The following is a 230686-nucleotide window of genomic DNA, read 5'->3' as shown; positions in this document are numbered from 1 at the left end:
CGCCGATACCGCTTCGGCCCTCAGCCCCGGCGCGAGGTCAGTTTGCACCGTAATAAAAGGCAACCGCTGTCGACGCCAGATGACCGGATCGTCCACGTTCCAGACCAGCGTCGCGACGGCGCTGAGCGGAATTTTTTTACCGTCATTCCCCTGAACGGTCAGCGAGGAGAGGGTGGCGGTGCTGTGACGTTCATTGTCCGTGGCCCGTAGCACCACGTCGACAAGGCGATCGTTATCCCTGACCGAGGTGACAACGCTGCCGGACCAGAGGGTATTCAAGGTGCGGGCGAGAGCTTCTGACGATATTCCTGCCGCCCTGGCCGCCGTCTGATTCACCTTCAGAGTAATGATCCTCTCCGGCTCTCCGGCCGTCTGGTTAACCTCGCGCGACAGCGGCGATTGGCCAATCGCGTCGGCCAGACGGTTCGCAAGCGCCCGGACCTGCCGATAATCAGGCCCGCTCACCCGGTATTTGATTGGCCAGCCGACGGGCGGCCCAAGCTCCAGGGGCGACACGCGCGTGATGATGTAGCTAAACTGCGCCGCCAGCAGCCTGTTCAACTGCCCATGCAGACGATCCCGCGCCTGAAGATCCTTCGCCACCACCACAATCTGGGCGATGTTTTCATTTTCCAGCAGCACGTCCATCGGCAGGTAAAAACGGATGGCTCCTGACCCGACGTACGTCGAGTAGCGCTCGATATTGCTGTTGCCGGCCAGCGCGTGTTCCAGCTTTTCCACCTCTCTTAACGTTTCGGGCTGCGACGCGTTGGCCGGAAGCGTCAGGCTGACCAGCAGCTCAGGCCGGTCCGACGCGGGGAAGAACTCACCCTGCATAAACGTCGTGCCGTACACGGACAGCCCCAGCGCGGAAAGCGCAATCAGCACGGTGGCGAGCCGGTGACGTAGCGCCAGCCCTAAAAGCCGCCCGTACCCGCGCGCGATCCTTCCAGGGCCTGCCGCGCGATGTCTGACCTTCTCCGGCAGCAGCCACGTGCCCGTCAGCGGCGAAAACAGGATCGCGACAACCCAGGAGCAGAGCAGGGCAATCAGCACTACCGCAAATAGGGAAAAACAATATTCACCGGCGCTGGAGGCCGCAAAACCAACGGGAATAAACCCGGCAATCATCACCAGGGTTCCGGTGAGCATCGGGAAGGCCGTCGTTTTGAATGCATGGGTGGCTGCATGCCGACGGGAATCCCCGGCTTCCAGTCGGGAGACCATCGTTTCGACGGCGATCATGGCGTCATCCACCAGCAGACCCAGCGCAATGATCAGCGCCCCAAGCGAGATACGCTGAAGCCCGATGCCGGCGAGCATCATGCCGGCAAACGTCATGGCGAGCACCAGCGGAATGGCCGCAGCCACCACCAGCCCCGCCCGCAAACCCAGCGAGACAAATGAAACCGCCAGCACGATAACAACAGCTTCAATAAGCACCCGGACAAAACCACTTACCGCGTCACTGACCACCGCCGACTGATCGGCAACTTTCACCATCTCAATACCGTGCGGCAGCCCGGCGCTGAGGACTGTCATTCTGTCGTTCAGCGCGGCGCCAAAACGCAGCATGTTGCCCGTTGGCGCCATTGACACCGCCAGTCCGATGGCCGGTTTGCCGTTTACCCGGTACGCGGGGGGCGGCGGCTCGGCGGCTTCCCGGGCGACGGTGGCGATATCGGTCAGCGGAATATAGCGATTGTTAATGTGCAGCGTGATGGCGCGTAAACTCTCTTCGGACGTGAGCGCCCCGCTGACCTTGAGCGCGATGTTCTCCTGCCCGGTACGCATAACGCCAGCCGGGACAACCGCGTTTTGCGCCCGCAGCGCATCGGCGACCGCCTGAATATCCAGTCCCATACCCGCCAGACGGGCCGGAGAAAAGGCGAGAACCATCTGATCCTGCTGTTCGCCCAGAAGGGTGGTTTTGCCGATATCTGGCAAGGAGGCGAGCTCACGACGTATTGTCTCAACGCGATCCCGCACTTCCCGTAAGGTGTAGCCGTCGGGAATAAAGCCGTAAATCGTGCCGAACGTATCGTCAAATTCGTCGTTCACGGCCGGGCCCTGAACGCCTTCCGGTAAAGACGGCGCGATGTCCTGCATTTTTTTGCGGACCTGATACCAGATGTCCTGCACCTTTTGCGGCGGGGTATTGTCACGGAGATTCACATGGATAACCACGCTCCCGGCACGGGTTTCACTTTCGAGATAATCAAGCCAGGGCGTTTCCTGCAGCTTTTTTTCAAGCGTATCGGTCAGCAGACGGGTGGTGTCCGTTACGGACGCGCCCGGCCACTGCGCGGAGACGACCGCTGTTTTGATGGTAAAAACCGGATCTTCATTACGCGGCAGTTTTTCATAGCAGAACACGCCCATCGCCACGATCAGCAGCATGAAGAAACTGACCATCTGCTGATGGTTAAGCGCCCATGCGGACAGGTTAAATTTCGCTTCCGGTTTCGTGTTCATGGCTGAACCTCCCCGGGTACCACCGGCTCTCCGGAACGGAGTTTGCTCACGCCAGCCGTAATCACCCGGTCGCCTGGCTCAAGGCCGGAGGCGATAATCACCGAGGAGGCCGTATAGCAGGCAGGCACCACCGCACGCAGCTGCGCCTGCGAATGCGGGTTAATCACAAACACCGCCGGTCTATCTCCTGTTCGGCTCAGCGCCGATGCGGGAATGACGTAACCTCGCGGGCCAGTCGAGGGCAGGGTGACGGTGACGCTGGCACCCAGCGCTATCGCCGCTGGCGGGTTTATCAGGGTGGCTCTGACGCGCCAGGTGCGGGTCTGAGGATCGGCCTGCGGGGTGATATCCCGCAGCACGGCAGATGCCTGTACCGACGGGTCGCTGAGCAGGGAAACCCGCAATTCCGCCTTATCCAGCGGCGGTATCGCATCGGGCGTGGCGATATCAAACGCTACATCGCGGGCTTCGCCGGTTGCCAGCGTAAGCACCGTCTGTCCCGCGCTGACAACCTGGCCCGCAGAGGCGCTCACCTCGGTGATCGTGCCGGTTTGTGGAGCGATAAGGCGCGTCCAGCCAAGGCTTTCGCGGGCGTTACGCAACGCGGCCTCGCTGCTTTTTAATCGCGCGCGGGCGACAAGCCAGTCCGCGCGGGCGCTGTCGAGTTGCGTGCGGGCTATTGCGCCCGTCGGCATGAGCTTTTGCATTCGGCTGACGTTAAGCGCGGCAACCTGCGCTGAGGCTTTGGCCCCTTCATAGTCGGCCGTTGCGCTGTCGAGCTGATTTTGTCCGGTGGTATTTTCAAGTGTGGCCAGCAGCTGTCCGGCATTAACCCGATCGCCAATATCAACGCTGCGCGTCAGTATTCGCCCCCCGGTTTGAAAGCTCAGCGTCGTTTCATCGCGGGCATGGATCTCACCGGTCCTTTCCAGCGCGGGGAGGGTTTGGGCTGTACGTACGACGACGTAGCGCACCTTACGCACTGGGGCAGGCTTATTTTCCTGTTTGTCACCGCAGCCGGTGAGCGGAAAAATCACCAGCGCGAGCAGGACCAGAGGGAGAAAATTTACCCAGGAAAGAGTGCGCGCCACGCCGTACAGATGGTGCAGGCAGTGGCGGAGGGAGAGAACAAATTCGTCTGACATAACGCCGCTCCATAAAGATGAGGGCGTTATTAAATGCGCGCTACGTCGAGAAAGATTCGATGTTCTGTCAAGGGTTTATCAAGAGTGGATATTTTCATTACCGGACGGCTGCCAGGGTAACAAAATACGCACAGCAAGGCCGCCCGTTTCCGGTAATGAGGCCTCGATCGTGCCCCCATGGGCCTGACAAATCGCCCGGGCGATAGACAAACCGAGGCCGCTGCCGCCGGAATGCCGCGCGCGGGACTGCTCCTCACGGCTAAAGCGCTTAAACATGTCCGGTAAGAACTGGGGGGATACGCCCGGTCCGTCATCGTGAAATTCAATGGCGTAATGCCCACTGGAGTAGTGCAGCGCCACCTCAAGATGGCCGCCTTCGCGACCGTAGCGTAGTGCATTTTCCATAAGGATAGTAAATACCTGCCCCATGCGGAACGCATCGCCTCTGAACGGGAACGTACGCGGGTTACGCAGCGTAATCGTAAAATGATGCGCTTCGGCCTGCGGCATGATCCAGGCCGCCCGCTCCTGAATAAGCTCATCCAGAGAAAAGGTCTGCTCTTCCAGCACCAGATTTCCCGCGTCCGCTAACGAGAGAAGGTGAAGCTCATCGGTCAGGCGATTGAGATGCTGAAGCTGTTTCATCACCATTCCCAGCTGCACCGGGCTGGCATCAAACACACCGTCCAACATGCCCTGCAGACGACCAATGGCGGCCGTCAGGGGCGAGCGCAGCTCGTGCGCCATCGCGACGTGCGAGGCGCGGAGCTCTTTTTCATAGCGGGCGAGTTGCCCCGTCATGGAGTTAAAGTCGTTTGCAAAGCTGACCATTTCCACTGGCGCATCCTTGACCAGTTCAGCCTGACGGCCAAACTGCCCGTCGGCGACATCTTTGGCGGCATCGCGAAGACGGCTGAACTGCAGCGCCAGCGGTCGGGCGTGTTTTAACCCCATCACCACAATAAACGGGATCATCACCAGCACCAGCAGGGCCACCGTAACCCAGTCCGCAGAGGCGATGGATGGCGTGGAATAACTCAGCCCCCACCAGGTATCCACAATGCTGTGGAAGCGGGCCGGATCGGCCTGTGGGTTCTGGCTGAGCGTCAGAAATTCCTGCCGGACCGCCGCTGGCATTCTGCCCATTATCCAGTAGTTCTGTACCGCATAACGTAGCCACATGCAGGTGGCAATGACGATCACGCTGCCGATGGCCAGTGCCAGGATACGCGCGCAAATCCAGCGCCAGAGAGAGGAGTGCCGGTTTTTTATCATGGTTGTCTGAACCTGTATCCCACGCCGCGAACGTTAATCAACACGCCGGAAATACCCGCCGCTTCGAGTTTTTTACGCAGGTTATAAATATGGGTGTCCACCACGCGCTCCAGCGCCTCGCTTTCCGGCAGACAGTGTTCCAGCAGGTACTGACGGGAAAAGGGGCGAGCGGGAGAGCGCAGCAGCGTTGCCAGAAGCGAGAATTCCGTTGGCGTAAGATCGAGCATCACGGGCGCGTCGCCGCCGTTATCCACGCTCGCCACAATGGCGGCCACATCCACCTCCAGCGTTTGCCAGCGAAGGATCTCGTCGTCTGTCTCTTTTTTACTGCTGCGTCGCAGCACCGCCTGTACGCGAGCCACGACTTCTCCCGGATGATAGGGTTTCACAACATAATCATCGGCACCGTACCGCAGGGCACCAATGCGATCGGGGGTGTCGCCCATGGCGGTGACCATGATCACCGGTACATCGCTTTTACGACGCAGTCCGGCCAGCACTTCGGTGCCGTTAAGCCCGGGCAGCATCACGTCCAGCAGGATGAGGTCGGGTTTCCACCGCTGCGCCATATCCAGCCCGGAAAGACCGTCTCCGGTAATGGTGACATCGTAATTTTCACGACGTAAATAGGCTTCAAGCACGCCAGCCGCATCGGCGTCATCTTCAATAATCAGCACTCTTCTGGACAACATCCGTTCACCTTGACCGTTTCTTAACACTATCCCGACGATTCATTGATTTAGCCAAACCATACTGCGCCAACATTGTGTGGCAGACCCTGAATCAGCAGACGCCAGCGTCTGCGTGGAGAACAGTATGATAGCGATAAAAAAAGGCCTGTATATGACCGTTCCGCTTCTGATGGCCGTTGCCTCAGGTGTGCAGGCGGATGATGACGCCGCTTCCGGCTCTTTAACCGTCGGGCTGGGCGGTCACTATGCCCCCCGTTATTCAGGCTCAGACAAGCAGGTGTGGCAGGTGGTTCCTGTGCTGCAGGGGCGCAAGGGTGCTTTCTTTATTGATGCACAAAAAGGAGTGGGATATGACCTGCAAAACGACAGCGGTTGGTACCTGGAACATACGCTGGGTTACGACCTCGGGAGGGCAGAGAAAAATTCTGGCTGGCGTGAGGGCGCAAACAATCTGAAGGGGATGGGGGACATTGATGCCACCCTGAATACCGGCCTGGCTGTCGGCTGGCAGGCTGCGTCCTGGCTAAGCGTTGAGGGTAAGGCGACGCTACCGTTAACGGACAGCCAGGGCGTAAGTTATCAGGCGTCCGTTACGTTGATTCCCCTACAAAACAGCGAGGACACGATCGCCGTTCAGTCTGCGGCTCTGTTTGGCGACAGCCGTTATCTGAATACCTGGTATGGGGTCAGCGAGCAGCAGAGCCGCCGCACCGGCTATCGCCGCTATTCAGCGCCGGGGGGATTTTATGGCGTCGACACCAGCCTGACCTGGAGCCATCAGTTCGATGCTCACTGGGGAACGGTCCTGAGCGCGGACTATACCTGGCTTGGCGACCATGCGAATGAAAGCCCAATAGTGATGCGGCGCAATGAGGGGTCTGCAACCGCCGCTATCACCTGGACATTTTAAAATTGCGGAGCACGAGCGGACGAGAAGATTATTTCTTCTTATCCATCATCGCTTTTAAATCGGCAAACGGGTTAAACGTGGCGACACCCACGTCTTTTTGCGCGTCTTCACCGGCGACCACGGTGGTGCCGTACTGATCCGCTTCGGTGTATTTCGAATGCTCGTGATCGTGGCAAAACAGGCACAACAGCTCCCAGTTGCTGCCATCTTCCGGGTTGTTAGTATGGTCATGATCGATATGGTGAACCGTCAATTCACGCAGGTTGGAATAGACGAACTCCCGCGAGCAGCGTCCGCAGACCCAGGGATAGATTTTTAATGCTTTCTCGCGATAGCCGCTTTCCAGTCGCGCGTAGTTTTTAGGGATCAGAGCCATTGCCGGTTTTACCTGCCATGAAAAAAGTGGGGGATATTATATCCATTATGGAGCGGAATGACGAACCCCGTTATTCCGTCAATTTATTTGATGCTTTCCGTTAAATAAACGGCATTTATTCTTACCGGGTAATGCGTAAAGTGGACAGAACGCAACGCATTATCAGGACACAGGGTTATGAAAAAGATCGGTTTTTTATCGTTTGGTCACTGGACGCCTTCTCCGCAGTCCGGAACGCGCTCGGCGGCAGACACGCTGCTGCAGTCCATCGACCTGGCCGTGGCCGCTGAAGAGCTGGGCGCGGACGGCGCCTATTTCCGCGTGCACCACTTCGCCCGTCAGCTTAGCTCGCCGTTCCCTCTGCTGGCGGCAATAGGCGCGAAAACGAAAACCATTGAAATCGGTACGGGCGTGATTGATATGCGCTATGAAAACCCGATGTATATGGCCGAGGATGCGGGCGCGGCAGATCTGATCTCCGGCGGCCGTTTGCAGCTTGGCATCAGCCGCGGCTCCCCGGAGCAGGTCATTGATGGATGGCGTCATTTCGGCTATGTCCCGCAGGAAGGAGAAAACGAAGCGGACATGGCGCGCCGTCATACCGAGGTGCTGCTTGAGGTGCTGCGCGGCGAAGGGTTTGCAAAGCCGAATCCACAGCCGATGTTCCCCAATCCGCCTGGGCTGCTGCGCCTGGAACCGTATTCTGAAGGGCTGCGGGAGCGTATCTGGTGGGGCGCCGGTTCGAATGCGACGGCGGTATGGGCCGCTAAGCTCGGCATGAACCTGCAAAGCTCAACCCTGAAAGACGACGAAACCGGCGAACCGTTCCATATTCAGCAGGCAAAACAGATCCGCGCCTATCGTCAGGCGTGGAAAGAGGCAGGGCATGCGCGCGAGCCGCGCGTCTCGGTCAGCCGCAGTATTTTTGCCCTGATGGACGACCGCGACCGGATGTACTTCGGCGCCAGCCGCAACGACAGCGATAGCGTGGGATATCTTGATGAAAAAACGCGCGCGATCTTCGGGCGCAGCTATGCCGCGGAGCCTGACAGGCTGATTGAACAGTTGAAGAAGGACGAGGCGATTGCCGAGGCTGATACGTTATTACTGACCGTACCGAACCAGCTCGGTGTGGATTACAATGCGCACGTGATTGAGTCCATTCTCAAACATGTCGCACCGGCAATGGGCTGGCGCGATTAGGTATTCCGCCGTCAGCCGTGAGATCGTAATGGAAAATCTGGCCCTCTGGTATCGCCGTTTTGGCGAGCCAGAATCTGTTCTGCAACCTGAAACCGCGCCGCCGGGCGTGCTTGCGCCGGGACACCTCCGCGTGCAAATGCTGTATGCGCCGGTGAACGCGTCCGATCTCATTCCCATTACCGGCGCTTACCGCCACAGAACCCCGCTGCCCGCCGTCGCGGGCTATGAAGGCGTCGGCGTTGTCATTCAGGCGCCCGCGTCTTTTGCGCATCTGCAGGGTAAACGCGTTCTGCCGCTGCGCGGGCAGGGCACCTGGCAGCGCTATGCGGATTGCCCGGCAGAGTATGCGATACCCGTGCCGGACGATGTCGATTCACGCCTGGCCGCGCGGGCCTATATCAACCCGCTGGCGGCGCAGATGATGTTGAGCCACTATCCACCGCGGGGAAAGCGGGTGCTGCTCACGGCCGCCGGTTCGGATTGCGCCATTCTGCTCGGGCAGTGGGCGCGTCTGGCGGGGGCAGAGGCGGTGTACGGTATTCATCGTTCGCCCGCTCACGCTGAACGGCTGGCGGCGATGGGGATCGTTCCTGTCGCACAGCATGACATGCAGCGGATTCTCTCCGTTGCCGCGCGTGCCGACGTCGTTTACGATGCAACCGGCGGGGCGCTGGCGGAAGCGATCCTGAGCGTGCTGCCGGAGCAGGGCATATTTGTCTGCTACGGGCTGCTCTCCGGGCAGACCTTCCGCCAGCAGCGGCCCCTGCCGCGCGTGGCGTGGTTCCATATTCGTAACTATCTGGATGGGCTCAGCGCAGAGGTGTGGCGCGCGGAGTTCGATCAAATCTGGCCCCGGATGCGCGCCAGCGCGTACAGCCCCGGAACGGTGTACCCTCTGACGGACTGGCAGAGGGCGCTCAGGGCTTACCGTGAAGGAGGAAGGGCAAGCAAGCCCCTCATGTCGATGGCGGAATGACGGCTATTGATGGCTCATATCGCTCAGCAGCACGGCGATGCTTTGCCCGCCCGCCGTCTGTTCCAGACCAATCTTCACGATGATGGTCAGCGGAACGGAGAGCAGCATGCCTACGGGACCGAGCAGCCAGCCCCAGAAAATCAGGGACAAAAAGACGACCAGCGTCGAAAGCCCCAGCCCACGCCCCATCATTCGTGGTTCAAGAATATTCCCGAATACCAGGTTAATCGCCAGATAGCCGGCCAGCAGAATCAGCGCATCATAAAATCCACTGAACACCAGCACCTGAAGAATAGGGGGGATTGCCGCCAGCACGGAGCCGATGTTAGGAATGTAATTGAGCGCAAATGCCAGTAACCCCCAGACGAACGCAAAGCGGACGTCCAGCGCCACCAGCATTCCCCAGACCACCACCCCGGTGACCAGGCTGATGACGGTTTTCAGTACCAGATAGCGTGAAACGCTGTCCAGCGCGCGCTGAATAGCTCCCATTCCTTCAACCGGACGAACCATGATTTGCTGTAACTTTGCGGGCAGCTGTGGCACCTCCAGCAGCATGAACACCACCGTTAAAAACAGCAGGAAAATGGAGGTCATGGCATTGGAAAGCTGCGTCAGCAGGCCTGTGACGATGGTCATGGCCGCATTAGGGTCGATATATTTAAGAAGCTCCTCAACCGAAACTTCTATTCCCGCGCGCTGAAGCCAGGGCTCAAGCTGCAGCAGCGGTATCGCCAGCGAGGAACGGTATTTCGGCAGCGTTCGCGCCAGTTCGTTCAGCGAGGTACCCAGATACGCAACCAGTAACACCATGGCGAAAATAATGACGCTAATTAGCAGAGTAATTGCCAGCACGCGCGGGATGCGCAGCCGCGTCATGCGCTGGACCAGTGGGTTAAGGATCACCGCAACAAACAGGGCCAGAATAAAGGGCACAATGATGTCGGCGGCAAAACGAACGCCCGTGAGTATGATCACCAGCATGCCCAGCATGATGACAATTTTTAACCCGTTCAGGGTAATAATGGGTTTAGCCATGGTGACTCCAAAAAACGCTTTTTATTTATAATAGAGGGTAAACGTCCTGCAATAAACTAACCAAAATCAAACGGGATGGGTAAAGAATTGAAAAGACTTTGAGTAAAATCTTCAGTTATGGTACAAATTTGGCGTGTTCAACTACCGAGGACAATTTTCATCCGCAAAGACGAGAAGCAACAACGCGGATAATTGTAATTTTATGGACAATTTGTTCAGGACCTATTCTTCAAACAACGCTGCTCTATTTTCTACCTCCTTCTGCCTGATTGCTGGTGAGCAACACTGGCGCACTGCACTATAGTCACCTCTTCTGCCTGAGCTGGCGCTACGCGCTTAGCTGTCTGATTTAATTTCATATTTTTTGGGTTTGCTGCATGCAGCGGGCCACGATGGATTATATTCTCAAGCAGGAGAAAAACATGTTTTACTGGATCTTATTAGCCCTGGCTATCCTCGCTGAAATTACCGGCACGCTGTCAATGAAATGGGCAAGCGTCAGCGAGGGCAATACCGGTTTTATTTTAATGCTGGTGATGATATCCCTTTCCTATATTTTCCTCTCATTTGCGGTGAAGAAAATTGCGCTGGGTGTGGCCTATGCGCTGTGGGAAGGGATCGGTATTTTATTGATTACGCTGTTCAGCGTTCTGATATTCGACGAAACATTAACAACAATGAAGGTCGCCGGGTTAACGACGCTGGTCGCGGGTATCGTGCTGATTAAATCAGGTACCCGTAAACCGACAAAACAGCAGAAGGAGCAGAACCATGCAACAGTTTGAATGGGTTCATGCGGCCTGGCTGGGCTTCGCCATCGTGCTGGAAATTCTGGCGAACGTGCTGCTGAAATTCTCTGACGGTTTTCGCCGTAAGGTTTATGGCCTGATGTCGATTGCCGCAGTGCTGGGGGCGTTCAGCGCCCTGTCACAGGCGGTCAAAGGTATCGATCTGTCCGTGGCCTATGCGCTGTGGGGCGGTTTTGGTATCGCCGCCACCCTGGCCGCAGGGTGGGTGCTTTTCGGGCAGCGTTTAAATAATAAAGGCTGGATAGGACTGATTTTGCTGCTGGCGGGCATGATCATGATAAAACTCGCCTGATCAATCGGTAACCCTGATCCACAGACGGCCGCGCTGGCTTACTCTTTAGCCAGCGCTTCCAGCTTATCGCGAAAACCGGTGACGGATAAGGCCCGGTTATCGGCTCGCCAGCGGTCTTTCGCTGCCGGGGCGGAGCTTTGAACCCCAATCAACTGCCAGCCGTTATCGGTTTTCAGCATCAGCGGTGACCCGCTGTCGCCCGGCAACGTATCGCACTGATGGGAAAGCACGCTGGTCTGCGCCCAGCCCGTCACGATACAGTCCGTGTGGGTGTAAAGCGCATCCAGATGATCGACCGGGTAGCCTGACTGCGTTACCTTGCGGTCGGCGGCTTTCAGCGCGGCGGTGAGCGCCGCTTTATCGCCGTCAAACAACGGCAGCGGCGTAATGCCCGAAGGCGGGTAGCGCAAAATAATCAGGCCAAAATCCCACGAGGCTGCCGCGGGCGGCACAATCCAGCCGTCGCCATCCGGTTTAAGACGCTTCCCAAGAGAAGCATCAACCCGGCCTTCAATGCCGTGGATTTCATAGCGCCAGATCCCTTTTTGCGACACAAATCGTAAGACAACCGCTTTGTCTGGCTTACCGTTGGGTGGCGTCAACAGGCAGTGGCCCGCCGTCAGCGCTAATTGCGGGGTGATTAACGTCGCGGTACACAGGTTGCCGCTGGCGGTTTCCAGTTGGCCTATAGCGTCCCAGGGAGCCTGGGTAGGATCGGTGACGCGAGTACGATCGTCATGACCGAAAAAAAGCGTCTTTAGCTCTTTCGCGCTAATGGCGTTATCACCGCCATCATCCGCCTGTGAAAATCCAGAAAAAAGGCCAAACGTTCCCAGCAACAACACAACAGATTTACGCATATCACACTCTGGTGGGGGTAATTATGATTATTAAAAGTGAACCCTATGAAAATACTATAGACGGGACGGCGCTAAAGTGGGAGTAAAATCAGCGTGCTACAGTCAGGAAAGATAAAAGCGGCTGGCGATGAGCGCGCATAAAATAAGCAGGATAAGAATCAGCTCAAACCGATAGCGTCGCAGCATACGCCCTCCGGATAAAAAAAACGGCGCAGAACCTTTTCCGGTTCAGCGCCGGTTTACCAACGTGCCCCGCAGGGCACGGTTAAGCTTGTACGCTTACGCAGCTGGCTGTGCAGCTGGTTTAGCAGCTTCGTGTTTTACTGCTTTTTTGTGATGCTTTTTCGCAGCCTGGGCTTTCTGCTCTACGGCTGGTTTAGCGGCTTTCTTGTGGTGCTTTTTCGCAGCCTGAGCTTTCTGCTCTACGGCTGGTTTAGCGGCTTTTTTGTGGTGCTTTTTAGCTGCCTGCGCTTTTTGCTCTGCAGCCGGTTTAGCGGCTTTGTGGTGTTTCTTGTGATGTACGGTTTTTGCTGGCGCCGCGGTGGTCGTTGCAGCAGGCGCAGCAGCAGCTGGTGCAGCAGTGGTTTCAGCAGCAAACGCAGCAGAAGACAGACCCATAGCAGCGGCAACAACCAGAGCTAATACTTTTTTCATGTTCATACCCTCGAATTTGGTTTTTCATTTAACCCCACTGCGGGGCCGTTGAAATAACTATATCCCTGTAAATTCGGGGTTTCCGTGAGTGATTGGTATCGGCGTGTAACCATATGTACAAGGCCGGGGAAGAACCCCGGCCTTATCATTACAGGTAGCGTGAGGTCAGGTGTTCGCGGAAGTAGCGGATATTCAGATCTTCACCCGTCGCCTGGGTAATTAACTGCGACGTGCTAAAGCGGCTACCGTGCTGCCAGATGTTCTGACGCAGCCACTCAAAGAGGGCGGAAAAATCCCCTTCAGCGATGGAGGACGCTAGTCCCGGAAGCGCGGTCTTTGCAGCATGGAACAGCTGCGCGGCATACATCGCGCCCAGCGTGTACGACGGGAAGTAACCAAACCCGCCGTCGGTCCAGTGGATATCCTGCATGCAGCCGTTGCGGTAGTTATCTTTGGTGGATAATCCGAGCCAGGCCTGCATTTTCTCATCCCACAGGGCGGGGATATCGTCCACCTCAATCTCGCCGTTGATCAGCGCCCGCTCAATCTCATAGCGCAACACCACGTGTGCCGGGTAGCTCACTTCGTCGGCATCGACGCGGATATAACCTGGCTTCACGCGCTGGTTCCAGGCGATAAAGTTCTCTTCGCTAAACGCCGCCTGACTGCCAAAGCGGGCGTGAACGGCTGGGAGGAGGTGCTTGAGGAAGGCTTCGCTGCGTCCCAACTGCATCTCAAAGAACAGGCTCTGGGATTCGTGGATCGCGGTTGAGCGGGCCAGGGCAATAGGCTGGCCTGCCCACGCGCGCGGCAGGTTTTGTTCGTAGCGCGCGTGTCCGGTTTCGTGGATCACGCCAAACAGCGCGCTGAGCAGCTCGTCCTCATCATAGCGCGTGGTAATGCGCACGTCTTCCGGTACGCCGCCGCAGAACGGGTGCGCGCTCACGTCCAGGCGACCGCCGTTGAAATCGAAGCCGAGCATCTTCATGGCTTCCAGACCCAGTTCGCGCTGGGTTGCCGTCGGGAAGGGGCCCTGCGGCGGAACGAACGACCGCTGAGCCTGTTTCTCCACCGCGCTTGCCAGCAGGTCCGGCAGCCAGGTTTTCATATCACCAAACAGCACGTCCAGGCGCGCGCTGGTCATGTCCGGTTCAAAAATATCCAGCAGCGCGTCGTACGGCGTACAGCCTTTGGCTTCTGCGCGCAGACGGGCTTCTTCACGGCTGAGTTTCACCACTTCTTTCAGGTTGGCGGAAAAGCCCTGCCAGTCGTTCGCGGGACGCTGCGTACGCCAGGCGTGCTCGCACCTGCTGCCCGCCAGGGATTTGGCTTCAACCAGCGATTCCGGCAGCAGGGTAGCCTGCTGATACTGTCGCGTCATTTCACGCAGGTTGGCCTGTTCGACGTCATTCAGATCTTCCCCTGCTGCGGCCGCTAACAGGTCGCCGACTTTTTTATCGGTCAGGATCTGATGTTGCAGGACGCTCATCTCTGCCAACGCTTCACCGCGTGCGGCGCTGCCGCCTGGCGGCATCATGGTGAACATGTCCCAGCTGGCGATGGAGGAGAGATGCGAGAAGCGAGAGAGGCGCTGGAAGGTTTTCACAAGCGACTGATAGGCGGATGTTTTTTGCAATTCTTATTTCCTCTTGCCGGGGATGTGTTTCAGGGAGCATACAATGAAACAGACCAAATTCCCCAACATTTCCCACACGGAGGAAATCTATGCCGATCTCCTCCGTTGAAACCGTCTCCGGAATGCCGGGAGACGGTTTTCGGTGGGCACTCAGGACTTATCGCGCATAACCTGTTGCAGGATCGCCAGTGCCTGGTTGAACTGAGCATCCGGAATGGTCAGCGGATAAAGGAAGCGGATCACGTTGCCGTACTGGCCGCAGATCAATAACAGCAGGCCCTGGGCGAGCGCCTTTTGCTGGATCGCCTGCGCGATGGCGGCCGAAGGCTCACGGCTCTCGGGATCAAAAAACTCCGCCGCAATCATCGATCCTCTTCCCCTTATCGCCACGAGCGCAGGGAAGGTGCCCTGAATCTCCTCCAGCGTGGCTTTCAGTCGATCCCCCAGATGGCAGGCGCGGGCGCACAGTGACTCGTTGTCGATAATATTCAGCACCGCGTGCGCGGCGGCCACCGCAAGCGGGTTGCCTGCATAGGTCCCCCCCAGACCGCCGGGCGCCGGCGCGTCCATGATTTCGGCGCGACCCACCACGCCAGACAGCGGCATTCCGCCTGCCAGGCTTTTCGCCATCGTCATCAGGTCGGGCTTGTCCACGTAGTGTTCCATGGCAAACAGTTTACCCGTACGGGCGAAGCCGCTCTGCACTTCGTCGGCAATCATCACGATCCCGTGCTCATCACAGATTCGGCGGATGGCGGCCACCAGCTCTGGCGGGGCGACGTTGAATCCGCCTTCACCCTGAATGGGTTCAAAAATAATCGCCGCCACCTGTTTCGCCTCAATATCCGCTTTGAACAGGCGTTCTATCGCCGTGATGGCATCCTGCGTCGTGATGCCGTGCAGCTCGGAGGGATACGGCACGTGATAAACCGACCCCGGGAAGGGGCCAAATCCCAGCTTATAAGGCGCGACCTTGCCGGTTAAGGCCATGGTCATATAGGTTCGGCCGTGGAAACCTCCGCCGAAGGCAATCACGCCCGGTCTGCCGGTGTGGGCCCGGGCGATTTTAATGGCGTTTTCCACCGCTTCCGCGCCCGTGGTGAAGAACGCCGTTTTGGCCGGGCTCTGGACAGGGGCCAGCTCGTTAAGTTTCTCGGCTAATGAAACATAGCTTTCATACGGCACAATCTGGTAGGCCGTGTGGGTGAACTGGTGAAGCTGTTTTTCCACTGCGGCCACCAGTTCAGGATGACGATGGCCGGTATTCAGCACCGCGATCCCGGCGGCGAAATCAATATAGTCGTTGCCTTCCACGTCGGTGAGGGTGGCATTCTCCGCCGTGCGGGCAAAGAAATTACACATTACGCCTACGCCGCGCGGGGTGGCAGAAAGTCTGCGCTGATGAAATTCCTGGTTACTCATGTCAGATACCCTTTTGTCGAAACGATCATACGCCAAGACGATCGCGCAGGCTGTAGTACGCCGCGCCCATCGCCGTGAATGGAATCCGCAGGCTGCGGCCGCCCGGGAAGGGGTAGTGCGGGAGGTTAGCAAACGCATCAAAGCGCTCAGCGTCACCGCGCAACAGTTCCGAGATCAGCCGTCCGGCCAGGTGGGTGCAGGTCACGCCGTGGCCGCTATAGCCCTGCATGTAATAGATGTTTTTGTCCAGACGGCCAAACTGCGGCATCCGCGACAGGGTCAGCAGGAAGTTGCCCGTCCAGCGGTAGTCGATTTTGACGCCTGCCAGCTGAGGGAAGGTTTTGAGCAGCTTTGGCATCACCAGGCGCTCGACATCGTCCGGATCGCGCGCGCCATAGACGACGCCACCGCCGTACAGCAGGCGGTTGTCGGCGGTGAGGCGGTAGTAATCCAGCAGATAATTGCAATCTTCCACGCAGTAGTTATTGGGGATCAGCGTGCGGGCGACCTCCTCCGGCAGCGGGGCGGTGGTCACCACCTGGGTGCCGCAGGGCATGCTGCGTTTTGCCAGCTCCGGTTCTATCTTATCGCCCAGATAGGCATTCCCGGCGACGATCACGTAGCGGGCCGTGACCTGGCCATGCTGCGTGCTTACTACTGCCGGGCTGGTGTGCTGAATGGCGGTCACCGGAGACTGTTCATATACACGCCCACCGTTCAGGCGAATGGCGTCCGCTTCGCCGATCGCCAGGTTCAGCGGATGAATGTGCCCCCCGCTGCGGTCCAGCAGTGCACCGGTATAGCGGTCGCTGTCGACTTCCCGGCGGATGGCGCTGGCGTCCAGTAGCTCCAGCTGGGTGTTGCCGTAGCGTTCCCAGTTGGACTTTTGCTCCTCCAGCGTCTCCAGCTGCTTATGGTTTAGCGCCACAAACAGCCCGCCGGGACGATAGTCGCACTGGATCTGATAGCGCTGGATACGCTCCCGAATAATTTCCCCGCCTTCAAACATCATGCTCCCGAGCACTTTGGCGGCATCGGGCCCGTAGTTTTTCTCGATCACGTCGATATCGCGGCTGTAGGAGTTAACCAGCTGGCCGCCGTTGCGTCCGCTGGCGCCGAAGCCGATGCGCGCCCCCTCAAGGAGCACCACGTCGTAGCCCATTTCGGCGAGATGCAGCGCGGAGGAGAGGCCGGTATAGCCGCCGCCCACCACGCACACGTCACAGCTGATCGACTCGTTAAGCGTCGGGAAAGGTTCATAAGCATTCGCGCTGGCCGCGTAGTAGCTGGTGGTATGTTCGGTCATGATTGAGGCTCCAGGGCAATCCAGATGGTTTTCAGTTCGGTAAATTTTTCCAGCGCGTGCAGGGACTTATCGCGACCGTTGCCGCTCTGCTTATAGCCGCCAAAGGGGACGGTCATATCACCGTCGTTGTAGTTATTGACGAAGACCGAGCCGGCTTTCAGGCGGCGGCTCATGCGGTGCGCGCGGGAGAGATCGCGGGTCCATACCGCCGCGCCAAGCCCGTATTCACTGTCGTTGGCCAGCGTTAAGGCTTCCTCTTCGGTTTTAAAACGGGTGACAACCAGCACCGGCCCGAAAATCTCTTCCCGGCACAGCGGGGAGGCAGGGTCGATGTCGACAAAAATGGTGGGACCGACTGCGGAAGGCCATGTTTGTTCCCGCCCGTCCAGCAGCAGCGTACCTTTCCGGGCTCCCTCGCGAATAAACGTGTGGACGGTATCGGCGTGCGCAGCGTCGATGAGCATGCCCATCGTGCTGTCGGGGTCGAGCGGATCGCCAGGCTGCCAGCGGTGGGCCTGCGCTTTCAGCCTTGCCAGAAAATCATCGGCGATGCTGTCTTCAAGCAGCAGGCGGGTACCGGCGATACAGACTTGCCCCTGGTTGTAAAAAATCCCGGCGGCGGTCGCGCTCACGGCCTTGTCCAGGTCCGGACAGTCGGCAAAGATAATGTTGGCGCTCTTGCCGCCTGCCTCCAGCCAGACGCGCTTCATGTTGCTTTCTCCCGCGTCCTTCAACAGCTGCTTGCCGGTACGGGTAGAGCCGGTAAACGTCAGCACTTCGACCTCCGGATGCAGTGCCAGCGCCTGGCCCGCTTCGTGGCCGTAACCGCTTATCACATTCAGCACGCCGTCCGGCAGGCCCGCCTCTTTCGCCAGCCCGGCCAGGCGCAGGGCGGTGAGCGGTGATTTCTCCGACGGTTTTAATACCACGCTATTGCCTGCGATCAGCGCCGGGCCCAGCTTCCAGCAGGCCAGCAGCAGCGGGAAGTTCCAGGGGACGATGGCCGCGACAACCCCGATCGGCTCGCGCACGATCATCGCCAGCTCGCCCGGACCCGTAGGCGCCACTTCGCCGTAGACTTTATCCGCCGCTTCGGCGTACCAGCGAATGGCGCGAGCCGCGCCGGGAATATCGTCGCGCAGGCTGTGGCGGATGGGTTTACCGGTGTCCAGCGTTTCCAGTAAGGCCAGCTCTTCGCCGTGGCGTTCCATTAAATCGGCGAGCTTATTGAGCACGGCCTTGCGCTGCGCCGGAGACGCCTGTGACCAGTCGCCGCGCTCAAATACCTCACGTGCGGCCTGAACCGCGCGGTCCACGTCCGCCTGCTTGCCCCGGGCCACGTTCGCCAGCGTCTGTTGGGTAGCGGGATTGACGGTTTCAAACGTGGCATTATCGGCGGCGTCACAATAGGCACCGTTAATAAATAACCGGGTCTCAATGGCGCTGTTTTTTGCTTTATCCTGCCAGTAAGTCAGGTGCTGAAAATGCATATTCACTCCTTTCTTTCGCAATCAGATAAATAAAGGCATGGCCGTTTCAGGCAATACGAAGCCGTGGGGCATCCCGGGAATTAACCCGTTGAATGCCGACATTGATCGTTTTTATTTGTCCCGGCGTAAGCGCGCTTACGCCGGGACTGAGTGGTAATTAGAACGTGGTGGGGGTGTGGGCACTGATAATGCGGCAGATGCCTGCCGAGGTATTGCTGAAGCTGTGCGGTATGCCGGTATTGATGGCATAGCTCTGCCCTGCAACCAGGTGATAAGGCTGGCCATTAATGGTCAGCACTATTTCACCTTCCAGTATCGTACCGATCTCCTCACCCTGATGTTTGATCCTCTCTCCGGTCGTGGTTCCAGGCTGGTAAGTTTCAAAAATCATCGCCAGCGTACGGTTCGGATTTCCGTTATGAACCAGCTTCATCGAAACCCCCTGACTGCCTATTTCGATAAGGTCTTCCTGATTAATAACCACCTGCGGTTCATCAGGTTTTTCCGGTTCCGAAAAGAATTCCGAGAGCGACAGCCCATAGACTTTCAGCAGCTTTTGCAGCGTACTGATGGCAGGACTGACTTTGTCCTGCTCAATGGTGCTGATGGCACTGTGTGTTAACCCAGACAGTTCGGCGGCACGCCGCTGCGAGAGACCCAATTGCTGGCGGATCTCAGACAGACGTTTCCCTGGCGCCAGTCCGTCATCGCTCATAGTTGCATTTCCTTTACGGTAGTGGTCAAAGCCGTTGCTTCTCGGCAATGTGGCTTTGACAGGCGGTGATAAAACCATCAAACAACATACGTGAGAGGGCGTACTCGCTGCTGTTCCATTCGGGGTGCCATTGCACGCCGAGGGCAAAAGGGTGGTCATGAACGCTGACCGCTTCGACCAGCCCGTCCGTCGAACGGGCCTCCACGCGAAGCCGTGGTCCTAACGTTCGTGCACCTTGCCCGTGTAACGAGTTTACCCAAAATGTGTTACAGCCTGGTATTAATTGAGACAGCAGTCCTCCCTCCTGAACCTGAACCTCATGAGAAGGGGCGTATTGTAGCTCAACCGGCAGTTCAGGATCTTCCCGGTGTTCAAGCAGGTCGTTCTGCTCGAACAGGCGGCGATACAGCGTCCCTCCCGTCGCAACAACCAGTTCCTGCAGCCCCCGGCAGATGGCGAAAATGGGGATGCGCCTTTCGAGCGCGGCGGCAATCAGCGCCATACTCAGAAGATCTCGCCCGGGATCGGCGTCAGGCTCATCGCCGTTTTCACCATAAAGGTGCGGCTGCACGTTACTTGGGCTGCCCGGCAGGTAAATCCCGTCCAGGGTTGGCAGCAGAGCGGTAAGTAGCTCTGGCTCTGCCAGCGCATGGGGTAAGGCAATCGGTAAGCCCCCCGCGTTAATAATGGCATTCAGGTACTTTTCTTGCAGGGTCTGGGTCTCATGACCCTTAAGCCTGTTTCTGCACATCACTACGCCAATAACTGGCTTGTTCATTATATTTTCCATGATCGCCCTCACAAAGTGGACTAAATTTAGGCCATTCTCGCCTGTGAAACGGCCTTTTCGTTCAATATTTTCTCAATCTAGCAACGGGATCTGCCTTTTGCAAACTTAATTTAACATTTGACAAACAATTTGTTTGCATACAGATTCGATAGAGTGGACATTATATTTGACAGTCCAGAGCAGCGAACGCAAATCCCAAAAACGGTGGTAAATCATGGAAACCAATATCGTAGAAGTTGAGAACTTTGTGCAGCACACGGATGAGAGGCGGGGCAGCGCCTTTACGCAGGAAGTGAAGCGCTATTTAGAAAAGTATCCTGACACCCAGTTTATTGATGTCCTCCTGACCGACCTGAACGGCTGTTTTCGCGGCAAGCGCATCCCGGTTGCCGGACTGAGCAAGCTTGAAAAAGGCTGCTATTTCCCGGCATCGGTTTTCGCCATGGACATTTTGGGTAACGTCGTGGAAGAGGCGGGCCTGGGGCAGGAGCTCGGCGAGCCGGACTGTATCTGCGTGCCGGTACCGGGTACCCTGACGCCGTCCGCCGCCGACCCGGAATACATTGGTCAGGTGCAGCTCACCATGGTCGATGAAGATGGCGCTCCCTTTGACGTTGAGCCGCGGAACGTACTCAACCGACTCTGGCAGCAGCTGCGCCAGCGCGGTCTGTTCCCCGTGGTAGCGGTAGAGCTGGAGTTCTATTTACTTGACCGTAAGCGCGATGCCGACGGCTATCTGCAGCCACCCTGCGCGCCGGGCACCGACGTACGCAACACGCAGAGCCAGGTCTACTCGGTTGATAACCTGAACCACTTTGCTGACGTGCTGAACGACATTGACGAACTGGCGCAGCTGCAGCTGATCCCCGCCGACGGGGCCGTGGCTGAGGCCTCCCCGGGCCAGTTTGAAATTAACCTGCATCATACGGAAAACGTGCTCGACGCCTGCGATGATGCGCTGGCGCTAAAACGTCTCGTCAGGCAGATGGCGGAAAAACATAAGATGCACGCCACGTTTATGGCAAAGCCGTATGAAGAGCATGCGGGCAGCGGGATGCATATCCACATCAGCATGCAAAACAACCGAGGCGAAAACGTGCTCGCAGACGCCAGCGGCGAGGATTCCGCGCTGCTGAAACGCGCGCTGGCCGGGATGATCGATCTGATGCCTGCGTCCATGGCGCTGCTGGCGCCGAACGTCAACTCCTACCGCCGCTTCCAGCCGGGAATGTACGTACCGACGCAGGCGTCATGGGGACACAATAATCGCACCGTTGCCCTGCGTATCCCCTGCGGCGATCGCCATAACCATCGGGTCGAGTACCGCGTGGCGGGAGCAGACGCGAACCCGTATCTGGTGATGGCGGCGATTTTTGCCGGCATTCTGCACGGGCTGGATAACGATTTACCCCTGCAGGAAGAAGTGGAAGGCAATGGTCTGGAGCAGGACGGACTGCCGTTCCCGATTCGTCAGAGCGATGCGCTGTGGGAATTTATGCAAAACGATCATCTTCGCGAGCGGCTGGGCGAACGTTTCTGCCACGTCTATCACGCCTGCAAACATGATGAATTACTGCAGTTTGAACGCCTGATTACCGAAACAGAAATTGAGTGGATGCTGAAAAACGCCTGATGACGTGCCCCGGTTAGGGGCCGCTTTGTTTCATCGCATACGTATCACCAAACGGCCTGCGCGGAGCCTGGCCGAAACGTTCGCTGGCACGCCAGCTATCTCCCGGGAGTCGCGTTATGGAGCGCAGGCGGCACAGGGACTTTCTTAACGACACTGTGTGACGAGGTAGGAAATGATGCAGATGTTCAACTATCCGCAGGGCGAAGGGGGCCAGTCAGGCGCCTGCTGTGAGTGCGAGCGAGAGACGCTGCGCTGGTACGATCGCGTATGTTCTTTACAACTTCCCCCTTTGCTAAGCAGGTTTGCGTTACGGTCAGCGCGATTGCAAACCACGGTAAGCATGGGGGGGACGGTTTATGGCGACTAACACCTCTCTTGACTCGCCGCGTATGGCCGGAAGAACCCGGCTGCGCAGTTCCCTCAAACTCTGGCAGGTGGTCATGATGGGGCTGGCTTATCTCACCCCCATGACCGTGTTTGATACCTTCGGCATTGTGTCCGGTATCAGCAACGGCCACGTGCCCGCCTCGTATCTCCTGGCGCTGGCGGGCGTCATGTTTACCGCCATCAGCTACGGCAAACTGGTACGACAGTTCCCGGAAGCGGGCTCTGCTTATACCTACACGCAGAAATCGATCGGCCCCCACTTAGGCTTTATGGTCGGCTGGTCATCGCTGCTGGACTATCTCTTCCTGCCGATGATCAACGTGCTGCTGGCGAAGATCTACCTTTCCGCGTTGTTCCCTGAAGTCCCGCCCTGGGTCTGGGTGGTGGGTTTTGTAACGATCCTGACGCTGGCGAACCTGAAAAGCGTTAACCTGGTCGCCAACTTTAACACCCTGTTTGTGCTGGTGCAGGTCGCCATCATGGTGGTCTTTGTCATACTCGTGGTGCACGGCCTGCACAAGGGTGAGGGGGTCGGCACCGTCTGGTCGCTCCAGCCGTTTATCAGCGAGAACGCGCACCTGCTTCCTATCATTACCGGCGCGACTATCGTCTGCTTCTCTTTCCTCGGCTTTGACGCAGTCACCACGCTGTCGGAAGAGACGCCAAACGCGGCGCGGGTTATTCCCAAAGCCATTTTCCTGACCGCACTGTATGGCGGGCTGATATTTATTGTTGCCTCGTTTTTCATGCAGCTCTTTTTCCCGACGATCGCGCGCTTCAAGAACCCGGACGCCGCGCTGCCGGAAATTGCGCTGTACGTGGGCGGCAAGCTCTTCCAGTCGGTGTTTCTGTGCACCACGTTTGTGAATACGCTCGCTTCAGGCCTGGCCTCGCACGCCAGCGTCTCACGCTTATTGTACGTGATGGGGCGTGACAACGTCTTTCCTGAGCGGGTGTTTGGCTACGTGCATCCGAAGTGGCGCACTCCGGCCCTGAACGTGATTATGGTAGGGATAGTGGCGCTGTCGGCCCTGTACTTTGATCTGGTGACCGCGACGGCGCTGATCAACTTTGGCGCGCTGGTGGCGTTTACGTTTGTTAATCTCTCGGTGTACAACCATTTCTGGCGGCGTAAGGGGCTGAACAAAACGTGGAAAGATCGGCTCCACTATTTCCTGCTGCCACTCATTGGTGCCGCAACGGTCGGCGTGCTCTGGATCAACCTCGAAGCGACGTCCCTGACGCTTGGCCTCATCTGGGCGGCACTGGGTGTCCTTTACCTGACCTGGCTCACGCGCCGCTTCCGAAAACCGCCTCCACAGTTTGAAGCCGGTAAGATAGAGCAGGCCTGGGATTCCTGAACGTGAAACGGCACCAGTAAGCTGGTGCCGTTTATCTGGATCGGGCATCAGCCCGCAGGATGATTATCTCAGGCGTTTATGAAGGCTTGCGCCCACCAGCAGTGCGGCACAGAGCATCAGCGCGATAAACCCGCCCACGCCGTTCCAGCCGTAGTGATGCCAGAACACGCCGCCGAGCGTCCCGGCGATGCTTGAGCCCAGATAATAGCTAAACAGATACAGCGACGATGCCTGGCCTTTGGCGCGACGCGCGCGCGGGCCAATCCAGCTGCTGGCGACGGAGTGAGCGGCGAAGAACCCTGCGGAGAAGAGCAGCATCCCGGCAAAGATAAGCCACAGGGAGGAGAAGAGCGTCAGCAGCAGGCCGAGCAGCATCACCGCGGTAAACACCAGCATCACCGGCCCGCGGCCAAAGCGTGCCGTCATCGCCCCGGCTTTCGGCGAACTCCACGTACCGGTGAGATAGGCCACGGAAAGCAAACCCACAACGGCCTGATTCAGATGCCACGGCGAGAGCATCAGGCGGTAGCCAATATAGTTAAACAGCGTCACGAAGGAACCCATCAGCAGGAATCCCATCAGAAACAGTCGCGGTAAACCTTTGTCACGCCAGTGCAGGCGGAAGTTGATAAACAGCGTTTTCGGGCGCAGAGACGTCGGGCGAAAATGGCGCGATTCTGGCAGGATTTTCCAGAACATCAGGGCCGATGCCAGCGCAAAACAGCCGATCACCGCCAGCGCAATGCGCCAGCTAAAGAAGTCCGTGAATACCCCGCTCAGCAGACGCCCGCTCATGCCGCCAATCGAGTTCCCGCTGATGTACAGCCCCATCGAAAAGGCAACGAAGCTCGGGTGGATCTCCTCGCTGAGATAGGTCATCCCGACTGCCGCCACGCCGCTGAGCGATAGCCCGATCAGCGCGCGCATCATCAAAATGCCGTGCCAGCTGGTCATCATCGTCGAGAGTAACGTACAGACCGAGGCCAGCATCAGGGCGGTTACCATCACCTGTTTACGGCCAACGGCGTCGGAGAGCGGGCCGGTAAAAAGCAGGCCAATTGCCAGCATCCCGGTTGAAATGGAAAGCGAAACGCTGCTGCTGGCAGGAGATACGCCAAACTCGTGGGAGAGAACGGGCAGGATCGGCTGAACGCAGTAGAGCAGGGCAAACGTTGCCAGACCGGCGGAAAAGAGCGCCAGCGTGACGCGCATAAACTGGGGGGTACCACGTTTGATGAACTGAACCGGCTGCGATGCTACAGGCAAATCATTAATATCTCTGGCCGGCTCGATATCAATGGTAGATGTACGACTCACACAGTTTCCTTGCTTAAACATCCCCGTGATTTCTGGTGACGGGTATGACCACACGTTCAGGGTAGGAAAATGTAAATATTCTGTCTAATATATTAATAATCTCAAATGATACTTTAAAAATATGAATATCGAGCTGCGTCATCTTCGCTACTTTGTCGCCGTCGCCGAAGAGCTGCATTTTGGCCGCGCGGCGGCACGGTTGAACATTTCTCAGCCGCCCTTAAGCCAGCAGATTCAAATCCTCGAACAGCAGGTCGGGGCGCGTCTTCTGGCCCGCACCAACCGCAGCGTGAGCCTGACGGCAGCGGGTAAGCAGTTTCTGATCGACAGCCGACAAATTCTGAGCATGGTCGACGACGCCGCTGCCCGGGCGGAACGGCTCTATCTTGGGGAAGCCGGGGAGCTGCGGATCGGGTTTACCTCGTCCGCGCCGTTTATCAGCGCCGTCTCGCAGACGCTTTCGTCATTCCGCCGTCATTTTCCGGACGTGCATATTCAGACGCGCGAAATTAATACCCGCGAGCAGATTGCGCCGCTGAACGAAGGTGCGCTCGATCTGGGGCTGATGCGTAATACCCAGCTGCCGGACACGCTGGCGTGGGAGGTTATCCTGCGCGAACCGCTGATGGCCATGATCCCGAACGATCACCCGCTGGCGTCGCGTCCGGCGGTTTCGCTGGCGGAGCTGGCAAAAGAGCCGTTTGTCTTTTTTGACCCGCAGGTCGGGACGGGCCTGTATGACGATATTCTGGGGCTAATGCGCCGCTACGATCTTGCGCCGGTCATTACCCAGGAAGTGGGAGAGGCGATGACCATTATCGGCCTGGTCGCCGCCGGGCTGGGCGTGTCGATACTCCCGGCCTCCTTTAAGCGGGTACAGCTGCGTGAGATGCGCTGGGTTGCTATCGCCGAGGAGGATGCCGTTTCGGAGATGTGGCTGGTGTGGTCAAAACATCGCGAACAGAGTCATGCTGCCCAGCGCTTCAAACAGCGGTTAATCCAGGCTTCCGCGGTCTGATATTTCCCTGGAAAACGGGTAAAAATGTGCGGTAAATCACATGGCTAAGTAAATATTTGACGACACCCATGGAAGTGCTTCACCATAGCCAACAGTTTATTTCGAAGCTCGAAAATAAGGGAGTACGAGGTGGTTGCTGATAGTCAGCCAGGGCATATTGATCAGATTAAGCAGACCAACGCTGGCGCGGTGTATCGCCTGATTGATCAGCTTGGTCCGGTTTCGCGTATCGATCTGTCGCGCCTGGCACAGCTGGCACCTGCCAGTATCACCAAAATTGTCCGCGAAATGCTGGAAGCGCACCTGGTCCAGGAGACGGAAATCCAGGAGCCGGGCAGCCGTGGTCGTCCGGCGGTCGGCCTGGTGGTCGAGACGGAAGCCTGGCACTACCTCTCGCTGCGCATCAGTCGCGGAGAGATCTTCCTTGCGCTGCGCGATCTCAGCAGCAAGCTGGTGGTGGAAGACCGGCTTGAGCTGCCGCTCAACGCCGAGGAACCGCTTCTCGATGCGATTGTCTCCCATATCGATCGCTTCTTTATTCGCCATCAGCAGCGGCTTGAACGCTTAACGGCGATTGCCATCACCATGCCCGGCATTATTGATACCGAAAATGGTATTGTTCACCGCATGCCGTTTTACGACGATGTTAAAGAGATGCCGCTGGGCGAAGTGCTGGAAAACCATACCGGCGTGCCGGTCTATATTCAGCACGACATCAGCGCCTGGACGATGGCGGAAGCGCTGTTTGGCGCGTCGCGCGGTGCGCGGGATGTCATTCAGGTGGTCATCGACCATAACGTCGGGGCGGGGGTGATCACCGACGGACGGCTTCTCCACGCCGGGAGCAGCAGCCTGGTGGAAATTGGTCATACCCAGGTCGACCCGTACGGTAAACGCTGCTACTGCGGGAACCATGGCTGTCTGGAGACGATCGCCAGCGTGGAAAGCGTGCTCGAACTGGCGCAGGTGAGGCTCAGTCAGTCCATGAGCTCCTCGCTTCACGGCCAACCCTTAACGGTGGATTCCCTCTGCGCCGCCGCGCGTCAGGGGGATCTGCTGGCGAAGGACATTATTACCGGGGTGGGTAATAACGTAGGCCGCATTCTGGCGATTATGGTGAACCTCTTCAATCCGCAAAAAATCCTGATCGGCTCACCGCTCAGCCAGGCGGCGGAGATCCTTTTTCCGGCGATTACGGCCTGTATTCAGCAGCAGTCGCTTCCCGCCTACAGCAGAAATATTGCGGTAGAAAGTACCCAGTTTTCCAACCAGGGCACAATGGCCGGCGCGGCGCTGGTCAAAGATGCCATGTACAACGGCTCGCTGCTTATCCGCCTGTTACAGGGTTAACTCTTTTCCGCAGATGTAAGAAAAATTGCGCTATCTCAAGCCGGGTAGCGCACGCATCCCGTAGACTTCCTCCACTGAATTATTTACCTGGTTGATATTTTCGAAGCATACCCAAGAGGTGGAGTGAGTCATGCTTAAGCGTTTCTTTGTTACTGGTACAGATACCTCTGTCGGCAAGACCGTTGTATCCCGCGCATTGCTGCAGGCTCTGACAGCAAGCGGTAAACGCGTCGCTGGGTACAAACCGGTCGCAAAAGGGAGTAAAGAGACGCCAGAGGGATTGCGAAATAAAGACGCCCTGGTGCTGCAAAGCGTCTCGTCGCTGGAACTGCCTTACCACGCGGTCAATCCTATTGCGTTAAGCGAAGATGAAAGCAGCGTGGCGCACAGCGGCCCGATCAATTATTCCCTGTTATCCGACGGGCTGGCGAACCTGAGTGAGCAGGTCGATCACGTAGTCGTCGAAGGAACGGGCGGCTGGCGCAGCCTGATGAATGATTTACGCCCGCTGTCTGAATGGGTCGTGCAGGAGCAACTGCCGGTAGTGATGGTAGTGGGGATCCAGGAAGGGTGTATCAACCACGCGCTGCTGACGGCGCAGGCGATTGCCAATGACGGCCTGCCGCTGGCTGGCTGGGTGGCAAACCGTATTAATCCAGGCCTCGCGCACTACGCGGAGATCATCGACGTACTGAGCACCAAACTGCCTGGCCCGCTGGTGGGCGAGCTGCCTTATCTGCCTCGCGCCGAGCAGCGCGAGCTAGCGCAGTACATCGATCTCTCTGCCCTCGGTGGCGTGTTGACCGTAGATCGAGTCGTGGCGTAACGTCCGCGACAGTACGGACGCTATCACGCAGGCGACCAGTAAACCGGGCAGTAAAAAATACTGCCCGGTCATTTCACAGACCATCAGCGCCGACATAATCGGCGCATGCGTGGTCGCAGCGAGCAGCGTTGCCATCCCGGCCAGCCCCAGCAACATGGCCGTCTCAGAACCCGGCAGCCACAGCGCGAAAAGCTGCGCGAACAGCATCCCCGTAGCCATACCGACAAACAGGGTAGGCGTAAATACCCCGCCCGGCGCACCCGAACCGCTGCTTGCCAGCACCGCCAGCAATTTACAGATGAACACGCCGGCAATCACCGACAGCAGCGGCGGGGCGAGCAGAAAAGCCTGAACCACGCTGTAGCCGTTCCCCCAAACCTTCGGCGTCAAAAGAGAAAGCAGCCCGACAATCAAGCCGCCGAGCGCCAGCTGCCACGGCGGCGAAAGCCTGAGACGCAGGAAAAGCCCGTGGCTGAACGCCATTAGCCACATCAGCAGCGGTCCGCAGAGACCTGCCAGCAGCCCCATCGCGACCAGCAGGGCATAATCTGCCGCGGTGAGAATGCCGCTCAGATGGACCTCGTAGAGCGTACCGGCACTCGGTGCCAGGAGTTGCGTCGTAAGAAGCGCCACCACCGCCGCAATCACCACGGGGCCGAGCGAGGCCAGCATCAGCGTGCCAAACAGAATCTCTGCAATGAACAGGCTTCCCGCTAACGGAGCATGGTAGGCGCTGGCCATCCCGGCGGCGGCGCCACAGGCGATCCAAAGCTTCCATTCCGATTTGGGCGTAAAGCGCCGGGCAAAAAAGGAGGCGGCGAGGGCGGCAAGCAGGATCATGGCCCCTTCGCGGCCGATGGCGCTTCCGCTGGCAACGACCAGCAGCGAAGCAAGAGATTTAACGAGGCTCGCGCCGTAATCAAACTGACCGTCGCCGGTCTCCAGCGCTTCCATATAATCGGTCGGCGCGTGGGGACGCTGGGCGTTCAGGCGCTGCCATCCCCAGAGCAACAGCCCGGCAGCCAGCCCGCCCAACGCGGGTGTCAGCGCGCGCCTCCAGGGGGAGAGCGACGCGGCGGCATTCACCAGGCTGCCGCTGTCATTGCTCAGAAGCAGCCACTCCAGCAGGTACATGCTGTGGCGGAACACCGCAACGGCCAGCGCGGCCAGCACGCCGGTGACGGTGGCAATCAGGAGTCGGCGAAACATTGCGCGGATGTCGGGGTACGTATGAAGACGTTGCATGGGTCGCGAGTAAACGGGGACGATGTCCTATTGTGGTTGGAACTCAACCAGTATGCAAATGAGCTTTTATAGGGTGTTCTATATATATTATTTATTTTTCTTTGTCATTTATTTGATTATTAAATATTAACCAAAAGTGCTGAATAAATCTGGTGAACTCGTCTTCATAGTAAAATTGCTTTTTTATTTACAGGAAGGAAAAGGAAATTCTTTATGAGTAACGAACTCACTAATTACCGGAGCGTAATGCATGGGTTACCGTACCGATAATTATGGTCGGGGGCAGGCGCTTGAGAATGATAAAACGACTACCGGTGCCAGGTGTATTGCGTCTATAACGGACAGCACCGAATTTGGCCGCAGAATACTCCGGGTAGGCGATAAAACCACACCCTGTCCCAAATGCGGGAAACAGGGCGTCATTGTATCAGGTGAAGAACGCGTGACATTTCACGGGGTGCCCGCAGCCGTTCACGGTTCAAAAGTACACTGTGATTGCCCGCCGGGTTCGAACCGGGTGATTGCTCCGGCAGGTCAGTGGCTGGGACGGGGACGGGACCCGGTTGAGGTTGCCAGGGAAGAACACGCTGCCAGGCTGGTTGCAGAAAAGCAAGCCGAAGAAAAACGCAGGGCGGAGGAAAGGGAGCATAACCGGGTATTCGCAAAATCCTGCCTGCGCGGTGAGGGGTGTAATGATGCCGGTGACCAGCGCGAGCCTCACACCAATTTTGCTGATATGGCTTTTTTTCAGGCCATGCCCGCCAGCGACCCGGCAACCGATTCAGACGCCCCGCAGCACGCTCAGACCGCAAAAAAGAAAAAGCCAGAGGATATCCCCAAACCGAAGAAGCGCAGCGCCCTTTATCGCTGGTGGAACGGTAACCATGAGGAGATGGATTATCAGGCCGCCGTTGCTGCCGCAGCTGCTGCTTCACGCGCGCAGACAGCCACGGCAGGCGCAAGCCTGCTGGAGCTGATAAGCGGCAGGGCGCTGACCTACGGCACCTGGGCGGTGCGTGGTGCCGCCGGGCTGGGGGAGACAGCCGCCGCCGGAGCGGGTGCATCCGTGGCCGGGCTGCTGGTGGGAATGATGCCCGGCAGGCTGAACGACGGCGAACAGGATTTTATCGACCGTATGCGCCTGGAGCAGATGCGTGAAGCCCCGAGCCGGGTGCGCTATACGTGGGAGAACGACAGCAGCGGGAACGCGGTCCCGCGTGGCTGGCACACGCCACCCGGCCGGGACAGTGTTCGCGTCAGAAAAATGGAGTATGACAGCAGCGCGCAGGCGTACACCTTCACCACGGAGGAAGAACCGCGCGTCACCATCGTCTGGACGCCTGATCGGACAGGTGAAGAAAAACCGTGGAATACCGGCAACCAGACGCGGCCAGTGTTGCCGAACCCGGTGATAGTGGACCCGCTGCCGGATAACACCGGCATAACGGCGACCACCAGCCCGGCACCGGAGGAAAAACGTTTCGCGGATTACATTCTGATCCTGCCGTTCCCCGACCTGCCGCCGATTTATATTTACCTGAGCAAACCGCCGGTGGAGTTTCTGGAGGTTGAGTTATACAGTGACTTCAAACGCCGTTCTCGACAGGGGATTTACGAGGCTGATCACATGCCGTCGAGGGCTGCCGTTGATGCATATCTAAAAGCTAATTATCCGTTGCTAGATGATGACGAGATATTTGCACTGACTGATAAAGTTGCAGCCATCGTGATCCCGAAAGATATTCATCAAAAAATAAGCGAGACATATGGTGGACGTAATACGCCTACACAAATTGATCTTGACTCAAGGAACCTCAGGGCAGCAGTGGATCGCAATCTGGATGCCATAAAACCGGCATTGAAAGAGCATGGAGCGACCGAAATCCAGATCGAAGCAGCAAGGGTGAAAATACATACAATTAACAGTGAAGCGGGGCTTTACAAATGACGATAGACGTTGAAGCGCTGATATATAGTCTTGGTAAGTCTTATCAATATATGCTTGATAAGGACTTAATTCCGTATAAGTCTCCTCCAAAGGGATCTTCTGGAACACCGACCCTCAACCTCGAAATGGCTCAGGAAGGGATTTTTCTTTCTTTTTGGCGAGAGGGGCGGATTTTGAAATCTGTCACACTCAGAATTCAGCACGAACCTGCTTCCAGTTGGACATTTCCTAATGAACTACCAGCACCCTTGCAGGCGTCTATGTCTCGTAAATGGGTTAATGAAACTCTTGGTGAGCCGCTAAGAAGTGCGCCGCCTTACACTGTGATGAATAAGGATTATGGTTGGACAGACCTTTATGAGGTAAAGGATCACGATATTCCTACTAGCATGCAGATTAACTATGACGTAGAGGATCGCGTGAGGTCTGTAACCTTCATGCCAACCTCAGAGCTTCGCTGGTAATTCGCAACACAAGCCCCGGGAGGGGCTTTTTTGTGCTCGCGTGCAATTAAACCACAATTAAAAAAGCATGGTGCGACGGAAAGTCAGAATGAAGCTGCAAAGGGTAAAATTCACGAATTAAATCGTAATGTGGGGTTATACAAATGACCGTAATTGTAGAAGCACTGAGCCGTAATTTGGGCAGGAGCTAAAAAAATTAGTGGACAATGAAATAATCACTTATAAAACTGACACTAAAGAGGCAGTAAGTTGTGGAATGGTAACGATGAGGAGGTGGATTATCAGGCTGCCGCAGCTGCGGCTAAAAGGCGAGTAGATGAAGCCTGCCGACCAATCCAGAAAGGTTGAAAAAAGAAGATTGTCTAAGCTATTGATATTTATAGTAAAGAAACAGAAATCTTGCTTTTCGAGATAGAAATTCCATCTGAAAAAGCACATGTAATGGCAGATATTTTGGGATTAAATGCGAGAGACCGAGAAGAATTTATGTGTGGAATTGGAGTGTACAACTTGACAAAAAACCAGGCTCACGAGTTTGAATTATTGGTAGGTAAAACGTTTTATTCAGATGATGTGACCTTGCAAATTTCTGGTGGAGAAATATGAGGGCCGGGTTCTTCAACCCACCAGCGAATTGTTGCTGGTGGGTTGAAATTGCCGGGAAGAAATTACGTTGTCTCTTCAGCGTGATGACGTAAAGGGATGAGGCTTCACGAATGAACTCCCTACACAGCTCCTACCGAACCTGTCTCGCGCATGGATTCAAAAATATAATTCTCAGCTCTCGCTATGAATATTCAGCGCCCGGCGCGTACGTCCTGAGCTCAAGTATTCGGCAATATAATCCTGCGAAATCTCGCCATTGTAGCGCCCGTCCTCATCCACGATCGGCATCCAGCTGGTGTTGCTCTCATACAGGCGTGACAGCACCACGCGCAGGTTGTCTTCGGCTTTGCCGGTCATGCGGAACGGATGCAGGATGTCGGCGCAGGTCCCGCTGGCGTTACGCGCTTCGCGACGCTTCACAAAGCCCAGCGGCTTGCCGTGCTCGTCAACCACGGTAATCGCGCGAATATCGTTATCATCCATGGTTGCAAAGGCTTCCGGGAGCGGAGTCGAACCCCGTACCGTAATGGTCGGCTGCTGGTCGGTGACGTCGCCGGCCGAGACCAGCAGCAGGCGCTTCAGCGTGCGGTCCTGACCGACAAACGAGCCGACAAACTCGTTCGCCGGTTTCGCCAGCAGCTCGTCCGGGCTGGCGCACTGGACGATTTTTCCCTGACGGAATACCGCAATGCGGTCGCCGAGCTTCAGGGCTTCGTCGATATCGTGGCTCACCAGCATGACGGTTTTTTTCAGCTTGCGCTGCATCTCGAGGAACTGGTTCTGGATCACCTCACGGTTGATCGGGTCCACCGCGCCGAAGGGTTCATCCATCAGCAGTACCGGAGGATCCGCCGCCAGGGCGCGAATAACGCCAATACGCTGCTGCTGGCCGCCGGACATCTCGCGCGGATAACGGTGGAGGAACTTGTGCGGATCCATTGCCACCATATCCATCAGCTCTTCGGCGCGGGCTTTGCAGGGCGCTTTATCCCAGCCCAGCATGCGCGGCACGACGGTGATGTTCTCTTCAATGGTCATGTTCGGAAACAGGCCAATCTGCTGGATCACATAGCCGATGTTGCGGCGCAGGGTCACGGTGTCCATCCCGTTGGTGTCTTCGCCGTTGATCAGGATCGTCCCGCTGCTGGGTGTTATGAGACGGTTAATCATCTTCAGGGTGGTGGTCTTTCCGCAGCCAGACGGGCCGAGCAGGACGCACATTTCCCCTTCTGGCACGTTCAGGTTGACGTTATCGACGGCCTTAAAGGTCTGGCCGTGCTTCTGTGAAAATTGTTTGGTGAGGTTTTCCAGTTTTATCATTATCGAATCCCCTTTGGAGTCAGAACCACCTGCAGACGGTGCAGCAGCCAGTCGAGCACAATCGCTAAAAGACAGATCATCAGCGCGCCCGCAATCAACATACGAATATCGCTTCCGCCGATGCCGTTAAGCAGCAGCAGGCCAAGTCCGCCCGCGCCAATCACGGCGGCAATCGCCATCACGCCGATGTTCATCACCACGGCGGTGCGGATCCCGCCGAAAATCACCGGCAGCGCCATCGGAATTTCCACCCAGCGCAGACGCTGCCAGAACGTCATGCCGATGCCGCGTCCGGCTTCGCGCAGGCCCGGCGGCAGGCTGTCGAGCGCCGTGTGGGTGTTACGCACGATCGGCAGCAGCGAGTAGAGAAACACCGCCGTGATTGCGGGCAGGGCGCCAATCCCCTGACCGATCAGCGAAAACAGCGGGATCATCAGGCCAAACAGGGCAATGGACGGGATGGTCAACACGATGGTGGCAATCCCCAGCACCGGCGTCGCCAGCCACTTGTGGCGCACAATCAAAATGCCCAGCGGGACGCCGATGATAATTGCTAAGCCCACGGCCAGCGCCACCAGCCACAGATGCTGCAGCGTCAGGGTTAACAGATAGTCCCAGTTGTCCAGAATGTAGTGAACGGTATCCATAGCGCCTCCTACAGCAGCTGTTTGCTACGCAGGAAATCGCGGGCGACCTGCTGCGGTGACTGATGGTCAATATCCACCTTCTTGTTCAGCTCGGTGATAACGTCGTTGTTGAGCTGGGCCGAGAGGGTATTAAGCGCCTCTTCCAGACCGGGATTGGCCTCCAGGGTGTCCTTGCGCACCACCGGGGTGACCGCGTAGCTCGGGAAGAAGCCTTTATCATCTTCCAGCACTTTGAGATCAAAGCCCTTCACGCGCCCGTCGGTGGTATAAACCAGCCCGGCGTCGACGAAGCCGTCGCGCACAGCGTTATAGACCAGACCCGGGTCCATCTGGCGGATTTGCGGACGGTCCAGATCCATCTTATAGGCCTCCTGCAGTGGCTTCATGCCGTCGCTGCGCCCGGCAAATTCAAGGTCTAAGCCCAGCAGCCAGTTTTTGTCCGGGTTGGTTTTGCGAACCTGTTCAATTTTCGCCACCATCTCCGACATGGTGTTGATATGCTCCGCCTCGGCGCGCTTGCGCTGCATGGCGAAAGCGTAGGTGTTGTTCATGTCGGCGGGTTTGAGCCACACCAGACCGTGCTTCGCATCCAGGCGCTTCACCGTCTCCCAGGACTCCTGCGGCGACATGCGCTTGTTGATGTGGTTGAAGATGATCAGCGACGTGCCGGTGTACTCCCAGGTCATATCAATCTGCTTGTTGATCATCGCGTTGCGGGAGATCACCGTGGCGATATTGGTTTTTGGCTGAACCTGAAAACCTTTCTTTTGCAGGTACTGTACGGTCATCGCCGAGAGAATGTGCTGTTCGGTAAAGCTCTTGGTCGCCAGAATCAGCGGGGCTGCCATCGCCTGGCCGGTGAACAGCGCCGCGGCACACAGCGCCGTCAGGCTGGAAAACAGTCTCATAAAAGCTCCTTGTTATTGTTATCGAGCGAGATGGGGACTCATCACGCGACCCAGCGCCGCCAGCAGGGTGTCGAGGATCAGGGCGAACAGGGCGGTGGCCGCCGCGCCGAGGATCAGGGTCGGGAAATCGTTCAGGTAAATGCCCGGGAAAATCAGCTCGCCGTAGCTGCTGGCGCCAATCAGGAACGCCAGCGGCGCGGTACCGACGTTAATGGCGGTGGCGATGCGGATCCCCGAGAGCATAACCGGCCAGGCGTTGGGCAGCTCAACCTGGCGCAGGCGCTGCCATTTGGTCATCCCAATCCCGTTTGCCGCTTCCAGCAGCGACGACGGGACCGAGCTCAGCCCGGCGTAGGTATTGCGCACAATCGGCAGCAGCGAGGCGAGGAACAGGGCGATGATGGCGGGCGTATCGCCGATACCAATCACCACCATCGCCAGCGCCAGCACGGCCAGCGGCGGCAGGGTGTTGCCGACATTAAAGATTTGCATCACGTATTCGGCGACGCCCCGCGCGGCCGGACGGCTCAGCAGAATACCGGCCGGAATGCCCACCAGCAGGGCAAAAAACATCGACGAGAAAACCAGAATCATGTGCTGTTGCCCGAGGTAGACCAGGTCAACCTGACGCGCCTTGATTGTCTCAAGCCCGATTCCCCAGACGAGGAGGGCGAGGACCACGAGAATGGCGCCGACAAATAGCAGCGAGCGTTTGAGTAATGGGTGCATTGCGGTGTGTCTCCCTGTGCGCATGCGTTATAGCAACCACCGGTTGCCTGTTGTTATGCCATGTTTCGGCAGGGGTAATTGACCTATAGCAAGCGTTTGGGAAGGGTTCCAGCGAAGGGGGGAAATCAGTAACCCTATGAAATTAGTGACAACCTTAATTAAAGCCTTATGGCGTAAGGGCTGGTTGCGTGCCGGGCAGAATAGTCCTAAAGCGAATTTTCAATAGTGACAGTGTCACATATTAAAGGGCACCCTTACGCCGAGAGTCGTTCGTTATTTAGATAGAGGCACGAACCCGGCGAACGCGAACCGAGATGCTAATGATAGAAAAAATGGCAACAATCGCGAGCAGCAGCCCAAGCGCCAGCATGGCGTTAAACCCAATCCATCTGAACAACAGCAGCCCAGCAATCCCTCCGCTCATAAACGAGAAAATGGTGGTTAAGTGAGTTTTCAGCTGACTTTTTTGTGCCGCGGTATCCTTCGAGTAATCCCTGCGAAGCATCGCCACCAGCACGGAGGCCAGTGATATGCCTGCATCCGTTAGCGTGCCGGTAATGTGCGTCGATCTCACCCGCCCTCCGGAGAGCTGCGTGGAGGTTGAATTATGAATGCCCATCAGGCCGCACAGAAAAATAATAATCTCGCGGTTGCTCGTGAGGGCGTGGAAATACATCTCGTAGAGAGAGATGCCGGTCAATAGTACCCCCTCGACAAAAAGGATTTGGCAAAAAACCAGCCTGATATTGTGGATAATGCCCCAGAGTACAATAAGACGAGCAAGGATGGCGCCGGTGACAAAAGAGAGAATAATCGAGCCAAAGAAAATCATATCGCTCAGATTGGTGGAGGAGACTTCGCTGGATAATTGTGAGGTATTGCCGGTCATGTGAGAGGGGAAAAAGCCAAATGCCCCAAGGGCGATGGCGTTAAGCAAACCTGCCGAGGTCGCCAGCCAGAGGGCAAGCCGACGATCCTCCTTATGCGTTCGTTCTTTCTTGAGTCTAATCAGCAAGAATACCTCCGGGTTGAGCTTTGCCTGAATAGTCAGGCTAGCAAAGCGGTGCAACGGGCTGTCCAGGATATGGCTTAATTATTATTCCCTCTGACGCTAATCAGGGTTTAGTAATTAAATAAAATATCCTTACTCAAGGTGTGGGCGTAAATAATTTATATCATGCCGTTATTACCGTGACGCAAAAACGCCGGGCGCTGGTTGAGGCGCTCATACCAGGCCTCAATCGCCGGCACGTGGGGCTTGTCAAACGGCGTCATCTTCCAGCGATTCACCGACAGCCCAAGCACCACGTCCGCAAGGGTAAACGTCTCGCCCGCCGCAAAGGCCCCGGTGCGCTGCAGCTGGTTTTCCAGAATGGTGATGCAGTGGTTCCACTCTTTTATTCCCGCCGCAATGCGCGCAGGGTCGTTAAAGTCCGGGTTTTTTCGTCCCAGCGCCGGGAAGACATAGCGCCAGGCGTTATTGAATTCAGTTGCCTGCCAGTCCATCCAGCGCTCAACGTTGGCGCAGGCCTGCGGCTCTGCAGGCAGCAGATCGTGACGTCCGGCCTTGCGCGCCAGATAGCGGCAGATGGCGTTGGACTCCCACAGCACGAAATCGTCATCCATCAGCACCGGCACCATGGCATTGGGGTTCAGCGCGCGGAAGTCATCCGTTTCTGTTGAGGCAAAACCGCTGCCGTAGTCTTCCTGCAGGTAAGGGATGCCCGCTTCTTCACAGGTCCAGAGCACTTTACGAACGTTGATGGAGGTGGTTTTACCGAGGATATTAATCATGACGCTGCTTCTCTTCAGGGGGATTAAACATTTAAAAACAATACACCCTTTGCGCGAAGAGGGAGGGATAATATTGAGTGAGGAGTGCTCTGTACGGGCAGGTCAGCGCGTTTTAAGCGGAAACGTTACGTCTTCAGGGTGCGTAATGGCGGTTATTCCGCGCCGTTTTCTCCAGAGGCGCCTGCTTGCTTAATGCCTGGAAAAAATTTAGGCTAACATCAGAGATATGCTTGCTCATTAAAGGCTTAGAAATGGAAAAAATAACCCCTGAATATACGTCCGTTGACTTATCTCGTTGGGCAAGGAAGGAACATTTTGAGATTTTTCAGGGGTTCGCTCAGTCGACGTTTAACCAGACGGTTTTAATCGATATTACTGCGCTGTTAAAACATATCAAAGCGGTCGGCTGGAAATTTTACCCAGCTATTATTTTTCTCATTTCGAAAATCGTCAACAGTCATCCGGAGTTCCGTATGGCCATGAAAGACAATGAGCTTATTATATGGAATGAAGTTCATCCAAATTATACCATTTTCCATAATGAAACAGAGACCTTTTCATCATTATGGAGCCATTATGATGGCAATATTCAGCACTTCCAGAAGACCTACGCTGAAGACATTGCGCGCTACGGTAATAATTTTTCTTATTGGCCTAAAGAAGATTCCCGGGAAAATATTTTTTTCATATCGGGTATTCCCTGGGTGAGTTTTACCAGCTTTAACGTCAACGTTGCGCACATGAAGAACTTTTTTGCCCCTATGTTTACGCTTGGAAAATACTATGAACAAGATGGCAAAGTATTATTGCCCCTTGCCGTTCAGGTTCATCATTCCGTGTGCGATGGTTTCCATGTGGCAAGACTGTACAATGAACTACAAGAGATGATTGATGCCTTGCCGCAATCCGGCGCGTGACGTTAATAAAAAAGCCGCAAGCAGCATGCTGCTTGCGGCGTCAGGCTCGGTGATGATGTGGCAATCAGGCAGCTTTTACCGCTCTGATTTTTTTACTGTCAGCCGCAGGGGCATCGAGAGCAGGGAGCTTGCTGGTGCGCAGAATATGCTGCACGGTCTCTTTCTGCTCGGCGAGATACAGACCAAGATTTTCAGCCTGCGTTTCATCCATCTGCATTCCGCTTTGCAACAGCCAGTCGGTGAACGCGTCTGCCATATCGAGCAGCTTGTCGTGAGCGTCAGCCTCTTTCTTACTGGCAAATGTCATTTTCTCTTCACCTTTTCTTACGACAACATATTTTATTTCAACAGCCATCACGCACCTCTCATACTGTATTTATATACAGTATAACAGCTTCGGGATGATGTTGCAGTAAAAAGTGAGCTACTGGTGCATCAGCTGCGTTTCACGGCCGCCGATACTGCGTCGCCATGCGCCAGGTGCCTGACCGAATTGGCGCTTAAAGCTGCGGTTGAACGACTGCTGAGAGTCAAACCCGAGCGCGATTGCCACGTTCAGGATGGGCTCATCGCTGTGGGCTAAGCGCTCAACCGATTTTTGCAGCTTTTGCGCGCGAATATAGCCGGCGAGGGGATAGCCCGTGTGCTCTTTAAACAGGCGCTGGAGGTGCCATTTCGAGTAGCCGGAGCGCCTGGAGACGGTCTCAATGTCCAGGCGACTGTCGAGGTTGTTATCAATCCAGTCGAGTAAATCATGCATAAATGCGCCAGTGTTCATCAGGTTTCCCCCACGCAGCGATAGAAAGGTATCTTTGTCTGTTGCATTTTAAGGTGGCCTGGTTTCACGATAATTGCAAGTTTTATTGTTGCATTAAAATCCTTGCCCGAAACGGGCCTTTTAACGCCGCCTCAAATAGCACATAAAGTGCAACAATTATTCTTGCACTTAGTTAGGCGCATTCCTACAATCGCCGCGATAGTGTATTCGAAACTGTTACAGTTTTGTGGCGATGAACGACACAAATGGCCTTAAGCCAGCCCGGACAAAGGAAGTGGCGCGGCACCTCCCGCTGCGTCTTGCCCGGCGGCTACAATTACCGGAATAAAAATAATGAGCCTGCAAAAAACCTGGGGAAACTATCATCTGAATGCGCTGGGAGCGATGCTGCTCTCCGTGCTGCTCGTCGGATGTGATGACAGCGTCGCGCAAAACGCCGCGCCGCCCGCGCCCGCCGTTAATGCTGCAGACGTGGTTGTGAAATCCATTAGCCAGTGGGATAGCTTTAACGGCCGGATTGAAGCCGTGGAAAGCGTGCAGCTTCGTCCCCGTGTCTCTGGCTACATCGACAAAGTGAATTTCACCGACGGCCAGGAGGTGAAAAAGGGTGAGGTGCTGTTCACGATTGATGACCGAACCTATCGCGCCGCGCTGGAGCAGGCGCAGGCGACGCTGGAGAGAGCCAAAACGCAGGCCGGCCTGGCGCGAAGCGAGGCTAACCGTACCGATAAACTCATTAATACCAACCTGGTATCCCGTGAAGAGTGGGAGCAGCGCCGTTCGGCCGCCATTCAGGCGCAGGCCGATATTCGCGCAGCCCAGGCTGCGGTAGACGCCGCGCAGCTGAATCTCGACTTCACCAAAGTGACGGCTCCTATTGATGGTCGCGCCAGCCGGGCGTTAATCACCAGCGGCAATCTGGTCTCCGCGGGCGACAGCGCCAGCGTGCTCACCACCCTGGTCTCGCAGAAGACGGTTTACGTCTACTTTGACGTGGATGAGTCAACCTATCTTCACTATCAAAATCTCGCCCGCAACGGGCAGGGGGCGTCCAGCCACCATACGGCGCTACCGGTTGAGATCGGCCTTGCCGGCGAGGAGGGCTACCCCCATCAGGGTAAAGTGGATTTCCTTGATAATCAGCTCACGCCGAGTACCGGTACGATCCGCATGCGCGCGCTGCTGGATAACGCGCAGCGTCAGTTCACGCCGGGACTCTTTGCCCGCGTGCGCCTGCCGGGCAGCGCGGAATTCCAGGCCATGCTTATTGACGACAAGGCGGTACTGACTGACCAGGATCGCAAGTATGTCTATATCGTAGATAAAGAGGGTAAAGCGCAGCGTCGCGATATTACGCCGGGGCGTCTGGCCGACGGTTTACGCATCGTGCAGCAGGGGCTGAAACCTGGCGATAAGGTCATCGTTGACGGTCTACAGAAAGTGTTCATGCCGGGTATGCCGGTGAACGCGAAAACCGTCGCCATGACCGCCAGCACCGCCCTCAACTGATCACTTGACCTGAGAATCCTTCCCATGGACTTTTCCCGCTTTTTCATCGACAGGCCGATTTTCGCTGCCGTACTGTCGATTCTGATTTTTATCACAGGATTAATCGCCATCCCGCTTCTGCCGGTGAGTGAATATCCTGACGTCGTACCGCCAAGCGTACAGGTGCGCGCGGAGTATCCGGGCGCCAACCCGAAAGTGATTGCCGAGACCGTGGCGACGCCGCTGGAAGAGGCGATCAATGGCGTCGAGAACATGATGTACATGAAATCCGTTGCCGGCTCGGACGGCGTGCTGGTTACTACCGTCACGTTCCGTCCGGGTACCGATCCGGATCAGGCGCAGGTGCAGGTGCAAAACCGCGTAGCGCAGGCCGAGGCGCGTCTGCCGGAAGACGTGCGGCGCCTGGGCATCACGACGCAGAAGCAGTCGCCAACGCTGACGCTGGTGGTGCATCTGTTCTCGCCCAACGGCAAGTACGATTCACTGTATATGCGCAACTACGCCACGCTGAAGGTGAAGGACGAGCTGGCGCGTCTGCCCGGCGTCGGCCAGATTCAGATTTTCGGCTCCGGTGAATACGCGATGCGCATCTGGCTGGATCCGAACAAGGTCGCGGCCCGCGGGCTGACCGCCTCGGACGTGGTCACGGCAATGCAGGAGCAGAACGTGCAGGTCTCCGCGGGCCAGCTTGGCGCCGAGCCGCTGCCGAAAGAGAGCGATTTCCTGATCTCCATTAACGCCCAGGGTCGTCTGCATACCGAAGAAGAGTTTGGCAACATTGTCCTGAAAACGTCGGAGGACGGTTCGGTCGTCCGCCTGCGCGACGTGGCGCGTATTGAGATGGGTTCCGGCAGCTATGCGCTGCGTTCTCAGCTTAACAATAAAGACGCGGTCGGGATTGGTATCTTCCAGTCACCGGGGGCGAACGCCATCGATTTGTCTAACGCGGTGCGCGCCAAAATGGACGAGCTGTCTACCCGTTTCCCGGAAGATATGAAGTGGGCGGCACCTTACGATCCGACGGTTTTTGTGCGCGACTCCATCCGTGCGGTGGTGCAAACCCTGCTGGAAGCGGTGGTGCTGGTTGTACTGGTGGTGATCCTGTTCCTGCAAACCTGGCGCGCGTCGATCATTCCGCTGATCGCGGTGCCGGTGTCGGTGGTGGGGACGTTCAGCATTCTCTATTTGCTGGGCTTTTCGCTTAACACCCTGAGTTTATTCGGGCTGGTGCTGGCGATTGGTATCGTGGTGGACGATGCCATCGTGGTGGTGGAAAACGTCGAGCGAAACATTGAAGAGGGGCTTGCGCCGCTTGCGGCGGCGCATCAGGCGATGCGTGAAGTTTCCGGGCCCATTATCGCGATTGCACTGGTGCTGTGCGCGGTGTTCGTGCCGATGGCGTTCCTCTCAGGCGTAACCGGTCAGTTCTACAAGCAGTTTGCGGTGACGATAGCGATTTCCACGGTGATCTCCGCCATCAACTCGCTAACGCTCTCTCCGGCGCTGGCCGCGCTGCTGTTAAAACCGCACGGCGCGCCGAAAGACTTCCCGACCCGGCTTATCGATCGCCTGTTTGGCTGGATTTTCCGTCCGTTTAACCGCTTTTTCCATCGTAGCTCTAACAGCTATCAGGGGCTGGTGGGCAAAACGCTTGGCCGACGCGGCGCGGTGTTTGTGGTGTATCTGCTGCTGCTGTGTGCCGCGGGCGTCATGTTTAAAGCGGTACCCGGCGGGTTTATTCCGACACAGGATAAGCTCTACCTGATTGGCGGCGTGAAGATGCCGGAAGGCTCGTCGCTGGCGCGCACCGACGCGGTGATCCGCAAAATGAGCGAAATCGGCATGAATACCGAAGGCGTGGACTACGCGGTAGCTTTCCCGGGGCTGAACGCGCTGCAGTTTACCAACACGCCGAATACCGGGACGGTGTTTTTTGGCCTGAAGCCGTTTGACCAGCGCAAGCACTCTGCGGCGGAAATTAACGCGGAGATCAACGCGAAAATCGCGCAAATCCAGCAGGGCTTTGGTTTCTCCATTCTGCCGCCGCCGATTCTGGGGCTGGGTCAGGGGTCAGGCTACTCGCTGTATATTCAGGATCGCGCGGGTCTGGGCTATGGCGCGCTGCAAAACGCGGTGAACACCATGTCTGGTGCGATTATGCAGACGCCGGGAATGCACTTCCCGATCTCAACCTATCAGGCTAACGTTCCGCAGCTGGACGTGCAGGTTGACCGCGATAAGGCGAAAGCGCAGGGCGTGTCGCTGACCGATCTGTTCGGTACGCTGCAAACCTATCTGGGCTCGTCGTACGTGAACGACTTCAACCAGTTCGGGCGCACCTGGCGCGTGATGGCGCAGGCAGACGGGCAGTTCCGCGACAGCGTGGAAGATATTGCGAATTTACGCACCCGGAATAGCCAGGGCGAAATGGTGCCAATTGGCAGTATGGTGAAAATCACGACTACCTACGGACCGGATCCGGTGATCCGCTACAATGGCTACCCGGCGGCGGATCTGATTGGCGATGCCGACCCGCGTGTACTCTCGTCCGCGCAGGCGATGACGCAGCTGGACGCGATGTCTAAGCAGATCCTGCCAAACGGAATGAACATTGAATGGACGGATCTGAGCTTCCAGCAGGCCACGCAGGGCAATACGGCGCTGATCGTCTTCCCGGTCGCGGTACTGCTGGCGTTCCTGGTGCTGGCGGCGCTGTATGAAAGCTGGACGCTGCCGCTGGCGGTGATCCTCATCGTTCCGATGACCATGCTTTCCGCGCTGTTTGGCGTCTGGCTGACCGGGGGCGATAACAACGTCTTCGTGCAGGTGGGGCTGGTGGTGTTGATGGGGCTGGCCTGTAAAAACGCGATTCTTATCGTGGAGTTTGCCCGCGAGCTGGAAATTCAGGGGAAAGGCATCATGGAAGCAGCGCTGGAAGCGTGCCGCCTGCGTTTACGTCCGATTGTGATGACCTCCATCGCCTTTATCGCCGGGACCATTCCGCTGATCCTCGGCCACGGCGCGGGCGCAGAAGTACGCGGCGTCACCGGGATTACGGTCTTCTCCGGGATGCTGGGCGTGACGCTGTTTGGTCTGTTCCTGACGCCGGTCTTTTACGTGACGCTGCGTAAGTTCGTGACGCGCGGCAAAGTGGAAAGAGAGGTTCTGCCTGCGTAGGGATATCGCAGATAACAAAAAACCGCACTCACTATGAGGGCGGTTTTTTTTGCGTAAATTACTGGGCTTTTTTGTACTGGGCAATCAGTTCAGGTAAAGGATCGCACCCGCTGGTATCGGCTTTCTTGACCTCGTCCAGCGCGCTTGCCACGGTGTGGCGCGCTAATACCGCGAGCGAGGCCTGCTCTGCTTCTTCGGAAATAGATTTGAAGTACCAGCAGGCGTTCGCGCTGACCACGCAGCGGGCCGGCACGTCCGGGCGCGACGCCCAGAGTTTTTTATCTTCGGTGACTGAAAGGTAGATATCGCGCAGGGTAATCTCTTCCGGCGGACGTCCAAGATGAATTGAGCCGTTGCGGCCAAGCGTTGAGACGATAATGCCGTCACGCGTGAGTGGAACCATCAATTTGCGGATAAAGCTCGGGTTGGCTTCCAGGCCGTAGGCCAGAATCGCACTCGTCGAACGTTCACCTAGTTGCTCCGCCATCGCTACGCTGAGAACCATCTGCAAAGCTGTCGGGAAGCGGTAATCTAACATTTCTCTTTCCTGGGTTGCGGTGAATCTTGTTCTTTTTGGCACCGCAGAGGTGAATAAGCAATAAACAACAATATAACAAATACGGTAATTTTTTTGAAGCAATCTGCGGCATTTGCGATCAAACACCCTGTTCCGGTTTAGCTATACGTGCGGTTCGGGAAGTCAACCGTCACCAGGAGGCCACCTTCTGCGGAAGTACTCAGGTTTACGCTGCTGCCGTGCTGCTGTGCAACGGCTTTGACAATGGCAAGCCCTAGTCCGCTCCCGCTTTGGAGCTGATTGGGATCGCGGAAAAACCGGTCGAATACGCGCTCGCGCAATTCAACCGGGATACCCGGCCCCCGATCGGAGACGCGTAGCTGGGCTGATGTATCTGCTGAGCATACCTCCACCTGAATCCGCCCGCCCTCAGGACTGTACTTCACGGCGTTTTCAATGAGATTGTCTATAAGCGACATCAAACGCTCCCTGACGCCAGCGATCCAAATCTCATCCACAGCGAAGAATTCCAGCTCAATCTTGCGCCCGGACGCTAGCGGCTCCAGCGCAGCCATCCGCTCTTGTATGAGCGAGGTTAGCGGCACGGGCTCCATCGCGGTGTCAATGCGCGCTTCACTGTGCATCATCAGCAGCAGCTGGTTGACAAGACGGGCCGCCCGGCTATTGCTGCGCACAATCCCTGCAAGCAGCTGCCGCTGGCTCTCGCTGCTCACCCAGGACTGCAGCGCCTCCACGTTGATGCGCATCGCGGCCAGCGGCGTACGCAGCTCGTGCGCGGCGTCCGCAATGAAAACCCGTTCGCGTTCAGCGCTTTCCCGCACTCTGGCAAGAAAGTCATTGATCGCGTCCACCATCTGGCGGAGTTCCTTATGCCCGGGAACAGCCTTTAAAGGGGAGAGATCGTCAGGCGAACGTAATGAGATCTCATTAACCACCTTGCTCCAGGGGCGCATCGCAATGCGGATTGACAGCCACGCAGGAAACAGAAGAAAAGGAATGCATACCAGCAGCGGCATAATGTAGTAGCCCCGCGAGTTCAGGTAGATAAAGAAGTTCCAGCTTCCGGCAGGGGTGAAAAGGGTAACCTCCACGTTGGAGTGGGGGGATTTAAGCGTGCGGCTCGTCCAGGCGTGACCTTCACTCTGAACGCGCTGCATTTCGCCCAGTCTGGTGTTTTTTACCCCCGTAGGTGCACCATCAGAAGAGAAAATAACCTCGTTGTTTTTGCGAACGATCAGGTTAATCGACAGCTCCGGATCTTCACCGCCGCCATAGCCTTCCCGCAACGCTTTGCTGAATGCTTCCAGGACATCATTACGATCCTGCGGGCGCTCGTCACTGAGATCAACCAGAGTAAAAATGGTTTCGTAAGTCTTACTTCCCGTGAGTATCGGAGGGCTACGCAGGTCTTCCAATAAAATAAAGGTTAAAAAAAGACACCACAGCAGGGTAAGCAGCAGCATCTGGGCGATGATAATTCGCCGTACCAGCGTTGGGCGCCTCAGTTGGTGCCAGACATTTCGCATTAATCTGTCACCTTCTGGATAGCGACGGTATCAATGACATACCCGACGCCCCGCACCGTTCGTACATAGCCGTCACCAATTTTTCGCCGCAAATTCCCCATATGCACGTCGAGCGCATTGCTGAGATTTTCCTTCGCGCCAAATATCCTCTCTTCCAGGAACCGCCGCGTGGTCACCCGGTCAGCGCGCAGCATCAACGTTTCAAGCAGCGCATATTCACTGGCCGTCAACTCAACGTGACGCGCGTTCACCGTTACGCGACGCGTCGGGATATGAAGCGATAAGCTCCTGATTTCTATCGCTTCATTTTCAAAACCGTAGCTGCGTCGCGCAAGGGCTCTGACTCGCGCCAGCAGTTCGGCGAGAACGAAGGGTTTGACAAGATAGTCGTCTGCGCCAGCATCCAGCCCGCACAGGCGATCCTGCAGGGTGCCTCGCGCCGTCAGGATAATGACGGGGATCCCCTTAAGCTGCTGGCGCAAACGCGTCATCAGGCTCATGCCGTCGCCGTCGGGCAGCCCCAGATCGAGCAGAATAAGTTCCGGCACGCCGACCTCAAGCTGATGCAGCGCATCCTCTTTACGGCGAACCCATATGACATCAAATCCTTGATCTGAAAGGGCGATACGTACGCCATTGCCGAGATCCAGGTCGTCTTCGATTAGTAAGATTTTCACATTGGTAACTGTATCAACAGTGAATGAAGAACAACTTAAGAAAAAAACGGTAGCAGGAAATCCGTTCGGTTGACAGCGCCCGCACGCGCTTCAGCCTTTCTTCATTTTCGGCTCATAAGAACCTCAGGGTGAGTATTCAGAATGAGTGCTCTGGCGTGTAAACCGCTTGCATTGCAATCATTTGAATCCAAAGGACTTCTTCAATGAGTAACATCGAACTGCGTCATTCTTTCCCCTATTTACTTCCGAGCCGCAGACTGAAAAACATCGTGCCGGGCGTTATTCTGGCGTTACTGGCTACCCCGGTACTGGCGGCAGAGCAGAAACAGGGCAATGTCTTAACCCTGGGGGGAGGCGTGGACGTCGCGCCACGCTACTCGGGTTCGGATAAAAGCCGGGTCTCGGCAGCTCAGGTAGTAGATTATTCCATGGCAAATGGTTTCTTTATCAGCACCACGCGGGGTATCGGTTACGGAAACAACATTGGCAACCTGGATTACAACGCCGCAGTGAGCTACCGAACAGGCCGTAAAGATAAAGACGTGAGCAGTGATTCGATCAGCTCCGGCAGCGACTACCTGCGGGGGATGGGCGATATCAAAGGTTCCGCTATCGTGGTGCCGGGTCTGGGGTATAAGGTGACCGACTGGCTCAATCTGCAGTTGCAGGCTGAGATCCCGGTTTCTGAGAGAGACAACGGTGAGGCGGTGCATTTCGGCATTTCCAGCCCGCTCTACACATCGTCGAAAAATGCGGTGACGCTGGGGCTGACGGGCAGCTGGGGTTCCGGCAAGTACATGCAAACGTACTATGGGGTTAATGCTGCCCAGTCCGCCGCATCGGGATTTGCCCGACATGACGCCGGAGCGGGAATTTACGCCTGGTCGATGAACCTTGACTGGACCTACAGGCTCACCTCACGCTGGAGCGTTCTCACCTCCGCGGGCGTAACGCAGCTGACGGGGGATGCGGGTGATAGCCCGATCGTGCAACGTAAAACGTCGCCAACGGGAAGCCTGAAGGTGACGTACAGTTTCTGATTGCAGGTTGCTTATAGATATGAGCGCGCAATAGCGACGAATTTGAACCGCCCCGGAAAGATGATGGGGCGGTAGTTTTTAAATGATGTTTAACAGCAGTCAGAATAATGAGTTGACTGACGTTTTATTAAGAACTGAGAGGCATCGACCTGACTCCGGAGCATTTGGAAACCAGAACCTCACTGAGAAGTGTGCCAATATTACGTGGCTATCATCCCTGTCCGGAGAATAAAGTGCTCGGAAAATTATTGTTAAAGTACATGCCAGGGTTACAAAATTTGTTAGCCTACGATAAAAGCTGGCTAAAACATGATGTTAAAGCTGGATTATCCGTTGCGGCTGTAGCGCTACCCGTTGCTATTGCTTATGCTGAATTGGCGGGTGTTGGGGCAATAGTGGGGCTCTATTCCTGCGTTTTACCGATGATAGCTTATGCACTGTTTGGTTCTTCACGTCAGCTTATTGTTGGCCCTGATGCAACGACCTGCGCCGTGATTGCAGCCGTCGTGTTTCCTCTTTCTGCAGGCAATCCTGAACTGCACTGGCAACTGACGATCGTCATGACGTTGATGATGGGCGGGTGGTGCCTGCTTGCCAGTAAATTTCATCTGGGTGCACTTGCCGATCTCCTTTCTCATCCCATTCTTACAGGGTTGCTTAATGGCGTAGCCGTGACGATTATTGTCGGTCAATTAGGCAAGGTTTTGGGGATCAAGCTCGATGAAGCGCAGGTTATTGAGAAAATACTGGCCTTGCCAGGCCAACTTTTAGACAGCCATGTATTAACAATAGGGATATCACTTTTAACGTTAATTATTTTAATGGTTATCAAAACGTATCGCAGCCACTGGCCAGCACCTCTGATTGCCATTGTGATAACAACGATACTGGTATGGGGAACATCTGCGCAACAGTATGGTATTGCCACGATTGGGGGGATGGCTTCCAGCCTGGTTTACCCGTCGTTAACTGGGGTGCGTTCCAGCCCGGTCCGATGCGAGAATTAGTGATCCCGGCGCTGAACCTGGCTTTAGTGAGTTTTGTCAGTCTGATGCTGACCGCCCGCAGTTTCGCCGCGAAAAATGGCTATGAAATTAATGCTGATGCAGAGTTCCGGGCACTGGGTATTGCGAACATTATGTCTGGGCTATCTCAGGGATTTGCCATCAGTGGAGCCGATTCCCGGACCGCGGTTAATGATTCCGTTGGGGGGAAAAGTCAGCTGGTTTCCATAGTCGCGGCCTTACTGATAGGTTTAGTGGTGGTATTTTTCACGCAGCCATTACAATTTATTCCGGTATCTGCATTAGGTATTGTTCTAATGTATGCATCGTGGTCATTAATTGATTTACGTGGGTTATGGAATCTGAGGCGAAGAAATAAACAGGCTTTTCGCCTGGCCTTCTTCACGTTTGGCTGTGTTTTAATCATTGGTGTAATCCAGGGGATCGGCCTTGCGGTATTGCTTGGCCTGTTACAGTTCCTGCGTACGGTATTTCGTCCCTCTGAGCACTTACTGGGGACTGACGAAAATGGAATGATCCACTCATTAGGGAATACAACCGATATTAAAATGGTCCCGGGCGTGCTGATGTATCGATTTAACTCACCGTTGACCTATTTTAATGTGGCTTATTTTAAACGTCGGGTATTGAACCTGGTTGATGGTGCAGCATTACAACCTAAATGGGTGGTTATTGATGCCGTGGCTTGCTTCACCTATTCAGATATCAGTGTCCTGGCAACCATTAATGAGTTAAAGCGTGACCTTAAAGCCCGACAGATTGTGTTAATCCTTGCGGGCAGGAAAACGGAATTAACACGTTGGTTTAAAGAAAGTCGGCCAACGATGAATGATGATGACATGATTCTGGCGCCAGACCTCTATTTGGCACTCCGGTTCATTCAAAGCAAAGAGAGTGTAAGTGAATCAGGTGGTGATGCACAACCAAACCCTGGTTAAAGGCTTGCTCGCCACCCGCGAGCAAGCCATATCCCTTAGCGGTACAACGTCTTTTCCGCAACCGGAATAACCAACGCCGATCGCCAGTCCGCCAGCGTCAGCTGCGCAAGCCTGCCGAGCGCGATATAGAACGGATGCCCGGCGTTGTCGACAAACACCGACAGAAAGCGGGTGCTCCACGGCAGCAGATGCCACGCCAGAAGCCGATCGCACTCCGACTCGCGGCCATTCTCGGCCAGCCATGCCGCAAGCAGCAGCAGGGTGCCGAAATGATCTTCCGGTTCATTTTGCTGCATCTGAAACGCGATATTGTTTTCCCGCATCCACTGGCGCAGCGCGAGGGTCGAATCGCCAAACAGCACGGATTCACGGTCCAGCCAGACGGAACCCCACGGCGGAGCGGGCAGGGCATAAGGACCAATAAACAGCCGTTGCCAGGCATCCGTCAGCGGCTCATCGGAAGATGAGGCAAAGGTTTCGGCAACGGGCAGCAGCGTTTCCGGCGGCAGGGGCCAGTCCTCTATCCATTCGCCAGCGGTAAGTGCCTGCACCAGCGGGGCTGTCTGCTCGCTGTCTGGGGCGAAGTAAAATAGCGCGCCCAGTACGCGGGCGCTGAACGCGAACGAGTCACGGTGTGAGACGTCTTTCATTAAACCTTCCTTGCTCGCGCGGTTATGTCCGCGCGACGTGATTAACCATTAATACAGACCAAAGCATAAACCAGGGTCATAGAATTCACCCCTTACACCTTCTCAATCTGCACCAGATTGGTGTGCTGCGGGTTGCCTTTTGCCAGCGGTGACGGGCGGTGCGTGGTCAGGGTGTTGATACACGAGCCGTGGTCGATACGATCGCCATTCATATTGGCATCGTGCCAGGCTCCCTGGCCCATGGCGCTTACGCCTGGCATGATGCGCGGCGTGACTTTCGCTTCTATTCTCACCTCACCGCGATCGTTAAAGACGCGCACCATATCGCCGTTTTTAATGCCACGTTTCGCGGCATCAACGGGATTCAGCCAGACCTCCTGGCGGCAGGCCGCTTGCAGCACGTCGACGTTACCGTAGCTCGAGTGAGTGCGGGCTTTAAAATGGAAGCCAAACAGCTGCAGCGGGAACTGTGCGCGCTCGGGCGCATCCCAGCCGTCAAAGGTGGATGCGTAGACGGGCAGCGGGCTGATGGTCTCATCTTTTGCCAGTTCCCAGGTCGCCGCAATATCCGCCAGCTTGCTGGAATAAATTTCAATCTTGCCTGAGGGCGTTTTCAGCGGGTTGGCTTCCGGGTTCTCGCGGAATTTTTTATAGGCCACAAAGTGTCCGTTCGGATCTTTGCGCTTATAGATGCCCATTTTTTTCAGCTCGTCATAGGACGGCAGTGTGGGATCTTTTGCGAGCATTTTGGCATACAGATACTGCAGCCACTCTTCCTGCGTTCGCCCTTCGGTAAATTTCTGATGGATATCCGGTCCGAGGCGTTTCGCCACTTCGCTCATGATCCAGTAGATAGGCTTGCGCTCAAACTTCGGCGCGGTCACAGGCTGGAGAAAAATCAGGTAACCCATGTTCCCGGCGTAATCGTTAGGGATAATGTCTTCCTGCTCGACGGTCATTAAATCTGGCAGCAGGATATCGGCGTATTTCGCCGATGAGGTCATAAAGTTGTCGATCACCACGATGGTTTCGCACTTGCTTTCGTCCTGCAGAATATCGTGGGTTTTATTGATATCGGAGTGCTGGTTAATAATAGTATTGCCCGCGTAGTTCCAGATGAACTTAATCGGTACGTCCAGCTTATCTTTACCGCGCACCCCGTCGCGCAGAGCGGTCATTTCCGGGCCACGGGCGATGGCGTCCGTCCAGCTGAAGCAGGAAATTTGCGTTTTGACCGGGTTTTCCGGCAGCGGCATACGTTCGATAGTGATGGTGTAGGTCGACTCACGGGCGCCGCTGTTGCCGCCGTTGATCCCCACGTTGCCAGTCAGAATCGGCAGCATCGCGATGGCGCGGGAGGTCAGTTCACCGTTCGCCTGACGCTGTGGTCCCCAGCCCTGGCAGATATAGGCCGGCTTCGCGGATCCAATCTCGCGGGCCAGTTTAATGATGCGGTCTGCAGGAATGCCGGTGATGCGCGAGGCCCACTCCGGCGTTTTCGCCGTGTTGTCCTCACCCTGGCCGAGAATGTACGCTTTGTAGTGACCGTTAGCGGGGGCACCTTCCGGCAGCGTTTTTTCGTCGTAGCCAACGCAGTATTTGTCCAGGAACGGCTGGTCAACCAGGTTTTCGTCGATCAATACCCAGGCAATCCCCGCCACCAGGGCGGCATCGGTACCCGGACGGATTGGGATCCACTCGTCTTCGCGTCCGGCTGCCGTATCGGTGTAGCGCGGGTCGATGACAATCATACGTGCGTTAGAACGCTCGCGGGCCTGCTCCAGATAGTAAGTAATCCCGCCGCCGCTCATGCGCGTTTCCGCCGGGTTATTGCCGAACATCACCACCAGTTTGGTATTTTCGATATCCGAGGTGCTGTTGCCGTCGTTGCTGCCGTAGGTATAAGGCATCGCGCAGGCGATTTGCGCCGTGCTGTAGGTGCCGTAGTGGCTCAGGAAACCGCCGTAGCAGTTCATCAGGCGCGCCACCAGCGAAGCGTAAGGGGAGGAGCGGGTGATATTGCCGCCGACAATCCCGGAGGAGTAATTAATATACACCGCTTCGTTGCCGTACTTGCTGACCACGTCTTTCAGGCTGGTGGTGATGACGTTCAGCGCTTCGTCCCAGCTGATGCGCTCGAACTTGCCTTCACCTCGCTTACCCACGCGTTTCATCGGGTAGTTCAGACGGTCAGGGTGGTTGATGCGGCGGCGAATGGAGCGCCCGCGCAGGCAGGCCCGGACCTGGTGATTGCCGTAGATATCCTCACCGGTGTTATCCGTTTCGACCCAGTACACTTCGTCATCGCGGACGTGCAGACGCAGCGCACAGCGGCTGCCGCAGTTGACCGAACAGGCGCCCCAGACCACTTTATCTTCTGCCGGTTTCATTGCATTTTGTACCGCGGCTGCGGCGCTTTTCAGTCCAAAAGGCAACGAAATTCCGCCAGCGGCAAGCGCCAGAGAACCTATCGCCGTAGATTTCACGAGTGTTCGACGGCTAATCCCGCCGTGATGTTCGATATCGGACATGGCTCACCCCACCATTGTGATTACATATTATTTTTCCCGAAACGATAACCGGGCTAATGATGGGGTGAGTGTTACTTATTTGGAGGTATTAAATATTAATCCTTGTCAAATCAAAGGGGATTGACGGTTATTTACTGAGGTTCAGCCGGCGCATTATCCTGATTGCCGGACGCCGCCCCGCTGCCCGTACGGGTGTACAAAATTTTAAAGGTGTCGTTGGCACAGTGGCCCACCACCTGAGCGTCCGGCTGGTCAGCCTGATCGTTCGGCACAATGTTCAGCGTAAAACCTGACTCCGGCACGCCGTTGTTGATGATCTTCTGCTGAATGTCGCTTTTCACGCGCTCGCAGGAGTCCGGTGCCGCCAGCGCGGCCGTTGAGGCACTCATTAACAGCAGGGCGGTAATCCAGGGTAACCGTTTCATCTGTAGCTCCTTTTCTCTGTGTAGAGATTAATTTTAGCAGGCTTCGTGTAAACAACTGTATTTGCTAATATGATTGGGAATAATCTCTCTGTATTGGTAAAGAATGTGAAGAAATATGCAGCGATAACGCTCCTGGCAGCTACTCTCGCAGGGTGTGATAACAACTCCGCGCCGCTGTCGTTTACGCCCGAGATGGCGAGTTTTTCGAACGAATTCGATTTCGACCCTCTTCGCGGCCCGGTCAAGGATTTTACCCAGACGCTGTTCAACGAGAAGGGTGAAGTGTCCAAACGGGTCACCGGCACCGTGTCGGCGGAAGGGTGTTTCGATACGCTGGAGCTGCACGACCTGGAGGCTAACACGGGCGTAGCGCTGGTGCTGGATGCAAACTACTACATCGATGCAGAAACCCAGCAGCGTAAGGTGAAGCTGCAGGGCAAATGCCAGCTGGCCGAACTGCCGTCAGCCGGTGTGACGTGGGATACCGACGACAACGGCTTCGTGGTGGCCGCACATGGTAAAGAGATGGAGGTGAAGTACCGCTACGATGCGGATGGCTACCCGCTGGGCAAAACCACCGTCTCCGGGGATCAGCATTTATCGGTACAGTCGACGCCGTCTAAGGATCTGCGCAAAAGAATGGATTACTCGGCCGTGAGCCTGTTAAACGATAAGCCGCTGGGCAACGTGACGCAGAGCTGCGACTACGATCGCCACAATAACCCGGTGAGCTGCGATCTGACGATCACGGACGACAGCGTCAAACCCGCCGTTGAGCGCAAGTACACCATCAAAAACACGATTGAGTATTACTGAGAATGAAACCGCGCAGGCTACTGCGCGGTTGGTTTCAGCAGGCTGGCACCTGACGGCTTGTGACCGGCCAGATGCTGATGCTGGAAAATGCACATGCGGATGGTATTCCGGTATTCACCGTTGATAAAGAACTCATGAATCAGCTCGCCTTCTACCATAAAGCCCAGCTTGCGGTAGATATGGATCGCTTTTTCGTTCTCTTTATCCACGATCAGATAAAGCTTGTAGAGATTCAGGACGTTAAATCCGTAATCCATCGCCAGCTTCGCCGCCCGGGAGGCCAGGCCTTTCCCCTGGTGCTCCGGCGAAATAATGATCTGGAACTCCGCCCGGCGGTGAACGTGGTTGATCTCAACCAGCTCCACCAGCCCGGCTTTGTCGCCTTCACACTCCACCACAAAACGACGTTCGCTCTGATCGTGAATGTGCTTGTCGTAAAGATCCGACAGCTCGACAAAGGCTTCGTACGGCTCTTCGAACCAGTAGCGCATCACGCTGGCGTTATTGTCGAGCTGGTGGACAAAGCGCAGGTCTTCACGCTCCAGCGGCCGGAGTTTTACGTCACAGGGCGCCGACATTATGGGGCTACCGTACGACCAGTGCGGCGATCCAGGCAGCGCAGGGTGTTCGGCTCCCAGTAGGCATTGACGTTCGCACTTTGCTGACACTTATCGCGTGCGTCAAAGGCGACATCTTCTTTGTCCCACTCTTTTTCAGCACGTTTGTTGACCTTCTGACGAAGGCTGCGGGTGTCATTCCATTGTTCTTTGTCCATCGCGGCGTTCTGGCGGCTTTGCGCGCTGTCACCAGACTCAATAATGAGCTTGCTGGTTTCCGCTGTCGCAGAGGCGGCAAAGGCGAACGATGACAGCGCCAGCAGGGCTGTCAGACAAAGGCGTTTGCTTAATGTAGTCATAGCGTTTCCTTTTAAATGGGTGCAGATGAGCAAGTTTCCCCGTTCAGATTCTACACCAAAGAGCAATAACGGCATACCCGCGGCACGGGTATGGAAAAGTAAAAGATATCTTCAGGTACGCTGCCTAAATGAATCGTCACCTGAAGTGAAACAGGCACAAAATGATGGGTTTTAGGGGGACGAGCAGGCGACCGTTTTTGTGATCGTTAGCCGATTTTATGATCATCATACTTGTATGGTAGTTATGTGAGTGCGTAAATTTCCGTCATCACAACGAACGATGTAAGGAAAGGAATTATGAAGATTGTCGCGGCTGACGTGTTTGTTACCTGCCCGGGGCGAAACTTTGTCACCCTTAAAATCACCACCGATGAGGGGATTGCCGGTCTCGGTGACGCCACGCTGAACGGGCGTGAGCTCTCCGTTGCTTCCTACCTGAAAGATCACCTCTGCCCGCAGCTGATTGGCCGCGACGCGCACCGTATCGAAGATATCTGGCAATTCTTCTATAAGGGCGCCTACTGGCGCCGCGGGCCGGTCACCATGTCGGCTATCTCCGCTGTGGATATGGCGCTCTGGGACATCAAAGCCAAAGCGGCCAATATGCCGCTCTACCAGCTGCTGGGCGGCGCATCCCGTGAGGGCGTAATGGTCTACTGCCACACCACCGGGCACACCATTGACGACGTGCTGGAAGATTACGCCCGCCATAAGGAGATGGGCTTTAAGGCGATCCGCGTCCAGTGCGGCGTGCCGGGCATGAAAACCACCTACGGCATGGCTAAAGGGAAGGGGTTGGCCTACGAGCCCGCCACCAAAGGCGACTGGCCGGAAGAGCAGCTCTGGTCCACCGAGAAATACCTCGATTTCACGCCAAAACTGTTTGACGCGGTGCGCAGTAAATTTGGCTTCAATGAGCATCTCCTGCACGACATGCACCACCGCCTGACACCCATCGAAGCGGCGCGCTTCGGCAAGAGTATCGAAGCGTTCCGCATGTTCTGGATGGAAGACCCAACGCCTGCGGAAAACCAGGAGTGCTTCCGCCTGATCCGCCAGCATACCGTCACGCCAATTGCGGTGGGCGAGGTGTTCAACAGCATCTGGGACTGCAAGCAGCTTATTGAAGAGCAGCTTATCGACTATATCCGCACCACTATCACCCATGCAGGGGGGATCACCGGGATGCGCCGCATCGCGGACTTCGCGTCGCTCTATCAGGTGCGTACCGGCTCGCACGGCCCGTCCGATCTGTCGCCGATCTGCCACGCGGCCGCGCTGCATTTCGACCTGTGGGTGCCGAACTTCGGCGTGCAGGAATATATGGGATACTCCGAACAGATGCTGGAAGTCTTCCCGCACAGCTGGCGCTTTGATAACGGCTATATGCACCCGGGCGAGAAGCCGGGGCTGGGCATTGAGTTTGATGAAAAGCTGGCGGCGAAATACCCGTACGATCCGGCCTATCTGCCGGTGGCCCGTCTCGAAGACGGCACGCTGTGGAACTGGTAACCGAGGAGCAAACGATGAAAAGCGTAGTGATTCAACAGCCGAACCATCTGGTGATTGAAGAGCGTCCGCGCCCGGAGCCAGGCGCAGGGGAAGTCCGCGTCAAAATCAAGCTGGCCGGGATCTGCGGGTCAGACAGCCACATCTACCGCGGGCATAATCCGTTTGCAAAATATCCGCGCGTGATTGGCCACGAGTTTTTTGGCACGATCGACGCCGTGGGCGAGGGCGTAGAACCGTCCCGGTTAGGGGAGCGCGTTTCGGTGGATCCGGTGATCAGCTGCGGGCACTGCTACCCGTGCTCCGTCGGCAAGCCTAACGTCTGCACCTCGCTGGTGGTGCTGGGCGTGCACCGCGACGGCGGATTCAGCGAATATGCCGCCGTGCCCGCTAAAAATGCCTGGCGCATCCCGGATGCGATCCCGGATAAACACGCCGTGATGGTTGAACCTTTCACCATTGCCGCCAACGTGACGGGGCAGGCTAGCCCTACCGAACAGGACGTTGCGCTGATCTACGGCGCAGGGCCGATGGGACTGGTCACCGTACAGGCGCTGAAGGGCGTCTACAACGTGAAGCAGGTTATCGTCGTCGACAGAATCAATGAGCGTCTGGCCATGGCCCAGCGCAGCGGCGCGGACTGGGTCTTTAATAACGGCGAAAAGTCGCTGCAGGCCGCGCTGGACGAAAAAGGCATCAAGCCGACGCTGATTATTGATGCCGCCTGTCATCCGTCGATTTTGCAGGAGGCGGTCACCCTGGCTTCCCCGGCGGCGCGCATCGTACTGATGGGCTTCTCCAGCGAGCCGAGCCAGATAGCCCAGCAGGGGATTACCGGTAAAGAGCTGGCGATCTTCTCCTCGCGCCTCAATGCCAACAAATTCCCGGTCGTCATCGACTGGCTTGAAAAAGGGCTGATCGACCCGGAAAAACTGATCACCCATACCTTTGACTATCACCATGTAACAGACGCCATCGAACTGTTTGAAAAAGACCAGCGGCAGTGCTGCAAGGTTTTACTGACGTTCGGGCAATAACCCTACACGCGGTTAAGAGCCCGCGGAGACGGGCTCTCAGTGGTACGCATCTTACTTTTAGAGATAGCCATTATGACGCAAGCACAACCTCAAAGAACCACCTCAGATCTGGTGAAAGCCGCCGTCTCCGGCTGGCTGGGCACCGCGCTGGAGTTTATGGATTTCCAGCTCTACTCGCTGGGGGCGGCGCTGGTATTTCATGAAATCTTCTTCCCGGAACAGTCGGCCGCGATGGCGCTGATTCTGGCGATGGGAACCTACGGCGCGGGCTACATCGCGCGTATCGTCGGGGCATTTATCTTCGGCAGAATGGGCGACAGCATTGGTCGTAAAAAGGTGCTGTTTATCACCATCACCATGATGGGGATCTGCACCACGCTGATTGGCGTGCTGCCGACCTACGCGCAGATCGGCATTTTTGCGCCCGTACTGCTGGTGACGCTGCGTATCATTCAGGGGCTGGGCGCCGGGGCGGAGATCTCCGGGGCCGGGACCATGTTGGCGGAGTACGCCCCGAAAGGGAAACGCGGCATCATCTCCTCGCTGGTGGCGATGGGGACTAACTGCGGGACGCTGAGCGCCACGGCGATCTGGGCCATTATGTTCTTCGCCCTCGATCGTGAACAGCTGCTCGCCTGGGGCTGGCGCGTGCCGTTCCTTGCCAGCGTCGTGGTGATGATCTTTGCCATCTGGCTGCGAATGAACCTCAAGGAGAGCCCGGTCTTTGAGAAAGTAAACAATGCAGAAACCGTGCAGCCGGACACCTCGCTGGGTTCAATGGTGAAAAGTAAATCCTTCTGGCTGGCGACCGGCCTGCGTTTCGGTCAGGCGGGCAACTCGGGGCTGATTCAGACCTTCCTCGCGGGTTATCTGGTCCAGACGCTGCTGTTCGATAAAGCGATTCCCACCGACGCGCTGATGATAAGTTCTATTCTCGGGTTTATCTCCATCCCGCTGCTGGGCTGGCTTTCCGACAAAGTGGGGCGCAGGCTGCCGTACATTATCCTCAATATCTCCGCCATTATTCTGGCGTACCCGATGCTGTCGATTATCGTCGATAAGAGCTATGCGCCGGGGACAATCATGCTCTCGATCATCGTTATCCATAACTTCGCCGTGCTGGGGCTGTTTGCGCTGGAAAATATCACCATGGCGGAGATGTTTGGCTCGCGAAATCGCTTTACCCGTATGGCTATCTCCAAGGAGGCGGGCGGTCTGGTGGCGGTGGGCTTTGGCCCGGTACTGGCGGGGATTTTCTGCAATATGACGGGTTCCTGGTGGCCGATTGTAGCCATGCTGGTGGCCTATTCCGTGATTGGGCTGGTTTCGGCGTTCCTGATGCCGGAAGTCCGCGACCGCGACCTCAGCGCGGCTGAAGATGCCGCCGAGGCCACGCCGAAAGAGCGCGTGGGTTACGGCGCGGTCTCCACGCGACGCTAGTGGTTTATATCTTTCGTGATTTATCACACAACTTTTTGTTTATGTCACACCACATGAGCAAAAGTTAATATAAATCAAAAACTCAAACGGCAGTATCAGTATGGTTGATGGCAGTAATTTTTTACCCCGACTGCCATTCTAGTTGGTGTAGTCAGCAGGCGCTGCCGCTCTGGACTGGGGGCGGCAGCGATCCACAGCTTTCTAATTAGCGAGTCTTAATCATGGAAAACACCTTATTACAGGCCAACGCGACGCTGCCTCAGTACGATCGCGACAGCCTTAAAGCACGCATTGTACATTTAGGCTTCGGCGCATTTCACCGCGCGCATCAGGCGGTGTATGCGGACATCCTCGCGGCTGAACACGGTAGCGACTGGGGGTACTGTGAGGTTAACCTGATTGGCGGCGAGCAGCAGATTGCCGACCTGAAGGCGCAGGATAACCTCTACACCGTAGCGGAAATGTCTGCCGATGGCTGGACGTCCCGCGTGGTTGGCGTAGTCAAAAAGGCCCTGCACGCGCAGGTCGACGGGCTGGAAAGCGTGCTGGCGGCAATGTGTGAACCGCAGGTGGCGATTGTCTCGCTGACCATCACCGAAAAAGGCTACTGCCACTCTCCGGCAACCGGGCAACTGATGCTCGATCATCCTTTCATCGTTGCCGACCTGCAAAACCCGCATCAGCCGAAATCCGCGCCGGGCGTGGTGGTGGAAGCGCTGGCGCGCCGTAAAGCGGCGGGGCTGCCCGCGTTTAGCGTGATGTCCTGCGACAACATGCCGGAGAACGGTCACGTGATGCGCAATGTCACCTGCGCGTACGCCCGGGCGGTAGACGGCGAGCTGGCGGACTGGATCGAGGCTAACGTCACCTTCCCGTCAACCATGGTGGACCGCATCGTACCGGCGGTCACACCCGATACGCTGGATAAAATCGCGCAGCTGACCGGCGTACGCGATCCGGCGGCGGTGGCCTGCGAGCCGTTCCGCCAGTGGGTTATCGAGGATAACTTTGTGGCCGGGCGTCCGGAATGGGAAAAAGCCGGAGCCGAACTGGTTTCAGACGTGATCCCGTTTGAAGAGATGAAGCTGCGCATGCTCAACGGCAGCCACTCTTTCCTGGCGTACCTGGGCTATCTGGCCGGTTATCAGCACATCAATGAGTGTATGGAAGACGAACACTATCGCGTCGCCGCGCACGCGCTGATGCTCAACGAGCAGGCGCCGACCCTGAAAGTGAAGGGCGTTGATTTAGAACGCTACGCTGACCTGCTGATCGCCCGTTACAGTAACCCGGCCCTGCGCCACCGTACCTGGCAAATTGCGATGGACGGCAGCCAGAAGCTTCCGCAGCGGATGCTGGATCCCGCGCGCTGGCACCTGGTGCACCAGACGCCTTTCCCACTGCTGGCGCTGGGCGTGGCTGGGTGGATGCGCTATGTCGGCGGCGTGGACGAGCAGGGTAACGCCATCGACGTGAGCGATCCGCAGCTGGCGGTGATTCAGGCGGCGGTGAAGGGAAGTGCCGAAGGGGAAAACCGGGTTAACGCGCTGCTCGGCATTGAGACCATTTTTGGGAAAGAGTTGCCGCGAGAAAAAGCCTTCACAGATGCCGTGATGAGCGCGTATCAGACGCTGCTGCAGAAGGGGGCAAAGACCACGGTGGCGGAGTACGTGTCGCACCTGTAATTCAATACATGCCGCCGTTCGCGGCGGCATGTCGGCGCACAATTTAGTGCATACCCAGACGAATCAGTTCAATTGGTTCGAACTTACCTTCGCATCCTTCCACTTCCACCGTTTTGCCACGGCGCACCTGCGCGGCATCCAGCCCGTCGCTGTGGATCGCCTTAATCACGCCGGTTTTGCCAGTGCCGCTAATCATGACGCGGCTGCCGGTGGTGATTGCATTGCGGTTACGGTCGTATGTCATCATGGTATTTTCTCCTCTCTAAACTTTCCGTTACGGCGCTATTTCAGGTTTTGCCGTTCACGGGGCACTATAAATACGCCTGTCTGCCAGTCATGTTTTTGTTTTTGATCAAACTCACACTTTTTTCTTTATTACATGGGGCGTTGACGCTTCACGACGGCAATTTACAAAGCAGACCGTTATTTTCACTTATTGATAGTTTCTACGGGGAAGCGTTGAGGATTGGTTTATATTCCCGATGCCATTCTGGTTGCAGGAAATAACCCTTCATCGGAATAAGGAGTCAGGCTTATGTATAAGAAGATTTTGATGCCTGTTGACGTGTTTGAAATGGATTTAAGCGACAAAGCGGTTCGCCACGCGGCTAACCTCGCGAAGGCCGAGGGCGCGTCGATTACCCTGGTCAATATTCTGCCTGCCAGCAGCCGGTCTCTGCTGCGCGGATTCAACGCCGATATTAAAAAGTTTGAAGAGTATATGAGCGCAGAATCCGGGAAGAAAATGAACGAGTTAAAACGACTGTTCGATATCTCCCCGGAGAATATTCACACTCTGGTTCGTTTTGGCAGCGTCCGCGATGAAATTATCAAGCTGAGCAAAGAAGGGGAATATGACGTGATTGTCATCGGGTCAAAAAATCCGGGCATCACCACCCATCTACTGGGGTCAAATGCGGAATCTATTCTGCGCTACGCCACAATTCCGGTGTTAGTCGTTCGCTAATTACGGCGCCGCCCGCGGAAAGGGCGGCAAATATCACTCTTCGCTAAACCACTCGCTATTTTCCTGACGAATAAGCTGCACGGATTCGCCTATCTCCTGCAGATGCAGAGTCATCGCTTTTTCCACGCCGTCCGGGTCGCGTTTTTCCAGCGCGCTGAAAATATCGTGATGCTGGCGGAGCAGCATTTCCGGCGGGGAGACGTGATCGAGGCTCATGTAGCGCACCCGGTCAATGGTGGCCTTGATGTTCTCAATGGTATCCCAGGCCAGCTGGCAGTCTGCAATTTGCGCCAGCTTCTGGTGAAACTCATCATCAAGCTGGAAGAAATCGTTGAGCTGTTTACGGTCAATCGCAATGCGCTGCTGATGCAGGTTTTGCTCCAGAAGGTAACACTGGTTGTCATTAATGAGCGTCGCGGCACGGCGCACCACCGCGCATTCAATTGCCTGGCGTACGAAACAGCCGTTGCGCACCTGTGAGAGCGAAATTTTGTTCACGTAGCTGCCGCGCTGCGGGCGGATCTGAATCAGGCCGTTCTCCGCAAGCTTAATAAACGCTTCACGCACCGGCTGACGGGACACGTCAAAACGCACGGAGACCTCTTTTTCAGAAAGCGGCGTTCCCGGTGGGATCAGGCAATGGACAATATCACGTCGCAAAATGCGATAGATTTGCTGGTTTACGGGCTGGGTGGGATTGAGTTGCGATTCAGCGGCCATGAGTTGTCATTTCTCAGAGAGTTAGCCCGAACATACTACCATTCTTTTATGACCCGAAACAGACCCGGCCCGCGGGCCGGGAAGGGCTTATTTAGCCACGATGGACGCTAAGTCCGGCAAAACTCTGGCTGACCGGCATCATTTCCACGGTATTGATGTTGACGTGTTTTGGCAGCGTCGCGACCCACCAGACCGTTTCGGTGACGTCTTCCGGCGTCAGGGCGTTGGCGTTTTCGTAGGTTTTATCCGCTTTCGCGTCATCGCCCTTGAAGCGCACGTTGGAGAATTCGGTGCCGCCTACCAGCCCCGGCTCGATATCGGTGACGCGAATGGCGGTGCCGTGCAGGTCGGTGCGCAGGTTCAGGCTGAACTGGCGCACAAACGCTTTGGTCGCGCCGTAGACATTACCGCCCGCGTAAGGCCAGCTCCCGGCGGTAGAACCGATGTTGATAATGTGGCCGCGGTTGCGCTCGACCATGCCCGGCAGCACCGCGCGGGTCATGTACACCAGCCCTTTGTTGTTGGTGTCAATCATGTTTTCCCAGTCTTCAACGCAGGCTTTGTGGGCAGGCTCCATGCCCAGCGCCAGACCGGCGTTGTTGACCAGTACGTCGATGGCACGCCACTCTGCCGGCAGGCTGGCAATCATCTCTTCAATGGCCGCACGGTTACGCACGTCCAGTTGCGCGGTCAGGATGCTGTCACCTAAATCGTCCTTCAGCTCCTGAAGGCGCTCCTGACGACGACCCGTTGCAATCACCTTATGCCCGTTGGCGACGAAGCGACGCGTGATGCTTTCACCAAAACCTGCCGTTGCCCCGGTAACTAAAATAATCATCTCACTGTTCCTCAACGCTTTTTGTGTGGTACTAACATAGCACGCCCGCAGAGGGTGCGTTAAGGCAACATTTGTATGACGGCGTTGCAGGCGATGGCGGCCTGGCCTACTCTGGGAAGATATTCGTTCGGAGGAGTGAAAGATGACGGCCACCAACCCCTTTTTTGACATCAGCCTGCTGCCTTACCAGGCTCCCCATTTTGATACCATCAAAGACGAGCATTATCGTCCGGCCTTCGATGAAGCGCTTCGCCAGAAGCGGGCGGACATAGAGGCGATAGTCTCTCACACCGCTGCGCCAGACTTCACTAACACCGTGCTGGCGCTGGAGAAAAGCGGCGTCATGCTTGCGCGCGTCAGCAGCGTTTTCTTCGCCATGACCTCCGCGCACACCAATGCGTACCTGCAGGAACTGGAGGAGCAGCTCTCCACCGAACTTGCCGCGCTGGCGAACGACATCTGGCTGAACGACACCCTTTTCGCCCGCGTCGAGAGCGTCTGGCAGGACCGCGCCGCGCTGGATGCCGAATCCCGTCGGCTGGTCGAGGAGACGTACCAGCGCTTTATTCTGGCCGGCGCGCGCCTGAATGAAGCGGAAAAAGCCGAGCTGAAGGCGCTGAATACCGAGGCCGCGTCCCTGACCAGCCAGTTTAACCAGCGCCTGCTGGCCGCTAACAACGCGGGCGGGCTGGTGGTGGATTACGCGCACCAGCTTGAAGGCCTTAGCGCCGAAGAGATTGCCGCCGCGGCGCAGGCCGCCGCGGAAAAAGGGCTTAACGACCGCTGGCTGATCCCGCTCCTGAATACGACACAGCAGCCTGCGCTAGCCGCGCTGCGCAATCGGCAGACGCGCGAAAACCTGTTCAACGCCGGCTGGACGCGCACCCAGAAAGGGGATGAAAACGACACCCGCACGCTGATCCTGCGCCTTACGGCGCTGCGGGCGCGCCAGGCCCGTCTGCTCGGCTTTGAGGATTACGCCAGCTGGAGCATCGCCGACCAGATGGCGAAAACCCCGGCCGCCGCGCTGGAATTTATGCGCGGCATTGTGCCTGCCGCCCGCGCCCGCGCGGAACGCGAGCAGGCCGATATTCAGAAGGTCATCGACGACGAGCAGGGTGGCTTCACCGTGCAGGCCTGGGACTGGGCCTTTTATGCTGAGCGCGTGCGCCAGGCGAAATATGCCCTCGATGAATCGCAGATTCGACCCTATTTTGCGCTCAATACCGTATTGCAGGACGGTGTATTCTGGGCGGCCAGCCAGCTGTTTGGCATTCGTTTTGTGGAGCGTTTCGACATTCCGGTTTATCACCCTGACGTCCGCGTATGGGAAATTTTTGACCATACCGGTGAGGGCATGGCGCTGTTTTACGGCGACTTCTTCGCCCGCGATTCCAAGCAGGGCGGGGCCTGGATGGGCAATTTCATCGAGCAGTCCTTTGAGTTTGCTGCCCGCCCGGTGATCTACAACGTCTGCAACTACCAAAAGCCGGGTAACGGCGGCGTCGCGCTTCTCTCCTGGGATGACGTGATAACCCTGTTCCACGAGTTTGGCCATACCCTGCACGGTCTGTTTGCCAGCCAGCGCTTCGCCACGCTGTCCGGTACCAATACGCCGCGTGATTTCGTTGAATTCCCGTCGCAAATCAATGAGCACTGGGCCAGCCATCCTCAGGTGTTTAGCCACTATGCCCGTCATTACGAAACCGGTGACCCCATGCCGGACGCGCTGCGGGAAAGCATGCTCAACGCGACCCATTTCAACAAGGGCTATGACATGACGGAGCTGCTGAGTGCGGCGCTGCTGGACATGAACTGGCACGGCATCAGCGAAGCCGTGTCGAGCGTTGAAGAATTCGAAGCCGCCGCGTTGAAAAAAGAGGGGCTGGATCTGCTCGCTGTACCGCCGCGCTATCGCAGCAGCTACTTTGCCCATATCTTCGGCGGCGGCTACGCTGCGGGATATTACGCCTACCTGTGGACGCAAATGCTGGCGGACGATGGCTATCAGTGGTTTGTCGAACAGGGTGGATTGACGCGTGAAAACGGGCAGAAATTCCGCGAGGCGATTTTGTCCCGTGGTAACAGTACGGACTTGGCTGAACTGTATCGCAGCTGGCGCGGGCACGATCCGAAGATTGAACCGATGCTGGAGAATCGCGGGCTGAGCGCATAAAGTCACTTTTAGCTAAGAAGATAACCGGGCCCCGCGCCCGGTTTTTTTTTAAGGTCTGAAAGCCCGAAAATGGTCAAAAAAAGAGCTAAAATTTACATTTGCTAACGGTTTGAAATATATTTATATTAAATGTGCTTAAATTTAGGCGCTTTTACCAATCTCAAATTTATAATGCTCGCAAGTTTATTTAATTATTTATGCTGACTGAAGCATGGCCTTTTATTGCATATAAGAATCATCGCAAAAAGATGATTTTAATATTTTTATCCCAGTCTAAAGTATTAATTTTCTCTGCCGATTAGCATGGGTGTGGTCGTGGTGGAAACCCATTTCCATTAACCACAAAAAATAAGCCGTTATTAAAATTCATCTCCGGAAGATGAACCTATGCTAATTATTAAGGAAGAGTCATGTTTAAAAATCTCAACATCGGCACCCGGCTTACCATAGCATTTGGCGCAATTGTGGTTTTAATGTCAGTCGTCTGCGGGCTGCTCTATTTGAGCTTTGACAGAGTGACTGCCGTCAGCAAGCTCAACGTTCATAGCTATAAAGTGGTGGATAACCTTCGCTCCGTAACCGAAAACCTAATCAACATGGAAACCGGCATTCGCGGTTTTGCGCTCACCGGCAATCAGGACGTTCTTCAACCCTTCACGCAGGGGGATGAGAGGTTTAAAAGCAAAGTTGACGAAATTGCAGGGCTTACGCGTGATAACCCGTCGCAGCAGCAAAAATTAACCACCCTCTCCAGGCTTGAAGAAGAATGGAAAAGGTCATTTGCGCTGCCGTTAATCCAGCGAAGAGAGAACGTATCCCGCGGGGGGGAAGATATGGATGCGTTCATCAGTAGCCTGGAGCGTAATACCGGAAAAGAGCAAATGGACGCCATGCGGGGTGTTATTCAGCAAGCGCTGAACGACGAGTACCGCATTATGGCTGAACGTCAAACCCGACTGGCTGAAGAACGCTTCCGTACGCGCATGATGATAATCCTGGGAATGATTGCGGCGGTTGTCACCGCGCTGCTGACGGGCATTTTGCTGTCGCGCAGTATTCTCCGACCGCTAAAGCAGGCCGTGAATACGGCGAACACCATTGCCGCCGGCGATCTCACATCAACCATACATATTACCCGGATGGATGAAACCGGCACGCTGCTTGCGGCTCTGGACAACATGCAGACCCAGTTGAAAACCCTTGTCACTGAAATCAAAGAGGCCGCGACGTCGGTGGATCTGGCTGCCGGTGAGATCGAGCAGGGCAATATGGAGTTATCGTCTCGTACCGAGGAGCAGGCGGCGGCGTTGCAGCAGACTGCCGCCAGCATGGAACAGTTGACGATGACCGTTCGGAACAATACCGAGGTCGCGGAGCATACGGCAACGTCAGCAAGAAAGACGGAAGCACTGGCACGTGAAGGTGAGTCTGCCGTGGGCGAAATGAGCGAAACGATGCAGAATATCTCGGCTAACGCCCTGAAGATAAAGGAAATCACCAGCGTTATAGAAGGGATTGCTTTCCAGACTAATATTCTGGCGCTGAATGCGGCGGTCGAGGCTGCACGTGCCGGTGAGCATGGTCGTGGCTTCGCCGTGGTGGCGACGGAAGTCAGAAATCTCGCTCAGCGCAGCGCAACGGCGTCCAAAGAAATTGGGGCGCTGATTGAGCATGCCGTTGAGGATGTCGATAACGGTGTGTCGGTGGCATCCAGAACGGCAGAGACGATTTTGCGGGCTGCGAGCAACGTGGCTACGCTGGCAGAAACTATGGACAGTCTTTCAATGGCCTCGGTTGAGCAAATGCAGGGCATCATGCAAATCAGCGCTGCTGTCACCCAGATGGATGGCGTGACGCAGGGTAATGCGGCGCTCGTTGAGCAGTCCGCAGCGGCATCGCAGGCGCTGACCGAGCAGTCCAGGGCACTGAAGCAGATGACGGAAAACTTTGCTATTTGAGCAGCAAAAGCATAATCAAAAGGTAAAGCTCCGGTGTTTTAAACGCGAATTTTAATCAAACCAGCAACGGGGGCGCTAATAAAAAGGGGCGTCCCCGTGAATAATGAAGAAAATAGCCGAGCGTCAGTGACAAATTAAAAATACTGACTACGATTTCGTAAAACGAAAATTTAAAAGGAGTTTCTGATGGCGATTGCTGTGGTGACAGTTTTACTCTTCCTGTTGATGTTCCCGGCGGCTATTCACATTTTGCTACAGCTCGTTGGAGGCTGGTGTGACGAGTAGCCTCCCCGGTTAATCCGGTCTTTTGGGCCGTCATCTGATTTTCAATAAGCAGCGCTACGCTACATTTTTAATTTTATTGTACGATCGTCTGGACGCGGGTCATCGCGAAACGCGAGCCGGATAATTTACAGGCAGGAAGTATGTCTCTTCGTTCGCTGCGGGCGTTATGCCTGACAAGTTTTTTCATTGCGGATGTCCGTGATGGCCTTGGTCCTTTTCTCGGTATCTTTCTGACAGAACCCCACTGGAGCCCCGATGATATTGGCATCCTGATGACTGCCGGTGGGCTGGCGGGATTGCTGGCTACGCTCCCGGCGGGGGTAATTACTGACACTTCGCGGAACAAACGCGCCGTACTGGCGCTGCTCTGCACTTTGATCACCCTGAGCACGCTGCTGCTCTGGTTTAGCCAGCAGACCAGCGTTGTTGCCGTCTCACAAATGGTCACCGGCATCTGCGCGGCGTTTGTCGGGCCGCTCATCGCCGGGATTACGCTGGGCCTGACCGGCCAGCGCGGGTTCAGCGCGCAGATGGGCAAAAATGAGGCGTTTAATCACGGCGGCAATTTTGTCACCGCAGTGATAGCAGGCGGTATTGCCTGGTACTGGGGCGTCGGGGGGATTTTCCTGCTGATGACCTGCACGACGCTGCTGACGCTCTGCGCGCTGCTTGCCATCCGCAACGGGGACATTGATAACGATGCGGCGCGAGGGCTTTCATCCTCAGGTAGCGTTCCTGTCCCCGGCTTCGCGGTGCTGATTAAAAACCGGGCGCTGTTTGTGACCGGGCTGACGCTGCTGCTGTTCCACCTGGCGAATGCCGCACTGCTGCCGATGCTGAGCATGAGGGTGGCCGCGGCACCCGCCTCGATCAACCCTGGCCTGTACGCGGCAGGCACCGTCATCATCTCGCAGGCGGTGATGATCCCCGTTGCCATCTGGGTTGCAGGCCGAATAGAACGCTACGGCTACTGGCGCTTGATTATGCTGGCACTGCTGGTTATGCCGGTGCGCGCGGCGCTGGCGGCATCGACCGACGCGCCGTTAATGATGATCCCGGTACAAATTCTCGACGGTCTCGCCGCCGGGATCCTGGGTGTCGTCGTACCGTCGTTTATTGTGGTGCTGCTGCGCGGAAGCGGGCACGTAAATGCCGGGCAGAGTGTGGTGATGCTGATGCAGGGAGTGGGGGCAGCCATGAGCCCGGCGTTAACCGGCACGATCGCCGGTCATTACTCGTTTGCGACGGCATTCAGTGTCCTGAGCGCGATTGCGCTGGCCGCCGTCCTGCTCTGGTGGCGCGTTGCTCACCGAAGCTGGGAAACAAACGCGCCGGATGAAGCTTAGCCCCACCCGGCGTAGCATTTAAGCCAGTTCGTTAGGGCACGGTTCACCCTTTTCTAACTGCTGAAGATTCCCCAGCGTGGTTTCCGAAATGCTGATCAGCGCTTCGGCAGTCAGAAACGCCTGGTGGCCGGTAAACAGGACGTTATGGCAGGCAGACAGACGGCGGAACACGTCGTCCTGGATCACATCGTTGGACTTGTCTTCAAAGAACAGATCGCGTTCGTTCTCATAGACGTCCATCCCCAGCGCACCAATCTTCTGGGTTTTCAGCGCTTCGATAGCAGCCTGAGAGTCAACCAGACCGCCGCGGCTGGTGTTGATGATCATCACGCCGTCTTTCATCTGGTCAAACGCCGCCTGGTTAAGCAGGTGGTAGTTTTCCGGCGTCAGCGGGCAGTGCAGGGAGATCACGTCGGACTGCGAGAACAGCGTTGGCAGGTCGACGTACTCCACGCCCAGATCCAGCGCTGCGGCGCTCGGGTACGGATCGAATGCCAGCAGACGCATGCCGAAGCCTTTCAGAATGCGCAGGGCAGCCACGCCAATTTTACCGGTGCCGATCACGCCCGCGGTTTTGCCGTACATGGTAAAGCCGGTCAGCCCTTCCAGCGAGAAGTTGGCGTCACGCGTACGCTGATAAGCGCGGTGAATACGACGGTTGAGCGACATCATCATGCCAATCGCATGTTCTGCTACCGCTTCCGGGGAGTACGCCGGGACGCGAACCACCTTCAGACCCAGCTCTTTTGCCGCGTCGAGATCCACGTTGTTAAAGCCGGCGCAGCGCAGGGCGATATACTTCACTCCCTGCTTTTTCAACTCTTCCAGCACCGGACGACTGCCGTCATCGTTAACAAAAATGCAGACGCCTTCACAGCCGTGCGCCGTTTTGGCGGTTTTTTCGGACAGCAGAAAGTCGAAAAATTCAAGCTCAAACCCGTAAGCTTCGTTAACATGTTGCAGATACTTTTTGTCGTACTGCTTTGTGCTATATACCGCGAGTTTCATAAGACTTTCTCCAGTGATTTTGCATTCACGTTAGCATGATTAAAATTATCTTACAATTTCTAAAATATTATTGAATTCAATAAGTTCTATCAATTATTCTAGAGCATATATACACCCTAACTCCATGATATTCATATCCAACGTTTTCTTAAGTGCGTGTTATACAAAAGACATGCCTGTTAGTTTCAATTTTCAGGAACGCAAGGGTTACCAAAGCCTGAAAACGTGGCTAAGCTTAGTTGTTGATATGACGTAGCTCTTTGAATGTATTAACATCAAAGGTAGTATTAGCATTATCGTTTAAAAATGACAGGGAGACCGAATGTACAACCATAATCGGGATAAAAGTCATTTCGAAGGGAAAGTAGTTGAGATTGAAAATCTCGCGCAACGTATTGCCACAAAGCATTTGCTTTATGGTACTTCAGGCATGTTTTTTGAAACTCAACAACTTGTTGATCATCTGAAACGAGAGATCGAATCGCATTGCCTGACGTGGTCAGGTGGGATTCAAATACTTGATGAACAGATTCATCATCTCAAGGATCAGGATGATTTACTTACCTTCAACAAGGCTAAGCTCTACATCGTTGTTGAAAAAAATCGGACCACAACGACGACCTTAGCCCTCAAACAAATTGGTTTCGTTGCGGGTGGGGCGCAAGTGTATGGTGGCGCTAGTTTATGCGTCGGATCGCTGGGACTGGCCTGCGCCGCATATGGTGCACCTATGATTACTCATGGGTTAAACAATATGTATGAGAATGGATACTATCTTCTTTATCGGGAAGATCGGTCAGGCACGCTAAGAGATGCTTATCGTTTCGCGGCAGCGAAGCTCGGCTATGGGAATAACGAAGCTGATATTGTTTATGGCGTTGTTGATATATCATTATCAGCCTACGGTGCTGGCAGGAGAGTTCTGGCTCCCAGAGAAAAATCGTGGAGTTTGTTTCGCAACATTGAATCTGATTATATCAGAGGATGGCAGGAAGCGTCTAAAACAGCGATGGCTCTGGATTTGACCAGTGGGAGCGTCACAGGTTGGCAGATGTACCAGATAGCTAAAGAGAATTAATTATGTCGCAACAGTTTGAGTTGTCATTAACTCCCCCCATTCTACCTGCTTTATGCTATTTCATTGTTTCTATTTTAATTTTTTTCCTGTTGTACGTTGGAAAACTCAAGGTCAATAGGCTCCGTAAATATCCATTGTTCATTGCCTATACGCTGTTTGTGATAGCGATTGCAGCCATCCAGATTAATGTTTTTGCCAACGGCTATGAGTTTGTTCGCGGTTTTTTACATATCGATTTTGATCCATGGCGGTACGATTCAGTGTATTGGGGGTCGTTGATATTTGCCATGCTCTACCTATTGGCAATGCCCAGGAACAGGTATTAGTTACGCAGTGTTTTCCCGTTTTTACGTCTGAGATAATGCGTAACCCACTGAATCTAAAATGTGTTCTGTAGGTTACGCATAGCAAAAAAGTTTTCTCATACTCTTTACAGCATCTATCCTTTATCTTGGGGTTAACTTCAACTCAACCGCCAAACATGCGACAATATTCGGCATTGCCGGCTTAATTCTTTCGAAAAATCAGGACATTAACTGCCCATGAAGGGTAAATACAAAGCCGCCATTGCGGTTTTACTGCTGTTGATTTTGGTGCCGCTGACGCTGCTGATGACGCTCGCCCAGTGGGTGCCGACGCTCGCCGGGATCTGGCTCCCCGTAGGGACGCGCATTGCTTTCGAAGAGAGCCCAAAACTGACTCGCCACGCGCTGGTGATCCCCGATCTTCGCTATCTGGTGGAAGACTGTGAAATTGCCCGCATCGATAACGTGACGCTGTCACATCCTAGCCGCTGGAAACTGGATATCGGCGCGCTGGATCTTAACACCGTCTGCCTGAGCAAAATTCCCCAGTCTGCACCCTCAACGGTCGCCCCCAAAACGCTGGCCCAGTGGCAGGCTGTGTTGCCCAATACCTGGCTCACCATTCACCGTCTGACGCTCTCGCCCTGGCAGCAATGGCAGGGCGAGCTTAATGCGTCACTGACGCCCTCCAGCCAGGAGATCGCTTACCGAGGCGAACAGGTCAGCATCAAAGGCACGCTTCGCGGCCAGACGCTCTCGGTCAGCCAGTTCGATGTTCAGCTCCCTGACCAGGCGCAGCCGATTAAGCTGGTGGGCGAGTTCACTTTGCCGCTGGTGCCGGACGGCGTGCCGGTGAAAGGCCATGCGGTCGCGACCTTTAACGTGCCACAGTTAACGTCTCTGGTCGATGCCGATCTCGACTGGGAAGACAATCAGGGACAGCTGGTGGTGATGGCGCGGGATAACCCCGATCCGCTTCTCGACCTGCCGTGGCAGATCACGGCGGAACAGCTGAACATCAGCGACGGGCGTTGGAACTGGGATCTTTCGGGTATGCCGTTGAGCGGGCGGGTGTCCCTTCGCGCCGACAACTGGCAGCAGGGGCTGGAGAAAGCCACCCTGAGCGGACGACTGAACGTGTTGACGCAAGGCGATGCGGGTAAAGGTAACGCGGTACTGAACATTGGGCCCGGCAGGCTCAGCATGGAAAACAGCAACATGCCGCTGCATCTGAGCGGCGAGGCGAAGCAAAACGATCTCATTCTTTACGCCAAATTGCCCGCCACACTGACCGGCAGCCTGTATGAACCGCAGCTTGCTTTTGAGCCCGGCGCGCTGCTCCGCTCGCGCGGGCGCATTATTGACTCACTCGATATCGATGAAATCCGCTGGCCGCTGGCGGGCGTGAAGCTCACCCAGAAGGGGGTGGACGGGCGTCTGCAGGCTATTCTGCATGCCCATGAAAACGAGATGGGCGGTTTTGAACTCCACCTGGACGGTCAGGCCAACGACTTTTTACCTGATAACGGCCTGTGGCAGTGGCGCTACTGGGGAAAAGGCGGCTTTACGCCGATGCATGCCCGCTGGGATGTCGCCGGGAAAGGCGAGTGGCGAGACAACCTTATTGAGCTGACGGCGCTCTCCACCGGTTTTGACAAGCTTCAGTACGGCACCATGGAGGTCAGCAAGCCGCGTCTGGTGCTGGATCGGCCTGTACGCTGGCTGCGCGATGCCGAAAAACCCGCATTCAGCGGCGCGCTGTCGCTGAATGCCGGGCAAACCCGGTTCTCCGGCGGCAGCGTATTACCGCCCTCGGTCCTGACCTTCAGCGTCGACGGTACCGACCCGACTGTTTTTCAGTTTAAGGGCGACCTCCATGCGGACAACATCGGCCCGGTACAGGTGAACGGACGCTGGGATGGCGTGCGCCTTCGCGGGCAGGCCTGGTGGCCGAAACAGTCGCTCACCGTCTTCCAGCCGCTGGTTCCGCCGGACTGGAAAATGACGCTGCGTGACGGTGAACTCTATGCGCAGGTTGCCTTCTCGGCGGCCCCCGATCAGGGCTTTGAGGCGGGCGGACACGGCGTGCTGAAATCCGGCAGCGCCTGGATGCCGGACAACCAGATCAACGGCGTCGATTTTGTGCTGCCGTTCCGCTTCAGCGAGGGAACCTGGTCCCTGGGCACGCGCGGCCCGGTCACGTTGCGCATTGGCGAAGTGGAAAACCTGGTGACCGCGCGCAACATTACCGCGGACCTGCAGGGGAATTATCCCTGGACGGAGGACAACCCGCTGCTGCTCACCAACGTTAAGGTAGAAACGCTCGGCGGGAAGATCACCATGCAGCAGCTGCGGATGCCGCAGCACGATCCGGCCCTGCTGCGCGTGGACAATATCTCCTCAAGCGAGCTGATCAGCGCCGTCAACCCGAAGCAGTTTACCCTGTCGGGCCCGGTGAGCGGGGCGCTGCCGTTCTGGCTGGACAATGAAAAATGGATCATTAAAGATGGCTGGCTGACCAACCCGGGGCCAATGACGCTGCGCATCGACAAAGATACGGCAGACGCCATCGTGAAGGATAATATGGTCGCGGGCGCAGCGATTAACTGGCTCCGCTACATGGAAATTTCGCAGTCGTGGACGAGAATCAATTTAGATAACCTGGGTGAATTAACCATGCAGGCGACCATCAAGGGGACCAGCCGCGTGGACGGCAAAAGCAGCTCCGTCAATCTGAACTACACCCATGACGAGAATGTCTTTACCCTGTGGCGCAGCCTGCGTTTTGGCGACAACCTGCAAACCTGGTTTGAGCAACACGCGGCGATTCCCGGTCTCCGCAGTTCGACTGGCAAGGAAAGTGAGGAACAACAATGAAAAAGATGGCTGGTGCGCTCACCGTTGCCGCGCTACTGACCGGCTGTACGCCGCGCATTGAAGTCGCTGCGCCAAAGGAGCCGATTACCATCAATATGAATGTCAAAATCGAACACGAGATCCACATCAAGGTCGATAAAGACGTTGAAGCCCTGCTGAAATCGCGCAGCGATCTGTTCTGAGGATGCCATGAAACGATTAGCGTTGATTTTACTGGCCCTGAGTATAAACGTGCAGGCGGCTGCGCTGACCTTAAACGATGCCCGCGCGCAGGGGCGCGTGGGGGAAACCCTGAGCGGCTATCTTGCTCCGATCCAACAGGATGCCGAAACGCTGGAGCTGGTGAATCGCATTAACGCAGCGCGCACGGAGAGCTATCAGAAGCTGGCCGACAGCAATAATTTGCCGGTTGATGAAGTGGCGAAAATGGCGGGGCAAAAGCTGGTGGCCCGCGCGCAGCCGGGCGAGTACGTGAAGGGCATTAACGGTAAGTGGCTGAAAAAATAGCTAACGGTAGCGCTTGCGGTATTCACCCGGCGAGACGCCAAAACGCTGCTTAAAGGCCGTTGAAAAGTGGCTATGGTCGGTGAATCCCCAGCTGTAGCCAATGCCCGCCAGCTTTTCATCGTCGCCGGTTGACTGCAATTCCTGCGCGCAGAGATCCAGACGACGGTTTTTAATGTACTGCGCCACCACCAGCCCCTTCTCGGCAAACATGCGGTAGAGGCTGCGTACGGACATTCCGCTCTCGGCGGCAATCCATTCCGGACGCAGCGATTCAGACTGAATATGGTTGTCAATCAGGGCCACAACGTGCTGGAACTGGCGCTCCTTGCGCGGCTGAATCACGTCGCGCTGCTGGAACGCGGGGCGCAGCAGGCAGACCATCGCCTCAAGCGCCGCTTCACTCTCCCGGTCACTCAGGTCGCGGTTGTTCATACTCTCCATCAGCAGGCGATGGCTCAGCTGTACCGTGGGTAAGGTGCGCGAAAGGGCGAGCGCGCAGCTTATCTCCTGAAAGCGGCACTGTTGCTCGATAATCTGACGGGGAACCAGCAGCGAAATCTGGCGGGACTTTTCCTGCCAGTTAATCGAGCAGGGACGAGAGGCGTCAATCAGCGTGATATCCCCGGTTTTGAGTACCGCGCGACGCTCGTCCTGCTCAATTTGCGCGCTGCCTTCAAGCTGGAAGACGGTGTAGAACCAGGCATCATTACTCTGTGCGATCTCCCGTCGGGAGCGGAACAGGTTGACGCCGCCGGCAGTGACGGTACTGAGCTTCAGGCTGCGCGCATAGCTGGTTTCCAGCTCGCCGAAGAATTTGCCTTCGGTGGGCTGGGCGTTAAAACGCCCGCAAACCTGGTTAATCTGCGCCAGCCACTGCTGATACTGTTCCTGCTCGCTTGCACACGCCATCGTTTCTCTCGCTGCACCGTCAACGTTTTCGCATTGTTGCATTTGTGTTGCATTTTGTCAGAGCTATGAGGCTGACTATAGGAAAGAACACTCACCGGTAACAGCGATATAAGCGGCGATTATCGCGATTTGCGGCACCTGTCACAGGTGGCAAAGCGAATGTCACAGAGACAAAAGCGAGAATGCAAAACCCCACATAGACTGGATGAACACCCTGCGAAGAATAACGAAGGAGTATCCTATGTCTGAATCACAGGTGGCTGTTCTGCCTGCCGTGCAGCAGTTTTTAGACCGACACCACGGCCTGTGGATTGAAGGGCGTCAGGCCGCGTCGGACAGTGAAAAGCGGCTGAACGTCTACAACCCGGCCACGGGCGATGTGATTGCCTCGACCGCCGATGCCAGCGTCGATGACGTTGACCGGGCCGTTATGTCCGGCTGGCGCGCCTTTGTCGCCCGCAGCTGGGCCGGAAAATTACCGGCGGAGCGCGAGCGGATCCTGCTCCATTTCGCCGATCTGGTCGAACAGCACGGCGAGGAGCTGGCCCAGCTTGAAACGCTGGAGCAGGGCAAATCAATTAACATCTCCCGTGCTTTTGAGGTGGGCTGCACCCTCAACTGGATGCGCTATACCGCCGGGCTGACCACCAAAATTGCGGGCAAAACCCTCGATCTTTCCATCCCGCTGCCGCAGGGGGCGCGCTACCAGGCGTGGACGCGTAAGGAGCCGGTTGGTGTGGTGGCCGGGATTGTGCCCTGGAACTTCCCGCTGATGATCGGGATGTGGAAAGTGATGCCAGCGCTGGCCGCGGGCTGCTCTATCGTCATTAAGCCGTCTGAAACCACACCGCTGACCATGCTGCGCGTGGCGGAGCTGGCCAGCGAAGCGGGCATCCCGGACGGGGTGTTCAACGTAGTAACCGGCAGCGGCGCGGTGTGTGGCGCAGCGCTGATCTCGCACCCGCATATTGCGAAGGTGAGCTTTACCGGCTCAACGGCAACGGGTAAGCAGATTGCCCGTGCGGCGGCGGACACGCTAACCGGAGTGACCCTGGAGCTGGGCGGGAAAAACCCGGCAATTGTACTCAAGGATGCGGACCCCGCATGGGTGATAGAAGGATTAATGACCGGCAGCTTCCTGAACCAGGGGCAGGTGTGCGCGGCGAGCTCGCGCATCTACATTGAAGCCCCGCTGTTTGACACGCTGGTGAGCGGGTTCGAACAGGCGGTGAAATCCCTGAGCGTCGGGCCGGGCATGTCGCCGGAGGCGTTTATCAACCCGCTGGTGTCGCGCGCCCACTGCGATAAGGTGCAGACCTTCCTCGACGAGGCGACGTCGCGCAATGCGGAGCTGATCGTCGGTAATCGCGGCCCGGAGGGCAAAGGCTATTACGTGTCGCCTACGCTGGTGGTGAACCCGGATGCCGCGCTGCGGTTAACCCGAGAAGAGGTGTTTGGTCCGGTGGTCAACCTGGTGCGGGTATCCGACGGAGAAGAGGCGCTCCAGCTGGCAAACGACACCGAATATGGCCTGACGGCCAGCGTCTGGACGCAGAATATCAGCAAGGCGCTGGAGTACACCGATCGGCTGCAGGCGGGCACCGTGTGGGTGAACAGCCATACGCTGATTGACGCCAACCTGCCGTTCGGCGGGATGAAGCAGTCCGGCACCGGACGTGATTTTGGCCCGGACTGGCTGGACGGCTGGTGCGAAACCAAGTCGGTTTGCGTGCGGTATTAAAAAACAAGCCGGGTAAGGCGTAGCCGCCACCCGGCTTTATTTACAGCGACCACCGATCCCGTCCGGCCTCTTTCGCCCGGTACAGCGCCGCATCGGCGCGGGCAATAATCTCGGTACCCGCAAGCCCCTCGACCATACCCGCAATCCCCATACTCACGGTGACACGATCGCTGACGGATGACGCGCTGTGCGGTATCGACTCCGCGCGCAGGCCGTCCTGAATGCGTACCGCAACTTTTTCCGCGATATTTTCCGGGCAGTTAAACAGGATCACCACAAACTCCTCGCCGCCGTAACGTGACACCACATCGTCGGGCGTTCGCACTGACTGCTTCAATACCCGCGCCACGCGCGTCAGACAGTCGTCACCCGCCTGGTGACCGTAGGTGTCGTTGTAGCGTTTGAAATAGTCAATATCCAGCATAATCAGCGAGAACGGTTTCTTCTGCTCAACCGCGTTCTCCAGCACCACTTCCATCTTCCGGCGGTTGGCGGTTGTGGTTAACGGATCCTGATGCGCCAGCGCATCCAGTCGTGAGATCAGCAGCTGGTTTTGCTGGTTACGTCGCCAGGCCTCGTCAAACCAGCTTAAGAGGATGAATCGCCCGCAGATCAGGATCAGCGAAAAGACGCTCCAGATGATAACGAAGTGAAGATTAAGGCCATCATTCAGTACCCAGCTTGCAATCGGCAGGGTTATCCAGAGCGGGAGCACGAAGGCGAGCAACCCCACAGGGTAAAAGTAGAGGGCCGTTAACCCAGCGAGTAATAAAATAACGCACAGCGGCCAGACGTGGGGCAGCAGTAAATCGGTGATAAACCAGAAGCATGATATCGACCAGATAGCGCTACAGATACACAGCACTACGCTGATACCGGCGATGCGCCGCCAGCCCATAAGGATCAGTGCAGCCGAGAGGATAATAATGCCGAGCATCGATGTGTCGACCATTTTCATCATATGCGGCAAGTGGGGATAAAGGGGATCGCTGGCGTTAAGCAGAACATGGCGCAGCAGAATCATCACGGCGAAGCTGATGTTGACGAAAGCCAGCCAGGGCAGGTTCATCGCCAGCCCGTGCATAACCATGGCGTGGCGCGTCGGCCAGGTTGCTCGCTCAAGTGTCGGTTTTTTTCTTTTTTCCATTGACGCTGTTTACCCCGTCCAGGGAATAAGTTAAGCAGAAAAGGGCGGGCAGGCCGCCCTTACGTATGCATCGTTACGGCGTCACAATGTTAAACCAGAAATCAAATTTATCCATATAACCGAGCATGGTGTCGAGTTTTGCACCGTCGCCAGCGATTTTCACATCACCGTTGTCTTGCGCCTGTTTGAGCGTCATCTCTTTGAGGATAATTTTGTTCAGCGTATCGCGGCTAAGGGTGATGGTAGCATCAGCATCTTTTGCCTCGGCGTTCGCCGTATGGTTCAGCACGCCATTTTCCAGTTCCAGCTTATATTTCCCGCCATCATTACCCAGATCAATATTAAACACCGATTTGGCATCGCCCGCTTTTTGTCCGTTGATGTGTACGGCAAGATAATCGAAGAACATCTCCGGGGTCATTGCCCGCACGGTATCCGGGCTGGCGGTATTCGGGGTTGGCCCTTTCACCACGCCATTACGCAACTCCTGCGCTCCGGTCAGATAGAAGTTACGCCACGGGCCGGATTCTGCCTGATAGCCAAGCTGCTCAAGCGCATCCGCTTCCAGGTTGCGTGCAGCCTGGTTGTTCGGATCGGCAAAGACCACTTTGCTCACCACCTGCGCTACCCAGCGGTAGTTTCCTTGATCGAAGTCGGTTTTCGCTTTGCTCAGTATGGCATCCGCGCCACCCATATACTCCACGAATTTCTTCGCGGCTTCTTCCGGCGGCAGTTCGTCAAGCGTCGCCGGGTTGCCGTCAAACCAGCCCAGGTAAAGCACGTAGGTGGCTTTCACGTCGTGGCTCACCGAACCGTAATAGCCGCGGTTAGCCCAGGTATGCGCCAGCGAATCCGGGAGCTTGAAGTTAGCAGCGATTTCGTCACGCGTTAGCCCTTCATTCGCCATACGCAGGGTCTGGTCGTTAATGTAACGATAGAGGTCACGCTGACTTTTCAGCAGGTTGACCACGTTTTCGTTGCCCCAGGTCGGCCAGTGGTGCTGTGCCATGATGATTTCGGCTTTATCACCCCAGCGTACAATCGCCTGGTTGATGTATTTCGACCACGGTAGCGGCTCGCGGATTTTGGCCCCGCGCAGCGAGTAGGTGTTATGCAGGGTGTGGGTCACATCCTCAGCGGATTCAATCAGTTTTTTCTCTTCGATATACCAGAGCATTTCTGACGGTGCTTCGGATCCCGGCGCGAGCATAAAGTCATAGGTCAGGCCGTCTATGACCTCTTTCTGGCCGTCTTTTTCAATGATGTTTGTCGGGGCAATCAGCGTCACTGTCCCGGCGGAGGTGGTGGTCCCGAGACCGGCACCCACCTGGCCTTTAGCATCGGGTTTCAGCAGGTTGCCATACATATAGCTGGCGCGACGGCTCATCACGTTACCCGCCATGATGTTCTCGACAACGGCCGCTTCCATAAAACCGGCCGGGGCGTAGATTTTTACCTTGCCGGACTTCACGTCAGCTTCTTCCACCACGCCGCGCACACCGCCATAGTGATCAACGTGGCTGTGGGTATAAATTATGGCGACGACAGGTTTTTTGCCGCGATTTTTAAAATAGAGCTCCATCCCGACTTTCGCCGTTTCTGCCGAAACCAGCGGGTCAACCACGGTAACACCTTCTTTCCCTTCGATGATGGTCATATTCGACAGGTCGAGATTTCGAATCTGATAAACGCCGTCGGTTACTTCAAACAGGCCGCTAATATTAATCAGCTGAGATTGACGCCATAAACTGGGGTTAACAGTCTCTGGAGCTTTATCTCCCTCTTTAATAAACGAATATTGTTGTGGATTCCAGATAACATTTCCTTGCTCCCCTTTGATAATGTCCTGAGGAAGAGGCGCAATAAAGCCTTTATGGGTATTCGTAAAATCGGTGTTATCGGAGAAGGGAAGCTGATTAAACAGGGCGTTATTGACTTGCTGTGTCGCTGCAGTGGCGTCCTTCGGGGCTTCTGCGGCAGCGGAACTGACGGAAATAACAAGTCCAGCCAGAGCAAGACTCCTGACGATCAAATTGAATTTCATCCTAAAACCTCTCAATGATGTATTACGTCGCTTGTGGAAAATTCGCGTCCTGGCTGAAAGTGATTCGAAATGAAATAAAAAAATGAAGTAGAAATAACTATAATCGGGGAGAGGTATTCAGCAAGTAAATGGATAAAACCGGGCATTGTGCCCGGTACGTTATTTATTTCTGTTCGTCTTTCTTCTTCCCGAGCGTTGGCGTCTCGTCGAAGAAGTTCCACGGTTTAAGCAGGGTATGCACCCATTCCGTCGGCATGATCGGCCACTCTTCCGCGCGTGCGACGTGGGTGGTGCCGGTGGTCATCCACACCACGTCGTCCTGGTCGTTGAGCGACTCGTTATCCTTGCTGTACTGGCCCAGACCCGTATCGTGGATGGAGCGGTTAGGGAATTTCCCTTCCGGATACAGCTCGTCCGGGTGGTAACGCGTCACCCACAGCTGTTTATCCATAAAGCTCAGACGATGGTAGATCCACTCGTCCGGTGCAAATTTCGCGCCTGTCGCCACCGGATGGGTACCGCCCGCGTAAGGGATAATCTGGTACGAGACCGGGTTGCCCATGCGGTTCTCCTTGCTGGTGTTGCTCAGCAGTCGGATGGTGCCCGGGTCAAACTTCTGCGCCGCCTGCTGTTCGGTATCAATGTCATACTGGTTCACCTGCATGGTGCTGGTGCGCGGGCCGCCGGCGGTATTCGGCTTCACCTCCGGATCCATCGCCACCAGCTTGTTGTTGATGCCGTCCACGTCCATATCAAGACGGAAGTTATAGATGTGCTGATGCGTGGTGCCCACGATATTATGATCGATCAGCGTGCCGTACTTTGTGTCGTCTTTGGCGGTGGCATCATGCATGGTTTTTGCCTGCACGCCTTTCACCGCCTCGATACCCGTTGCACCGGCGTCAATGCCGATGGTGCCGTTTTCGTGGAACACCCAGTCGAAGATGTAATCGTAGTTGCCCACGGTACTCACCCAGCGCACCACCAGCTCGCGGCGTTCGGCGCTGACGTTCGGCTTGCCCATCTCCTGATGTTTATATTCTGGCCCCGCGTAGCGTTCGAAAATGGCGATCGCGCGCGGGATCTCCATCGGCGTGCCGGTGTAGTCCGGGATGGTTTCGTTGAGCATCACGGCGTTGGACGGCACGTCTTTACCGCGCACCAGTGGCGAGGTCAGGGTGCCCATGCCGTAGTCGCCGGAGTCGAGATAGGCCTTGAAGTACCAGCCCACGTCCGGATCGCCGTAAGGGACAATCATGCCGCCGAGCGATCCCTGATACATCACCTGACGCTTTTTCCCGTTGTCGTTGTAAGTGACGGTCGAAATCATCGGGCCGACGCGGGAGTCCAGGCTCAGGTGGAAATCCCAGTTCTGCCAGTGCACCATGTCGCCGGTAATGGTGTAGTTCTTGCCTTCCGGCTCAATGATGTTGAGCGGTTTTTTCGGCGTCTCGACACGGTCGCGGCCATCATAGGGGCGCGGAGTCATCGGAACCGGCACAACGGCACCTTCTTCAATCTTCTGGATTTTTTTCTGCTCAAGATCGACCACGGCCACGAGGTTCTCGATCGGGTGCGCCCAGTAGTTGCCGTCGCCGACGTCCAGATAGCTCACCACCTTAAGCAGGCGGTCTTCCTGCTTCAGGCCGTCTTTACCGTCGAAGTAGCCGACGGTAAGCGGCGTGGTGATCACTTTTTTCGGGTCGGTGATGCCGTGTTTTTTAAGCACCTCGGCAAACTCCGAGCTCTCGTTAATGATCTGCTGAACCGCGGTGAAATCATCCAGCAGCACCATGCCGTGCGCGTCCTTCACCGGCTCCCAGCGCAGGATTTTTTTATCCTTCAGGTCCACTACGCTTTCGATAACCTGCTTGCCGTCGAGCATGACGATCTTCGCCTGGCGAGGGACGTCCACTGCCGTACCGTTGAGCACAAAGTCCCACACTTTGGCTTTCTCTGGTTGCGCAAGGGCGATCTGGGTAAAGCGGGTATTGGGTTTAAAATCCGCCGAGGCTTTCACAATCCCGACAGCCTGCTTAATTTCGTCCGCCGTGAGCGCGTTTAGCGGGTGAGGACGTTTTTCAACCTGGAAGGTCTGGTCAAGACCAGACTGGAAAACATCGTTGATGAAGGTCTCTGAGATAAAGGCTTTTTTGTCCTTCATCACTACCGGCACTTCAAGATTGAGGGGGTGACCGTTGACGATGGCCGTCTTTGCGCCCGGTTTGACCTTCACGAAGGCGCCGTCTTTCGCAATGGTGAACATCTGTGCGTAATCATCCCACTGAACGTCCGCGCCAAAATCCTGCAGTGTTTTGTCCATCGGGACCATATGCGCCTCGCTGCCGTGGGCGAATGCAGGGGATTGCCAGGCGCAACACAGCGCAACGGCCATGGCCAGTGCCGTTCTACGGGCAGAAAAAGAAGAATTGCTTCCCATCGTAGACCTCATCTTGTTGTGTTTTTAGGGTTTATTGTGTTGTGACAGCCTTATCCTGACAGGCGCCTGAGAAAAGCGTTTGCCTGCATCTGCCAGGTTATTTGTTGGTCTTGCCAGGTTAAAAAAGGCGCTGAGATAAATCACAGGTCGTGCAGAGCAATCTCCTCTCCCCGTTGGGGAGAGGGGCAGGATGAGGGCGAACGTTAGCTGAAATCACCCCGCTGGCGCGCCACCAGCGTCAGAATGGAGTAGAGCGCCACGGCCTGCTGGTGCTGGTTGAAAATCTCTACCGCCCATTCCACCACGCCGGTCGGTTTTTCCTCGGCGGTACGCTGTTTCTTCAGCGTTTTGCGCTTGCAGGTCAGACGCACCTGGATGGTGTCGCCCGGCTTGACCGGCTCGATAAAGCGCAGGTTTTCCATGCCGTAGTTGGCAATCACCGGCCCGACGCCTGCATCAACGAACAGTCCCGCCGCGGCGGAGATCAGGAAGTAGCCGTGAACCACGCGCTCGCCAAAGATCGACTCTGCCGCCCCGATCTTGTCCATATGGGCGTAGAAGTGGTCGCCGCTCAGGCAGGCAAAATTGACGATGTCCGCCTCCGTTAGCGTGCGGCGCGGCGTCAGCAGGCTGTCGCCCGGCTGCAGTTCCTCAAAGTATTTACGGAACGGATGGACGCGATCTTCCTGCACCGCTGCGCCACGCACCCACTGCTTGCCGATGGCGGCCAGCATCGTCGGGCTGCCCTGAATCGCTGTGCGCTGCAGGTAGTGTTTCACCGCGCGCAGGCCGCCCAGCTCTTCGCCGCCGCCCGCGCGGCCAGGGCCGCCGTGCATTAGCTGAGGAAGCGGGGAGCCGTGGCCGGTAGACTCTTTTGATGATTCTTCGTTAAGGATCTGAATACGCCCGTGGGCGCGTGCCGCGCCGGCAATAAACTGGCGGGCAATGTTCAGGTCTGCGGTGACAAGCGTCCCCGCCAGGCTGCCGCCGCCCGCGCGGGCAAGCTGCATGGCGTGCTCTGCACTGCGATACGGCATTAGCGTGGCGACCGGGCCGAAGGCTTCGGTATCGTGCACCGCCGGGGTTTCATCCGGCTGCGGGCAGAACAGCAGGGTCGGCGGGAAGAACGCCCCCGCGGCCTGCAAATCCGCTTTGCCGCCCAGACGGATCTGGCAGCCTGCGGCGACCAGCCGATCCACTTTCTCCTGCACGTCTGCGCGCTGTTCAGCGTTGACCAGCGCCCCCATCTTCACCCCTTCCTGCGCCGGGTCGCCCATTACCACCTTTTCCAGACGGGCAATCAGCGCCTGGCTGACGGCATCAACCTGGCTTTGCGGGACGATAATCCGGCGAATGGCGGTACATTTCTGCCCGGCCTTGGCGGTCATTTCGCGGACCACCTCCCGAATGAACAGGGCAAACTCCGGCTGCTCCGGCGTGACGTCTTCACCCAACACGCAGCAGTTCAGGGAGTCGGCTTCCATGGTGAACGGAATCGAATTCGCCACAATATTAGGGTGCACGCGCAGGTTTTGCCCGGTGCTGGCGGAGCCGGTAAAGGTCACCACGTCCTGGCTGTCGAGCTGGTCGAGCAGATCGCCCGCGCCGCCGCAAATCAGGCTGATGGCGCCGTCCGGCACCAGTCCGCTGTCCACGATGGATTTGATCATCGCCTGCGTCACCTGCGCGGTAGCGGTGGCGGGCTTGATGATGGCGGGCATCCCGGCAAGCCAGGTCGGCGCGAGTTTTTCCAGCATTCCCCAGCAGGGGAAGTTGAAGGCGTTGATGTGTACCGCCACGCCGGATTTCGAGGTCAGAACGTGGCGCGCCGCAAAGCCGCCTTCTTTCGACAGCGGGATTAGCTCATCTTCCGGCCACAGCGTGTCGTCCGGCAGCTCGCGGCTGCCCAGGCTGGCGTATGTGAAGAGGGTGCCGATGCCGCCTTCAATATCGACCCAGCTGTCCGCCTTCGTCGCGCCCGTCTGGGCGGACAGGGCATAAAACGCCTCTTTTTCGCCGAGCAGGTGTTTCGCCACTGCTTTCAGCATGGCGGCACGTTCAATAAAGGTCATGGCGCGCAATGCCTCGCCCCCATGCTCAATGGCATAGCGACGGGCGGCCGCCATGTCCAGCCCTTCGCTGGTCACTTCCCAGAGTGCTTCGCCGCTGATGGCGTGATGAATCGCGCGTTCGCGGCCCCGGCCAGACTGCCAGGTACCGGACAAGAAGCTGGCTAACTGCTGCATCGCTTATCTCCAAATGTTTCGTGATTTCACTATTAATAGTTTGATCGCGAATCATAAAAATCAAGCTGTGTTTTTAATGAATTGTTAACGTTGTGATCTAGCTGGACGAATCGCGTCGCGTAAAGGCGCTTCGAAAAAGGCCTGGCGTAAAAGCCTTGCGAGCAGCATCACAAAACCGGGAAACAATTCTTGGGGTTATATTTAACCTTTGTGTAACTTTTAAAAAACAAAGTGATTCAACATTTCGCTTTAATTTGCAAACTAACGAATCATAAAGGTGATGACGTGACGCAAGAACAACGGTTTGAGCAGCGCATAGCGCAGGAGACGGCGATTGAGCCTCAGGACTGGATGCCGGAAGCCTACCGTAAAACGCTGATCCGCCAGATTGGTCAGCACGCGCACTCCGAAATTGTCGGCATGCTCCCGGAAGGGAACTGGATAGCCCGCGCGCCGACGCTGCGCCGAAAAGCGATCCTGCTGGCGAAAGTGCAGGACGAAGCCGGACACGGGCTTTACCTCTACAGCGCGGCGGAAACGCTGGGCTGCGCGCGGGAAGACATCTACCAGAAGATGCTCGACGGCAAGATGAAATACTCCTCCATCTTCAACTATCCGACCCTGAGCTGGGCCGATATCGGCGTGATCGGCTGGCTGGTGGACGGGGCGGCCATCGTCAACCAGGTGGCGCTGTGCCGAACCTCCTACGGCCCGTATGCACGGGCGATGGTGAAAATCTGTAAAGAAGAGAGCTTTCACCAGCGTCAGGGTTTTGAAGCCTGCATGGCGCTGGCGCAGGGCAGTGAGGCCCAGCGTCAGATGCTGCAGGACGCCATCAACCGCTTCTGGTGGCCGGCGCTGATGATGTTCGGGCCGAACGACGACAACTCGCCGAACAGCGCCCGCAGCCTGGCCTGGAAAATCAAACGCTTCGGTAACGACGAGCTGCGCCAGCGCTTTGTCGACAACACGATTCCTCAGGTGGAGATGCTCGGCATGACGGTGCCGGATCCGGACCTGCGTTTTGATGAAGAGAGCGGTCACTACCGCTTCGGCGAGATCGACTGGCAGGAGTTTGACGAGGTCATTAACGGGCGCGGCATCTGTAACCACGAACGTCTGGCCGCGAAACGCAAAGCCTGGGACGACGGGGCGTGGGTGCGGGAAGCCGCGCTGGCGCACGCCGAAAAACAACGTACCCGTCAGGCCGCATAAGAGGAAATAACCATGAGCAATGTCTACTGGCCGCTGTACGAAGTGTTCGTACGCAGCAAACAAGGGTTATCCCACCGTCATGTGGGCAGTCTGCATGCCGCCGACGATCGCATGGCGCTGGAAAATGCCCGTGATGCCTACACCCGCCGCAGCGAAGGGTGTTCTATCTGGGTGGTAAAGGCGAGTGAAATTGTGGCCTCCCAGCCAGAAGAGAGCGGCGAGTTCTTCGACCCGGCGGAAAGCAAGGTTTACCGCCATCCGACGTTCTACACCATCCCCGACGGCATCGAGCATATGTGAGGCAAAGAATGAACTCAGTGACTGCCTATGCCCTGCGTCTGGGCGATAACGGACTGGTGCTCTCCCAGCGTCTCGGCGCCTGGTGCGGCCACGCGCCGGAGCTGGAAATCGACCTCGCGCTCGCCAATATCGGCCTCGACCTGCTGGGGCAGGCGCGCAATTTCCTGACCTATGCCGCGGAATTAGAAGGCCAGGGCGATGAAGACACGCTGGCGTTTGGCCGCGACGAGCGCCAGTTCCGCAACGCCCTGCTGGTGGAGCAGCCGAACGGCAGCTTCGCCGACACGATTGCCCGCCAGTACCTGATGGATGCCTGGAACGTAGCGCTGTACGAACGTCTGACTCAAAGCAGCGACGGCCAGCTTGCTGCCATCGCCGCCAAAGCGATCAAAGAGGCGCGCTACCACCTGCGCTTCAGCCGAGGCTGGCTGGTGCGGCTGGGCGACGGGACCGAAACCTCCGCGCAAAAAATGCAGCAGGCCATCGACAGCCTGTGGCGTTTCACAGCGGAGCTGTTTGACGCCGATGAGGTCGAGCTTGAGCTGATTGACGCCGGCGTGGCGGTGGATCCGCGAACCCTGCGCCAGCCGTGGGAAAGCGAAGTGTTTGCTGGTCTGAAAGAATCCTGTCTGCAGGTTCCCGCAGAGGTGGCGTACCGCACCGGGGGCAAGAAGGGGCTTCATACCGAACATCTGGGTCCGATGCTGGCGGAAATGCAGTATCTCCAGCGCGCGTATCCCGGTCAGCAGTGGTAAAGGAGAACGCTATGCAACGCCTCGTCGACATCGCGCCTGCGCAAATTCCGCAGATCTGGTCGCTGTTAAGCCAGATCCCCGATCCGGAAGTGCCGGTGTTAACCATCACCGATTTAGGCATGGTGCGCAGCGTGAAGGCGCAGGGGGAAGGCTGGGTGATTGGCTTCACGCCAACCTACTCGGGCTGCCCGGCAACGGAACACCTGCTGGGGGCGATCCGCGAGGCGATGACCGCGCACGGCTTCACCCCCGTGCACATCGTGCTCCAGCTTGAACCTGCCTGGACCACCGACTGGATGACCGCCGACGCGCGCGAACGCCTGCGGGCGTACGGCATCAGCCCACCGGTGGGGCATAGCTGCCACGCGCACGCCCCGGCAGAGTTGAGCTGCCCGCGCTGTGCCAGCACCGACACCTCCCTTATCAGTGAATTCGGTTCGACGGCCTGCAAAGCGCTCTACCGCTGCAATACCTGCCGCGAGCCCTTCGACTATTTCAAATGTATTTGAGGCTGCCATGACAACGTTTCATTCATTAACAGTGGCAAAAGTGGAACCCGAAACCCGCGACGCGGTAACCATCACCTTCGCGGTGCCGCAGGCGTTGCAGGAGGCATACCGCTTCCGCCCCGGCCAGCACCTGACCCTGAAAACGACGCTGGGCGAAGACGAGCTGCGCCGCTGCTACTCCATCTGCCGCAGCACCGCGCCGGGTGAGATCAGCGTGGCGGTCAAAGCCATCGACGGTGGGCGCTTCTCCCGCTACGCCCGGGATGAGATCAAAGCGGGGATGGCGCTGGAGGTAATGGTTCCTCAGGGGCAGTTTGGCTACCAGCCGCAGCCTGAACGTGAAGGCCACTACCTGGCAATTGCCGCAGGCTCCGGGATCACCCCGATGCTGGCGATTATCTCCGCCACGCTTTCGACCGAATCCAACAGCCATTTCACCCTGATCTACGGCAACCGCAGCAGCCAGAGCATGATGTTCCGCCAGGCGCTGGCGGACCTGAAGGACAAATACCCGCAGCGGCTGCAGCTGGTCTCCATCTTCAGCCAGGAGCGGCTGGACAGCGACCTGCTCTATGGCCGCATCGACGGGGAAAAGCTGCAGGCGCTGGCGAAAACCCTGATTAACTTCCGCCAGTATGACGAGGCCTTTATCTGCGGCCCGTCGGCGATGATGGACGACGCCGAAGCGACGCTGAAGGCGCTGGGGATGCCGGAAAAATCCATTCACCTTGAGCGCTTTAACACCTCCGGAATCACCGTTAAGCGCGCGGTGCACGTGCAGGCGGAAGGTCAAAAAGTGACCGTGCGCCAGGACGGGCGCGACCGTGAAATCACCCTGACGGCGGACGACGAAAGCATTCTTGATGCTGCCCTGCGTCAGGGAGCGGATCTGCCGTATGCCTGCAAGGGCGGCGTGTGCGCCACCTGCAAATGCAAAGTGCTGCGCGGCAAGGTGGACATGGCAACCAACTACAGCCTGGAGCCGGACGAGCTGGCAGCCGGGTACGTACTGAGCTGTCAGTCTTTACCGTTAACCGCCGATGTGATTGTCGACTTTGACGCGAAGGGGATGGCATGAGCGAGCTGATTGTTACCCGTCATGGCCGCGTGCTGCAGCTGACGCTGAACCGTCCGGCGGCGCGCAACGCCCTTAACAATGCGCTGCTGGCGCAGCTTGCGGAACAGCTTGAGGCTGCCGCCGTGGATGCCGATATCGCCGTCTGCGTAATTTACGGTAGCGAGCGCTGCTTTGCCGCCGGGGCCGATATTAACGAAATGGCGGAGAAAGACCTGCCTGCCACCCTGAACGATATCCGCCCGCAGCTGTGGGCGCGCATTAACGCGTTTAACAAACCGCTGATTGCTGCCGTGAACGGCTTCGCGCTGGGCGCAGGCTGCGAGCTGGCGCTGCTGTGCGACGTGATCATTGCTGGCGATAACGCCCGTTTCGGCCTGCCGGAAATCACGCTGGGCATCATGCCCGGCGCGGGCGGCACCCAGCGACTGATACGCAGCGTGGGTAAATCGCTTGCCAGCAAAATGGTGCTGACCGGCGAGAGCATTACCGCAGAGCATGCGCTGAGCGCCGGGCTGGTGAGCGATCTCTTCCAGGCGTCTCTGACACTGGAGTACGCCCTGAAGCAGGCGGCGCTGATGGCGCGCCACTCTCCACTGGCGCTGCAGGCGGCGAAGCAGGCGCTGCGCCAGTCTCAGGAGGTGCCGCTCCAGGCCGGGCTCGCGCAGGAGCGCCAGCTGTTTACGCTGCTTTCCGCCACCGAAGACCGCCGGGAAGGTATCGACGCCTTCTTACAAAAACGCACCCCCGACTTTAAAGGACGCTAATTGTGGAATTTATTCTCAGTCACGTAGAACAGGGCGTAATGACCATTACGCTGAACCGTCCGGAGCGTCTGAACAGCTTTAACGACGTGATGCACCAGCAGCTTGCCGAGTGCCTGAAGCAGGCCGAACGCGATGATGCCATCCGCTGCCTGCTGATCACCGGGGCAGGACGCGGGTTCTGCGCCGGTCAGGATCTGAACGACCGTAACGTCGACCCCAACGGCCCGGCGCCGGATCTGGGGATGTCTGTCGAAACCTTCTACAACCCGCTGGTGCGCCGCCTGGCAAAGCTGCCGAAGCCGGTCATCTGCGCGGTTAACGGGGTGGCGGCTGGCGCGGGAGCTACGCTGGCGCTCGGCTGTGACATGGTGATTGCCGCCCGGTCGGCCAACTTCGTGATGGCCTTCAGCAAGCTCGGCCTGGTGCCGGACTGCGGCGGCACGTGGCTGCTGCCGCGCGTGGCCGGACGCGCCCGCGCCATGGGGCTGGCGCTGCTCGGGGACAAACTCAGCGCCGAGCAGGCGCAGGCGTGGGGGATGATCTGGCAGGTGGTGGACGACGACCAGCTCTCCGCCACGGCGCAGCAGATGGCGCTGCACTTTGCCTCGCAGCCGACCTTCGGCCTGGGCCTGATCAAGCAGGCGATCAATGCTGCGGAAACCAACACCCTCGACGCGCAGCTTGACCTGGAGCGCGACTATCAGCGTCTGGCCGGTCGCAGCGACGACTACCGCGAGGGCGTCAGCGCTTTCCTCGCGAAGCGCGCGCCTAACTTTACGGGGAAATAAGATGCTCAACATACGGACTGTCGCCGTGATTGGCAGCGGCACGATGGGCGCGGGGATTGCAGAAGTGGCGGCCAGTCACGGGCATCAGGTGCTGCTCTACGATATTTCCAGCGATGCGATATCCCGTGCTATCGAGGGGATCCGCCAGCGTCTGGCCTCCCGGGTGACGCGCGGAAAACTCTCCGCCGATGCCGGGAGCCAGATCCTCGCCCGGCTGCTTCCCGTCACGGATATCACCGCGCTCTCCGTCGCCGAACTGGTGATTGAAGCGGCCTCGGAACGGCTGGAGGTGAAAAAGGCGCTCTTTTCGCAGCTGGCGGAAATCTGCCCGCCGCAGACGGTGCTGACCAGCAATACCTCTTCGATCTCCGTCACGGCGATTGCTGCGGACATCCACCATCCTGAGCGCGTCGTCGGGCTGCACTTCTTCAACCCGGCGCCGGTCATGAAGCTGGTGGAGGTGGTGAGCGGGCTGGCAACCTCCCCGGAAGTGGCCGACGCGCTGTGCGAGCTGGCGCTGAACTGGGGCAAGCAGCCCGTGCGCTGCCAGTCGACGCCGGGGTTCATCGTCAACCGCGTCGCGCGTCCGTTCTATTCCGAGGCCTGGCGCGCGCTGGAAGAGCAGGTGGCCGCGCCGGAGGTGATTGACGCCGCCCTGCGCGAAGGCGGCGGCTTCCCGATGGGCCCGCTGGAGCTGACCGACATGATTGGTCAGGACGTTAATTTCGCGGTGACCTGCTCGGTATTTAACGCCTTCTGGCAGGAGCGTCGTTTTCTGCCCTCGCTGGTGCAGCAGGAGCTGGTGCTGGCTGGCAGGCTGGGCAAAAAAAGCGGGAAGGGCGTTTATGACTGGCAGGGCGACAGGCCCGGGGTGCGCTGGGCTGATACCGTGAACGACAGCTACAGCCCGATGCGCGTGGAAAAAAGACGTGACAGTGTCACGGAAATTGATGGTGTGTACCTGATTGAAACGCAGGGCGAAACCGCGCAGGCCCTGGCGCTGCGGCTTAACGGGCCGGTGGTTGTAGTAGACCGCATCGAGCGTGACGTCGCGATCATCGCCGCAGCCGCCAGCAACCCGCATACCGCGACGCAAAAGGCCATCCGCTACCTGCAGCAGCAGGGGCTTCGGGTGGTGCAGATTGCCGATTATCCCGGCCTGCTGGTCTGGCGCACGGTGGCGATGATTGCCAACGAAGCGCTGGATGCTCTGCAAAAAGGGGTCGCCAGCGAGAAGGACATCGATACCGCCATGCGCCTGGGCGTCAACTACCCGAGCGGGCCGATCGCCTGGGGCGAGCGTCTGGGCTGGCAGCGCCTGCTGACGCTGCTGGAGAACCTGCAGCGTCATTATGGCGAAGAACGCTATCGCCCCTGTTCCCTGCTGCGCCAGCGCGCGCTTCTGGAGAGTAGCTATGAGTCATAACGCCTGGCACAACGCCCGCGCCATGTACGAACGGGACGCCTGCGCGCAGGCGATGGGGATGGACATTGTCGATATGGACGACGGCTACGCGGTGGTGTCCATGACCATCACCCCGCAGATGCTCAACGGCCACCAAACCTGCCACGGCGGACAGCTGTTTTCGCTGGCAGACACCGCCTTTGCCTACGCCTGCAACAGTCAGGGGCTGGCGGCGGTGGCCTCCGGCTGTTCGATTGATTTTCTGCGTCCGGGCTTTGCCGGGGACACGCTCACCGCCACCGCGCGGGTGAAGCATCAGGGCAGGCTGACCGGCGTGTACGACATTGAAATTCAGAACCAGCAACAGAAAACCGTCGCCCTTTTTCGCGGAAAATCTCACCGCATCGGCGGCAATGTGACAGGAGAGGCCTGATGCGTGACGCATTTATTTGTGATGGCGTTCGAACCCCGGTTGGGCGCTACGGCGGGGCGCTTTCCGCCGTTCGGACTGACGATCTTGGCGCCGTGCCGCTCCGCGCGCTGCTGGCCCGCTATCCGCAGCTTGATCTGGAGCGGATTGACGACGTGATCTTCGGCTGCGCGAACCAGGCGGGTGAAGATAACCGCAACGTGGCGCGTATGTCGTCGCTGCTGGCCGGGCTGCCGCAGACGGTGTCCGGAACCACCATTAACCGCCTGTGCGGGTCGGGGCTGGACGCGATTGGTTTTGCCGCACGCGCCATTAAGGCGGGCGACGGCGACCTGCTGATTGCGGGCGGCGTGGAGTCCATGTCCCGCGCGCCGTTTGTGATGGGCAAAGCCACCGCCGCGTTCCAGCGACAGGCGGAGATCTTCGATACCACCATCGGCTGGCGATTTGTGAATCCGCTCATGCATCAGCAATTCGGAACTGACAGCATGCCGGAAACGGCAGAGAATGTAGCTGAATTGTTAAATATCAGCCGTGCCGATCAGGACGCGTTCGCGCTGCGCAGCCAGCAGCGTACCGCGCAGGCGCAGCAGAACGGCATTCTGGCGCAGGAGATTGTGTCGGTGCAGGTGCCGGGGAAAAAAGGGGCGGTCAACGAGTTCAGCGAGGATGAACATCCCCGCGCGGACACCACGCTTGAGCAGCTTGCCGGGCTAAAAACGCCGTTCCGCAGGAACGGGGTGGTCACGGCGGGAAATGCCTCCGGCGTCAACGACGGCGCAGCGGCGCTGTTCGTCGCCAGCGAGCAGATGGCGCTGGCGCAGGGGCTGGTCCCGCGCACGCGGATCGTGGCGATGGCGACGGCAGGCGTGGAGCCACGTCTGATGGGACTCGGCCCGGTACCTGCCACGCGCAAGGTGCTGGAGCGCGCCGGACTCAGCATTAACGAGATGGACGTGATCGAGCTTAACGAAGCTTTCGCCGCGCAGGCGCTGGGCGTGCTGCGTCAGCTGGGATTGCCGGATGATGCCGCGCACGTCAACCCGAACGGTGGCGCGATAGCGATTGGTCACCCGCTGGGGATGAGCGGCGCCAGACTGGCGCTGGCCGCGAGTAATGAACTGCACCGACGCGGCGGGCGCTACGCGCTGTGTACGATGTGCATCGGTGTGGGTCAGGGCATTGCCATGATCCTTGAGCGTGTTTGAGCATAAAAACAATGTGAGTACCCTACAATGACAAATACAACAAAGCTTGATCCGATTGAAACGGCCTCCCTTGACGAACTGCAGGCGCTGCAGACCGCGCGTCTGAAATGGACGCTGCACCACGCCTATAACAACGTGCCGATGTACAAACGCAAGTTTGACGCTGCGGGCGTTCACCCTGACGATTTCAACGAGCTGGCGGATATCCGCAAATTCCCGTGCACCACCAAGCAGGACCTGCGGGATAACTATCCGTTTGATACCTTTGCCGTGCCGATGGAGCAGGTGGTGCGTATTCACGCGTCATCCGGCACCACCGGCAAGCCGACGGTTGTCGGCTACACGCAGGGCGACATCGACAACTGGGCCAACCTGGTGGCACGCTCCCTGCGCGCTGCGGGCGGCAGCGCGAAGGACAAAATTCACGTGGCCTATGGCTATGGCCTGTTTACCGGCGGGCTGGGCGCGCACTACGGCGCCGAGCGTTTGGGGGCGACGGTGATCCCGATGTCCGGCGGCCAGACAGAGAAACAGGCGCAGCTGATCCGTGATTTCCAGCCGGACATGATCATGGTGACGCCATCCTACTGTCTCAACCTGATCGAGGAGCTGGAGCGCCAGATGGGCGGCGACGCCAGCACCTGCTCACTGCGCGTTGGCGTTTTCGGTGCGGAGCCGTGGACGCAGGCCATGCGTCGCGAAATCGAAAAACGCTTAGGCATTACGGCGCTGGATATTTATGGCCTCTCCGAGGTGATGGGGCCTGGCGTGGCGATGGAGTGTATCGAAACCGCCGATGGCCCAACGATCTGGGAAGATCATTTCTACCCGGAGATCGTCAACCCGAACGACGGCACTCCGCTGGATGACGGCCAGCAGGGCGAACTGCTGTTCACCACGCTGACCAAAGAGGCGCTGCCGGTGATCCGCTACCGCACCCGCGATCTGACGCGTCTGCTGCCGGCAACCGCGCGCAGTATGCGCCGTATGGACCGGATCAGCGGCCGCAGCGACGATATGCTGATCATCCGCGGCGTCAACGTTTTCCCGTCGCAGCTGGAAGAGGAGATCGTGAAGTTCGAACACCTTTCTCCGCACTATCAGCTGGAGGTGAATCGTCGTGGGCATCTTGATTCACTTTCCGTGAAGGTGGAGCTGAAAGAGAGCAGCTTAACGCTGACGCACGAGCAGCGTTGCCAGGTATGCCACCAGCTGCGCCACCGCATAAAGTCGATGGTCGGGATTTCCACCGACGTGATGATTGTGAACTGCGGCAGCATCCCGCGCTCGGAGGGGAAAGCCTGCCGGGTGTTTGATCTGCGTAAAGTTGCGGCCAACGGCTAAAACACCTTCCCCTCTCCCCTTTGGGGAGAGGGCCAGGGTGAGGGGCTTATGCTATGATTCATCCAGGACAAAAATAACAACAGAATGAATCACATGAATAAACTCGACGCCTTTATCCAGCACGCGGTCAGCTCGGTTCCCGTCAGCGGAACGTCGCTTATCTCCTCGTTATACGGTGACGCGCTTTCCCACCGCGGCGGCGAGATTTGGCTCGGCAGCCTGGCCGCCTTACTGGAAGGTATGGGATTTGGCGAGCGCTTCGTGCGCACCGCGCTGTTTCGCCTCAACAAAGAGGGCTGGCTGGACGTCTCCCGCATCGGGCGGCGCAGCTTTTACCGCCTGAGCGATAAGGGGCTGCGACTGACGCGTCGCGCGGAGAATAAGATTTATCGCGCAGAGCTGCCCGCCTGGGACGGCAAATGGCTGCTGCTGCTCTCCGAAGGGCTGGATAAAACTACGCTCGCGGATGTGAAAAAACAGCTCATCTGGCAAGGATTTGGCACGCTGGCACCGAGCCTGATGGCCTCGCCGTCCCAGCATCTGGCGGACGTGCAGTCCCTGCTTCACGATGCCGGCGTGGCGGAAAACGTGATCTTCTTTGAAGCCCACTCGCCGCTGGCGCTCTCCCGCGCCGCGCTGCGTTCGCGGGTGGAAGAGTGCTGGCAGTTAACCGAGCAAAACGCGATGTACGAGTCGTTTATCAACTCGTTCCGCCCGCTGCTGCCGCTGCTGAAGGAGGCCGCGCCGGAGGAGCTGACGCCGGAGCGCTGCTTCCAGATCCAGCTGCTGCTGATTCACTTTTATCGCCGCGTGGTGCTGAAAGACCCACTGTTGCCGGAGGAGTTACTGCCCGCGCACTGGGCGGGGCAAAGCGCCCGACAGCTCTGCATTAATATCTATCAGCGTGTCGCGCCGGGGGCGCTGGCGTTTGTCAGCGAGAAGGGCGAAACCTCCGTGGGTGAACTGCCCGTGCCCGGCACGCTCTACTATCAACGCTTTGGTGGTCTTACAAGCGCATAAGGAGTGAAGATGCCAGTTTATCAAATTGACGGTCTGACGCCGGTGGTACCTGACGAAAGCTATGTTCACCCAACGGCGGTGCTGATTGGCGACGTAATTCTGGGTAAAGGCGTATATGTTGGCCCTAATGCCAGCCTGCGCGGTGATTTTGGCCGTATCGTGGTGAAAGATGGCGCGAACATTCAGGATAATTGCGTGATGCACGGTTTCCCGGAGCAGGACACGGTGGTGGAGGAGGAGGGGCATATCGGCCACAGCGCCATCCTGCACGGCTGCATAATCCGCCGCAACGCGCTGGTGGGTATGAACGCGGTGGTGATGGACGGGGCAGTGATTGGTGAAAACAGCATCGTCGGCGCGGCGGCGTTCGTGAAGGCGAAAGCGGAGATGCCTGCCAACCACTTGATTATCGGCAGCCCGGCCAAAGCGATTCGCGAGCTGAGCGAGCAGGAGATGGCGTGGAAGCGGCAGGGCACGCGGGAGTATCAAGTGCTGGTGGAGCGCTGCAAGCTAACTATGCACCAGGTTGAGCCGCTGCGCGAGGCTGAGCCTGACCGGAAACGGCTGGCGTTTGACGAGAACTTAAGGCCGAAGTCGGCGATGTAGGGGTAAGGCCGTCTTTTTTCGCCATATCCATCAGTAGCGCGATGCCAATATAGTTGCTCCAGTTAAAGATATTTTGCAGCACCACCACCGCATTGCCTTTCTCTTTGTCATAGCCGATGAAGCTGGAGTAGCCGCCGATATAGCCGACCTGATAGGTGATTTTTTCCAGACCGATAAAGTCGGTGGTCCAGGCAATGCCCTGCACCCCGTCGGGGCGTTGAATATCGGTATTTCTGACTTCGTCAAAAACGCTGTCCAGCAAGGGATTGTGGGTCGTAGAGACGTGATAGCGGGCATAGGCCGCCAGATCTTCGGCGTTACTGTACAGGCTTGCCGCCGCCACCATGTTGTTGGAAAAATGCCAGTCTGGCGTCAGCTGCCCGCGCGGGATGAATTTTGGCTGATCGCCCGCGTGGCCGAGCGCCCGCTGGGGGTATCCTTTGAGCTTCTGGGGCGTAAAGCTGCTGTTCACCATGTGCAGCGGACGGAAAATATAGCGTGACGCTAAACTCTGAATATCTTCGCCGGTTTTGTGCTTCAGGATATAGCCAATCAGGGCGTAGCCGGTATTCGAGTATTGCGGCGTTTTATCTCTCGGCGCGCGCCAGTTCGCCAGATAACGCAGCACGTTATCGCTGTCCAGTTCACCGTAGAAATTATCACCCGTGCCTAAGTAGCGGATGAATTTTCCGAGCATCGGAACGTCCATATTCTGGCGCGGAAGGCCGGAGGTGTGGGTTACCAGCTCCAGCAGGGTGATTTTTTGTGCATCCTTACTTAGCGGCGTTCCCGGCGGTAGCAATGTCGCCAGGCTGTCGTTCCAGTTCAGTTGCCCCTCACTCACCAGACAGGCCACCACTTCCGCCGTGATCCCTTTGCTGAGCGAGCCGAGCGCAAACAGGGTATCGGGCCTGACCGGGTAGCGGTTGACCGCATCGGTAACGCCCCAGGTGTAAAACTGAGGCGAGCCGTGATTATGGATCACCGCGACCGTCATTCCTGGAACGGACTTTTGCGCCATGTAGTGACGCACCACGCTGTCAACGTCGCCATCCAGCGATTCATGGGTGAGGAGTTCCTGGGTACCTTCCGGGGAGGACATTTGCGAGAGCGTGCCACAACCGCTGAGGAATGGGATAGCAAGCAGAAGCCAGCGAATTTTTTTTGTGATGTTCTGCATACCTGATAGCGAGTGTGGTGGTCATTGGCGCGGCGGGAATGTATCACAAATAGCCTGTTTGAATGTAAACTTTCTGTACGGAGGCCGCCGCGTGGGTGGTCATAGCAGCTTTTCGGCCTGCTTTGAGGATTTCAGCATGACACGCTTTCATCAGCTTACCGCCACCCGCCTGGATGGCAGTCTTATCTCAATGGCCGACTATGCGGGGAAGGTGGTGTTGGTCGTCAATACCGCCAGCCAGTGCGGCTTTACGCCCCAGTATGCGGGTCTCGAAGCGCTATACAAGAAATACGCCGAACAAGGGTTAGTGGTGCTGGGCTTCCCCTGCAACCAGTTCGGTAAGCAGGAACCCGGCGACGCCGATGAAATCTCAAAGACCTGTTACATTAACTACGGCGTCAGTTTTCCCATGTTCGGGAAAGTTGAGGTCAATGGCTCCGCAGCACACCCGATTTTTCGTTATCTGAAAAACGAATTGCCTGGCGTGCTGGGTGGGCGGATCAAGTGGAACTTTACTAAGTTTCTGATCGGACGCGACGGTAAGCCGCTCAAGCGTTTTGCACCGATGACGACGCCAGAGAAAATGGAGGGGGCAATTGTTGCGGCACTGGGAAGGTGAGTGTTTTGTCGCCAGAGCCATCCATTTGCCGGGTATAGCCGAAATTCATAATGTCCGCTCTGTGCCAGGAGCGGACGTTGGTACAGGTAGCCCAGTAGTCGCCGCGATGGATGGGGTTACTGGAGCAGCATCGCCAGTAGCACCAGGCACAGCAGTATTACATAGATTCGTGCGTGCCATATGTCAGGTAAAGCAGGTATAACCCGACGGCTAAAAACTATTCCAGCCCAGCCCGTCAGTACCAACAGGCCTAAAATTTTCAGGCTGATAAAACCGAGAAATCCACTCACCGGAATATTTTGCCAACCAATGACCGCATACGTCACGGCACCACACAGCGCGACAGGCAAAGAAAGCGGGTTAGAAGCGCTAATACATTCACCCATCGCATAGCCGTGTCGCCGTAATAATGGCACTGTCATCACGCTGCCACCCACGCCCAGCAATGCGGCTATCATGCCGATGATCACTCCGCCGCCCGTTACCACAGAAAGTGACAAGCGACGCGGGGAACTGCAGCTAAAAAAACCTTTGCGCAACAAACAATCGCCAATGGTTACCAGCATATAAAGAATGAACAGTGCGCGAACAATATTCTCGCTGAAGACTCCCGCCAGACAGGAACCCATGACAGCCCCGATGGCGATAAACCATAATAATGGGAACAATGTCTGCGCTGAAAGTTTGCCGGCGCGCCAGTTTCGATAGCTGACCCAGCCCGCGTTAAATATCATCACCGCCGTTGAGGTAGCAACCGCGATATGCATGGCGTTTCCTGCCAGCTCAGACTGCCGCAGCATCAGTTGATAAACAAATGGCACCACGACAAAACCGCCCCCAAAACCAAAGAGCACCGTGGTGATACCGGTAGTAAAGCCTGCCAGTGCAATAATTGCGATATCGTTCAAGAGAATATCCCCGACCTGAAAATGAGCGAGCAGCTTATACCGGTAGCATCCTGCTTCCCATTTGCGCAGCGCTCAATTACCTTTGTAAATCGTTCAGACGGAGACCGGTGTGCGCAACGTAAAAATTGAAGATGTCGATAAGCTCGATCGTGAAGTGGTGGCGTTAGGCAATGACTATGCGCAGGGATTTATACTGCCACAACACCAACATCGCCGTGCGCAGCTGCTGTATGGTGCAACGGGTCTCATGTACGTCTCAACCTGTAACGGAGAGTGGGTTGTTCCCCCACAACATGCAGTATGGATCCCACCCGAAACCCCTCACGCTGTCCGGTTTGTAGGTGTGACCACGCGTAGCTTATATATTGAACCAACATGTGTGACGGGATCGATTAAGTATCGACACTGTAAGGTGATCAGCGTATCGCCATTGTTACGTCAGTTGTTGCTTGATGCCGTGGATTTGCCGCTGATGTATGACAGCGCACGCGACCGTGCGCTGGTAAATCTGCTGTTACTGGAACTGGCGGAAATGCCGGTTCGCGAATTCGATATTCCGCTGCCACAACATCCGGCACTGTTGGCTCTTTGTCAGGCGTTTTTACTCAACCCCTCAATCCATGACCCTGCTGAGCGCTGGGCCAGTACGCTGTTTATGAGCGCCAGTACCTTTCGTCGACTTTTCTTACGGCAAACCGGCATGTCATTTTCTGCATGGCGACAGCGAGCCTGTGTCGTCAGTGCACTGACGTTGCTGATAACAGGTAAACCGGTGAATGAAGTGGCACTCACTCTCGGATACGACAATGCATCATCTTTCGCCACGATGTTCCGCCGTGTCACGGGACAGCCGCCTTCGTATTATCGGCTTGATTTCAAAAGCTTCACAGGGCACCGTTCATAACGTCAGTTATGTGACCACAGCGGACGCTCTGAGCTCTGTTAGCGTTAATCAGGTTATCTTGTGCTGAGTGCAAGTTTAGCCGCAAAGCACAAAAACAATCCTCCTGTAGCTCTGTCCATTCCCCTGACAACACTGCTTTTCTTCAGTATGGCTGATGCAAAGTGCGTGGATAAAATGAGCGTGACTGACCACATTGTCCCTATTGCGACATGAATGCTGACAAGTATAAAAGTCCATACAAAGGGGGAATGTCCGGCAGGTATGAATTGAGGTAAAAAAGAGACATAGAAAATACCCATTTTAGGATTGAGTACATTTCCCAGCATTCCTTTTATAAACCAGTTCCCCGCTGAAGGATTAACGCCATCGCCGTGATTGAAAGATGAACGTGGCCGCCTCATCAGTTGTAAACCCAGCCAGCAAAGGTAAGTCGCACCACACATTTTCAGCATGGTATAAGCGAGCTCTGACACCGCCAGCAGCGCTCCCAGTCCCAGCGCAACAAGTGCGCCCCAGATAAAACAGCCAGCATCAATTCCAAGAGCTGCCTGAAAAGCCTTCTTTCCACCTTCAGCACATGCCGTTCGTAGAATGAGTGCCGTATCCAGGCCCGGAGTGAGGGTGAGCAGTAGTGCAGCGAGAGAGAAGGCAAGGAGAGAATCAGTAACAGACATTTTCTTTATCCGAAAGAGTGGATGTTACCCCCTTACTTTGCGCCAATCAATTAGACAAAGGCAGTTATGTGAATAAATTGTAAATTGTTTTAATGAGAAAAGCCCTGCTGGCATACCGGGCTACAACTCAGGACGCTTTCTCATGCACTGTCATGATGAATACCAATGGGTTCTTCTCCCGGTTTTCATAGAAATGAGGAACGTCCGTTCTGGCAGTTGCCGAACAGCCAGTTTTTATCTGATACACGTGATCCTGTACGCCGAGTGTGAGCGTGCCCGACTGAACATAAAACAGTTCAAGCGTTCCTTCCGCGTGGCCGGGTGACGCAAACTTTTCCCCGGGCTGCATTTCCCACATCCAGAGCTCGGTCATATCAGGGCCACCCGATCCTGCGAGCAATCTTGCTCTCCCGCCTGTTTCACCTTTCCACAATTCTGGGATCTCATCTTCAGCAATGAGATGCACGGTCGGTTTGGCACTGACATCCACAAAATCAGCCACCGAAACCCCCATCGCGGCAGCCAGGCGACATAATAGGGCAATGCTGGGATTCGCCCGGCATCCCTCTATCTCAACCAACGCTCCCTTACTTACACCCGCCTGACGCGAGAGTTCATCAAGGGAGATTTTCTTTTGCTTACGATACAGTTTAATTCGCTGCGATACGGCTTCATTCACGGAGCTGGCGATCGAATTTGCATCGGTCATTAAATTGACTTTTTTGGTCATTGGTCATTATCATGGAATAAATTGGTCATTACAGGATTATCACGTGTTAACAGTATCTCCGTCAATTTCTCCTGAAATTTATCGTATTGCTCCCGGTTTTCGGGCGCTCAGTATCCGCGTAAAAGCTGCGCCAGTGCTTAATCCCGGCACTGGAGAAACGGCGCTGCGAGAAGCCTGTGAGGCGGTTCTGGCCGGTGAGCCTGCCTGGGCGGAATCTCATCTGGCGGCACGGGCCGACGTTTTTCAAAAATTTGGGGCTAAACCTAAACGCACCCCTTGCTCAGCGGATGCGTTACGCAAGCGCGTCTTACGTGACGGAACGATGCCAGCGCTCGATCCTGTCGTTGATCTTTATAATGCCGTCAGTCTCCGCTATGCCGTTCCGGTTGGTGGAGAGGATCTCTCTGCCTATCAGGGGGCGCCGCGTCTGACTGTGGCAAAAGGAACAGAACCTTTTGATACGGTCAAAGAAGGAGAGACCGCCGTTGAGTATCCTTCACAAGGCGAGGTTATCTGGTGTGATGATATCGGCGTGACCTGCCGTCGCTGGAACTGGCGACAGGGGATCAGAACCCGCTTAGGCGTGGAAGCGCAGCAAATGTGGTTCATTCTGGAGAGTCTCCCGCAGATGCCGCTGGAGACGCTTCACGAAGCCGGAAAAATGCTGACCGACGGCCTGGAAAAAATGATGCCCGGTCTGTGGTTTGACGTTGCTCTCATCGAAGAACAACAGCAGTAATATCCTTCAGGAGAAACATGTATGTTTACCGGCTTGTCGGCATTTCCATTAACCCCAGTCACCGCCAGCGGCGTGGATGAAAAGAGTTTCAGCCATATCCTTTCCCGTCTTACAGACGCTCGGGTTGATTCTATGGGCATCCTGGGGTCAACCGGAAGCTACGCCTATCTGACCCGGGAGCAGCGCAAGCGCGTAGCAACGCTGGCCAAACAGCATGCAGGGAACATCCCCGTGATGGTGTGTGTGGGAGCGGTCAGTACCGATGCCATTCTGCATCTGGCAGATGATGCACAGGCCGCTTGTGCAAATGCGCTGTTACTCCCGGCGGTCAGCTACCAGCCACTCCGTGACGAAGAAGTCTTCTCGCTCTTTGAGACCGTTACCCGGCACGTGTCTGTACCGGTGTGTATCTACGATAATCCGGGCACGACGCATTTTACCTTTACGGATGAACTCCACGGTCGTCTCTCATCACTTGAGGGTGTTCGCTCGGTCAAGATCCCTGGCGTCCCGAATAGCCCCGCTGCAGCGACTGAGCGGGTGAAGGCGTTACGTCAACATCTGCGCCCTGGCGTAACAATCGGTATCAGTGGCGACGCTTATGCGGGACTGGGATTAAACGCCGGTTGTGAAGTGTGGTATTCCGTGTGTGGCGGTCTGTTCCCTGAGATGGCGAAACAAATCACTGAAGCCGCGGCGGCAAACGATCGTCAACGCGTTACAGCCCTGACAACCCGCCTTGAGCCATTGTGGTCGCTGTTCCGTAAACATGGCGGAAGTATTCGCGTTATTGCCGCTGCGGCTGGCGTGCTTGGTCTTACCGACATGGATTGCCTGCCTCGACCTCTGCAACCATTGTCAGCTGGCGACATCGCGGATATTTCCCATGTAATAAGCACGCTGGAGCTGAAGTGATCTCCGCAGGACTGGGTGTCTACCGGTCCTTACAGCAAAATTTTATTATTGAAGTGACTCTTCTTCGCCTGATAGCTTATCTGCATCAGGAGAATAATGCTGGCAAACGCACGCCAGTTTATGCCCGTCAGGATCGCGCAGATAGGCAACATAAAAGTCGGGGCCGTAGGCGGTTCGTGTACCGGGCACGCCTTCATTTTTCCCACCCGCACGGAGGCCCGCTGCATGGAAGCGTCTGACAATGTCCGCGTTATCTGCTCTGAAAGCGAACATTGTCCCATTTCCCGCCGTCGCGGGTTGCTGGTCAAAAGGAGGACAAATGCAGAAGCTAAATTCGTCATCCAGATGATTTTCGTTTCCCCACATTGCCCAGCTATCAGTCCAGGCGGGCAGACGTGTATAGCCCAGCACGTTAAAAATAGCGTCATAAAAGTTCACGGCGCGCTGAAAGTCATTTGTCCCAATCGTGATATAAGCCAGCACTTTAAACATCCTCTTTTCCGTCAGTCTGAACAGAGATTATCGCAAAGTAGCTATCTTCATCACCACCCAGGCCAGGATCATCGGCATACCTCAGCTGGAAGCCCCGGCGATAAAAAATGTTGGCTGACGTCATCGTGTGCCGATAATACAAAAACTGTATGATTACACCTTCCAAAAAGGGAATGTATGTCTTTACCGCCACTGTATGCGCTGCGCGCGTTCGAAGTTGCCGCACGGCTGAACTCGTTCAGCAAAGCGGCTGAAGTCCTGAATATCACGCCGGGGGCGGTCAGCAGGCATGTCCGCACGCTTGAGATGTGGTTCGACTGCGAGCTGTTTAAACGGCAGGGACCGAGAGTGGAGGTCAGCGACGCCGGGCGTATTCTGGCCGGGCAGCTTAGCGAAAGTTTCTCGAATATTGAGTGGGCCTGTCGCGCATTCAAAAGTGAAAACCATCTTCTGCGCCTCAAAGCCCCCAGCACCCTGACGATGCGATGGCTTCTCAATGTGCTTAAATCCTTTCGGGAGAATCATGCGAAGCCGAAAATCGAAATCGCCAGCGTCTGGATGGACTTCGACACCGTTGACTTCAGCCGCGAGCCCTACGATTGTGCGATCCTCCTCGGTAACGGCTATTTCGGCGAATCAACGGAGAGCAGGCTGCTGTTCAGCGAATGGCTTATTCCGGTTTGTACGCCGTCTTTGCTGGAGCCTGCCCGGCATCAGCTTCCTGAGTGCGATCTTATTCATCCGTCACCGGACCGACGGGACTGGAAGCGCTGGCTGAAAAGGACGGGCTTATTTCCCGGCCTCGACATGAGCGGCGGGATCGTGTTCGACACCCTGGAGCAGGGAAGCCTTGCGGCCATGCACGGACACGGCGTGGCGATGGCCGATCTCCGGCTCACGCTCGACGCGCTGAAAAGCGGCCTGCTCGCGCTGCCCTTCAGGGAGGCGACAGCAACAGGGGACGGTTACTATCTTGTCTGGCCGAAAAATTCGCTCAGAGGACAGAGTATTGAACGGTTGCTGGCCTGGCTTAACCTTAATTCGCCGGTCGTTCCTTCGCTGGATATCGTCTGTCTTGAGTATAATGAAAAGCGGCTGTCTTAAATTAAACAGGATATTCCTTACGGACTATCCTGTTTAATAAGTTTACGCGTAGGGTATATTCGCCATCTTTTTATATCTTTCCGGCAGTGCGCTATTCAGGTTAAGTAATTTATCCAGAATATAAAGCGCTGGCGTCCCCTTTGCGCGCTCTTCGTCGATCAGCGAAGAACGTAGCACATTGGCAGCCGAGGTCATTCTACGAAAATACTCTTCTGATTCCGGCGCCTGTACTTCACCGGACTCGGCGTAACGCACCCGTGGCCAGTCCGCGAAGTCAGGCTGGGGGAAAAGTCCGTCGTCTTTTGTAATATGTGCTGAGAGTAGCTCCTCGGCATTGCCAGGAGCGTTCTGGGCAAATGAGAGCAGGTGCAGTCGATGTATAAATGGCGAAAGCGCTTCTGAACGATGACTTTCTGAGGAAAGTAAGGTGATTAGCGCAGGTATTTTTTCATCAGCGGTGCTTTTTTCTGGTGAGAGGGTTTTCAATAAATGGAATAAAACATCGAGTGTCATAGGTGCTCCATATCCGCACATTATTATTTATTGTTTTTACGTCGCTATCTGTTTTTGACAGCGGTATACCAGGGGTAAATGGATGGTATTTCAGTGCGGTTATGTTTGAAAAACGATAAATAGTTGGCATTAATGTGAGTTTTACTCAATGTGGCGCTCTGGGCTCCAACATTGCAGATCCTCTCACGGCAGCGTTTTGTTTCACAAATGCCTTAGCTTATCGGCTTTTCAGGATGGTATAACGTCGTGCAGCAATCGGCTTGCCGTTAATCGCCACATTCTCAAAGGCTTATATGAAACAAATTACTTTTAGTGACCTGCAGCAGCAAAGCGAGCAGGCCGCACATTCTCCTCGCTTACGCGCACACCGTAATTTACACCCTGACCTGAGCGACCCGGTGCAGCGCCTGGCCATTGCAATGGAACCCGGTACCTATGTCCGCCCCCATCGCCATCCGCACACGTTTGAACTGCTGACGGCGCTGAGCGGCCGCTTTCTGGTGCTGAATTTTGACGACAGCGGAAACGTGACCCGGCGCGTGGTGTTAGGCGAAGAGTGTAAAGTCCTGGAGATGGATGCCGGAACCTGGCATGCCGTGCTGTCGCTGGATAAAGGCGGCGTCATTTTTGAGGTAAAACACGGGGCGTATCAGCCCGTGCCTGAGCACGATACCGCCCCGTGGTCGCCTGCTGAGAACGCGCCAGGTACTGTAGAGTTGATGAAATGGTACGCCCAGGCGCAGGTGGGTGATAGGCGTTTTACCCTGTAATTTTCCTGTAGTGTTCCCGGCGCGCAGAAAAGCGCGCCAGCACCGTATGGTTTACTGGATGTCGCCCAGTCGTTGCAGAAATTCCTCAACCTGCTCGGGCGTAGCCGTGTCTGCCTGGTAAAGGATTTCGAGCTTAACGTTCTTCAACCCGCAGAAGCCAAATACCCCTTCGATTATCTGCGTCTGGATCGCCGTCGAATAGCCGTGCTTGTCGAACCCGGTAAGATCGCTACCGCCGGTGGCAATCAGGCGGACGGGAACATCACGTAAGTTGCCCACAATCCGGCCGTCGTCGGCCACCTTATACGCCCAGTTCAGAGTTAACACGCGATCGAACCAGCCTTTCAACAGCGCGGGAACCGACCACCAGTACACCGGGAAGACGAATACCAGCATATCCGCGCGCTCGACGCGCTTTTGCTCGCGCAGAATATCGTCGGGAAGGGCGCTCGGATCGCCGTGATACAAATCGAGATCGGCGCGGGTCATCGCCGGATTAAACCCTTCAGCATGCAGATCGGCGATCTCAACCTGCGTACCTTCCTCGCGTAATTTCCCGGCAATACGAGCTGCCAGCGTATGGGATAACGAATTGTCGATCGGGTGTGCCGTCACGATCAGCGCGTTTTTAATGGCATGGGTTGCAGACATAGCGACCTCCAGATGGGGGAGAAGTGATGCCTATATTACTATTGGTAACTTAGGTGTCAATCCGCCCCCGGCGATCATTTTGTGCTATTCGCGTAGGTCTCCAGCACCCCGGTCATGACGCCGCAGAGCATATCTTCTACCACATTCCGGGCGAGCACGCCGTTGCCCGCCGAGGTGCTGAGCGCCTCCGCCGCGCCAATGATGGCCGTCAGTACCGCTTCTCCCTGAACGCCTTTTAAGACGATAAAAGGAGAAAGCGCGGTGCGCAGGCAGTCGGCGCATTCGGCCACGCATGCTTCCCGAAAAGTCTGCAGCACGCGAGAACCGGACAGCGCCGCGGCGATTGGCCCGGTTTCAGGCCCGGCGGCAATGGCACAGTCGATATAGGCCGCGCTGAAAAAGCGGATCGTCTTCTCCAGCGTTTTGCTGTCCACCGCCAGCGTCTCCCTGAATTTCGCCAGCTGCCGATCGCTATAGTCCTGATACAGTGCCATCAGCAGCCCCTCACGATCGCCAAAGTGGTCGTAGGGGATAGGCTTGGTCACGTTAGCCCGTTCTGCCAGATAGCCAAGGGTCAACGCCTCCGTGCCTTGCTGACGCACGATCCCTCGCGCCACTTCCAGCAGTTGCACGCGGCGATCCTCTTTTCTTAAGCGCTTAACAACCATGCTTTCCTCGGTTTTGTTATCTACTCATGGTAGTTTACACGTTTTCGGCAGGCTGCTGCACCCGTTGTTCCACAGAGCGGAGCCGATACTTTATAGCCCCAGATCGCTCAGAGAAGGGTGATCGTCCGGGCGTCTGCCCAGCGGCCAGTGGAACAGGCGTTCAGATTCTTTTATCGGCACGTCGTTTACGCAGGCAAAACGACGCTTCATCAGTCCGTCCGCTTCGAATTCCCAGTTTTCATTGCCGTACGAGCGGAACCAGTTGCCGGAATCATCATGCCATTCATAGGCATAGCGCACCGCGATCCGGTTGTCCGTAAATGCCCAGAGCTCTTTAATCAGGCGGTAATCCAGCTCTTTTGTCCATTTCCGCGCCAGAAACGCCTGGGCTTCCTCGCGGTTGGTGGCGAACTCAGCGCGGTTGCGCCACTGGGTGTCCAGCGTGTAGGCCAGCGCGACTTTTGCCGGGTCGCGGCTGTTCCAGCCGTCTTCGGCCAGTCTGACTTTTTCGATCGCGCTTTCGCGAGTGAAGGGCGGTAATGGAGGACGAGTGTTCATAGCGATAACCTCAGTGTTATATGATGTAGACAGGTCTGTCTACTTGCGCTAATCTATGCCTGAAAAATAACGCTGTCAACATCCGTTTTGAGGCTACCGAAAGTGAAAACCGAGCACGCAGGCAACGAAGCAAAAATCAGCGTCAGGGATAAAATATTACTGACGGCGCACGATCTTTTTTATTCCAATGGCTTCAGGGCGACGGGGGTGGATACGCTGATTAAAGAGGCGAAGGTGACCAAGGTGACGTTTTATCGCCATTTTCCGAGTAAAAGTTTACTCATTCTCGCCTACCTGCACTATCGACATGAAATATGGATCAGCTGGTTTGAGACTACGCTGCGTCGACATCTTGATGAAGGCGAAATACCTTCTGATGCGATATCTGCAACCCTTTATGAATGGTTTATTTCGCCCGAGTTCCACGGCTGCGCGTTTATTAATGCCAGCGCAGAAGCCAAATCCGAAGATATAGAAAGCGAAATAAAAGCGATATGCCGCGGTCATAAAATCGAAACTAAGAATATGATTGCGTTGCTGACGAAGATCGCTGATGAGCGCGTCGTCAATGAAATCATGCTGCTTATTGACGGCGCCATTATTCATGCACAGATGGGCATGGATTCAGAGACGGTAATAAATGTGCTAAAAAGGGGATTAGAGGCGTTGACCGGTCAGAAATAAGTCCTGAATCTGCCGCAAGTATTACGGTAGCTGGAATATCGACTCACCGAATCGGTAAGCTATTTATCCAAAGGAAACGAAAAATATGAGAACGCAGAAACGATGCCTGGGATGCGTGGCTATCGTGGTTGATGACTACGATCGCGCCATTGAATACTACACCGACAGGCTGGGTTTTACCCTCGTAGAGGATACGCCCCAACCGGGGAAACGCTGGGTCGTCGTCTCACCCAACCCGGAAAGCGACTGCAATATCCTGCTGGCTCGTGCCTCCAATGAAAGGCAGGAAGGTTTTATCGGTAATCAAAGCGGCGGAAGAGTTTTCCTGTTCCTTCAGACGGATGACTTTTGGCGCGATTACCATGCCATGAAAGCAAAAGGCGTTCATTTCTGCGAAGAACCTCGTGAGGAAGAGTACGGTACGGTGGTGGTGTTTGAAGATATTTACGGCAACCGCTGGGATCTTTATCAGAATGCGCAACCGTGAACATCACCGTAAATGATGTGTCATTCGCCTTTCGTCGTGCACGCTTCCCAGCAGAGCGTACTCAACATTATGGGGACGTCTGGCTCTCGTCCCGCTGTGCCAGCGACAGCGCGCTGGCGCTGGCAGGATCGAACAGCGAGATGCTCTCAATCTGATTGAGTAAAATCACCTTGCGGAATGACATGGCGCTGCGGGGTTCAGAGTCGAGCGTAATGTCATGCTCCGCATACCACCTGCTGTAATTATTCTCGATACGCAGATTCATCGTCTTCGCATCCCGGTACCCGCTCAACATTGGGATCAGCACAATATTGGCCGTTTTTTCATATTCCAGCGTCGCGGTGTGGATCATGCCGACGTAAATCCGCCGCGACCGGAGTGTGACCTGCGCCAGCTCGCCTTGCTCCATACACTGATAGAGCAGTTGTTCAATCCCGCTCGCCTGCGCAAGCCGTTTGTAGAGCTTTTTCCGGCTCTCGCCGTCCAGCCTGGCGCTGCCTGCCCAGTTAGAGCGGTAGAGGCAAAACAGAATGGCAAACGCCAGCATCACCACCACCGGCGCCTGAATGCCTAAAAAACTCCAGTTCATAAAGTCGATTTGCCAGTCGGTGTATTTCGGTGAGGCAAAGTGGAAAGCGTTGTTGGCGGCGGAAAGGGCGAACAGCAGCAGCCAGAGCAATCCCGTGGCGATTACGCCCTGCAAAACGAAAATACAGCCGTAAAGCGCGACGAGAAAATAGACGTCCCAGCCAAAGGAACGCTTGATTTTAAAGCGGGTCGACAGGTCGCGGCTGGTGTACCAGTACCCGCAGACCATCAGCACCATAAATATCGCCGTTCCCATATCAGGCCCTCTTCAGCGTGTTGACGTGACGCAGAAAGTCCTGCCGCACCTCGTTGCTCTTGTAGTTCACCGAGGCGTTCCCGTCCTGGTCGATAATGATGCGATCGCCATCTTCCACGGCTTCAATAATTTCCTGCTGACTCATCACCTGCAGTAAGGATTCCGGGCTTGAGAATAGGGAGAGAAAGAAACGTTTCATGTCAGGCATCCTTATGAATAAAAAGGATAAGCCTGGAAGATGACGGCTGAATTTGCCTTAAGGATAACCTGAAAGTGAAAGCCGGGTGGCGGCTACATCTTACCCGGCCTACAAAACCGTCAAGTGATTGTGTTTTCAAATTGTTGATATTTATGGGTAATAAAAAATAAATTTGCACAAACTTGGACAAATAACATTAATTGTGTAAGTTTTAATTATGCGATTACGCCACGTTGTTTACAGCCAGGATGTGACCCATGAGCACTTTGCCCTCTGTCGTGAGTCGGTTTATTGAGTACTACGCCGCACTGGATAGCCAGCCGCCGACCGCGCTGGTCGGGCTTTACCATTCGAATGCCACCCTTATCGATCCGTTCGGCGAGCACAACGGTATTTTCGCGCTTCAGCGCTATTTCACCCATCTGCTGGCAAACGTCGAGAAGTGCCGTTTTGTCATCGATCCGCCGCTCTGCAGCGGGAACCGGTTTGTTGTCACCTGGATAATGCACTGGTCGCATCCGCGCATTGCCGGAGGCGAGCCGCTTGAACTGCCCGGATGTTCGGTGGTGGACACCGAAAACAATCTCATCACGCGTCAGCGGGACTTCTACGATGCGGGAGAGATGATCTACGAACACCTCCCTCTGCTGGGCTGGGCTGTACGCGGCGTGAAGCGGAGGGTCAAATCATGAAGACGGTGCTGATTACCGGCGCAAGCTCGGGCATCGGCGCGGGGCTGGCGAAGTCCTTTGCAGCTGACGGCTACCACGTGAATGCCTGCGGGCGCGATCCGGCGCGGCTTGAAGCGCTACATCAGACTTGCCCCAATCTCACCGTTCGCCCGTTCGATATGACAGACAGGGACGCCTGTCGCCAGGCGCTGAGCGGCGTTTACGCCGATCTGGTTATCCTCTGCGCCGGTACCTGCGAATATCTCGACGGCGGCGTGGTGGATGCGGCGCTGGTGGAGCGGGTCATGACCACCAATTTTCTCGGGCCGGTGAACTGCCTGGCCGCGCTGCAGCCGCAGCTGGTTGCCGGTAACCGCGTGGTGCTGGTGAGCTCGATGGCCCACTGGCTTCCCTTCCCGCGGGCAGAGGCCTACGGCGCGTCCAAAGCGGCGCTGAGCTGGTTTGCCGACAGCCTGCGTCTGGACTGGGAGCCAAAGGGGATTGCCGTGACGGTCGTCTCTCCGGGCTTTGTCGATACCCCGCTGACGCGCAAAAACGATTTTGCCATGCCGGGTAGGGTGAGCGTTGACGAAGCGGTCAAAGCGATCCGTACCGGGCTGGCAAAGGGCAAAATGCATATCGCGTTTCCGGCCGGGTTTGGCCTTATTTTGCGGCTGCTCTCCGGGCTGCCCGCGTTTTTGCAGCGCACGCTGCTGCGCAGGATGGTGCGCTCATGAACATTGCAATTATCGGCAGCGGCATCGCCGGGCTGACCTGCGCCTGGCGGCTGGCAGGGCATCATCAGGTAACCCTGTTTGAAGCGGGCACCACGCCCGGCGGCCATACCGCGACGGTTGACGTCTCAACGCCCCAGGGCACATACGCGATCGATACCGGGTTTATTGTCTACAACGACCGCACCTACCCGCGCTTTATGGGCCTGCTCAGCGAGCTCGGCATCAGCGGGCAAAAAACACAGATGAGCTTTTCAGTACACAACCCCGAGACGGGGCTTGAGTACAACGGACACACGCTGACGTCGCTGTTTGCCCAGCGCCGAAACCTGGTAAATCCGGCATTCTGGCGGCTGCTCGGTGACATCGTCCGCTTTAACCGCCTGGCGAAACAGGCCCTTGAAGGGGAAGTCGATCCGAACGCCACGCTGCAGACGTTTCTGGACCAGCACGGCTTCACGCCGTTTTTTGCGCGCCACTACATTCTGCCGATGGGGGCCGCGATCTGGTCGTCGTCGCTGCAGGAGATGAAGCGTTTCCCGCTGCCGCTCTTCCTGCGCTTCTTTCATCACCACGGCCTGCTGGATATCACCCAGCGTCCGCAGTGGTACGTGGTGCCGGGCGGCTCGCGGGAGTATATCCGCGCCATGCTGCAAAAACTGGGCGACCGCCTGACGCTGCACCTGAACGCGCCTGTTCTGCGGGTGAGCCGCCACGCGCAAAGGGTCACGCTCCAGCTTGAAAACGGCAGCCACACCTTCGACCAGGTGATATTTGCCTGCCACTCCGCCCAGGCGCTGGCCATGCTTGAGGATCCTACGCCCGCGGAGCGCGAAGTGCTGGGCGATATCGGCTGGCAGCGCAACGAGGTTGTTTTGCACAGCGATCCGCGCTGGCTGCCGGTGCGGCAGCGCGCCTGGGCCAGCTGGAACTACCGCCTGAGCGCGCAGGAGCAGGCCAGCGCCTGCGTCACCTACAACATGAACATTCTGCAGGGTCTGCCTGCGGGCAGCCCACTGTTCTGCGTCACCCTGAACCCGGACGCGCCGGTGGATGAACGCTTCGTTCTGCAACGCTTTGTCTATGAGCATCCGCTATTTAACCCGCAAAGCTGGCGTGCGCAGGCGCGCCGTGGGGAGATCAACGGTCATCACCGGAGCTGGTTCTGCGGCGCTTACTGGTACAACGGTTTTCATGAAGACGGCGTGCGCAGCGCGCTGGACGTGGTCAATGAAATAGCCGCCGGGGAGGGGAACTGACATGAACAGCTGCCTCTATCACGGCGTATTGCGCCACCGCCGCCTTCAGCCGAAAACGCATGAATTCAGCTACGGCGTTTTTATGGCCTGGCTGGATCTTGATGAACTGCCGCTGCTGGCATCCGTCGGTGTGCGGCGCAACCGCTTTGCCGCCGCCGCGTTCCATGACGCGGACTATCCGCTCGGCACGCCGCTTAAAGAGAACGTGCTGAACAGGCTGGAGAGCCTGACCGGGGAACGTCCCGCAGGGCGGGTCATGCTTCTGACGCAGCTGCGCTACTTCGGGTTTCATTTCAATCCGGTCAATTTTTACTACTGCTATGACCAGGAAAACACGCTTCGCTGGGTGTTGGCGGAGGTGCGCAACACGCCGTGGAACGAGCGCCATTATTACGCGGTCGACGGGCAACATGCCCGGCCCACGGAGAAAGCGTTTCACGTTTCCCCCTTCAACCCGATGGACATGGTCTACCACTGGCGCTTCAACAACCCGGACAACACGCTGCATATGCACATTGAAAATCATCAGGAGGCGAAGGTCTTTGACGCCACGCTGGCCCTGCGCCGGGAGCCTCTGACCCGCCCGGCGCTGCACGCGCTGCTGCTGCGCATCCCGCTGATGACTCTGAAAACCGTTTTCGCCATTTACTGGCAGGCGCTGAGGCTGTGGCTCAAGCGCGTGCCGCTTTATAATCATCCCGTCAGCAGGAGTGAACGCTCATGACCGATCCCGTCTTTGCGCTAGAACCCGATATCCCGCGCAACGTCCGCATCGCGCGATGGCTGCTGTTTCGTCTGTTAAGCGGCATTCGCGGCGGCTCACTCACCCTGCGTGAAGGGGCGCAGACCTTCCATTTTGGTGAGACATCCTCCGCGCTGCACGCCGACGTGCAGATCCTCACGCCCGGCGTCTACTGGCGCGTCTTAACGGGCGGAAGCCTTGCCGCCGCAGAAGCCTGGATGGACGGCGAATGGGAGACCGCACAGCTTACGCCGCTTCTGCAAATTCTGGCCCTCAACGGCGAGGTGCTTGGTCGTCTGGAGAACGGGTTTCGGCTGCTTGGCCGACCGCTGGAGCGGCTGCGCCACTGGACGCGGCGCAACTCTCGCGCCCAGGCCCGCGAAAATATTGCCGCCCATTACGATCTGGGCAACGCTTTCTATGCCCATTTTCTGGATAAGGAACTGCTTTACTCCAGCGCACTGTTTACCGCGGACGAGCAGGATCTGACGGCGGCTCAGCAGGCCAAAATGGCTCGCCTGTGCGAGCAGCTGGCGCTAAACCCGGGTGATCACCTGCTGGAAATTGGCACCGGCTGGGGGGCGATGGCGGAATACGCCGCCCGTCACTACGGCTGTCGGGTGACCACTACCACGCTGTCGCAGGAGCAATATATCTGGGCGACCGAGCGCATTGCCCGCGCCGGGCTGCAGGATCGGGTTGAGGTACTGCTCTGCGACTATCGCGACCTCACCGGGCAGTACGACAAGCTGGTCTCGATAGAGATGATTGAAGCCGTCGGGCAACGCTATCTGCCTACGTTCTTCCGTACCTGTCAGGCGCGGCTGCGCCCCGGTGGACGGATGGCGATTCAGGCCATCACCATTCAGGACCAGCGCTACCGCGACTACAGCAAAAGCGTCGATTTTATCCAGCGCTACATTTTCCCCGGCGGCTTCCTGCCGAGCATTACGGCGATGAACGAGCTGATGACGCGCCACACCGATTTCGTGGTGCGCAATCTCTTCGACATGGGGCCGCACTACGCCCGCACACTGGCCCACTGGCGGCAGCGCTTTGTCCACGCCTGGCAGGAGATTGAAAAGCTTGGCTTTGATGAACGGTTCCGCCGCATGTGGCTGTACTACTTCGGCTACTGCGAAGCCGGGTTTAACGCCCGCACCATCAGCGTGGTGCAGCTGATCGCCGAGCGCGTATGAGACGCTACCTTCAGGTCTTTCTGCTGGCCGTCGCGTTCGATCTCTACTGGGCGCTGGTAGTGCTGTTTCGGGAACAGGGCCTGATTATCTGGCTCGGGCTGGCGATCCTGGCGTGCCTGCTCTTGCCGTCAGCATACCGTCTTTACGCCATTGGGCTGGCCGCGGCGGGCAGCCTGCTGGATGCGCTCTGGGCGTTGACGGGGCTGATTGCCTTCACGGGCGACTCCCTGATGCCACTCTGGATGGTGGCATTGTGGCTGATGTTCGCCGTGGTCTGGACGCAGCTTGCGCGTACCACCACGTTACCCGGCTGGCTGCTGACCCTGCTGGCGGCCGTGGGAGGCCCGGTGGCCTACCTGATTGGCGAGCGGTTGGGCGCCATCACGTTTCTGGAGCCGACCTTTATCGTCGTCAGCTGGATGGCGCCGGGCTGGCTGGTGCTGATGCTGTTTTTCCACCTGCTAATGGGGAGACAAAAATGAGGACTGCGGTTCTGCTGTTTTGGCTCATGCTGGTTGTTCCTGGTGCTCAGGCCGCCGACTGGCTGGCCTGGCGCAAGGTGGGCGACGCCACGCTGACCTGGGGGCCGTTCACGGTCTATACCTCTCAGCTCCGCACGCCGGATGGCCGTTACAGCCGGGACGATCAGGATCAGGCGCTGATTATTACCTACGCGCGCGACATAGATCGCGATGAACTGGTTGAGGCGACCCGCGACCAGTGGCAGGCGCAGGGGATCCTGACGCAGGAACCGCAAAGTGAAGCCTGGCTAAGGATGCTCCAGTCCCTGTGGCCGGATGTCAGACCGGGTTCACAGCTGGCGTTTGTTCTCAACGATAAGCAGGGGCAGTTCTGGTACCGCGCGTCGTCGGCGCAAAAATCTTTTATTCCGCTCGGTCCGCGCCAGTCAGAAGCGTTCAGCACCCGCTTTCTGGCCATCTGGCTCGATCCCCGCACGCAATATCCTGAGCTGCGTCAGCAGCTAATCGGAGGCAAAAAATGAAACGAATCCTGACGCTGGCGCTGGCATTCACGATGCTGCTGGCCGGCTGCAGTACGGAGGTGTCCGAGTATCGTCAGCAGCAGCCGCGGCTTGATATCTTCCACTACTTTCAGGGCAAAACCGAAGCGTGGGGCATGGTGCAGGATCGCAGCGGCAAGCAGATCCGCCGCTTTCACGTTGAGATTGCCGGGGACGTCATCGGCGATACGCTGACGCTGAACGAGCGCTTCGTTTACGACGACGGCGAGAAGCAGCAGCGGGTATGGCACATTCGCCGCGTGGGGAACGACCGCTACGAGGGAACGGCAGGTGATATTGAAGGGGTTGCCACCGGGCAGGCCGCAGGCAACGCCTTTAACTGGCATTACAGCATGAACGTGAAGGCCAACGGCAAAACGTGGCTGCTGAACTTTGATGACTGGATGTACCTGCAGGATGAGACGCATCTGTTCAATAAAACCGAGATGAAGAAATTTGGCGTCACCGTCGCCACGGTGACGCTGTTCTTTACCCGGAATACGGAAGCTTAGTCGCGAACATCGCCGGTTTTGCTGCTGGAGTAAATGAAGTACAGGGCAATCCCCAGGCACACCACCGCGCCCAGACGGCTCGGTGAAAACGGAATAGCGGGATTGTTCAACCAGCCAAAGTTATCTATCAGCATGCTCATGGCGAGCTGGCCGAATATCACCGCCACCGTGGCGACGGCGGTGCCGATGCGCTGCACGGCGAGCACCATGATCACAATGTAGGGCACGCCGAACATCGCCCCGAGAAGCTGCCATTTCGGCACGTCCAGCAGCGTGACCGTCTGTTTAGGCTCAAAGAAGAAAATGAGCAGGGCGGTCACCAGCGCGCCGACGGAAAACGTCAGAAACGCGCTCTTGAAAACGCCCACGCTGCTGCCGAGCTGTCCGTTAATTGCGGCCTGTATGCTCAGCGTCGCCCCGCCGCAGATGGCCAGAATTATCATCAGTGTCATGTGTTTACCCCTTTGCGACCAGTACCAGTGCGGCAATAATAAAAACCAGCGCCACGATGCGTCTTGCGTTTATCTTCCTGTGCGGCGTACCCAGCAGGCCAAAGTGGTCAATGATCAGGCTTTTAAAAACCTGACCTGCCAGAATGCCGATCATCGTCAGAGCGATGCCGATAGCGGGGGTGGCGATAGTCAGAATGACAACGTAAACAGGACCCAGCACGCCGCCGAGCAGCTGCCAGCCGGGCTGTGCGAAAAACGACGGACCGTTGCGCGGGCTGAAAAACAGCATCAGCAGAAAGGTCAGCGCAGCGCCGACCCCGAAAATGCTGAACGTGGCCCATAAATCGCCTACTTCTCCCCCTAACGGCCCCAGCAAACCCGCCTCGACGGAGAGGCCCATCCCGCCGGCAATCACCAGTAAAATCAATACAAACTGCATTATGCTTCCTCCATTATCAGGCGAAGAAGATTACGTCGGTAGACATGTGAGAAAAATGCCATAATGCAGGAAACACCTTTGCAGGAAATGCATTAATGTCAGATGCCGGAAGCATGAACCTTCGCTCACTGCTGCTGTTTATTGCCGTCTATGAAACGCAGAACTTTTCCGTCGTTGCGCGACGGGAGGGAATTTCTGCCTCGCAGGTGTCGCGGATTATTCATCAGCTTGAGGACGCGCTCGGCCAGCAGCTGTTCTATCGCAATACCCGGGCGGTGATCCCCACGGAAAACGGGCATCTTTTTATCCGGTATGCCCGGGCGATGGTGGATAACTTCGAAGAGGCGCGTCGGGAGCTGGATGAACGTTCGACCGAACCCTCCGGCACGGTACGCATTAACGGGCCGGTATTTTTTGGACAGAGGCACGTTGCACCCGGCCTGGCAGGCCTGGCCGAGCGTTATCCACGGTTAACCATAGAGCTGACGCTGACCGATGACTTTATCGACCCGCACCGGGATGCCGCCGACCTCATTTTTCGCATCGGCACGCTGACGGACTCGACGTTCCACGCCCGCATCTTCGGGCAGCAGCGCTACCATCTTGCCGCGTCGCCCGCGTATCTGCGTCAACACGGCGTACCGGCCGACCCGGCCGAGCTGAGCCAGCATAAATGCCTGGTGTATCGCGGTTCGTCTGGCCCTAATCGCTGGCTTGTGCGACGCAAGGGGGAGAATTGGGTGCACTATCCCGTGGCGCCGTTGATGACGTCCAATAATGCGGAGTCGCTGCTCACTGCCGCGCTGGGTGGAATGGGGATCGTCCTGTTTCCGGACTGGCTGATTGGCGACAGGCTGCAGCGCGGGGAACTGGTCGCTCTTATGCCGCAAATGGCGTGCGCTATCAATACGGAGCCGCTGAATATTGCGGCGATCTATCCTCACGCACGTCATCCGCCCCTGAACGTCAGGGCGGTGATTGATTATTACGTGGCGTTTTTCGGCTCGCCGCCGTACTGGCAAACGTAAGGCAATTACGCGCCGAGCTCCTTGCGGATAATTTCTGCGCCAGCGCTGAGCGCCTTCAGCTTACCGTTAGCCACCTGACGGGAGAGGGGAGCCATGCCGCAGTTGGTTGAGGGGTAAAGCTTGTCGGCGTCGACGAACTGCAGCGCTTTACGCAGGGTGTCGGCGACCTCTTCTGGCGTTTCGACGGTGTTGGTTGCCACGTCAATCGCCCCAACCATCACCTTTTTACCGCGAATCAGCTCCAGCAGATCCATCGGTACGCGGGAGTTGTGGCACTCCAGGGAGATGATGTCGATGTTAGAGGTTTGCAGCTTAGGGAAGGCCTCTTCATACTGGCGCCATTCTGATCCGAGCGTCTTTTTCCAGTCGGTATTGGCCTTGATGCCGTAGCCGTAGCAGATGTGTACCGCGGTTTCGCATTTCAGACCCTCAATGGCGCGCTCGAGCGCGGCGATACCCCAGTCGTTGACCTCATCAAAAAAGACGTTAAACGCCGGCTCGTCGAACTGGATAATATCCACGCCCGCGGCTTCTAATTCGCGCGCTTCCTGGTTGAGGATTTTGGCGAATTCCCAGGCCAGCTTTTCGCGGCTTTTATAATGCGCGTCGTAAAGGGTATCGATCATGGTCATTGGCCCAGGCAGGGCCCATTTGATCGGCTTGTCCGTGAGCTGGCGCAGGTACTTTGCATCGTCCACGAATACCGGCTTCTGACGCGCAACGGCAGAAACCACGGTCGGCACGCTGGCGTCGTAGCGGTTACGAATGCGCACCGTCTGGCGATTTTCAAAATCGACGCCGCTCAGGTGTTCAATAAAGGTGGTGACGAAGTGCTGACGGGTCTGTTCCCCGTCGCTGACGATATCGATTCCCGCACGGATCTGCTCGTCAAGAGACAGGCGCAGTGCATCCTGTTTACCCGCCAGTAATTCCTGATCCTGCAGTTTCCACGGAGACCAGAGCGTTTCAGGTTGCGCAAGCCAGGTCGGCTTAGGCAGGCTGCCAGCCGTAGACGTCGGGAGCAATGTTTTCATAATAAAAGACCTTTTTTGATGAATTAAAGCGTGTAGTTATCAGACCACTGCTCGAGAATGTGTTTATAAGGCTTAATGAAATATTCTTCGCTAAATCGACCCTGTTCAATCGCCAGCCGGCTTCGCTCTTCGCGGTCATAAACAATTTTGGTTAATGAATGATCCTGCTGGTTCAGGTCCGGGCGATAAAACAGTCCCGCCGCCGAGTTCGCGTTATAAATTTCCGGGCGATAGATTTTCTGGAACGTTTCCATCGTGCTGATGGTGCCGATCAGTTCCAGATCGGTGTAATCGCTCAGCAAGTCTCCGGTAAAGAAGAACGCGAAAGGCGCCACGCTGTTCTCAGGCATGAAGTAGCGGACCTTGAGGCCCATTTTGGCGAAGTACAGTTCCGTTAACGACTCGCCATCCGGCGCGTACTCAATACCCAGAACAGGGTGCTGGTTACCGGTGCGGCGATAGGTGTCTTTGCTCGAGACGCTCAGGCAGATCACCGGGCCCTTTCTGAAGTTCTCTTTGTATTCCTGCGAGTTCACAAAATGGCGGAAAATATTGCCGTGCAGTTCGCCAAACTTTTCCGGAATACTGAAGTGCTGCTGGTTCTTGTTGTGCTCCAGCAGCAGGACGCTGAAATCATAATCCCGCACGTAAGAGGAGAAGTTATTCCCGACAATGCCTGCGATACGCTGGTTATTTTTCTTGTCGACAATATACGTCTGCAAAATCTCAATGGCCGGGAACGGCTTTTCCGCGCCAATGTTCAAATCGACAGAGATGATTTCAAGCTCAACCGCGTAGCGATCGGCGGTCGGGTTATCCCAGCGCGCCAGGGCATTAAAGCGGTTATTGATCATCACCAGCGTATTGCGCAGGTTTTCCTGACGTTTTTCCCCACGTGCCAGGTTGGCAAAGTTGGTGGTCGTACGCGTATTTTCTGACGGGTTGTAATTCTCATCGAAGCAACTGCGCTTAAGGGTATATGTGAAAGCTTTGCTCATTGTGGTTATGCATCCTAAGTTCATGTTGCTAAGAAGTTACCAATGCATAATTTATGCCTGAGCCCGCAGCGCAGGGGAAGTGACTTAATTTCAATGCAACATGAGGGAAGTTCATGAAGTGTAATGCTCGCGGTGTTGCTGCCTTTCTTGCCGGGTGGCGCTGCGCTTACACGGCCTACGATTCTCCTAATGTCGCACTCTTTCCCCAATTCCCGTTATAATCCCCAAAATTTCCAACCGGTTTAGAAACGATCATGACAAAACTCACCTTACAAGAGCAGATGCTGAAAGCGGGCCTCGTCAGCAGCAAGAAAGCGGCGAAAGTGCAGCGCACGGCAAAGAAATCACGCGTTCAGGCACGTGAGGCTCGGGAAGCGGTAGAAGAGAATAAGAAGGCGCAGATCGAGCGTGACAAGCTGCTGAGCGAGCAGCAGAAGCAGGCCGTACTCGCGAAAGAGTTTAAAGCGCAGGTGAAGCAGCTGATCGAGATGAACCGCATCACCGTGGCGAAGGGTAACATCACCTTTAACTTCACCGACGGTAATCTGATCAAAAAAATTGAGGTCGACAAGCAGACGCAAACCCAGCTGATCAACGGCCGTCTGGCCATTGCGCGCCTGGTGCTCAATGCAAACGGCGATTGTGAATACGCGATCATTCCGGCGGTGGTGGCTGATAAAATTGCCCAGCGCGATGCCGACAGCATCGTGTTAAACAGCACGCTCAGTCAGGAAGAGCAGGACGAAGACGATCCGTACGCGGACTTCAAAATTCCTGACGATTTGATGTGGTAAACCGCGTTCAAAACGGGGCGGCGTGGCGGGCGTTAACCGGCTCTCCGCTCACGGGATGAATAAAATTCAGCTCGCTGGCATGCAGCATCAGCCGGGGCGTTTCCTTAGCCCCCGGCGCGTCAAGACCGCCATACAGATCGCAGCCCAGAATAGGGTGCCCCAGCTGTTGGCAGTGGATGCGCAGCTGGTGGGTTCGCCCGGTTTCCGGCGTCAGTTCCACCCGCGTTAACGGCACTCCTGTCCCCCGAAAAAAACGTTCCACCACCCGATAGCGGGAACGGGCGGGTTTACCGTTGATGGCGCAGATCGACATCAGCGGGAACAGCGCCGGGTCTTTGGCAATGGGCGCGTCTATTATTCCCTCGTCGTTTTCCAGATGCCCATAAAGCAGGGCGCTGTAGACTTTCTCCACGCTGCGCTGGCTGAACTGCTGGCAAAGCGCCGCGTTGATGGCCTTATTGCGCGCAACCACCATCAGCCCGGACGTGCCGAAATCCAGACGGTGTACCAGCGTGCAGCCGGGGAACGTCTGCACCAGACGATAATGGACAGAATCGAGGTTTTGCGGGTTTTTGCCCGAGAGGCTGAGCAGGCCAGAAGGCTTATTAATCAGCAGCAGATGTTCATCCTGCCAGAGGATCTCAATGTCGTCGTGACACGGTGGGGCAATAAAAGAATCGATAATCGCAGACATCAGGCCGCCCGGCTGGAGAGTGGGAGCGGATGATAGCGAAATGCGGGGAAAAGAAAAACCCTCCCACCGGGCGGTGAGAGGGGGAAATCTTACGCGGCTACCAGGCTGTCGATGGCGGCTTTCGCGTCGGTCTGCGCTTTGGTCGCCACTTCAGGACCGTAAGCGATGCCTTCCGCGAACACAAAGTTCACGTCGGTAATGCCGATGAAGCCCAGGAACAGGCTCAGGTACGGCGCAACCAGGTCAGTTGGGGTATCTTTATGGATACCGCCACGGCTGGTCAGGACGATCGCACGCTTGCCTTTTACCAGACCTTCCGGGCCGTTCTCGGTGTAGCGGAAGGTTACGCCAGCGCGCGCCACCAGGTCGAAGTAGTTCTTCAGCTGGGTAGGAATGTTGAAGTTGTACATTGGGGCGTTGATGACGATAACGTCGTGCGCCTGCAGCTCAGCAATCAGCTCGTCGGACAGGGCCAGGGCTTCCTGCTGACGCGGGGACAGTGGCGCATCGCTTGGGCGCAGCGCGCCAACCAGCTCGCCGTCCAGCACAGGAATGGGGTTTGCTGCCAGGTCACGCACGGTGATTTCGTCTGCAGAATGCTGTTCACGCCACTGTTCAACGAAGTAATCAGACAGCTGACCAGACTGAGAGTACCCTGCCAGAATACTGGATTTCAAAACTAATACTTTGCTCATGGGTGATTCCTGTTGTTGCATTTGATTGAAGGGGGGGGCCCCGTTGCTTGTTGACACTTTATTCACAATCCTGCCACAGAGATAGCGCAATATATCGAAGTCTATGTTCGAATTTTTTGAATAAGGCGCTAAAAGCGTCAATGTGGTACTCTATAGCAATCATTAAAAAGAGATTTTATCCGGCAGAGCACTGCCCGTTAACGCTATGACAGAACAACAAAAATTCACCTTCCCGATGCTCCTGCAACAGCTCGATTCTCTGACGCTGCGCGATAAACAGCGCTTCGCCCGCCGTCTGCACGGCGTGAAGAAGGTTAAAAATCCTGATGCACAACAGGCCATTTACCAGGAGATGGCCAAAGAGATTGAACAGGCGGCAGGGAAGGTTGTGCTGCGCGAAGCCGCGCGTCCGGCGATCACCTACCCGGAAAACCTGCCCGTCAGCCAGAAGAAACAGGACATCCTTCAGGCCGTCCGCGATCACCAGGTGGTGATTGTCGCGGGGGAAACCGGTTCAGGCAAAACTACCCAGCTGCCGAAAATCTGCATGGAGCTGGGCCGCGGGGTGAAGGGGCTGATTGGCCACACCCAGCCGCGTCGTCTGGCGGCGCGCACCGTGGCGAACCGTATTGCCGAAGAGCTGCAGACGGAGCCGGGCGGCTGCATCGGCTACAAGGTACGATTCAGCGACCACGTCAGCGACAACACCATGGTCAAGCTGATGACGGACGGTATCCTGCTGGCGGAAATACAGCAGGACCGCCTGCTGATGCAGTACGACACCATCATCATTGACGAAGCGCACGAGCGCAGCCTGAACATTGACTTCCTGCTTGGCTATCTTAAAGAGCTGCTGCCACGTCGCCCTGATCTGAAAATCATCATCACCTCCGCGACCATCGACCCGGAGCGCTTCTCAAAACACTTCAACAATGCGCCCATTATTGAAGTGTCGGGCCGCACCTATCCCGTGGAAGTGCGCTATCGCCCGATTGTGGAAGAGGCGGACGATACCGAGCGCGATCAGCTGCAGGCCATCTTCGACGCCGTTGACGAGCTGGGCAACGAGAGCGCGGGTGACATCCTGATCTTCATGAGCGGCGAGCGCGAAATTCGCGATACCGCCGATGCGCTCAGCAAGCGCGACCTGCGCCATACCGAGATCCTGCCACTGTACGCGCGCCTGTCGAACAGCGAGCAAAACCGCGTCTTCCAGCCACACAGCGGACGCCGCATCGTGCTGGCGACCAACGTGGCGGAGACCTCGCTGACCGTACCGGGGATTAAATACGTTATCGACCCGGGCACGGCGCGCATCAGCCGCTACAGCTACCGCACTAAAGTCCAGCGGCTGCCGATTGAGCCGGTCTCCCAGGCGTCTGCTAACCAGCGTAAGGGCCGCTGCGGCCGCGTGTCTGAAGGGATCTGTATTCGTCTCTATTCCGAAGACGATTTCCTGTCGCGCCCGGAGTTTACCGACCCGGAAATTCTGCGCACCAACCTGGCGTCCGTTATCCTGCAGATGACCGCGCTGGGGCTGGGCGACATCGCGGCATTCCCGTTTGTGGAAGCGCCGGACAAGCGCAACATTCAGGATGGCGTGCGTCTGCTGGAAGAGCTCGGGGCGATTACCACCGACGAGCAGGCGAGCATCTATAAGCTGACGCCGCTGGGCCGCCAGCTCAGCCAGCTGCCGGTCGACCCGCGCCTGGCGCGCATGGTGCTGGAAGCGCAAAAGCACGGTTGCGTGCGCGAGGCGATGATCATCACCTCGGCGCTCTCCATTCAGGACCCGCGCGAGCGTCCGATGGACAAACAGCAGGCGTCGGACGAAAAGCACCGCCGCTTCCACGACAAAGAGTCCGATTTCCTCGCCTTTGTGAACCTGTGGAACTACCTCGGCGAGCAGCAGAAAGCGCTCTCCTCGAACCAGTTCCGCCGCCAGTGCCGCGTGGATTTCCTTAACTACCTGCGCGTGCGTGAATGGCAGGATATCTACACCCAGCTGCGCCAGGTGGTGAAAGAGCTGGGCATTCCGGTGAACAGTGAACCGGCGGAGTACCGCGAAATTCATATCGCGCTGCTGACTGGCCTGCTGTCCCATATCGGGATGAAAGATGCAGATAAGCAGGAATATACCGGCGCGCGTAACGCGCGTTTCTCCATCTTCCCGGGTTCCGGCTTGTTCAAGAAGCCGCCGAAGTGGACCATGGTCGCGGAGCTGGTGGAAACCAGCCGCCTGTGGGGGCGCATTGCCGCGCGCATCGACCCGGAATGGGTTGAGCCGGTGGCGCAGCACCTGCTGAAACGCTCGTACAGCGAGCCGCACTGGGAGCGCGCGCAGGGCGCGGTGATGGCGACCGAAAAAGTGACCGTTTACGGCCTGCCGGTGGTCGCCGCGCGTAAGGTCAACTACAGCCAGATCGATCCGGCGCTCAGCCGCGAGCTGTTTATCCGCCACGCGCTGGTGGAGGGGGACTGGCAGACGCGCCACGCGTTCTTCCGTGAAAACCTGAAGCTGCGCGCCGAGGTGGAAGAGCTTGAGCACAAGTCCCGACGCCGCGACATTCTGGTGGACGATGAGGCGCTGTTTGAGTTTTACGACCAGCGCATCAGCCATGATGTTATCTCCGCCCGCCACTTTGACAGCTGGTGGAAGAAGGCCAGCAAAGCGACGCCGGACCTGCTCAACTTCGAAAAGAGCATGCTGATTAAAGAGGGGGCGGAGTCGGTCAGCAAGCTCGACTACCCGAACTTCTGGCATCAGGGCAACCTCAAGCTGCGTCTGACCTACCAGTTTGAACCGGGCACCGACGCGGACGGCGTAACCGTCCACATTCCGCTGCCGCTGTTAAACCAGGTCGACGAGAGCGGGTTTGAGTGGCAAATTCCCGGCCTGCGCCGCGAGCTGGTGATTGCGCTGATCAAATCCCTGCCGAAACCGGTGCGGCGCAATTTTGTGCCAGCACCAAACTATGCGGAAGCGTTTCTGGGCCGCGTCACGCCGCTGGAACTGCCGCTGCTGGACGCGCTGGAGCGTGAGTTCCGCCGCATGACCGGCACCACTATCGACCGCGAAGACTGGAACTGGGATCAGGTGCCCGATCACCTGAAAATCAGCTTCCGCGTGGTGGATGATAAAAACAAAAAGCTGCTGGAAGGGCGTTCCCTCAGCGAGCTGAAAGAGGCGCTGAAAGGCAAAGTTCAGGAGACGCTTTCTGCGGTGGCGGACGACGGCATCGAGCAGAGCGGGCTGCATATCTGGAGCTTTGGCCAGCTTCCGGAAAGCTACGAGCAGAAGCGCGGCAACTATAAGGTCAAAGCCTGGCCGGCGCTGGTGGACGAACGTGACAGCGTGGCGATTAAGCTCTTTGATAACCCGCAGGAACAGCAGCAGATGATGTGGCGCGGGCTGCGCCGCCTGCTGCTGCTCAACATCCCGTCGCCCATCAAGTATCTGCACGAAAAGCTGCCGAACAAAGCCAAGCTGGGGCTCTACTTTAACCCATACGGCAAAGTGCTGGATCTGATTGACGACTGCATCTCCTGCGGCGTGGACAAGCTGATCCACGAGGCGGGCGGCCCGGTCTGGACAGAAGAAGGTTTTGCGAAGCTGCATGACAAGGTTCGCGCCGAGCTGAACGACACCGTGGTGGAGATTGCCAAACAGGTCGAGCAGATCCTCACCGCCGTGTTCAATATCAACAAGCGCCTGAAGGGGCGCGTGGATATGACCATGGCGCTGGGGCTGTCGGACGTGAAGGCGCAGATGGCGGGGCTGGTGTACCGCGGCTTTGTCACCGGCAACGGCTTTAAGCGTCTGGGCGATACGCTGCGCTATCTGCAGGCGATCGAAAAACGTCTGGAGAAAATGGCGATCGATCCGCACCGCGATCGCGCGCAGATGCTGAAGGTCGAAAGCGTGCAGCAGGCGTGGCAGCAGTGGTTAAACAAGCTGCCGCCGGCGCGCCGCGACGATGAAGATGTGCAGGAGATCCGCTGGATGATCGAGGAGCTGCGCGTCAGCTTCTTTGCTCAGCAGCTCGGTACGCCGTATCCGATTTCGGATAAACGTATATTGCAGGCGATGGAGCAGATTTCCGCTTAACGTCCTTGCCCGGTTTTCTCCCTCTCCCACAGGGAGAGGGTCGGGCTGATGCCTTCACCCATTCACAATCGCCAGCGTAAACCCATCCCATCCCTTAACCCCCACCGTTTGCAGTGCGGTGGCGGTTAAGCGCGGGTTATCCCCCGTCATCTCGATAAAACGCCGCACGCCCAGCACGCGCGCGTCGTCGCTTTGCCCGTTAATGACCTCGCCGTCGCGGACCACGTTATCGCCGATAATCACCGTGCCGGGACGGGAATAGTGCAGCGCCCACTCCAGATAGCCGGGATTGTTTGGCTTATCGGCATCAATAAAGATCAGGTCGAACGGCGGAACGTCACCGAAATTCTCCAGCGAGTTCAGCGCCGGGCCTTCTATTAATTCAATACGATCGTTCAGCCCCGCGAGGCGAATATTCTGGCGGGCAACATCGGCATGCGTTGGGTCCGCCTCGAGCGTAATCAGCTTTCCGTCCGGCGGCAGGGCGCGCGCCATCCAGATAGAGCTATAGGCACCCAGCGTACCGATCTCAATAATGCGTCTTGCCTGCGTCATGCGCACGAACAGCGCCAGCAGCTGTCCCTGATTGGCCGCAACATCGTGTTCGGGTAGCCCGGCGCGTTTGTTGTTTTCAAGAACCTTCTGAAGAACCTCATCCTCAGGGATAAGCGAAGAAATCATGTAATTATCTACTGCAGACCATTGTTGTTGCATAGATTGACTCCTTGAGAGGGATTGCCGGGTGGCGGCTACGCCTTACCCGGCCTACGGGTGCGAAATGCAGGTCCGGGAAGCAAAGCGCCACCGGGCAGGTTTTCAGGCACTGACCCATCCTCCGCCCAGTGCTTTATACAAATCAATCTGCGCTAGCAGCAGGTTATTTTTTACCTGCACCACGCTGGTCTGGACCGAGTACAGCGTGCGCTGCGCGTCCAGCACGTCAAGATAGGATGAATAACCGTTGCGATAGCGGTTCTGCGCAATGCGCAGCGTCTCCCGGGCCACATCCTGCTGGGCAAGCAGTTCCGTCAGCTGTTCCTGATAGCGCGTAATGGCATCAAGGCTGTTGTTCACTTCGGCAAACGCGTTACGCACGGTTTTTTCATACGCATACAGCGCCTGGTTACGCTGGGACTGGGAAATATCCACCTGCGCGTTCAGCGCCTGGCGGTTCAGCAGCGGGGCGAGAATGCTTCCGCCTGCGCTCCAGAGCTGGAGCGGGTTGTCCAGCAGGCCGGAGAGGGTGCGATCCTGAATCGATCCGGTTGCGGTCAGGTTGATTGACGGCAGCAGGCTGGCGCGTGACGCGGCAAGCGAGGCGTCAGCCGCGACCAGCTGTCGCTCAGCCTGCACGATATCCGGCCGACGATTCAGGAGCGTGGAGGGCAGCTGTGACGGCAGCGTGAGCGGCGTCAGCGCCGCAAAGCTTTCGCTACGCGCTACCGCACCGGGATTGCTTCCCAGCAGCAGGCTCAGGGCATTCTCCTGTTGCGCAATCTGATGCCGCAGCACGGGCACCTGCGCTCGCGTTGAGCGAAGCTCGGAATCCGACTGCATCAGCTCCAGGCGCGAACTGTAGCCCGTCTCAAGCTGGCGTTTGGCAAGATTAAACGCCTCTTCGCGTGATTTCAGCGTGGATTCGGTCACGCGCAGCTGTTCATCAAGCGAGAGCAGGGTGACGTACCCGGAGGCAACGGACGAGGCGACGGTGAGATCCGCAGCCGCGGCGGCGGCTTTTTGCGCCTCCAGCGAGGCTTCGGCGGCATTGGCCGTGCTGCGGTTGACGCCCCAGATATCAACATCATAGCTCGCCGTCAGGCTGCCTCTGTACAGCGTGCTGTAGACCGGCAACCCGGTGGCGGCGGATTGCGAACGGGCGCGCGTCCCGGTTACGCCCGCGTCGAGCGAAGGAAACAGGCTGCCGTCGGCGGCAAAGACCCGCGTCTGATATTCGTTAATTCGTTCCCGCGCGATCAGCACGTCGCTGTTGTTTTTTAGCGCCTGGTCCACATAGCGGTTGAGGTTGTTGTCATGAAAATTGCGCCACCAGAGCTGTTCCGTCGGGCTGGTTGGCCCTGAGACGGCGCGCCATTGAGCCGGAATTTGCAGGGTCGGCTGCGCCGGCTTGACGTCAACGGACTGGCATCCGGCCAGCATGAGCGCCCCCACCAGCGCGGCTATCGGGCGAAGGATCATGGCTTCGCCTCCCGCGTATCAATCGTCACCTGTACCGACATACCCGGACGCAGCAGCGCAGACTCTTCAGGCTTACCGAGCACCTCAATGCGCACCGGAATACGCTGGGCGATTTTGACAAAGTTGCCGGTGGCGTTGTCCGGCGTGATAGCGCTGAATTCAACCCCGGTCGCCGGCGAGATGCTCTCTACGCGGCCCTGATACGCTTTGTTGTTTAAGGCATCGACGGTAAACTTCACCGGCTGACCGACGCGCAGCTCCGCCAGCTGGGTCTCTTTGATGTTGGCAATCACCCAGTGCTGCGGCGGTACCAGCGTAGTGAGGTGCGTTCCGGCGGTCACGTACGCGCCGAGACGCACGGCAATCTGGCCGAGCTGGCCGTCGCGCGGGGCGATAATGCGGGTGTTTTGCAGGTCAATCTGCGCCAGCTCCAGCGCCGCTTTGGCGTTTTCAACATCTGCCTCCAGCGCGCCGCGGTTCACAATCACCGTCTGCAGATCCTGACGCGACATCTCAAGCGTGGCTTTCGCCTGGTCGATATCCGCGCTGCCCTGAGCCGCACTGGCCAGCGCGGCATCGCGCTCGCGTATGGAAAGCGACCCATCCGCCGTCAGATCCTTCACGCGCTTTAAATCCGCCTGGGTTTTCAGGCTCTGGGCGCGGGCATTTTTCAGCGCGGCTTCATTTTTGGCAATGGTCGCTTCGGCGCTTTTCCGCTGCTGCAGGTTGTTATTCAGCGCGGCAATTTTCATCGCCAGCTGCGCCTCGGCCTGATGGACGCGCTGGCGATAGATGCGGTCATCGATCTGCAACAGCAGATCGCCTTTTTTGACCTGCACAAAGTCCTGCACCTTCACCTCGGTGATATAGCCATTAACCTGGGGGCTAATGAACGTCGTCTGGCCGCGCACGTAGGCGTTGTCGGTAAACTGCGCGTGGCGGGTAAACGGCGGCAGCTGCCAGGCGTAAAGAATGACCAGCACGCCAACAATACCGATGGCAGCGGCGGTGAAAACGGAAACAATGCGCACATTTTTGCGGGTGTTGGCCTGCTCTTTGGCGGCATCCTGCTGACTCATAAACTCTCCAGAAATATTACAATTATTTGTTGCCGGTGGCGTTCTTCAGCGCCATACGGGCAGTAATGCGCAGGCGCAGCAAGCGCCATAAAATCCAGACCAGCGTGGCGGCAGCGATGCTTGCCGTCAGCAGATAAGTATCGTTGTAGGCCAGAATATTTGCCTCAAGGGTGGTCACCGTCTGTAGCTGGGTAATGGCCTGCGTTCCCAGCAGCGTACTGTCGCCAATCAGGCTTTTATACATCTGGGTATAAAGCTGAATCCGCTCGTTGACCAGCGGGTTAAGCGTGGTGAGCTGATCCGCCAGCAGGCTGGAGTGGTATTTCTCGCGCCAGGTCTGGAAGGTGCCGAGAATCGCCGATCCCAACAGGCCGCCGAGGTTCTGGCTCATGCCAAACATGACCGAAAAGCTGACCAGGTTGCGCGGGTCGGCAATTACCCCGCCAATGGCGGCCAGCATGGCGGGCGCCAGGAAGAAGGCGCTGCCGAAGCCCAGCAGGAACTGGCTGACCATCAGCTGATCCGGGCGGGTCAGGTTATTGGACTGGCTGTCCAGCAGCGAGGCAACAATCATCAGCGCCAGAGAGGTGATAATCGGCCACGCCAGCTTTGTGGGCTTGATGGTGAGGCAGCTGGTGACGATCCCGCAGACGATCCCGGCGAAAATAGACCACGCCAGATGGGTCATCTGCTCATTCTGTAACCCCACGTACTGCAGCCAGCCGATGACGCCGGTATTTTGCTCCGCCAGCACGATGCGGATCAGCAGCATGATCAGCCCCAGGCGAACGATGCTGCCGCTCGACAGCCAGCGGGTGTTCAGCAGCGGGTTGGCGCGGTTATGTTCAAACACGATGGCGGAAACAATCAGCACCAGCGATAGCGCCAGCGACCAGCCGATCCACGGCGCCTCGAACCACCAGTCAAGACGGCCTAAAGAGAGCACGGCGCAGAGCAGGGCCATTCCGGGAGCCAGTAAAAAGAAGGTGACAAAGTCTTTCTTCTCGAAGACCTTGCGTCGGTCACCCGGCGGCAGTTTTAAGGCGATTACGCAGGCCAAGGAGATCAGCGCCAGCCCCAGTTCAAAGAAATAGAGCCCGCGCCACTCGTCCAGTTGGAGAAGCTCAGTGGAAAACAGACGCGCCAGCGGAATAGCGAGCGACGATCCGGTGATCCCGATGGTAAGCGCCTTCAGGCGATGCTTCGCAGGCCAGGCCTGGATTTGGTAGTAAATCCCCAGCGAGCTGAGCGCGGCGGCCACCATCCCGTGCGCGGCGCGTACCATCAGCGCGGAGCTGAGGTCGTTAACGAACAGGTGGAAAAAGGTGACCAGCACGTAGAGCACCAGAAAACCTTCCGTAAAGGCGCGCAGGCCGTACTGTTGACGAAATTTGACCAGCAGCAGGTTAATGGAGATGTTGGTCATCACATAGACTGCGGGCAGCCAGGCGATTTCGGTCGACCAGGCCCCGAAGGTTCCCTGCAGGTTTTGCAGGTTGGCGGTAACCACCGCATTGCCCAGTGCCCCCGTCAGGCAAACCAGCAGCCCAACGACGCCATAGGCGACGCGTTTTGGCGTACTGTGCTCGGGAGTGGAAGGCGAACCCAGCAGGGCGGGTTTCTCATGGGGCTGCCACTCGCGAGGAGCATAAGGGTCGCGTTCGGGCAGGCGCATAACGTCATTACCTTAGAAATGATTGAATAATTAGCGGGCTAGCGATTCTACGTCTGCCGCAAATGATAATTCAAGTGAATATGATTTGCGCATGTTAATCAAATGTACGAGAGAAATTTAAGGAAAAAGAGCGGCCCGATGTCGCCGTTGTGTTGAGAACCTGAAGTCGCTACCCTGAAGGGATAGCGAGAAGGAGTTCATCATGGAACAGACCCATTTTCCCATCCTGCCGGATGCCACGCTGGCGGCTATCAATACTGTCGGTGAATGGCTGGCGCAGGACGACCTGAGCGGCAGCCGCCAGCCCCCGGACGTCGATGCGGTAATTCTGGCAGGGAACGCGGTGATCCCGACCATTGAGGCAGCCTGCCGTATTGCCGCGCAGCGAGAAATCCCGCTCCTGATTAGCGGCGGTATTGGTCATTCAACCGCGTTTTTATATTCAGCTATCGGCAATCATCCGCGTTATCACACCTTACAAGTCGAAGGGCGGGCCGAAGCGAGCATTCTTGCCGACGTTGCGCGGGCGTTCTGGCAGATCCCCGAGGCGCGCCTGTGGGTTGAAGATCGCTCCACCAACTGCGGTGAAAACGCGCGCTTTAGCTGGAACATGCTGAAAGAGCGTCAGCGGACAAGCGGGCGCGTGCTGGTGGTGCAGGACCCAACGATGCAGCGCCGCACGATGGCGACGTTTGCCCGCGTGTGCCGCGATGAACCCGCATCACCGCAGTGGATCAGCCATCCCGGGTTTACGCCAGTGCTGCAAAACGGCACAGAGGGCGTGGAGTTTAGTGGGGGCAATGCCGGGCTGTGGCCCGTTGACCGGTATCTGTCGCTGGTTCTGGGTGAACTGCCGCGGCTGTATGATGACGTTAACGGCTATGGCCCGGCCGGGCGGGATTTTATCGCCCACGTTGCCTTTCCGGAGGCGGTGACTGCCGCGTGGAAACAGCTACAGCAGGATCCTGTCCTGAAGGGCGCACGTAAAATAATTTAGGCACGGAACAATCCCCTCGCCCCATTGGGGAGAGGGTTAGGGTGAGGGGAAAATCACAGCGCCGCAAACTTATCCAGCGTCCGCACCAGCTGCGTCACAAACCCATACTCGTTGTCATACCAGGCAACGGCTTTCACCAGCTGCAGGTCTCCCGCTTCTGACACCTCCGTCTGCGTGGCGTCAAACACCGAACCATAGTGCGAGCCAATCACATCTGACGACACAATCTCGTCATCGGTATACCCGAACGATTTATTCCCCTGGGTCGCCTTTTTCAACGCGGCGTTGATCTCCTCGACCGTCACCTTTTTACCCAGAATCGCTACCAGCTCGGTTACCGATCCGGTTTTCACCGGCACGCGCTGGGCGTGACCCTTTAGTTTGCCGCTGAGCGCGGGGATCACCAGGCCGATGGCTTTCGCCGCGCCGGTGGTATGCGGAATAATATTTTCTGCCGCCGCCCGCGAGGCGCGCAAATCTTTCCCGCGCGGGCCATCCACCAGCGCCTGGGTGCCGGTATAGGCATGAATGGTGGTCATGGTGCCCACTTTAATTTCAAACGCGTCGTTCAGGGCTTTTGCCAGCGGGGCGAGGCAGTTGGTGGTGCAGGACGCGACGGAAATAATAGTATCACTGGCGTCAATGGTATCGTCATTCACGCTATAAACGATGGTCTTCATCTCACCCGCGGGCGCCGAAATCAGCACTTTCTTCGCACCGGCGTCCAGGTGCGCCCGCGATTTTTCTTCTGAGGTATAAAAGCCGGTGCACTCCACGACGATATCCACGCCCGCGGCTTTCCACGGAATGTGCTTTGCCTCCTTTTCGGCGTACACCGCGATGGTTTTACCGTCGACAATCAGCGCATCCTCGGTGAAGTCCACGCTCCAGGGGAAGCCACCGTAGTTGGAATCGTGCCTGAGCAGGTAGGCCAGGACTTTCGGGGAGGTGAGGTCGTTGATGGCGACGACGGTATTACTGTCCTGGGTTTCAAGAAGGCGGCGCAGCACAAGGCGGCCAATGCGTCCAAATCCGTTAATGCCAATTTTACTCATGGTGTTCTCCTGTGAACGTGTCGATACGACAGTTTGAACTCATCCAGGCTTAGACCATCACGGGCAGGGCAGCAATTGAAGATGCTTCATGCGAGGGGAAGTATTTGAAAAACCATACAGAAAAGTTAATGAATTTTTAAGGAAAGGAGATTATGTTGGCGCGGTGACTGTTTTATTTCAGGAAATCCCATGCGCACTAAATATACAAGCCTGCAAATCACGATTCACTGGCTGGTGTTTTTGTTAATCGTCGTCGCCTACTGCGCGATGGAATTCAGGGGCTTTTTCCCGCGTTCCGATCGACCGCTTATTAACATGATCCACGTCTCCTGCGGCATCTCGGTTCTGGTGCTGATGGTGGCGAGATTGCTGATCCGCCTGAAGTTTCCCGCACCGCCCATTCAGCCTAAACCCAAAGCGATGATTACCGGTATGTCCCACCTTGGGCATCTGATCGTCTATCTGCTGTTTATTGCGCTGCCGCTGATTGGCATTGTAATGATGTATAACCGTGGAAACGACTGGTTCGCCTTTGGTCTGGCGATGCCTCACGCGGCGGAGGGGAATTTTGACCTGGTGGATGTGCTGAAGGAGTGGCACGTTACGCTGGCAAACCTGGGCTATTTCGTGATTGGTCTGCACGCCTTTGCGGCGCTGATGCACCACTATTTCTGGAAAGATAATACTCTTTTGCGCATGATGCCGAATAAGCGTCAGTAATCTTTAACTCGTGCCGGGCGGCGCAGCGCCACCCGGCTTGTTTTTTAACCCAGAAGAACACGCTCTTCATCAGTTAACGCCAGCGTCTGCGTTGACCCCGTCTCTGACGATTTCACCGCCGCTTCCAGAACAGCCATGACCGCTAACGCCTCGACAGGGTGAACGGGATTGGCGATCTTCCCGAGCATCGCATCCCGCACGTTGATGTAGTACTGCCGCTGATCGCCCTTTGGCGTGGCAATCGTTTGGGGTTTACCATCAGCTCCGAAGAACACCATGCTGTCGTCGTCTTCGCCCCAGGCGTCGCTGCCGGGGATTACGCCAGCCAGCAGCTGCGCTTCCTGCTGATCGATTCTGGCTTTCACCACGCTGCCTTTGTCCCCGTGAACGGTAAAGCGCGCCGTACCGCCAGCCACCAGCATGCTGGCGTGCAGAACCACCTTATGATCCGGGTAATTGAGGACCACATGCGCCCAGTCGTTAACCTCTGCGCCGTCGCGCAGCGTGGCGATATTTCCCTGAACAGACTCTGGCAGGCCAAACAGCTGGAGCGTCTGGTCGATCAGGTGAGGGCCCAGGTCAAACCACAGACCGCTGCCGGGGACGTTCTGCTCGCGCCAGCGCACGCGCACTTCCGGGCGGAAGCGGTCAATATGCGACTCCAGATGCTTAACCTTGCCAACCGTGCCTTGCTCAATAATCTGCTTAATGCCGAGGAAATCGCTGTCCCAGCGGCGGTTGTGGAAAACGGAGAGCAGAAGCTGCTTTTCATCCGCCAGGGCAATCAGGTCCCGGGCTTCCTGCATATCCAGAGCGAAAGGCTTATCCACGACCACGTGTTTTCCCGAGTTCAGGGCCAGCGTCGCCAGCGGCGCGTGGGTGGCGTTAGGGGAGGCAATGACCACCAGGTCGACATCAGGATGTTGAATGGCTTCTTCGGGCGTGGCTACCACCAGCACATCCGGAAGATCGCGCTTCACTTTCTCTTCATCACGGGAAGAGACCACCGCCAGCTTGAGCCCGTCCACGGACTGGATCAGCGGGGCATGGAAGGTTTTACCGACAAAACCATACCCGATCAGCGCAATGTTGATTGTTTGAACTTTACTCATGACCTTCTCCACGTTATTGCGCGCACACCGTGACCCGTAATGCGCCAGGGTCCCCAAGCTCAGGCCAGGGACGATCTAAAAAGAGTTGATGAATATCGGTGAGCCCGGAGACCAGATACGGCTCGCAGCGGTTAACTTTCAGGTGATCGGCAACAATCCAGTGCGCATGGCTTGCGGCGAGCATCGCGCGTTTCACCTCGGCATCCGCTTCTTTACCGGCACTCAAACCGAGTTCGGCATGAAGGGCGCACGCACCGAGAATGGCGATATCGGCCCGATAGCGTGACAGCAGGGACAACGTGGCGCTGCCAGCAAACAGGCGCTGCTTCGGGTCCCATTTTCCACCGAGCAGAATAAGCTCAATGTCTTCCCGGTCGCTAAAATGCTGGGCGATATCCAGCGAGGTAGTGATCACGGTGTGAGGCCCCTGCAGAAAAGTAGCGACGGCCATCACCGTACTGCCGGCATCCAGAAACAGGGTGGAACCCGGCGGAACCGCCTGCGCAACCTGTTTCCCCAGGCGCTGCTTGGTTTCCGGCAGCAGGGTATTGCGGCCCTGACGATTCATGGCCGAAAGATTCAGAGCAATAGCCCCGCCGTGATTCTTCTGGGCAAGCCCCTGATTTTCCAGATCGGTCAGATCCCGACGAACGGTATCCGCCGAAACCTGCAGCTTTTCTGCCAGCTCGGTGATGCTGGCCTGACCTTGTTCACTGAGAATATCAAGGACATAGCGTTGACGTGCGGTTTTGTGCATGGGCAGCAATCCTGCAAAATGTCGCAATAAATCGCATAATACAGCATTTTGACGCAGAAGGAAGGGGCATCATAAACCAGGTTGATGTTTGATTATTGGAATTATATTAAGCGGATATCATTAAGCCGTTCTGAATGTTAACCAGAGTGTTAATGTTATGTTTTAATCAACGATTTGGGTTATGTAACCAACGCATTGTCATTAATTGGTGGAATGTGCTGATATGAAATTAAAATAAAGCATTTAATGTCTTATTTATGTTTTTTATTGGAATTATTTTTCAACAAATCGATGGCTCTTACTTAAGTTGACACTTCTTTGAAAATCTTTGTGTCTGACCCGCTCAGAAATTAACGCAAAAATGTGCGCAGAGGAGATTAAGAATTTTCCTTAAATTACAGTGTGTTTTGATGTTTCATCTGAAAGGCTACTTTCGGAGTTTTGTCCAGAAACCCCATGTTTTTTCTTATATGTAACACTGCATTAACATTGTGGGTGTAGTGGCCTATACCACATTTTGTTATGCTGCAAATCAACTTATGAAATAAGTAATTTCTTAAATTTAATAAGACAAAGGCGGATCTCATCTCCATCGGAAATGGGTATGGGGAGCTTTACCTGAAATTTAGCGAGGAAGTTAAATAAGATATTTGTCTAATTATCTGTACCTCTTTTTGGGTAATTGCTTGAGTATCACTCAGAGTCAGGGAGATAAAATGACGATATTACGCAAGCCTGTTTCACGCCAATTTATAGCTACGCTGGCGTTAATTTCATTAGCCCTAAATACGGCTTATGCCAATAGTGGCGCGGTAGGTATTGCCCCGATGGCAACGACGACCTTAAAGGAAAGTATTCTTTTCGCTATCGATCGCGATCCGTCAATTAGCCAGCAGGCCGCGCAGTTAGGTATTGGTCAGGCGCAAATAGACGAGGCGCGCAGCGGCTGGATGCCGCAAATAGCGTTGAACGGGAGTACGGGGCATAGCCAGACCACCGATTCCAGCGGTTCGCTGAAGAACTCTGCGGCTTGGGGAGTGAGCCTGACCCAGCTGATATACGATTTTGGCAAGACCAACAACAGCATCAGCCAGTCTTCCGCACAGCGCGATAGCTACCGCTACCAGCTGATGAGCACGCTTTCTGACGTGGCGGAAAAAACGGCGCTCGGCTACGTGGAGGTCAAACGTTATTCCGACCTGCTACAGGCGGCAAAAGAGAATGTTCAGGCACTGAAAAACGTGGAGCAGCTGGCAAAACTGCGCGCCGATGCGGGCGTGAGTTCCACCTCCGATGAACTCCAGACCCGCACGCGTATTGCCGGCATGCAGGCGACGGTGGCGCAGTATAACGCCGCGTTGAACAGCGCCCGCGCAAGGCTCGCGGTATTAACCGGAATGCAGGCAGATCATTATTCGCCGGTACCCGCAAACCTCGCCGTTGAGCCGGATTCGCTCAACCGCATTGATTATTCGTTAATACCGGCGGTAATGGCCGCGCAGAATATGGAACGTTCGGCCCAGTATGGTGTTGAAACGGCGAAGTCCCAGCATTGGCCAACCCTGAGCCTGAAGGGGGGACGCACGCGTTACGAGTCGGACAACCGCTCATACTGGGACGACCAGATCCAGCTCAATATTGACGCACCGCTTTATCAGGGCGGCGCGGTATCTGCACGCGTGCGTCAGGCTGAGGGTGCACGGGCGATGGCGTCCTCTCAGGTCGATCAGGCGCGTTTCGACGTGCTGCAAAAGGCCTCCGTCGCGCAAGCTGACTGGACCGGCGCACGGGGAAGAATGGAGGCCGGGAAGCGGCAGCTGGAAAATGCGCTGCGGGCCCGCGAGGTTTATAAAAATGAATACACCCTGAGCAAGCGGAGCATTAATGATTTGCTCAGCGTTGAGCAGGATGTCTGGCAGGCCACGTCGGCGAAAATAATCGCCGAGTATGATGGCTGGAGTTCGGCAATTAATTATGCTTCCGCGGTTGATAATTTAATGCCGCTTATTGGAATAGAGAAAAACGCTGCCGCAAAATTACCCGATTTGAGTTAACAAAAGCCACGCATAGCTGCACGAAATAAGTCTGAAAATAATGGGTGTTTTTTCCCAGGGATAGCTACATCCGTCTGGTGGATATATCCACAGGGATCCGTACACCTGCAAGGAGAGGAATATGAGTAACGTAAAGGTTGTTGATGTCATCATTCGCAAAACGGCGGAGAAAACGAAATTAACCGGCGAAGGAAATCTGTCGGTCTCTATTTCATCGCCGAGCGTGATTGAAATTCAGGGCTCTGCTCAGGACGTGGAGCGTTATGTCCGCCAGGGTAAAGACCTTCTCATTTATATGAAGGACGGCAGCGTTATTCGCTGCAATAACTATTTTGTTGAAGATCCTGAAACCCAACATCAGTCAGAGCTGGTGTTCAACGACGGGCAGGAACTGACTCATCTCTCTTTTGCCGATGCCGGGGAAGCGTCAGGCGTTGCCGCTATTGAATTAACCGCGCAGGCCACACCCATTAGCAGCATTGAACCCTTCCTGGAGCAGGGAAGCGCCCTGAGCGATGCCCCGTGGGGCTGGATTGCAGGGGCGGCGTTAGGCGGCGGTGCTATCGGCGCACTGCTGGCCCACGGCGGTGACGGCGAAACCAAAACGAAAGTCATTGATAACACCAAAGAAGTGGAAAGCGCCACGCCGACCTTCCTGCTGTCGGACAAGGTGGGCGACAAGCAGGGAGTGCTGAGCGCAAACGCCCTCACGGACGATAACGCGCCGACCTTCAGCGGTACCGGTCAGCCGGGCGCGACCATCCAGATTAAAGACGGCAGCGGCAGCACCATCGCCAGCGCGATGGTCGGTAAAGACGGCACCTGGACGGTAAAACTCCCGACCCAGGCCGACGGAGAGCACACCTGGTCGGTGGTGCAGATCGACGGCAGTAAAACCACGTCAGCGGGCAACATCACCGTGACCGTTTCTACGTCCGAGGCCACGCTTACGCTGGCGACAACGGCGGGTGACAACGTGATTAATGCCAGCGAACAGTCCGCAGGCTTTACGCTGTCCGGCAGCAGCCAGCATCTGGCGCAGGGAACCGACGTTTCCGTAACGCTGAACGGCAAAACCTACACCGCTCAGGTGGGAGCAGACGGCGCGTGGAGCGTTAACGTGCCTGCGGCAGACGCGCAGGCGCTCAGCGACGGTACCTGGACCGTCAGCGTCAGCGGCAAAGACGCGGCGGGTAACACCGTGAGCGGAAGCCAGACGATTGGCGTGGATACCGCTGCGCCAACGCTCTCCGTCGATACGCTCGCGCAGGACAACATCATTAATGCCGCTGAGCACAACCAGCCGCTGACGCTGAGTGGTAAAACCAACGCGGAAGCCGGGCAGATTGTGACGGTGACGCTGAACGGCAAAAATTATAACGCCACGGTGGGCAGCGACGGCACCTGGTCCGTCACGCTGGCGGCCAGCGAGGTGCAGGCCCTTAATGAGGGTCACCACACCCTGACGGTGAACGTCAGCGACAAAGCGGGCAACGGCTCGTCCGTGACCGCGGATTTCACGGTAGATACCAACGCGCCGGTCGTCACCATCAACACCGTCGCGGGCGACGATATCCTCAACACCAGCGAGCAGGGCCAGGCGCAGATTATTTCCGGGCAGGCGAGCGGCGCGGCGGCAGGCGATGTCGTCACCGTGACCGTTGGTGGCCAGACCTTCACCGGCGTCGTACAGGCAGACGGCAGCTGGAACGTGGGCGTTCCTGCCTCCGTCGTCGGCGCGCTGGGTGAGGGCAACCATACCATTGCCGTCTCCGTCACCGACGCAGCGGGGAACACCGGTAGCGCCACGCACGGCATTGCGCTGAGCGGCAACCCGCCGGAATTTACGATTGACGCCATCAGCCAGGACAACGTGCTGAATGCCCGGGAGGCGATGCAGCCGCTGAGCCTGAGCGGCACCAGCAACCTGCCGGACGGCAGCGCCGTTACCGTGACGCTGAACAACGTCAGCTATCAGGCGACCGTCGAAAACGGTATCTGGGCGGTTCAGGTGCCGGTATCCGACGTACTGAATCTGGCGAACACCCTTTATAGCGTCAGCGTCAGCGGCACCGACAGCGTGGGTAACAGCGGCTCCGCAGAGGCGAATCTGCTGGTCGATACCGTGCTGCCGAAGGTGATCATTAACACCTTTGCGGGGGATAACCTGGTTAATAACGCCGAAGCGGGCGTGGACCAAACCCTCAGTGGCCGCGTTACCGGCGCGGCGGCGGGCGATACGGTGTCTGTTACCGTTGGCGGTAAGAGTTACAGCGCCACGGTGGGCAGCGATCTGACCTGGAACGTCACGATCCCTTCAGCGGATCTTCAGGCGTTCGGCGACGGGGATTTGACCTTTACCGCCTCCGTGACCAATGGGCACGGTAATACCGGCACCGGCGAGCGCGATATCAATATCAACGCGGAACTGCCGGGTCTGCGCGTAAACACCATTTCCGGCGATGACGTAATCAACGCCATCGAGCAGCAGCAGGATCTGACCGTCACCGGCGCCAGCACCCATCTGGCCGCAGGTACGCCGATTGTCGTCACCATCAACAATGTCGAATATCAGGCCGTGGTGACCGCCAGCGGCGGCTGGAGCATTGGCGTTCCTGCTGCGGATCTGCAGGCCTGGACGGCCGGAGGTATGACGGTCAGCGTCAGCGCGGAAGATGCCTGGGGTAACACCGTTGCGGCTGAACACCCGATTGAACTCGATCTCAACGCCGTGGCGGTCACCATTGATACCGTCTCCGGTGATGACCTGCTGAACGCGGCAGAAAAAGGGGGCGACTTAAACCTTTCCGGCCAGACGCAGGGCGTGGAGGCTGGGCAAACCGTGGTGGTGAAATTTGCCGACCAGACTTTTACCGCGCAGGTGCAGCAGGATGGCTCATGGAGCCTGACCGTCCCGGCGAACGCCATGGAAACACTGATTGACGGGCGGGCGCAGGTAAGCGTCAGCGTGACCAACGTCAGCGGCAACAGCGCGGACGCCTCACGCGTGGTGACCGTCGATACGCAGCCGCCGACCATTACGCTCGATAATCTGACCGACGACAACATCATCAATGCGGCAGAAGCGCAGCAGGATCTTGTGCTCAGCGGCAGCACAACCGCTGAAGCGGGCCAGACGGTCACCGTGACGCTGAACGGCAAAAACTATCAAACTACCGTACAAGCTGACGGCACCTGGACGCTGAACGTGCCTGCCGCCGACGTTGGCGCGCTGGCAGACGGCACTGTCACCGTGACGGCCTCCGTCAGCGACGTGGCAGGTAACAGCAGCAGTGCGGACCGCGTTGGTCTGGTGGATGCCACCGTGCCGCAGGTGACCATTAATGACTTTGTCACCGACACCAACACCGTTAACCAGCTGGCCCATTCTCAGGCGCAGATCCTGAGCGGCTCCGTCACCGGCGCGGCGGCGGGCGATTTGGTCACCATCACTATTAATAACGTGGACTACACCACCGCGGTGGACGCGGCGGGCAACTGGAGCCTCGGCCTGCCTGCATCCGTTGTTCAGGGGCTGACGGACGGCACCTGGACCATTAACGTCTCCGTGACCGATCGGTCCGGCAACACTGGCAGCAGTTCTCTGGATGTGGTGGTGAATACCGTGACGCCTGTTATCGGTATTAACACCCTGGCCGTAGATGACGTGATCAATGCGGCAGAGAAGGGTGAAGATCTGCTGCTTTCCGGTACCAGCAACCAGCCGGAAGGGACCACCATCACCGTAAACCTGAACGGTATCAACTACACCACCACCACTAACGCCAGCGGCAGCTGGAGCGTCACCGTGCCTGCCTCTGCGGTGAGCGCGCTGGGCGAAGCCAATTACACCGTGACGGCGAGCGTTACCGATAATGTGGGCAACAGCGCCTCAACTTCGCACGATGTGCTGGTGGACAGCGCGTTGCCGGTCGTCACTATCAACACTTTCGCGACCGACAATATCGTCAACGCGGCGGAAGTCACCGCAGGGCAAACCCTGACCGGGAAGGTCTCTAACGCGGCATCGGGCGATACCGTCACGATTATCCTCGGCGGGCAGACATACACCGCTACCGTGCAGGACGATCTCTCATGGAGCCTGCCGTTAACCGAGAGCCAGTTAACCGCGCTCGGCAACGGCGAACTGACCGTATCGGCCAGCGTCACCAACGCGCACGGCAACACCGGTTCGACTTCGCTGGACTTCACCATCGACGCCCAACTGCCGGGCCTGCGTATTGATACCGTGGCGGGTGATGATGTCATTAACGTCATTGAGCACGCTCAGAACCTGATTGTTTCCGGTTCAAGCACCGATCTGGCAGCGGGCAGCACCGTCACGGTGACCATTAACGGCAAGATCTATTCCGCAACCGTACTGGCGGACGGTACCTGGCAGGCGGCGGTTCCGGCAGCGGACGTGTCCCAGTGGGCGGACGGTTCGCTGGATATCAAGGCAAGCGCGCAGGATCCTTCCGGCAACCCGGTGACTATCGGCACCGTCGTGGACGTCGATCTCGCGCCGGTCGCCGTCAGCATCAACAGCGTGACCGCGGACAACGTGCTCAACGCGGCAGAGAAAGGTCAGGATCTGGTGCTTTCCGGCTCCTCCGCGAACGTAGAAGCGGGCCAGACCGTCACCATCACCTTTGCGGGTAAAACCTACTCCACGACGGTGAACGCCAACGGCGACTGGACGTACACCGTACCGGCAGCCGATTTGAGCGGCCTGAAGGACGGCGACGCCAGCGTGCAGGTCAGCGTGAGCAACGTGAACGGCAACGCGGCGTCGTCTGCGCAGGAGTTCAGCGTCGATACCGCCGCGCCAACGGTGACCATCAATACCATCAGCGGCGACAACATGCTGAATGCGGCTGAGGCAGCGCAGGATCTGACCCTGAGCGGGACGTCCACTGCCGAAGCAGGCCAGACGGTCACCGTAACCTTCAACGGCAACCAGTACACCGCGCAGGTGCAGGCTGACGGTAGCTGGACGCTGGTCGTGCCGGCAGCCGATCTGGCGGGCATCACCGACGGCAGCGCGGCGGTCACGGCGACCGTGTCCGACAAAGCCGGCAACCCGGCCAGCGCGGATGCCTCCGTGCTGGTGGATACCACCGTACCGCAGATTAGTTTCAACATCGTCGCGGGCGACGACATTGTGAATATTGCCGAGCACGGCCAGGCACTGATCGTCTCCGGCAAGGTCACGGGCGCGCAGGCGGGTGACGTCATTACCGTCACCCTGAACGGCAAAGACTATACCGCGATGCTGGACGCGTCCGGAAGCTGGAGCGTGGGCGTTCCGGCGGCAGACGTGGGCGCGCTGGCTAACGGCGAGCAGACGATTTCCGCGACCCTCACCGACAAAGCGGGTAACAGCACCACCGCCACGCATGAATTTGACGTCTCCCTGGCCGCGCCGGAGATTGCCATCAATACCCTGGCGCTTGACGACGTGATTAACGCGGTCGAGAAAGGCCAGGATCTGCTGATTTCGGGCACCAGCAACCAGCCGGAAGGTACAGCCATTACGGTGATCCTGAACGGCACCAGCTACGCCGCGACCACCAACGCCAGCGGCGGCTGGAGCGTGACCGTTCCGGCGGCGAACGTCTCTGCGCTGGGCGAAGCTAGCTATACCGTCACGGCAAGCGTGACCGATAGCGCAGGCAACGGCGCGAACGCCAGCCACAGCGTGCTGGTCGACAGCGCGTTGCCGCAGGTCACCATTAACGCAATCGCCATCGATGACGTGATTAACGCGGCGGAAGTCGCTTCCGGACAAACCCTGAGCGGGAAGGTAAGCGGCGCGGCGAGCGGTGACACTGTCACCCTTTCAATCGGCGGCAATACGTATACCGCGACGGTTCAGGACGATCTGAGCTGGTCGGTCAACGTGCCTTCGGCGGTCTTAACCGCTATCGGTAACGGCGATCTGACGGTATCAGCCAGCGTCACTAACGGCCACGGCAACACCGGCTTCGGCGAGCGCGACATCACCATCGACGCCAATCTGCCGGGCCTGCGCGTCGATACCGTGGCGGGCGACGACGTGATTAACAGCATTGAGCATGCGCAGAACCTGATTATTACCGGCTCCAGCGACGGCCTGGCAGCGGGCGCGGCGCTGAGCGTGATCGTCAACGGCAAAACCTACGCGGCCACTGTGCTGGCAGACGGTACCTGGACGGCGGCCATTCCGGCGGCAGACGTCAGCGCGCTCGGCGCAGGCACGGTCACCGTGAAGGTCGAGGGAAATAGCGCGGCAGGCAACCCGGTCTCCATCAGCCACGACGTGAAGGTCGATCTGGCGACGGTTGCTATCAGCATTGACGCGATTGCGACCGACGACGTGATTAATGCGGCAGAAAAAGGCGCAGATTTGGTGCTTTCAGGTTCCACCAGCAACGTGGAAGCGAACCAGACGGTTTACATCACGTTCGGCGGCAAGTCCTACACGGCGAAAGTGGATGCCAGCGGCAACTGGACGGCGACCGTGCCGTCGGCAGATCTGGCTGGCCTGAAGGATGGCGACGCCAGCGTGCAGGTGAGCGTCACCAACGTGAACGGCAACAGCGCCTCGGCGGGACGCGAGTACGGCGTGGACGCCACCGCGCCGACGGTCTCCATCGAAATTGTCAGCGACAACAACATCATCAATGCGGCCGAAGCGCAGCAGGATCTGGTCGTTAACGGCGTGACCAACGCCGAAGCGGGCCAGACCGTCACCGTGACGCTGAATGGCGTGGATTACACCACCACCGTGCAGGCAAACGGCAGCTGGAGCGTGACTGTGCCTTCTGCGGATCTGGGCGCGATTACCGACGGGAACTATACCGTCAGCGCCACCGTGTCGGACAAAGCGGGCAACCCGGCCTCCGCGGCACGCGATGTGCTGGTCGATACCACCGTGCCACAGCTGACCATCAACACCGTTTCCGATGACGACGTGATCAACAGCGCCGAGCACGGGCAGGCTCTGATCGTTACCGGCTCAGTGACCGGCGCGGCGGCGGGCGACGTGGTGACCGTCACCATCAATAACAAAGATTACACGGCGACGCTGGATGCGTCCGGCAACTGGAGCGTGGGCGTGCCTGCGGCGGACGTCGGTGCCCTGACCGCCGGGGATTACACCATCACCGCGGCGCTGACCGACAAAGCCGGAAACAGCAACAGCGCGACGCGCGAGGTGGAAGTCAACCTGAGCGCGCCGGTGCTGACCATCGACACAGTCTCCGGTGACGATGTGATCAACAGCAGCGAGAAAACGCAGGATCTGACCATCACCGGTACGGCTTCCGGACTGGCGGCGGGCGCGGTGGTGACCGTTATGCTCAACGGCAAAGCCTACAGCGCCACGGTTGAGGCCAACGGCCAATGGTCCACGACGGTTCCGGCGAGCGAAGTGGGGCAGCTGGGTGAAGCGCTTTACACCGTCACTGCCTCCGCAACGGACAGCGTCGGCAACGGCACCAGCACCTCGCACACCGTCAACGTGGAGTCCGTTCTGCCGGGGGTGATTATCAACACCGTCGCCGGTGACGACGTGATTAACGCGGCGGAGCTGGCTGCCGGCCAGACCATTAGCGGTAAGGTGGTGAATGCCGAGGCGGGCAACACCGTGACCGTAACGATTGGTGGCAACAGCTACACCGCAACGGTACAGAGCGATCTGACCTGGTCCGTCGATGTACCGGAATCGGTCCTGACGGCGCTGGGCAACGGCGATCTGACTGTAACCGCCAGCGTGACGAACGGCGTGGGCAACAGCGGCAGCGGCGAGCGTGAGATCGCGATAGACGCCAGCCTGCCGGGCCTGCGCGTGGACACCGTGGCGGGCGACGACGTGATCAACAGCATCGAACACGGACAGAACCTGATTATCACCGGTTCCAGCAATGGCCTGAGCGCAGGCACGGTGCTGACCGTTACCGTCAACGGCAAAACCTATCCCGCGACGGTACTGGCGGACGGTACATGGAGCGCGGCTCTCCCTTCTGCGGACGTAAGTGCCCTGGCAGCGGGCACGGTCACCGTGACCGTTGAAGGCCAGAGCAGCGCGGGCAATCCGGTTTCCATCAGCCACGATGTGACGGTGGATCTGGCGAACGTCGCTATCAGCATCGACGCCATTGCCACCGACGACGTGATTAACGCGGCGGAGAAAGGGGCGGATCTGGTTCTCTCCGGCACCACCTCAAACGTGGAGGAAAATCAAACCGTCAACATCACTTTCGGCGGCAAGAACTACACCGCCACGGTGGACGCTGAGGGTAAATGGACCGCCACGGTGCCGGCTGCGGATCTGGCGGGCCTGAAGGACGGTGACGCCAGCGTGCAGGTAAGCGTCACCAACGTCAACGGCAACAGCGCCTCTGCGGGCCGCGAGTACAGCGTGGATGCCACCGCGCCATCCGTCACCATTAATACGATTGCGACTGACGACATCCTGAACGCCACGGAAGCGCAGTCTGACCTGACGATTTCCGGCAGCAGCACCGCCGAAGCGGGCCAGACCGTGACCGTGTCGCTGAACGGCAAAGACTACACCACAACCGTCAGCGCGGACGGCAGCTGGACGCTGAACGTTCCTGCGGCGGATCTGGCGGCGCTCAGCGACGGCAGCGTGACCGTAACTGCGAGCGTGAGCGACAAGGCGGGCAACCCGGCATCCGTAAACCATAACCTGACGGTGGACGTGACCGTGCCTGCGGTGACCATCAACACCGTGGCGGGCGATGACGTGATTAACCTCGCCGAGCACGGTCAGGCGCAGATTATCAGCGGCACCGCCACAGGCGCGGCAGCGGGCGATAAGGTCACCGTGACCATCGGCGGCCAGACTTACACCACCATACTGGACGCGGCAGGTAACTGGAGCGTGGGCGTCCCGGCGAGCGTGATTTCTGGCCTCAGCGACGGCACCGTGACCGTCACGGCGTCTGTTACCGACGCGGCGGGCAACACCGGCAGCGGCACCCATAACGTGACCGTCGATACCGGTCTGCCATCGGTCAACTTCAACGCCATCAGCGGCGATAACGTTCTGAATGCGGTGGAAAAAGGTCAGGATCTGAGCGTCAGCGGCACCAGCGCCAACCTCGCGGAAGGCACCGTGGTGACCGTGACCCTGAACGGTAAAAACTACACCGCAACGACCGCTGCGGACGGCACCTGGAGCCTGACGGTTCCGGCTGCGGATCTGGCCGGTCTCGGTCAGGCCAGTTACACCCTCAATGCGACCGCCACCAACGGCGTGGGCAACAGCGTGAGCAGCGCTGCGAACCTGCTGGTCGACACCGCGCTGCCGACCGTCACCATCAACACCGTGGCGGGCGATAACGTTATCAACGCGGCGGAAGTGGCGGCAGGCCAGACCCTGAGCGGTACCGTGGCGAATGCCGAAGCGGGCAACACCGTAACCGTGACCGTTGGCGGCAACAGCTATACCGCAACGGTGCAGAACGATCTGAGCTGGTCCGTGAACGTGCCGTCTGACGTCCTGACCGCACTCGGCAACGGCAGCCTGAGCGTGACGGCAACCGTCACCAATGGCCACGGCAACACCGGCAGCGGCGAGCGTGAGATCGCGATAGACGCTAACCTGCCGGGCCTGCGCGTGAACACCGTGGCGGGCGACGACGTGGTCAACAGCATTGAGCATGCGCAGAACCTGATCGTTTCCGGCTCCAGCGACGGGCTGGCGGCGGGCACTACGCTGACCGTTACCGTGAACGGCAAAGACTATTCGGCGACGGTGCTGGCGGACGGCACCTGGAGCGCGGCGGTTCCGTCTGCGGACGTGAGCGCGTGGCCGGAAGGCACAGTAAAAATCAGCGTCACCGGCGACAGCGCGGCGGGTAACCCGATTACCATCAGCCACGACGTGACCGTGGATCTGGCTACCGTTGCCATCAGCATCAACGCCATTGCCGCCGACGACGTGATCAACGCGGCGGAGAAAGGGGCGGATCTGGTGCTGTCCGGCGCGACCACCAACGTGGAAGCCGGGCAGACCGTCACCCTGAGCCTGAACGGTAAAATCTACACCACTACCGTAGAAGCAGACGGCAACTGGACCTATACCGTGCCGGCTGCGGATCTGGCGGGCCTGAAGGACGGTGACGCCAGCGTGCAGGTAAGCGTCACCAACGTCAACGGCAACAGCGCCTCTGCGGGCCGCGAGTACAGCGTGGATGCCACCGCGCCATCCGTTACCATTAATACGATGGCGACTGACGACATCCTGAACGCCACGGAAGCGCAGTCTGACCTGACGGTTTCCGGCACCAGCACCGCCGAAGCGGGCCAGACCGTGACCGTGTCGCTGAACGGCAAGGACTACACCACAACCGTCGGCGCGGACGGCAGCTGGACGCTGGACGTTCCGGCGGCGGATCTGGCGTCGCTCAGCGACGGCAGCGTCACCGTGACCGCGACCGTAAGCGACAAGGCGGGCAACCCGGCATCCGTAAACCATAACCTGACGGTGGACGTGACCGTGCCTGCGGTGACCATCAACATCGTGGCGGGCGATGACGTGATTAACCTCGCTGAGCACGCGCAGGCGCAAATCATCAGCGGCACCGCCACCGGCGCAGCAGCGGGCGATAAGGTCACCGTCACGATTGGCGGCCAGACGTACACCACCGTGCTGGACGCGGCGGGGAACTGGAGCGTGGGCGTTCCGGCCAGCGTAATTTCTGGCCTCAGCGACGGCACCGTGACCGTCACTGCGTCTGTTACCGACGCGGCGGGCAACACCGGCAGCGGCAGCCATAACGTCACCGTGGACACCGGGCTGCCGTCCGTGGGCTTTAACGCCATCAGCGGCGATAACGTCCTGAACGCGGTGGAAAAAGGTCAGGAACTAAGCGTCAGCGGCACCAGCGCCAACCTCGCGGAAGGCACCCTGGTGACCGTGACCCTCAACGGAAAAAGCTACACTGCAACGACCGCCGCAGACGGCACCTGGAGCCTGACGGTTCCGGCGGCGGATCTGGCGGGTCTGGGCGAAGCGAATTACACCCTGAGCGCAGCCGCGACCAACGGCGTGGGCAATAGCGTCAGCAATACGGCGAACCTGCTGGTCGACACCGCGCTGCCGACCGTCACCATCAACACCGTGGCGGGTGATAACGTCATCAACGCGGCAGAAGTGGCGGCAGGCCAGACCATCACCGGTAAGGTGGCGAACGCGGAAGCCGGTAACACGGTGACGGTGAACATCGGCGGCAACAGCTACACCGCGACGGTGCAGAGCGATCTGACTTGGTCCGTGAGCGTGCCGGAGTCCGTCCTGACGGCGCTGGGCAACGGCGATTTGACCGTGTCGGCGACCGTCACCAACGGCCACGGCAATACCGGCGCGGGCGAGCGCGAAATCGTTATAGACGCCAGCCTGCCGGGTCTGCGTATCAATACCGTGGCGGGCGATGATGTGATCAACAGCATCGAGCACGGACAGAACCTGATCGTCACCGGTTCCAGCGACGGGCTGGCGGCGGGCACCACGCTCACCGTGACCGTTAACGGCAAAACCTATGCGGCCTCCGTGCTGGCGAACGGTACCTGGAGCGCGGCGATCCCGGCCGCAGACGTGGGTGCCCTGGCAGCAGGCGCGGTGACCGTCACCGTGGCAGGCCAGAGCAGCGCGGGCAACCCGGTATCCATCAGTCACGACGTCACCGTCGATCTGGCGGCCGTGGCTATCAGCATCGATGCGATCGCCACCGACGACGTGATTAACGCGGCGGAGAAAGGCGCGGATCTGGTGCTCTCGGGCAGCACCTCGAACGTGGAGGAAAACCAGACCGTCACAATCGCCTTCGGCGGCAATACCTACACCGCGAAAGTTGATGCCGACGGCAACTGGACGGCCACCGTGCCTTCCGCGGATCTCGCGGGCCTGAAGGACGGCGACGCCAGCGTGCAGGTGAGCGTCACCAACGTGCACGGCAACAGCGCGACGGCAGGCCGCGAGTACAGCGTGGATGCGACCGCGCCGACCGTGACGATTGATACGGTGGCAGGTGATAACGTGATTAACGGCAGCGAAGCGGCTGCGGGCGTGGCCATCTCCGGCACCACCACGGCGGAAGCCGGGCAGACGGTCACCGTGACGCTGGGCGGCAAGAGCTATACCGCTCAGGTGCAGCAGGGCGGTATCTGGAGCGTCAACGTACCGGGCACCGACCTCTCCGCACTGGCCGATAACGGCTACACCGTGCAGGTCAGCGTGAGCGACGCCGCGGGTAACCCGGGCAGCGCGGGCAAAGCGATTACGCTTGATACCACACCGCCGTCCGTCAGCTTTAACGTCGTGGCGGGCGATGACGTCATCAACAGCGTGGAGCACGGGCAGGCGCAGATCGTGAGCGGCACGGCAACCGGCGCGAGCGTCGGCGATAAGCTGGTCATCACCATCGGTTCGAACCAGTACACCACCACCGTTGACGCCAGCGGCAACTGGAGCGTGGGCGTTCCGGCCAGCGTGATTTCTACCCTGACCGACGGCACCGTGACCATTAGCGCGACCATTACCGACAGCGCGGGCAACAGCAGCACCCAGACCCACGATGTGGTGGTGAACACGGCTTCCGTGGCGCTGACGGTGAACACCCTCAGCGGTGACGACGTCATCAACGCGACAGAAGCGGGTAGTTCGCTGGTGATTAACGGCTCCAGCGCCCAGTTCGCCAGCGGGACGCAGGTCACCGTGACGCTGAACGGCAAGACCTATACGGCCACCATCCAGAACGACGGCAGCTGGACGACCACCGTTCCGGCCGCAGACGTGGGTGCCCTGGCCGATGGCGCGAGCTATCAGGTATCCGTGTCGGCGCAGGACAGCGCGGGCAACAGCGCCTCGGCGACGCACGGCATCAGCGTGGATACCACCGCGCCTGTCGTGAGCATTGCGACGCTGTCGGGTGACGACATGCTGAACGCGCTGGAAGCGCAGCAGCCGCTGACGGTACACGGATCGTCCAGCGCGGAGGCGGGCCAGACCGTCACCGTGACGCTGGGCGGCAAAACCTACACTGCGCTTGTGGGCAGCGACGGCACCTGGACGCTCGATGTGCCGGCGGCAGATCTGGCTATTCTGAGCCAGGGGGCGCTGACGGTCACCGCGTCGGTCAACGACAAAGCCGGTAACGGAGGCCAGACCACGCACACCTTAACGGTGGATACCGCTGCGCCGACCGTGACCATCAGCACCGTGGCGGATGACGATATCGTCAACAACGCGGAGCAGCTGGCGGGTCAGACCATCCGCGGCACCACCACGGCAGAACAGGGCCAGACGGTGACCGTTTCCTTCAGCGGGCACAGCTATCAGGCGACCGTCGGGGCGGACGGTTCGTGGTCGGTCTTCGTGCCGGGGCATGATTTCCTCGGCCTGAGCGACGGGGATTACACCATTACCGCGTCGGTAAGCGACAGGGCGGGCAACCCGGGTAGCGCAACGCATGACGTGACGCTGAACGGCGATGTCCCAACCATCACCATTAACACCTTCGCGCAGGACGATATCGTCAACGCGGCCGAACACGGCACGCCGCTGGTCGTCAGCGGCACCACCGACGCGCCTGCGGGCCAGACGGTGACCATCACCCTGAACGGCAAAACCTACGCGGCGACCGTGCAGAATGACGGCACCTGGAGCTACACGGTGGGCAGCGCAGACGTCACCGCGCTGGCAGACGGCGGTTCGTACGTGATTAAGGCGCAGGTCAGCAACGCCATCGGCAACAGCGCCAGCGATAACCACACCGTCACCGTCGATCTCACCGCGCCGTCGATGGGCATCAGCATTGATTCGCTGCAAAACGACACCGGCCTGAGCGCGACGGATTTCATCACCAACGATAAGCAGGTAGTGGTCAACGGCTCCCTGACCGCGCAGCTCGGCAATAACGAGAAGGCGCAGATCAGCCTCGACGGCGGCACCACCTGGATTGACCTGACGGTGACCGGCACCACGTGGCGCTACACCGATGGCCGCACCCTGACGGACGGTTCGTATCAGTACCAGGTGCGGGTGATCGATAGCGCGGGTAACGTGGGGGCAACGGACAGCCAGGACGTGGTGATTGACCTGACGAAGCCTGCGGCAACGACCATTACCGTGGATTCCGTCACCCAGGATACCGGCCTGTCCGGCAGCGACTTTATCACCAGCGACAACCAGATCAGCCTGAAAGGGACGCTCGGCGCGGCGCTGGGCAGCGGCGACCACGCGCAGATCAGCCTCGACGGCGGCGTCACCTGGACCGACGTCAGCGTGAGCGGCCTGACCTGGACCTACGTGGACGGTCGTACGCTGGCCGACGGGGATTACAACTACCAGCTGCGCGTGATTGACGACGCGGGCAACATCAGCGCCACCGCCAGCCAGGTCGTGACGATTGATACGGTTGCGCCGGACGCCAGCAAAACGATCGCTATCGACAGCATCAGCGACGATACCGGGCTGAGCAGCAGCGACTTTATCACCAACGATACGTCCCTGACGCTGCACGGCTCGCTCGGTGCGACGCTGGCCGACGGCGAGTATGCCCAGATCAGCATCGACGGCGGCGTCACCTGGCAGAACGTGATTGTCACCGGCAACAGCTGGTACTACGTGGACGGACGTACGCTGGGTAACCAGACCTATGACTACTACGTGCGCGTGGTGGATGCGGCGGGCAACGTGGGCGCCAGCGCCCATCAGCAGGTGACCGTCGATACGGTCGCCCCGGATGCGGCGATTACGGTGACGGTGGATAACATCACCGTGGATACCGGCTTCGACAATAACGACTTCCTGACCAGTTCGACCTCGTACACCCTGCATGGCACGCTTGGCGCAGAGTTAGGAGCGGGTGAGTACGTGCAGGTGAGCATGGACGGCGGCAGCACCTGGGTGTATGCCACGGTAAGCGGTACCCAGTGGCGCTATAACGACACGCGCACTCTGGCCGACGGCGATTACAGCTATCAGGTGCGGGTAGTCGATCAGGCGGGCAACGTCGGTGCCACTACCACCCAGACCGTGACGGTGGATACCCAGGCGCCGCAGTACGGCATCACCATCGACAGCATCAGCGATGATACCGGGCAGTCCGGGAGTGATTTCATCACTATGGACACCACCCTGACCATCAACGGCTCGCTGGGCAGCGCGCTGGCGAGCGACGAGAGGGTGCAGATCAGCCTTGACGGCGGAAACACCTGGGTTGACACCACGGTGACTAATCAGCGCTGGACCTACACCGATACCCGCGATCTGCCTGACGGGGATTACACCTACCAGGTGCGGATCATCGACCAGGCGGGCAACGTCGGCTCCACCGCCTCTCAGGTGGTGACGGTGGACACCACGCCGCCAGCTACGGTAGGCACGGTAGTGAGCTATACCGACGGTGAAGGCGAGCGTCAGGGCACCTTTGGCAGCACGGTGGCCACGGACGATAACGCACCGCTGATCAACGGTACGCTCAACCGCGCCCCTGAAGACGGCGAGATCGTCCAGCTATACCGCGACGGCGTTCTGCTCGGTCAGGTGACCATGAACGGCAGCGCAAGCTGGTCCTTCCAGGATAACGGCCTGAGCGATGGCAACCACACGTACATCGTGCGTGTGACCGACAAAGCCGGTAACTACACGGAATCGGACGGCTTCGTGCTGAACGTTGATACCAGTATCCCGACCACCACGGCGGCGATTACCGCCCAGACCACCTCGGATACCACCCCAATCGTCAGCGGTACCGTCTCCGCCGACCTGGTGAACGGTGAATACCTGGTGGTGACGGTGAACGGGAAAACCTACACCTCCCAGACGGGTGGTGCCGTAGTAGTCGACCCGGATCACAATACCTGGTACCTGCAGATCCCGGACGGCGATGCCCTGAGCGTGGCGGGCTACAGCGTGACGGCGCAGGTGAAGAGCAGCGCGGGTAACGGCAATACCACCGGTACGGCGACCGGCAGCCTGGTGATTGATACCACCTCGGTGAATACCGACTGGGCAACCACGGCGGGGAACAGCAACAACTCCACCATGACCCTCGGCATGAACAGCAGCGGTCTGTGGAATATCATTGCGAACACTCAGGCTTACTCCAGTAGCGATAGCTCGACCTATGCCGGCAATACGCTGACCAACACCCGCGGCTACTACGTGGTGAGCCAGACCGCCGCCGACTTTGACCGTAACGGCACGCAGGATATCTTCGCGACCGAGAATACCTACGCCGGGTCTACTCAGGTGATGTGGACCTACGATGGCAGCACCTATAACGCCAGCCAGCTGGCGATGGGGACCACCATCTGGTACGGCGGCGTGATTGCGTACGATAAAACCGGCGATGGCTATCTGGATCTGGCTTACGGCGATGCCGGTATGGACTCACTGACCTACCTGGTGAACAACAACGGCGTTCTGTCGCCGGACGGCACCGGCGGGGAGGGCGGTTTCTACGGTCAGTTCGACTCCGGGCGTGAAATCTCCGGCGTCGACCTGAACAACGACGGTACGGTGGATATCGTTCAGCACACCAACCGCAGCGGCGCGTACTCGCTCACCGTGATCAACAACAATGGCAACGGCACGCTCTCCATCGGCCAGAACCTGACCAACGTGTTTGTGGTAAACGCCGCGAATACCACCACGGCGGCGTCTATGACGTGGGCGGATTTCAACGGTGATGGCTACATGGATCTGTACCTGGGCAGCAGCTACAACAACAACGGCGGGGTGATCTACTACAACGACGGTACCGGGAAGCTCTCAACCACCAAGAGCGCGGTGGAAGCCTCTAACGCCACGGCGGGGTATCTCTCGGTGGCGGTGGACTGGAACGGGGACGGGCAGATGGACATCGTCAAGCTCAGCACCTACGGCGGTTCACAGACGGCAACCCTGTTCACCAACAACGGCTACGGTTCCAGCTGGACCGCCAGCCAGCTTAAAACTGGCCTGGCATACGCCACCGGCGTGGCGGCAGTGGACTACAACTGGGACGGCGCGAAGGATCTGCTGGTGTCGCAGCAGAACGGCAAGGTGGTGCTGGTGCAAAACAGCGCCAAAATTGCTGACGGTACCGCGATGCACCTGCACATTGTCGACAGCGAGGGCATCAACGCCTACTACGGCAACACGGTCAATCTGTACAACGCCGCGGGCGTGTTGGTGGCGTCGCAGATCATCAACGCCCAGTCTGGTATTGGTTCGAACGATACCTCTGCGCTGGTGAGCTTCTACGGGCTGGATCCGAATGAAACCTATTCGGCCGAGATCCTGAAGATCACCAACGGCGTGTCGGATAACGTCACCTGGAGCGGTCTGGAAGCGGGCAACGGCAAAGAGGGCTACGTCCTGACGGCCGAAGCGGCCACCGGCGGCCACAGCGGGACCCTCACCGGGACCGGGTATAACGACACCTTTATCGCAGAGGATGGCACCTATACCTACAACGGCTCCGGCGGCTGGAATACCCATTCCGACTACGACACCTGGAGCAACACCGGCGGGATGGACGTGGTGGATTACCGCAATGCGACCTCCGGCGTAACCGTTGATTTGCGTCTCTCTACCGCGCAGGACACCGGGTTCGGTACGTCACGACTGCTCAACATTGAGGGCATCAACGGCTCGAACTTCGACGACGTCATTACCGGCAACAGCGGTGATAACCAGTTCGAAGGCCGCGGCGGGAACGACACCTTCAACATCGGCAGCGGCGGTCACGATACGTTGCTCTACAAGCTGATCAACGCGTCGGACGCGACGGGCGGTAACGGTCACGACGTGGTGAACGGCTTCACCGTCGGCACCTGGGAAGGGACCGCGGACACGGACCGTATTGACCTGCGCGATCTGCTCTCCGGTAGCGGCTATACCGGCACGGGCTCGGCGAGCTACGTGAACGGCGTGGCCACGCTGGACAGCAGCGCGGGCAACATCACCGATTACGTCCGCGTGGTGCAGAACGGCAGCAATACCGAAATCCAGGTGGATCTGGACGGTACCGGCGGCCAGTTCTCGCCAACCACCCTGGTGACGCTGAACGGCGTGCAGACGGACCTGGCGACGCTACTGGCGAATCATCAGCTGTTAATTGCGTAAACCAACGCCGCGGGGAGCAATCCTCGCGGCCTTTTGGCGTTTCTTTACACGAATGGCGTTAACACGGAGATTATGAAGACACATCCACAGTACGAACCCTGGCTGCAGGGCATGCTCATCATCGCGAAGCACTACCGGCTGGACTTTTCGGTGGAGCACGTTCGGGTCACGATTAACCATGAAAGTCAGTCTCCGCGCCAGCTGGTGCTGGAGGAGATAGCGCGCCAGCTAGGGCTGGGAATGCGCGTGGCGACGGATGCAACATCTCTCGATCCGTGGCGCCTGCCGCTGCTGGCGGAATTCACTGGCGGTCAAATCGCGGTCATTAACCGCATGGACAACGAAGGCAACGTGAGCCTGCAGTTCAGCGGCGACGGCGGGCTGGAGACGACGCTAACGCGGGACGCGCTCGGCTCACGGTTGAAAACGCTGCTGGTACTGCGCCCGCTTGAGTCCACGCCGGATGCCCGCGTGGACGACTACATCAAACCGTATGAGAAAAACTGGTTCTGGCAGCTGGCGCTGAAGGACTGGCGCCGCTACAGCGACATCATGCTGGTGGCGCTGGTCGCTAACGTGCTGGCGCTCTCCGGCATGGTCTTCTCCATGCAGGTGTACGACAGGGTGGTACCGTCGCAGTCGGAGGCCACGCTGTGGGTACTGTTTGGCGGCGTCATGCTCGCCATCGTGTTTGAATTCATCATGCGCATGCTGCGCGTGCATATTTCGGACGTGGTGGGGAAACGCGCCGACCTGCGCATCTCAGAACGCGTCTTTGCCCACGCGCTGCGAATTAAAAACGGGGCGCGCTCCAATTCAACCGGATCGTTTATCGCCCAGATCCGCGAGCTGGAGTCGGTGCGCGAGCTCATCACCTCGACCACCATTGCGGCGATCTCCGACCTGCCGTTCTTCCTGCTGTTCGTCTTTATTCTGTGGATGATTGGCGGCCCACTGGTGCTGGTGGTCCTGCTCGCCGTGCCGCTGCTGCTTATTCCGGGCCTGCTGGTGCAGCGCCCGCTGGGGAAACTCTCCAGCGAAGGGATGCGCGAATCTGCCATTCGTAACGCGACGCTGGTGGAGGCGGTGCAGGGCATTGAAGACATCAAGCTGATGCGCGCCGAGCAGCGATTCCAGAACCAGTGGAACAACACCAACGACGTGGCCGCCAGCGTCGGCATGAAGCAGCGCTGGCTGACGGGGCTGCTGTTGACCTGGACCCAGGAGGTGCAGTCCATCGTCTATGCGGTGGTCCTGCTGGTGGGCTGTTACCTGGTCATCAGCGGCGACATGACCACCGGTGCGCTGGTGGGAACCTCAATTCTGGCATCGCGTACCATCGCGCCGCTGTCGCAAATCTCTGGCGTGCTCTCGCGCTGGCAGTCGGCAAAAGTGGCCCGCAAGGGGCTGGACGACCTGATGCAGCGCCCGATTGACGATCCGCAGCACGGGAAGAAGGTGCATAAAGCCCACCTGCGCGGGGATTACCGGCTGGAAGACGTCGGCTTCTACTATGACGAAGAAGAGAAACTCACCGTGCTGAACATCAGCAAACTGCAGATTCGCGCCGGTGAGCGCGTGGCGGTGCTTGGGCGTAACGGCTCCGGTAAAAGCACGCTGCTGCAGCTTCTGGCGGGCATGCAGGAGCCGCAGCAGGGGAGCATTCTGCTGGACGATATTGCTCTCAATCATCTGGACCCGGCCGACCTGCGCCGCGACATGCAGCTGCTTAGCCAGCAGGCGCGGCTGTTCTTTGGCTCCGTGCGGGACAATATCCTGATGGGGAATCCTCTCGCCACCGACGATGAAATTCATCAAGCGCTGGTCAATAGCGGCGCGCTGGAGTACGTGCGTAAGCAGAAAATGGGGCTGAACACCATCATCAACGAGGGCGGAACGGGCCTCTCCGGCGGACAGCGTCAGGCGCTGCTGCTGGCGCGCGCGCTGATCACTGCCCCGAATATCCTGCTGCTGGATGAGCCTACCGCCTGGCTGGACGAGATGAGCGAGAAGCAGTTTATTCAGCATCTTCACAAATGGCTGGGCAAGCGCCGGACGCTGGTGGTAGCAACCCATCGCCTGCCGATTCTGGATTTGGTCGACCGCATTATTGTACTGGAAAACGGCAAGGTGGTGATGGACGGTCCGCGCGACGCGATTCTGCATCAGCACGGGCTGGCGCCGCAAAAGGCGGCACAGCGCACCGTGACCATGAAGCCGGCGGCTGTTGCAGAGGAGGGTGCGGCATGAACGATTTCTCCCGTTATAACAGCCGTCTGAAAGAGCCGCGCCTGCCGCGTTCCTCGCTGGTAGCATGGTCGCTGTTCGCCCTGCTGGCGGTGTTTATCGCCTGGGCGAGCCTGTTCCAGCTGGACGAAGTCACGACCGGCAGCGGCAAGGTGATCCCGTCCTCCCATGAGCAGGTGATTCAGTCCCTGGAAGGAGGGATTATCCACAGCCTGCTGGTTCGCGAAGGCGATATCGTTGAGCGCGGTCAGCAGCTGGCACAGCTTGACCGGACTAAAACCGAGTCCAGCGTGCTGGAGAGCGAGTCTCGTCTGAACGCGGCGCTGGCAACGGCTGCGCGACTGAAGGCCGAAGTTAACGACACGGAACTCGCGTTTCCCGAGGAACTGGACGATGACGTTGAGCTGGTCAAACAGGAAACGGCGCTCTATCAGTCCCGTCGCGAGAGCCTTGAAAAAGGGCTGGCCGGCTTACGTCAGGGCGCCGAGCTGGTGCAGCGCGAGCTGTCGTTGACCCGTCCGCTGGTGACCCAGGGGGCGGCCAGCAAGGTTGAGGTGTTACGTCTTGAGCGTCAAAAAAATGAGCTTGAGAATAAAATCACCGAGATGAAAAATCAGTATTACGTCCGCGCCCGTGAAGAGCTGGCGAAAGCCAACGCGGAGATTGAAGCCCAGCGTTCGGTGATGAAAGGGCGTGAGGACTCCCTGACCCGGCTGACCTTCAACGCGCCGGTGCGTGGGATTGTGAAGGATATTGACGTGACGACCGTGGGCGGCGTTATTCCCCCGAACGGCAAGCTGATGAGCCTGGTCCCGCTGGACGACCAGATGGTGGTTGAGGCGAAAATCTCGCCGCGCGATGTCGCGTTTATCCACCCTGGCCAGAAAGCGCTGGTGAAAATTACGGCCTATGACTACTCCATCTATGGCGGGCTGGAGGGCGAGGTGACCATGATTTCGCCGGACACCCTGCAGGACGAGGTGAAAAGAGATGTCTACTACTACCGCGTCTATATCCGCACCGACAGTAACCACCTGACCAATAAGCAGGGCAAAGACTTTCCGGTCTTTCCAGGGATGATTGCAACGGTAGATATTAAAACCGGCAGCAAAACCATCCTGGATTATCTGTTGAAACCGCTGAACAAGGCAAAAGAGGCGCTGCGCGAAAGATAAAGATTGGCGTTCGGGATACCGAACGCCATTTGTATTATACCGTTGACGTTACGTTGTTTGGGTGGCGTCGCTCCTTCGGCACCACGTTAATGTAATGAGTAACATAAGCGAAATATAATCCGGCATAGTTTTCGACCAGTTCGAAAAACGCCGGATACACCGACAGGCGACCGTCACCGCGATCTTTAAGATAACCTGCCTCATGCGCCGATTTGATAATCCGGTTGACGTGGATCCGGGAGACAAAGAATTCTTTAGCGAGCGTGCTGGCGGAGTATTGAATAACCGCGCCGTGGGCGGATTTGTTTTTTATGGCCTGCAGGTAAAGATACAGCATAATCATGCGGCCTCCATCCTTATCAATAAATAACCCCACTTCCGGTAAAACTTTTCTGAACGTTAATCCCCTAAAAAGATATTCTGCCGCGCGGCGGAAGAAATTATTTCTCAATGTGTCATTATCCAGCAGGTTAACATCAATATTAAACGTCGGGTAAAGAATGCTGACGGGTAAAAATGCACCGGACATATAGCGTTTGAGTTCATTCAATCCTTTTTCGGTTGGGGCAATTCTCGTTTTTCGCCGGTCTTCCGTACAGCGCCAGGTCCTGATGCGTCCCGTGGTTCTGAGTAACGTAATGATCGCAATAACGCTGTTGGGGCTGGCTATTTTATAGCGGGAACATAACTCTTTTATCTCTGAGACGGATTCGGCCTGATTGCCAAATATAAAACAACACATGGAAAGAACAATGTTAAACCGAGATTCCTGAAGCATTGTCTTGTAGAACAAGGGTTGTTTTTTGTAGATGGCGTCATTGATTGTGTAGTGCTCTAATATTGCCTCACTAAACCGCGGGTTGCTTTTTATAACATCCCTTCGATGTAGCAAGGCCCTGGATGAGATGTGATTATCCATAGCATTTTTCTCGTATTTGATGAGCCGATAGATGAAGTATCCAGCCTTCTTTTTCGGAATTTTCATTATACCTGAGAAAAAGTGGCTTGCGGTCGGTATTTTAAAAGAAATATAGAGTTATATTTATGTTTGGAAAAAGGGTGATTAACGCAAAGATGTTACAGTGCATGGCGTTGATAACAGTATCTTAACCTGATGGTGTATTGTAAAATTATTATACACACCGCTGTTGGTATACATACTCATAATAATAATGGCGCTTTCGTGCCCAGGAGCAGGTTATGACCCACCAAATTTCTCTCAGGAATGATGCGCGCAACGAGCGAAGATTTGTCATTTCAACCTGCGGCTTTACGTTTCAGGGATATCACCTGCTGCTCAAAAAGTACGGCATTGAGACTGCGCATATTCACTTTGATGGAGATGAGTTATCTGATCCTGACAAGGAAAATATCCTTATTCATCAAAACGCTCACATCGTAGTGTTCCTGGGAAAAGGTACGGTAGGTCTACTGGAGAGCCTGACGCGACTGGCATCCGTACTCAATGCACTTCCTGTTATTCGTCGTGTTACCCTGTATGGTGATATACCGGACAGCTGGCTGTATCGAACCCTGGGTAGTCTTCTAAATAACAGTCATCAATTATCATTGATTCGCGTAGCCAGCGTATCTGATGTAATAACCTGTTTCCACACCCACAATAATGGCTTTAAGGACCGCTCGCGCTTATTACGCGATTACTATCTGGACTGTTCTTCGTCAGAAAAGCTCAAATGGCTGACAAGAAGAGAGGTTGATGTTTTATTGAACTTCTATCGCGGCATGTCTATAAAAGACCTGTGCGACAAACTGAGGCTTTCTAATAAAACGGTTTACACCCATCGTAAAGAAGGTCTGCAGAAATTACATTGTATCAAGCGATGGTTGAATGAACCGCGCAATGTAAAAGTGGAAAGGCGGATTAAAAGCCAAAATCAAAGAGTGGACTTCACGGATAAAGAAGCGGAAGTTTTTAATGCGCTGGTGAAAAGGGAGATATTTCCCGCCTACCAGATCATTACCGATCGTGACAAGAAAGGGGTGGGGTTTGAGATACTTATTCGCTGGAATAAGAACGGTAAAATAGTCAAGCCAGCCCGTTTTCTGAATAATATCGCTAATTATGAAGTATGGCTAAAGATTACGGCTATGGTGATCCACGCCGCCGTGTCCGGGATTAATAAATATAACGGTAAATTCTATTTTTCCGTTAACATACCGCCTCGCCTGGCGTCCGGGAACGCGCTGCCAGAGATGGCCAGGAAAGCCATCGGCATGCTGCTTAACCCCCAGTGGGCAGAAAAGCTGGTCTTTGAATTCGCGGAAGATATTGATGTAACGAAAGATAAAAGCATCCCAGAAACCATGCGGCACCTGCGTAATACGGGGTGCAGACTGTTTCTTGACGACTGCTTCTCAAGCCATCATGCCATGTTCCCCGTGAGGCAGGTGCATTTTGATGGGCTGAAACTGGATCGGGACATCGTCGATCATTTTGTGGCGAACGACAACGATTATAATCTGATTAAAGCGATACAGATTTACAGCGACATGACCGGAACAGCTTGCATTGCAGAGGGCGTTGACAGTGAGGAGAAGTTTGAAAAATTAGTCGAGCTGGGTGTGAAAAACTTTCAGGGATATTATCTCTCGCGCGCCGTGAAAGAGGAGGAATTAGACCGCATGGTGAGATTGTTCAGCTAAAAAATAAAGCCCCGAAGGGCCTTGTTTATTTGCGTCCCAGCAACAGGCCAAGCACAATACCGACCGCACCTGCGGCGATAAGACCGGTTAGCGGGTTATTTCTGACCGCTTCAGTCACGTCAGAGACAGCATCGCTGGCCTGTGCGGCATATTTTTTCGCAGCGCCTTTTACCTGATGCTTCGGTGAATCAACGAATTCACCGAACTGCTGCTGGGCTGAACCTGAAAGTTCATCAAATTTATTTTTTGCTTTGTCTTCAGCAAACTGGGTGTTTTTATCAGTACCGAAATCAGACATTTTTGCCTCCTTTTGTTGATAGTTAAAGGATAGCCTCTCTTTGAAAAGATGAGAGGCGGAACGCTAAATTTCGGAGGGAATTGGCCGGTTTTCGGATATATCTACACCAGAAGAGGGCGCTATTTTTCGTTCTCATCCTGGCCGTAATACTGCTTGCCAATGCGGATAAGCGGGCGGCCCTGCGACCTGCGGTGCAGGTTGCTGTCCCGAAGGGAATACACGCAGCCGCAATATTCCTGCTGGTAAAACTGTTCCCGCTTGCTGATCTCAATCATGCGTGATGAGCCGCCCTGTTTGCGCCAGTTGTAGTCCCAGTAGACCATCCCCGGATAGCGCGCTGCCGCACGCTGGCCGCAGTCATTGATCTGCTGCATATTCTTCCAGCGAGAGATCCCCAGCGAGCTGCTGATAACGCTGAAACCATTTTCCGCCGCGTAAAGCGCAGTACGCTCGAAGCGCATATCGAAGCACATGGTGCAGCGGACGCCGCGCTCGGGCTCCCACTCCATGCCTTTGGCACGCTCGAACCAGTTATCAGTGTCGTAATCGGCATCAACAAACGGCACGCCGTGTTTTTCTGCAAAACGAATGTTTTCTTCCTTACGGATGAGGTATTCCTTTTGCGGATGGATGTTGGGGTTATAGAAGAAAATGGTGTAGTCAATGCCCGAGGCCTGGATAGCTTCCATGACTTCACCGGAGCAGGGGGCGCAGCAGGAGTGCAGCAGAAGTTTATCGGCGCCGTTTGGCAGGGTGAGCTGCGGGCGGATGAAGGGGGTTGTACTCATGATGTTCTACAATATGTTAATGAAATTTATGGAATTGTAGCACAAGTTATTAATGTCTTCAGACTGTACTGGCGGGAATCGAGGATCCCGCCTGGTCGGGATCCTCGCGCTGAGCGGTGCCGCTATTCGGCAAATTTGAGCAGCGCTTCGCCGTCAAGACGGTAGCGCACCCATTCGGACTGCGGCAGCGCGCCAATGCTGAGATAAAAATCGATTGCGGGCTGGTTCCAGTCCAGCACGCTCCATTCAAGGCGGCCACATTGCCGTTTTACCGCGAGTTGAGCGATATGTTTCAGCAGCGCTCTGCCTGCGCCTTTACCGCGGTAGTCCGGGGAAATGTACAGGTCTTCCATATAAATCCCGTTGCGTCCAAGCCAGGTCGAATAGCTGGTGAAGAACACGGCATAGCCGGCGATCCTGCCGTCAAACTCAGCGATCAACGCCTCGGTTTTACTGCCCGCACCAAAGAGGGTTTCCCGGATCTCGTCCGGCGTGGTTACGACCTCTTCGGGGGCTTTTTCATATACCGCCAGCTCATAGATCATGGCGTAAATAGCCGCTGCATCTTCGGGACGGGCCTGACGAAGGGTTATGCTCATTGTTTTTCCTGTTATTTGCACGGTTCGCGATTGATGGCGTTAAGCATACGGAGTATTGTCCGAAGAATTAAGTGCAATGAAATCAACAAATGATGAATATTATGCATCCGGCGCTGAGACGTCTTGATTTAAACCTGCTGCCCGTTTTTGACGCCATTTACCGCCACCGTTCTGTTCGCCTCGCAGCCGACGAGCTGGCGATGAGCACCTCGGCGCTGAGCCATGCGCTGTCGCGTCTGCGCACGGCCCTTAACGATCCGCTCTTTTTTCGGGAAGGGCATCGTATGTCGCCCAGCGTGTATGCCACTCAGCTTGCGCCCTCTATTGCTTCCGCATTGTCGTTCCTTAATCAGGAGCTGACCCCGCAGCCGGAGTTTGATGCCGCCAGCAGTACCGAAAGCTTGCAAATTGGGATTACGGATTTTACCGCGCTATGTATTTTTCCCGCCCTGATGCACAAGCTGCAGATTGCTGCCCCGGGCTTGCGTTTCGAATTGCGCTATCTGCCGCACAGCCCGGCGCTGACGGAGCTGCTGGCGGGCGAGGTGGATCTGGCGCTGGGTTTCAGCACCGAGGACGATATCCGCCATCCGGAACTGGAAGAGATCGGCTGGTTTGAGGATGAGTATGTGGTTATCAGCAACGCAAGCCGGACCCGGCTGACGCTGGAGGATTACCTCGCTGCCCGACACCTGGTGGTGACGCCGTGGAATGAAAAGCAGGGCGTCCTGGACGTGCGGCTCGAGCAGTTGGGCTATACGCGGCACATTGCGATCAAAACGCCGTCGATGCTGAGCGCGCCATTTATCGTTGCGGAAAGCGACCTGCTGATGGCCATTCCTCGTTACGCCGCCGAGAAGCTGGTGGCGGCGGCGGAACTGAGGATTTTTGCCTTGCCGTTCTCTATTCCCAAATTTGAGGTGAAAATTTACTCGCATAAGCGCAGCGGCCAGCGGGGGGCGACCCGATGGCTTCAGGAGGAGCTGCAAATGCTGGCGCAAGATGGCAGGGGGATGAGTGCCGGATAAGCTCAGCGCGATCTAGGTTTCATGCTAAAAGTAAGTTTACATTTGTAAGATAACTCATATACCATACCCCCCTATAGTATCAGGAGGGCATATGCCGCACTCACCCGAAGATAAAAAACGTATTCTTACCCGCGTCCGCCGCATTCGGGGCCAGGTTGATGCCCTTGAACGCGCGCTGGAGTCGGGCGACCCCTGTCTGGCCATCCTGCAGCAAATTGCCGCCGTGCGCGGGGCTGCCAATGGCCTGATGGGCGAAATGGTTGAAATACATCTCAAAGACGAGCTGGTGACGGGAGACACAACGCCGGATCAGCGAGCCGTACGCATGGCGGAAGTCGGCCATTTGCTGCGCTCTTATCTAAAATAAATCCACACACCTGACAAAAAGGGAAGACATGATGAAATCTCGCGCAGCTGTTGCATTTGGCCCCGGCCAGCCGCTGAAAATCGTCGACATCGACGTCGCACCGCCGAAAAAAGGCGAAGTGCTGATCAAAATCACCCATACCGGCGTGTGCCATACCGATGCATTTACCCTCTCCGGTGACGATCCGGAAGGCGTCTTCCCGGCGGTGCTGGGTCATGAAGGCGGCGGGATTGTGGTGGAAGTGGGCGAGGGCGTGACCAGCCTGAAGCCAGGCGATCACGTTATCCCGCTGTACACGGCGGAATGCGGCGAGTGTAAGTTCTGTAAATCCGGCAAAACTAACCTCTGCCAGGCCGTGCGCGCCACTCAGGGGAAAGGGCTGATGCCGGACGGCACCACCCGTTTCTCCTACAACGGTGAGCCAATCTATCACTACATGGGTACCAGCACCTTCAGCGAATACACCGTTTGCGCGGAGATCTCGCTGGCGAAGGTCAACCCGCAGGCGCCGCTGGATAAAGTCTGCCTGCTGGGCTGCGGCGTAACCACCGGCATTGGCGCGGTGCATAACACGGCAAAAGTAAAAGAGGGCGACACCGTGGCGGTGTTCGGTCTCGGCGGCATTGGTCTGGCAGTGATTCAGGGCGCGGTGCAGGCGAAGGCCGGGCGTATCATCGCGGTCGATACCAACCCGGAAAAATTCAAGCTGGCGGGTGAAATGGGCGCGACCGATTTCGTGAACCCGAAGGATCACGAGAAACCGATTCAGGACGTCATCGTTGAGATGACCGACGGCGGCGTGGACTTCAGCTTCGAGTGTATCGGCAACGTCAACGTAATGCGTTCTGCGCTGGAATGCTGCCACAAGGGCTGGGGTGAGAGCATCATCATCGGCGTGGCCGGGGCAGGACAGGAGATCAAAACCCGTCCATTCCAGCTGGTGACCGGACGCGTCTGGCGCGGCTCCGCGTTTGGCGGCGTGAAGGGGCGTACCCAGCTTCCCGGCATGGTGGAAGACGCGATGGTCGGTAAAATTCAGCTCGACCCGTTCATTACCCACCGTTTGCCGCTGGAGCAGATCAACGAGGCGTTCGATCTGATGCACGAAGGAAAATCCATCCGCACCGTCATTCATTTCGGCGACAAGTAACTCTTCTGCCAGCGGTTTTTAGCCGCTGGCATTTCTTTAATAATCTTCTCTAAAGTGTGACCAGTGCGGCGTTTTTAGCCGTAATCTAAATCTCTGCCGTGCCGATGACTATCTAACAGGCGTGTTTTTGCGCATCTTACCTATAAGAGAGTCGACGGTCATGGACAACACTTCTTCGATGCAGGCGCAGCGCAAGCTGAGCTTCCTGCATCACATCAGGCTGGTTCCGCTGTTTTCCTCCATTCTCGGTGGCATTATTCTGCTGTTTGCCTTGAGTTCGGGTCTGGCGGGGTATTTCCTGCTACAGGCCGACAACGATCAGCAGGACGTTACGTCCGAAATTCAGGTCCGTATGGGGCTGTCGAACAGCTCAAACCATCTGCGCACCGCGCGTATCAATATGATCCACGCCGGCGCGGCAAGCCGTATCGCAGAGATGGAGGCCATGAAGCAGAACATCCGTGAGGCGGAAACGCGCATTAAGCAGTCCCAGGATAGCTTTACCGCCTATATGCATCGTTCCGTGCGCAGCGCTGCGGACGAAGCGCTGGATGCAGACCTGAAGGCACGCTACGACGCCTATATTGCGGGCCTCCAGCCGATGGTCAAATTTGCCAAAAACGGCATGTTCGAGGCGATCATCAACCACGAAAATGAGACCGCGCGCCCGCTGGACGATGCTTACAACGCCGTTCTGCTGAAGGCGATTAAGATCCGCACCGACCGCGCCAATGCGCTGACGGCGCAGGCGCACAGCCGCACGCAGCTGGGCCTGATGTTTATGGTGGGCGCGTTTGCGCTTGCGCTGGTGCTGACCGCGATGACCTTCGTTGTGCTGCGCCGCACGGTCATTAATCCGCTGCAGCGTGCAGCGAAACGTATCGAGAATATCGCCAAAGGCGACCTGACGATGCCGGACGACGTGGCCGGACGCAGCGAAATTGGCCGCCTGACGCGCGATCTGCAAACCATGCAGCACTCCCTTGAAACAACGGTCGGCACCGTCCGTCAGGGAGCGGAGGAGATCTACCGGGGTACCAGCGAGATCTCTGCCGGTAACACCGATCTCTCATCACGAACCGAGCAGCAGGCCGCGGCGATTGAGCAGACTGCCGCCAGCATGGAGCAGCTGACCGCGACGGTGAAGCAGAACGCCGATAACGCCCATCATGCCAGCAAGCTGGCGGAAGATGCCTCCGGGAAAGCCAGCCGCGGCGGCCAGATAGTCTCCGGTGTGGTGAAAACTATGGGCAATATCTCAAGCAGTTCGAAGAAAATCTCTGAGATTACCGCGGTGATCAACAGCATCGCCTTCCAGACCAATATCCTGGCGCTTAACGCGGCGGTAGAAGCGGCGCGGGCGGGCGAGCAGGGACGCGGGTTCGCCGTGGTGGCCAGCGAAGTCCGCACCCTGGCAAGCCGCAGCGCCAACGCCGCAAAAGAGATCGAAAGCCTGATCAACGAATCGGTCTCGCTGATAGACCAGGGTTCCGGTGAGGTCGTTGCCGCTGGCAATACCATGAATGAGATCGTCGAGGCGGTGAAGCGCGTCACCGACATCATGCTGGAGATTGCCGCCGCGTCTGACGAGCAGAGCCGCGGTATCGTGCAGGTCAGCCAGGCTATTTCGGAGATGGATAAAGTGACCCAGCAGAACGCCTCGCTGGTGGAAGAGGCCTCCGCGGCGGCGGCGTCGCTGGAAGAACAGGGCGCGCGTCTGACCGAGGCGGTCGGGGCGTTTCGTCTGAGCGGTAAGGCTCAGGGGCGTACTCAACAGCAGAACTCTGCGGCAGTAAAACCTGCTGCATTACGTCCGGCGGTAGCGCATAACGGTGATAACTGGGAAACGTTCTGACTCGCCGGCCGTGTCGGGTGGCGCTTCGCTTACCCGGCCGACAAAAAAGGGACCTTTCGGTCCCTTTTTTCATCCGTTACTGCTTATCGGGTAACGCGTACGCGATAACGTAATCACCGCGATCCGGCGACTGGCGAGCGCCCCCGGCGTTAATGACGATGTACTGCTTACCGGTTTTCGGCGAGACGTAGGTCATCGGGCCGGACTGGCTACCGACCGGCAGGCGGTCCTTCCAGATCTCTTTCCCGGTGGCGGTATCAAACGCGCGCAGGTAGAAATCCTGGGTGCCGGCGAAGAACAGCAGGCCGGACTGGGTTGATAGCGACGCGCCCAGCGTTGGCATCCCGATTGGGATTGGCATGTGCATGCGAATGCCCAGCGGGCCGGTATCTTCTACGGTACCAACCGGTACCTGCCACACCAGCTTGCCGGTTTTCAGGTCAACGGCCGACATGGTTCCGAACGGCGGCTTCTGGCACGGAATGCCCAGCGGCGACAGGAAGCGTTCGCGCATTGCGCCGAACGGCGTGCCGTCCATCGGGACAATCCCCATCTCAATGCCGCTGGCGTTTTTCGCCACGTTCGCGCGCGGCACCATGTAGTTTGCCAGCCCCAGACGCATATCGTTGACGAACATCAGGCTGTTGTTCGGGTCAACGGAGACGCTGCCCCAGTTCATCCCGCCGAGCGAGCCGGGGAACTGCAGGGAACGGTCGAGACCCGGCGGGGTGAAGACGCCCTGATGACGCATCTCTTTAAACTGAATGCGGCACAGAAGCAGGTCGACAGGCGTCGCCCCCCACATGTCGGACTCGGTCAACGTCTGGTTGCCAATCATCGGCATGCCCACGGAGTACGGCTGGGTCGGAGAGTACCGTTCACCTTCAACGTTACCCGCCGGAACTGGACGTTCCTCCACCTTCGCCACCGGCTTGCCGGTTTCACGGTTGAGCATAAAGATCATGCCCTGCTTGCTGGTCTGCACCAGTACAGGCGTGGTGCCGCCTTTGCCGTCCGGCAGGTCGTACAGCAGCGGCTGGGAAGGCAGGTCGAAGTCCCACAGGTCGTGGTGGGTGGTCTGGAAATGCCAGCGCACCTGTCCGGTGGCCGCGTCGACGGCGACGATGGAGGAGCTGTATTTATCGTCCAACGGGGTGCGCTCGCCCGCCCAGAAGTCCGGGGTGGCGTTGCCGGTTGGCAGGTAGATCAGGTTCAGCTTAGCGTCGTAAGACATCGCAGACCAGACGTTCGGCGTACCGCGGGTATAAGTCTGGCCTTCCGGCGGCAGGCCGGTCAGGTTCGGATTACCCGGATCCCACGCCCAGGCCAGTTTACCGGTGTGAACGTCGTAGGCGCGCACCACGCCCGGCGGCTCGCCGGTAGAGAAGTTATCCGCGACGCGACCGCCGACGACAACAACGTTTCCGGCAACCAGCGGCGTGGAGGTCTGCTGATAATAGCCCGGCTTGATCTCACCCATGCCAACGCTCAGGTCAACGGTGCCATGGTCACCAAAGTCGTCGCAGAGCTTGCCATTATCCGCATTGATGGCAATCAGACGGGCGTCGGTGGTCGGCAGGAACAGGCGGCGAGGGCATGCCGCTGGCGATGTCCCGGTCTGTGACGCTGTCACGTTTGCATGATCTTCAAAGTAGCCCAGACCACGGCAACGCTGCCAGTTCGGCGCGGTGGCTTTCGAATCATAACGCCATTTTTCTTTCCCGGAATCCACGTCCAGCGCCAGCACTTTACTGTACGGCGTGCAGACATAGAGCGTGTCGCCAATCTGCAGCGGCGTGTTCTGATCTTCCGCACCGGAGCCGTTGCTCTGCGGAATATCCCCGGTGTGCGCCACCCAGGCGACTTTCAGATCGCTGATGTTTTGCTTGTTAATCTGGTCCAGCGCGGCGAAGCGGTCGCCGTGGGTGGTGTTGCCCCAGTGTTCCCAGTTTTTCTGCTGTTCGCCTGGAGCAACGGGTTTCACCGGAACGGGCTCGTTCGCCGCCACGAGGGTTTGAGGCTTAAACATCCAGCCGAGGCTGACCAGCATCGCCAGTGCGAGAACCGCCGCAACGCCATAAGCCGGTGCTTTATTCGCTGCGCCGCGGTTTGCCGCGCGCAGGAAAGGCCAGACGATGGCGCAGAGGAAGGCCAGTACGGCGAAGGTGAACAGGCGCGAGAAGAGAGGCCAGAAATCCCAGCCCGCATCGCTTACCGCCCAGAACAGCGAGGCAATAAACGCGATGCCGTAAAGCACGATCCCGCTGCTGCGATTGAGGAAAATCAGTAGCGCGGCAATGACCATCACCACGCCCATTATCACGAAGTAAAAACTTCCGCCTACGGCGGCGAGCTTGAAGCCCAACCCGCCGACCGCCAGACCGATGAGCAACATCAGTCCGGCAAGGAGCCACTGCAAAATACAAGGTATCCCGCGCGGCGCGCTGCCAAATGCCATTTCTGTCTCCTTTGAATCTCTCCGCATTGCCGGGTGTGTACCATCTGGATAATAAATGCGGGGAGAGCAATGATTAAAACGAGTGAATTCTTGTTTATATAACGATTCGCGAACCAAATGGTGAATCCGCCATTATGATAAAACTGTTAATTTGTTTTACGCAATTGTTAATGGATCATTCCGCATTATTTGATTAACGCACAGCCCAGTTGCCTCTGACACAGGGAGAGGCAACTGGGTGAGGGGTGAAGGGAATCAGACAGGCATAGATTTACGGATAGCGCTCAGTAGCGTTTGTGCGCCCGTGGAAAGGGGAGTATCCACCCGGGTCAAAATACCGATGGGTTCACCCGCACCCGGGGAGGCGATCGGCAGGGCGGTCAGCGTGCCCTGACGCAAATCATCTTTTACCGCACCGGAGGGGACGAACCAGACGTAGTCATAATCCAGGGTAAGCTGGCGCGAAAGAGAAGCCGAAAGCGTTTCGATGCACCCTGAGGGTAGCGTACACCCCTGCATCTGCAGCAAGGTTTCGGCGGCCTGGCGCGGGACGGTCCCTTTCGGGCAAACCACCACCGGCCACTCCATCACCCGGCTTAACGTCACCGTGTCCTGCAGCAGGGGATGATCGGGTCGAACCACCAGCTTCAGGGATTCCAGGAACAGCAGTTCATAATTGAGACCGCCCATCAGCTCGGGGTCGGACATTCGACCGATACCGAGATCAAGCTCACCCGATTTCAGCCCCGCGAGCAGCATGGTGTTATTCATGGTGGCAACCTGAATAGTGGTATTGCGCTGCTGCTTGTGGAACTGACCAATAACGGGCGGCAGGATCCCCAGCGCCGCGGTTGGCAGGGCGCCGACGCGCACCACCTCGCTGGTCTGCTCTTCTTTTCGGTGCAGGGACTGGCCTGCGGTGTTGAGCGCATCCAGCACCTTCACGGCGTGCGTCAGGAACTGTTCGCCCACCAGAGTCAGCTGTGCCCCCAGCCGACCGCGGTCAAATAGACGGGCGCCGGTCAGCTGTTCCAGCTCGTTAAGGGTTTTTGAGAGCGCGGGCTGGCTCAGGTTAAGAGTTTCAGCCGCGCGCCCCAGCGTTCCCTGTTGAGCGACGGCCACAAATGTATGCAAATGGCGCAAGCGTATGCGCTGACTGAACAGACCATTTTTTTCCATAGGCGATGTTAAAAACAGAGCGATGCGGGTGACAAGTTAAGTTGTTTAATTTTGATAACTTGATAGCAAAATATTTTTAACATTTGATCTGTTTGAGTTACAACATGTTTTTCAGGCGAGGTGGGTGATGAACGTCCTTGTTCATTTATTGCTCACTGCGGAGGGATAAACTACAAACCGGTTTAGATCACGCCGTCGCCGCCGTCTGAACACCATACCTGACCGGAGGTAAAGGAACACTCATCCGAGGCCAGCGTGACGTACAGCGGGGCAATCTCGACGGGCTGTCCCGGACGACCCAGCGGGGTATCCCCCCCGAACTCCTTCACTTTCTCCATCGGCTGGCCGCCGCTGGACTGGAGTACCGTCCAGTACGGGCCGGGGGCGACCGCGTTGACGCGAATGCCTTTCGGACCCAGCTGTTTGGCTAAGGATTTGGTAAACACCGCCAGACAGGCCTTCGTCTGGGCGTAGTCCAGCAGTACGGGGCTGGGCTTCACCGCCTGAACGGAGGAAGTGTTAATGATCACGGACGACGCTTTCAGGTGGCGCAAGGCGGCCTTGGTGATCCAGAAGGGGGCGTAAACGTTGGTTTTAAACGTCGCGTCAAAATCTTCGGTGGTCAGCTCTTCAAGGGATTCCCGGAACTGCTGACGGCCTGCGTTGTTGACCAGAATATCCAGCCCGCCCAGCTTCGAAACGGCTTCTTCGACCAGATTCTGACAAAAGGTCTCGTCCCGCACGTCTCCGGGCAGCGCGATGGCCTTGCGGCCTTCCGCTTTGATCAGGTCGATGACCTCGGCGGCATCTTTCTCTTCTTCAGGCAGATAGTTGATGGCGACGTCTGCCCCTTCACGGGCGTAGGCGATAGCCACTGCGCGTCCAATCCCGGAGTCGCCACCGGTGATCAGCGCTTTTTTGCCGGCAAGGCGGCCATGCCCTTTATAGCTTGTTTCACCGTGGTCGGGTACAGGCTGCATTTCAGACGCCAGCCCCGGCGGCGTTTGCGGCTGTTCCGGGAACGGGGGTTTCGGGTAAGCGTTCGTACGTTGTGTAGTATCACTCATAGCTGACTCCTTAAGCCAAGGGGTGAGATTTGATGGATAGTTGCAGCGTTAACGCTTCGCTGAATTATTTCTGCAAACGATCAACACGAACGACGGCAGGCGATGATTTTTTATCAAGCGAACCGTTGATACTGATCATCTGATCGGGTTTTACCGTTCTGCCGTCGAAGACTGCCTGGGGAATAATAACGTCGATTTTTCCGGTTTTATCCTGGAATACAAACTTATCGCCGCTACCGTCAATAAGATTACCGCGCAATGATATTGTCGCGCCATCGTGCAATTGTTTTGCCTGATCGATGGTCATAATACGCGCGTCGTCGGTTCCACGATATCCGCTGTCCAGCGCGTGGGGCGGTGGCGGTGCTTCACCTTTTTGTAACCCGCCGTTATTATCTGCCCATGCAGCTGGAACCAGAAATATCAAAAAAGCGGAAATAAGTGATAATTTCATCTGATATCCTTCATTTTTGAGTGTCTTGACATATTAAGTATTGTTGCTATTCCTTTATGTGGCAAATGTGATAAGTCTTAAAAACATTTTCTTTGGAAATCAAAACTATCTTGAAATAAGCGAAACGGTGACAACGACTATGAAGCATGAAAATGAAAAGTTACCCGGGATAGATGAGAGTTATCGCTTGTTGAGGTTTGAATATTCATTTCGCCAGGTGGGTTTTGTTGTCCTCCTGGCTATTATCATCGCAGCGGTTGCTGGTCTGTTTTCCAGCGGGGTGGTGAGCGATACTGCCAAAACCAATTCCGCTAACTCATTGAGCATAAACTATGAACGCTTCGGCCGGCGGGAGACGGAGTCAAGAATGCAGGTCACCTTCCCGGTGAAGACGGAGGGCAGCTATACCCTCAGCCTGACCACCGACAGCAGCGACGTGTACGAGCCCGGCAGCGTCTGGCCGCAGCCAGACAAAATGTATAGCCACGGCAAAACCCTCTATTTGGTCTATGACGACCTGCAAAAATCAGACAACTTCTCTGTTTTATACTTCACGACACCTTCCAGAGCCGGTAAATGGAACACCGTCATCCGCGTCAACAACGAGCCGGAGATTAACCTCTGGCAATTTATTTACCCCTAGGAGGCTGATATGGATATGGTCTTTCGCGCGCTGGCGATTTATCTGTTTCTCGTGGTGGTATTTAAAGTGGCAGGGCGACGGGCGCTGCTGCAGATGACCAGCTTTGATCTCATCCTCCTCTTAATTATTAGTGAGGCGACGCAGCAGGCGCTTTTGGGGCAGGATTTCTCCGTTACCGGCGCAATGATTACCATTACCACGCTGGTGGTCGTTGACATTATATTTGGCCTGATGAAGAAATATTTTTCCCCGGTGGAGAATATTCTTGATGGGACCCCTGTGATTCTGGTTGAGAATGGCGTTCCATTAGCGGATAAGCTAAAAAAAGTCGACGTATCTTGTGATGATATTCTGGTGTCAGCGCGTCAAAATAATGGCATTACAGAACTTAGCGAAATTAAATATGCCATACTTGAGCGCAATGGACATATTTCAATCATTCCTGTTGAAAAATAAGAGGCGGCAAGATGAGCAATCTTTTACACGACAGTCATTATACCGTGAGTGAACTCACCAAAAAGCTGGCGAGTAAATTAACCGATGCCGGGCTGCGCTTAACCACCGCGGAATCCTGCACGGGAGGAAAGCTCTCGGTGGCGCTGTGTGCAGAGGAAAACACGGCCGATTTTTATGACGTCGGGCTGGTTGTGTTCAGCGATGAAGCCAAATCGCGGATCCTCGGCGTGCGTCAGGAGACGCTGGCGCGCTATACCGCCGTCAGTGAACAGACGGTGACCGAGATGGCCGCCAGCATCCGCGACATTGCCCAGGCGGATATCAGCATCGCCATCAGCGGCTACGCGGGTCCGGAAGGGGGCGATGACGGTACGGCGGCGGGAACGGTCTGCTTTGCCTGGAATATCTGCGGTGAGACGAAAACCCGCACCGTCCTTTTCTCCGGCGACTGCCAGGATGTGGTGGAAAAAGCGGTGCAATTTTCGCTCGCTGAACTGGTGACAACATTGTCGGACGGCAATAACGGCTAAATTCACGCGGAGGTTCTATGGCGGTCATAGTGATTACCGGCGGGACGGCGGGCGTGGGAAAAGCCACGGCGCTGAAATTTGCAAAGGCAGGTTACGATGTGGGGCTTATCGCCCGCGATGAAGCCAGCCTGCACTCCACCCAGGAAGAGCTTCGCCGCTTCGGCGTTAATGCCCACGCGGTGCAGGCGGACGTCGCCGACAGCCAGGCGGTGGTGGATGCGGCTAACGAGATTGAGTATCGCCTCGGGGCGATTGATGTCTGGGTCAACAATGCGATGGGGGCCGTGCTGGCGCCGTTTCGTACCCTGACGCCGGATGAGTTTCGTCGCGTGACGGATGTTACCTATCTCGGATTTGTTAACGGCACCCGCGCCGCGCTGGAGCTGATGGTGCCCCGCGACAGGGGGGTGATTATTCAGGTGGGGTCCGCGCTGGCCTACCGTTCCATCCCTTTGCAGTCGGCCTACTGCGGGGCCAAAGCGGCGATCCGCGGATTCACCGATGCGGTGCGCACGGAGCTGATGCACGAGAACAGCCGGGTTCAGCTTTCCATGGTGCAGATGCCGGGGCTCAATACGCCGCAGTTCGAATGGGCAAGGAATAAGTTCGCCTGGGCGATGCGACCGGTGCCGCCGGTCTTTGAGCCTGAAGTGGCCGCCAGCGCCATCTTTAAGGTTGCGCAGAAACAGGTGCGAGAGCTGTGGGTGGGCAGCAGCACTATCCAGTCCATCGTCGGGCAATTCTTCTTTCCGGGCTACCTTGACCGTCTGATGGTAAAAAAAGCCTGGGAAGGCCAGATGACCGACGATCTGAACGCAGCGGATCGGCGGGACTATCTCGACCAGCCGATTGACGACCTGCACAAAATCCATGGTCGTTTTACCGATGAAGCGAAGAACCGCGCTACGTCCGTCACCTCCGGTATGCCGGGCAAGGTGGCGCTGGGGGCCCTCGCGGTGGCCGGGATTATGCTGACGCGTCTGATAACCCGCCGGAAACGCTAATCAGCGCAGCGCGCTGCGGTGCGTCCAGAACCAGCGGTAGCCGTAGGCGCCAATACTGAGTTCGACGGTTTTGCCGCAAACCAGCGCGTCGTCGTAGCGTTTGTCCGCGAGGCAGGCGGTCCAGGTGGCGTTTCGGATCCCTCTGGCGGTGAACTGCACCGGCTGGTCGCTGAAGTTAACGAAGGTCAGAATGCTGCGCTCGTCGGTCTCGTAATAGATCCCCAGCACCGCGTCATGATTGAGGGTGATGAGGCGAAAGGGCGCCACGGCAATTTCGGGGAACTCCGAGCGGGTATTGGCAATATCAATAATCCGGTGGAGGAGCGAGTTGCGGTGGAGCAGCGAATCGGCGACGTTGATTTTCTGATAGCGGTAGGGGCCGTGGTCGATTATCGGCGCAATAAATTTTTCAGGATCGGCTGCCGAAAAACCGCCGCCCTGTGAACCTGCCCACTGCATTGGGGTGCGGACGGCGTAGCGCTCCTCCAGTTCAAGGTCGTCACCCATGCCGATCTCATCCCCGTAGCGCATCACCGGGACGCCCGGCAGGGAAAAGAGCACCGCGTGGCAGAACGCCAGCCGCTTTGGATCGCCATTCAGCATCGGGGCCAGACGTCGGCGGATCCCACGCTGATAGACGTTCATCTCCTCGTCAGGGGCGAAGGTGTCGAGCACGAACTGTTTATCTTTCTGGCTAATCCCTTCCAGATCCAGCTCGTCATGGTTGCGCAGCCAGTTGGCAAAACAGCATGAATCTGGCGGGACGATCATTTTCTTCACCGCGTTGCGCAGCGGGCGGGCGCTTTTTCTGGCCAGGCTGACGTAGAAATACTTGTTGAGCCAGAAGTTGAGCACCAGATGCAGGCGGTCGTTATTGCCGAAATAGTCTTTATAAACCTCAACGTCTACGTCCACTTCGCCGAGCAGGATCGCATCCGGATTACGCTGTTCGATAAGACGGCGCATGTGCTCCAGGATCCACAGGCCCTTTTTCTCGTCACCGTTGCCCGCCTGCTTCGTGAGGTGTGATGCGGCATCCAGTCGAAATCCCGATACCCCCAGCTTGAGCCAGAAGAGGATAATATTCTCAATCTCCTTAAGCACGGCGGGCGAGGTCAGGTTCAGGTCCGGCTCGTGGCGGTAGAACATGTGCCGGTAATACTGTCCCGCTTCGTCGTCCCAGCTCCAGACGCTCTTTTCCACGCCGGGGAACATAGGTGGCGTATCGTCGTCGTCGTTATCCGACCAGATATAGTAATCGCGATAGGGCGAGGCGGGGCTGCGGCGGGCCTGCTGGAACCAGGGATGGGCGTCCGAGGTGTGCTGGATCAGCAGCTCAATAATAACCTGCATGCCCAGCTCCCGGGCCTGTTCGATAAAGGCGATGATATCGGCCAGTTTTCCGAAGCGGGGATCCACCTGCAGATGGTCGCTGACGTCGTAGCCCTCATCGAGAAAGGGCGTGAGGTAAAACGGGGTGATCCAGATAACCGTCGCCCCCATGCGGCGAATATAGCGCAGCTTGGCCGCGATCCCGGCGATGTCCCCGCAGCCATCGCCGTTCATATCGTAAAAAAGCGCGGTATCAATCTGGTAGATAATGGCCCGTGTATGCCAGTCCGTCATAGCGTTCCTCAGTGATAGCCTTCAGTATCCGAAACTTTGCCCCGGAAGACGTAGTAGCTCCAGGCGGTGTACACCAGAATCACAGGAATTATCAGCAGGGTCCCGACCAGCATAAATAGCTGGCTGGCGGGGGGCGCCGCGGCTTCCCACAGGGTGATGCGCGGCGGAATAATATTTGGCCACAGGCTGATACCCAGGCCGCTAAATCCGAGGAAGATCAGCCCCAGCGTCAGCAGGAAGGGGCGCGAGTGGCTGGCCGGGTTGCGGGTCAGCCGCCAGATCAGCACGCTAAACAGGCCTACCAGCAGGGGAACCGGCAGGAACCAGAAGAAGTTGGGCAGGGTAAACCAACGGTCGGCCACGTACTGCCAGCCGAGCGGCGTCCAGACGCTGACAACCGCGATCACCACCATCAGGGCCAGCAGCACGTGGCGGGTTAGCTCGCGCATACGGCGTTGCAGGGCACCTTCACTTTTCATGATAAGCCAGGTGGTGCCCAGCAGCGTGTAGGCGACCACCAGGCCGATACCGCAGAAAAGGTTAAAGGGCGTCAGCCAGTCAAGCGGCGAGCCCACAAAGCGTCTGCCCTCAACCTCAAAGCCGTTGATCACCGCCCCCACGACGATCCCTTGACTGAAGGTGGCGAGCAAAGAGCCACCGGCGAAGGAGTAGTCCCAGAACTTGCGGTGCGAAGGCGTCGCTTTAAAACGAAACTCAAAGGCGACGCCGCGAAAGATGAGGCCGATCAGCATCGCGGTAAGGGGGATAGTGAGCGCATCAATGATCACCGCGTAAGCCAGCGGGAACGCGCCGAACAGCCCCGCGCCGCCGAGCACCAGCCAGGTCTCGTTGCCGTCCCATACGGGCGCTACGCTGTTGACCATCACATCGCGCTCTTTCGCATCGCCCACGAAGTTAAACAGCAGGCCGATGCCCAAATCAAAGCCATCCATAATGATGTACATCAGCGTGGCAAAGACGATGATGGCAAACCAGATAACAGAGATATCGACGCCCATCAGTTTCTCTCCTGTTCCGGAACAGACTCCGCGGCAGACAGTGGACGGGCGGGGGTGCCCGACGTGTTTGACGTCAGCGTATCGACGGGCTGCGGGCCTTTCTTAATCAGCCGGATGAGGTACACATAGCCCACGCCAAACACCGACGAGTAGACAACGAAGAACGCCAGCAGGCTGATGCTCATCTGCAGGGTGCTGTGCAGGGAGACCGCGTCAATCGTGCGCAGATAACCGTAAACCACCCACGGCTGGCGGCCCACTTCGGTGGTCACCCAACCGGCGAGCAGCGCCACCAGACCCGCGGGCCCCATGCAGAGGGCAAACCACTGAAACGGACGCGAGTGGTAGAGCCGGTGGCGATAGCGTAGCCAGAGGCTGACCAGACCGAGGGTAATCATCAGCAGGCCCATTCCGACCATGATGCGAAACGACCAGAAGACGATGGTCGAGTTTGGGCGATCCTCTTTCGGGAAGTCCTTCAGCGCCGGGACCTGCTTATCGAGGCTGTGCGTCAGGATAAGGCTGCCGAGCGCGGGAATTTCAAGACCGTATTTGGTGCGCTCCTCGTCCATATCGGGCAGGCCAAACAGCAGCAGCGGCGTGGCCTCGCCGGGCGGATTTTCCCAGTGCCCCTCTATGGCGGCAATTTTGGCTGGCTGATGCTCAAGCGTGTTCAGGCCGTGCATATCGCCCACGACGGCCTGAATGGGGGCAACCAGCAGCGCCATCCACATCGCCATGGAGAACATGGTGCGTATGGCAGGGGTATCGTTACCGCGCAGCAGGTGCCATGCGCCCGACGCGCCGACAAACAGCGCGCTGCTCAGAAATGCGGCGATGGCCATATGTATCAGGCGGTAAGGGAAGGAGGGGTTAAAGATAATCGCCAGCCAGTCCTGCGGAATGACCTGCCCGTTCTCGATAGTAAAACCCTGCGGGGTGTGCATCCAGCTGTTTGAGGCGAGGATCCAGAAGGTCGACATCAGCGTGCCGAGCGCCACCATGCAGGTTGAAAAGAAGTGCAGCCCAGGGCCAACCTTGTTCCAGCCGAACATCATTACGCCAAGAAAGCCGGCTTCCAGGAAGAAGGCGGTTAACACCTCGTAGGTCAGCAGGGGACCGGTAATACTGCCTGCGAACTGGGAGAACCCGCTCCAGTTGGTGCCGAACTGATACGCCATGACCAGCCCGGAAACGACACCCATCCCGAAGTTAACGGCAAATATCTTGAGCCAGAAGTGGTACAGCGAGCGCCAGACGTCGTTTTTGGTGCGCAGCCACATGCCTTCAAGCACGACCAGATAGCTGGCAAGACCGATGGTGATCGCCGGGAAAAGAATGTGAAACGAGACGGTAAAAGCGAACTGAATTCTGGCGAGATGAAATGCATCAAGTTCGAACATGGTCCGTACCTCTGAAGCGATGGGGCACGAGAATTGCCGGGCAGGTCAGGATGCCCGGCAAAACCGATTACGGTTTACTCTTTCCGGCACCCAGCTCGGCACCGGTCAGCGGGTCGGAATGGGGATCGGACTTGGTGCGGGCAGACATCGCCTTAACCAGGGTTGCCTGTTCAGCTGTGAGCGTCACGCTGGCGCTACCGTCTCCGCCATCAACCGCAGGCTGGGGGCACTCAACGTAATCAAAGTGCTTATCGCTGTTCCAGCTTCCGCGAACCTCTCCACCTTCAGACATATTGTAGTACTTGTTGGTGAATTCCTCGATTGGCGGCAGTTTTCCCGGCGGGAAATTATTACGAATGGACTGCAGCGCCTTCTCAAAGGAGAGCTGATGCGCCGCCTCACGCGTCATCAGAAACGCCAGCGCATCCTTCACTCCGGGATCGTCAGTGACGTTAATCAGCCGTTCATAGATGATTTTCGCCCTGGCCTCTGCCGCCACGTTCGAGCGCAGATCCGCCGTCGGCTCGCCGATGGTATCGACGTAGGCTGCCGTCCAGGGCACGCCCGCCGAGTTAGTGAGCGGGGTACCGCCGCCGTAGAGCAGGGAGGTGATGTGGCTGTCGTTACCGTTTTCGGTCATGGACCGATACAGTTCAGCCTCATTTTCCACCCCTTCCGCCAGCGCGCCTTTGGCACCTTTGTTCAGCATACCAACCAGCGTACCGATGATTTCGAGGTGGCTTAGCTCCTCGGTGGCGATATCCATCAGCATATCCTTGCGGCCCGGATCGTCATCGCTCAGGCCCTGAGTGAAGTAACGGCAGGCGGCAGCCAGTTCGCCCTGCGGCCCGCCAAACTGTTCCAGTAAAAGGTTAGCAAGACCGGGGTTGGGTTCGGCGACGCGAACCGTATATTGCAGCTGTTTGACGTGTCGAAACATAGGCACTCTCCTGTGGATTATTTTTTCGCTTCGACACCGTCTGCGTCTGAACGCAGCAGGAACTGTTCCGTCGTTTGCGGGATATGGCGAATCAGCCAGTCGGCCATTTCGCGCTCTTCTGCGAGGATCGTCTCAATGGCAGGCACAGAGGCGGTATCGCCCGCTTTTTTCGCCGCAGCGAGCAGGGAGGTGTAGCAGGCGATTTCAAACTGTTCGAAGACATAGCCGCTGATCGAGCCCTTAACGATCTCATCGGACGGGAACATACCGCCGATGGATTGACCCAGGGCCGCCATTTTGCTCATCGAGTCTTTTAAGACCGAACGAGAAATATCATTACGGTCGAGGATTTCCTCCAGCAATGTAATTTGCCGTTTTGTCTCATTAATATGTTGCTCAATTCTGGCGCGAACATCAGGATAATTATCAATACGGCTGGCCATGGACTCCAGCATAGATTCGGCTTGCTTTTCCATTGCATGGGCATCGCGTAGCCAGTCATGGTAGTGTTCTACGTGATTCATCATTGTATCCTCATTAGGGGTTCGCTTATTTGGTCTCACTTTCAGCAGCCTGATCGGCACGTGCGGCACTGTAGCCAGATAAGTGGCCGACAATATTGGCGTAAATGCTGATGATAATGACCCATAGTACGCTATTCTTCCACCATATTACGGAAGGGATAGCGAGAATGAACCATATTATTGCTGCCGCTAAATGGCACCGTTTAATTGTCCTGGGACTGATGCTCATTTTATTTAACCTGTCTTATCGCGTCATTTCTGCGCTTTTTGGTTAATATTGCCAACGGCCAGGTCGGTGAGTTTAAGGTCGGTCTCTTTCTCTTCTTCCAGCGTTTCGGCAAGAAGTTTAACGGCTTTTTTGTAGCCCAGTTGTTCTGCGAGGGTCGCAAGGGTACCGTAGCTGGCTATTTCGTAATGCTCCACTTTTTGCGCAGCGGCAATTAACGCGGCATCACGCACTTCATTTTTTTCCGTACTTTCGATAACTTCGTTGGCTTCTTCAATTAAGCCTTCCATTGCCACGCACTTCATGCGCTTGAGCTTAATACCGTCTTCCTGTTCGACGATCTGGTCAATACGTTCAATCTGACCCTGCGTCTCCTCCAGGTGCGCGGTGAAGGCGGCGCTCAGCTTCTCGCTGGAGGCGGCGCGAGCGAGTTTGCTTAACGCTCGGGTAAGTTGTTTTTCAGCGCTGTAGGTATCGGACAGAAGATGAATAAATACATCCTCAACACTTTTCATATTCATAATAATTACGCTCCGGTAAAATAAGGAAAGGGTACTGCGAGCTTTTCAGCCCGCAGCATGCTCTCAGGTTTTATTAAAAGAGTACTAAATAAGATCAGGAGTTATCAGATTTACGGCCTCCGCCGTGACTGTTCTGTCCCCCTTTCTTACCCGCTTCAGATGCGCGTTGCGGATCGTTTTTGAAATTACCACCGCTGTGCTGGCCGCCTTTACGTCCAGCTTCTGATGCTTTTTCACGATCTTCAGCGAAATTACCGGAACCACCACGATGCTCTGCCATATTAAACCTCATAGTCATATATTGGTTATGTCAGTACGATACGAAAATATTCCGTATCACTCGTCGTTCGAGTAATAACTCTAGTCGCTGTGAGGCATACGTCAAATTCGTTTCGCCATTAGCGGTTGCGTTATATTTAATTATTGCTGCGTTTGCGCTTCGCTTGGTTTGGAAATATGGAAGTGTGGGAAGGACTTGTAAACAAATGTTCGGATTAGTCCTAAGTTTCATTTAAAAATCGGAAGGTTGAGGCCAATAATAATGGCGTAGCAAAAACGAATAATTTGCAAGCGGTGATTAGGAGAAAATTACCCCTTAAGGGCTAGAAAAAAATAGCCGCTACGAATCATAAGGAAAATCCTGGAAAAAGATGACGAGGCGGCTAACAGGGGTCGGTAGCACACGGTTTAACCACTGGCGTCTTAAGATCACAAATCAGAAATTCTTCCCCCCGGAAGGAACGGCCTTCTCTACACTCCAGGTAATATTCACTGGAGGCATGACATCATGGCGAACACCATCACGGCTGATGATATTCGGGAACATTTTTCGCAGGCTATGTCGGCGATGTACCAGCAGGAAGTTCCGCAGTACGGCACCTTGCTTGAGCTGGTCGCGGACGTAAACCTGGCGGTTCTGGAAAATAATCCACTATTACATGAACAACTGGCGAACGCCGACGAGCTGGCACGCCTGAACGTGGAGCGTCACGGGGCGATCCGCGTCGGTACGGCACAAGAGCTTTCCACCCTGCGTCGTATGTTTGCCATCATGGGCATGTTCCCGGTCAGCTATTACGATCTTTCTCAGGCGGGGGTACCGGTCCACTCAACGGCGTTTCGTCCGGTTGACGATGCGGCGCTGTGCCGCAATCCGTTTCGTATCTTTACCTCACTGCTGCGCCTTGAGCTGATTGAAAACGTGGCGTTACGCGAACGGGCGGCAGAAATTCTCTCTCAGCGGAACATCTTTACGCCGCGCTGTCTGGAACTTATTGACCTCCATGAGTCGGAAGGGCACTTTACCGAAGCGCAGGCGCACGAGTTTGTACAGGAAGCGTTAGAAACCTTCCGCTGGCACCGTCATGCAACGGTCGACCAGGAGACCTACCTGGCGTTGAGTAACGAGCACCGCCTGATAGCTGACGTGGTCTGCTTCCCGGGGTGCCATATCAACCACCTCACGCCGCGCACGCTGGACATTGACCGTGTGCAGGAGCTGATGCCGAAGTACGGGATTGAGCCCAAAATTCTGATCGAAGGGCCGCCGCGTCGTGAAGTGCCGATCCTGCTGCGTCAGACCAGCTTTAAAGCCCTCGAAGAGCCGGTGCTTTTCGCCGGGGAACATAAAGGCACCCACACCGCGCGCTTCGGTGAAATTGAACAGCGCGGCGTGGCACTGACCCCGAAAGGCCGTGAACTGTACGATAGCCTGCTGGCCCAGGCCGGAACCGGAAAAGATAACCTCACGCACCAGCTGCATTTGCGGGAGATTTTCAGCGCCTTCCCGGACAGCGAAATGTTCCTGCGCCGTCAGGAGCTGGCGTATTTTCGCTATCGCCTGACCCCGGCGGGAGAGGCCCATCGTCACGCGTTTCGTCCGGGGGATGACGCGCAGCCGCTGATCGAGCGCGGGTGGGTGGTGGCCCAGCCGATAATTTACGAAGATTTCCTTCCGGTCAGCGCGGCGGGGATTTTCCAGTCCAATCTCGGGAATGAAACCCAGGCGCGCAGCCACGGGAATGCCAGCCGCAATGCGTTTGAAGCCGCGCTCGGCTGCCCGGTGTATGACGAATTTACGCTCTACGAGGAGGCGGAAATGCGCAGCAAACAGCGTTGCGGTTTGCTCTGAAATCGTTACTCTTCAGGGGTGTGATGGAAAAAATAAGGTCGTTATGCAAAATCCTTCCGCCCCTGTGGTTGAAACGCGCCAGGGCGCACTGTCTGGTTTAACCGATGAAAACGTTCACCTCTGGCGCGGTATTCCCTATGCCGCACCGCCCGTTGGCGACTGGCGCTGGCGCTCACCCCGGCCGCCGGAACGCTGGGATGGCGTGCGTGCAGCTACCGACTTTTCGCCCTCAAGCTGGCAAAGCAGTGAATATTGTCAGGAGTTGGGTGGGGGCGATCCCGGCCAGTTTTCTGAAGACTGCCTTTATCTGAACGTCTGGTCCCCTATCGACCGTACCGGGCCGCTGCCGGTCATGGTTTGGCTGCACGGCGGCGGGTTTACGATCGGCGCCGGAAGCCTGCCGCCGTATAACGGCAACGCCCTGGCATCCCGCGGGGTGGTTGTCGTCACGATTAACTACCGTCTCGGCCATCTCGGCTTCTTCGCCCATCCCGCTCTGGAAGGTGAAGAGGAGCGGGTGGTGCATAATTTTGCCCTGCTGGACCAGATCGCCGCGCTCGAATGGGTGCAGGATAATATTGCCGCGTTTGGTGGCGACCCGAATAACGTGACCCTGTTTGGTGAATCCGCCGGCGCGCGCAGCGTGCTGTCGCTGCTGGCCTCGCCGCTGGCGAAAGGACTATTCCAAAAGGCGATAGTGCAAAGCGGGTACACTTTGCCGGATACGCCGCGCGCGCAGGCCCTGCACAAAGGGGAAGCGCTGGCCGCCCACTTCGGGCTGGAAAATGCGACGGCAGAGCAGCTGCGCGCGATCCCGCCTGAGGCGTTCTGGCCGCTGACCGCTCCGCTGAACGTCGCTCCGGCCCCTATCGTTGGGGATTGCGTTTTGCCGGAGGCGATGCTGGACGTCTTTTTCGCCGCCCGCCAGCATCCCGTGCCGGTGATGATTGGCTCCAACAGCGATGAAGCCAGCGTGATGGCGGTGTTTGGTGTCGATCTCGCCGGGCAGATCCAGAAGCTTCGCCGGGAGCGCCGCTTCGGGCTGGGGCTCATCAAGCTGCTTTATCCGGGCGTGAAGGGCGACGAGGAGCTCGGCAGGCAGGTGTGCCGCGACATGGCCTTCACCACCATGGGCTACGTGGTGATGCAGGCCCAGCAGCGCGTCGGCGGGCTTTGCTGGCGCTACTGGTTTGACTATGTGGCCGAAGCGGAACACGCCACCTATATCAACGGTGCCTGGCACGGCAATGAGGTGCCGTACGCGTTCGATACCCTCGGGCAGGTGGAGCCTTCGCGCCAGTACGTTAACGAACGGGATCTGGCGTTTGCCGCCCAGGTAGCTGATTACTGGGTGAGCTTTGCGCGCGATGCCGGAACGCATGACAGCCTTCACGGGCCGACGCGCTGGCCCGCCTGCCGCAAAGGGCGGGACGTGCTGTTACGCATTGGTGTGAATAAACATGCAGGTTTCAGGGTTGAAAACCGCTTTATGCGCGCCCGCATGAGCCTCTTCAAGCGCGTAATGAAGCACCACGTCAGCCTCGATTAAGCAAACAGGCGCGAAACGCCGCCAGACCATTCTCCTGACAAGGCGTTTCGCGCAGCACCAGCCGGTAGCTCGCGCCGGTTTTAATGCTGGTCTCATAGGGCCGCATTAGCCTTCCGGCGCGGATATCTTCTGCCACCAGCGTTTCGTCGGCAATGGCTACGCCCAGTCCCTGAATGGCGGCGGTAATGGCGAGATCCATCGTATCGAAGTGTTGATTTTTGTGCATAGCAAAGCCCGGACCTTCCTGATTCGCCAGCCACAGTGACCAGTCTGTCTTATCCCTTGTCGGATGAAGAAACGTCAGCGAACCCAGCGCGGCACCCGCTCGCACGGGGCTGAACACCGGCGTCAGCGCCTCTTCGAACAGCAGATCGCCTGCGCTCATGTGCGTGCCGAAGACGATGGCGGCATCGTAAGATTCGGTTTTGAAATTGACGTTATGATCGGTCGTGGTGGTGAGCGCGATCTGCAGATCCGGCTGCTCGCGCTCCACTTCCAGCAGGCGCGGCACCAGCCAGCGCATCGCGCAGGTGGGGGCCTTGAGGCGGATCACCGTGTGCTGGCTGCGGGCCTGGTCGGCCACGCTCAGCAGCTGTTCGAAGGAGGACTGCAGTTCGGGAAGCAGTGCGCTGCCCTGCGGGGAGAGGCGCAACCCGCGCGCGTGGCGCTCAAACAGCGGAAAGCCAAACCAGGCTTCAAGGGAGGCAATCTTACGGCTCACGGCCCCCTGCGTCAGGCAGAGTTCCGCGGCGGCGTGGGTAAGATTCAGATGCCGCGCGGTGACTAAAAATGCGTCGATGGCATTGAGCGGGAGCGAACGGCGTGACATTGAAACACCTCAGCTATGCATTTTTCTCATGGCTATTATGACAACAATTCGATTGTCCCGGCAACGGAGTTGTTGTTTGAATAGTTATGCAATATCCATGAGAAGGGAAAGAGGATGACTTTACGAACACAGGTGCAAACGCGCTCCAAGCTGCCAGACGTGGGGACCACCATTTTTACCGTTATCGGCCAGCTTTCGGCCCAGCATAACGCCATCAACCTTTCTCAGGGGGCACCGAATTTTTCCTGCGACCCGAAGCTGATCGCCGGCGTTACCCGCGCGATGGAGGCAGGGCATAACCAGTATGCGTCGATGACCGGCCTGCAGCCGCTCAAAGAACGCATCGCCGATAAGATTGCCGCGCTCTACGGCACGCAGTATAACCCTGCCAGCGAGGTGCTGGTCACCGCCAGCGCCAGCGAAGGGCTCTATTCGGCGATAAGCGGGCTGGTGCACCCTGGCGATGAGGTGATCTACTTTGAGCCGTCGTTTGACAGCTACGCGCCGATTGTTCGTCTGCAGGGGGCAACGCCTGTCGCCATCAAGCTCACGGTGCCGGATTTTGCCGTCAACTGGGATGAGGTCCGTGCGGCAATCACCCCGCGCACGCGCATGATCATCATCAATACGCCGCACAACCCGAGCGGCCAGGTCTTCTCCGCTAATGACCTGCAGCATCTGGCAGCGCTGACGCGCAATACCGACATCATTATTTTGTCTGACGAAGTGTACGAACACGTCGTGTTTGATGGGGAACCGCACCACGGGATGGCCACGCACCCGCAGCTGGCGGAGCGTAGCGTGATTATTTCTTCTTTCGGAAAAACCTATCACGTCACCGGCTGGCGCGTGGGTTATTGTGTGGCGCCCGCAGAGCTGATGGACGAGATATGTAAAGTCCATCAATTTTTGATGTTCTCTGCCGATACGCCAATGCAATACGCGTTTGCAGAACACATGACCGATCCGCAAACCTGGCTGTCACTGTCGGCGTTTTACCAGCGTAAGCGCGATCTGCTGCACGGCCTGCTGGCCGATTCGCCGTTTACCCTGCTGCCGAGCGCCGGGTCGTTCTTTATGCTGGCGGACTACAGCCAGTTCAGCGACGAGCGCGACAGCGAGCTGGTGAAGCGGCTGATTGTTGAGTACGGTGTTGCCACCATTCCGCTGTCGGCGTTTTATGCCGACGGCACGGATAATAAATTGATTCGTCTCTCTTTTGCGAAAGATGAGGCGACGTTACGGGCAGGTGCCCAGGCCCTGTGTCGGGTTAAACCACGCTAAGGAGTATGAAATGAAATTACGCGCGTTAGTTGTCGGCATGGGATTGCTGTGTACCTTTTCCTCCTTCGCGGCCACCGAGCTGCGCTACGGTCTGGAAGCGGAATACCCGCCGTTTGAAAGCCGTAATGCGGCAGGCGAACTGGAAGGGTTTGACGTTGAGCTGGGAAATGCCATCTGCAAAGCGGCAGCGCTGAAGTGCAGCTGGGTCGAAACCTCGTTTGACGCGCTGATCCCGGGGCTGGTGGCGAAGAAGTTTGACGCCATCAACTCGGCGATGAATATCACCGAACAGCGCCGCAAGAGCATCGATTTTACCCAGCCGATCTACCGCATTCCGTCTCAGCTGGTCGGCAAGGCCGGTACGGCGGTCGAAGCAACGCCTGAAGGGCTGAAGGGAAAAACCATCGGCGTGCTGCAGGGGTCGATTCAGGAAACCTATGCCAAAGAGCACTGGGAAAAGCAGGGTGTCACCGTGGTGTCGTATAAAGATCAGAATATGGCCTGGGGTGACCTGCTGAATGGCCGCATTGACGCCTCGCTGGTCATGTCCGCGGCCGGGCAGGCGGGTTTCCTCAGCAAGCCGCAGGGAAAAGGGTTTGGCTTCATCGGCAAACCGGTGTCTGACGACACTATCCTCGGCAGTGGGATCGGCTTTGGGTTGCGCAAAGGTGACGAGGCCACCAAAAAGCAGCTTGATGCCGCCATTGATAAAGTACGTGCCGACGGCACGATCGCCAAACTCGCTGATAAGTACTTCCCGGGTATCGATGTCAGCGTAAAATAACCGCCTCATTGGCCCCGTCAGCTGATGTCCTGACGGGGCATTTTTCTACACATTTTCCAGGCTTTCTTTACACCACTTTCGGGCCGTTCTGGTCGACAGAAAATATTTCTCACTTTGTTCAGATAATCACCGGCCAACAATTGGATTCTTAACCATTTTTGTTTAGGCTGTGCGTTCTTTCTTGCCGTCATTTCGCCGAGCGCGAAACACATTCACACGACCATAAGGACGTTTTTCCAGGCATGAATCGCAGACGTTTTCTAAAAGGCTCGCTGGCTGTGGCAGCCCTGAGCGGCACCTCCGGCCTTGCTTCCCTGTTTTCCAAAGCGGCATATGCGGCTGACTCTGACATCGCTGACGGTCAGAGCCGTCGGTTTGACTTCTCCGTACTGCAATCCATGGCGCATGACCTGGCGAAAACCCCGTGGGGTGGCGCGCCGCGTCCGCTGCCGGAGACGCTGGCGACCATGACGCCGCAGGCGTATAACGCCATCCGCTACGATGAAAAACAGTCTCTGTGGAACAACATTGAAGGGCGTCAGCTGGACGTGCAGTTCTTCCATATGGGAATGGGGTTCCGCCGCCGCGTGCGGATGTTCTCGCTGGACCAGTCTACCTCTATGGCGCGCGAGATCCATTTCCGCCCTGAGCTGTTCAGCTACGGTGACACGGGTGTCGATACCAAACAGCTGGAAGGGCAAAGCGATCTCGGCTTTGCGGGCTTCCGCGCCTTTAAAGCGCCTGAGCTGGCGCGCCGCGATATTGTCTCTTTCCTCGGGGCGAGCTATTTCCGCGCGGTGGACGATACCTACCAGTACGGGCTTTCCGCGCGCGGTCTGGCGGTAGATACCTTTACCGACACCCCGGAAGAGTTCCCGGACTTCACCTCCTTCTGGTTTGAAACCGTCAAGCCTGGCGATACCACCTTTACCGTCTATACGCTGCTGGACAGCCCGAGCGTCACCGGTGCCTATAAATTCGTGATCCACTGCGAGAAGAGCCAGGTGATCATGGAGGTGGAAAACCATCTCTACGCGCGTAAGGACATTAAGCAGCTGGGCATCGCGCCGATGACCAGCATGTTCAGCTGTGGCAACAACGAACGCCGCATGTGCGACACCATTCACCCGCAAATCCACGACTCCGACCGCCTGGCAATGTGGCGCGGCAACGGGGAGTGGATCTGCCGTCCGCTCAATAACCCGCAGAAGCTGCAGTTTAATGCCTATCTGGACAAAAACCCGAAAGGGTTCGGCCTGCTGCAGCTCGATCGCGATTTCTCCCACTATCAGGACGTGATGGGCTGGTATAACAAGCGCCCGAGCCTGTGGGTTGAGCCGCGCAACGACTGGGGGAAAGGATCTATCGCGCTGATGGAGATCCCAACCACCGGTGAAACGCTGGATAACGTGGTCTGCTTCTGGCAGCCGGAAAAACCAGTGAAAGCGGGCGACGAGCTGGACTTTAAATATCGTCTCTACTGGAGCGCGCAGCCGCCGGTGCGTTCTCCGCTGGCCAACGTTTACGCGACCCGCACCGGCATGGGCGGATTCCCGGAGGGCTGGGCGCCGGGCGAACACTATCCGAAAGTGTGGGCCCGTCGCTTTGCGATTGATTTCGTTGGCGGCGACCTGAAAGCCGCTGCGCCGAAGGGCATCGAGCCGGTGATTACGCTCTCCAGCGGTGAAGCGAAGCAGGTTGAGATCCTTTACGTTGAGCCGTTTGACGGGTATCGCATTCTGTTTGACTGGTACCCAACGTCGGATTCGACGGAGCCGGTGGATATGCGCCTGTTCCTGCGCTGCCAGGGCGATGCCATCAGCGAAACCTGGCTGTATCAGTATTTCCCGCCAGCGCCGGATAAACGTCATTACGTTGATGACCGGGTAATGCGTTAACGATCGATTCCCTCTCCCTGTGGGAGAGGGTTAGGGTGAGGGGCAATGACCGCAACACAATCCGAAACTATTCCCGTATCTGACGCTCTCGAGCTTCGCGCCGTCGAAGAGCGCTACACCGCCGAACTGCATAACCTCGTCGTCAAAAACAGAGCCTTTCTGCAAACCGCCTTTGACTGGGCGCAGCACGTGGGGACTGAAGATGACACCCGACGCAACGTGCAGAGTAACCAGATGCTGCACCAGCGCGGCTACGCCAAAATGTTTTTGATCTTCAGGGAGGATGCGCTGGTCGGCGTACTGTCGTTTAATGCGATTGAGCCTGCCAATAAAGCCGCGTACATCGGCTACTGGCTGGATGAAGCACATCAGGGGCAGGGGATCCTCTCGCAGTCGCTGCAGGCGTTTATGCGCTACTACGCTGAGCGCGGTGAGATCCGCCGATTTGTGATCAAGTGTCGGGTGGCGAATCAGCACAGCAACAGCGTGGCCCTGCGCAACGGTTTTACGCTGGAAGGGTGCCTGCGGGAAGCGGAATACCTCAATGGCGCCTATGACGATGTGAACATCTACGGCAAAATTTATACCCTATAGCGCCCTCAGCAGCGGCGTGCGGGTGATGCGCTGGTCGCCGTTGATCACCTTTTCACCGCGCAGGTGAATGCTCTCACCAGCAAAGGCCTCTATCACCGCATCGTCGGTGATTTCTACCCGATGCTCAATCAGCACGTCGCCGCTGATCCGCGCGCGTCCCTGAATCACCACTTTATCATCCAGCATGATCGGCCCGCCGCGCAGCCATGCCTGACCGCCGATCAGGACGTGATGCTTGATGATGCAGTTTCCTTCCACCACGGCGTTCTCAGCAATCTGAGAGCTGTAGCGCACGGTAGGGATGGCGTCATCGTCGAAACCGGCTATCACGCGGGCGTTGCCGTACACTTTGGCGCAGTCGCACACCCAGACGTTGTTGAGTTCGTTACCTTCGAGGATCGCGCAGTCGAACACTTCGGCGCGGTGCTCAACAAACGCGTTATTCACCATCGCCTCGCCGTATATTTGTGCCTGATGCACAATGCGCGATCGGCTTACCGTCGCCTTGCCGTAGATTTGCAGGATCTGGTCGTGGTCCGGCGTGAGGCCTTTAGCGGCAATGATGACGCTGTTGTGCAGCACGCGCGCATCGCCGTAGAGATGGCACTCACCCCGCACGCAGGAGTGCTGAATAGTGACGTTGTCACTTATTCGCGCCCCGAGGCTGACCTCTGCGGCGTCAAGCCAGCAGTTATCGCCGATATGCGCGTCATGGCTGACGGTGCACGGCAGGGTCAGGCGCGCGTTGCCGGACACGGTTGCGCCAGCGAATACCACGCTGTTTTCATCGTAGATCCAGCAGTCTCCGTCCTGCGCAAGGGCGCGCTCATCGTCAATCCAGCCGCCTTTCGTGCCGGCCTTCACATCGTTAAAGTCCACCGTAGCGATAATCTGCCGCAGCGTCGTTGAGTGGGATGTTTCGCCATTTTTCCATTGCCAGAGCCGGGTTTCATCGCTGAGCCGATACTTATTCATCGTGGGGTCCCTGATATGCGTCTTCACTAAACGTAGCAAACTTTTGGCTTTCCGTTGTGCTGGCATCCGTTGCTGAAACCCCTTAAAATGGCATTTAAAATACATTTTAAAAATTCAAATTAATGGATAAATTAAACAAACCTGAACAGGCGCTTAACCTTCCCGCAGGCTATTTTGGCATGGTGCTGGGCATCATCGGCATGGGTTTCGCCTGGCGATACGCCAGCACCCTGTGGCCGGTGACGCGCTGGCCGGGTGAGATTCTGGTCGCTCTCGCAGTTGCCTGCTGGTTTTTACTGACGACGGCGTTTATTACCCGTGCGATCCGTTTCCCGCACAGCGTGCTGGCAGAGATGCGCCACCCGGTAATGAGCAGCTTCGTCAGCCTTTTTCCGGCCACCACCATGCTGGTCGCCATCGGTTTTGTGCCCTGGTTCCGCCCGGTATCGCTGGCGCTGTTCGGCGTGGGTGTGGTGTTACAGCTTGCTTATTCCGCCTGGCAAAGCGCCGGGCTCTGGCGAGGCAGGCACCCGCAGGAGGCTACCACGCCCGGATTGTATCTGCCGACGGTGGCGAATAATTTCATCAGCGCGATGGCGTGCGGTGCTCTGGGGTTCAACGATGCAGGGCTCGTTTTTCTCGGCGCGGGCGTCTTTTCCTGGCTCAGCCTGGAGCCGGTGATCCTCCAGCGTCTTCGCAGCGCCGGGGAGCTTCCCACCGCGCAGCGCACCGCTTTAGGCATTCAGCTGGCGCCCGCGCTGGTGGCGTGCAGCGCCTGGTTTAGCGTCAACGGTGGGGAAGCCGACACCTTCGCCAAAATGCTGTTCGGCTACGGCCTGTTGCAGTTGCTCTTTATGCTGCGCCTGCTGCCGTGGTATGTGTCTCAGCCGTTTAACGCCTCCTTCTGGAGTTTCTCGTTTGGCGTGTCGGCTCTGGCTACCACCGGGCTGCATCTGGGTCACGGCAGTTCGTCTGGATTCTTCCACGCCATTGCCGTGCCGCTGTTTATCTTTACCAATCTCATCATTGGGATGCTGTTGGTCCGTACGTTTATTCTGCTGATTCAGGGCAAACTTCTGGTGCGCACTGATAAGGCACTGCTTATGCAATCTGAGGAAAAATAATGGCTGTCGATGAAAATTACTTCACAGAGAAATATGGCTTAACCCGTACGCATTCAGAGGTGCTGTACAGCGCGGGGTTCGTAAAGCCCGGCAAGACATTGGATCTGGGCTGCGGAAATGGCCGCAACAGCCTTTACCTGGCGGCCAACGGCCACGAGGTGACCGCCTGGGATAAAAAACCGATGAGCGTTGATAACATTGAGCGCATCAAGGCGGCAGAAGGGATTGAGAATCTGCACACTGCCGTCAAAGATCTTAACAGCCTGAGCTTTGACGGCGAGTACGACTTTATTCTTTCCACCGTGGTGCTGATGTTCCTGGAGGCGAAAACCATTCCGGGCCTTATCGCCAACATGCAGCGCTGCACCAAACCCGGCGGCTACAACCTGATCGTTGCCGCGATGGACACGGCGGATTACCCGTGCACCGTCGGCTTCCCGTTTGCGTTCAAAAGCGGTGAGCTGAGCAGCTACTACGAAGGCTGGGAGCTGCTCAAATACAACGAAGAGGTTGGCGAACTGCACCGCACCGATGAAAACGGCAACCGCATCAAGCTGCGCTTTGCCACCATGCTGGCGCGCAAGCCCGCTTAACGGGCGGCCAGCAGGCAGATCTGCAGGGCAGTCTTGTAAGATGCCTCGAACGACGACAGCGGCAGGAACTCAAACTTCGAGTGGAAATTATGCGCGCCGGTGAAGAAGTTCGGGGTGAGTAGCCCTTTTGCCGACAGCGCCGCACCGTCCGTGCCGCCGCGCATAGGGATCGGTTTTGGGGTGATGCCTAGCGATTCCATCGCCTCAAACATCAGGTCGATGGCGCGCCGGTCTTCACCAATCGCATTGCTGATGTTGCTGTAGGTATCTTCAATGCGATAGTCGACCTTCGCCGTCGGGTGTTGGGCGGCAATCAGCGCGGCGACGTCCGCAATCTGCTGCTTGCGGGCGTCAAAGCTAGTTTTATCAAAATCGCGAATATTAGCCTTTAGCACGGCGTCGTTCTGTCCGGCCTGAATGCCGTTAAACCAGATATAGCCCTCGCGGCCCTCGGTGCACTCCGGGGTTTGCTGGCGGTCGAAATGGCTGATGAAGTCGGTCGCCATCAATAACGGGTTCACCAGTACCCCTTTGGCGGACATCGGGTGCGCCGTCACGCCGGTGAAGTGGATCTCTGCCGCTGCCGCGTTAAAATTCTCGTAAACAATTTCTCCCAGCTCACAGCAGTCGATGGTCCAGGCAAAGTCCACGTCGAAGCGTTTCAGATCCAACGCCTTGGCGCCGTTCAGGCCAATCTCTTCGTCGGGCACAAACGCGACCACAATGTCGCCATGCTGATGCGCAGCGGTGAGGTTTTCCAGTACGGTCATTACCACCGTCACCGCCGCTTTATTGTCTGCGCCCAATACGCTGGTACCGTCGCTGAAAATAATCTCCTCATTCGGATAAGCCAAAATTTCCGGGTGTTCGTTCACGCGCAGCCAGATGTCTTTTTCCTTATTCAGACAGAGATCTTCACCATTAAACGTTAATATTTGTGGATGAATATTCGGTGATAAACCGACGTCTACCGTATCAATGTGGGTAATAAAGCCGATGCGCGGTGCGCCGGGCACGTTGCCCTTTTTCACTGCCGTCACGGTCGCGAATTCGTCAATCACGATGTCGTCTAAACCCAGCTGCGCCAGCTCCTGCGCCAGCTCTCGCGCCATGTCGTGCTGGCCCGGCGTCGAGGGCAGAGTTTTTACTTTCGGATCGCTCTGGCTGGTAATCGCAAGATAGCGGAAAAAACGGTGCGTTAATTGTCTGGAAAGCGGCGAGCCCATAGTGTTTTCTTCCTTATTTATTTTTCGGGTGTTTGCCACTTCACTTTAATGTTATTTATGAAATGGCAAAAGAATTAATTAGCCGTCGAATTAAAAAGACAGGAATAAATGATGACAAGCAAACGCACAACGTTAACGCTGGCACTCGCTGCGCTCACGGTCAGTTCCACCGTAGCCGCGAAAACGCTGGTGTATTGCTCCGAAGGGTCACCGGAAAACTTTAATCCCCAGTTATACACCTCGGGCACCAGCGTGGATGCCAGCGCAGTGCCGGTTTACAACCGGCTGGTCGATTTCAAACCCGGCACCACGGAGCTGGTGCCGAGCCTGGCAGAGCGCTGGGAGGTGAGCGACGACGGCAAGGTTTATACCTTCCATCTGCGTAAAGGGGTGAAGTTTCAGAGCAATAAATTCTTCACGCCGACCCGCGATTTCAACGCAGATGACGTGATCTTCTCGTTTATGCGCCAGAAGGACGTGAACCATCCCTATCACAACGTCTCAAACGGCAGCTATTCCAACTTCGAAAGCCTGGAGTTTGGCAGCCTGATTACCGCTATTGATAAAGTCGATGACCATACGGTGCGCTTTACCCTGGCGCACCCTGAAGCGCCGTTTGTTGCGGATCTGGCATGGTATTTTGCCTCGATCCTCTCAGCGGAGTATGCCGATGCAATGTTGAAAGCGGGCACGCCGGAGAAGGTGGATATGCAGCCCATTGGCACCGGGCCGTTTAAGCTGGCGCAGTATCAGAAGGATTCCCGCATTCTGTTCACGGCGTTTGCCGACTACTGGCAGGGGAAATCAAAGCTGGACAGGCTTGTCTTTACCATCACCCCGGATCCTTCCGTGCGTTTTGCCAAAATTGAGAAAAACGAATGCCAGGTGATGCCGTTCCCGAACCCGGCGGATCTGCCGCGTATGAAGGCTAATAATGATATTACGCTGATGAGCAAGGCCGGGCTGAACACGGGTTTCCTGGCGTTTAATACCCAAAAACCGCCGCTGGATAACGTGAAGGTTCGCCAGGCGCTGGCGATGGCGATCAATAAGCCGGCCATTATCGACGCGGTGTTCCACGGCACCGGCACCGCGGCGAAAAACCTGCTGCCGCCGGGCGTCTGGAGCGCTGACAGCGAGCTGAAGGATTACGATTACGATCCTGAAAAAGCGAAAGCGTTGCTGAAAGAGGCCGGTTTAGCTGGCGGCATGAGTATTGACCTGTGGGCGATGCCCGTCCAGCGGCCCTATAACCCGAACGCCAGACGGATGGCGGAGATGATTCAGGCTGACTGGGCGAAGGTGGGGATGCAGACCAAAATTGTCACCTACGAATGGGGCGAATATCTCAAGCGCGTGAAGGACGGTGAACATCAGGCTGCCCTGATGGGCTGGACGACCGCAACGGGCGACCCGGATAACTTCTTTGGCCCGCTGTTTACCTGCACCTCGGCCAACGGCGGTTCGAATTCGGCGAAGTGGTGCTATAAGCCGTTTGATAAAATTATCGCGGAAGCAAAATCAACTACCGATCGCGACAAGCGCGTGGCGCTGTATAAAGAGGCGCAGCAGATCATGCATGACCAGATGCCGGCGGTTATGATTGCGCATTCAACGATCTTCGAACCGGTGCGCAAAGAGGTGACAGGTTACGAAATCGATCCGTTTGGTAAACATTTGTTCTGGCAGGTGGATATTAATCAGTAATTTTCTCTGCCCGGTACGCTGCCGGGCATTCTTTTCGCAATTTGTGCTCCCCACGTCATTTTTTGTCACAACAAACCCGCCGAACTTTTGCTATAACTTCAAATGCATACTTGCAGATTACATGGAAAACTATCATGCGTACTCAAACTTTTTTTAAAGTTGCAGTGCTTACGGGTTTATTGGCAGTGGCGGGCTGTTCTTCAAAAGTCGCGGCTCCAGAACAATATTCAGGCTTTTTAAAAGATTATTCCGGCTTGCAGCAGACGACGTCTGCAACGGGTAAACCAACGCTGCGTTGGGTTGACCCTTCCTATAACGAAGCCAACTATGACAGCATTATCTGGACGCCAATCACCTATTATCCAACGCCAAAACCGACGACTCAGATCGGGAAACAAACCCTTGATGAGCTGCTGAATTACACCAATAACAAAATGAAAACGGCTATTGGTACCCGTAAGCCGATTGTGACCACGCCGGGTAAACACAGCCTGATTTTCCGCGGTGCTATCACCGGGGTGAGTTCGCAGAAAGAAGGCCTGCAGTTCTATGAAGTGGTGCCGGTCGCGCTGGTGGTAGCAGGTACGCAGATGGCTACCGGCCATCGCACCATGGATACCCATCTCTACTTTGAAGGTGAGCTGATCGACGCGGCCACCAATAAACCGGTGATGAAGGTGGTTCGTAAAGGTGAAGGCAAAGAGCTGAATAACGAAAGTACGCCGATGACCTTTGCGACGCTGAAGCAGGTTGTTGACGACATGGCGACGGACGCCACCATGTTTGACGTGCATAAAACAGCGAAATAACGTTAAGCGGCCTGCATTGCGCAGGCCGTTTTTTTTACGCCGTACGCAGGCGCCTGAACCAGGTCTCTGGTTTCGTGAACATCACCATATTCCCGCCAAGAATCAGCAGCAAACCGACGATACCGTTAATGTGCCAGACGTAGCCTTCATACACCGTTGAGATAGAGAGCGCCACCAGCGGGAAGAGCAGCGTACTGTAGGCCGCTTTCCCGGGGCCGATACGTCCCACCAGCGTGAAGTAGGCACCAAAGGCAATCACCGAGCCGAAGAGGGCCAGATAGAGCAGCGCGCCCATATAGGTGACCGTCCATTCCGGGGTAAAACTGTCGCCTCTGAAGAGCGCAATACCCCCCATCACCAGCGTGCCGTAAAGCATAGCCCAGGCGTTGGTGGTCATGGTTTCCAGACCTCTGCGCTGATGGCGCATGCTGATCATATTGCCCAGCGAGAAGCCGTACGTGCCGAGGGCGGAAAGGCCAATGCCCGTCAGGAGCGATACGCTCCAGCCGCTGGCCAGCAGGTCGTCCCAGAAAAGGGTCACGATCCCTACAAGACCCAGCGCCGCCGCCGTCCAGAAACGCGCGGGCGGGCGCTGTCCAAAGAAAATAAAACAGTTAATGGCGTTGTAGAGCACCGCCATGGAGAAGATCACCGATTCCAGCCCGGTGTTGATATGTGCCGCCGCGGTATAAAAACACCAGAAGTTAAAGCAGAAGATGCAGCATCCCTGAAGCATGCAGAACAGATGATCCCGCAGCGCCAGCTTACGCAACCGGCGCAGGGCAAGTAACACCACCATCATCGTGGCGCTGGCCACCGCGAAACGCCAGAAAATAGAGACGGGGGCGGGTACGGGACCCTGCTGCAGGAAAATGGCAATCCAGGTGGTTCCCCAGATGATCACCACCAGTCCGTATAATAACGCGTTCATATTTTTTCTCTTCTCAAACCACGGAAGCCCGCAGTATGGCGCTGTCATCGCTCTGGGGCTTTCACCGGCTTGCGGTAGACTTGCAAAATCTTGCGCTTTTTTCTTTTCCGGGGGCTGGCAACGGAAGACAACAGTTCTTAGACTGACAGTTCACTTAATAACGCGCTAACGGTTATGTCTTACGCTTACGATACCTTTGAAACGCTTCGCCAGCAGAATGCGGTCCTGCGGGAAACGGTCGCGCTCAATTCCGGCATTCAGCTGGCGGCGTGGTACAACAAGCACGATACGATAACGGTTAAAAGCAATCATCATACCCTTAGTCTGTACGTCGCCGACGGTTACGAGAGCTATCAAAAGACGCCGGGCGGCTGGAAGAACGGCGGGGGACCGGACCGTTTCTGTCTGATGCCGAAAGAGAGCGAATCGACGTGGGACATCCGCGATGACCTGTCGTTTGTCCATCTCTACTGCACCGATGAACACCTGCGCGATGTGGGCGAAAAAATCTGGGACAAGCGGCCCCTGTCGCTGACTCTGGACGAGCGCATTTTTGGCAGCGACCCGAAAATCACCGCGCTGTACCGCCAGTTTCTGCTCGGCTGCGACTGGCAGCAGCAGGCCAACCAGCTCACCCTGAGCACGGCCTCTACGCTGCTGTTGACCCACCTGCTGCAAAACTACGCCAACGTTCAGTGGAAGCTCCCGGTCGTTACCGGCGGGCTATCGCCGTTTGTTCTGCGCAACGTGCTGGCTTTTATTGAAGAAAACCTCGGACAGCCCCTGACGCTGGCCGATCTGGCGGCGCAGGCCGCACTCAGCGAATACCATTTTGCCCGCATGTTCCGCCAGTCGACGGGGCTGGCGCCGCATCAGTACGTTATGCAACGGCGCATGGAAAAAGCGAAAAACCTGGTGCAGCATACCTCGACGCCGCTGACGGATATCGCGCTGGCCTGCGGGTTTAACTCCGCCAGCCACTTCAGTAACCGTTTTCGCAGCGTCATGGGCATCACGCCGTCACAGCTGCGCGCGGCGAGCGCGTGAAAACAGGGCATAGCTTACGCCGCCCAGCACCAGCCCCCAGAATGCCGAGCCGATGCCCAGGATCGTGACGCCGCTTGCGGTCATCAGAAACGTGACGATAGCCGCGTCGCGCTCCGCTTCATGATTCAGCGCCTGATATAAACTCCCGCTGATGGTACCCAGCAGCGCCAGACCGGCCAGCGTCTGGATCCAGCTGAGCGGCAGCGCAGCCATTATCCCGGTGATGGATCCGCCGAACACTCCCGCCAGCAGATAAAACCCGCCCGCGGCGATAGCCGCCAGCCAGCGTTTACCGGCATCGGGATGGGCATCCGGGCTTTGACAGATAGCGGCGGTAATGGCGGCTATGCAGATGGAAAAGACGCCGAAGGGGGACAGCAGCAGCGCCAGCCCGCCCGTAAAAATAATGAGCGGTGAGACCGCCAGCGGATAGCCGGACGCTTTCATGGTCGCGAAACCGGGCGCATTTTGCGAGGCCATGGTCACCAGGAAGAAGGGCAAGCCGATGCTCACCAGGCTGGTGAAGGTGAACGTGGGCGCAATAAACTCAGGTGTCACGAAGGAAATGGTGATTTTATCCGTGACAACGTCACCTCCCGCCCACGCCACGATCCCGCCCACCAGCAGCGTAACGACGATTGCATAGCGCGGTGCCAGCGCTTTCGCCAGCAGCCACGCGGCAATCATGCTGCCGCACAGCAGAAAGTGCCCGTCCAGATGGGCAAACGCATGCAGCCCAAACTGCAGGAGTACGCCTGCCAGCATGGCCGCAGCCAGTGAGTGTGGGATCAGCTTCATCAGGCGGGCGAAAAGCCCGGTCATGCCGCAGAGTAAAATGAGCGCGTTGGCGAAGATAAACACGCCGATTGTCTCGGCCAGTGTCACGCCGTGCAGGCTGGTGGCGAGTAGCGCCGCGCCGGGCGTAGACCAGGCGGTCAGCACCGGAGCTTTATACCACCAGGAGAGCGCCAGCGTGCTGACGCCCATCCCAACCCCCAGCGCGGTCATCCAGCCCGCAATCTGCTGCGCGCTGGCGCCTGCCGCCGCGGCGGCCTGCCAGATGATAGCTGCCGAACTGGCGTAACCGACCAGAACGGCGACAAATCCAGCCAGTACGACTGGAACGAGATGAGAGGTAGGGCGCATAGAAACTCCGCTGTGCGTTATAACGTCCGCGATAAGGTAACACTGTGCGCTATAGCGTACAAGTGGTATGCTCAGGGCCATCAGGAGGGAGCATGGACATTACACAACATCTTGCAGCAACGCTGAAAACGCTGCGCCAGGCGCGCGGCTGGAGTTTATCGAAGCTGGCGGACGAAACGGGCGTGTCGAAAGCGATGCTCGGGCAAATCGAGCGCAATGAGTCCAGCCCGACGGTGTCGACGCTGTGGAAAATTGCCACCGGGCTGAACGTCCCGTTTTCCGCTTTCATTACGCCCGAGGCGGACAGGCCGGCTGTGTTTGATTCCCAGCAGCAGGCGATGGTGGTCAAACCGCTCTTTCCCTGGGATGAGACGCTCCGGTTCGATCATTTCTCCATTACGCTGGCACCGGGTGCCCTGAGCGAGTCCACGCCGCATGAGGCTGGCGTGATTGAACATGTGGTGGTCATCAGCGGCGAGCTGGAAATGAACATCAACGACGAGTGGCAGACGGTGCATGCCGATTCTGGCGTCCGTTTTGCCGGCGATAAACCGCACGCCTACCGCAACAGCAGCGACAGGCCGGTGCATTTTCACTCTCTGATCCATTATCCCCGCTGAGGCTACGCAAAACTGTTTCGCTGGCGCATACTTCTGACTACAATAGCCGCCATTTTGACCATAACGGATAACGACGAAGTATGCGCCTGCAATCCCATCATCTTGAACTTTTAAGCCCGGCCCGCGACGCCGCCATTGCCCGTGAAGCGATCCTTCATGGCGCTGACGCCGTCTATATCGGCGGCCCTGGCTTCGGTGCCCGCCATAACGCCAGCAACAGCCTGCGCGATATTGCCGATCTGGTGCCGTTCGCCCACCGTTTCGGGGCGAAAGTGTTCGTGACCCTGAACACCATTCTTCATGATGATGAGCTGGAGCCCGCGCAGCGTCTGATTACCGATCTCTACCAGACCGGCGTCGATGCCCTGATTGTTCAGGATATGGGCGTGCTTGAGCTGGATATTCCGCCTATCGAACTGCATGCCAGCACCCAGTGCGATATCCGCACGGTTGAGAAGGCGAAGTTTCTCTCCGACGTGGGCTTTTCGCAGATCGTTCTGGCCCGCGAGCTGAACCTCAATCAGATCCGCGATATTCATCAGGCGACGGACGCGACGATCGAATTCTTTATCCACGGCGCGCTGTGCGTGGCCTATTCCGGCCAGTGCAACATTTCCCACGCCCAGACGGGCCGCAGCGCCAACCGCGGCGACTGCTCGCAGGCCTGCCGTCTGCCGTATACCCTGAAAGACGACCAGGGTCGCGTGGTGGCGTTCGAAAAACACCTGCTTTCCATGAAGGATAACGATCAGACCGCCAACCTGGGCGCGCTGATCGACGCGGGCGTGCGTTCCTTTAAGATTGAAGGGCGCTACAAAGATATGAGTTACGTGAAGAACATCACCGCGCACTATCGCCAGATGCTGGACGCCATCATCGAAGATCGCGGTGACCTGGCGCGCGCCTCGGCCGGTCGTACCGAACATTTCTTTATTCCGTCAACGGACAAAACCTTCCACCGCGGCAGCACGGACTATTTCGTGAACGCCCGCAAAGGGGATATTGGCGCGTTTGACTCACCGAAATTTATCGGTTTACCGGTCGGTGAAGTGCTGAAAGTGGCGAAAGATCACCTGGACGTTGAAGTGACCGAGCCGCTGGCGAACGGCGACGGCCTGAACGTGATGATTAAGCGTGAAGTGGTGGGCTTCCGCGCCAACACGGTCGAAAAAACCGGCGAGAACCGCTACCGCGTCTGGCCGAATGAAATGCCTGCCGATCTCTACAAGGCAAGGCCGAACGCGCCGCTCAACCGTAACCTGGATCATAACTGGCAGCAGGCGTTGCTGAAAACCTCCAGCGAGCGTCGCATCGCGGTGGACATTGAGCTGGGCGGCTGGGAAGAGCAGCTGATCCTGACCATGACCTGCGAAGACGGCATCAGCGTAACGCATACGCTTGATGGCCTGTTCGAGGTGGCAAACAACGCGGAGAAAGCGCTTAACAGCCTGAAGGACGGCGTAGCGAAGCTGGGCCAGACGATTTACTACGCGCGCGCCATCGAGGTTAATCTGCCGGACGCGCTGTTCGTGCCGAACAGCCTGCTGAATCAGTTCCGCCGCGAAACGGCAGAGATGCTGGATGCCGCACGCCTGGCGCAGTATCCGCGCGGCAGCCGTAAGGCCGAATCCGTTCCTGCGCCTGTGTATCCGGACACCCATTTATCGTTCCTGGCCAACGTTTACAACCATAAAGCGCGTGAATTTTATCATCGCCACGGCGTGCAGCTTATCGACGCGGCCTATGAAGCGCACGAAGAGAAGGGCGATGTGCCGGTGATGATCACCAAGCACTGCCTGCGCTTTGCTTTTAACCTGTGCCCGAAACAGGCGAAAGGGAATATTAAAAGCTGGAAGGCCACCCCCATGCAGCTGGTCAACGGTGACGAAGTTCTGACCCTGAAGTTTGACTGCCGTCCTTGTGAAATGCATGTTATCGGCAAAATGAAAAACCACATTTTCAAAATGCCACCGCCGGGCAGCATCGTTGCGTCCGTGAGCCCGGACGATCTGATGAAAACCCTTCCGAAACGCAAGGGCAGTTAATTACCTTACGTGCGTGTCCGGTTTGCGCGATTTCTGCCACAGGTGGTGTTCGCGCAAACCCTCCGCTGACTCTTCCGCTACACTGCGTAACTCGTCACTGTCGGCCTCATGCCGCAGCTGATGCTCCACATTCTTTACCCAAACATATTCATGGCCTTTGTGCCCGGCCATCAGCTGGCCGGAAAAGAGGGCACAAATAAGCATGATAAAAGATAGCCCTTTTTTGAACATAAATTCACCGAATAAGAACAGCGCGGGGAAATCATGCCAATTATTGTTTAGGGTTATTATTCAAAATTTCAAAATAGCGCAAAGAAAATGTCAAATAACGTGGGTTCATAATACCGATTAGGATTTTTCTTAAAATATATGTGCGTTTTTGTAAACCTCCTATTTCTGGTCCATAGTTGGATGTTCGCTTTAAGGATAAATCCTATATAATAGTGAATCTCTGGCTAAGGAATGGGTCATTCATAAATGAAAAAAATAATAGCGTTTTCGCTTCTGGCTGTTGCGGTAGGTGCCGTTGCAGCGATTCGTTATGCAGGTAATGACGAACCAGAATATATTCAGTCCGCTGAAATTCGCGTTGGTTCCTATTTAACCAGCGACTATGGACGCGTAGCCTGCACTAGTAAAAGAGTAAATGAACAGCGCTGGGAATTAGACTGCACCCATCCGGCACGGGGAAAAACATTCCAGTTTGCGGTATATCCCTCTGAAAAGGCTCCCTATGGCGTATCGCGATCGTTTTATCTCGAGGCCCTTAACGATGATGCCAGGCAGAGCGCTGAGCAGGGCCTGATGCGCTATTTACAAATCAACACCAGCGCGAGTTAATCAGGCTGTTTAGCTTTCGTTGAGACAGCCAGTGTTAGTTTGTATGAGATCCGCTGCCCGACCATGGAGCGTCGGGGACGTAGAGACCAAAATACAAATCTATCCATGCAAGCATTTACCGCCAGATAATGGCGGTTTTTTTTGCGCTTTTGCCGCTAGCGGGCAGTATCAGAACGTGAAAATTGTTTGCGATACTGAGCCGGGGAAAGCGCAAACTGCTGACGAAAATGATGACGCAGCGTCGACGCCTGACCAAACCCGGTCTGTTCCGCGATGCTGTCGATGCTTAAACGGCTGCTCTCCAGATAATCTTTTGCTCTCAGCAGGCGTTCATTAAGCAGCCAGCGTGCGGGCGTCGTGCCCGTTGCCGCCTCGAAGCGACGAAGAAAGGTGCGCTGGCTCATGCCGACCCGACGCGCCAGCGAGTCGACGCTGTGCGGCTCGACAAGGTGCGTGTGCAGAAAATCAAATAGCTGGCCCAGGCGCTGGCTCTCACGCAGCTGCGCCACCGGGCGGCTCAGCTGCTGCGGCTGTGAACCATCCCGGTGAGGGGGGATCACCAGCCGACGCGCCACGCTGTTGGCGGTTTCCAGCCCATAATCCCTTCGTACAACATGAAGGCAGAGATCGATCCCCGCCGCGCTGCCCGCGGAGGTCAGGATATCGCCCTCGTCCTGGTAGAGCACATCCTCAACCACCTCGATGTCAGGGTAGCGGACCTTAAGCGCGTCAATGTAGCGCCAGTGCGTCGTGGCTTTACGTCCGTTCAGCAGCCCCGTAGCGGCCAGCACGAACACGCCCGAGCAGATGGACAGCAGCTGACATCCGCGCGCGCTGGCCTGGCGCAGCGCCTCGCAGAGCGCCGGAGGAACCGGTGAGTCCAGCCCCCGCCAGCCGGGAACCACGATCAGGTCCGCCGACGCAAGCAGGCTCAAGTCCCCATCGGTAACGATGCGGATCCCGCCGGTCGCCCGCAGTTCGCCGCTATCCACGCTCGCCACCGCAAAACGATACCAGTCGTCGCCCAGCTCCGGACGCGGCAGGCCAAAAATCTCAACCGCCACGCCAAACTCAAAGGTACATAGCCCGTCATACGCCAGCACCACCACCTGCGGGCGGGTAACCTGTCTTAAGTTTGTCATCTTTTTGCTGTTTTCTGGCATAAGCGAGCGCATTCACGGGCTGAATTTGTGGATAGAGTAGTGTTAACACAAACGCCAAAGATGAGGAAGGATCATGAGCTATGTTACTGAATTTCCGGCTGCCGAGCCGCAGGAAGCCGTTACCCATTTTCTGCGTCGCCTGAGCGTCGAAACCGACTGCGCCGACGTGCATCACGCCATCGCCAATAATGAGCAGGACTTCGTGCTGCTGCACGTGGTGGGGAGCCCGGAGCAGTTTGCCCGCCGCCATGTGCCGGGCGCACTGCATATGCCGTGGAGCCAGATGACCGCTGAGCGGATGTCTCAATGGCCGGAAGGGACACTGTTTGTCGTCTACTGTGCGGGGCCACACTGTAACGGCGCGGACAGGGCGGCGCTGAAGCTGGCGCGTCTCGGGCTGCCGGTCAAAATCATGCTCGGCGGCATCACCGGCTGGGAAGATGAACGCTACGCCTTTGCCAGCCAGGCGCACGCTGACGCGCTGTGAAGATGAATTTTTTTCAACACCCGTGAAATTTTCTCGTTTGCCGGAAACGGTCAGGTATGACATCTTTTTTTGGACATTTAGACATCCAGAAGTCTAAAGATTCAAATAATGAATTATCACTGCGGGCAATTAATACCGGCAGACTGAGGAGATTTCCATGCAACGACAGCACGCCCCATACCGCGCCGACGTAGTCGGCAGCTTTTTACGCCCGGATGCCATCAAGCAGGCTCGCCTGAAGTTCGCCAGCGGCGAGATTGATGCCGGACAGCTTCGCGCGGTGGAGGACGAGGCTATTCGCCACGTCGTCGAGCAGCAGTGCGCGTGCGGCCTGCATGTGGTGACCGACGGTGAATTTCGCCGTGCCTGGTGGCACTTCGATTTCTTCGACGGTCTTCAGGGCGTTGAGCGCTACGATTCCCAGCAGGGGATTCAGTTCAACGGAGTACAAACCAAAGCCCACGGCGTGCGCGTGACCGGCAAGCTGGGCTTTGGCGACCACCCGATGCTGGAAGACTTCCGCTATCTGAAAAGCATCAGCGGCAATGCCCAGCCGAAGATGACCATTCCCAGCCCAAGCGTGCTCCATTTCCGCGGCGGGCGCAAAGACATCGACGCGACGGTGTATCCGGATCTGAACGACTATTTCGACGATCTGGCAACCACCTGGCGCGACGCCATCCGCGCATTCTACGACGCGGGCTGCCGTTATCTGCAGCTGGACGACACCGTCTGGGCCTACCTCTGCTCGGACGACCAGCGCCGTCAGATCCGCGAGCGCGGCGACGATGCCGATGAGCTGGCGCAAATCTATGCCCGCGTACTGAACAAGGCCCTGGAAGGCAAGCCGGAGGATCTGACCATCGGGCTGCACGTCTGCCGCGGTAACTTCCGTTCAACCTGGATTTCCGAAGGCGGCTACGAGCCGGTGGCGGAAGTGCTGTTCGGGACGGTCAACGTTGACGCATTCTTCCTGGAATACGATAACGACCGCAGCGGGGATTTCGCGCCGCTGCGCTTCGTTCGCCCGGGCAAGCAGCAGGTGGTGCTGGGCCTGATCACCACGAAAAACGGTGAGCTGGAGAACCCGGAAGGCGTGAAGGCCCGTCTGGAAGAGGCGGCGAAATACGTGGCGAAAGAGCAAATCTGCCTCAGCCCGCAGTGCGGTTTTGCCTCCACCGAAGAGGGCAACAGCCTGAGCGAGTCCCAGCAGTGGGATAAGGTCCGTCTGGTGACGCAGATCGCCAGCGAAGTCTGGTAAAAGCGCTTCCTCAGCGCTGCATTATAAAAGTGCAGCGCTGTGCCATTCTGAGTCGTTCTCTTTACATCCTGCCGTCTGTCTCCTGCAATAGCGCTTCCTCCATTCTGGCATCCTTTTTGCTCCTGCTTCGCTGACACCTTTTTTCCGCGTCCATGACGTAACGGACGTTTTCGCACAGCGTTCTTTTTCAGGAGTGAAAATATGCAGCGTCGTACCTTATTAAAAGCCTTTGCGTTATCCGCGTCCGTCGTGGCGATGGGAATGAGTTTTGGCGTGCAGGCGGCCGACACCATCAAAGTGGGGATCATGCACTCTTTGTCCGGCACGATGGCCATCTCCGAAACCCCGCTAAAGGACGTCGCCCTGATGACCATCGACGAGATCAACGCCAAAGGCGGCGTGCTGGGTAAGAAACTGGAGCCTGTGGTGGTGGATCCAGCCTCAAACTGGCCGCTGTTTGCCGAGAAGGCACGCCAGCTGCTGAGCCAGGATAAAGTGGCGGTGGTGTTCGGCTGCTGGACGTCGGTTTCGCGCAAATCCGTGCTGCCGGTGTTTGAGGAGCTGAACGGCCTGCTGTTCTATCCGGTGCAGTATGAAGGCGAAGAGATGTCGCCAAACGTCTTCTATACCGGCGCGGCGCCGAACCAGCAGGCCATCCCGGCGGTGGAATACCTGATGAGCGAGGACGGCGGCGGGGCGAAGCGCTTCTTCCTGCTGGGTACCGACTACGTTTACCCGCGCACCACCAACAAGATTCTGCGCGCGTTCCTGCATTCGAAAGGGGTGGAGGATAAGGACATCGAAGAGGTTTACACCCCGTTTGGTCACAGCGACTACCAGACCATCGTCGCCAGCATCAAGAAATTCTCCGCCGGCGGCAAAACCGCCGTGGTGTCGACCATCAACGGCGACTCCAACGTGCCGTTCTACAAAGAGCTGGCTAACCAGGGGCTGAAGGCCACCGACGTGCCGGTGGTGGCGTTCTCCGTCGGCGAAGAAGAGCTACGCGGAATCGACACCAAACCGCTGGTGGGTAACCTGGCGGCGTGGAACTACTTTGAGTCCGTGGATAATCCAACCAACCAGGCGTTCGTCGCGGATTACAAAGCCTATGCGAAGGCGCACAAGCTGCCGAATGCCGATACCGTGGTGACCAACGACCCGATGGAAGCGACTTACGTGGGGATCCATATGTGGGCACAGGCGGTGGAAAAAGCGGGCACCACCGACGTGGATAAAGTGCGCGCGGCGATGGCCGGTCAGTCATTTAAGGCGCCGTCTGGCTTTACGCTCACCATGGATGCCACCAACCATCATCTGCATAAGCCGGTCATGATCGGTGAAATTGAAGGCAACGGCCAGTTCAACGTGGTCTGGCAGACGGAACAGCCGGTACGCGCCCAGCCGTGGAGTCCGTTCATCGCCGGGAATGACAAAAAGCCCGACCAGCCGATGAAAACCGCCAGCAACTAGGCCATTGCCTCAGGGAGAAACGTCATGAACGCCATGCGCATGTTCATCGCTCTTGTATGGCTTTCCGGACTGCTGCCAGGGATGGCGCAGGCATCGGATGCCGATCGTTTTGTTGCCGCCAGCCGCGGCCAGCAGGCGGAGCTCCTCACGCAGTGGGCCGCTGCGCCGGATGCCGCCAGGCTTCCGCTGCTTCAGTCCCTGCAAAAGGAAAACCTGTATACCGACAGCCAAAAGCACGCCTTTGCGAAGCGTAATGGCGAAATGGTTTCGCTCGGTGAGGCCCGTGCGGCAGTAGGGCAAACCAAAGCTGTACGCCTGACAAACCGGCTGCGCGTGCTGGCTGCAACGGCCATTGCCACGCATCAGCTTGTAAGTTACAGTGTCACCGAAAGGCGGGCGGCAGCCCGTCAGCTCCAGCGTGATGCTCAGCCCGACATGCTCGCTTTTCTGGAAAAGCGCGCCGGGGATGAAGCGGACGCTGTGGCGCGTCAGGCGCTGCTGCTGGCGGTGGCAAACCTCCAGCTGGCGAGCCCGCAGCCGGAGGTGCGCCGCAGGGCCGTCGAACTGCTTGGCCAGTCAGACGATCCGGACGTACAGTCCAGACTCACGCCGTTTACCCAGGCGCAGACCGAGCCGGACGCCGGCGTGCGCGCGGCCGCAGAAGAGAGCCTTAGCCAGATTACGCATCGCCTGATGTGGGGCGATCTGCTGGGCCAGGCATTTATGGGGCTTTCTCTGGGGTCGGTGCTGCTGCTGGCCGCGCTTGGGCTCGCGATCACCTACGGTCTGCTGGGCGTCATCAATATGGCGCACGGCGAGATGCTGATGCTGGGGGCGTACGCCACGTGGATGGTGCAGCAGGCAATGGCCGGGCTCGCGCCTCAGTGGCTGGCGCTCTATCCCGTTATCGCCTTGCCGGTGGCATTCTGCCTGACTGCGGGCATTGGAATGGTGCTGGAGCGCACCGTGATCCGTCACCTGTACGGTCGTCCGCTGGAAACCCTGCTGGCGACTTGGGGGATCAGCCTGATGCTCATCCAGCTGGTGCGCATGACCTTTGGTGCCCAGAACCTGGAGGTGGCAAACCCGGCATGGCTTTCCGGCGGGGTGCAGGTTTTTGCCAACCTGACCCTGCCGTGGAACCGCATTGTGGTGCTGGGCTTCGTGCTGCTGGTGCTGTTCTTCACCTGGCTGATTCTGAATAAAACCCGTCTTGGTCTGAACGTGCGCGCGGTGACGCAAAACCGCAGCATGGCCGCCTGCTGCGGGGTACCGACCGGGCGCGTCGATATGCTGGCGTTTGGGCTTGGCTCAGGGATCGCCGGGTTAGGCGGCGTGGCGTTATCCCAGCTTGGTAACGTCGGGCCGGAGCTTGGTCAGGGGTACATCATCGACTCGTTCCTCGTAGTCGTTCTCGGTGGCGTAGGCCAGCTGGCAGGCAGCGTGGCCGCCGCGTTCGGGCTGGGCATTTTCAATAAAATCCTTGAGCCGCAGATGGGTGCGGTGCTGGGCAAGATCGTGATTCTGGTGGCGATCGTCCTGTTTATCCAGAAGCGTCCTCAGGGGCTGTTTGCGCTGAAAGGGAGGGTGATTGACTGATGAGCCAGCCGCTGACCTTAACGCTGGCGCGTAAAGCGCCGCGCACGACACAGATTGCAGGCAGCCTGCTGGTGGCGTGTCTGCTGATATTACCGTTTTTCGCCTTGCTGCCCGCCACGCATCCGCTGGCGCTGTCGACCTGGATGCTGACGCTCATCGGCAAGATCCTCTGCTATGCCATCGTTGCGGTGGCGCTGGATCTGGTGTGGGGCTACGCCGGCATGCTCTCTCTTGGACACGGCATCTTCTTCGCCCTGGGCGGCTATGCGATGGGCATGTACCTGATGCGCCAGGCGTCAGGCGACGGCCTGCCCGCGTTTATGTCGTTTCTCTCCTGGAGCGAGCTGCCGTGGTTCTGGTGGGGCACCCAGCACTTTGCCTGGGCGCTGGTGCTGATCGTGATGGTGCCGGGTTTGCTGGCGCTGGTGTTTGGCTGGTTTGCCTTCCGCTCGAAGATCAAAGGGGTTTACTTCTCGATTATGACCCAGGCGCTGACCTACGCGGGCATGCTGCTGTTCTTTCGCAACGAAACCGGCTTTGGCGGCAATAACGGCTTTACCGGTTTTACCACGCTGCTTGGGTTTTCGGTGACGGAAACGGCAACCCGCATCGCGCTGTTCCTGGCGACGGTGCTGTTGCTGCTTCTGGCGTTGGGCACCGGATTTGCGCTGGCGAAGAGCAAGTTTGGCCGCATCCTGACCGCCGTGCGCGACGCGGAAAACCGCCTGACGTTCTGCGGGTACGATCCGCGCGGGTTCAAGCTGCTGGTGTGGACGCTCTCCGCCGTGCTGTGCGGCCTGGCGGGGGCGCTGTACGTTCCGCAGGTGGGCATCATTAACCCCGGTGAAATGTCGCCGACCAACTCGATAGAAGCCGCCATCTGGGTGGCGCTGGGCGGGCGCGGCACCCTGGTGGGGCCGGTGATTGGCGCGGCGCTGGTGAACGGGGCGAAAAGCTTCTTTACCGTTGCCATGCCGGAGTACTGGCAGCTGTTTCTGGGGCTGATTTTTATCGCCGTCACGCTGTTCCTGCCGCGCGGCGTCTACGGTCTGTTGCGTAAGGGAGAGAAATAATGCAGCCAACGGAAGAGTTATTTACCCGCCAGTTGCCCGGTGATCGCTACCGGGACCAGACTGACCCGGTGCTTCAGCTTGAGGCTATTAACGTCAGTTTCGACGGCTTCCAGGCGCTGACCGATCTCTCCCTGAATATCGGCGTGGGCGAGTTGCGCTGCGTGATTGGCCCCAACGGGGCGGGTAAAACCACGCTGATGGACGTCATCACCGGCAAAACCCGACCCAAAAGCGGGAGAGCGATTTACGACCAGTCCATCGACCTGACCGGGCTGGAGCCTGCGGCCATTGCTCGCCAGGGGATTGGCCGAAAATTCCAGAAACCCACGGTCTTTGAAGCGCTGACGGTGTGGGAGAACCTTGAGATCGCCATGAAAACCGATAAATCCGTCTGGGCGAGCCTGCGGGCAAAACTCAACGGCGATCAGCGGGACCGCATTGACGAGATGCTGGTTCTTCTGCGCCTTGGCAGCGAGCGGGACCGTCGCGCCGGGCTGCTTTCGCACGGGCAGAAACAGTTCCTGGAGATCGGCATGCTGCTGGTGCAGGACCCGCACCTGCTGCTGCTGGATGAACCCGCCGCCGGGATGACCGATGCGGAAACGGAATACACCGCCGAGCTGTTCAAAACCCTGGCGGGCAAGCATTCGCTGATGGTGGTGGAGCACGACATGGGCTTTGTTGAAACGATTGCCGACCACGTCACGGTGCTGCATCAGGGGCGCGTGCTGGCGGAAGGCTCGCTTCGCGAGGTGCAGGCCAACGAGCAGGTGATTGAGGTCTATCTGGGCCGCTAAGGAGCGATGATGTTACAGGTTAACGAACTGAATCAGTACTACGGCGGCAGCCATATCCTGCGCGGCGTGAGCTTCGAAGCCGCTCCCGGTGAAGTCACCTGTCTGCTGGGACGCAACGGCGTCGGGAAAACCACGCTGCTGAAATGCCTGATGGGGCTGATCCCGGCGAAAACCGGGGAGGTCATCTGGCAGGGTAAAACGATCACCCACAGCAGGCCGCACCAGCGGGTGCAGTCCGGCGTGGCGTATGTCCCGCAGGGGCGCGAGATTTTCCCGCGCCTGACCGTGGAAGAGAACCTTTTGCTTGGGCTTTCGCGTTTTTCCGCCCGCGAGGCAAAGCAGGTTCCTGACGAGATCTGGCAGCTGTTTCCGGTTCTCAAAGAGATGAAGCACCGCCGCGGGGGCGATCTCTCCGGCGGGCAGCAGCAGCAGCTGGCGATTGGTCGCGCGCTGGCGAGCCGTCCGCAGCTGCTGATTCTGGACGAACCGACGGAAGGCATACAGCCTTCCGTCATCAAAGAGATTGGCCAGGTGATCCGCACCCTGGCAAACAGAGGCGATATGGCAATCCTGCTCGTCGAGCAGTTTTACGACTTTGCCGCCGAGCTGGCCGACAGCTATCTCCTGATGTCCCGCGGCACTATCATTCAGCGCGGGAGGGGCGAAAATATGGAGCAGGAGGGCGTTCGCGGGCTGGTTGCGATCTGAAATGTTATATTATAACATCCTCATTCTTATAAAACGGAATGAGGGCGTTACTTTGGCTGCACATATTGGAAAATTTGCCATGACTCTGGGGGCGCTGCTGGTCAGTGGCCAGCTGTTTGCTCACTCGCACGGCCATCAGATGACCGAAGCGGAACAGAAGGCGGCAAACGGGGTGTTTGAGGATAAAGACGTAAAGGACAGAGCGCTGTCCGACTGGGACGGCACCTGGCAGTCGGTGTATCCGTTCCTGCTGGACGGTTCGCTGGATCCGGTCTTCAAACAGAAAGCGCAGAAGGATAAAAGCAAAACCTTTGACGAGGTGAAAGCGTACTACCGCAAGGGATATGCCACGGACGTGGATGCCATCGGCATTGAAAATAACGTAATGGAATTCCACAGAGGCAAGGCGGTCAGCAGCTGTCAGTATGACTACAGTGGCTACAAAATTCTGACCTACGCATCGGGTAAAAAAGGCGTTCGCTATCTGTTTGAGTGTAAGGATGCCGACAGCAAGGCGCCGAAGTTCGTGCAGTTCAGCGACCATATCATCGGACCGAAAGCCTCATCGCACTTCCATATTTTTATGGGCAATACCTCCCACGAGGCGCTGCTGAAAGAGATGGACAGCTGGCCGACCTATTATCCAAACGAGATGTACAAAGAGCAGGTGGTCGAGGAGATGCTGCACCACTGATGCGTTATTGCCGGGGGGCGGCTTCGCCTTACCCGGCCACTATTTTTTACGCCGCTTTGGGGGATTCGTTCCACGCCTTCACGCTCATTCCCCGCAAAATCATCAGCCAGGCAACGACGATGGCAACCATCATGATTGCAAACAGCGACCAGTGCGGCAGGTTGGTCAGGATAATGCCGGTGATCATCGGGTTTGCCGCCGCGCCGAGCCAGCCCAGCGCCTGCGCGGAAAAATAGCTCGCCTTCATCCCCGGCGGGGCGATGTTGTCGATCAGCATGTATTCACCCGGTGCGTAGATAATCTCACCCAGCGTAAAGATGGCGGCGGCGATGCCCCAGTAAATCAGGTTCTCCCCGGAGAGCATAAAGCCTCCCAGCCCCAGGATAAAAAACAGCGTTGCGGCGGTCATTAAAGGCCGAATATTGCTGGCGGAGATCTTCCGCCCCAGCGCGTACTGCAGCGTCACCACCACGGCGGCGTTAACGGGCAGCACCACGGCGACTACCTTCTGGGCAAAATCGCTGTCGGCATTGGCGGCCAGTACGTATTGCGAAATGCAGCTGGCGAACGATCCACCCACGTAAGACGCGAGCAGGCCGGAGAGGGTGAACCAGAACAGGGCGCGATCTTTCAGCAGCACCGACGGCTGCCAGGGCATCTTCTCCTCGGCGGTATCCAGCGCGACGCTTTTTTGCACGAAGAAATGAATAAACCCGAGCGGCAGCGCGGCGCAGAAGGCCGCCAGCCAGAACGGCAGCTGCAGGCTGTACATCACCAGCAGGGTGCCAATCGGCGGCCCTATCGTCCAGCCAATGTTCAGGAAGCTGTAGTTGAGCGAGAAGACGCGCGCTTTCTGGCTGGAGGTCAGCACGTCCGAGAACCAGGCTTTCAGCACCGTCGAAAAGACGGAATAGGCGCAGTTGATCAGGGAAAAGAACAGCACTACCAGGGTGACATTATCCACCAGCGGGATCGCGACAAAACCGGCGATAAAAGCCACGATCGCGATCAGCATATAGCGTTTTTTATCAAACTTATCGGCCAGAATGCCAAATCCCAGGCTGAACACCACGCCAACGGTCAGCGCAATCGTCAGGGCATAACCAATATTCTCGACGCTCATATTAAACACGCGCGTGAGATAAATGGTCATGAACGGCAGCGTTGCCCCCCGACCGATGGTTAATAACAATGACGATGCCAGCAGCGCTGCGGTTGAGCGCCTGAGAGATGGTTTCATATTCCTTCCCGACGGTTGCTTATGCTTTTTTTAGACGAGTGTTAACAGGATTACCATGACATAAGGGGCTTGTATAGCACCCGATTTATCCCTAAGTGCTTCAGCTGCCTGCCAGAAATAATGATCTTCTCGCGGCACACTTTTTTCTGTTACCTTGAAGTGTTAACAAATTATTAATAATTCAGGGGCAGGGTATGACGCGTAAAGACGGACTGCTGGCGTTGCTGGTGGTCGTGGTATGGGGGCTCAATTTTGTGGTCATCAAGCTGGGATTGCACAACATGCCCCCGCTGATGCTGGCCGGTTTGCGTTTTATGCTGGTGGCGTTCCCGGCGCTCTTTTTCGTCGCCCGTCCGAAAATCCCGTTAAGACTGCTGCTGGGCTACGGTCTGACCATCAGCTTTGGCCAGTTCGCGTTTCTCTTCTGCGCCATCAAGTTCGGCATGCCGGCCGGTCTGGCCTCGCTGGTGTTACAGGCGCAGGCGTTCTTTACCATTATTCTCGGCGCATTTGTGTTTGGCGAACGCCTGCAGGGCAAGCAGCTGGCGGGGATAACGCTGGCGGTATTTGGCGTGCTGGTGCTGATTGAAGCCAGCCTGAACGGTCAGGATGTGGCGCTGCTCGGGTTTATGCTCACGCTGGCGGCGGGGCTGAGCTGGGCGTGCGGCAATATTTTCAACAAGCTGATTATGCAGCACGAGGCGAGGCCTCAGGTGATGTCCCTAGTGGTCTGGAGCGCATTGATTCCGATAATCCCGTTTCTGGTGGCGTCGTTTATTCTGGATGGCCCGGAGGTGATGCTGAACAGCCTGGTCGAGATCGATCTGACCACGATCCTTTCTCTTATCTATCTGGCGTTTGTCGCCACCATCGTGGGCTACGGGATCTGGGGTTCGCTGCTGGGGCGCTATGAGACCTGGCGCGTCGCGCCGCTGTCTTTGCTGGTTCCGGTAGTGGGGCTTGCCAGTGCGGCGATACTGCTGGATGAAACGCTGAGCGCGCTGCAGCTGCTCGGTGCCGTGCTGATCATGGCCGGGCTGTACATCAACGTGTTTGGCCTGCGGGTTCGCCGGGCGGCGCGGGTAAGGGGATAGGGCATAAAAAAGCCCCGCGGCTGCGGGGCAAAAACGAATCAGAGGCCGTGCTGATTATAATAAGGCACGCCTAATTCGTCGGATTTGTCGCTACCAGCACCCATGTGGTTGAAATCATAAGGCGACTGGTCATGTGCTGACGGCAAAATCATCGTGTCATGATTATTTTGCTGCGTTGCACCTGGGGTTTGCTCCGCGAAGGTCTGGCTGGAAAACAGCACCAGCAAGGCGAGGGCGGCGGAGGCGGTAACTTTCATTTTTTCCTCGGTTACGTCTTTTACAGGCGATGATTAACTACAGTGTTTTAACGGATACAGGTAACGGGATTCACCCGGCACGCTGGTAATTCGGTACTTATGAGGCGGCACGTCAAAATAGTTCTTGAACGTACGCGTGAGGGTTTGCTGTGATTCAAATCCGTAACGCTCCGCCAGATAAAGGATCGGTTCATTGCTTTCTTTCAGTTTCTGGGCAATTTCCGTCAGCTTGCGGCTGCGAATATATTGACCTAATGAATGACCGGTCTCTTTTTTGAACATCCGTTGCAGGTGCCATTTGGAGTAACCTGAACGCTCAGACACTTTTTCAAGGGAGAGCGGCGATTCCAGGTTATCTTCGATCCAGTCCAAAATGCTATGAATAGTGATAGCGTCAGTATTGCGTCTGGACATCGTCATACCTCTTTTTCTGTTTACGGCAGTATTTTCTTCAGCAAAAGCTCAAGGGTAGCCACTTCATCTGCCGTTAAGTTTTTTGTTAGTTCCTGATGCAGTGTTTGTCCTACTAATTGATGACATTGCTCGCACATAGCCGCACCATCGCTGGTGAGCCTGACCAGTACGCCGCGTTTGTCATTCGGGTTAGGGCTTCGTTCTACCCATCCTTTGCAGACGAGACGATCGAGCATGCGGGTTAACGCACCCAGATCGACAGAGAGCACCTTTTTCAGCTCAACCGGCGTGATACACACTTCGCAGCGAATGGAACACAGCACTTTGAACTGTGTTGCGGTGATATCCAGCGGTGACAGGTAGTCATTGAGCAGGCGATCTTTTTTCTGGTTAACCATATGAATAAGACGACCCAGCGGAACAACGTCGTTAAAGATATCACTGGTGCTTTTCACAATGGTTGCCCTGGCAAGTAGTTTAATCACGGCAGATATTATTGCTCAGGCAAGTATAAGTCAACTGAATGAATCAGCCGATGCCACGAATTGCTAAAACGTTTCATGAACGATTTTTGCAACCTTTCAAATCAGGAAGATAACTAACGAGTATCGTTCCCAAAGGAAAACTATCGTTACGTTGCGCCGATGGCTGAACGTCACACTTTCACCCTATAATTGCGATGTTAAATATGGATAAGGACAACGACGCACTATGTTGGATTTGATTAAAGCAATTGGTCTCGGGCTGGTGGTACTGCTGCCGTTAGCTAACCCGTTAACGACGGTGGCGCTGTTCCTGGGGCTGGCAGGGAATATGAACAGCGCCGAGCGCAACCATCAGTCGATGATGGCTTCGGTGTATGTGTTTGCCATTATGATGGTGGCCTACTACGCCGGACAGCTGGTGATGAACACCTTCGGGATTTCAATTCCCGGGCTGCGTATTGCGGGCGGGCTGATTGTGGCCTTTATCGGCTTCCGCATGCTGTTCCCGGCGCAGAAAGCGCACGAGTCTCCGGAGGCAACCAGCAAATCTGAAGAGCTGGAGTCCGAACCGAGCGCGAATATTGCTTTTGTACCGCTGGCCATGCCGAGTACGGCCGGGCCGGGTACCATCGCGATGATCATCAGTTCTGCATCGACGGTGCGCGATAGCTCTACCTTCCCGGACTGGGTACTGACCGTTGCGCCGCCGCTAATTTTTGCGCTTATTGGGATTATCGTGTGGGCGTCTCTGCGCAGTTCCGGTGCGATCATGCGCTGGGTGGGCAAGGGCGGTATCGAGGCGATTTCCCGTCTGATGGGCTTCTTACTGGTCTGTATGGGCGTGCAGTTTATTATTAACGGCGTGCTGGAGATTATTAAGACCTACCACTGATGTCATTGCCGGGTGGCGGCTACGCCTTGCCCGGCACAAACGCACCTCACCCGTGCTGCCCCTGTTCCTCCAGCGCCACCGGCCACTTGCGGAAGATGAGTACCGACCAGACGAGCGCGACGAGCGCCGGAATCGCCCCCAGATAGCCAATCGCCGACATCGATACGTGCAGGCTAATCTGATTGCCCACCAGCGCCCCCGCGCCAATCCCGAGATTGAATATCCCCGAAAACAGCGACATCGCCACGTCCGTGGCATCCGGCGCCAGGGCCAGGACTTTCACCTGCATGCCGAGACCAATAATCATGATCGCCACGCCCCAGAACAGGCTCAGGATCGCCAGCTGGCTTTCGCTGCCTGACGCAGGGAGCAGCAGCACCAGGCACGCCAGCAGCAGGCCGATGGCGCTGCTCACCAGCAAGGAGGCATGCTGGTTACCCAGTTTACCAAACAGCACGCTGCCAATAATGCCCGCGCCGCCGAGAATGAGCAGTAAGAGGGTGGCAAAGTTTGCGCTAAAGCCCGCGACCACCTGTACAAACGGTTCAATGTAGCTGTACGCCGTGTAGTGCGCGGTGACCACGATAACGGTAAGCAGGTAGATACTCAGGAGCGCCGGGCGACGCATCAGCAGCGGCAGGCTTTTCAGCGAGCCGGAATGTTCGCTTGGCAGCGCGGGCAGCAGCTTAATCAGACACACCAGCGTCACCAGCGCGCCCATGCCGATGGCAAAGAAGGTGGTACGCCAGCCGAAGTACTGTCCCACGATGCGGCCAATGGGCAGCCCCAGCACCATCGCCAGCGCGGTGCCGGTGGCAATCAGGCTCAAGGCCTGGGCGCGTTTACCCGCCGGCGCGAGTCGAATAGCCAGCGACGCGGTGATCGACCAGAATACCGCGTGGGCAAAGGCAATGCCGATGCGGCTAATGACCAGCACCGTAAAATTCCACGCCATAAACGACAGGACATGGCTGGCAATGAACAGGGCAAACAGGCCGATCAACAGCCTGCGCCGCTCCATCTGGCTGGTCAGCAACATAAACGGCAAAGACATCAGCGCCACCACCCAGGCGTAGATAGTTAACATAATCCCCACCTGCGCCGTTTCCATCTGGAAGCTTTCTGCTATGTCAGACAACAGCCCAACCGGAACAAATTCTGTGGTGTTAAAAATAAATGCGGCAATGGCCAGCGTGACCACGCGTAGCCACGCGACCCTGCGGGAAACTGTGTTCGTTGTCATAGGGATGTCGGAGATTCGTTGCTGGAAAGATGAGAAGGCGATCTTAAAACGTCATACGGCGAAAACTCAACCATTATGTGACGCAGATCTCAATATTTACCTTATGAAAGCGGTAGCCGGGGGCGTTGTTTTCATTGAATATAAAAGTACGACACAGCAAAGACAGGCGGTAATACAATGCAGGAGATTGATTTTTATCTGGTAGATGCATTCAGCAATACCTCGTTCGGCGGCAATCCGGCAGCGGTTTGCCCGCTGAACGAATGGCTGCCGGATGAAACGTTACTGAAAATGGCGCAGCAGCATAATCAGTCGGAAACCGCATTTTTCGTCTGCACTAAGGGCGGCATTGAGCTACGCTGGTTTACCACGCTCACTGAAGTCAATCTCTGCGGTCACGCCACTCTGGCCGCCGCGTACGTTCTGTTTAATGAACTCGATTACCCCGACTCGCGGATCCACTTTGATACCGCCTCTGGCCGACTGACGGTCAGCCGGGAGGGCGAGTGGATGACGCTGGACTTCCCGGCGTGCCCGACCCGTGAAGAGACGCCGCCGCCGGAGATGCTCGCGGCGCTCGGTATCCGCCATTACGTTGAAGCCCGTAAAGGCCGCGCCTGGGTGATTGTGCTGGAAAATCCCCGGCAGGTTGAAGCGCTTGCGCCGCGCTTTTCGGCAATGACGCCGGGCGAGCATAAAGTGAGCGTGACGGCACCGGGTGAAGGGGAATATGACTTTGCCAGCCGCTTCTTCTCACCGGGCGTTGCCGTTCCGGAAGATCCGGTGACTGGATCCGCGCACACGATGCTGATCCCCTACTGGAGCGAAAAGCTGGGGAAAACGGCAATGTTTGCCCGTCAGGTTTCGGCGCGCGGCGGGGATGTGCGCTGCGAGCTGAAAGGGGAGCGCGTATTGATGAGCGGTCAGGCGTCGTGCTACCTGAAAGGCACTGTGTATCTGCGCTAAAACTGATAACAAAAGAGGAAGAGACAATGCGGGAAATTGATTTTTATCTGGTGGATGCCTTCAGCGACAAAACCTTTGGCGGCAACGCGGCAGCGGTATGTCCTCTGGAAGAGTGGCTGCCGGACGAGACGCTTCTCAAAATGGCACAGCAGCATAACCAGTCGGAGACCGCGTTTTTTGTGCGAACCGACGGCGGATTTGAACTGCGCTGGTTCACCACGCTGCATGAAATTAACCTCTGCGGCCATGCGACCCTCGCGGCATCACACGTCATTTTTGAGTATCTGGACTATCCGCATACGGAAATCCACTTTACCACGCGCTTCGTGGGGGAGCTGACGGTCAAACGCAGCGGCGACTGGCTGACGCTGAATTTCCCCGCATGGTCCACGGAGGTCGTCGATAACCCACCGCCTGCACTGTTTAGCGCGCTGGGCATCCCGGCGGCAAAAGAGGTGCGCGTCGGGCGAGACTACCTCGTGGTGCTGGAGAGCCAGCAGCAGGTGGAGGCATTAATGCCGGATATTGGCGCGATGGTTCCGCTGGGCAAAATGGTCTGCGTAACCGCGCCGGGCGAAGGGGAATATGACTTCGTCAGTCGCTTTTTCTGCCCGGGCGAAGGGGTGCCGGAAGATCCGGTTACCGGGTCCACGCACAGCATGCTGATCCCCTACTGGAGTGAAAGGCTGGGTAAGACGTCGCTCAACGCCCGCCAGGTGTCGTACCGCGGCGGGGATCTTCGCTGCGAGCTGAAGGGCGACCGCGTACTCATTGCCGGCCAGGCCACCCTGTACCTGAAAGGGCGGATCTTTTTACGCTAGCGGCTGCGCGATAAGTTAATACTATGAAGCAGCCTGGCAGGCCTGCGCTATGTTGACATTGAGTATCACAAATAAAGCAAGGAGCCTGCCATGTATTCCATTACCTCTGAATCTGCACGTCACCCGGACATTCTTATGCTGATTGCGGCCCTCGACCGTTATCAGAGCGAACTCTATCCCGCCGAAAGCAACCATCTGCTCGATCTTTCAGAACTGCCCGCGACATCCCTTATCCTGATGATCGTCCGCGACCCGCAGCTTCAGGCCGTTGGCTGTGGAGCTATCGTGCTCAACGGCGACGGAACGGGGGAGATGAAGCGGGTCTATATCGATCCGGCCCATCGCGGGCAACATCTGGCTGAGAAGCTGCTGGCCGCGCTGGAAGATGAGGCCCTGAGCCGTCACTGCCATACCGTACGGCTGGAAACGGGCATCAAACAGCATGCCGCGATTCGTCTTTATGAACGAAGCGGCTACGATCGGCGTCTGGCGTTTGCCCCGTATGTGGACGATCCGCTCAGCCTGTTTATGGAGAAGGCGCTGGTTGAAGACGTTCGTTTAGCAGCGCTATAAACGCTTCCAGCTGGCGGGTCATCGCCCCGCGTCGCCACACCAGCCAGGTAGTGAGCCAGCGCCAGTTTTCCGCCAGCGGCCAGGCTTCAACCTGATGGTGGCCCGGCATACTTTCCAGCATTGAGCGCGGCATCAGCGCGATGCCCGCGCCCGCGATGACGCAGGCGAGCATGCCGTGATAGGACTCCATCTCATGAATGCGTCCCGGCGCGGCTCTGTCTGCATGAAACCAGCTCTCCAGGTGTCGGCGATACGAGCAGTTTGCGCGAAAGGCATAAACATCGCTGCCGCTCACCTGCGCAGCGCGCGTTACCTCTGTCTGCCCGGCAGGGGTGACCAGCATCATCTCTTCCCGGTAGACCGGCATCCCCTCCAGCTCCGGGTGCGACAGCGGCCCGTCGACAAAGGCGGCGCTCAGGGTTCCCTCCAGTACGCCATCAATCATCGTCCCGGACGGTCCGGTAGAAAGGGCAAACTGGATGCGCGGATAGCGCTGGTTAAACTGCGCCAGCGTCTCAGGGATGCGTACGGCGGCGGTGCTCTCCAGCGCGCCGAGGGCAAACAGCCCCTGCGGCTCATCGCCCGCGACGACCATGCGCGCTTCATCCACCAGCGCCAGGATCTGCCTGCTGTAGCGCAGGAAGTTATGCCCGGCGGGAGATAAGCGCAAGCGCTGGTTCTCACGGATAAACAGCTCCACGCCAAGATCGGCCTCCAGCTGGCGGATGCGGGTCGTCAGATTCGAAGGTACGCGATGCACCTTCTGCGCCGCCTGGGTGATGCTGCCCGTCAGCGCGACGGCGTTAAACATTTCAAGCTGGGTTAAGTCCATAGCATTCTCGTTTCGTGAATAAGGTGGTCAGTATTATTCATTTTTAAGAAATAGCAGAGTGAGCCACACTTAATCAACCGAAATGCGTGGAGAACATCATGAAATATTCATCTGCTACACATGCTCTGTCCGTTAACCCTGCAACGGGCGAAACGCTCGCCTCGTATCCGTGGGCGACGCAGGAAGAGGTTGAACGTGCCATCGCGCTGGCTGATGCGGGCTTTCGTCACTGGCGGTGCGAAAGCGTAGCCCACCGGGCGCAGAAGCTGCGCGATCTCGGCACCGCGCTGCGCGGTCGCGCGGAAGAGATGGCCCGGATGATGTCCCGCGAGATGGGAAAACCCATTCAGCAGGCGCGGGCGGAAGTGGCGAAATCAGCGGGCCTTTGCGACTGGTATGCCGAACATGGCCCGGCGATGCTGAATGCTGAACCCACGCAGGTCGAGAATAACAACGCGGTCATCGAGTATCGTCCGCTGGGGCCAATTCTGGCGGTGATGCCGTGGAACTTCCCGCTCTGGCAGGTGCTGCGCGGCGCGGTGCCGATCCTGCTGGCAGGTAACAGCTATCTGCTCAAACACGCGCCCAATGTGCTCGGCTCGGCGGAACTTATCGCGCAGATTTTTGCGGACGCCGGCTTCCCTGAAGGGGTATTCGGCTGGGTGAACGCCACCAATGACGGCGTAAGCCAGGCGATTAACGATCGTCGCATTGCGGCGGTAACCGTCACCGGCAGCGTGCGCGCCGGGGCAGCCATTGGCGCGCAGGCGGGGGCGGCGCTGAAAAAATGCGTTCTTGAGCTGGGGGGGGCTGACCCGTTCATCGTTCTCAACGATGCCGACCTGAATCTTGCCGTGAAGGCGGCGGTAGCAGGGCGCTACCAGAATACCGGGCAGGTGTGCGCGGCGGCCAAACGGTTCATTGTGGAAGAGGGTATTGCAGACACTTTTACCCGACGCTTCGTTGACGCCGTCGCCGCGTTAAAGATGGGCTCGCCGGATGAAGAAGAGAACTACCTTGGCCCGATGGCGCGCTATGATCTGCGCGATGAACTGCATCAGCAGGTGCAGGCGAGCCTGGCAGAAGGGGCAACGCTGCTGCTGGGGGGAGAGAAAATCAGCGGTGAGGGAAATTATTACGCGCCAACCGTGCTGGCGAACGTCACCCCGTCGATGACGGCCTTCCGACAGGAGCTGTTTGGTCCGGTCGCGGCCATTACCGTTGCGAAAGACGCGGCGCACGCCCTGACGCTTGCCAATGACAGCGACTTTGGCCTGTCTGCCACGGTCTTCACCGCCGACGCAGCGCTTGCGGATAAATTCTCTCGCGGGCTGGAGTGCGGTGGGGTGTTTATCAACGGATACAGCGCCAGCGACGCGCGCGTGGCCTTTGGTGGCGTGAAGAAAAGTGGCTTTGGCCGCGAGCTTTCCCATTTTGGTTTGCACGAGTTCTGTAATGTGCAGACGGTGTGGAAGGATCGCGTGTAATTTATTCGGCCCTCATCTCGAGGGCCGTTGTCATTTATCTGCAATGGTTCTGTCATTTTCGTTTCGTAGACTCGCACGCGTCTAACGTCTTGTTACTGAAGAAAATTATGAACCTAACGCAAATTTTTCGCCGTATTGCGCAGCGTCTTATCCCTCGCCAGTTTGGCCTGCTGACGGGTATCTTTTGTATTATTGGCCTTTTCTCCGCGCTGCAGCTCTCCTCATCCTTTCTGCTGAACGCCTCCCTGAAGGAAGCTCAGCGCAATGAACGGCAAAACCTGCTGGCGTATCAGCAGCAGAGCAAGCTGGATCTGGCGCGCGTCTCCCTGCTGGCGGCGAGCGATCTGCTCAACCGCTCCGGCGTCTGGTTTATGCAGGATAAAGAAACCGGCTCGGAAGGAAGCTGGCACAGCCTGATGGACGACGCACAAAAGTCGCTGGCGGTTTCTCAGCAGGCATGGAAGGCCTGGCTGGCGCTCAGCCCGCCAAAAGATGAGGCGCTGATTAACAGTTACCAGCTTTTCTACGATGCCATTAAGGAGCAATCGGAAGCGCTTGTCAGAACCAACTCCATTGATGCCTTTTTTGCCGTGCCGGCACAGGCGTTTCAGACCGACTTTAACGACAACTACGCGCGCTATCAGCAGGCCAGCGAGAAGCAGGCCATGCAGGGGCGTCAGGCCTTAATGGCGCAGCTCTCCGGTCTGCAAACGTTGTTCCTGCTGGCGCCGGTTCTGCTGCTCGCCATCGCCGCAGCCGTCTGGTTCGGCATGTCCAGGTGGGTGATTACGCCGTTGCGTCGGCTTATTGCACATATTAACCGGCTGGCCGCTGGAGATCTCTCCGGCACGCCGCCAAACGTGATGCGCTTTAACCGGGAGACGGGGCAGCTTAGCGACAGCGTTGCCACCATGCAGCGCGGCTTGCAGCAGCTGGTGACGCAGGTCAGCCACGCCACAGCCACGATGGTGGAGAACATTGGCTCCCTCGCGGAGGGAAACCAGAAGCTGTACCAGCAGTCGGCGCGTCAGGCAAAGGAGCTGGAGGAGGTTACAGCGCATATCGCGGCGCTGGAAACCCACGTGGAAGGGAATACCGGCTATGCCCGCCTCGCCAGCTCGCGCGCGGATGAAGCGCGTCAGGCTGCCGTAGGGGGCGACCAGATGATGTCGATCGTGAATGCCTCCATGCAGGCGATCGTCGAGCGATCGTCAGAGATGCGCGGGATCGTGGCGATGATCGACAGCGTGGCGTTTCAGACTAACATTCTGGCGCTCAACGCCGCCATTGAGGCCGCCCATGCAGGAAACCAGGGGCGCGGGTTTGCCGTCGTCGCCCGGGAAGTCGGGCTCCTGGCGCGAAAGAGCAGCCACTCGACGCAGACCATTCAGGAGTTGATCAACCGCTCCGTGCAGGGCATTGAAGACGGCTCCCGCGCCGTGAATCTGATGGAAGAGAACCTGCAGCAGGTCACCGGTCTGGTGGGCAATTTAAGCAGTTTGCTGAATGAAATCTCGACCGCCACGCTCAGTCAGGGAGAAAGTATTCACCAGATGACGCGCCAGCTTCAGGCGCTGAATCAGGTCTCGCGCCAGACGGATCTGCTGGTTTCTGACGCCTCGGAGGCCTCTGAACGCCTGCAAAAGCAGTCCGATCTTTTATTGCAGGCCGTTTCGCGTTTTCGTCTTAGCGCCTGACGCAATACATTAGCCTCTGTTATACTCGCAGCCCGTTTTAGCCTGAGGGCAAGGAGCAAAGAGTGGCTGCGGTCATCCATAATGAGATGCTGGACGAGATTCTGGCGCAGGTTCGTCCGTTATTGGGAAAGGGGAAGGTGGCCGACTACATTCCGGCCCTTGCCTCGGTGAGCGGGAATAAGCTGGGCATCGCTATCTGTACCATAGACGGACAGCGATACCAGGCAGGCGATGCCACTGAACGCTTTTCTATTCAGTCTATTTCTAAAGTGCTGAGTCTGGTCGCGGCGATGCGCCAGTATGAGGAAGAAGAGATCTGGCAGCGCGTGGGAAAAGATCCGTCCGGTCAGCCCTTTAACTCACTGCTTCAGCTCGAAATCGAGCAGGGTAAACCGCGTAACCCCTTTATCAACGCCGGGGCGCTGGTGGTCTGCGATATGCTGCAAAGCCGCCTCAGCGCACCGCGTCAGCGAATGCTTGAGATTGTTCGTCAGCTTTCTGGCGTGGACGATATTGCCTATGATTCGGTGGTGGCGCGCTCGGAGTTTGAACACTCCGCCCGCAACGCGGCTATCGCCTGGCTGATGAAATCCTTCGGTAACTTCCACAACGACGTGGCGACCGTGCTGCAAAACTACTTCCATTACTGCGCCCTGAAGATGAACTGCGTTGAGCTGGCCCAGACGTTTCTGTTCCTTGCGCACCAGGGGCACGCGCCGCATCTCGATCAGGAGGTGGTTTCCCCGCTTCAGGCGCGTCAGGTTAACGCCCTGATGGCTACCAGCGGCATGTATCAGAACGCCGGGGAGTTTGCCTGGCGGGTTGGCCTTCCGGCCAAATCGGGCGTTGGCGGAGGGGTGGTGGCGATAGTGCCGCATGAAATGGCGATTGCCGTCTGGAGCCCGGAGCTGGATGAAACGGGAAATTCACTTGCCGGCGTGGCGGTTCTGGAGAAGCTGACCCAGCGCCTGGGACGTTCTGTATACTGATGTCTGACCTGGATCCCCTCTTTTCCCGCCTGGCGCGATCGACGTTTCGCTCGCGCTTCCGCTTGGGCAATAAGGAACGACAGTACTGCTGGGACAAAGGCCCCGAAACCATTGACCAGCATGCCGCCGATTTTGTCGCTAAACGCCTTGCACCCGCGCAACCCGCAAACGACGGCAAGCAGACGCCCATGCGTGGCCACCCGGTGTTTATCGCCCAGCATGCCACCGCGACCTGCTGCCGGGGCTGTCTGGCAAAATGGCATAACATTCCCCAGGACGTGCAGCTGAGCGCGCAGCAGCAACATTATATCGTCAGCGTGATCCACCGCTGGCTGGTGATACAGATGAACGCCCAAAAATGATATTTAATGCGTTCTGCGCTTACCGCCTGCAGCTTCGTACCCGGCTGGCGGACGAGCAAATCGTCATAACGCATTGACGTGAAATGGATAGCGGCTTAACAGGACGTCGAACGCTGACAATGTCTCGGTTTAAGCTACGCTTTGAGTAACGCTTTACGTCAGGAGACATTATGAAAGCACCTGCAACACCTGAAAATGAAATTGACAGACTTAACGCGCTGCGCGAATCGGGTCTGCTTGAGATTGACAGTTCCCCGGCGTTTGACCGCTTAACGCGTCTGGCAAAACGCTTTTTCCAGGTACCGCTGGCCATGGTCAACCTTATTGATGAGCATACGCTGATCGTTAAGTCGGCGGATGGGCAGGCACCCGATTCCGTTCCGCGCAACATCTCTTTTTGTGGCCATACCATCCTCACCGAAGCACCGCTGATCGTCGGGGATATGCTTCAGGACGATCGTTTTGCGGATAACCCGCTGGTGGCCGGCGAACCTCGCGTGCGGTTTTACGCAGGCTTTCCGCTGCGTTTACGCAACGGCGCAAGCGTTGGCTCGCTTTGCCTGATCGACTACGCACCGCGGGAGTTCTCAGCGACCGATCTCGCCGTGCTGGGGGATTTGGGCGCGCTGGCTGAAGATGAGTTTGCGGCAATCAGCGCGGCGACCACGGATGAATTGACCGGATTATTCAACCGGCGGGGCTTTAACCAGCTCGTGCGGTTCACGCTCTCCATCGCCCGACGCCGGGCCGAGCCGTTAACGCTCGGCTGGCTGGATCTGGATCGTTTCAAGGAGATTAACGATCGCTACGGGCACGAAGAGGGGGATAAGGCGTTAAAGACCATGGCGCAGCTGATGCGCGCCTCTTTCCGCGAAGCGGATATGCTGGTTCGTTTTGGTGGCGATGAGTTTGCCGTGCTGTTTGCTGATACGGATGAGAAGGGCGCGTGGATTGCCATGCAGTATCTCGCCGAGCAGGTCGAAAACTACAATGCACGCAAGCTACATCCGTGGTCGCTTCTGTTCTCCTGGGGGCTGAGCGAATTCGATCATAACGGCAACGACCTGCAGCAGTGGCTCAAAGATGCCGATGAAAAAATGTATGCCATGAAGCAGCAGCGGCAGCGGGCCAGATGACATAACAAAAGCGTATGACCGTTCCGTTTGCGTTAATGAAATGTTAAATGCAAAGTGAGGGTATTCTTCGTAAGGACAAAAAAATGAATACCTCACTGCAAATCAAAAACCTCACCCGCGACGACATTCTCACCCATCTTGATGCGCTGGCCGGGATCCTCGAAAACTGCGTAAACGGCGGCGCATCCGTCAGCTTTATGCTGCCTTTTAACCTGGAGAAGGCCCGTTCATTCTGGCTCGGCATAGCTGACAGCGTAGGGCGCAACGAGCGCGTGGTGCTGGCCAGTATTGATCCGCAGGAGGGCGTCATCGGCACGGTGCAAATGATTACCGACCAGCCGGAAAACCAGCCGCACCGTGCGGACGTGGCAAAGCTGCTGGTTCATGAAAAAGCGCGTCGAAAAGGGGCCGCAATGGCGCTGATGGAAGCGCTGGAAGCGGAGGCCCGGGCCAGAAACATTTCGGTTCTGGTGCTCGATACCTCCACCGGCAGCGGCGCCGAAACCTTCTACCAGCGTGCCGGCTGGCAAAAGGTCGGTGAGATCCCGCGCTACGCCCTGATGCCGGACGGCGATATGACGGCCACGTCGGTGTTCTATAAATTCTTATAATTTTTTCACAACCACGCCGGGGATTGATCGAAACAGGGTTTCTGGTCGTAAAGTTTTGATAAGTTATCGTACCAATCTTATCAGGCTGTATGACTAATCATAAAAGGAACCCTCTTGTGAACACGCTCAACCGTCGTGATTTTCCCGGTGCGCAGTATCCCGAACGCATTATTCAGTTTGGCGAAGGCAATTTCCTGCGTGCGTTTGTCGACTGGCAAATTGACCTTTTGAATGAACATACCGATCTCAACGCCGGTGTGGTTATCGTTCGTCCTATTCAGAGCGACTTCCCGCCGTCGCTGAACACGCAGGATGGGTTGTACACCACCATCATTCGTGGCCTGAATGAGCAGGGCGAAGAGGTGAGTGAAGCCCGACTTATCCGCTCTGTTAACCGTGAAATCAGCGTCTACGACGATTACGACGCCTTTCTGAAACTGGCACACAGTCCGGATATGCGCTTTGTTTTCTCGAACACCACCGAAGCCGGAATCAGCTATCACGCGGGGGATAAATTCGACGATGCGCCAGCCGTCAGCTACCCGGCGAAGCTAACACGCCTGCTGTTTGAGCGCTTTAGCCACTTTAACGGCGCGCCTGACAAGGGCTGGGTTATCATTCCGTGTGAACTGATTGACTACAACGGTGACGCATTGCGTGAACTTGTGTTGCGCTATGCCCAGGAGTGGGCGCTGCCTGCCGCCTTTATCCAGTGGCTGAACGAGGCAAACCACCTCTGCTCAACGCTGGTTGACCGTATCGTGACCGGTTACCCGCGCGATGAAGTGGACACGCTTGAGGCCGAGCTGGGTTATCACGATGGGTTCCTGGACACGGCTGAACACTTTTATCTGTTTGTCATTCAGGGCCCAGGCTCGCTGGCTGGTGAACTGCGCCTGGATAAGTACCCGTTAAATGTGCTGATTGTCGACGACATCAAGCCCTATAAAGAGCGTAAAGTCGCCATTCTTAACGGTGCGCACACGGCGCTGGTACCGGTGGCCTATCAGGCCGGGCTGGATACGGTTGGCGAGGCGATGAATGATGAAGACGTGTGCGCTTTCGTCGAAAAAGCAATTTATGAGGAAATTATTCCGGTTCTCGATTTGCCCTGCGACGAACTGGAGTCGTTCGCCAGCGCGGTAACAGGGCGTTTTCGAAATCCCTACATCAGACACCAGCTGCTTTCCATCGCGCTCAACGGCATGACCAAGTATCGCACGCGTATTCTTCCGCAGCTGCTGGCAGGGCAGAAGGCCTCAGGTCAACTGCCAGCGCGTCTGAAGTTTGCGTTAGCGGCACTGATCGCATTTTATCGCGCGGAGCGTAACGGAGCGAACTATCCGGTGCAGGATGATGCGTTCTGGCTGGAACGTTATCAACAGCTATGGGCGCAGCATCGCGATAATCAGCTCGCTACCCG

General features: G+C 57.2%; 207 protein-coding genes and 1 pseudogene (2 of these 208 only partly in view). 113 read left to right on the top strand and 95 right to left on the bottom strand.

What is annotated here, in order from left to right; translation table 11 throughout:
* From INF77_RS15815 to INF77_RS15800, 4 genes are all read right to left on the bottom strand, one after another.
* Positions 1 to 2475, bottom strand: the 5' portion of a protein-coding gene (locus INF77_RS15815) for an efflux RND transporter permease subunit (protein WP_193531795.1). It extends 603 nt beyond the left edge of the window; 2475 of the gene's 3078 nt are visible here — the first part of the coding sequence; the start codon lies at positions 2473 to 2475; its stop codon lies beyond the left edge, outside the window.
* On the bottom strand, positions 2472 to 3620 hold the full coding sequence (locus tag INF77_RS15810; RefSeq protein ID WP_193531796.1) for an efflux RND transporter periplasmic adaptor subunit: 1149 nt from the start codon (positions 3618 to 3620) through the stop codon (positions 2472 to 2474). Before INF77_RS15810 ends, INF77_RS15815 begins: the two co-directional genes overlap by 4 nt.
* 78 nt (positions 3621 to 3698) lie before the next feature.
* A complete protein-coding gene (locus tag INF77_RS15805; protein ID WP_193531797.1) occupies positions 3699 to 4895 on the bottom strand; it encodes a cell wall metabolism sensor histidine kinase WalK in 1197 nt (398 codons plus the stop codon).
* A complete protein-coding gene (locus tag INF77_RS15800) occupies positions 4892 to 5587 on the bottom strand; it encodes a response regulator (RefSeq protein ID WP_028012960.1) in 696 nt (231 codons plus the stop codon). Before INF77_RS15800 ends, INF77_RS15805 begins: the two co-directional genes overlap by 4 nt.
* A 124-nt stretch (positions 5588 to 5711) precedes the next feature.
* Here INF77_RS15800 and INF77_RS15795 point away from each other — a divergent pair, with 124 nt between their 5' ends.
* A complete protein-coding gene (locus INF77_RS15795) occupies positions 5712 to 6497 on the top strand; it encodes a MipA/OmpV family protein (RefSeq protein ID WP_193531798.1) in 786 nt (261 codons plus the stop codon).
* 28 nt (positions 6498 to 6525) lie between these two features.
* On the opposite strand, the gene yajD is transcribed toward INF77_RS15795, so the two are convergent.
* Positions 6526 to 6873, bottom strand: coding sequence for an HNH nuclease YajD (gene yajD / locus INF77_RS15790; protein WP_003857471.1), 348 nt, complete (start codon positions 6871 to 6873; stop codon positions 6526 to 6528).
* A 177-nt stretch (positions 6874 to 7050) separates the two neighbouring features.
* On the opposite strand from yajD, the gene INF77_RS15785 reads away from it, so the two are divergent.
* Positions 7051 to 8076 (top strand): LLM class flavin-dependent oxidoreductase, encoded by a 1026-nt coding sequence (locus tag INF77_RS15785; protein ID WP_048956325.1) that lies wholly within the window; start codon positions 7051 to 7053, stop codon positions 8074 to 8076.
* A 28-nt stretch (positions 8077 to 8104) separates the two neighbouring features.
* Positions 8105 to 9052 (top strand): zinc-dependent alcohol dehydrogenase family protein, encoded by a 948-nt coding sequence (locus tag INF77_RS15780; protein ID WP_193531799.1) that lies wholly within the window; start codon positions 8105 to 8107, stop codon positions 9050 to 9052.
* A gap of 3 nt (positions 9053 to 9055) precedes the next feature.
* Here INF77_RS15780 and INF77_RS15775 read toward each other — a convergent pair whose 3' ends face one another.
* Positions 9056 to 10090: an AI-2E family transporter gene (locus INF77_RS15775; protein WP_028012964.1), complete on the bottom strand. Its 1035-nt coding sequence runs from the start codon at positions 10088 to 10090 to the stop codon at positions 9056 to 9058.
* Positions 10091 to 10512: 422 nt separating this feature from the next.
* On the opposite strand from INF77_RS15775, the gene mdtJ reads away from it, so the two are divergent.
* Both mdtJ and mdtI read left to right on the top strand, forming a co-directional pair.
* Positions 10513 to 10875, top strand: coding sequence for a multidrug/spermidine efflux SMR transporter subunit MdtJ (gene mdtJ, locus INF77_RS15770; RefSeq protein ID WP_028012965.1), 363 nt, complete (start codon positions 10513 to 10515; stop codon positions 10873 to 10875).
* Positions 10862 to 11191: a multidrug/spermidine efflux SMR transporter subunit MdtI gene (mdtI, locus tag INF77_RS15765; RefSeq protein WP_028012966.1), complete on the top strand. Its 330-nt coding sequence runs from the start codon at positions 10862 to 10864 to the stop codon at positions 11189 to 11191. Before mdtJ ends, mdtI begins: the two co-directional genes overlap by 14 nt.
* 38 nt (positions 11192 to 11229) lie before the next feature.
* Here mdtI and INF77_RS15760 read toward each other — a convergent pair whose 3' ends face one another.
* The 9 genes from INF77_RS15760 to puuD all read right to left on the bottom strand — a co-directional run bounded on the left by INF77_RS15760 (position 11230) and on the right by puuD (position 20064).
* Positions 11230 to 12051, bottom strand: coding sequence for a serine protease (locus tag INF77_RS15760; RefSeq protein ID WP_028012967.1), 822 nt, complete (start codon positions 12049 to 12051; stop codon positions 11230 to 11232).
* A gap of 102 nt (positions 12052 to 12153) precedes the next feature.
* On the bottom strand, positions 12154 to 12237 hold the full coding sequence (locus INF77_RS23490) for a hypothetical protein (RefSeq protein WP_023617729.1): 84 nt from the start codon (positions 12235 to 12237) through the stop codon (positions 12154 to 12156).
* A 93-nt stretch (positions 12238 to 12330) separates the two neighbouring features.
* On the bottom strand, positions 12331 to 12705 hold the full coding sequence (gene asr, locus INF77_RS15755; RefSeq protein WP_032642591.1) for an acid resistance repetitive basic protein Asr: 375 nt from the start codon (positions 12703 to 12705) through the stop codon (positions 12331 to 12333).
* A 148-nt stretch (positions 12706 to 12853) separates the two neighbouring features.
* Positions 12854 to 14341, bottom strand: a complete 1488-nt coding sequence (locus INF77_RS15750; RefSeq protein WP_045261459.1) for a carboxypeptidase M32 — start codon at positions 14339 to 14341, stop codon at positions 12854 to 12856.
* 150 nt (positions 14342 to 14491) lie between these two features.
* On the bottom strand, positions 14492 to 15763 hold the full coding sequence (gene puuE / locus INF77_RS15745; protein ID WP_048961371.1) for a 4-aminobutyrate transaminase: 1272 nt from the start codon (positions 15761 to 15763) through the stop codon (positions 14492 to 14494).
* 25 nt (positions 15764 to 15788) lie between these two features.
* Positions 15789 to 17069, bottom strand: a complete 1281-nt coding sequence (locus INF77_RS15740; RefSeq protein ID WP_045261457.1) for an FAD-binding oxidoreductase — start codon at positions 17067 to 17069, stop codon at positions 15789 to 15791.
* A complete protein-coding gene (gene puuC / locus INF77_RS15735) occupies positions 17066 to 18559 on the bottom strand; it encodes an aldehyde dehydrogenase PuuC (RefSeq protein ID WP_193531800.1) in 1494 nt (497 codons plus the stop codon). The genes INF77_RS15740 and puuC overlap by 4 nt, the downstream gene beginning before the upstream one ends.
* A 157-nt stretch (positions 18560 to 18716) precedes the next feature.
* Positions 18717 to 19274 carry an HTH-type transcriptional regulator PuuR gene (puuR, locus tag INF77_RS15730; protein WP_013096835.1) on the bottom strand — a complete coding sequence of 186 codons (558 nt, stop codon included), beginning with the start codon at positions 19272 to 19274 and terminating at the stop codon, positions 18717 to 18719.
* 25 nt (positions 19275 to 19299) lie between these two features.
* Positions 19300 to 20064, bottom strand: a complete 765-nt coding sequence (puuD, locus tag INF77_RS15725; RefSeq protein ID WP_028012974.1) for a gamma-glutamyl-gamma-aminobutyrate hydrolase — start codon at positions 20062 to 20064, stop codon at positions 19300 to 19302.
* 214 nt (positions 20065 to 20278) lie between these two features.
* Between puuD and INF77_RS15720 the strand changes: the two genes are divergently transcribed.
* Together INF77_RS15720 and INF77_RS15715 are read left to right on the top strand one after the other, a co-directional pair.
* Complete coding sequence (locus tag INF77_RS15720) at positions 20279 to 21697, top strand: glutamine synthetase family protein (RefSeq protein ID WP_048999451.1); 1419 nt, start codon at positions 20279 to 20281, stop codon at positions 21695 to 21697.
* A gap of 356 nt (positions 21698 to 22053) precedes the next feature.
* Positions 22054 to 23445: an APC family permease gene (locus tag INF77_RS15715; RefSeq protein ID WP_063153918.1), complete on the top strand. Its 1392-nt coding sequence runs from the start codon at positions 22054 to 22056 to the stop codon at positions 23443 to 23445.
* Between the two features lie 63 nt (positions 23446 to 23508).
* On the opposite strand, the gene INF77_RS15710 is transcribed toward INF77_RS15715, so the two are convergent.
* A complete protein-coding gene (locus tag INF77_RS15710) occupies positions 23509 to 24762 on the bottom strand; it encodes an MFS transporter (RefSeq protein ID WP_045261454.1) in 1254 nt (417 codons plus the stop codon).
* Positions 24763 to 24883: 121 nt separating this feature from the next.
* Between INF77_RS15710 and INF77_RS15705 the strand changes: the two genes are divergently transcribed.
* The 3 genes from INF77_RS15705 to bioD all read left to right on the top strand — a co-directional run bounded on the left by INF77_RS15705 (position 24884) and on the right by bioD (position 27956).
* Entirely contained in the window at positions 24884 to 25780 is an 897-nt protein-coding gene (locus tag INF77_RS15705) for a LysR family transcriptional regulator (protein WP_028012978.1), read from the top strand.
* Positions 25781 to 25909: 129 nt separating this feature from the next.
* Positions 25910 to 27130, top strand: coding sequence for a sugar metabolism global transcriptional regulator Mlc (gene mlc / locus INF77_RS15700; protein WP_041910244.1), 1221 nt, complete (start codon positions 25910 to 25912; stop codon positions 27128 to 27130).
* A gap of 130 nt (positions 27131 to 27260) precedes the next feature.
* Positions 27261 to 27956, top strand: coding sequence for a dethiobiotin synthase (gene bioD, locus INF77_RS15695; RefSeq protein ID WP_028012980.1), 696 nt, complete (start codon positions 27261 to 27263; stop codon positions 27954 to 27956).
* Here the strand turns inward: bioD and clcB are convergent.
* A complete protein-coding gene (clcB, locus tag INF77_RS15690) occupies positions 27891 to 29201 on the bottom strand; it encodes a voltage-gated ClC-type chloride channel ClcB (protein ID WP_193531801.1) in 1311 nt (436 codons plus the stop codon). The genes bioD and clcB overlap by 66 nt on opposite strands.
* Before the next feature lie 250 nt (positions 29202 to 29451).
* Between clcB and INF77_RS15685 the strand changes: the two genes are divergently transcribed.
* The 3 genes from INF77_RS15685 to INF77_RS15675 all read left to right on the top strand — a co-directional run bounded on the left by INF77_RS15685 (position 29452) and on the right by INF77_RS15675 (position 32219).
* Positions 29452 to 31149, top strand: coding sequence for an S-type pyocin domain-containing protein (locus tag INF77_RS15685; protein WP_193531802.1), 1698 nt, complete (start codon positions 29452 to 29454; stop codon positions 31147 to 31149).
* A complete protein-coding gene (locus INF77_RS15680) occupies positions 31146 to 31613 on the top strand; it encodes a DUF6392 family protein (RefSeq protein WP_126817988.1) in 468 nt (155 codons plus the stop codon). The genes INF77_RS15685 and INF77_RS15680 overlap by 4 nt, the downstream gene beginning before the upstream one ends.
* A gap of 441 nt (positions 31614 to 32054) precedes the next feature.
* Positions 32055 to 32219: a hypothetical protein gene (locus INF77_RS15675; RefSeq protein ID WP_154818591.1), complete on the top strand. Its 165-nt coding sequence runs from the start codon at positions 32055 to 32057 to the stop codon at positions 32217 to 32219.
* A 171-nt stretch (positions 32220 to 32390) separates the two neighbouring features.
* Here INF77_RS15675 and osmV read toward each other — a convergent pair whose 3' ends face one another.
* The 6 genes from osmV to INF77_RS15645 form a co-directional block, all read right to left on the bottom strand.
* A complete protein-coding gene (gene osmV, locus INF77_RS15670; RefSeq protein WP_193531803.1) occupies positions 32391 to 33539 on the bottom strand; it encodes an osmoprotectant ABC transporter ATP-binding protein OsmV in 1149 nt (382 codons plus the stop codon).
* Positions 33539 to 34186 (bottom strand): osmoprotectant ABC transporter permease OsmW, encoded by a 648-nt coding sequence (gene osmW / locus INF77_RS15665; protein WP_028012983.1) that lies wholly within the window; start codon positions 34184 to 34186, stop codon positions 33539 to 33541. Before osmW ends, osmV begins: the two co-directional genes overlap by 1 nt.
* Positions 34187 to 34194: 8 nt before the next feature.
* A complete protein-coding gene (osmX, locus tag INF77_RS15660) occupies positions 34195 to 35094 on the bottom strand; it encodes an osmoprotectant ABC transporter substrate-binding protein OsmX (RefSeq protein WP_150143649.1) in 900 nt (299 codons plus the stop codon).
* 18 nt (positions 35095 to 35112) lie between these two features.
* On the bottom strand, positions 35113 to 35823 hold the full coding sequence (osmY, locus tag INF77_RS15655) for an osmoprotectant ABC transporter permease OsmY (protein WP_193531804.1): 711 nt from the start codon (positions 35821 to 35823) through the stop codon (positions 35113 to 35115).
* Positions 35824 to 36100: 277 nt separating this feature from the next.
* Positions 36101 to 36838 carry a YoaK family protein gene (locus INF77_RS15650; protein WP_136343205.1) on the bottom strand — a complete coding sequence of 246 codons (738 nt, stop codon included), beginning with the start codon at positions 36836 to 36838 and terminating at the stop codon, positions 36101 to 36103.
* A 155-nt stretch (positions 36839 to 36993) separates the two neighbouring features.
* Positions 36994 to 37617 (bottom strand): glutathione S-transferase family protein, encoded by a 624-nt coding sequence (locus tag INF77_RS15645; RefSeq protein ID WP_193531805.1) that lies wholly within the window; start codon positions 37615 to 37617, stop codon positions 36994 to 36996.
* A 251-nt stretch (positions 37618 to 37868) separates the two neighbouring features.
* On the opposite strand from INF77_RS15645, the gene catA reads away from it, so the two are divergent.
* The gene (gene catA / locus INF77_RS15640) at positions 37869 to 38534 is read left to right on the top strand and encodes a type A chloramphenicol O-acetyltransferase (protein WP_193531806.1); all 666 of its coding nucleotides are present in this window, start codon (positions 37869 to 37871) and stop codon (positions 38532 to 38534) included.
* Between the two features lie 64 nt (positions 38535 to 38598).
* On the opposite strand, the gene INF77_RS15635 is transcribed toward catA, so the two are convergent.
* Positions 38599 to 38889: a YebG family protein gene (locus tag INF77_RS15635; RefSeq protein ID WP_028012989.1), complete on the bottom strand. Its 291-nt coding sequence runs from the start codon at positions 38887 to 38889 to the stop codon at positions 38599 to 38601.
* Between the two features lie 69 nt (positions 38890 to 38958).
* A complete protein-coding gene (locus INF77_RS15630; RefSeq protein ID WP_136343208.1) occupies positions 38959 to 39312 on the bottom strand; it encodes a helix-turn-helix domain-containing protein in 354 nt (117 codons plus the stop codon).
* A 333-nt stretch (positions 39313 to 39645) separates the two neighbouring features.
* Between INF77_RS15630 and INF77_RS15625 the strand changes: the two genes are divergently transcribed.
* Together INF77_RS15625 and oqxB are read left to right on the top strand one after the other, a co-directional pair.
* Positions 39646 to 40821 carry an efflux RND transporter periplasmic adaptor subunit gene (locus INF77_RS15625; RefSeq protein ID WP_193531807.1) on the top strand — a complete coding sequence of 392 codons (1176 nt, stop codon included), beginning with the start codon at positions 39646 to 39648 and terminating at the stop codon, positions 40819 to 40821.
* 24 nt (positions 40822 to 40845) lie between these two features.
* Positions 40846 to 43998: a multidrug efflux RND transporter permease subunit OqxB gene (gene oqxB / locus INF77_RS15620; protein WP_193531808.1), complete on the top strand. Its 3153-nt coding sequence runs from the start codon at positions 40846 to 40848 to the stop codon at positions 43996 to 43998.
* A gap of 58 nt (positions 43999 to 44056) precedes the next feature.
* On the opposite strand, the gene INF77_RS15615 is transcribed toward oqxB, so the two are convergent.
* From INF77_RS15615 to INF77_RS15605, 3 genes are all read right to left on the bottom strand, one after another.
* Positions 44057 to 44536, bottom strand: coding sequence for an Rrf2 family transcriptional regulator (locus tag INF77_RS15615; protein ID WP_028012993.1), 480 nt, complete (start codon positions 44534 to 44536; stop codon positions 44057 to 44059).
* Positions 44537 to 44673: 137 nt separating this feature from the next.
* Entirely contained in the window at positions 44674 to 46062 is a 1389-nt protein-coding gene (locus tag INF77_RS15610; protein ID WP_193531809.1) for a HAMP domain-containing sensor histidine kinase, read from the bottom strand.
* Positions 46062 to 46739, bottom strand: a complete 678-nt coding sequence (locus tag INF77_RS15605; RefSeq protein ID WP_126346039.1) for a response regulator — start codon at positions 46737 to 46739, stop codon at positions 46062 to 46064. Before INF77_RS15605 ends, INF77_RS15610 begins: the two co-directional genes overlap by 1 nt.
* Before the next feature lie 203 nt (positions 46740 to 46942).
* On the opposite strand from INF77_RS15605, the gene INF77_RS15600 reads away from it, so the two are divergent.
* Positions 46943 to 47779 carry a MipA/OmpV family protein gene (locus INF77_RS15600; protein WP_048956351.1) on the top strand — a complete coding sequence of 279 codons (837 nt, stop codon included), beginning with the start codon at positions 46943 to 46945 and terminating at the stop codon, positions 47777 to 47779.
* A 233-nt stretch (positions 47780 to 48012) separates the two neighbouring features.
* Positions 48013 to 49742, top strand: a pseudogene (locus INF77_RS15595) (SulP family inorganic anion transporter).
* Between the two features lie 35 nt (positions 49743 to 49777).
* On the opposite strand, the gene dmsD reads toward INF77_RS15595, so the two are convergent.
* The 3 genes from dmsD to INF77_RS15580 all read right to left on the bottom strand — a co-directional run bounded on the left by dmsD (position 49778) and on the right by INF77_RS15580 (position 53348).
* Positions 49778 to 50392: a Tat proofreading chaperone DmsD gene (gene dmsD / locus INF77_RS15590; RefSeq protein ID WP_136485957.1), complete on the bottom strand. Its 615-nt coding sequence runs from the start codon at positions 50390 to 50392 to the stop codon at positions 49778 to 49780.
* Positions 50393 to 50484: 92 nt separating this feature from the next.
* Positions 50485 to 52923: a selenate/tellurate reductase subunit YnfE gene (ynfE, locus tag INF77_RS15585; RefSeq protein WP_048956356.1), complete on the bottom strand. Its 2439-nt coding sequence runs from the start codon at positions 52921 to 52923 to the stop codon at positions 50485 to 50487.
* A 131-nt stretch (positions 52924 to 53054) separates the two neighbouring features.
* The gene (locus tag INF77_RS15580) at positions 53055 to 53348 is read right to left on the bottom strand and encodes a DUF1161 domain-containing protein (protein ID WP_028013000.1); all 294 of its coding nucleotides are present in this window, start codon (positions 53346 to 53348) and stop codon (positions 53055 to 53057) included.
* Between the two features lie 69 nt (positions 53349 to 53417).
* Here INF77_RS15580 and INF77_RS15575 point away from each other — a divergent pair, with 69 nt between their 5' ends.
* A complete protein-coding gene (locus INF77_RS15575; RefSeq protein ID WP_032644870.1) occupies positions 53418 to 54164 on the top strand; it encodes a YnfC family lipoprotein in 747 nt (248 codons plus the stop codon).
* Positions 54165 to 54181: 17 nt separating this feature from the next.
* Here INF77_RS15575 and speG read toward each other — a convergent pair whose 3' ends face one another.
* Entirely contained in the window at positions 54182 to 54742 is a 561-nt protein-coding gene (speG, locus tag INF77_RS15570; protein WP_041910220.1) for a spermidine N1-acetyltransferase, read from the bottom strand.
* Positions 54742 to 55080 carry a DUF1283 family protein gene (locus INF77_RS15565; RefSeq protein ID WP_008502414.1) on the bottom strand — a complete coding sequence of 113 codons (339 nt, stop codon included), beginning with the start codon at positions 55078 to 55080 and terminating at the stop codon, positions 54742 to 54744. Before INF77_RS15565 ends, speG begins: the two co-directional genes overlap by 1 nt.
* 297 nt (positions 55081 to 55377) lie before the next feature.
* Here INF77_RS15565 and manD point away from each other — a divergent pair, with 297 nt between their 5' ends.
* The 4 genes from manD to INF77_RS15545 all read left to right on the top strand — a co-directional run bounded on the left by manD (position 55378) and on the right by INF77_RS15545 (position 60751).
* Positions 55378 to 56592 (top strand): D-mannonate dehydratase ManD, encoded by a 1215-nt coding sequence (gene manD / locus INF77_RS15560; protein ID WP_193531810.1) that lies wholly within the window; start codon positions 55378 to 55380, stop codon positions 56590 to 56592.
* A gap of 14 nt (positions 56593 to 56606) precedes the next feature.
* Positions 56607 to 57626, top strand: a complete 1020-nt coding sequence (locus tag INF77_RS15555) for a Zn-dependent oxidoreductase (protein WP_193531811.1) — start codon at positions 56607 to 56609, stop codon at positions 57624 to 57626.
* Between the two features lie 72 nt (positions 57627 to 57698).
* Positions 57699 to 59066, top strand: a complete 1368-nt coding sequence (locus tag INF77_RS15550) for an MFS transporter (protein WP_193531812.1) — start codon at positions 57699 to 57701, stop codon at positions 59064 to 59066.
* Positions 59067 to 59287: 221 nt separating this feature from the next.
* Positions 59288 to 60751, top strand: a complete 1464-nt coding sequence (locus INF77_RS15545) for a mannitol dehydrogenase family protein (protein ID WP_193031298.1) — start codon at positions 59288 to 59290, stop codon at positions 60749 to 60751.
* 43 nt (positions 60752 to 60794) lie between these two features.
* Here INF77_RS15545 and ydfZ read toward each other — a convergent pair whose 3' ends face one another.
* Positions 60795 to 60998, bottom strand: coding sequence for a putative selenium delivery protein YdfZ (ydfZ, locus tag INF77_RS15540; RefSeq protein ID WP_028013008.1), 204 nt, complete (start codon positions 60996 to 60998; stop codon positions 60795 to 60797).
* A gap of 288 nt (positions 60999 to 61286) precedes the next feature.
* On the opposite strand from ydfZ, the gene INF77_RS15535 reads away from it, so the two are divergent.
* The gene (locus INF77_RS15535) at positions 61287 to 61718 is read left to right on the top strand and encodes a universal stress protein (protein WP_041910207.1); all 432 of its coding nucleotides are present in this window, start codon (positions 61287 to 61289) and stop codon (positions 61716 to 61718) included.
* A 33-nt stretch (positions 61719 to 61751) separates the two neighbouring features.
* Here the strand turns inward: INF77_RS15535 and INF77_RS15530 are convergent, their stop codons facing one another.
* Entirely contained in the window at positions 61752 to 62438 is a 687-nt protein-coding gene (locus INF77_RS15530) for a GntR family transcriptional regulator (protein ID WP_028013010.1), read from the bottom strand.
* Between the two features lie 91 nt (positions 62439 to 62529).
* A complete protein-coding gene (gene ydfG / locus INF77_RS15525) occupies positions 62530 to 63276 on the bottom strand; it encodes a bifunctional NADP-dependent 3-hydroxy acid dehydrogenase/3-hydroxypropionate dehydrogenase YdfG (RefSeq protein ID WP_193531813.1) in 747 nt (248 codons plus the stop codon).
* 142 nt (positions 63277 to 63418) lie between these two features.
* On the opposite strand from ydfG, the gene dcp reads away from it, so the two are divergent.
* From dcp to INF77_RS15510, 3 genes are all read left to right on the top strand, one after another.
* Entirely contained in the window at positions 63419 to 65452 is a 2034-nt protein-coding gene (gene dcp, locus INF77_RS15520; RefSeq protein ID WP_193531814.1) for a peptidyl-dipeptidase Dcp, read from the top strand.
* A 410-nt stretch (positions 65453 to 65862) separates the two neighbouring features.
* Positions 65863 to 67410, top strand: a complete 1548-nt coding sequence (locus INF77_RS15515; protein WP_193531815.1) for a methyl-accepting chemotaxis protein — start codon at positions 65863 to 65865, stop codon at positions 67408 to 67410.
* A 425-nt stretch (positions 67411 to 67835) separates the two neighbouring features.
* Positions 67836 to 69041 (top strand): MFS transporter, encoded by a 1206-nt coding sequence (locus INF77_RS15510; RefSeq protein WP_193531816.1) that lies wholly within the window; start codon positions 67836 to 67838, stop codon positions 69039 to 69041.
* 18 nt (positions 69042 to 69059) lie between these two features.
* On the opposite strand, the gene INF77_RS15505 is transcribed toward INF77_RS15510, so the two are convergent.
* On the bottom strand, positions 69060 to 70049 hold the full coding sequence (locus tag INF77_RS15505; RefSeq protein ID WP_028013015.1) for a 2-hydroxyacid dehydrogenase: 990 nt from the start codon (positions 70047 to 70049) through the stop codon (positions 69060 to 69062).
* A 322-nt stretch (positions 70050 to 70371) separates the two neighbouring features.
* Between INF77_RS15505 and INF77_RS15500 the strand changes: the two genes are divergently transcribed.
* The 4 genes from INF77_RS15500 to INF77_RS15485 all read left to right on the top strand — a co-directional run bounded on the left by INF77_RS15500 (position 70372) and on the right by INF77_RS15485 (position 74816).
* Positions 70372 to 71127 carry a DUF4225 domain-containing protein gene (locus INF77_RS15500; protein ID WP_048999433.1) on the top strand — a complete coding sequence of 252 codons (756 nt, stop codon included), beginning with the start codon at positions 70372 to 70374 and terminating at the stop codon, positions 71125 to 71127.
* 542 nt (positions 71128 to 71669) lie between these two features.
* The gene (locus INF77_RS15495) at positions 71670 to 74309 is read left to right on the top strand and encodes a YdbH family protein (protein ID WP_193531817.1); all 2640 of its coding nucleotides are present in this window, start codon (positions 71670 to 71672) and stop codon (positions 74307 to 74309) included.
* On the top strand, positions 74306 to 74491 hold the full coding sequence (locus tag INF77_RS15490) for a YnbE family lipoprotein (RefSeq protein WP_028013019.1): 186 nt from the start codon (positions 74306 to 74308) through the stop codon (positions 74489 to 74491). The genes INF77_RS15495 and INF77_RS15490 overlap by 4 nt, the downstream gene beginning before the upstream one ends.
* Positions 74492 to 74498: 7 nt before the next feature.
* Positions 74499 to 74816, top strand: coding sequence for a YdbL family protein (locus INF77_RS15485; RefSeq protein ID WP_028013020.1), 318 nt, complete (start codon positions 74499 to 74501; stop codon positions 74814 to 74816).
* Here the strand turns inward: INF77_RS15485 and feaR are convergent, their stop codons facing one another.
* A complete protein-coding gene (gene feaR / locus INF77_RS15480; protein ID WP_193531920.1) occupies positions 74817 to 75725 on the bottom strand; it encodes a transcriptional regulator FeaR in 909 nt (302 codons plus the stop codon).
* Positions 75726 to 75966: 241 nt separating this feature from the next.
* On the opposite strand from feaR, the gene INF77_RS15475 reads away from it, so the two are divergent.
* Positions 75967 to 77466: an aldehyde dehydrogenase family protein gene (locus INF77_RS15475; RefSeq protein WP_193531818.1), complete on the top strand. Its 1500-nt coding sequence runs from the start codon at positions 75967 to 75969 to the stop codon at positions 77464 to 77466.
* Between the two features lie 40 nt (positions 77467 to 77506).
* Here INF77_RS15475 and INF77_RS15470 read toward each other — a convergent pair whose 3' ends face one another.
* The 4 genes from INF77_RS15470 to paaZ form a co-directional block, all read right to left on the bottom strand.
* On the bottom strand, positions 77507 to 78613 hold the full coding sequence (locus INF77_RS15470; protein ID WP_193531819.1) for a GGDEF domain-containing protein: 1107 nt from the start codon (positions 78611 to 78613) through the stop codon (positions 77507 to 77509).
* A gap of 73 nt (positions 78614 to 78686) precedes the next feature.
* Positions 78687 to 80657, bottom strand: a complete 1971-nt coding sequence (locus INF77_RS15465) for an alkyl/aryl-sulfatase (RefSeq protein WP_193531820.1) — start codon at positions 80655 to 80657, stop codon at positions 78687 to 78689.
* Between the two features lie 163 nt (positions 80658 to 80820).
* Positions 80821 to 83097, bottom strand: coding sequence for a primary-amine oxidase (gene tynA, locus INF77_RS15460; protein ID WP_193531821.1), 2277 nt, complete (start codon positions 83095 to 83097; stop codon positions 80821 to 80823).
* A 203-nt stretch (positions 83098 to 83300) separates the two neighbouring features.
* Complete coding sequence (gene paaZ / locus INF77_RS15455) at positions 83301 to 85343, bottom strand: phenylacetic acid degradation bifunctional protein PaaZ (protein WP_193531822.1); 2043 nt, start codon at positions 85341 to 85343, stop codon at positions 83301 to 83303.
* A gap of 285 nt (positions 85344 to 85628) precedes the next feature.
* Between paaZ and paaA the strand changes: the two genes are divergently transcribed.
* The 13 genes from paaA to paaY all read left to right on the top strand — a co-directional run bounded on the left by paaA (position 85629) and on the right by paaY (position 96765).
* Entirely contained in the window at positions 85629 to 86558 is a 930-nt protein-coding gene (gene paaA, locus INF77_RS15450) for a 1,2-phenylacetyl-CoA epoxidase subunit PaaA (RefSeq protein WP_048960755.1), read from the top strand.
* A gap of 12 nt (positions 86559 to 86570) precedes the next feature.
* Positions 86571 to 86858, top strand: coding sequence for a 1,2-phenylacetyl-CoA epoxidase subunit PaaB (gene paaB / locus INF77_RS15445; RefSeq protein ID WP_003857353.1), 288 nt, complete (start codon positions 86571 to 86573; stop codon positions 86856 to 86858).
* 8 nt (positions 86859 to 86866) lie between these two features.
* Positions 86867 to 87613, top strand: coding sequence for a 1,2-phenylacetyl-CoA epoxidase subunit PaaC (paaC, locus tag INF77_RS15440; protein WP_193531823.1), 747 nt, complete (start codon positions 86867 to 86869; stop codon positions 87611 to 87613).
* 11 nt (positions 87614 to 87624) lie between these two features.
* Positions 87625 to 88122 carry a 1,2-phenylacetyl-CoA epoxidase subunit PaaD gene (paaD, locus tag INF77_RS15435; protein ID WP_193531824.1) on the top strand — a complete coding sequence of 166 codons (498 nt, stop codon included), beginning with the start codon at positions 87625 to 87627 and terminating at the stop codon, positions 88120 to 88122.
* A 7-nt stretch (positions 88123 to 88129) separates the two neighbouring features.
* Positions 88130 to 89200 carry a 1,2-phenylacetyl-CoA epoxidase subunit PaaE gene (paaE, locus tag INF77_RS15430; protein ID WP_150143678.1) on the top strand — a complete coding sequence of 357 codons (1071 nt, stop codon included), beginning with the start codon at positions 88130 to 88132 and terminating at the stop codon, positions 89198 to 89200.
* Positions 89197 to 89964 (top strand): 2,3-dehydroadipyl-CoA hydratase PaaF, encoded by a 768-nt coding sequence (gene paaF, locus INF77_RS15425; RefSeq protein ID WP_193531825.1) that lies wholly within the window; start codon positions 89197 to 89199, stop codon positions 89962 to 89964. The genes paaE and paaF overlap by 4 nt, the downstream gene beginning before the upstream one ends.
* A complete protein-coding gene (paaG, locus tag INF77_RS15420) occupies positions 89964 to 90752 on the top strand; it encodes a 2-(1,2-epoxy-1,2-dihydrophenyl)acetyl-CoA isomerase PaaG (RefSeq protein WP_041910183.1) in 789 nt (262 codons plus the stop codon). Before paaF ends, paaG begins: the two co-directional genes overlap by 1 nt.
* 1 nt (position 90753) lies before the next feature.
* Positions 90754 to 92178, top strand: a complete 1425-nt coding sequence (gene paaH, locus INF77_RS15415) for a 3-hydroxyacyl-CoA dehydrogenase PaaH (protein ID WP_193531826.1) — start codon at positions 90754 to 90756, stop codon at positions 92176 to 92178.
* On the top strand, positions 92168 to 92590 hold the full coding sequence (gene paaI, locus INF77_RS15410) for a hydroxyphenylacetyl-CoA thioesterase PaaI (protein WP_028013034.1): 423 nt from the start codon (positions 92168 to 92170) through the stop codon (positions 92588 to 92590). Before paaH ends, paaI begins: the two co-directional genes overlap by 11 nt.
* Positions 92590 to 93795 (top strand): 3-oxoadipyl-CoA thiolase, encoded by a 1206-nt coding sequence (pcaF, locus tag INF77_RS15405; RefSeq protein ID WP_193531827.1) that lies wholly within the window; start codon positions 92590 to 92592, stop codon positions 93793 to 93795. The genes paaI and pcaF overlap by 1 nt, the downstream gene beginning before the upstream one ends.
* A gap of 27 nt (positions 93796 to 93822) precedes the next feature.
* Complete coding sequence (gene paaK / locus INF77_RS15400; protein ID WP_047365282.1) at positions 93823 to 95139, top strand: phenylacetate--CoA ligase PaaK; 1317 nt, start codon at positions 93823 to 93825, stop codon at positions 95137 to 95139.
* Positions 95140 to 95223: 84 nt separating this feature from the next.
* Positions 95224 to 96159, top strand: a complete 936-nt coding sequence (paaX, locus tag INF77_RS15395) for a phenylacetic acid degradation operon negative regulatory protein PaaX (protein WP_021241337.1) — start codon at positions 95224 to 95226, stop codon at positions 96157 to 96159.
* Between the two features lie 9 nt (positions 96160 to 96168).
* Positions 96169 to 96765, top strand: coding sequence for a phenylacetic acid degradation protein PaaY (gene paaY / locus INF77_RS15390; protein ID WP_028013037.1), 597 nt, complete (start codon positions 96169 to 96171; stop codon positions 96763 to 96765).
* Here the strand turns inward: paaY and INF77_RS15385 are convergent.
* Complete coding sequence (locus INF77_RS15385) at positions 96674 to 97945, bottom strand: serine hydrolase (protein ID WP_150143687.1); 1272 nt, start codon at positions 97943 to 97945, stop codon at positions 96674 to 96676. The genes paaY and INF77_RS15385 overlap by 92 nt on opposite strands.
* 136 nt (positions 97946 to 98081) lie before the next feature.
* On the opposite strand from INF77_RS15385, the gene INF77_RS15380 reads away from it, so the two are divergent.
* On the top strand, positions 98082 to 98564 hold the full coding sequence (locus INF77_RS15380; protein WP_069732320.1) for a glutathione peroxidase: 483 nt from the start codon (positions 98082 to 98084) through the stop codon (positions 98562 to 98564).
* A 116-nt stretch (positions 98565 to 98680) separates the two neighbouring features.
* Here INF77_RS15380 and INF77_RS15375 read toward each other — a convergent pair whose 3' ends face one another.
* Positions 98681 to 99472 (bottom strand): sulfite exporter TauE/SafE family protein, encoded by a 792-nt coding sequence (locus INF77_RS15375; protein ID WP_028013040.1) that lies wholly within the window; start codon positions 99470 to 99472, stop codon positions 98681 to 98683.
* Between the two features lie 109 nt (positions 99473 to 99581).
* On the opposite strand from INF77_RS15375, the gene INF77_RS15370 reads away from it, so the two are divergent.
* Complete coding sequence (locus INF77_RS15370; RefSeq protein ID WP_028013041.1) at positions 99582 to 100376, top strand: helix-turn-helix domain-containing protein; 795 nt, start codon at positions 99582 to 99584, stop codon at positions 100374 to 100376.
* Between the two features lie 53 nt (positions 100377 to 100429).
* Here INF77_RS15370 and INF77_RS15365 read toward each other — a convergent pair whose 3' ends face one another.
* Both INF77_RS15365 and INF77_RS15360 read right to left on the bottom strand, forming a co-directional pair.
* A complete protein-coding gene (locus INF77_RS15365; protein ID WP_094945114.1) occupies positions 100430 to 101050 on the bottom strand; it encodes a LysE family translocator in 621 nt (206 codons plus the stop codon).
* A gap of 127 nt (positions 101051 to 101177) precedes the next feature.
* A complete protein-coding gene (locus INF77_RS15360; RefSeq protein ID WP_049137915.1) occupies positions 101178 to 101780 on the bottom strand; it encodes an XRE family transcriptional regulator in 603 nt (200 codons plus the stop codon).
* Positions 101781 to 101823: 43 nt separating this feature from the next.
* On the opposite strand from INF77_RS15360, the gene INF77_RS15355 reads away from it, so the two are divergent.
* Both INF77_RS15355 and INF77_RS15350 read left to right on the top strand, forming a co-directional pair.
* Positions 101824 to 102519, top strand: coding sequence for a B3/4 domain-containing protein (locus INF77_RS15355; RefSeq protein WP_193531828.1), 696 nt, complete (start codon positions 101824 to 101826; stop codon positions 102517 to 102519).
* A gap of 21 nt (positions 102520 to 102540) precedes the next feature.
* Positions 102541 to 103434, top strand: a complete 894-nt coding sequence (locus tag INF77_RS15350; protein WP_193531829.1) for a dihydrodipicolinate synthase family protein — start codon at positions 102541 to 102543, stop codon at positions 103432 to 103434.
* A gap of 45 nt (positions 103435 to 103479) precedes the next feature.
* On the opposite strand, the gene INF77_RS15345 is transcribed toward INF77_RS15350, so the two are convergent.
* Positions 103480 to 103917: a VOC family protein gene (locus tag INF77_RS15345; RefSeq protein ID WP_052683055.1), complete on the bottom strand. Its 438-nt coding sequence runs from the start codon at positions 103915 to 103917 to the stop codon at positions 103480 to 103482.
* Between the two features lie 186 nt (positions 103918 to 104103).
* Between INF77_RS15345 and INF77_RS15340 the strand changes: the two genes are divergently transcribed.
* Positions 104104 to 105030: a LysR substrate-binding domain-containing protein gene (locus INF77_RS15340; RefSeq protein ID WP_193531830.1), complete on the top strand. Its 927-nt coding sequence runs from the start codon at positions 104104 to 104106 to the stop codon at positions 105028 to 105030.
* Positions 105031 to 105072: 42 nt separating this feature from the next.
* Here INF77_RS15340 and INF77_RS15335 read toward each other — a convergent pair whose 3' ends face one another.
* On the bottom strand, positions 105073 to 105543 hold the full coding sequence (locus INF77_RS15335) for a hypothetical protein (protein ID WP_193531831.1): 471 nt from the start codon (positions 105541 to 105543) through the stop codon (positions 105073 to 105075).
* A 293-nt stretch (positions 105544 to 105836) separates the two neighbouring features.
* Here INF77_RS15335 and INF77_RS15330 point away from each other — a divergent pair, with 293 nt between their 5' ends.
* Entirely contained in the window at positions 105837 to 106313 is a 477-nt protein-coding gene (locus tag INF77_RS15330) for a WbuC family cupin fold metalloprotein (protein ID WP_028013049.1), read from the top strand.
* 51 nt (positions 106314 to 106364) lie between these two features.
* Here the strand turns inward: INF77_RS15330 and INF77_RS15325 are convergent, their stop codons facing one another.
* From INF77_RS15325 to INF77_RS15315, 3 genes are all read right to left on the bottom strand, one after another.
* Entirely contained in the window at positions 106365 to 106964 is a 600-nt protein-coding gene (locus INF77_RS15325) for an NAD(P)H-dependent oxidoreductase (protein WP_126346066.1), read from the bottom strand.
* Positions 106965 to 107038: 74 nt separating this feature from the next.
* Positions 107039 to 107632, bottom strand: coding sequence for a TetR/AcrR family transcriptional regulator (locus INF77_RS15320; RefSeq protein WP_193531832.1), 594 nt, complete (start codon positions 107630 to 107632; stop codon positions 107039 to 107041).
* Between the two features lie 90 nt (positions 107633 to 107722).
* Entirely contained in the window at positions 107723 to 108190 is a 468-nt protein-coding gene (locus tag INF77_RS15315; RefSeq protein ID WP_032644874.1) for a nuclear transport factor 2 family protein, read from the bottom strand.
* A gap of 102 nt (positions 108191 to 108292) precedes the next feature.
* Here INF77_RS15315 and INF77_RS15310 point away from each other — a divergent pair, with 102 nt between their 5' ends.
* The gene (locus tag INF77_RS15310; protein WP_048960628.1) at positions 108293 to 108874 is read left to right on the top strand and encodes a TetR/AcrR family transcriptional regulator; all 582 of its coding nucleotides are present in this window, start codon (positions 108293 to 108295) and stop codon (positions 108872 to 108874) included.
* 85 nt (positions 108875 to 108959) lie between these two features.
* Complete coding sequence (locus INF77_RS15305) at positions 108960 to 109361, top strand: VOC family protein (RefSeq protein WP_028013054.1); 402 nt, start codon at positions 108960 to 108962, stop codon at positions 109359 to 109361.
* Positions 109362 to 109428: 67 nt separating this feature from the next.
* On the opposite strand, the gene INF77_RS15300 is transcribed toward INF77_RS15305, so the two are convergent.
* Positions 109429 to 110205 (bottom strand): hypothetical protein, encoded by a 777-nt coding sequence (locus INF77_RS15300; RefSeq protein ID WP_045261405.1) that lies wholly within the window; start codon positions 110203 to 110205, stop codon positions 109429 to 109431.
* Position 110206: 1 nt separating this feature from the next.
* A complete protein-coding gene (locus INF77_RS15295) occupies positions 110207 to 110404 on the bottom strand; it encodes a hypothetical protein (RefSeq protein WP_024908361.1) in 198 nt (65 codons plus the stop codon).
* Positions 110405 to 110661: 257 nt separating this feature from the next.
* On the opposite strand from INF77_RS15295, the gene INF77_RS15290 reads away from it, so the two are divergent.
* The 8 genes from INF77_RS15290 to INF77_RS15255 are packed head-to-tail and all read left to right on the top strand — an operon-like array spanning position 110662 to position 116542.
* Complete coding sequence (locus tag INF77_RS15290) at positions 110662 to 111096, top strand: nuclear transport factor 2 family protein (protein WP_193531833.1); 435 nt, start codon at positions 110662 to 110664, stop codon at positions 111094 to 111096.
* Positions 111093 to 111812, top strand: a complete 720-nt coding sequence (locus tag INF77_RS15285) for an SDR family NAD(P)-dependent oxidoreductase (RefSeq protein WP_193531834.1) — start codon at positions 111093 to 111095, stop codon at positions 111810 to 111812. The genes INF77_RS15290 and INF77_RS15285 overlap by 4 nt, the downstream gene beginning before the upstream one ends.
* On the top strand, positions 111809 to 113068 hold the full coding sequence (locus INF77_RS15280; RefSeq protein ID WP_193531835.1) for an NAD(P)/FAD-dependent oxidoreductase: 1260 nt from the start codon (positions 111809 to 111811) through the stop codon (positions 113066 to 113068). Before INF77_RS15285 ends, INF77_RS15280 begins: the two co-directional genes overlap by 4 nt.
* A gap of 1 nt (position 113069) precedes the next feature.
* Positions 113070 to 113792 carry a DUF1365 domain-containing protein gene (locus INF77_RS15275; RefSeq protein WP_193531836.1) on the top strand — a complete coding sequence of 241 codons (723 nt, stop codon included), beginning with the start codon at positions 113070 to 113072 and terminating at the stop codon, positions 113790 to 113792.
* Positions 113789 to 115009 (top strand): cyclopropane-fatty-acyl-phospholipid synthase family protein, encoded by a 1221-nt coding sequence (locus INF77_RS15270; RefSeq protein ID WP_193531837.1) that lies wholly within the window; start codon positions 113789 to 113791, stop codon positions 115007 to 115009. The genes INF77_RS15275 and INF77_RS15270 overlap by 4 nt, the downstream gene beginning before the upstream one ends.
* Entirely contained in the window at positions 115006 to 115491 is a 486-nt protein-coding gene (locus INF77_RS15265) for a DUF2878 domain-containing protein (RefSeq protein WP_028013061.1), read from the top strand. The genes INF77_RS15270 and INF77_RS15265 overlap by 4 nt, the downstream gene beginning before the upstream one ends.
* Positions 115488 to 116012, top strand: a complete 525-nt coding sequence (locus INF77_RS15260) for a hypothetical protein (RefSeq protein WP_048960633.1) — start codon at positions 115488 to 115490, stop codon at positions 116010 to 116012. Before INF77_RS15265 ends, INF77_RS15260 begins: the two co-directional genes overlap by 4 nt.
* Positions 116009 to 116542: a DUF3833 domain-containing protein gene (locus INF77_RS15255; protein ID WP_028013063.1), complete on the top strand. Its 534-nt coding sequence runs from the start codon at positions 116009 to 116011 to the stop codon at positions 116540 to 116542. Before INF77_RS15260 ends, INF77_RS15255 begins: the two co-directional genes overlap by 4 nt.
* Here the strand turns inward: INF77_RS15255 and INF77_RS15250 are convergent.
* Positions 116539 to 116994 (bottom strand): DMT family transporter, encoded by a 456-nt coding sequence (locus INF77_RS15250; protein WP_193531838.1) that lies wholly within the window; start codon positions 116992 to 116994, stop codon positions 116539 to 116541. The two genes, INF77_RS15255 and INF77_RS15250, sit on opposite strands and share 4 nt — an antisense overlap.
* Before the next feature lie 4 nt (positions 116995 to 116998).
* On the bottom strand, positions 116999 to 117433 hold the full coding sequence (locus tag INF77_RS15245) for a DMT family transporter (RefSeq protein ID WP_028013065.1): 435 nt from the start codon (positions 117431 to 117433) through the stop codon (positions 116999 to 117001).
* A 95-nt stretch (positions 117434 to 117528) separates the two neighbouring features.
* On the opposite strand from INF77_RS15245, the gene INF77_RS15240 reads away from it, so the two are divergent.
* Positions 117529 to 118461, top strand: coding sequence for a LysR family transcriptional regulator (locus INF77_RS15240; protein WP_193531839.1), 933 nt, complete (start codon positions 117529 to 117531; stop codon positions 118459 to 118461).
* A gap of 5 nt (positions 118462 to 118466) precedes the next feature.
* On the opposite strand, the gene INF77_RS15235 is transcribed toward INF77_RS15240, so the two are convergent.
* Both INF77_RS15235 and INF77_RS15230 read right to left on the bottom strand, forming a co-directional pair.
* A complete protein-coding gene (locus INF77_RS15235; protein WP_041910105.1) occupies positions 118467 to 119495 on the bottom strand; it encodes a methionine synthase in 1029 nt (342 codons plus the stop codon).
* 23 nt (positions 119496 to 119518) lie between these two features.
* On the bottom strand, positions 119519 to 120493 hold the full coding sequence (locus INF77_RS15230; RefSeq protein WP_193531840.1) for a DUF1852 domain-containing protein: 975 nt from the start codon (positions 120491 to 120493) through the stop codon (positions 119519 to 119521).
* 254 nt (positions 120494 to 120747) lie between these two features.
* Here INF77_RS15230 and INF77_RS15225 point away from each other — a divergent pair, with 254 nt between their 5' ends.
* Positions 120748 to 121287 carry a DUF2058 domain-containing protein gene (locus tag INF77_RS15225; protein ID WP_049137897.1) on the top strand — a complete coding sequence of 180 codons (540 nt, stop codon included), beginning with the start codon at positions 120748 to 120750 and terminating at the stop codon, positions 121285 to 121287.
* Between the two features lie 7 nt (positions 121288 to 121294).
* Here INF77_RS15225 and INF77_RS15220 read toward each other — a convergent pair whose 3' ends face one another.
* Together INF77_RS15220 and azoR are read right to left on the bottom strand one after the other, a co-directional pair.
* Positions 121295 to 121981 carry an RluA family pseudouridine synthase gene (locus tag INF77_RS15220; protein WP_049137896.1) on the bottom strand — a complete coding sequence of 229 codons (687 nt, stop codon included), beginning with the start codon at positions 121979 to 121981 and terminating at the stop codon, positions 121295 to 121297.
* 89 nt (positions 121982 to 122070) lie between these two features.
* Positions 122071 to 122676 (bottom strand): FMN-dependent NADH-azoreductase, encoded by a 606-nt coding sequence (azoR, locus tag INF77_RS15215; protein ID WP_008502313.1) that lies wholly within the window; start codon positions 122674 to 122676, stop codon positions 122071 to 122073.
* 205 nt (positions 122677 to 122881) lie between these two features.
* Here azoR and hrpA point away from each other — a divergent pair, with 205 nt between their 5' ends.
* Positions 122882 to 126784 (top strand): ATP-dependent RNA helicase HrpA, encoded by a 3903-nt coding sequence (hrpA, locus tag INF77_RS15210; protein ID WP_193531841.1) that lies wholly within the window; start codon positions 122882 to 122884, stop codon positions 126782 to 126784.
* A gap of 54 nt (positions 126785 to 126838) precedes the next feature.
* Here hrpA and INF77_RS15205 read toward each other — a convergent pair whose 3' ends face one another.
* The 4 genes from INF77_RS15205 to INF77_RS15190 form a co-directional block, all read right to left on the bottom strand.
* Positions 126839 to 127498: an O-methyltransferase gene (locus INF77_RS15205; RefSeq protein WP_063437347.1), complete on the bottom strand. Its 660-nt coding sequence runs from the start codon at positions 127496 to 127498 to the stop codon at positions 126839 to 126841.
* A 102-nt stretch (positions 127499 to 127600) separates the two neighbouring features.
* Positions 127601 to 128980, bottom strand: coding sequence for an efflux transporter outer membrane subunit (locus INF77_RS15200; RefSeq protein ID WP_193531842.1), 1380 nt, complete (start codon positions 128978 to 128980; stop codon positions 127601 to 127603).
* Positions 128977 to 130059, bottom strand: coding sequence for an HlyD family secretion protein (locus INF77_RS15195; RefSeq protein WP_047368507.1), 1083 nt, complete (start codon positions 130057 to 130059; stop codon positions 128977 to 128979). The genes INF77_RS15200 and INF77_RS15195 overlap by 4 nt, the downstream gene beginning before the upstream one ends.
* Before the next feature lie 22 nt (positions 130060 to 130081).
* Positions 130082 to 131734 (bottom strand): MFS transporter, encoded by a 1653-nt coding sequence (locus INF77_RS15190; protein ID WP_048959898.1) that lies wholly within the window; start codon positions 131732 to 131734, stop codon positions 130082 to 130084.
* A 202-nt stretch (positions 131735 to 131936) separates the two neighbouring features.
* Between INF77_RS15190 and INF77_RS15185 the strand changes: the two genes are divergently transcribed.
* On the top strand, positions 131937 to 132731 hold the full coding sequence (locus INF77_RS15185) for a YdcF family protein (RefSeq protein WP_193531843.1): 795 nt from the start codon (positions 131937 to 131939) through the stop codon (positions 132729 to 132731).
* A 53-nt stretch (positions 132732 to 132784) separates the two neighbouring features.
* Here INF77_RS15185 and gap read toward each other — a convergent pair whose 3' ends face one another.
* Positions 132785 to 133786 (bottom strand): type I glyceraldehyde-3-phosphate dehydrogenase, encoded by a 1002-nt coding sequence (gap, locus tag INF77_RS15180; RefSeq protein WP_028013079.1) that lies wholly within the window; start codon positions 133784 to 133786, stop codon positions 132785 to 132787.
* A 189-nt stretch (positions 133787 to 133975) separates the two neighbouring features.
* Here gap and cybB point away from each other — a divergent pair, with 189 nt between their 5' ends.
* Complete coding sequence (gene cybB / locus INF77_RS15175; RefSeq protein ID WP_032644876.1) at positions 133976 to 134506, top strand: cytochrome b561; 531 nt, start codon at positions 133976 to 133978, stop codon at positions 134504 to 134506.
* A gap of 44 nt (positions 134507 to 134550) precedes the next feature.
* On the opposite strand, the gene INF77_RS15170 is transcribed toward cybB, so the two are convergent.
* Positions 134551 to 135618 carry an oxidoreductase gene (locus tag INF77_RS15170; RefSeq protein WP_193531844.1) on the bottom strand — a complete coding sequence of 356 codons (1068 nt, stop codon included), beginning with the start codon at positions 135616 to 135618 and terminating at the stop codon, positions 134551 to 134553.
* A 13-nt stretch (positions 135619 to 135631) separates the two neighbouring features.
* Complete coding sequence (locus tag INF77_RS15165; protein WP_028013082.1) at positions 135632 to 136375, bottom strand: DeoR/GlpR family DNA-binding transcription regulator; 744 nt, start codon at positions 136373 to 136375, stop codon at positions 135632 to 135634.
* A gap of 716 nt (positions 136376 to 137091) precedes the next feature.
* On the opposite strand from INF77_RS15165, the gene INF77_RS15160 reads away from it, so the two are divergent.
* The 4 genes from INF77_RS15160 to INF77_RS15145 all read left to right on the top strand — a co-directional run bounded on the left by INF77_RS15160 (position 137092) and on the right by INF77_RS15145 (position 159978).
* Positions 137092 to 138429: a TolC family outer membrane protein gene (locus INF77_RS15160; protein WP_041910078.1), complete on the top strand. Its 1338-nt coding sequence runs from the start codon at positions 137092 to 137094 to the stop codon at positions 138427 to 138429.
* Positions 138430 to 138550: 121 nt separating this feature from the next.
* On the top strand, positions 138551 to 156556 hold the full coding sequence (locus tag INF77_RS15155) for an Ig-like domain-containing protein (protein WP_193531845.1): 18006 nt from the start codon (positions 138551 to 138553) through the stop codon (positions 156554 to 156556).
* A gap of 72 nt (positions 156557 to 156628) precedes the next feature.
* Entirely contained in the window at positions 156629 to 158806 is a 2178-nt protein-coding gene (locus tag INF77_RS15150; protein ID WP_193531846.1) for a type I secretion system permease/ATPase, read from the top strand.
* Positions 158803 to 159978 (top strand): HlyD family type I secretion periplasmic adaptor subunit, encoded by a 1176-nt coding sequence (locus INF77_RS15145; protein WP_028013086.1) that lies wholly within the window; start codon positions 158803 to 158805, stop codon positions 159976 to 159978. The genes INF77_RS15150 and INF77_RS15145 overlap by 4 nt, the downstream gene beginning before the upstream one ends.
* Positions 159979 to 160012: 34 nt before the next feature.
* On the opposite strand, the gene INF77_RS15140 is transcribed toward INF77_RS15145, so the two are convergent.
* On the bottom strand, positions 160013 to 160897 hold the full coding sequence (locus INF77_RS15140; RefSeq protein WP_063438049.1) for a hypothetical protein: 885 nt from the start codon (positions 160895 to 160897) through the stop codon (positions 160013 to 160015).
* A 281-nt stretch (positions 160898 to 161178) separates the two neighbouring features.
* Here INF77_RS15140 and INF77_RS15135 point away from each other — a divergent pair, with 281 nt between their 5' ends.
* Positions 161179 to 162642: an EAL domain-containing protein gene (locus INF77_RS15135; RefSeq protein ID WP_193531847.1), complete on the top strand. Its 1464-nt coding sequence runs from the start codon at positions 161179 to 161181 to the stop codon at positions 162640 to 162642.
* A 25-nt stretch (positions 162643 to 162667) separates the two neighbouring features.
* On the opposite strand, the gene INF77_RS15130 is transcribed toward INF77_RS15135, so the two are convergent.
* The 3 genes from INF77_RS15130 to INF77_RS15120 form a co-directional block, all read right to left on the bottom strand.
* Positions 162668 to 162940 carry a YqjD family protein gene (locus tag INF77_RS15130; RefSeq protein ID WP_028013089.1) on the bottom strand — a complete coding sequence of 91 codons (273 nt, stop codon included), beginning with the start codon at positions 162938 to 162940 and terminating at the stop codon, positions 162668 to 162670.
* Between the two features lie 119 nt (positions 162941 to 163059).
* Positions 163060 to 163728, bottom strand: coding sequence for an epoxyqueuosine reductase QueH (locus tag INF77_RS15125; protein ID WP_193531848.1), 669 nt, complete (start codon positions 163726 to 163728; stop codon positions 163060 to 163062).
* 122 nt (positions 163729 to 163850) lie between these two features.
* On the bottom strand, positions 163851 to 164327 hold the full coding sequence (locus INF77_RS15120; protein WP_045260478.1) for a GNAT family N-acetyltransferase: 477 nt from the start codon (positions 164325 to 164327) through the stop codon (positions 163851 to 163853).
* 89 nt (positions 164328 to 164416) lie between these two features.
* On the opposite strand from INF77_RS15120, the gene INF77_RS15115 reads away from it, so the two are divergent.
* The 4 genes from INF77_RS15115 to INF77_RS15100 all read left to right on the top strand — a co-directional run bounded on the left by INF77_RS15115 (position 164417) and on the right by INF77_RS15100 (position 168727).
* On the top strand, positions 164417 to 165355 hold the full coding sequence (locus INF77_RS15115; RefSeq protein ID WP_193531849.1) for a LysR family transcriptional regulator: 939 nt from the start codon (positions 164417 to 164419) through the stop codon (positions 165353 to 165355).
* A gap of 91 nt (positions 165356 to 165446) precedes the next feature.
* Positions 165447 to 165722: a metal/formaldehyde-sensitive transcriptional repressor gene (locus INF77_RS15110; RefSeq protein WP_028013093.1), complete on the top strand. Its 276-nt coding sequence runs from the start codon at positions 165447 to 165449 to the stop codon at positions 165720 to 165722.
* A gap of 31 nt (positions 165723 to 165753) precedes the next feature.
* Positions 165754 to 166872, top strand: a complete 1119-nt coding sequence (locus tag INF77_RS15105; protein ID WP_041910069.1) for an S-(hydroxymethyl)glutathione dehydrogenase/class III alcohol dehydrogenase — start codon at positions 165754 to 165756, stop codon at positions 166870 to 166872.
* Between the two features lie 160 nt (positions 166873 to 167032).
* Positions 167033 to 168727, top strand: a complete 1695-nt coding sequence (locus INF77_RS15100; protein ID WP_193531850.1) for a methyl-accepting chemotaxis protein — start codon at positions 167033 to 167035, stop codon at positions 168725 to 168727.
* Positions 168728 to 168803: 76 nt separating this feature from the next.
* Here INF77_RS15100 and INF77_RS15095 read toward each other — a convergent pair whose 3' ends face one another.
* From INF77_RS15095 to INF77_RS15080, 4 genes are all read right to left on the bottom strand, one after another.
* On the bottom strand, positions 168804 to 171185 hold the full coding sequence (locus INF77_RS15095) for a glucose/quinate/shikimate family membrane-bound PQQ-dependent dehydrogenase (protein WP_193531851.1): 2382 nt from the start codon (positions 171183 to 171185) through the stop codon (positions 168804 to 168806).
* A gap of 255 nt (positions 171186 to 171440) precedes the next feature.
* Positions 171441 to 172364, bottom strand: coding sequence for a LysR substrate-binding domain-containing protein (locus INF77_RS15090; RefSeq protein ID WP_028013097.1), 924 nt, complete (start codon positions 172362 to 172364; stop codon positions 171441 to 171443).
* Between the two features lie 182 nt (positions 172365 to 172546).
* The gene (locus tag INF77_RS15085) at positions 172547 to 173431 is read right to left on the bottom strand and encodes an SDR family oxidoreductase (RefSeq protein WP_028013098.1); all 885 of its coding nucleotides are present in this window, start codon (positions 173429 to 173431) and stop codon (positions 172547 to 172549) included.
* A gap of 64 nt (positions 173432 to 173495) precedes the next feature.
* A complete protein-coding gene (locus INF77_RS15080) occupies positions 173496 to 173885 on the bottom strand; it encodes a YdeI family stress tolerance OB fold protein (RefSeq protein WP_008502282.1) in 390 nt (129 codons plus the stop codon).
* Positions 173886 to 174024: 139 nt separating this feature from the next.
* Here INF77_RS15080 and INF77_RS15075 point away from each other — a divergent pair, with 139 nt between their 5' ends.
* The 4 genes from INF77_RS15075 to INF77_RS15060 are packed head-to-tail and all read left to right on the top strand — an operon-like array spanning position 174025 to position 176518.
* Complete coding sequence (locus tag INF77_RS15075; protein WP_048959564.1) at positions 174025 to 174528, top strand: hypothetical protein; 504 nt, start codon at positions 174025 to 174027, stop codon at positions 174526 to 174528.
* A 9-nt stretch (positions 174529 to 174537) separates the two neighbouring features.
* Positions 174538 to 174984, top strand: coding sequence for a DUF421 domain-containing protein (locus tag INF77_RS15070; RefSeq protein WP_028013100.1), 447 nt, complete (start codon positions 174538 to 174540; stop codon positions 174982 to 174984).
* Between the two features lie 11 nt (positions 174985 to 174995).
* Positions 174996 to 175514, top strand: coding sequence for a 2-oxo-tetronate isomerase (locus INF77_RS15065; protein ID WP_047368522.1), 519 nt, complete (start codon positions 174996 to 174998; stop codon positions 175512 to 175514).
* Positions 175515 to 175531: 17 nt separating this feature from the next.
* Positions 175532 to 176518, top strand: coding sequence for an SDR family oxidoreductase (locus tag INF77_RS15060; protein ID WP_193531852.1), 987 nt, complete (start codon positions 175532 to 175534; stop codon positions 176516 to 176518).
* On the opposite strand, the gene INF77_RS15055 is transcribed toward INF77_RS15060, so the two are convergent.
* The 8 genes from INF77_RS15055 to INF77_RS15020 all read right to left on the bottom strand — a co-directional run bounded on the left by INF77_RS15055 (position 176519) and on the right by INF77_RS15020 (position 183057).
* A complete protein-coding gene (locus INF77_RS15055) occupies positions 176519 to 178144 on the bottom strand; it encodes an alpha-amylase family protein (RefSeq protein ID WP_193531853.1) in 1626 nt (541 codons plus the stop codon).
* Positions 178145 to 178152: 8 nt separating this feature from the next.
* Positions 178153 to 179163 (bottom strand): cytochrome d ubiquinol oxidase subunit II, encoded by a 1011-nt coding sequence (gene cydB / locus INF77_RS15050; RefSeq protein ID WP_028013104.1) that lies wholly within the window; start codon positions 179161 to 179163, stop codon positions 178153 to 178155.
* The gene (locus tag INF77_RS15045) at positions 179163 to 180566 is read right to left on the bottom strand and encodes a cytochrome ubiquinol oxidase subunit I (RefSeq protein WP_028013105.1); all 1404 of its coding nucleotides are present in this window, start codon (positions 180564 to 180566) and stop codon (positions 179163 to 179165) included. Before INF77_RS15045 ends, cydB begins: the two co-directional genes overlap by 1 nt.
* 67 nt (positions 180567 to 180633) lie before the next feature.
* Entirely contained in the window at positions 180634 to 181506 is an 873-nt protein-coding gene (locus INF77_RS15040; RefSeq protein ID WP_193531854.1) for a manganese catalase family protein, read from the bottom strand.
* Positions 181507 to 181523: 17 nt separating this feature from the next.
* The gene (locus INF77_RS15035; RefSeq protein ID WP_028013107.1) at positions 181524 to 182030 is read right to left on the bottom strand and encodes a ferritin-like domain-containing protein; all 507 of its coding nucleotides are present in this window, start codon (positions 182028 to 182030) and stop codon (positions 181524 to 181526) included.
* 25 nt (positions 182031 to 182055) lie between these two features.
* Positions 182056 to 182259, bottom strand: a complete 204-nt coding sequence (locus tag INF77_RS15030; RefSeq protein ID WP_008502273.1) for a hypothetical protein — start codon at positions 182257 to 182259, stop codon at positions 182056 to 182058.
* A 23-nt stretch (positions 182260 to 182282) separates the two neighbouring features.
* A complete protein-coding gene (locus INF77_RS15025; protein WP_008502272.1) occupies positions 182283 to 182777 on the bottom strand; it encodes a ferritin-like domain-containing protein in 495 nt (164 codons plus the stop codon).
* Between the two features lie 94 nt (positions 182778 to 182871).
* Positions 182872 to 183057, bottom strand: coding sequence for a general stress protein (locus INF77_RS15020; protein ID WP_004150795.1), 186 nt, complete (start codon positions 183055 to 183057; stop codon positions 182872 to 182874).
* Positions 183058 to 183564: 507 nt separating this feature from the next.
* On the opposite strand from INF77_RS15020, the gene INF77_RS15015 reads away from it, so the two are divergent.
* On the top strand, positions 183565 to 184908 hold the full coding sequence (locus tag INF77_RS15015; protein WP_193531856.1) for a VOC family protein: 1344 nt from the start codon (positions 183565 to 183567) through the stop codon (positions 184906 to 184908).
* Positions 184909 to 184951: 43 nt separating this feature from the next.
* A complete protein-coding gene (locus INF77_RS15010; RefSeq protein ID WP_193531857.1) occupies positions 184952 to 186457 on the top strand; it encodes a carboxylesterase/lipase family protein in 1506 nt (501 codons plus the stop codon).
* Here the strand turns inward: INF77_RS15010 and INF77_RS15005 are convergent.
* Positions 186444 to 187286 carry a LysR family transcriptional regulator gene (locus INF77_RS15005; RefSeq protein WP_193531858.1) on the bottom strand — a complete coding sequence of 281 codons (843 nt, stop codon included), beginning with the start codon at positions 187284 to 187286 and terminating at the stop codon, positions 186444 to 186446. The two genes, INF77_RS15010 and INF77_RS15005, sit on opposite strands and share 14 nt — an antisense overlap.
* A gap of 114 nt (positions 187287 to 187400) precedes the next feature.
* Here INF77_RS15005 and INF77_RS15000 point away from each other — a divergent pair, with 114 nt between their 5' ends.
* The 4 genes from INF77_RS15000 (at position 187401) to rimL (ending at position 191846) form a co-directional block, all read left to right on the top strand.
* Positions 187401 to 188570, top strand: a complete 1170-nt coding sequence (locus tag INF77_RS15000) for a pyridoxal phosphate-dependent aminotransferase (protein WP_193531859.1) — start codon at positions 187401 to 187403, stop codon at positions 188568 to 188570.
* Positions 188571 to 188580: 10 nt separating this feature from the next.
* Positions 188581 to 189354: a transporter substrate-binding domain-containing protein gene (locus tag INF77_RS14995; protein ID WP_025756391.1), complete on the top strand. Its 774-nt coding sequence runs from the start codon at positions 188581 to 188583 to the stop codon at positions 189352 to 189354.
* Positions 189355 to 189596: 242 nt separating this feature from the next.
* On the top strand, positions 189597 to 191252 hold the full coding sequence (locus INF77_RS14990) for a glucan biosynthesis protein D (RefSeq protein WP_045260490.1): 1656 nt from the start codon (positions 189597 to 189599) through the stop codon (positions 191250 to 191252).
* A gap of 45 nt (positions 191253 to 191297) precedes the next feature.
* Positions 191298 to 191846: a 50S ribosomal protein L7/L12-serine acetyltransferase gene (gene rimL / locus INF77_RS14985; protein WP_193030598.1), complete on the top strand. Its 549-nt coding sequence runs from the start codon at positions 191298 to 191300 to the stop codon at positions 191844 to 191846.
* On the opposite strand, the gene ydcK is transcribed toward rimL, so the two are convergent.
* Entirely contained in the window at positions 191841 to 192821 is a 981-nt protein-coding gene (gene ydcK, locus INF77_RS14980; RefSeq protein ID WP_193531860.1) for a YdcK family protein, read from the bottom strand. The two genes, rimL and ydcK, sit on opposite strands and share 6 nt — an antisense overlap.
* Before the next feature lie 122 nt (positions 192822 to 192943).
* On the opposite strand from ydcK, the gene tehA reads away from it, so the two are divergent.
* Entirely contained in the window at positions 192944 to 193945 is a 1002-nt protein-coding gene (gene tehA / locus INF77_RS14975) for a dicarboxylate transporter/tellurite-resistance protein TehA (protein ID WP_041910036.1), read from the top strand.
* Positions 193945 to 194538, top strand: coding sequence for a tellurite resistance methyltransferase TehB (gene tehB / locus INF77_RS14970; RefSeq protein WP_193531861.1), 594 nt, complete (start codon positions 193945 to 193947; stop codon positions 194536 to 194538). The genes tehA and tehB overlap by 1 nt, the downstream gene beginning before the upstream one ends.
* Here the strand turns inward: tehB and pepT are convergent.
* Positions 194535 to 195764, bottom strand: coding sequence for a peptidase T (gene pepT / locus INF77_RS14965; protein ID WP_045260493.1), 1230 nt, complete (start codon positions 195762 to 195764; stop codon positions 194535 to 194537). The two genes, tehB and pepT, sit on opposite strands and share 4 nt — an antisense overlap.
* 111 nt (positions 195765 to 195875) lie before the next feature.
* On the opposite strand from pepT, the gene INF77_RS14960 reads away from it, so the two are divergent.
* Positions 195876 to 197471, top strand: a complete 1596-nt coding sequence (locus INF77_RS14960; RefSeq protein ID WP_193531921.1) for an ABC transporter substrate-binding protein — start codon at positions 195876 to 195878, stop codon at positions 197469 to 197471.
* 134 nt (positions 197472 to 197605) lie between these two features.
* Entirely contained in the window at positions 197606 to 198280 is a 675-nt protein-coding gene (locus INF77_RS14955; protein WP_028013119.1) for a DUF3313 domain-containing protein, read from the top strand.
* A 34-nt stretch (positions 198281 to 198314) separates the two neighbouring features.
* Here INF77_RS14955 and INF77_RS14950 read toward each other — a convergent pair whose 3' ends face one another.
* The gene (locus INF77_RS14950; RefSeq protein ID WP_193531862.1) at positions 198315 to 199211 is read right to left on the bottom strand and encodes a DMT family transporter; all 897 of its coding nucleotides are present in this window, start codon (positions 199209 to 199211) and stop codon (positions 198315 to 198317) included.
* A gap of 174 nt (positions 199212 to 199385) precedes the next feature.
* Between INF77_RS14950 and INF77_RS14945 the strand changes: the two genes are divergently transcribed.
* Positions 199386 to 200258 carry a helix-turn-helix transcriptional regulator gene (locus INF77_RS14945; protein WP_028013121.1) on the top strand — a complete coding sequence of 291 codons (873 nt, stop codon included), beginning with the start codon at positions 199386 to 199388 and terminating at the stop codon, positions 200256 to 200258.
* Here INF77_RS14945 and INF77_RS14940 read toward each other — a convergent pair.
* Positions 200232 to 201404: a benzoate/H(+) symporter BenE family transporter gene (locus INF77_RS14940; protein WP_028013122.1), complete on the bottom strand. Its 1173-nt coding sequence runs from the start codon at positions 201402 to 201404 to the stop codon at positions 200232 to 200234. The two genes, INF77_RS14945 and INF77_RS14940, sit on opposite strands and share 27 nt — an antisense overlap.
* Before the next feature lie 92 nt (positions 201405 to 201496).
* Here INF77_RS14940 and INF77_RS14935 point away from each other — a divergent pair, with 92 nt between their 5' ends.
* Together INF77_RS14935 and INF77_RS14930 are read left to right on the top strand one after the other, a co-directional pair.
* Positions 201497 to 202024: a helix-turn-helix domain-containing protein gene (locus INF77_RS14935; RefSeq protein WP_045260498.1), complete on the top strand. Its 528-nt coding sequence runs from the start codon at positions 201497 to 201499 to the stop codon at positions 202022 to 202024.
* 80 nt (positions 202025 to 202104) lie between these two features.
* Positions 202105 to 204069 carry a U32 family peptidase gene (locus tag INF77_RS14930; protein ID WP_063942481.1) on the top strand — a complete coding sequence of 655 codons (1965 nt, stop codon included), beginning with the start codon at positions 202105 to 202107 and terminating at the stop codon, positions 204067 to 204069.
* On the opposite strand, the gene INF77_RS14925 is transcribed toward INF77_RS14930, so the two are convergent.
* On the bottom strand, positions 204070 to 204300 hold the full coding sequence (locus INF77_RS14925; protein WP_047368536.1) for a DUF2554 family protein: 231 nt from the start codon (positions 204298 to 204300) through the stop codon (positions 204070 to 204072).
* A 246-nt stretch (positions 204301 to 204546) separates the two neighbouring features.
* On the opposite strand from INF77_RS14925, the gene INF77_RS14920 reads away from it, so the two are divergent.
* Positions 204547 to 204909 (top strand): hypothetical protein, encoded by a 363-nt coding sequence (locus INF77_RS14920; protein ID WP_045260501.1) that lies wholly within the window; start codon positions 204547 to 204549, stop codon positions 204907 to 204909.
* 155 nt (positions 204910 to 205064) lie between these two features.
* Here INF77_RS14920 and ftrA read toward each other — a convergent pair whose 3' ends face one another.
* Positions 205065 to 206072, bottom strand: coding sequence for a transcriptional regulator FtrA (gene ftrA, locus INF77_RS14915; RefSeq protein WP_049137850.1), 1008 nt, complete (start codon positions 206070 to 206072; stop codon positions 205065 to 205067).
* Between the two features lie 73 nt (positions 206073 to 206145).
* Here ftrA and INF77_RS14910 point away from each other — a divergent pair, with 73 nt between their 5' ends.
* The 8 genes from INF77_RS14910 to zinT all read left to right on the top strand — a co-directional run bounded on the left by INF77_RS14910 (position 206146) and on the right by zinT (position 214164).
* Positions 206146 to 206559, top strand: coding sequence for a rhodanese-like domain-containing protein (locus INF77_RS14910; protein ID WP_047365183.1), 414 nt, complete (start codon positions 206146 to 206148; stop codon positions 206557 to 206559).
* A 157-nt stretch (positions 206560 to 206716) separates the two neighbouring features.
* Positions 206717 to 207820, top strand: coding sequence for a cobalamin-independent methionine synthase II family protein (locus INF77_RS14905; protein WP_041910011.1), 1104 nt, complete (start codon positions 206717 to 206719; stop codon positions 207818 to 207820).
* A gap of 201 nt (positions 207821 to 208021) precedes the next feature.
* Positions 208022 to 209293 carry an urea ABC transporter substrate-binding protein gene (gene urtA, locus INF77_RS14900; RefSeq protein ID WP_028013130.1) on the top strand — a complete coding sequence of 424 codons (1272 nt, stop codon included), beginning with the start codon at positions 208022 to 208024 and terminating at the stop codon, positions 209291 to 209293.
* A gap of 24 nt (positions 209294 to 209317) precedes the next feature.
* Positions 209318 to 210892 (top strand): urea ABC transporter permease subunit UrtB, encoded by a 1575-nt coding sequence (gene urtB / locus INF77_RS14895; RefSeq protein ID WP_193531863.1) that lies wholly within the window; start codon positions 209318 to 209320, stop codon positions 210890 to 210892.
* Positions 210892 to 211965, top strand: coding sequence for an urea ABC transporter permease subunit UrtC (gene urtC, locus INF77_RS14890; RefSeq protein WP_047368539.1), 1074 nt, complete (start codon positions 210892 to 210894; stop codon positions 211963 to 211965). The genes urtB and urtC overlap by 1 nt, the downstream gene beginning before the upstream one ends.
* Positions 211965 to 212762, top strand: a complete 798-nt coding sequence (gene urtD, locus INF77_RS14885; protein WP_193531864.1) for an urea ABC transporter ATP-binding protein UrtD — start codon at positions 211965 to 211967, stop codon at positions 212760 to 212762. Before urtC ends, urtD begins: the two co-directional genes overlap by 1 nt.
* Before the next feature lie 9 nt (positions 212763 to 212771).
* On the top strand, positions 212772 to 213470 hold the full coding sequence (urtE, locus tag INF77_RS14880; protein WP_028013134.1) for an urea ABC transporter ATP-binding subunit UrtE: 699 nt from the start codon (positions 212772 to 212774) through the stop codon (positions 213468 to 213470).
* Positions 213471 to 213522: 52 nt separating this feature from the next.
* Entirely contained in the window at positions 213523 to 214164 is a 642-nt protein-coding gene (gene zinT, locus INF77_RS14875) for a metal-binding protein ZinT (protein ID WP_193531865.1), read from the top strand.
* A gap of 46 nt (positions 214165 to 214210) precedes the next feature.
* On the opposite strand, the gene ydeE is transcribed toward zinT, so the two are convergent.
* The gene (gene ydeE / locus INF77_RS14870; RefSeq protein ID WP_028013136.1) at positions 214211 to 215404 is read right to left on the bottom strand and encodes an efflux MFS transporter YdeE; all 1194 of its coding nucleotides are present in this window, start codon (positions 215402 to 215404) and stop codon (positions 214211 to 214213) included.
* A 194-nt stretch (positions 215405 to 215598) separates the two neighbouring features.
* On the opposite strand from ydeE, the gene eamA reads away from it, so the two are divergent.
* A complete protein-coding gene (eamA, locus tag INF77_RS14865; RefSeq protein WP_193531866.1) occupies positions 215599 to 216498 on the top strand; it encodes an O-acetylserine/cysteine exporter in 900 nt (299 codons plus the stop codon).
* A gap of 38 nt (positions 216499 to 216536) precedes the next feature.
* Here the strand turns inward: eamA and marB are convergent, their stop codons facing one another.
* Genes marB through marR form a run of 3 tightly spaced genes read right to left on the bottom strand, consistent with a single transcriptional unit; the run spans position 216537 to position 217624 of the window.
* Complete coding sequence (gene marB, locus INF77_RS14860; RefSeq protein WP_028013138.1) at positions 216537 to 216755, bottom strand: multiple antibiotic resistance protein MarB; 219 nt, start codon at positions 216753 to 216755, stop codon at positions 216537 to 216539.
* Positions 216756 to 216788: 33 nt separating this feature from the next.
* Positions 216789 to 217169, bottom strand: coding sequence for an MDR efflux pump AcrAB transcriptional activator MarA (gene marA / locus INF77_RS14855; protein WP_008502237.1), 381 nt, complete (start codon positions 217167 to 217169; stop codon positions 216789 to 216791).
* A gap of 20 nt (positions 217170 to 217189) precedes the next feature.
* Positions 217190 to 217624, bottom strand: coding sequence for a multiple antibiotic resistance transcriptional regulator MarR (marR, locus tag INF77_RS14850; protein ID WP_028013139.1), 435 nt, complete (start codon positions 217622 to 217624; stop codon positions 217190 to 217192).
* 256 nt (positions 217625 to 217880) lie between these two features.
* Here marR and INF77_RS14845 point away from each other — a divergent pair, with 256 nt between their 5' ends.
* Complete coding sequence (locus tag INF77_RS14845) at positions 217881 to 218546, top strand: MarC family NAAT transporter (protein WP_028013140.1); 666 nt, start codon at positions 217881 to 217883, stop codon at positions 218544 to 218546.
* 46 nt (positions 218547 to 218592) lie between these two features.
* Here the strand turns inward: INF77_RS14845 and INF77_RS14840 are convergent, their stop codons facing one another.
* A complete protein-coding gene (locus INF77_RS14840) occupies positions 218593 to 219789 on the bottom strand; it encodes a sugar transporter (RefSeq protein ID WP_041909997.1) in 1197 nt (398 codons plus the stop codon).
* Between the two features lie 177 nt (positions 219790 to 219966).
* Between INF77_RS14840 and INF77_RS14835 the strand changes: the two genes are divergently transcribed.
* The 3 genes from INF77_RS14835 to INF77_RS14825 all read left to right on the top strand — a co-directional run bounded on the left by INF77_RS14835 (position 219967) and on the right by INF77_RS14825 (position 222149).
* A complete protein-coding gene (locus INF77_RS14835) occupies positions 219967 to 220755 on the top strand; it encodes a PhzF family phenazine biosynthesis protein (RefSeq protein ID WP_193531867.1) in 789 nt (262 codons plus the stop codon).
* A 26-nt stretch (positions 220756 to 220781) separates the two neighbouring features.
* Positions 220782 to 221576, top strand: a complete 795-nt coding sequence (locus INF77_RS14830; RefSeq protein WP_048999560.1) for a PhzF family phenazine biosynthesis protein — start codon at positions 220782 to 220784, stop codon at positions 221574 to 221576.
* 90 nt (positions 221577 to 221666) lie between these two features.
* The gene (locus tag INF77_RS14825) at positions 221667 to 222149 is read left to right on the top strand and encodes a GNAT family N-acetyltransferase (protein ID WP_048958203.1); all 483 of its coding nucleotides are present in this window, start codon (positions 221667 to 221669) and stop codon (positions 222147 to 222149) included.
* On the opposite strand, the gene INF77_RS14820 is transcribed toward INF77_RS14825, so the two are convergent.
* Entirely contained in the window at positions 222103 to 222981 is an 879-nt protein-coding gene (locus INF77_RS14820) for a LysR family transcriptional regulator (protein WP_028013145.1), read from the bottom strand. The genes INF77_RS14825 and INF77_RS14820 overlap by 47 nt on opposite strands.
* A 98-nt stretch (positions 222982 to 223079) precedes the next feature.
* Here INF77_RS14820 and sad point away from each other — a divergent pair, with 98 nt between their 5' ends.
* From sad to INF77_RS14785, 7 genes are all read left to right on the top strand, one after another.
* Positions 223080 to 224468, top strand: coding sequence for a succinate-semialdehyde dehydrogenase (sad, locus tag INF77_RS14815; RefSeq protein WP_193531868.1), 1389 nt, complete (start codon positions 223080 to 223082; stop codon positions 224466 to 224468).
* Positions 224469 to 224575: 107 nt separating this feature from the next.
* Positions 224576 to 226165 carry a methyl-accepting chemotaxis protein gene (locus INF77_RS14810; RefSeq protein ID WP_193531869.1) on the top strand — a complete coding sequence of 530 codons (1590 nt, stop codon included), beginning with the start codon at positions 224576 to 224578 and terminating at the stop codon, positions 226163 to 226165.
* 62 nt (positions 226166 to 226227) lie between these two features.
* Positions 226228 to 227154, top strand: a complete 927-nt coding sequence (gene glsB / locus INF77_RS14805) for a glutaminase B (protein WP_028013148.1) — start codon at positions 226228 to 226230, stop codon at positions 227152 to 227154.
* Positions 227154 to 227516, top strand: a complete 363-nt coding sequence (locus INF77_RS14800; protein WP_193531870.1) for a DUF4186 domain-containing protein — start codon at positions 227154 to 227156, stop codon at positions 227514 to 227516. Before glsB ends, INF77_RS14800 begins: the two co-directional genes overlap by 1 nt.
* Positions 227517 to 227686: 170 nt before the next feature.
* The gene (locus tag INF77_RS14795; protein WP_028013150.1) at positions 227687 to 228652 is read left to right on the top strand and encodes a sensor domain-containing diguanylate cyclase; all 966 of its coding nucleotides are present in this window, start codon (positions 227687 to 227689) and stop codon (positions 228650 to 228652) included.
* A gap of 83 nt (positions 228653 to 228735) precedes the next feature.
* The gene (locus INF77_RS14790) at positions 228736 to 229263 is read left to right on the top strand and encodes a GNAT family N-acetyltransferase (RefSeq protein WP_193531871.1); all 528 of its coding nucleotides are present in this window, start codon (positions 228736 to 228738) and stop codon (positions 229261 to 229263) included.
* A 116-nt stretch (positions 229264 to 229379) separates the two neighbouring features.
* Positions 229380 to 230686: the 5' portion of a tagaturonate reductase gene (locus tag INF77_RS14785; RefSeq protein ID WP_193531872.1), read on the top strand. Its footprint extends 145 nt past the window's final position; 1307 of the gene's 1452 nt are visible here — the first part of the coding sequence; the start codon lies at positions 229380 to 229382; the stop codon falls past the right edge of the window.

Source organism: Enterobacter cloacae complex sp. P1B (genome assembly GCF_014982345.1).
Lineage (GTDB): Bacteria > Pseudomonadota > Gammaproteobacteria > Enterobacterales > Enterobacteriaceae > Enterobacter > Enterobacter bugandensis.
This window is presented reverse-complemented; position numbering and strand designations above follow the sequence as displayed.

Bases quoted from the DNA above. Each gene is read 5' to 3' on its own strand.
- INF77_RS15565 (WP_008502414.1), bottom strand. From the start codon at position 55,080: ATGACTACATTAAGCAAACGCCTTTGTCTGACAGCCCTGCTGGCGCTG.
- INF77_RS15340 (WP_193531830.1), top strand. From the start codon at position 104,104: ATGTCTTTACCGCCACTGTATGCGCTGCGCGCGTTCGAAGTTGCCGCA.
- INF77_RS15110 (WP_028013093.1), top strand. From the start codon at position 165,447: ATGCCGCACTCACCCGAAGATAAAAAACGTATTCTTACCCGCGTCCGC.
- INF77_RS15150 (WP_193531846.1), top strand. From the start codon at position 156,629: ATGAAGACACATCCACAGTACGAACCCTGGCTGCAGGGCATGCTCATC.
- eamA (WP_193531866.1), top strand. From the start codon at position 215,599: ATGACGCGTAAAGACGGACTGCTGGCGTTGCTGGTGGTCGTGGTATGG.
- INF77_RS15220 (WP_049137896.1), bottom strand. From the start codon at position 121,981: ATGTCTGCGATTATCGATTCTTTTATTGCCCCACCGTGTCACGACGAC.
- INF77_RS15610 (WP_193531809.1), bottom strand. From the start codon at position 46,062: ATGCGAAATGTCTGGCACCAACTGAGGCGCCCAACGCTGGTACGGCGA.
- puuD (WP_028012974.1), bottom strand. From the start codon at position 20,064: ATGGAAAATATAATGAACAAGCCAGTTATTGGCGTAGTGATGTGCAGA.
- feaR (WP_193531920.1), bottom strand. From the start codon at position 75,725: ATGGCGTGTGCAAGCGAGCAGGAACAGTATCAGCAGTGGCTGGCGCAG.
- INF77_RS15055 (WP_193531853.1), bottom strand. From the start codon at position 178,144: ATGACGGACTGGCATACACGGGCCATTATCTACCAGATTGATACCGCG.
- INF77_RS15645 (WP_193531805.1), bottom strand. From the start codon at position 37,617: ATGATTAATATCCTCGGTAAAACCACCTCCATCAACGTTCGTAAAGTG.
- ftrA (WP_049137850.1), bottom strand. From the start codon at position 206,072: ATGCCAGAAAACAGCAAAAAGATGACAAACTTAAGACAGGTTACCCGC.
- INF77_RS15535 (WP_041910207.1), top strand. From the start codon at position 61,287: ATGTATAAGAAGATTTTGATGCCTGTTGACGTGTTTGAAATGGATTTA.
- INF77_RS15130 (WP_028013089.1), bottom strand. From the start codon at position 162,940: ATGTCTGATTTCGGTACTGATAAAAACACCCAGTTTGCTGAAGACAAA.
- INF77_RS15775 (WP_028012964.1), bottom strand. From the start codon at position 10,090: ATGGCTAAACCCATTATTACCCTGAACGGGTTAAAAATTGTCATCATG.
- INF77_RS15260 (WP_048960633.1), top strand. From the start codon at position 115,488: ATGAGGACTGCGGTTCTGCTGTTTTGGCTCATGCTGGTTGTTCCTGGT.
- INF77_RS15505 (WP_028013015.1), bottom strand. From the start codon at position 70,049: ATGAAACTCGCGGTATATAGCACAAAGCAGTACGACAAAAAGTATCTG.
- catA (WP_193531806.1), top strand. From the start codon at position 37,869: ATGGAAAAAATAACCCCTGAATATACGTCCGTTGACTTATCTCGTTGG.
- INF77_RS15500 (WP_048999433.1), top strand. From the start codon at position 70,372: ATGTACAACCATAATCGGGATAAAAGTCATTTCGAAGGGAAAGTAGTT.
- INF77_RS15300 (WP_045261405.1), bottom strand. From the start codon at position 110,205: ATGGGAACGGCGATATTTATGGTGCTGATGGTCTGCGGGTACTGGTAC.
- INF77_RS15330 (WP_028013049.1), top strand. From the start codon at position 105,837: ATGAAACAAATTACTTTTAGTGACCTGCAGCAGCAAAGCGAGCAGGCC.
- INF77_RS15265 (WP_028013061.1), top strand. From the start codon at position 115,006: ATGAGACGCTACCTTCAGGTCTTTCTGCTGGCCGTCGCGTTCGATCTC.
- INF77_RS15785 (WP_048956325.1), top strand. From the start codon at position 7,051: ATGAAAAAGATCGGTTTTTTATCGTTTGGTCACTGGACGCCTTCTCCG.
- gap (WP_028013079.1), bottom strand. From the start codon at position 133,786: ATGAGTAAAATTGGCATTAACGGATTTGGACGCATTGGCCGCCTTGTG.
- mdtI (WP_028012966.1), top strand. From the start codon at position 10,862: ATGCAACAGTTTGAATGGGTTCATGCGGCCTGGCTGGGCTTCGCCATC.
- INF77_RS15805 (WP_193531797.1), bottom strand. From the start codon at position 4,895: ATGATAAAAAACCGGCACTCCTCTCTCTGGCGCTGGATTTGCGCGCGT.
- INF77_RS14795 (WP_028013150.1), top strand. From the start codon at position 227,687: ATGAAAGCACCTGCAACACCTGAAAATGAAATTGACAGACTTAACGCG.
- paaI (WP_028013034.1), top strand. From the start codon at position 92,168: ATGAGTCATAACGCCTGGCACAACGCCCGCGCCATGTACGAACGGGAC.
- ydcK (WP_193531860.1), bottom strand. From the start codon at position 192,821: ATGAATAAGTATCGGCTCAGCGATGAAACCCGGCTCTGGCAATGGAAA.
- tynA (WP_193531821.1), bottom strand. From the start codon at position 83,097: ATGGGAAGCAATTCTTCTTTTTCTGCCCGTAGAACGGCACTGGCCATG.
- ydfG (WP_193531813.1), bottom strand. From the start codon at position 63,276: ATGATTATTTTAGTTACCGGGGCAACGGCAGGTTTTGGTGAAAGCATC.
- paaE (WP_150143678.1), top strand. From the start codon at position 88,130: ATGACAACGTTTCATTCATTAACAGTGGCAAAAGTGGAACCCGAAACC.
- INF77_RS15685 (WP_193531802.1), top strand. From the start codon at position 29,452: ATGGGTTACCGTACCGATAATTATGGTCGGGGGCAGGCGCTTGAGAAT.
- puuE (WP_048961371.1), bottom strand. From the start codon at position 15,763: ATGAGTAACCAGGAATTTCATCAGCGCAGACTTTCTGCCACCCCGCGC.
- sad (WP_193531868.1), top strand. From the start codon at position 223,080: ATGAAATATTCATCTGCTACACATGCTCTGTCCGTTAACCCTGCAACG.
- INF77_RS15065 (WP_047368522.1), top strand. From the start codon at position 174,996: ATGAGCAATCTTTTACACGACAGTCATTATACCGTGAGTGAACTCACC.
- cybB (WP_032644876.1), top strand. From the start codon at position 133,976: ATGCGCACTAAATATACAAGCCTGCAAATCACGATTCACTGGCTGGTG.
- paaC (WP_193531823.1), top strand. From the start codon at position 86,867: ATGAACTCAGTGACTGCCTATGCCCTGCGTCTGGGCGATAACGGACTG.
- INF77_RS15170 (WP_193531844.1), bottom strand. From the start codon at position 135,618: ATGAGTAAAGTTCAAACAATCAACATTGCGCTGATCGGGTATGGTTTT.
- INF77_RS15120 (WP_045260478.1), bottom strand. From the start codon at position 164,327: ATGAGCATAACCCTTCGTCAGGCCCGTCCCGAAGATGCAGCGGCTATT.
- INF77_RS23490 (WP_023617729.1), bottom strand. From the start codon at position 12,237: ATGCTGCGACGCTATCGGTTTGAGCTGATTCTTATCCTGCTTATTTTA.
- bioD (WP_028012980.1), top strand. From the start codon at position 27,261: ATGCTTAAGCGTTTCTTTGTTACTGGTACAGATACCTCTGTCGGCAAG.
- INF77_RS15275 (WP_193531836.1), top strand. From the start codon at position 113,070: ATGAACAGCTGCCTCTATCACGGCGTATTGCGCCACCGCCGCCTTCAG.
- INF77_RS15615 (WP_028012993.1), bottom strand. From the start codon at position 44,536: ATGTTAGATTACCGCTTCCCGACAGCTTTGCAGATGGTTCTCAGCGTA.
- marA (WP_008502237.1), bottom strand. From the start codon at position 217,169: ATGTCCAGACGCAATACTGACGCTATCACTATTCATAGCATTTTGGAC.
- INF77_RS15105 (WP_041910069.1), top strand. From the start codon at position 165,754: ATGAAATCTCGCGCAGCTGTTGCATTTGGCCCCGGCCAGCCGCTGAAA.
- INF77_RS15325 (WP_126346066.1), bottom strand. From the start codon at position 106,964: ATGTCTGCAACCCATGCCATTAAAAACGCGCTGATCGTGACGGCACAC.
- INF77_RS15600 (WP_048956351.1), top strand. From the start codon at position 46,943: ATGAGTAACATCGAACTGCGTCATTCTTTCCCCTATTTACTTCCGAGC.
- INF77_RS15315 (WP_032644874.1), bottom strand. From the start codon at position 108,190: ATGAACACTCGTCCTCCATTACCGCCCTTCACTCGCGAAAGCGCGATC.
- INF77_RS15035 (WP_028013107.1), bottom strand. From the start codon at position 182,030: ATGAATCACGTAGAACACTACCATGACTGGCTACGCGATGCCCATGCA.
- INF77_RS14825 (WP_048958203.1), top strand. From the start codon at position 221,667: ATGTATTCCATTACCTCTGAATCTGCACGTCACCCGGACATTCTTATG.
- rimL (WP_193030598.1), top strand. From the start codon at position 191,298: ATGACCGCAACACAATCCGAAACTATTCCCGTATCTGACGCTCTCGAG.
- paaD (WP_193531824.1), top strand. From the start codon at position 87,625: ATGCAACGCCTCGTCGACATCGCGCCTGCGCAAATTCCGCAGATCTGG.
- INF77_RS14995 (WP_025756391.1), top strand. From the start codon at position 188,581: ATGAAATTACGCGCGTTAGTTGTCGGCATGGGATTGCTGTGTACCTTT.
- INF77_RS14930 (WP_063942481.1), top strand. From the start codon at position 202,105: ATGCGCCTGCAATCCCATCATCTTGAACTTTTAAGCCCGGCCCGCGAC.
- INF77_RS15165 (WP_028013082.1), bottom strand. From the start codon at position 136,375: ATGCACAAAACCGCACGTCAACGCTATGTCCTTGATATTCTCAGTGAA.
- INF77_RS15270 (WP_193531837.1), top strand. From the start codon at position 113,789: ATGACCGATCCCGTCTTTGCGCTAGAACCCGATATCCCGCGCAACGTC.
- INF77_RS15075 (WP_048959564.1), top strand. From the start codon at position 174,025: ATGAAGCATGAAAATGAAAAGTTACCCGGGATAGATGAGAGTTATCGC.
- INF77_RS14925 (WP_047368536.1), bottom strand. From the start codon at position 204,300: ATGTTCAAAAAAGGGCTATCTTTTATCATGCTTATTTGTGCCCTCTTT.
- INF77_RS15625 (WP_193531807.1), top strand. From the start codon at position 39,646: ATGAGCCTGCAAAAAACCTGGGGAAACTATCATCTGAATGCGCTGGGA.
- INF77_RS15360 (WP_049137915.1), bottom strand. From the start codon at position 101,780: ATGACCAAAAAAGTCAATTTAATGACCGATGCAAATTCGATCGCCAGC.
- INF77_RS15715 (WP_063153918.1), top strand. From the start codon at position 22,054: ATGGCGACTAACACCTCTCTTGACTCGCCGCGTATGGCCGGAAGAACC.
- INF77_RS15100 (WP_193531850.1), top strand. From the start codon at position 167,033: ATGGACAACACTTCTTCGATGCAGGCGCAGCGCAAGCTGAGCTTCCTG.
- paaB (WP_003857353.1), top strand. From the start codon at position 86,571: ATGAGCAATGTCTACTGGCCGCTGTACGAAGTGTTCGTACGCAGCAAA.
- INF77_RS15350 (WP_193531829.1), top strand. From the start codon at position 102,541: ATGTTTACCGGCTTGTCGGCATTTCCATTAACCCCAGTCACCGCCAGC.
- INF77_RS15070 (WP_028013100.1), top strand. From the start codon at position 174,538: ATGGATATGGTCTTTCGCGCGCTGGCGATTTATCTGTTTCTCGTGGTG.
- INF77_RS15780 (WP_193531799.1), top strand. From the start codon at position 8,105: ATGGAAAATCTGGCCCTCTGGTATCGCCGTTTTGGCGAGCCAGAATCT.
- INF77_RS15810 (WP_193531796.1), bottom strand. From the start codon at position 3,620: ATGTCAGACGAATTTGTTCTCTCCCTCCGCCACTGCCTGCACCATCTG.
- INF77_RS15090 (WP_028013097.1), bottom strand. From the start codon at position 172,364: ATGGAAAAAAATGGTCTGTTCAGTCAGCGCATACGCTTGCGCCATTTG.
- pepT (WP_045260493.1), bottom strand. From the start codon at position 195,764: ATGGGCTCGCCGCTTTCCAGACAATTAACGCACCGTTTTTTCCGCTAT.
- tehA (WP_041910036.1), top strand. From the start codon at position 192,944: ATGGATAAATTAAACAAACCTGAACAGGCGCTTAACCTTCCCGCAGGC.
- INF77_RS15680 (WP_126817988.1), top strand. From the start codon at position 31,146: ATGACGATAGACGTTGAAGCGCTGATATATAGTCTTGGTAAGTCTTAT.
- INF77_RS14960 (WP_193531921.1), top strand. From the start codon at position 195,876: ATGACAAGCAAACGCACAACGTTAACGCTGGCACTCGCTGCGCTCACG.
- yajD (WP_003857471.1), bottom strand. From the start codon at position 6,873: ATGGCTCTGATCCCTAAAAACTACGCGCGACTGGAAAGCGGCTATCGC.
- INF77_RS15125 (WP_193531848.1), bottom strand. From the start codon at position 163,728: ATGAGTACAACCCCCTTCATCCGCCCGCAGCTCACCCTGCCAAACGGC.
- urtB (WP_193531863.1), top strand. From the start codon at position 209,318: ATGAACGCCATGCGCATGTTCATCGCTCTTGTATGGCTTTCCGGACTG.
- INF77_RS15040 (WP_193531854.1), bottom strand. From the start codon at position 181,506: ATGTTTCGACACGTCAAACAGCTGCAATATACGGTTCGCGTCGCCGAA.
- INF77_RS15795 (WP_193531798.1), top strand. From the start codon at position 5,712: ATGATAGCGATAAAAAAAGGCCTGTATATGACCGTTCCGCTTCTGATG.
- INF77_RS15030 (WP_008502273.1), bottom strand. From the start codon at position 182,259: ATGAGCATCAGTCCCAGGACAATTAAACGGTGCCATTTAGCGGCAGCA.
- osmV (WP_193531803.1), bottom strand. From the start codon at position 33,539: ATGATAAAACTGGAAAACCTCACCAAACAATTTTCACAGAAGCACGGC.
- INF77_RS15465 (WP_193531820.1), bottom strand. From the start codon at position 80,657: ATGAAATTCAATTTGATCGTCAGGAGTCTTGCTCTGGCTGGACTTGTT.
- osmX (WP_150143649.1), bottom strand. From the start codon at position 35,094: ATGAGACTGTTTTCCAGCCTGACGGCGCTGTGTGCCGCGGCGCTGTTC.
- INF77_RS14955 (WP_028013119.1), top strand. From the start codon at position 197,606: ATGCGTACTCAAACTTTTTTTAAAGTTGCAGTGCTTACGGGTTTATTG.
- INF77_RS15295 (WP_024908361.1), bottom strand. From the start codon at position 110,404: ATGAAACGTTTCTTTCTCTCCCTATTCTCAAGCCCGGAATCCTTACTG.
- INF77_RS15740 (WP_045261457.1), bottom strand. From the start codon at position 17,069: ATGACCGAACATACCACCAGCTACTACGCGGCCAGCGCGAATGCTTAT.
- puuC (WP_193531800.1), bottom strand. From the start codon at position 18,559: ATGCATTTTCAGCACCTGACTTACTGGCAGGATAAAGCAAAAAACAGC.
- INF77_RS15190 (WP_048959898.1), bottom strand. From the start codon at position 131,734: ATGCGCCTGCCCGAACGCGACCCTTATGCTCCTCGCGAGTGGCAGCCC.
- INF77_RS15380 (WP_069732320.1), top strand. From the start codon at position 98,082: ATGACACGCTTTCATCAGCTTACCGCCACCCGCCTGGATGGCAGTCTT.
- hrpA (WP_193531841.1), top strand. From the start codon at position 122,882: ATGACAGAACAACAAAAATTCACCTTCCCGATGCTCCTGCAACAGCTC.
- INF77_RS15635 (WP_028012989.1), bottom strand. From the start codon at position 38,889: ATGGCTGTTGAAATAAAATATGTTGTCGTAAGAAAAGGTGAAGAGAAA.
- INF77_RS15575 (WP_032644870.1), top strand. From the start codon at position 53,418: ATGATTGGGAATAATCTCTCTGTATTGGTAAAGAATGTGAAGAAATAT.
- dmsD (WP_136485957.1), bottom strand. From the start codon at position 50,392: ATGAAAGACGTCTCACACCGTGACTCGTTCGCGTTCAGCGCCCGCGTA.
- INF77_RS14920 (WP_045260501.1), top strand. From the start codon at position 204,547: ATGAAAAAAATAATAGCGTTTTCGCTTCTGGCTGTTGCGGTAGGTGCC.
- dcp (WP_193531814.1), top strand. From the start codon at position 63,419: ATGACGGCCACCAACCCCTTTTTTGACATCAGCCTGCTGCCTTACCAG.
- marB (WP_028013138.1), bottom strand. From the start codon at position 216,755: ATGAAAGTTACCGCCTCCGCCGCCCTCGCCTTGCTGGTGCTGTTTTCC.
- INF77_RS15555 (WP_193531811.1), top strand. From the start codon at position 56,607: ATGAAAAGCGTAGTGATTCAACAGCCGAACCATCTGGTGATTGAAGAG.
- osmY (WP_193531804.1), bottom strand. From the start codon at position 35,823: ATGCACCCATTACTCAAACGCTCGCTGCTATTTGTCGGCGCCATTCTC.
- INF77_RS14950 (WP_193531862.1), bottom strand. From the start codon at position 199,211: ATGAACGCGTTATTATACGGACTGGTGGTGATCATCTGGGGAACCACC.
- INF77_RS15550 (WP_193531812.1), top strand. From the start codon at position 57,699: ATGACGCAAGCACAACCTCAAAGAACCACCTCAGATCTGGTGAAAGCC.
- INF77_RS15080 (WP_008502282.1), bottom strand. From the start codon at position 173,885: ATGAAATTATCACTTATTTCCGCTTTTTTGATATTTCTGGTTCCAGCT.
- INF77_RS15185 (WP_193531843.1), top strand. From the start codon at position 131,937: ATGGAACAGACCCATTTTCCCATCCTGCCGGATGCCACGCTGGCGGCT.
- INF77_RS15205 (WP_063437347.1), bottom strand. From the start codon at position 127,498: ATGCAACAACAATGGTCTGCAGTAGATAATTACATGATTTCTTCGCTT.
- asr (WP_032642591.1), bottom strand. From the start codon at position 12,705: ATGAAAAAAGTATTAGCTCTGGTTGTTGCCGCTGCTATGGGTCTGTCT.
- manD (WP_193531810.1), top strand. From the start codon at position 55,378: ATGAAGATTGTCGCGGCTGACGTGTTTGTTACCTGCCCGGGGCGAAAC.
- INF77_RS15095 (WP_193531851.1), bottom strand. From the start codon at position 171,185: ATGGCATTTGGCAGCGCGCCGCGCGGGATACCTTGTATTTTGCAGTGG.
- INF77_RS15365 (WP_094945114.1), bottom strand. From the start codon at position 101,050: ATGTCTGTTACTGATTCTCTCCTTGCCTTCTCTCTCGCTGCACTACTG.
- INF77_RS15335 (WP_193531831.1), bottom strand. From the start codon at position 105,543: ATGACACTCGATGTTTTATTCCATTTATTGAAAACCCTCTCACCAGAA.
- ydeE (WP_028013136.1), bottom strand. From the start codon at position 215,404: ATGAAACCATCTCTCAGGCGCTCAACCGCAGCGCTGCTGGCATCGTCA.
- INF77_RS14910 (WP_047365183.1), top strand. From the start codon at position 206,146: ATGAGCTATGTTACTGAATTTCCGGCTGCCGAGCCGCAGGAAGCCGTT.
- INF77_RS15385 (WP_150143687.1), bottom strand. From the start codon at position 97,945: ATGCAGAACATCACAAAAAAAATTCGCTGGCTTCTGCTTGCTATCCCA.
- INF77_RS14830 (WP_048999560.1), top strand. From the start codon at position 220,782: ATGCGGGAAATTGATTTTTATCTGGTGGATGCCTTCAGCGACAAAACC.
- INF77_RS15235 (WP_041910105.1), bottom strand. From the start codon at position 119,495: ATGAAAACATTGCTCCCGACGTCTACGGCTGGCAGCCTGCCTAAGCCG.
- INF77_RS14845 (WP_028013140.1), top strand. From the start codon at position 217,881: ATGTTGGATTTGATTAAAGCAATTGGTCTCGGGCTGGTGGTACTGCTG.
- INF77_RS15760 (WP_028012967.1), bottom strand. From the start codon at position 12,051: ATGCGTAAATCTGTTGTGTTGTTGCTGGGAACGTTTGGCCTTTTTTCT.
- INF77_RS15020 (WP_004150795.1), bottom strand. From the start codon at position 183,057: ATGGCAGAGCATCGTGGTGGTTCCGGTAATTTCGCTGAAGATCGTGAA.
- INF77_RS15000 (WP_193531859.1), top strand. From the start codon at position 187,401: ATGACTTTACGAACACAGGTGCAAACGCGCTCCAAGCTGCCAGACGTG.
- paaK (WP_047365282.1), top strand. From the start codon at position 93,823: ATGACAAATACAACAAAGCTTGATCCGATTGAAACGGCCTCCCTTGAC.
- INF77_RS15115 (WP_193531849.1), top strand. From the start codon at position 164,417: ATGATGAATATTATGCATCCGGCGCTGAGACGTCTTGATTTAAACCTG.
- INF77_RS15675 (WP_154818591.1), top strand. From the start codon at position 32,055: ATGGCAGATATTTTGGGATTAAATGCGAGAGACCGAGAAGAATTTATG.
- speG (WP_041910220.1), bottom strand. From the start codon at position 54,742: ATGTCGGCGCCCTGTGACGTAAAACTCCGGCCGCTGGAGCGTGAAGAC.
- INF77_RS15495 (WP_193531817.1), top strand. From the start codon at position 71,670: ATGAAGGGTAAATACAAAGCCGCCATTGCGGTTTTACTGCTGTTGATT.
- INF77_RS15485 (WP_028013020.1), top strand. From the start codon at position 74,499: ATGAAACGATTAGCGTTGATTTTACTGGCCCTGAGTATAAACGTGCAG.
- INF77_RS15515 (WP_193531815.1), top strand. From the start codon at position 65,863: ATGTTTAAAAATCTCAACATCGGCACCCGGCTTACCATAGCATTTGGC.
- INF77_RS15155 (WP_193531845.1), top strand. From the start codon at position 138,551: ATGAGTAACGTAAAGGTTGTTGATGTCATCATTCGCAAAACGGCGGAG.
- INF77_RS15510 (WP_193531816.1), top strand. From the start codon at position 67,836: ATGTCTCTTCGTTCGCTGCGGGCGTTATGCCTGACAAGTTTTTTCATT.
- INF77_RS15140 (WP_063438049.1), bottom strand. From the start codon at position 160,897: ATGGATAATCACATCTCATCCAGGGCCTTGCTACATCGAAGGGATGTT.
- INF77_RS14935 (WP_045260498.1), top strand. From the start codon at position 201,497: ATGGACATTACACAACATCTTGCAGCAACGCTGAAAACGCTGCGCCAG.
- INF77_RS15255 (WP_028013063.1), top strand. From the start codon at position 116,009: ATGAAACGAATCCTGACGCTGGCGCTGGCATTCACGATGCTGCTGGCC.
- INF77_RS15025 (WP_008502272.1), bottom strand. From the start codon at position 182,777: ATGAATATGAAAAGTGTTGAGGATGTATTTATTCATCTTCTGTCCGAT.
- INF77_RS15470 (WP_193531819.1), bottom strand. From the start codon at position 78,613: ATGGAAAAAAGAAAAAAACCGACACTTGAGCGAGCAACCTGGCCGACG.
- INF77_RS15240 (WP_193531839.1), top strand. From the start codon at position 117,529: ATGTCAGATGCCGGAAGCATGAACCTTCGCTCACTGCTGCTGTTTATT.
- INF77_RS14810 (WP_193531869.1), top strand. From the start codon at position 224,576: ATGAACCTAACGCAAATTTTTCGCCGTATTGCGCAGCGTCTTATCCCT.
- INF77_RS15145 (WP_028013086.1), top strand. From the start codon at position 158,803: ATGAACGATTTCTCCCGTTATAACAGCCGTCTGAAAGAGCCGCGCCTG.
- INF77_RS15135 (WP_193531847.1), top strand. From the start codon at position 161,179: ATGACCCACCAAATTTCTCTCAGGAATGATGCGCGCAACGAGCGAAGA.
- INF77_RS15475 (WP_193531818.1), top strand. From the start codon at position 75,967: ATGTCTGAATCACAGGTGGCTGTTCTGCCTGCCGTGCAGCAGTTTTTA.
- INF77_RS15320 (WP_193531832.1), bottom strand. From the start codon at position 107,632: ATGGTTGTTAAGCGCTTAAGAAAAGAGGATCGCCGCGTGCAACTGCTG.
- INF77_RS15160 (WP_041910078.1), top strand. From the start codon at position 137,092: ATGACGATATTACGCAAGCCTGTTTCACGCCAATTTATAGCTACGCTG.
- INF77_RS14990 (WP_045260490.1), top strand. From the start codon at position 189,597: ATGAATCGCAGACGTTTTCTAAAAGGCTCGCTGGCTGTGGCAGCCCTG.
- clcB (WP_193531801.1), bottom strand. From the start codon at position 29,201: ATGCAACGTCTTCATACGTACCCCGACATCCGCGCAATGTTTCGCCGA.
- INF77_RS15630 (WP_136343208.1), bottom strand. From the start codon at position 39,312: ATGAACACTGGCGCATTTATGCATGATTTACTCGACTGGATTGATAAC.
- INF77_RS15045 (WP_028013105.1), bottom strand. From the start codon at position 180,566: ATGTTCGAACTTGATGCATTTCATCTCGCCAGAATTCAGTTCGCTTTT.
- INF77_RS14835 (WP_193531867.1), top strand. From the start codon at position 219,967: ATGCAGGAGATTGATTTTTATCTGGTAGATGCATTCAGCAATACCTCG.
- paaZ (WP_193531822.1), bottom strand. From the start codon at position 85,343: ATGCAGCAGTTAGCCAGCTTCTTGTCCGGTACCTGGCAGTCTGGCCGG.
- paaY (WP_028013037.1), top strand. From the start codon at position 96,169: ATGCCAGTTTATCAAATTGACGGTCTGACGCCGGTGGTACCTGACGAA.
- puuR (WP_013096835.1), bottom strand. From the start codon at position 19,274: ATGAGCGATGACGGACTGGCGCCAGGGAAACGTCTGTCTGAGATCCGC.
- urtD (WP_193531864.1), top strand. From the start codon at position 211,965: ATGCAGCCAACGGAAGAGTTATTTACCCGCCAGTTGCCCGGTGATCGC.
- INF77_RS15225 (WP_049137897.1), top strand. From the start codon at position 120,748: ATGACAAAACTCACCTTACAAGAGCAGATGCTGAAAGCGGGCCTCGTC.
- mdtJ (WP_028012965.1), top strand. From the start codon at position 10,513: ATGTTTTACTGGATCTTATTAGCCCTGGCTATCCTCGCTGAAATTACC.
- INF77_RS15245 (WP_028013065.1), bottom strand. From the start codon at position 117,433: ATGCAGTTTGTATTGATTTTACTGGTGATTGCCGGCGGGATGGGCCTC.
- INF77_RS15280 (WP_193531835.1), top strand. From the start codon at position 111,809: ATGAACATTGCAATTATCGGCAGCGGCATCGCCGGGCTGACCTGCGCC.
- INF77_RS15285 (WP_193531834.1), top strand. From the start codon at position 111,093: ATGAAGACGGTGCTGATTACCGGCGCAAGCTCGGGCATCGGCGCGGGG.
- osmW (WP_028012983.1), bottom strand. From the start codon at position 34,186: ATGGATACCGTTCACTACATTCTGGACAACTGGGACTATCTGTTAACC.
- INF77_RS15545 (WP_193031298.1), top strand. From the start codon at position 59,288: ATGGAAAACACCTTATTACAGGCCAACGCGACGCTGCCTCAGTACGAT.
- INF77_RS15250 (WP_193531838.1), bottom strand. From the start codon at position 116,994: ATGACACTGATGATAATTCTGGCCATCTGCGGCGGGGCGACGCTGAGC.
- INF77_RS15580 (WP_028013000.1), bottom strand. From the start codon at position 53,348: ATGAAACGGTTACCCTGGATTACCGCCCTGCTGTTAATGAGTGCCTCA.
- INF77_RS15705 (WP_028012978.1), top strand. From the start codon at position 24,884: ATGAATATCGAGCTGCGTCATCTTCGCTACTTTGTCGCCGTCGCCGAA.
- INF77_RS14905 (WP_041910011.1), top strand. From the start codon at position 206,717: ATGCAACGACAGCACGCCCCATACCGCGCCGACGTAGTCGGCAGCTTT.
- cydB (WP_028013104.1), bottom strand. From the start codon at position 179,163: ATGGGCGTCGATATCTCTGTTATCTGGTTTGCCATCATCGTCTTTGCC.
- oqxB (WP_193531808.1), top strand. From the start codon at position 40,846: ATGGACTTTTCCCGCTTTTTCATCGACAGGCCGATTTTCGCTGCCGTA.
- INF77_RS15800 (WP_028012960.1), bottom strand. From the start codon at position 5,587: ATGTTGTCCAGAAGAGTGCTGATTATTGAAGATGACGCCGATGCGGCT.
- INF77_RS15015 (WP_193531856.1), top strand. From the start codon at position 183,565: ATGGCGAACACCATCACGGCTGATGATATTCGGGAACATTTTTCGCAG.
- INF77_RS15305 (WP_028013054.1), top strand. From the start codon at position 108,960: ATGAGAACGCAGAAACGATGCCTGGGATGCGTGGCTATCGTGGTTGAT.
- INF77_RS15490 (WP_028013019.1), top strand. From the start codon at position 74,306: ATGAAAAAGATGGCTGGTGCGCTCACCGTTGCCGCGCTACTGACCGGC.
- urtA (WP_028013130.1), top strand. From the start codon at position 208,022: ATGCAGCGTCGTACCTTATTAAAAGCCTTTGCGTTATCCGCGTCCGTC.
- INF77_RS15200 (WP_193531842.1), bottom strand. From the start codon at position 128,980: ATGATCCTTCGCCCGATAGCCGCGCTGGTGGGGGCGCTCATGCTGGCC.
- INF77_RS14840 (WP_041909997.1), bottom strand. From the start codon at position 219,789: ATGACAACGAACACAGTTTCCCGCAGGGTCGCGTGGCTACGCGTGGTC.
- INF77_RS15005 (WP_193531858.1), bottom strand. From the start codon at position 187,286: ATGTCACGCCGTTCGCTCCCGCTCAATGCCATCGACGCATTTTTAGTC.
- tehB (WP_193531861.1), top strand. From the start codon at position 193,945: ATGGCTGTCGATGAAAATTACTTCACAGAGAAATATGGCTTAACCCGT.
- paaF (WP_193531825.1), top strand. From the start codon at position 89,197: ATGAGCGAGCTGATTGTTACCCGTCATGGCCGCGTGCTGCAGCTGACG.
- INF77_RS15290 (WP_193531833.1), top strand. From the start codon at position 110,662: ATGAGCACTTTGCCCTCTGTCGTGAGTCGGTTTATTGAGTACTACGCC.
- INF77_RS15085 (WP_028013098.1), bottom strand. From the start codon at position 173,431: ATGAGTGATACTACACAACGTACGAACGCTTACCCGAAACCCCCGTTC.
- INF77_RS15060 (WP_193531852.1), top strand. From the start codon at position 175,532: ATGGCGGTCATAGTGATTACCGGCGGGACGGCGGGCGTGGGAAAAGCC.
- paaH (WP_193531826.1), top strand. From the start codon at position 90,754: ATGCTCAACATACGGACTGTCGCCGTGATTGGCAGCGGCACGATGGGC.
- azoR (WP_008502313.1), bottom strand. From the start codon at position 122,676: ATGAGCAAAGTATTAGTTTTGAAATCCAGTATTCTGGCAGGGTACTCT.
- INF77_RS14820 (WP_028013145.1), bottom strand. From the start codon at position 222,981: ATGGACTTAACCCAGCTTGAAATGTTTAACGCCGTCGCGCTGACGGGC.
- INF77_RS14800 (WP_193531870.1), top strand. From the start codon at position 227,154: ATGTCTGACCTGGATCCCCTCTTTTCCCGCCTGGCGCGATCGACGTTT.
- urtC (WP_047368539.1), top strand. From the start codon at position 210,892: ATGAGCCAGCCGCTGACCTTAACGCTGGCGCGTAAAGCGCCGCGCACG.
- INF77_RS14940 (WP_028013122.1), bottom strand. From the start codon at position 201,404: ATGCGCCCTACCTCTCATCTCGTTCCAGTCGTACTGGCTGGATTTGTC.
- pcaF (WP_193531827.1), top strand. From the start codon at position 92,590: ATGCGTGACGCATTTATTTGTGATGGCGTTCGAACCCCGGTTGGGCGC.
- INF77_RS15010 (WP_193531857.1), top strand. From the start codon at position 184,952: ATGCAAAATCCTTCCGCCCCTGTGGTTGAAACGCGCCAGGGCGCACTG.
- INF77_RS15530 (WP_028013010.1), bottom strand. From the start codon at position 62,438: ATGGCCGCTGAATCGCAACTCAATCCCACCCAGCCCGTAAACCAGCAA.
- ydfZ (WP_028013008.1), bottom strand. From the start codon at position 60,998: ATGATGACATACGACCGTAACCGCAATGCAATCACCACCGGCAGCCGC.
- urtE (WP_028013134.1), top strand. From the start codon at position 212,772: ATGTTACAGGTTAACGAACTGAATCAGTACTACGGCGGCAGCCATATC.
- INF77_RS15195 (WP_047368507.1), bottom strand. From the start codon at position 130,059: ATGAGTCAGCAGGATGCCGCCAAAGAGCAGGCCAACACCCGCAAAAAT.
- INF77_RS15720 (WP_048999451.1), top strand. From the start codon at position 20,279: ATGGAAACCAATATCGTAGAAGTTGAGAACTTTGTGCAGCACACGGAT.
- INF77_RS15230 (WP_193531840.1), bottom strand. From the start codon at position 120,493: ATGAGCAAAGCTTTCACATATACCCTTAAGCGCAGTTGCTTCGATGAG.
- INF77_RS14790 (WP_193531871.1), top strand. From the start codon at position 228,736: ATGAATACCTCACTGCAAATCAAAAACCTCACCCGCGACGACATTCTC.
- ynfE (WP_048956356.1), bottom strand. From the start codon at position 52,923: ATGTCCGATATCGAACATCACGGCGGGATTAGCCGTCGAACACTCGTG.
- INF77_RS14945 (WP_028013121.1), top strand. From the start codon at position 199,386: ATGTCTTACGCTTACGATACCTTTGAAACGCTTCGCCAGCAGAATGCG.
- paaX (WP_021241337.1), top strand. From the start codon at position 95,224: ATGAATCACATGAATAAACTCGACGCCTTTATCCAGCACGCGGTCAGC.